Source organism: Variovorax sp. J22P240, from assembly GCF_030316855.1.
Classification (GTDB): Bacteria; Pseudomonadota; Gammaproteobacteria; order Burkholderiales; family Burkholderiaceae_C; genus Variovorax.
In genome coordinates this window covers 1-178,802 of the sequence record NZ_JASZYR010000011.1, presented here as the reverse complement: position 1 = coordinate 178,802, position 178,802 = coordinate 1, and the positions used below count along the sequence as shown (strand labels likewise).

At 66.6% G+C, this 178,802-nt stretch carries 169 protein-coding genes and 3 tRNA genes; 110 read left to right on the top strand and 62 right to left on the bottom strand.

Annotation, left to right across the window (positions count from 1 at the left end; all coding sequences use genetic code 11):
* The 8 genes from QTI24_RS23265 to QTI24_RS23230 all read left to right on the top strand — a co-directional run.
* Positions 1–541 (top strand): NAD(P)(+) transhydrogenase (Re/Si-specific) subunit beta (locus QTI24_RS23265; RefSeq protein WP_286603672.1); only part of this gene is annotated, 541 nt, incomplete at its 5' end.
* Between the two features lie 119 nt (positions 542–660).
* Positions 661–2,340, top strand: coding sequence for a long-chain-fatty-acid--CoA ligase (locus QTI24_RS23260; protein WP_286603671.1), 1,680 nt, complete (start codon positions 661–663; stop codon positions 2,338–2,340).
* Between the two features lie 50 nt (positions 2,341–2,390).
* Positions 2,391–3,401: an ABC transporter permease subunit gene (locus QTI24_RS23255; protein ID WP_286603670.1), complete on the top strand. Its 1,011-nt coding sequence runs from the start codon at positions 2,391–2,393 to the stop codon at positions 3,399–3,401.
* Entirely contained in the window at positions 3,398–4,297 is a 900-nt protein-coding gene (locus QTI24_RS23250; protein WP_286603669.1) for an ABC transporter permease subunit, read from the top strand. Before QTI24_RS23255 ends, QTI24_RS23250 begins: the two co-directional genes overlap by 4 nt.
* Positions 4,298–4,310: 13 nt before the next feature.
* On the top strand, positions 4,311–5,330 hold the full coding sequence (locus QTI24_RS23245; protein WP_286603668.1) for an ABC transporter ATP-binding protein: 1,020 nt from the start codon (positions 4,311–4,313) through the stop codon (positions 5,328–5,330).
* Positions 5,327–6,328 (top strand): peptide ABC transporter ATP-binding protein, encoded by a 1,002-nt coding sequence (locus QTI24_RS23240; protein WP_286603667.1) that lies wholly within the window; start codon positions 5,327–5,329, stop codon positions 6,326–6,328. The genes QTI24_RS23245 and QTI24_RS23240 overlap by 4 nt, the downstream gene beginning before the upstream one ends.
* A 32-nt stretch (positions 6,329–6,360) precedes the next feature.
* Positions 6,361–7,986: an ABC transporter substrate-binding protein gene (locus QTI24_RS23235; RefSeq protein ID WP_286603666.1), complete on the top strand. Its 1,626-nt coding sequence runs from the start codon at positions 6,361–6,363 to the stop codon at positions 7,984–7,986.
* Between the two features lie 21 nt (positions 7,987–8,007).
* The gene (locus tag QTI24_RS23230) at positions 8,008–8,799 is read left to right on the top strand and encodes a 5'-methylthioadenosine/adenosylhomocysteine nucleosidase (protein ID WP_286603665.1); all 792 of its coding nucleotides are present in this window, start codon (positions 8,008–8,010) and stop codon (positions 8,797–8,799) included.
* Here QTI24_RS23230 and corA read toward each other — a convergent pair.
* Positions 8,792–9,778, bottom strand: a complete 987-nt coding sequence (corA, locus tag QTI24_RS23225; protein WP_286603664.1) for a magnesium/cobalt transporter CorA — start codon at positions 9,776–9,778, stop codon at positions 8,792–8,794. The two genes, QTI24_RS23230 and corA, sit on opposite strands and share 8 nt — an antisense overlap.
* 213 nt (positions 9,779–9,991) lie before the next feature.
* Between corA and QTI24_RS23220 the strand changes: the two genes are divergently transcribed.
* The 4 genes from QTI24_RS23220 (at position 9,992) to hprK (ending at position 14,358) form a co-directional block, all read left to right on the top strand.
* Entirely contained in the window at positions 9,992–12,103 is a 2,112-nt protein-coding gene (locus tag QTI24_RS23220; protein WP_286603663.1) for an ATP-dependent helicase, read from the top strand.
* A gap of 376 nt (positions 12,104–12,479) precedes the next feature.
* Positions 12,480–12,809: a ribosome hibernation-promoting factor, HPF/YfiA family gene (gene hpf / locus QTI24_RS23215; protein WP_068640485.1), complete on the top strand. Its 330-nt coding sequence runs from the start codon at positions 12,480–12,482 to the stop codon at positions 12,807–12,809.
* Positions 12,810–12,902: 93 nt separating this feature from the next.
* Positions 12,903–13,370 carry a PTS sugar transporter subunit IIA gene (locus QTI24_RS23210; RefSeq protein ID WP_028251657.1) on the top strand — a complete coding sequence of 156 codons (468 nt, stop codon included), beginning with the start codon at positions 12,903–12,905 and terminating at the stop codon, positions 13,368–13,370.
* Positions 13,371–13,398: 28 nt separating this feature from the next.
* Positions 13,399–14,358: an HPr(Ser) kinase/phosphatase gene (hprK, locus tag QTI24_RS23205; protein ID WP_286603662.1), complete on the top strand. Its 960-nt coding sequence runs from the start codon at positions 13,399–13,401 to the stop codon at positions 14,356–14,358.
* A gap of 112 nt (positions 14,359–14,470) precedes the next feature.
* Here hprK and fur read toward each other — a convergent pair whose 3' ends face one another.
* A complete protein-coding gene (fur, locus tag QTI24_RS23200; protein WP_286603661.1) occupies positions 14,471–14,890 on the bottom strand; it encodes a ferric iron uptake transcriptional regulator in 420 nt (139 codons plus the stop codon).
* Positions 14,891–14,977: 87 nt separating this feature from the next.
* Here fur and QTI24_RS23195 point away from each other — a divergent pair, with 87 nt between their 5' ends.
* The 4 genes from QTI24_RS23195 (at position 14,978) to QTI24_RS23180 (ending at position 17,707) form a co-directional block, all read left to right on the top strand.
* On the top strand, positions 14,978–15,541 hold the full coding sequence (locus QTI24_RS23195) for an outer membrane protein assembly factor BamE (protein WP_286603660.1): 564 nt from the start codon (positions 14,978–14,980) through the stop codon (positions 15,539–15,541).
* 67 nt (positions 15,542–15,608) lie between these two features.
* Positions 15,609–16,439, top strand: coding sequence for a 4-hydroxy-tetrahydrodipicolinate reductase (dapB, locus tag QTI24_RS23190; RefSeq protein ID WP_286603659.1), 831 nt, complete (start codon positions 15,609–15,611; stop codon positions 16,437–16,439).
* 94 nt (positions 16,440–16,533) lie between these two features.
* On the top strand, positions 16,534–17,232 hold the full coding sequence (locus QTI24_RS23185) for a MotA/TolQ/ExbB proton channel family protein (RefSeq protein ID WP_286603658.1): 699 nt from the start codon (positions 16,534–16,536) through the stop codon (positions 17,230–17,232).
* A 16-nt stretch (positions 17,233–17,248) separates the two neighbouring features.
* The gene (locus QTI24_RS23180; protein ID WP_286603656.1) at positions 17,249–17,707 is read left to right on the top strand and encodes an ExbD/TolR family protein; all 459 of its coding nucleotides are present in this window, start codon (positions 17,249–17,251) and stop codon (positions 17,705–17,707) included.
* 122 nt (positions 17,708–17,829) lie between these two features.
* Here the strand turns inward: QTI24_RS23180 and QTI24_RS23175 are convergent, their stop codons facing one another.
* The 6 genes from QTI24_RS23175 to QTI24_RS23150 all read right to left on the bottom strand — a co-directional run bounded on the left by QTI24_RS23175 (position 17,830) and on the right by QTI24_RS23150 (position 28,994).
* On the bottom strand, positions 17,830–20,304 hold the full coding sequence (locus QTI24_RS23175) for a glycogen/starch/alpha-glucan phosphorylase (protein ID WP_286603655.1): 2,475 nt from the start codon (positions 20,302–20,304) through the stop codon (positions 17,830–17,832).
* Positions 20,305–20,339: 35 nt separating this feature from the next.
* A complete protein-coding gene (glgA, locus tag QTI24_RS23170; RefSeq protein ID WP_286603654.1) occupies positions 20,340–21,800 on the bottom strand; it encodes a glycogen synthase GlgA in 1,461 nt (486 codons plus the stop codon).
* A 7-nt stretch (positions 21,801–21,807) separates the two neighbouring features.
* Positions 21,808–23,100: a glucose-1-phosphate adenylyltransferase gene (glgC, locus tag QTI24_RS23165; protein WP_286603653.1), complete on the bottom strand. Its 1,293-nt coding sequence runs from the start codon at positions 23,098–23,100 to the stop codon at positions 21,808–21,810.
* 68 nt (positions 23,101–23,168) lie between these two features.
* Entirely contained in the window at positions 23,169–25,208 is a 2,040-nt protein-coding gene (gene glgX, locus QTI24_RS23160) for a glycogen debranching protein GlgX (RefSeq protein ID WP_286603681.1), read from the bottom strand.
* A 14-nt stretch (positions 25,209–25,222) separates the two neighbouring features.
* Positions 25,223–27,382: a 1,4-alpha-glucan branching protein GlgB gene (gene glgB, locus QTI24_RS23155; protein WP_286603652.1), complete on the bottom strand. Its 2,160-nt coding sequence runs from the start codon at positions 27,380–27,382 to the stop codon at positions 25,223–25,225.
* Positions 27,372–28,994 carry an alpha-amylase family glycosyl hydrolase gene (locus QTI24_RS23150; protein ID WP_286603680.1) on the bottom strand — a complete coding sequence of 541 codons (1,623 nt, stop codon included), beginning with the start codon at positions 28,992–28,994 and terminating at the stop codon, positions 27,372–27,374. The genes glgB and QTI24_RS23150 overlap by 11 nt, the downstream gene beginning before the upstream one ends.
* A 112-nt stretch (positions 28,995–29,106) precedes the next feature.
* On the opposite strand from QTI24_RS23150, the gene leuS reads away from it, so the two are divergent.
* The 8 genes from leuS to gshB all read left to right on the top strand — a co-directional run bounded on the left by leuS (position 29,107) and on the right by gshB (position 40,493).
* The gene (leuS, locus tag QTI24_RS23145) at positions 29,107–31,749 is read left to right on the top strand and encodes a leucine--tRNA ligase (protein WP_286603651.1); all 2,643 of its coding nucleotides are present in this window, start codon (positions 29,107–29,109) and stop codon (positions 31,747–31,749) included.
* A gap of 5 nt (positions 31,750–31,754) precedes the next feature.
* Complete coding sequence (locus tag QTI24_RS23140) at positions 31,755–32,264, top strand: LPS-assembly lipoprotein LptE (protein WP_286603649.1); 510 nt, start codon at positions 31,755–31,757, stop codon at positions 32,262–32,264.
* Positions 32,265–32,270: 6 nt separating this feature from the next.
* Positions 32,271–33,332: a DNA polymerase III subunit delta gene (gene holA, locus QTI24_RS23135; protein ID WP_286603647.1), complete on the top strand. Its 1,062-nt coding sequence runs from the start codon at positions 32,271–32,273 to the stop codon at positions 33,330–33,332.
* A gap of 81 nt (positions 33,333–33,413) precedes the next feature.
* A complete protein-coding gene (locus QTI24_RS23130; protein ID WP_286603646.1) occupies positions 33,414–34,703 on the top strand; it encodes a glutamate-5-semialdehyde dehydrogenase in 1,290 nt (429 codons plus the stop codon).
* 114 nt (positions 34,704–34,817) lie between these two features.
* Positions 34,818–36,110, top strand: coding sequence for a glutamate--cysteine ligase (gene gshA / locus QTI24_RS23125; protein WP_286603645.1), 1,293 nt, complete (start codon positions 34,818–34,820; stop codon positions 36,108–36,110).
* A gap of 151 nt (positions 36,111–36,261) precedes the next feature.
* Complete coding sequence (locus QTI24_RS23120) at positions 36,262–38,130, top strand: potassium transporter Kup (protein WP_286603644.1); 1,869 nt, start codon at positions 36,262–36,264, stop codon at positions 38,128–38,130.
* 124 nt (positions 38,131–38,254) lie between these two features.
* On the top strand, positions 38,255–39,541 hold the full coding sequence (locus tag QTI24_RS23115) for a benzoate/H(+) symporter BenE family transporter (protein WP_286603643.1): 1,287 nt from the start codon (positions 38,255–38,257) through the stop codon (positions 39,539–39,541).
* Between the two features lies 1 nt (position 39,542).
* Entirely contained in the window at positions 39,543–40,493 is a 951-nt protein-coding gene (gshB, locus tag QTI24_RS23110) for a glutathione synthase (RefSeq protein ID WP_286603642.1), read from the top strand.
* 30 nt (positions 40,494–40,523) lie between these two features.
* On the opposite strand, the gene QTI24_RS23105 is transcribed toward gshB, so the two are convergent.
* The 3 genes from QTI24_RS23105 to QTI24_RS23095 form a co-directional block, all read right to left on the bottom strand.
* Positions 40,524–42,746 (bottom strand): TonB-dependent receptor, encoded by a 2,223-nt coding sequence (locus QTI24_RS23105; RefSeq protein WP_286603641.1) that lies wholly within the window; start codon positions 42,744–42,746, stop codon positions 40,524–40,526.
* A 140-nt stretch (positions 42,747–42,886) separates the two neighbouring features.
* The gene (locus QTI24_RS23100; protein ID WP_286603640.1) at positions 42,887–43,651 is read right to left on the bottom strand and encodes a class II glutamine amidotransferase; all 765 of its coding nucleotides are present in this window, start codon (positions 43,649–43,651) and stop codon (positions 42,887–42,889) included.
* Between the two features lie 138 nt (positions 43,652–43,789).
* The gene (locus tag QTI24_RS23095) at positions 43,790–45,277 is read right to left on the bottom strand and encodes a DHA2 family efflux MFS transporter permease subunit (RefSeq protein WP_286603639.1); all 1,488 of its coding nucleotides are present in this window, start codon (positions 45,275–45,277) and stop codon (positions 43,790–43,792) included.
* A gap of 119 nt (positions 45,278–45,396) precedes the next feature.
* Between QTI24_RS23095 and QTI24_RS23090 the strand changes: the two genes are divergently transcribed.
* Positions 45,397–46,719, top strand: a complete 1,323-nt coding sequence (locus QTI24_RS23090; RefSeq protein WP_286603638.1) for a zinc-binding metallopeptidase family protein — start codon at positions 45,397–45,399, stop codon at positions 46,717–46,719.
* Here the strand turns inward: QTI24_RS23090 and QTI24_RS23085 are convergent.
* The 6 genes from QTI24_RS23085 to QTI24_RS23060 all read right to left on the bottom strand — a co-directional run bounded on the left by QTI24_RS23085 (position 46,710) and on the right by QTI24_RS23060 (position 51,784).
* Positions 46,710–46,931, bottom strand: a complete 222-nt coding sequence (locus QTI24_RS23085) for a cysteine-rich CWC family protein (protein ID WP_286603636.1) — start codon at positions 46,929–46,931, stop codon at positions 46,710–46,712. The two genes, QTI24_RS23090 and QTI24_RS23085, sit on opposite strands and share 10 nt — an antisense overlap.
* Positions 46,931–48,187 (bottom strand): 6-phosphofructokinase, encoded by a 1,257-nt coding sequence (locus tag QTI24_RS23080; protein ID WP_286603635.1) that lies wholly within the window; start codon positions 48,185–48,187, stop codon positions 46,931–46,933. Before QTI24_RS23080 ends, QTI24_RS23085 begins: the two co-directional genes overlap by 1 nt.
* 45 nt (positions 48,188–48,232) lie before the next feature.
* Complete coding sequence (locus QTI24_RS23075; RefSeq protein ID WP_286603679.1) at positions 48,233–49,396, bottom strand: acyl-CoA dehydrogenase family protein; 1,164 nt, start codon at positions 49,394–49,396, stop codon at positions 48,233–48,235.
* A gap of 2 nt (positions 49,397–49,398) precedes the next feature.
* Positions 49,399–50,196 carry an enoyl-CoA hydratase-related protein gene (locus tag QTI24_RS23070; RefSeq protein WP_286603634.1) on the bottom strand — a complete coding sequence of 266 codons (798 nt, stop codon included), beginning with the start codon at positions 50,194–50,196 and terminating at the stop codon, positions 49,399–49,401.
* Between the two features lies 1 nt (position 50,197).
* Positions 50,198–51,376 carry an acetyl-CoA C-acetyltransferase gene (locus tag QTI24_RS23065; RefSeq protein ID WP_286603632.1) on the bottom strand — a complete coding sequence of 393 codons (1,179 nt, stop codon included), beginning with the start codon at positions 51,374–51,376 and terminating at the stop codon, positions 50,198–50,200.
* 90 nt (positions 51,377–51,466) lie between these two features.
* Entirely contained in the window at positions 51,467–51,784 is a 318-nt protein-coding gene (locus QTI24_RS23060; RefSeq protein WP_286603631.1) for a DUF2917 domain-containing protein, read from the bottom strand.
* An 82-nt stretch (positions 51,785–51,866) separates the two neighbouring features.
* Between QTI24_RS23060 and QTI24_RS23055 the strand changes: the two genes are divergently transcribed.
* Positions 51,867–52,799 carry a LysR substrate-binding domain-containing protein gene (locus QTI24_RS23055; protein ID WP_286603630.1) on the top strand — a complete coding sequence of 311 codons (933 nt, stop codon included), beginning with the start codon at positions 51,867–51,869 and terminating at the stop codon, positions 52,797–52,799.
* Positions 52,800–52,880: 81 nt separating this feature from the next.
* On the top strand, positions 52,881–53,588 hold the full coding sequence (locus QTI24_RS23050; RefSeq protein WP_286603629.1) for a ProQ/FINO family protein: 708 nt from the start codon (positions 52,881–52,883) through the stop codon (positions 53,586–53,588).
* An 8-nt stretch (positions 53,589–53,596) separates the two neighbouring features.
* Here QTI24_RS23050 and QTI24_RS23045 read toward each other — a convergent pair whose 3' ends face one another.
* A complete protein-coding gene (locus tag QTI24_RS23045) occupies positions 53,597–55,771 on the bottom strand; it encodes a malate synthase G (RefSeq protein WP_286603628.1) in 2,175 nt (724 codons plus the stop codon).
* A 199-nt stretch (positions 55,772–55,970) separates the two neighbouring features.
* On the opposite strand from QTI24_RS23045, the gene hisC reads away from it, so the two are divergent.
* Entirely contained in the window at positions 55,971–56,966 is a 996-nt protein-coding gene (hisC, locus tag QTI24_RS23040) for a histidinol-phosphate transaminase (protein ID WP_286603627.1), read from the top strand.
* A 42-nt stretch (positions 56,967–57,008) separates the two neighbouring features.
* Positions 57,009–57,989 carry a Bug family tripartite tricarboxylate transporter substrate binding protein gene (locus QTI24_RS23035; RefSeq protein ID WP_286603626.1) on the top strand — a complete coding sequence of 327 codons (981 nt, stop codon included), beginning with the start codon at positions 57,009–57,011 and terminating at the stop codon, positions 57,987–57,989.
* A gap of 14 nt (positions 57,990–58,003) precedes the next feature.
* Here the strand turns inward: QTI24_RS23035 and QTI24_RS23030 are convergent, their stop codons facing one another.
* Positions 58,004–58,744 carry an IclR family transcriptional regulator gene (locus QTI24_RS23030; RefSeq protein WP_286603625.1) on the bottom strand — a complete coding sequence of 247 codons (741 nt, stop codon included), beginning with the start codon at positions 58,742–58,744 and terminating at the stop codon, positions 58,004–58,006.
* A gap of 107 nt (positions 58,745–58,851) precedes the next feature.
* Here QTI24_RS23030 and QTI24_RS23025 point away from each other — a divergent pair, with 107 nt between their 5' ends.
* Both QTI24_RS23025 and QTI24_RS23020 read left to right on the top strand, forming a co-directional pair.
* Positions 58,852–59,793: a hydroxymethylglutaryl-CoA lyase gene (locus QTI24_RS23025; RefSeq protein WP_286603624.1), complete on the top strand. Its 942-nt coding sequence runs from the start codon at positions 58,852–58,854 to the stop codon at positions 59,791–59,793.
* Positions 59,786–60,976 carry a CaiB/BaiF CoA transferase family protein gene (locus tag QTI24_RS23020; protein WP_286603623.1) on the top strand — a complete coding sequence of 397 codons (1,191 nt, stop codon included), beginning with the start codon at positions 59,786–59,788 and terminating at the stop codon, positions 60,974–60,976. The genes QTI24_RS23025 and QTI24_RS23020 overlap by 8 nt, the downstream gene beginning before the upstream one ends.
* Positions 60,977–61,051: 75 nt before the next feature.
* Here QTI24_RS23020 and QTI24_RS23015 read toward each other — a convergent pair whose 3' ends face one another.
* A complete protein-coding gene (locus tag QTI24_RS23015) occupies positions 61,052–61,402 on the bottom strand; it encodes a VOC family protein (protein ID WP_286603678.1) in 351 nt (116 codons plus the stop codon).
* Between the two features lie 174 nt (positions 61,403–61,576).
* On the opposite strand from QTI24_RS23015, the gene QTI24_RS23010 reads away from it, so the two are divergent.
* The 3 genes from QTI24_RS23010 to QTI24_RS23000 are packed head-to-tail and all read left to right on the top strand — an operon-like array spanning position 61,577 to position 65,034.
* A complete protein-coding gene (locus QTI24_RS23010) occupies positions 61,577–62,536 on the top strand; it encodes a LysR family transcriptional regulator (protein WP_286603622.1) in 960 nt (319 codons plus the stop codon).
* Positions 62,533–62,991, top strand: a complete 459-nt coding sequence (locus QTI24_RS23005; protein WP_286603620.1) for a DUF2214 family protein — start codon at positions 62,533–62,535, stop codon at positions 62,989–62,991. The genes QTI24_RS23010 and QTI24_RS23005 overlap by 4 nt, the downstream gene beginning before the upstream one ends.
* A 6-nt stretch (positions 62,992–62,997) precedes the next feature.
* Positions 62,998–65,034, top strand: coding sequence for a fused MFS/spermidine synthase (locus tag QTI24_RS23000; RefSeq protein WP_286603618.1), 2,037 nt, complete (start codon positions 62,998–63,000; stop codon positions 65,032–65,034).
* Positions 65,035–65,077: 43 nt separating this feature from the next.
* On the opposite strand, the gene QTI24_RS22995 is transcribed toward QTI24_RS23000, so the two are convergent.
* Entirely contained in the window at positions 65,078–65,344 is a 267-nt protein-coding gene (locus tag QTI24_RS22995; protein WP_286603616.1) for a hypothetical protein, read from the bottom strand.
* 143 nt (positions 65,345–65,487) lie between these two features.
* Here QTI24_RS22995 and argS point away from each other — a divergent pair, with 143 nt between their 5' ends.
* The 7 genes from argS to QTI24_RS22960 all read left to right on the top strand — a co-directional run bounded on the left by argS (position 65,488) and on the right by QTI24_RS22960 (position 73,450).
* A complete protein-coding gene (gene argS / locus QTI24_RS22990) occupies positions 65,488–67,161 on the top strand; it encodes an arginine--tRNA ligase (RefSeq protein WP_286603615.1) in 1,674 nt (557 codons plus the stop codon).
* A 14-nt stretch (positions 67,162–67,175) separates the two neighbouring features.
* Positions 67,176–67,889: an SPOR domain-containing protein gene (locus tag QTI24_RS22985; RefSeq protein ID WP_286603614.1), complete on the top strand. Its 714-nt coding sequence runs from the start codon at positions 67,176–67,178 to the stop codon at positions 67,887–67,889.
* 82 nt (positions 67,890–67,971) lie between these two features.
* On the top strand, positions 67,972–68,622 hold the full coding sequence (locus QTI24_RS22980; protein ID WP_286603613.1) for a thiol:disulfide interchange protein DsbA/DsbL: 651 nt from the start codon (positions 67,972–67,974) through the stop codon (positions 68,620–68,622).
* Positions 68,623–68,745: 123 nt separating this feature from the next.
* Positions 68,746–69,423: a lipopolysaccharide transport periplasmic protein LptA gene (lptA, locus tag QTI24_RS22975; RefSeq protein ID WP_286603612.1), complete on the top strand. Its 678-nt coding sequence runs from the start codon at positions 68,746–68,748 to the stop codon at positions 69,421–69,423.
* A gap of 14 nt (positions 69,424–69,437) precedes the next feature.
* A complete protein-coding gene (lptB, locus tag QTI24_RS22970) occupies positions 69,438–70,214 on the top strand; it encodes an LPS export ABC transporter ATP-binding protein (RefSeq protein WP_286603611.1) in 777 nt (258 codons plus the stop codon).
* 31 nt (positions 70,215–70,245) lie between these two features.
* Complete coding sequence (locus tag QTI24_RS22965; protein WP_286603610.1) at positions 70,246–71,832, top strand: RNA polymerase factor sigma-54; 1,587 nt, start codon at positions 70,246–70,248, stop codon at positions 71,830–71,832.
* Between the two features lie 13 nt (positions 71,833–71,845).
* Complete coding sequence (locus QTI24_RS22960) at positions 71,846–73,450, top strand: phospholipase D family protein (RefSeq protein WP_286603609.1); 1,605 nt, start codon at positions 71,846–71,848, stop codon at positions 73,448–73,450.
* Between the two features lies 1 nt (position 73,451).
* Here QTI24_RS22960 and QTI24_RS22955 read toward each other — a convergent pair whose 3' ends face one another.
* The 4 genes from QTI24_RS22955 to QTI24_RS22940 are packed head-to-tail and all read right to left on the bottom strand — an operon-like array spanning position 73,452 to position 77,091.
* Positions 73,452–74,069: a YceI family protein gene (locus QTI24_RS22955; RefSeq protein WP_286603608.1), complete on the bottom strand. Its 618-nt coding sequence runs from the start codon at positions 74,067–74,069 to the stop codon at positions 73,452–73,454.
* Positions 74,070–74,107: 38 nt separating this feature from the next.
* Entirely contained in the window at positions 74,108–74,695 is a 588-nt protein-coding gene (locus QTI24_RS22950; protein WP_286603607.1) for a YceI family protein, read from the bottom strand.
* Positions 74,692–75,294: a cytochrome b gene (locus tag QTI24_RS22945; protein ID WP_286603606.1), complete on the bottom strand. Its 603-nt coding sequence runs from the start codon at positions 75,292–75,294 to the stop codon at positions 74,692–74,694. Before QTI24_RS22945 ends, QTI24_RS22950 begins: the two co-directional genes overlap by 4 nt.
* A gap of 21 nt (positions 75,295–75,315) precedes the next feature.
* On the bottom strand, positions 75,316–77,091 hold the full coding sequence (locus tag QTI24_RS22940) for an ATP-binding response regulator (RefSeq protein WP_286603604.1): 1,776 nt from the start codon (positions 77,089–77,091) through the stop codon (positions 75,316–75,318).
* A gap of 71 nt (positions 77,092–77,162) precedes the next feature.
* Between QTI24_RS22940 and QTI24_RS22935 the strand changes: the two genes are divergently transcribed.
* Positions 77,163–78,419, top strand: a complete 1,257-nt coding sequence (locus tag QTI24_RS22935; protein WP_286603602.1) for a THUMP domain-containing class I SAM-dependent RNA methyltransferase — start codon at positions 77,163–77,165, stop codon at positions 78,417–78,419.
* Positions 78,420–78,435: 16 nt separating this feature from the next.
* Here the strand turns inward: QTI24_RS22935 and QTI24_RS22930 are convergent, their stop codons facing one another.
* A complete protein-coding gene (locus QTI24_RS22930) occupies positions 78,436–79,470 on the bottom strand; it encodes a methionine synthase (RefSeq protein ID WP_286603601.1) in 1,035 nt (344 codons plus the stop codon).
* A 118-nt stretch (positions 79,471–79,588) separates the two neighbouring features.
* On the opposite strand from QTI24_RS22930, the gene QTI24_RS22925 reads away from it, so the two are divergent.
* Complete coding sequence (locus tag QTI24_RS22925) at positions 79,589–80,293, top strand: glutathione S-transferase C-terminal domain-containing protein (protein WP_286603599.1); 705 nt, start codon at positions 79,589–79,591, stop codon at positions 80,291–80,293.
* 20 nt (positions 80,294–80,313) lie between these two features.
* Complete coding sequence (locus QTI24_RS22920; RefSeq protein WP_286603598.1) at positions 80,314–80,715, top strand: putative toxin-antitoxin system toxin component, PIN family; 402 nt, start codon at positions 80,314–80,316, stop codon at positions 80,713–80,715.
* A 40-nt stretch (positions 80,716–80,755) separates the two neighbouring features.
* On the opposite strand, the gene QTI24_RS22915 is transcribed toward QTI24_RS22920, so the two are convergent.
* Entirely contained in the window at positions 80,756–81,652 is an 897-nt protein-coding gene (locus tag QTI24_RS22915; protein WP_286603597.1) for a BUD32 family EKC/KEOPS complex subunit, read from the bottom strand.
* 129 nt (positions 81,653–81,781) lie between these two features.
* On the opposite strand from QTI24_RS22915, the gene QTI24_RS22910 reads away from it, so the two are divergent.
* Complete coding sequence (locus tag QTI24_RS22910; RefSeq protein ID WP_286603595.1) at positions 81,782–82,567, top strand: UPF0149 family protein; 786 nt, start codon at positions 81,782–81,784, stop codon at positions 82,565–82,567.
* Between the two features lie 52 nt (positions 82,568–82,619).
* Complete coding sequence (locus QTI24_RS22905) at positions 82,620–83,792, top strand: MFS transporter (protein ID WP_286603677.1); 1,173 nt, start codon at positions 82,620–82,622, stop codon at positions 83,790–83,792.
* Positions 83,793–83,795: 3 nt separating this feature from the next.
* Here QTI24_RS22905 and QTI24_RS22900 read toward each other — a convergent pair whose 3' ends face one another.
* A complete protein-coding gene (locus QTI24_RS22900) occupies positions 83,796–84,305 on the bottom strand; it encodes a hypothetical protein (RefSeq protein ID WP_286603594.1) in 510 nt (169 codons plus the stop codon).
* 120 nt (positions 84,306–84,425) lie between these two features.
* Between QTI24_RS22900 and QTI24_RS22895 the strand changes: the two genes are divergently transcribed.
* The 5 genes from QTI24_RS22895 to QTI24_RS22875 all read left to right on the top strand — a co-directional run bounded on the left by QTI24_RS22895 (position 84,426) and on the right by QTI24_RS22875 (position 87,063).
* Positions 84,426–84,650, top strand: a complete 225-nt coding sequence (locus QTI24_RS22895; RefSeq protein WP_286603593.1) for a hypothetical protein — start codon at positions 84,426–84,428, stop codon at positions 84,648–84,650.
* 116 nt (positions 84,651–84,766) lie between these two features.
* Positions 84,767–85,135 carry a hypothetical protein gene (locus tag QTI24_RS22890; protein ID WP_286603592.1) on the top strand — a complete coding sequence of 123 codons (369 nt, stop codon included), beginning with the start codon at positions 84,767–84,769 and terminating at the stop codon, positions 85,133–85,135.
* Between the two features lie 291 nt (positions 85,136–85,426).
* On the top strand, positions 85,427–85,891 hold the full coding sequence (locus tag QTI24_RS22885; RefSeq protein WP_286603591.1) for a hypothetical protein: 465 nt from the start codon (positions 85,427–85,429) through the stop codon (positions 85,889–85,891).
* Positions 85,892–86,059: 168 nt separating this feature from the next.
* A complete protein-coding gene (locus QTI24_RS22880; protein ID WP_286603590.1) occupies positions 86,060–86,533 on the top strand; it encodes an ASCH domain-containing protein in 474 nt (157 codons plus the stop codon).
* A 74-nt stretch (positions 86,534–86,607) separates the two neighbouring features.
* Positions 86,608–87,063, top strand: a complete 456-nt coding sequence (locus tag QTI24_RS22875) for a hypothetical protein (RefSeq protein WP_286603589.1) — start codon at positions 86,608–86,610, stop codon at positions 87,061–87,063.
* Positions 87,064–87,078: 15 nt separating this feature from the next.
* On the opposite strand, the gene QTI24_RS22870 is transcribed toward QTI24_RS22875, so the two are convergent.
* From QTI24_RS22870 to QTI24_RS22845, 6 genes are read right to left on the bottom strand one after another with little or no spacing between them, the layout of a single operon-like run.
* Positions 87,079–87,387 (bottom strand): GNAT family N-acetyltransferase, encoded by a 309-nt coding sequence (locus QTI24_RS22870; protein WP_286603588.1) that lies wholly within the window; start codon positions 87,385–87,387, stop codon positions 87,079–87,081.
* 20 nt (positions 87,388–87,407) lie between these two features.
* Positions 87,408–87,893, bottom strand: coding sequence for a nuclear transport factor 2 family protein (locus QTI24_RS22865; RefSeq protein ID WP_286603587.1), 486 nt, complete (start codon positions 87,891–87,893; stop codon positions 87,408–87,410).
* A gap of 55 nt (positions 87,894–87,948) precedes the next feature.
* Positions 87,949–88,449: a CinA family protein gene (locus tag QTI24_RS22860; protein WP_286603586.1), complete on the bottom strand. Its 501-nt coding sequence runs from the start codon at positions 88,447–88,449 to the stop codon at positions 87,949–87,951.
* 8 nt (positions 88,450–88,457) lie between these two features.
* The gene (locus QTI24_RS22855; protein ID WP_503011303.1) at positions 88,458–89,018 is read right to left on the bottom strand and encodes a phosphatidylglycerophosphatase A family protein; all 561 of its coding nucleotides are present in this window, start codon (positions 89,016–89,018) and stop codon (positions 88,458–88,460) included.
* 49 nt (positions 89,019–89,067) lie between these two features.
* Positions 89,068–90,765: an FAD-dependent oxidoreductase gene (locus QTI24_RS22850; protein WP_286603585.1), complete on the bottom strand. Its 1,698-nt coding sequence runs from the start codon at positions 90,763–90,765 to the stop codon at positions 89,068–89,070.
* An 8-nt stretch (positions 90,766–90,773) separates the two neighbouring features.
* Positions 90,774–91,760: a Bug family tripartite tricarboxylate transporter substrate binding protein gene (locus QTI24_RS22845; protein ID WP_286603584.1), complete on the bottom strand. Its 987-nt coding sequence runs from the start codon at positions 91,758–91,760 to the stop codon at positions 90,774–90,776.
* 93 nt (positions 91,761–91,853) lie between these two features.
* On the opposite strand from QTI24_RS22845, the gene QTI24_RS22840 reads away from it, so the two are divergent.
* On the top strand, positions 91,854–92,774 hold the full coding sequence (locus QTI24_RS22840; RefSeq protein WP_286603583.1) for a LysR family transcriptional regulator: 921 nt from the start codon (positions 91,854–91,856) through the stop codon (positions 92,772–92,774).
* Positions 92,775–92,790: 16 nt separating this feature from the next.
* On the opposite strand, the gene QTI24_RS22835 is transcribed toward QTI24_RS22840, so the two are convergent.
* Positions 92,791–93,060: a hypothetical protein gene (locus QTI24_RS22835; protein ID WP_286603582.1), complete on the bottom strand. Its 270-nt coding sequence runs from the start codon at positions 93,058–93,060 to the stop codon at positions 92,791–92,793.
* Between the two features lie 122 nt (positions 93,061–93,182).
* Here QTI24_RS22835 and QTI24_RS22830 point away from each other — a divergent pair, with 122 nt between their 5' ends.
* Both QTI24_RS22830 and QTI24_RS22825 read left to right on the top strand, forming a co-directional pair.
* Entirely contained in the window at positions 93,183–93,803 is a 621-nt protein-coding gene (locus QTI24_RS22830; RefSeq protein ID WP_286603581.1) for a response regulator, read from the top strand.
* Entirely contained in the window at positions 93,803–95,611 is a 1,809-nt protein-coding gene (locus QTI24_RS22825) for an ATP-binding response regulator (RefSeq protein WP_286603580.1), read from the top strand. The genes QTI24_RS22830 and QTI24_RS22825 overlap by 1 nt, the downstream gene beginning before the upstream one ends.
* Before the next feature lie 2 nt (positions 95,612–95,613).
* On the opposite strand, the gene thiL is transcribed toward QTI24_RS22825, so the two are convergent.
* From thiL to apaG, 4 genes are all read right to left on the bottom strand, one after another.
* A complete protein-coding gene (gene thiL / locus QTI24_RS22820; RefSeq protein WP_286603579.1) occupies positions 95,614–96,597 on the bottom strand; it encodes a thiamine-phosphate kinase in 984 nt (327 codons plus the stop codon).
* Between the two features lie 7 nt (positions 96,598–96,604).
* The gene (locus tag QTI24_RS22815; RefSeq protein WP_286603675.1) at positions 96,605–97,729 is read right to left on the bottom strand and encodes a YbdK family carboxylate-amine ligase; all 1,125 of its coding nucleotides are present in this window, start codon (positions 97,727–97,729) and stop codon (positions 96,605–96,607) included.
* Between the two features lie 59 nt (positions 97,730–97,788).
* Positions 97,789–99,057, bottom strand: coding sequence for a cation:proton antiporter (locus tag QTI24_RS22810; RefSeq protein WP_286603578.1), 1,269 nt, complete (start codon positions 99,055–99,057; stop codon positions 97,789–97,791).
* Between the two features lie 84 nt (positions 99,058–99,141).
* A complete protein-coding gene (gene apaG, locus QTI24_RS22805) occupies positions 99,142–99,537 on the bottom strand; it encodes a Co2+/Mg2+ efflux facilitator ApaG/CorD (protein ID WP_286603577.1) in 396 nt (131 codons plus the stop codon).
* A gap of 99 nt (positions 99,538–99,636) precedes the next feature.
* On the opposite strand from apaG, the gene rpe reads away from it, so the two are divergent.
* Entirely contained in the window at positions 99,637–100,332 is a 696-nt protein-coding gene (rpe, locus tag QTI24_RS22800; RefSeq protein WP_286603576.1) for a ribulose-phosphate 3-epimerase, read from the top strand.
* On the opposite strand, the gene QTI24_RS22795 is transcribed toward rpe, so the two are convergent.
* Entirely contained in the window at positions 100,322–100,585 is a 264-nt protein-coding gene (locus QTI24_RS22795; RefSeq protein ID WP_286603575.1) for a hypothetical protein, read from the bottom strand. The two genes, rpe and QTI24_RS22795, sit on opposite strands and share 11 nt — an antisense overlap.
* A gap of 93 nt (positions 100,586–100,678) precedes the next feature.
* Between QTI24_RS22795 and QTI24_RS22790 the strand changes: the two genes are divergently transcribed.
* Together QTI24_RS22790 and QTI24_RS22785 are read left to right on the top strand one after the other, a co-directional pair.
* The gene (locus tag QTI24_RS22790; RefSeq protein ID WP_286603574.1) at positions 100,679–101,674 is read left to right on the top strand and encodes a M14 family metallopeptidase; all 996 of its coding nucleotides are present in this window, start codon (positions 100,679–100,681) and stop codon (positions 101,672–101,674) included.
* Positions 101,675–101,746: 72 nt separating this feature from the next.
* The gene (locus QTI24_RS22785; RefSeq protein WP_286603573.1) at positions 101,747–102,085 is read left to right on the top strand and encodes a hypothetical protein; all 339 of its coding nucleotides are present in this window, start codon (positions 101,747–101,749) and stop codon (positions 102,083–102,085) included.
* Here QTI24_RS22785 and QTI24_RS22780 read toward each other — a convergent pair.
* On the bottom strand, positions 102,079–103,869 hold the full coding sequence (locus tag QTI24_RS22780) for a carboxylesterase/lipase family protein (protein WP_286603572.1): 1,791 nt from the start codon (positions 103,867–103,869) through the stop codon (positions 102,079–102,081). The two genes, QTI24_RS22785 and QTI24_RS22780, sit on opposite strands and share 7 nt — an antisense overlap.
* Positions 103,870–104,041: 172 nt before the next feature.
* Here QTI24_RS22780 and QTI24_RS22775 point away from each other — a divergent pair, with 172 nt between their 5' ends.
* Positions 104,042–105,253, top strand: coding sequence for a serine hydrolase domain-containing protein (locus tag QTI24_RS22775; RefSeq protein ID WP_286603571.1), 1,212 nt, complete (start codon positions 104,042–104,044; stop codon positions 105,251–105,253).
* On the opposite strand, the gene QTI24_RS22770 is transcribed toward QTI24_RS22775, so the two are convergent.
* Positions 105,242–105,679, bottom strand: a complete 438-nt coding sequence (locus tag QTI24_RS22770; protein ID WP_286603570.1) for a PaaI family thioesterase — start codon at positions 105,677–105,679, stop codon at positions 105,242–105,244. The genes QTI24_RS22775 and QTI24_RS22770 overlap by 12 nt on opposite strands.
* A 34-nt stretch (positions 105,680–105,713) precedes the next feature.
* On the bottom strand, positions 105,714–107,048 hold the full coding sequence (locus QTI24_RS22765; RefSeq protein WP_286603569.1) for a lytic murein transglycosylase: 1,335 nt from the start codon (positions 107,046–107,048) through the stop codon (positions 105,714–105,716).
* 158 nt (positions 107,049–107,206) lie between these two features.
* Between QTI24_RS22765 and QTI24_RS22760 the strand changes: the two genes are divergently transcribed.
* A complete protein-coding gene (locus QTI24_RS22760; protein ID WP_286603568.1) occupies positions 107,207–108,181 on the top strand; it encodes a Bug family tripartite tricarboxylate transporter substrate binding protein in 975 nt (324 codons plus the stop codon).
* Positions 108,182–108,199: 18 nt separating this feature from the next.
* Here the strand turns inward: QTI24_RS22760 and QTI24_RS22755 are convergent, their stop codons facing one another.
* Positions 108,200–109,114 (bottom strand): hypothetical protein, encoded by a 915-nt coding sequence (locus QTI24_RS22755; protein WP_286603567.1) that lies wholly within the window; start codon positions 109,112–109,114, stop codon positions 108,200–108,202.
* Between the two features lie 214 nt (positions 109,115–109,328).
* Here QTI24_RS22755 and QTI24_RS22750 point away from each other — a divergent pair, with 214 nt between their 5' ends.
* Complete coding sequence (locus tag QTI24_RS22750) at positions 109,329–110,015, top strand: redoxin domain-containing protein (RefSeq protein ID WP_286603566.1); 687 nt, start codon at positions 109,329–109,331, stop codon at positions 110,013–110,015.
* Positions 110,016–110,022: 7 nt separating this feature from the next.
* Here QTI24_RS22750 and QTI24_RS22745 read toward each other — a convergent pair whose 3' ends face one another.
* From QTI24_RS22745 to QTI24_RS22725, 5 genes are all read right to left on the bottom strand, one after another.
* Entirely contained in the window at positions 110,023–110,769 is a 747-nt protein-coding gene (locus QTI24_RS22745; protein WP_286603565.1) for a GNAT family N-acetyltransferase, read from the bottom strand.
* Between the two features lie 9 nt (positions 110,770–110,778).
* Positions 110,779–111,978 carry a DUF6929 family protein gene (locus QTI24_RS22740; protein ID WP_286603564.1) on the bottom strand — a complete coding sequence of 400 codons (1,200 nt, stop codon included), beginning with the start codon at positions 111,976–111,978 and terminating at the stop codon, positions 110,779–110,781.
* Positions 111,979–112,239: 261 nt separating this feature from the next.
* Entirely contained in the window at positions 112,240–112,686 is a 447-nt protein-coding gene (locus tag QTI24_RS22735; protein WP_286603563.1) for an SRPBCC family protein, read from the bottom strand.
* A gap of 102 nt (positions 112,687–112,788) precedes the next feature.
* Positions 112,789–113,211: a hypothetical protein gene (locus QTI24_RS22730; RefSeq protein ID WP_286603562.1), complete on the bottom strand. Its 423-nt coding sequence runs from the start codon at positions 113,209–113,211 to the stop codon at positions 112,789–112,791.
* A gap of 39 nt (positions 113,212–113,250) precedes the next feature.
* The gene (locus QTI24_RS22725; RefSeq protein ID WP_286603561.1) at positions 113,251–113,631 is read right to left on the bottom strand and encodes a hypothetical protein; all 381 of its coding nucleotides are present in this window, start codon (positions 113,629–113,631) and stop codon (positions 113,251–113,253) included.
* Positions 113,632–113,673: 42 nt separating this feature from the next.
* Here QTI24_RS22725 and QTI24_RS22720 point away from each other — a divergent pair, with 42 nt between their 5' ends.
* Entirely contained in the window at positions 113,674–114,666 is a 993-nt protein-coding gene (locus QTI24_RS22720) for a metallophosphoesterase family protein (protein WP_286603560.1), read from the top strand.
* Between the two features lie 6 nt (positions 114,667–114,672).
* Here QTI24_RS22720 and QTI24_RS22715 read toward each other — a convergent pair whose 3' ends face one another.
* Positions 114,673–115,275 carry a phenylacetic acid degradation protein PaaY gene (locus QTI24_RS22715; protein WP_286603559.1) on the bottom strand — a complete coding sequence of 201 codons (603 nt, stop codon included), beginning with the start codon at positions 115,273–115,275 and terminating at the stop codon, positions 114,673–114,675.
* 166 nt (positions 115,276–115,441) lie between these two features.
* Here QTI24_RS22715 and paaG point away from each other — a divergent pair, with 166 nt between their 5' ends.
* The 14 genes from paaG (at position 115,442) to paaZ (ending at position 129,744) form a co-directional block, all read left to right on the top strand.
* Positions 115,442–116,242, top strand: coding sequence for a 2-(1,2-epoxy-1,2-dihydrophenyl)acetyl-CoA isomerase PaaG (gene paaG, locus QTI24_RS22710; protein WP_286603558.1), 801 nt, complete (start codon positions 115,442–115,444; stop codon positions 116,240–116,242).
* Positions 116,243–116,248: 6 nt separating this feature from the next.
* Positions 116,249–116,698, top strand: a complete 450-nt coding sequence (paaI, locus tag QTI24_RS22705) for a hydroxyphenylacetyl-CoA thioesterase PaaI (protein WP_286603557.1) — start codon at positions 116,249–116,251, stop codon at positions 116,696–116,698.
* 21 nt (positions 116,699–116,719) lie between these two features.
* Complete coding sequence (gene paaK / locus QTI24_RS22700) at positions 116,720–118,039, top strand: phenylacetate--CoA ligase PaaK (protein WP_286603556.1); 1,320 nt, start codon at positions 116,720–116,722, stop codon at positions 118,037–118,039.
* A gap of 24 nt (positions 118,040–118,063) precedes the next feature.
* Positions 118,064–119,074, top strand: coding sequence for a 1,2-phenylacetyl-CoA epoxidase subunit PaaA (gene paaA, locus QTI24_RS22695; RefSeq protein ID WP_286603555.1), 1,011 nt, complete (start codon positions 118,064–118,066; stop codon positions 119,072–119,074).
* Positions 119,075–119,085: 11 nt separating this feature from the next.
* Positions 119,086–119,391 carry a 1,2-phenylacetyl-CoA epoxidase subunit PaaB gene (gene paaB / locus QTI24_RS22690; RefSeq protein WP_286603554.1) on the top strand — a complete coding sequence of 102 codons (306 nt, stop codon included), beginning with the start codon at positions 119,086–119,088 and terminating at the stop codon, positions 119,389–119,391.
* A gap of 10 nt (positions 119,392–119,401) precedes the next feature.
* Entirely contained in the window at positions 119,402–120,175 is a 774-nt protein-coding gene (gene paaC / locus QTI24_RS22685; RefSeq protein ID WP_286603553.1) for a 1,2-phenylacetyl-CoA epoxidase subunit PaaC, read from the top strand.
* Positions 120,176–120,189: 14 nt separating this feature from the next.
* A complete protein-coding gene (paaD, locus tag QTI24_RS22680; RefSeq protein WP_286603674.1) occupies positions 120,190–120,693 on the top strand; it encodes a 1,2-phenylacetyl-CoA epoxidase subunit PaaD in 504 nt (167 codons plus the stop codon).
* A gap of 11 nt (positions 120,694–120,704) precedes the next feature.
* The gene (gene paaE / locus QTI24_RS22675; protein WP_286603551.1) at positions 120,705–121,790 is read left to right on the top strand and encodes a 1,2-phenylacetyl-CoA epoxidase subunit PaaE; all 1,086 of its coding nucleotides are present in this window, start codon (positions 120,705–120,707) and stop codon (positions 121,788–121,790) included.
* Between the two features lie 24 nt (positions 121,791–121,814).
* Positions 121,815–122,438 (top strand): TetR/AcrR family transcriptional regulator, encoded by a 624-nt coding sequence (locus QTI24_RS22670; protein ID WP_286603550.1) that lies wholly within the window; start codon positions 121,815–121,817, stop codon positions 122,436–122,438.
* A gap of 49 nt (positions 122,439–122,487) precedes the next feature.
* Positions 122,488–123,642, top strand: coding sequence for an ABC transporter substrate-binding protein (locus tag QTI24_RS22665; RefSeq protein ID WP_286603549.1), 1,155 nt, complete (start codon positions 122,488–122,490; stop codon positions 123,640–123,642).
* A 147-nt stretch (positions 123,643–123,789) separates the two neighbouring features.
* Positions 123,790–124,818, top strand: coding sequence for a branched-chain amino acid ABC transporter permease (locus tag QTI24_RS22660; RefSeq protein WP_286603548.1), 1,029 nt, complete (start codon positions 123,790–123,792; stop codon positions 124,816–124,818).
* Between the two features lie 124 nt (positions 124,819–124,942).
* Complete coding sequence (locus QTI24_RS22655; protein WP_286603547.1) at positions 124,943–126,769, top strand: branched-chain amino acid ABC transporter ATP-binding protein/permease; 1,827 nt, start codon at positions 124,943–124,945, stop codon at positions 126,767–126,769.
* 165 nt (positions 126,770–126,934) lie between these two features.
* Positions 126,935–127,675: an ABC transporter ATP-binding protein gene (locus QTI24_RS22650; RefSeq protein WP_286603546.1), complete on the top strand. Its 741-nt coding sequence runs from the start codon at positions 126,935–126,937 to the stop codon at positions 127,673–127,675.
* Positions 127,676–127,698: 23 nt separating this feature from the next.
* Positions 127,699–129,744 (top strand): phenylacetic acid degradation bifunctional protein PaaZ, encoded by a 2,046-nt coding sequence (gene paaZ, locus QTI24_RS22645; RefSeq protein WP_286603545.1) that lies wholly within the window; start codon positions 127,699–127,701, stop codon positions 129,742–129,744.
* A 13-nt stretch (positions 129,745–129,757) separates the two neighbouring features.
* Here the strand turns inward: paaZ and QTI24_RS22640 are convergent, their stop codons facing one another.
* Positions 129,758–130,978 carry an MFS transporter gene (locus tag QTI24_RS22640; RefSeq protein WP_286603544.1) on the bottom strand — a complete coding sequence of 407 codons (1,221 nt, stop codon included), beginning with the start codon at positions 130,976–130,978 and terminating at the stop codon, positions 129,758–129,760.
* A 237-nt stretch (positions 130,979–131,215) separates the two neighbouring features.
* Here QTI24_RS22640 and QTI24_RS22635 point away from each other — a divergent pair, with 237 nt between their 5' ends.
* The 3 genes from QTI24_RS22635 to ligD all read left to right on the top strand — a co-directional run bounded on the left by QTI24_RS22635 (position 131,216) and on the right by ligD (position 136,329).
* The gene (locus tag QTI24_RS22635) at positions 131,216–132,694 is read left to right on the top strand and encodes a DUF1254 domain-containing protein (protein ID WP_286603543.1); all 1,479 of its coding nucleotides are present in this window, start codon (positions 131,216–131,218) and stop codon (positions 132,692–132,694) included.
* Positions 132,695–132,783: 89 nt separating this feature from the next.
* Complete coding sequence (gene ku, locus QTI24_RS22630; protein WP_286603542.1) at positions 132,784–133,767, top strand: non-homologous end joining protein Ku; 984 nt, start codon at positions 132,784–132,786, stop codon at positions 133,765–133,767.
* A 12-nt stretch (positions 133,768–133,779) separates the two neighbouring features.
* Positions 133,780–136,329 (top strand): DNA ligase D, encoded by a 2,550-nt coding sequence (gene ligD, locus QTI24_RS22625; protein WP_286603541.1) that lies wholly within the window; start codon positions 133,780–133,782, stop codon positions 136,327–136,329.
* A 7-nt stretch (positions 136,330–136,336) separates the two neighbouring features.
* Here the strand turns inward: ligD and QTI24_RS22620 are convergent, their stop codons facing one another.
* Complete coding sequence (locus QTI24_RS22620) at positions 136,337–137,164, bottom strand: transglutaminase-like domain-containing protein (protein ID WP_286603540.1); 828 nt, start codon at positions 137,162–137,164, stop codon at positions 136,337–136,339.
* A 325-nt stretch (positions 137,165–137,489) separates the two neighbouring features.
* On the opposite strand from QTI24_RS22620, the gene QTI24_RS22615 reads away from it, so the two are divergent.
* From QTI24_RS22615 to QTI24_RS22600, 4 genes are all read left to right on the top strand, one after another.
* Positions 137,490–137,636 carry a hypothetical protein gene (locus QTI24_RS22615; protein ID WP_286603539.1) on the top strand — a complete coding sequence of 49 codons (147 nt, stop codon included), beginning with the start codon at positions 137,490–137,492 and terminating at the stop codon, positions 137,634–137,636.
* A 15-nt stretch (positions 137,637–137,651) separates the two neighbouring features.
* Positions 137,652–139,835: a catalase HPII gene (katE, locus tag QTI24_RS22610; protein ID WP_286603538.1), complete on the top strand. Its 2,184-nt coding sequence runs from the start codon at positions 137,652–137,654 to the stop codon at positions 139,833–139,835.
* Between the two features lie 241 nt (positions 139,836–140,076).
* Positions 140,077–141,105 carry a M14 family zinc carboxypeptidase gene (locus tag QTI24_RS22605; RefSeq protein WP_286603537.1) on the top strand — a complete coding sequence of 343 codons (1,029 nt, stop codon included), beginning with the start codon at positions 140,077–140,079 and terminating at the stop codon, positions 141,103–141,105.
* Positions 141,102–141,911 (top strand): alpha/beta fold hydrolase, encoded by an 810-nt coding sequence (locus tag QTI24_RS22600; RefSeq protein WP_286603536.1) that lies wholly within the window; start codon positions 141,102–141,104, stop codon positions 141,909–141,911. The genes QTI24_RS22605 and QTI24_RS22600 overlap by 4 nt, the downstream gene beginning before the upstream one ends.
* Here the strand turns inward: QTI24_RS22600 and QTI24_RS22595 are convergent.
* Positions 141,865–142,587 (bottom strand): outer membrane lipoprotein, encoded by a 723-nt coding sequence (locus QTI24_RS22595; protein ID WP_286603535.1) that lies wholly within the window; start codon positions 142,585–142,587, stop codon positions 141,865–141,867. The genes QTI24_RS22600 and QTI24_RS22595 overlap by 47 nt on opposite strands.
* Before the next feature lie 139 nt (positions 142,588–142,726).
* Entirely contained in the window at positions 142,727–143,560 is an 834-nt protein-coding gene (locus QTI24_RS22590) for an amidohydrolase family protein (protein WP_286603534.1), read from the bottom strand.
* Positions 143,561–143,693: 133 nt separating this feature from the next.
* On the opposite strand from QTI24_RS22590, the gene QTI24_RS22585 reads away from it, so the two are divergent.
* The 7 genes from QTI24_RS22585 to QTI24_RS22555 all read left to right on the top strand — a co-directional run bounded on the left by QTI24_RS22585 (position 143,694) and on the right by QTI24_RS22555 (position 151,741).
* Complete coding sequence (locus QTI24_RS22585; protein WP_286603533.1) at positions 143,694–144,365, top strand: response regulator transcription factor; 672 nt, start codon at positions 143,694–143,696, stop codon at positions 144,363–144,365.
* Between the two features lie 109 nt (positions 144,366–144,474).
* Positions 144,475–147,954: a response regulator gene (locus QTI24_RS22580; RefSeq protein WP_286603531.1), complete on the top strand. Its 3,480-nt coding sequence runs from the start codon at positions 144,475–144,477 to the stop codon at positions 147,952–147,954.
* Positions 147,951–148,802, top strand: coding sequence for a CheR family methyltransferase (locus QTI24_RS22575; protein WP_286603530.1), 852 nt, complete (start codon positions 147,951–147,953; stop codon positions 148,800–148,802). Before QTI24_RS22580 ends, QTI24_RS22575 begins: the two co-directional genes overlap by 4 nt.
* On the top strand, positions 148,799–149,404 hold the full coding sequence (locus tag QTI24_RS22570; RefSeq protein WP_286603529.1) for a chemotaxis protein CheB: 606 nt from the start codon (positions 148,799–148,801) through the stop codon (positions 149,402–149,404). Before QTI24_RS22575 ends, QTI24_RS22570 begins: the two co-directional genes overlap by 4 nt.
* A complete protein-coding gene (locus QTI24_RS22565; protein ID WP_286603528.1) occupies positions 149,394–150,599 on the top strand; it encodes a hybrid sensor histidine kinase/response regulator in 1,206 nt (401 codons plus the stop codon). Before QTI24_RS22570 ends, QTI24_RS22565 begins: the two co-directional genes overlap by 11 nt.
* Positions 150,600–150,695: 96 nt before the next feature.
* Positions 150,696–151,052 carry a response regulator gene (locus QTI24_RS22560; protein ID WP_286603527.1) on the top strand — a complete coding sequence of 119 codons (357 nt, stop codon included), beginning with the start codon at positions 150,696–150,698 and terminating at the stop codon, positions 151,050–151,052.
* The gene (locus tag QTI24_RS22555) at positions 151,049–151,741 is read left to right on the top strand and encodes a hypothetical protein (protein WP_286603526.1); all 693 of its coding nucleotides are present in this window, start codon (positions 151,049–151,051) and stop codon (positions 151,739–151,741) included. Before QTI24_RS22560 ends, QTI24_RS22555 begins: the two co-directional genes overlap by 4 nt.
* A gap of 4 nt (positions 151,742–151,745) precedes the next feature.
* On the opposite strand, the gene QTI24_RS22550 is transcribed toward QTI24_RS22555, so the two are convergent.
* Positions 151,746–151,949 (bottom strand): hypothetical protein, encoded by a 204-nt coding sequence (locus QTI24_RS22550; protein WP_286603525.1) that lies wholly within the window; start codon positions 151,947–151,949, stop codon positions 151,746–151,748.
* A gap of 203 nt (positions 151,950–152,152) precedes the next feature.
* Here QTI24_RS22550 and QTI24_RS22545 point away from each other — a divergent pair, with 203 nt between their 5' ends.
* A complete protein-coding gene (locus tag QTI24_RS22545; protein WP_286603524.1) occupies positions 152,153–153,229 on the top strand; it encodes a hypothetical protein in 1,077 nt (358 codons plus the stop codon).
* 10 nt (positions 153,230–153,239) lie between these two features.
* Here QTI24_RS22545 and QTI24_RS22540 read toward each other — a convergent pair whose 3' ends face one another.
* The 3 genes from QTI24_RS22540 to QTI24_RS22530 form a co-directional block, all read right to left on the bottom strand.
* On the bottom strand, positions 153,240–155,237 hold the full coding sequence (locus tag QTI24_RS22540; protein ID WP_286603523.1) for an ATP-binding response regulator: 1,998 nt from the start codon (positions 155,235–155,237) through the stop codon (positions 153,240–153,242).
* 82 nt (positions 155,238–155,319) lie between these two features.
* Positions 155,320–156,321, bottom strand: a complete 1,002-nt coding sequence (locus QTI24_RS22535) for an ABC transporter substrate-binding protein (protein ID WP_286603521.1) — start codon at positions 156,319–156,321, stop codon at positions 155,320–155,322.
* A gap of 157 nt (positions 156,322–156,478) precedes the next feature.
* A complete protein-coding gene (locus tag QTI24_RS22530) occupies positions 156,479–158,371 on the bottom strand; it encodes an ATP-binding response regulator (protein ID WP_286603520.1) in 1,893 nt (630 codons plus the stop codon).
* A 244-nt stretch (positions 158,372–158,615) separates the two neighbouring features.
* Here QTI24_RS22530 and phnD point away from each other — a divergent pair, with 244 nt between their 5' ends.
* From phnD to QTI24_RS22505, 5 genes are all read left to right on the top strand, one after another.
* Positions 158,616–159,647 carry a phosphate/phosphite/phosphonate ABC transporter substrate-binding protein gene (gene phnD, locus QTI24_RS22525; protein WP_286603673.1) on the top strand — a complete coding sequence of 344 codons (1,032 nt, stop codon included), beginning with the start codon at positions 158,616–158,618 and terminating at the stop codon, positions 159,645–159,647.
* A gap of 4 nt (positions 159,648–159,651) precedes the next feature.
* Complete coding sequence (locus tag QTI24_RS22520) at positions 159,652–160,659, top strand: phosphate/phosphite/phosphonate ABC transporter substrate-binding protein (RefSeq protein WP_286603519.1); 1,008 nt, start codon at positions 159,652–159,654, stop codon at positions 160,657–160,659.
* Between the two features lie 149 nt (positions 160,660–160,808).
* The gene (tagF, locus tag QTI24_RS22515; RefSeq protein WP_286603518.1) at positions 160,809–161,465 is read left to right on the top strand and encodes a type VI secretion system-associated protein TagF; all 657 of its coding nucleotides are present in this window, start codon (positions 160,809–160,811) and stop codon (positions 161,463–161,465) included.
* Positions 161,462–162,583: a serine/threonine-protein kinase gene (locus QTI24_RS22510; RefSeq protein WP_286603517.1), complete on the top strand. Its 1,122-nt coding sequence runs from the start codon at positions 161,462–161,464 to the stop codon at positions 162,581–162,583. Before tagF ends, QTI24_RS22510 begins: the two co-directional genes overlap by 4 nt.
* A gap of 15 nt (positions 162,584–162,598) precedes the next feature.
* Entirely contained in the window at positions 162,599–163,333 is a 735-nt protein-coding gene (locus QTI24_RS22505; protein WP_286603515.1) for a PP2C family protein-serine/threonine phosphatase, read from the top strand.
* A 3-nt stretch (positions 163,334–163,336) separates the two neighbouring features.
* Here QTI24_RS22505 and QTI24_RS22500 read toward each other — a convergent pair whose 3' ends face one another.
* Entirely contained in the window at positions 163,337–163,720 is a 384-nt protein-coding gene (locus tag QTI24_RS22500) for a hypothetical protein (protein ID WP_286603514.1), read from the bottom strand.
* 87 nt (positions 163,721–163,807) lie between these two features.
* On the opposite strand from QTI24_RS22500, the gene fusA reads away from it, so the two are divergent.
* A complete protein-coding gene (gene fusA / locus QTI24_RS22495; RefSeq protein WP_286603513.1) occupies positions 163,808–165,868 on the top strand; it encodes an elongation factor G in 2,061 nt (686 codons plus the stop codon).
* A gap of 13 nt (positions 165,869–165,881) precedes the next feature.
* Here the strand turns inward: fusA and QTI24_RS22490 are convergent, their stop codons facing one another.
* Positions 165,882–167,012: a type VI secretion protein IcmF/TssM N-terminal domain-containing protein gene (locus QTI24_RS22490; protein WP_286603511.1), complete on the bottom strand. Its 1,131-nt coding sequence runs from the start codon at positions 167,010–167,012 to the stop codon at positions 165,882–165,884.
* Positions 167,013–167,023: 11 nt separating this feature from the next.
* On the bottom strand, positions 167,024–168,349 hold the full coding sequence (locus tag QTI24_RS22485; RefSeq protein WP_286603510.1) for a DotU family type IV/VI secretion system protein: 1,326 nt from the start codon (positions 168,347–168,349) through the stop codon (positions 167,024–167,026).
* 236 nt (positions 168,350–168,585) lie between these two features.
* Here QTI24_RS22485 and QTI24_RS22480 point away from each other — a divergent pair, with 236 nt between their 5' ends.
* Both QTI24_RS22480 and QTI24_RS22475 read left to right on the top strand, forming a co-directional pair.
* Positions 168,586–169,269 (top strand): LuxR C-terminal-related transcriptional regulator, encoded by a 684-nt coding sequence (locus QTI24_RS22480; protein ID WP_286603509.1) that lies wholly within the window; start codon positions 168,586–168,588, stop codon positions 169,267–169,269.
* 44 nt (positions 169,270–169,313) lie between these two features.
* Complete coding sequence (locus QTI24_RS22475) at positions 169,314–169,991, top strand: phosphoglycolate phosphatase (RefSeq protein WP_286603508.1); 678 nt, start codon at positions 169,314–169,316, stop codon at positions 169,989–169,991.
* A 3-nt stretch (positions 169,992–169,994) separates the two neighbouring features.
* Here the strand turns inward: QTI24_RS22475 and QTI24_RS22470 are convergent, their stop codons facing one another.
* Positions 169,995–170,585, bottom strand: a complete 591-nt coding sequence (locus QTI24_RS22470; protein ID WP_286603507.1) for a chalcone isomerase family protein — start codon at positions 170,583–170,585, stop codon at positions 169,995–169,997.
* A gap of 273 nt (positions 170,586–170,858) precedes the next feature.
* Here QTI24_RS22470 and trpE point away from each other — a divergent pair, with 273 nt between their 5' ends.
* From trpE to QTI24_RS22410, 12 genes are all read left to right on the top strand, one after another.
* Positions 170,859–172,361, top strand: a complete 1,503-nt coding sequence (gene trpE / locus QTI24_RS22465; protein ID WP_286603506.1) for an anthranilate synthase component I — start codon at positions 170,859–170,861, stop codon at positions 172,359–172,361.
* Positions 172,358–172,750 carry a GxxExxY protein gene (locus QTI24_RS22460; RefSeq protein ID WP_286603505.1) on the top strand — a complete coding sequence of 131 codons (393 nt, stop codon included), beginning with the start codon at positions 172,358–172,360 and terminating at the stop codon, positions 172,748–172,750. The genes trpE and QTI24_RS22460 overlap by 4 nt, the downstream gene beginning before the upstream one ends.
* Positions 172,747–173,331: an anthranilate synthase component II gene (locus tag QTI24_RS22455; protein WP_286603504.1), complete on the top strand. Its 585-nt coding sequence runs from the start codon at positions 172,747–172,749 to the stop codon at positions 173,329–173,331. The genes QTI24_RS22460 and QTI24_RS22455 overlap by 4 nt, the downstream gene beginning before the upstream one ends.
* A 5-nt stretch (positions 173,332–173,336) precedes the next feature.
* The gene (ltaE, locus tag QTI24_RS22450; RefSeq protein WP_286603503.1) at positions 173,337–174,395 is read left to right on the top strand and encodes a low-specificity L-threonine aldolase; all 1,059 of its coding nucleotides are present in this window, start codon (positions 173,337–173,339) and stop codon (positions 174,393–174,395) included.
* A complete protein-coding gene (locus QTI24_RS22445; RefSeq protein WP_286603501.1) occupies positions 174,388–175,059 on the top strand; it encodes a LysE family translocator in 672 nt (223 codons plus the stop codon). The genes ltaE and QTI24_RS22445 overlap by 8 nt, the downstream gene beginning before the upstream one ends.
* Before the next feature lie 17 nt (positions 175,060–175,076).
* The gene (trpD, locus tag QTI24_RS22440) at positions 175,077–176,102 is read left to right on the top strand and encodes an anthranilate phosphoribosyltransferase (protein WP_286603500.1); all 1,026 of its coding nucleotides are present in this window, start codon (positions 175,077–175,079) and stop codon (positions 176,100–176,102) included.
* 19 nt (positions 176,103–176,121) lie between these two features.
* Positions 176,122–176,922, top strand: coding sequence for an indole-3-glycerol phosphate synthase TrpC (gene trpC / locus QTI24_RS22435; RefSeq protein WP_286603499.1), 801 nt, complete (start codon positions 176,122–176,124; stop codon positions 176,920–176,922).
* Positions 176,919–177,620 (top strand): uracil-DNA glycosylase, encoded by a 702-nt coding sequence (locus tag QTI24_RS22430; protein ID WP_286603498.1) that lies wholly within the window; start codon positions 176,919–176,921, stop codon positions 177,618–177,620. The genes trpC and QTI24_RS22430 overlap by 4 nt, the downstream gene beginning before the upstream one ends.
* A gap of 173 nt (positions 177,621–177,793) precedes the next feature.
* Positions 177,794–177,879, top strand: a tRNA-Tyr gene (locus QTI24_RS22425).
* Positions 177,880–178,000: 121 nt separating this feature from the next.
* A tRNA-Gly gene (locus QTI24_RS22420) sits at positions 178,001–178,074 on the top strand.
* 42 nt (positions 178,075–178,116) lie between these two features.
* Positions 178,117–178,191 (top strand) — tRNA-Thr (locus QTI24_RS22415).
* Positions 178,192–178,265: 74 nt separating this feature from the next.
* Positions 178,266–178,802: GTP-binding protein (locus QTI24_RS22410; protein WP_286603497.1), on the top strand; the 537-nt coding region annotated here is incomplete at its 3' end.

Here is a 178,802-nt window from a genome sequence, read left to right as displayed (position 1 = left end):
GGGCACCCAGGAGCAGCGCCCGGTCAAGAGCGGCAGCGCCGACGATGCGGCCTACATGCTGTCCAATGCCGACACGGTGATCATCGTGCCGGGCTACGGCCTGGCGGTGGCTCGCGCCCAGCACGCGGTCAACGAGCTCGCCGAGAAGCTCACCCACAAGGGCGTGACGGTGAAGTACGCGATCCACCCGGTGGCGGGCCGCATGCCGGGTCACATGAACGTGCTGCTGGCCGAGGCCGAGGTGCCTTACGACCAGGTCTTCGAGATGGAGGACATCAACGGCGAGTTCGCGCAGGCCGACGTCGCGATCATCCTGGGCGCCAACGACGTGGTGAACCCGGCCGCGCTCACCAAGGGCACGCCGATCTACGGCATGCCGATCCTGGAGGCCTACAAGGCCAAGACGGTGATCGTGAACAAGCGCTCGATGGCCGCGGGCTACGCCGGCCTGGACAACGAGCTGTTCTACATGGACAAGACCATGATGGTCTTCGGCGACGCCAAGAAGGTCGTAGAGGACATGGCCAAGGCGATCGAGTAACTCTCGGCGCCGCGCGCAAAAAACCACGGGCCGCGCAGTGTCGCGGCCCGTGCCACATCCGAACGTCAAGTTACGATGGCGGCAAATTTCGACACAATATTTTGCATTGGAGACTAACTGTGACTGATCGACCCTGGCTTGGCAGCTATCCGCAAGGCGTGCCCGCCGACATCGACGCCTCGCGCTACCCCTCGCTGGTCGCGCTCATGGAAGAAAGCTTCACGAAGTACGCGGATCGCACGGCCTACAGCTTCATGGGCAAGGACGTGAGCTACGCCGATGTCGACCGTCAAAGCCGTGCTTTCGCCGGCTACTTGCAAGGCCTGGGCCTCGTCAAGGGCGACCGCGTCGCCGTGATGATGCCGAACTGCCCGCAGTACCCGATCGCTGTGGCGGGCCTGCTGCGCGCCGGCTTGATCCTCGTCAACGTGAACCCGCTCTACACGCCGCGGGAACTGGAGCACCAACTCAAGGATTCGGGCTCCAAGGCGATCGTCATCATGGAGAACTTCGGCACCACGCTGCAGCAATGCATGGCGGCCACGCCGGTCAAGCACGTCGTTTTGGCCGCGATGGGCGACCGCCTGGGCCTGCTGAAGGGTGCGCTGGTCAACTATGTCGTGCGCAACGTCAAGAAGATGGTGCCCCAATACAGCCTGCCCGGTGCGGTGCGGTTCAACGAAGCGCTCGAAAAGGGCGCGTCGCGCACCGTCCAGCCGGTCGCGATCGGTCCCGACGACGTCGCGGTGCTGCAATACACCGGCGGCACCACCGGCGTGTCGAAGGGCGCAGTGCTGCTGCAACGCAACGTGATCGCCAACGTGCTGCAGTCCGAAGCCTGGAACGATCCGGTCATGCAGAAGGTGCCCGCCGGCGAACAGCCGACCAGCGTTTGCGCGCTGCCGCTGTATCACATCTTCGCTTTCACCGTGAACATGATGCTGAGCATGCGCACGGGCGGAAAGCTGATCCTGATCCCGAATCCGCGCGACATCGCGGGCGTGCTCAAGGAGTTGTCGAAGCACACCTTCCACAGCTTCCCGGCCGTGAATACGCTATTCAACGGCCTCGCGAACCATCCCGACTTCGGCACCGTCAACTGGAAGAACCTGAAGGTCTCCGTCGGCGGCGGCATGGCGGTGCAGGGCGCGGTGGCCAAGCTGTGGCTCGACAAGACGGGCTGCCCGATCTGCGAGGGCTACGGTCTTTCGGAAACCTCGCCGTCGGTCACCTGCAATCCGACGACGAGCATCGCGTACACCGGCACCATCGGTGTGCCCTTGCCTAGCACCTATGTGAAGCTGATCGACGACGACGGCCACGACGTCGCCCTGGGCCAGGCCGGCGAGGTCGCGGTCAAGGGGCCGCAGGTGATGGCCGGCTACTGGCAGCGTCCCGACGAAACGGCCAAGGTCATGACGGCCGACGGCTACTTCAAGACCGGCGACGTCGGCGTGGTCGACGAGCGCGGCTACTTCAAGATCGTCGACCGCAAGAAGGACATGATCCTGGTCTCGGGCTTCAACGTGTACCCGAACGAGATCGAAGACGTGGTCGCACAGATCCCGGGCGTGCTCGAATGCGCCGCGGTGGGCATCGTCGACGAGAAGACCGGCGAGACCGTGAAGCTTGTGATCGTCAAGAAGGACGCCGACCTCACCGAGGCCGAGGTGCGCGAGTTCTGCCGTGCGAACCTCACGGGCTACAAGCAGCCACGTGTGATCGAGTTCCGCACCGATCTTCCCAAGACGCCGGTCGGCAAGATCCTGCGGCGCGAATTGCGCGACGTCAAAAAGTAAGGGTTCGGCCGGGGACGCGACCCGGCATCGCTCTTGCATATTGGGACTGAATGTTTCGATTCATCCTGACACGCGCAAGCCTCCTCGTGCCGACTTTCATCGGCATGACGCTGCTTGCGTTTTTCCTGATCCGGCTGGTGCCGGGCGACCCCATCGAGACGCTCGCGGGCGAGCGCGGCATCGATCCGGTCCGCCACGCGCAACTGCTGAAGGACTACGGACTCGACAAGCCGCTCTTCACGCAATACGGCATCTACATCGAGCGCGTGATGCACGGCGACCTGGGCAAGTCGGTCATCACCCAGGAACCGGTGATGAGCGAGTTTCTCGCGCTCTTCCCGGCCACGGTCGAACTGGCGGTGTGCGCCATCCTCTTCGCGCTGATCCTCGGCATTCCGGCGGGCATCATTGCGGCGGTCAAGCGCAACTCGCTGTTCGACCACGGCGTGATGGCGACTTCGCTCACCGGCTACTCGATGCCCATCTTCTGGTGGGGGCTGTTGCTGATCCTGTTCTTTTCGGTGCAGCTCGGCTGGACGCCGGTCTCGGGCCGCATCGCGGTGCAGTACTACATCGAGCCGGTGACCGGCTTCCTGCTCATCGATTCGTTGCTGTCGGATGACAAGGGCGCGTTTTTCTCGGCGCTGCAGCACCTGATCCTGCCGGCCATCGTGCTGGGCACCAACACGCTCGCGGTGATCGCGCGGATGACGCGATCGGCCATGCTCGAAGTGCTCGGCGAGGACTACATCCGCACCGCGCGCGCCAAGGGACTCGCGCCGCTGCGCGTGGTGGGCGTGCATGCACTGCGCAATGCGCTGATCCCGGTGGTCACGGTGATCGGGCTGCAGGTTGGCGTGCTCTTCACGGGAGCCATCCTGACCGAGACCATCTTTTCCTGGCCCGGTGTCGGCAAGTGGCTGATCGAGGCCATCGGCCGGCGCGACTATCCCGTGCTGCAGGGCGGCATGCTGCTGCTCGGCGTCATCGTGATGGTGGTCAACGTTGTGGTCGATCTGGCCTACGGCTTCATCAATCCCCGCATCCGGCAATCGCGATGAGCGCGACCACAGTTCCCGTCGAAATAGGTACTGCACCACCAGGGCCGTGGCGCGAGTTCTGGGGCTCGTTCTCGGCCAATCGCGGCGCGGTCATCGGTCTGGGAGTGGTCGTGTTCCTGCTGCTGGTGGCGCTGTTCGCGCCGTGGATCGCGCCGCATGCGCCCAACCAGACCGACAGCACAGCCTTCCTGCGGCCTCCGGCCTGGCAGGATGGCGGATCGATGGCGCATCTTCTGGGCACCGACGCCATCGGCCGGGACATCCTCTCGCGGCTCATGTATGGCGCGCGGCTCTCGCTGTCGATCGGCATGGCCGTCGTCGCGATCTCGGTCGCGGTCGGCATCTCGCTGGGGCTGATCGCCGGCTTCTTTCGTGGCGTGCTCGAGATCGCGATCATGCGGCTGATGGATGTGATCCTCACGCTGCCGAGCCTGCTGCTCGCGATCGTGATCGTGGCGATCCTCGGGCCGGGGCTGATCAATGCGATGCTCGCGGTCGCGATCGTGGTGCTGCCGCACTACGTGCGCATCACACGCGCCGCCGTGATCTCCGAGGTGTCGCGCGATTACGTGACGGCCGCGCGCGTGAGCGGTGCGGGCACGCTGCGCCTCATGTTCCGCGAGGTGCTGCCCAACTGCGCCGCGCCGCTCATCGTGCAGGCCTCTCTGGGGGTTTCGACCGCCATCCTCGATGCGGCGGCGCTGGGCTTCCTCGGCCTCGGTGCACAGCCGCCGTCACCGGAATGGGGAACCATGCTGGCCGACGCGCGCGAGTTCGTCTTGCGCGCGTGGTGGGTCGTGACATTTCCGGGCCTCGCGATCCTCGCCGCCGTACTCGCATTCAACCTGCTGGGCGACGGCTTGCGCGACGCCCTGGACCCCAAACTCAAACGCTGAAGTTCCCCACGCCATGCCGTTGTTAGACATTCGCGACCTGCATGTGGAGTTCCCCACACAAGGCGGCACGCTGCATGCGGTCGATGGCGTGAGCCTGCGCCTGGAGCAGGGCGAGGTGCTCGGCATCGTCGGCGAATCGGGTTCGGGCAAGAGCGTCACGATGATGGCGCTAATGGGCCTCATCGGCTGGCCCGGCCGTGTCCGTGCGCAGCACCTGCGTTTTGCCGGCCACGATTTGCTCGGCATCTCCGACAAGGAGCGGCGCAGCCTCGTCGGCAAGGACGTCGCGATGATTTTCCAGGAGCCGACGACCAGCCTCAATCCCTGCTTCACGATTGGGTGGCAGTTGATGGAGACCTTGCGCCTGCACCTGAACCTCGACAAGCGCGAGGCGAAGAAGCGCGCGACCGAGTTGCTCGAACAGGTGGGCATCCCCGCTGCGTCATCGCGCCTCGGCGCCTACCCGCACCAGTTGTCGGGCGGCATGAACCAGCGCGTGATGATCGCCATGGCGATCGCATGCAACCCGCGCCTGCTGATCGCCGACGAACCGACCACCGCGCTCGATGTGACCATCCAGGCGCAGATACTCGACCTGTTGCGCAGCCTGCAGAAAGAGCGCGGCATGGGGCTGGTGCTGATCACGCACAACATGGGCGTGGTCAGCGAGATGGCCCAGCGCGTGGCCGTGATGTATGCGGGCCAGGTGATGGAGGAGCGCGGCGTGGCCGAGCTGTTCGCCGCGCCACAGCACCCCTACACCGCGGCCCTGCTTGCGGCATTGCCCGAGCGCACCGCGGGCAAAGGGCGGCTTGCCACCATCGCTGGCGTGGTCCCGGGTGTGCACGATCGGCCGGCCGGCTGCCTCTTCTCGCCGCGCTGCAGTTACGCGACGGCGCATTCGCGCACTGAGCGGCCCGAACTGCGGGAGTGGATGGGCGGGCAGGTGCGCTGTCATTACGCCCTCGGCGATCCCCGGCGCGACGAGGCGCTTGCACGCGATGGCGCGCAGGTGGTGGAGTTCGTGCGATGAGCGAAGTGGTCGTCGAGGCCAAGGGGCTGCAGCGCGTGTATTCGGTCCGACGCGGACTCTTTCGCGCCCCTGCGCATCTGCAGGCCGTCGGCAACATCTCCTTCAAGCTGGAGAAAGGCCGAACGCTCGCGGTGGTCGGCGAATCGGGTTGCGGCAAGTCGACCTTGGCACGCATGGTTGCGTTGATCGAGAAGCCGACGGCGGGCTCCCTCACGCTGGTTGGCCACGATGCGGTCGACCCGCCCGCCGAGCGTCGGCGCGAATTGCGGCAGGCCGTGCAGCTGGTGTTCCAGAACCCGTACGGTTCGCTCAACCCCCGAAAGAAGATCTCGGCCGTTCTCGAAGACCCGCTCGCGATCAACACGTCGCTCGGCAAGTCGGAGCGCGCCGCGAAGGCCCGGGACATGCTGGCGCGCGTCGGGCTGCGGCCCGAGTACGCCAACCGCTATCCGCACATGTTCTCGGGTGGCCAGCGCCAGCGCATCGCGATCGCGCGCGCGCTGATGCTCGATCCGCGCCTGCTGGTGGCCGACGAGCCCGTGTCCGCGCTCGATGTGTCGATCCAGGCGCAGGTGCTGAACCTGCTGGCGGATCTTCAGGCCGAGCTGGGGCTGTCCTATCTCTTCATCTCGCACGACCTCGGCGTGGTGCGCCACATCGCACACGACGTGCTGGTGATGTACCTCGGCCATGCGGTGGAGCAGGGCCCCAAGGCGCGCATCTTCGCGCGGCCGCTGCACCCGTACACGCAGGCGCTGCTGGCCTCGACACCCGGCCTCGCGGCAGAACGCATCGTGCTGAAGGGCGAGTTGCCTTCACCGCTGGCGCCGCCGCCGGGATGCGTGTTCAACACGCGTTGCGCGCATGCCACCGAGCGCTGCCGCACGGAACGGCCGCTGCCGCGCCTGCTCGACGAACGCATGGTGGCCTGCCACCATGCCGAAAAATTTCTCGATGGTGCGGCGGAAGTCCGTGCCGATCATTCCCTGCCCGCTTGAGTGCGGATTCAACCCTGAAGGAGTCGACCGACATGTCCCCCACTTCCAAACTCTCGCGCCGCCTTCGCACTGCCGCGCTGCTGGCGCCGGCGGCGCTCGCGATCGCCTGCGGAGCCGCTTCGGCCAAGACGCTGGTTTATTGCTCGGAAGGCAGCCCCGAGAATTTCTATGCGGCCGTGAACACCACGGGCACCTCTTTCGACGCCACCACGCAGGTCTACAACAACCTCGTCGATTTCGAGCGCGGCACGACCAAGGTGGTGCCGGGCCTCGCTGAGAGCTGGACCATTTCGCCCGACGGCACGGAGTACACCTTCAAGCTGCGCAAGGGCGTCAAGTGGCACAACACGGCCAAGAGCTTCAAGCCGACGCGGGACTTCAATGCCGACGACGTCATCTTCATGATGGAGCGACAGTGGAAGGAGAACGACCCCTACTTCAAGGTCACGAGCCCGAACCACTCCTACTTCAACGACATGGGCATGCCCAAGCTGCTGAAGTCCATCGACCGCATCGATGACTACACGGTGAAGTTCACGCTGAACAAGCCGGAGGCGCCTTTCCTCGCCAACCTCGCGATGCCCTATGCCGGCATCCAGTCGAAGGAATACGCGATCGCGATGCTCAAGGCCGGCACGCCGGAGAAGATCGACCAGGATCCGATCGGCACCGGCCCCTTCTATCTCGTGCAGTACCAGAAGGACGCCATCGTCCGCTTCAAGGCCTTCCCGCAGTACTGGGGTGGCAAGGCCAAGATCGACGACCTGATCTTCGCGATCACGCCCGATGCGTCGGTGCGCTGGGCCAAGCTGCAGAAGGGCGAGTGCCATGTGATGCCGTACCCGAATCCTGCCGACCTGGACGCGATCCGCAAGGACCCCAACGTGCAGGTGCTGGAGCAGGCCGGTCTCAACGTCGGCTACCTCGCCTACAACACCCAGAAGAAGCCATTCGACGACGTGCGCGTGCGCAAGGCGCTCAACATGGCGATCAACAAGAAGGCCATCATCGACGGCGTCTACCTCAGCACCGGCGTCGCCGCAAAGAATCCGATCCCGCCGACCATGTGGTCATACAACGACGCGATCAAGGACGACCCGTACGATCCGGAAGCCGCGAAGAAGCTCTTGGCGCAGGCGGGCTATCCGGACGGGTTCACCACCGACCTGTGGGCGATGCCGGTTCAGCGTCCCTACAACCCGAACGCCAAGCGCATCGCCGAACTGATGCAGGCCGACCTCGCGAAGATCGGCGTCAAGGCCGAGATCAAGTCCTTCGAATGGGGCGAGTACCGCAAGCGCATGCAGGCCGGCGAGCACCAGATGGGCATGCTCGGCTGGACGGGCGACAACGGCGATCCGGACAACTTCCTCTACACCCTGCTGGGCTGCGCGTCGGCGCAATCGGCCAGCGGCAGCAATGTGGCGAAGTTCTGCTACAAGCCCTACGAGGACCTGGTCGTGCAGGCGAAGAACGTGCCCAAGCAGGCCGAGCGCGATGCGCTTTACAAGAAGGCGCAAGTGATCTTCAAGGAGCAAGCGCCGTGGTTCACCATCGCACATGCGGTGCAGTTGAAGCCGGTTCGCAAGGAAGTCGTCGACTTCAAATTGAGCCCGTTCGGCCGCCATACCTTCTACGGTGTTGACATCAAGCAGTGACGGCTTGAGACAGGACGCGCGATGAGCGATTCGCCCCGGCTGCCTATCGCCATCGTGGCTGCCATGCACGAGGAGTTGGCGGCGCTGCTCGCGCAGATGCCTGACGAGCAGCGCATCCACGTTGCCGGCCGGGACTACTGGGTCGGCCACCTGCAGGGGCAACTCGTGGTCGCGGTGCTGTCGCGCATCGGCAAGGTCGCGGCGGCCACCACGGCAACGGTGTTGATGGAACGATTCGGCGTGCGGGCCATCGTGTTCACCGGCGTTGCCGGTGGGCTGGCGCCGGGCGTCGACGTCGGCGACGTGGTCGTGGCGACCAAGCTTCTGCAGCACGACCTGGACGCTTCGCCGATCTTCCCGAAGTACGAAGTGCCGCTGACCGGCCACGCGCGCTTTGCGGCCGACACCGCAATCAGCGATGCGTTGGCGGTCGTGGCCGCCGACCTGCTGAGCGATCCGGTCACGCTCCTGGGCGAGAAGGTGGTCGAGGACTTCAAGCTGACCGCGCCGAAGGTCCATCGCGGCCTGCTGGTCAGCGGGGACCGCTTCGTGTCGACCTCGGCCGAAAGCGAAGCGCTGCGCCTGGCATTGCCCGACGCGCTCGCGGTCGAAATGGAGGGCGCCGCCGTGGCGCAGGTGTGCCACGACTACGGCGTGCCCTTCGCCGCGGTGCGCACGATTTCCGATCGGGCCGACGACGCGGCCCACGGCGACTTCACGCGATTTGTCTCGGCGGTCGCGAGCCGCTACAGCCTCGCGGTGATCGACGCGTGGCTGGCCACGCTCCCGACGGACGCGCCCGCGACTATTTGAGCCAGCCGCGCCGGCGGAAGTACCACATCGGCACCAGCGCGCTCGCGATCATCAGCACGATCGCGTAGGCATAGCCGTAGCTCAGATCGAGTTCGGGCATGAACTTGAAGTTCATGCCGTACACGCTCGCGATCAAGGTCGGCGGCAGCAGCGCCACGCTCGCGACCGAGAAGATCTTGATGGTCTTGTTCTGGTTGATGTTGATGAAACCGACGGTCGCATCCATCAGGAAGTTGATCTTGTCGAACAGGAAGGCCGTGTGGTTGTCGAGCGATTCGATGTCGCGAAGGATCTGTCGCGCCTCCTCGAACTGCTCGGCGTTGAGCATGCGACTGCGCATCATGAAGCTCACGGCGCGGCGGGTGTCCATCACGTTGCGGCGGATGCGGCCGTTCAAGTCTTCCTGCCGCGCGATCAGGCCGAGCACCTCGCCGGCCAGTTCGTCGCTCACGTTGCCCGAGAGCACCTTCTTGCCGGCGGATTCGAGTTCGTCGTAGATGTTCTCTAGCGTGTCGGCCGAGTATTCGGCGTCGGCGTCGAACAGCTTCAGGAGCACTTCCTTGGCGTCCTCGATCAGGCCGGGCGCGCGGCGTGCGCGCATGCGCAACAGGCGGAAGACGGGCACGTCCTCGTCGTGGATCGAGAACAGCACGCCGCGGCTGCGCAGTTCGGTGTTGTGCTGGTTGAGGATGAAGGCCACCCGCACCGAGCGCGGGTTCTCGTCGTCATCGATCAGAAAGTCGCTGCGGATGTGGAGTTCGCCGTTGTCTTCTTCGTAGAAGCGGGCGGATTCCTCGATGTCCTCGTCCATCGCGTCTTCGGGGATGGAGAGGCCGTAGTACTGCTTGATCCAGCGCTTTTCCTCGACGGTGGGTGATTCGAGGTCGACCCAGATGGGCTGGAACTGGGAAAGCTCTTCGAGCGCCTCGATCTCTTCCTGGACGAGGCGACCGTTGGCGAGCGTGAAGATGTTGAGCATGGCTCACTCCCGTGAATGGTCTGGCGGTTGGGCGAAGGGGGTGGGGCGCTTTCAACTCCCTCGCCAACGGACGTGTCAGAGGGGGAGCGAAAGCTGCCGAGACGGGTCGATTTCCATATGAAAGGCTCCGGTTTGCAGCGAGGCGCGATTATGTCATCCGCCCTCCGGGCATCGCCGGCCGTATCTGGATGGACATACAGTAAAGTTGCGTCGATGCAGAGCGTCGCGAAACCCACCTCCGCCAGCCAGACCGATCGCCTGGCGACCGCGCTCGCCCAGCTCAACGACGAGCAGCGCGCGGCGGTGGAGCACGGTGTGGACGTCGCCCTGGGCGACGTGCTGCGGGACGATCGCCCTTTGCTCGTGATCGCCGGCGCGGGTTCCGGCAAGACCAGCACGCTGGCCCACCGCGTGGCCCACCTGATCGCGCGCGGCGCCGATCCGCAGCGCATCCTGCTGCTGACCTTCTCCCGCCGTGCCGCGCAGGAGATGGAGCGCCGGGCCGGACAGGTGCTGGCGCGCGTGCTCGGCCTGAAAACCGACGCGCCGCCGGCGCTGCCTTGGGCGGGCACCTTCCACGGCATCGGCGCGCGGCTGCTGCGCGAGTACGCGGCGCAGGTCGGCCTGGACGAGAACTTCACCATCCATGATCGTGGCGACGCCGAAGACCTCATGGGGCTGGTGCGCAACGACCTCGGCCTGTCGTCCACGACGCGGCGCTTTCCGCAGAAGGGCACCTGCCTCTCGATCTACTCGCGCACCGTCAACACCTGCGCGCCGCTGGCGGAAGTGCTGAAACACGCGTTCCCCTGGTGCGCAGAATGGGAATCCGAACTCAAGCGGCTGTTCGGCGCCTATGTCGAGGCCAAGCAGCAGCAGCACGTCCTCGACTACGACGACCTGCTGCTGTACTGGGCCGAGATGGTGGCGGAGCCGACACTCGCCGAGCACGTCGGCGCGCGCTTCGATCATGTGCTGGTCGACGAATACCAGGACACGAATCTGCTGCAGGCCGCCATCCTGCGTTCGATGAAGCCGGATGGACGTGGCGTCACGGTGGTGGGCGACGACGCGCAGTCGATCTACGCGTTTCGTGGTGCAACGGTTCGCAACATCCTCGACTTTCCACAGCAGTTCAGCCGGCCCGCGCGAATCGTCACGCTGGAGCGCAACTACCGCTCGACGCAGCCCATCCTCGATGTCTCGAACGCCGTAATCGCCGCCGCCGCGGAGCGCCATGCGAAAACGCTCTGGACCGACAAGCCTTCGGCCGGCCGGCCCCAACTTGTGCTGGTGCCCGACGAGGCGCAGCAGGCACGCTGGGTGGCCGACCGCGTTCTGGCACATCGCGAAGGCGGCCTGGCGCTCAAATCACAGGCGGTGCTGTTTCGCACGTCGACGCACAGCGCCGCGCTCGAGCTTGAATTGGCGCGGCGCAACATTCCCTTCGTCAAATACGGCGGGCTCAAGTTTCTCGAAGCCGCGCATGTAAAGGACCTGCTCGCCGTGCTGCGCTTTGCGCAGAACCCGCGAGGGCGCATGGCGGGATTCCGCGTCACGCAACTGATTCCGGGCATCGGGCCGGTCACTTCCACCCGTCTGCTCGACGCAATGGCCGAAGCGGCCGATCCGGGTGCGGTCGTGCAGGCCTTCGTTCCGCCCTCCGCCGCGCAGACCGAGTGGGCGCGATTTGCCGCCATCTATGCAGCGCTGCGCGAGCCTGCGCTTGCCTGGCCCGCCGATATGGACCTGGCGCTGCGGTGGTACCTGCCGCATCTGGAGCGCCTCCACGAGGACGCCGAACTGCGTCGCGGCGACGTTGAGCAGCTGGCGCGGCTGGCGTCGGGCTACACGTCGCGCGAGCGCTTCCTGACCGAACTCACGCTCGACCCGCCCGAAGCCACCAGCGACCGGCCGGGGCCCGTGCTGCTCGACGAGGATTACCTGATTCTTTCGACCATTCACTCGGCCAAGGGGCAGGAGTGGACCTCGGTGCATGTGTTGAACGTGGTCGACGGCTGCATTCCGGCCGATGTTGCGCAGGGGGCGCAAGAACTCGAAGAGGAGCGGCGGTTGCTGTACGTCGCGATGACGCGTGCGCGCGACCATCTGCACTTGCTGGTGCCGCAGCGCTTCTACGTCACGCAACAAGCGGTTCGCGGCGACCGACACTTGTATGCGGGGCGTACGCGCTTCATCACGGCGTCCGACGCCGAGCGCTTCGAGCAGCAGACGTGGCCTCCGCCGCCAGAGAGAGCGCCGCACGTGCCGGCGCCAGCCGCCACGATCGACCTGTTGCGCCGCATGCGCGCCGCTTGGAAGTAGGCTCGCCCCCAGGCTGCGCGCACTGCGTGTCGCTTCGCCTACCCCCTACCGGGGGCAACTCCGGCGGACCGGCGGAGCCGGAACCGCGGCGTCTCGCGGACTTGCCGGGCTTCGCCCGCCTCGCGCCGGGGCCGTGGCGGGGGGACAGCTATCAGATTCATGGCGTTGGGAAATCCCTACGGGGAATGGCCCTTTGTACGTGTTCGGAAAGATTGCAATTCGATGACAGCATGGGCATAGTGAACCGACCTTCCCCGCTTTCTCTTCTCTTCCCCCTCTCCGTCTCTTCTCCCCACTCTGCTTTCGTTTCCCCGGCTGTATCTCCCTACCAAGGGGTGCGGCTATTTCCCCAACCGTCAATTCCAGGAGGTCATTCATGAATTTGACGATCAGCGGTCATCACCTCGACGTCACACCCGCCTTGCGCAACTACGTTACGAGCAAGCTGGACCGGATCACCCGCCATTTCGACCAGGTAGTCGATGTCAAGGTGATCCTCACGGTGGAAAAGCAAAAGGAAAAGGAGCGCCGGCAACGCGCCGAATGCAACATTCACGTCAAGGGCAATGACATGTTCGCCGAGTCGAGCCACGCTGATCTCTACGCTGCTGTCGACGAATTGGTCGACAAACTCGACAGGCAAGTCGTCCGCCACAAGGACCGCCTGCAGGACCATCATCACGAAGCGCCCAAGCGTGTGATGTAGTACCACTCCGGGCAAATACTCTTGCGGGCCACCTTCGGGTGGCTCTTTGCTTTTTGCGGGGTGGGTGCATAATCGCCCCCGCCCTGCCCCAACATGAACCGACTCGCGTCCATCCTGCCTCCCGCTCAAGTGCTCGTGAGCGTTGACGCCACCAGCAAGAAGCGTGCTTTTGAAGAAGCAGGCTTGCTGTTCGAGAACCTGCATGGTCTCGGCCGCGCCCTCATCACCGACAGCCTCTTTGCCCGCGAGCGCCTCGGCTCGACCGGGCTGGGCCATGGCGTGGCCATCCCGCACGGACGCATCAAGGGCCTCAAGTCGCCCATGGCGGCCGTGTTCCAGTTGGCGAACCCGATCGGATTCGACGCGCCGGACGAACAGCCTGTCGTCCTGCTGATCTTCCTGCTCGTGCCGGAAGCAGCCACGCAGAAGCATCTTGAAATACTTTCCGAGATCGCCGAACTCCTCAGCGACGCCAATCTGCGCGAGCAGATCAAGTCGAGTTCGGACGCCGCGGCACTGCACGCCCTGATCGCAGGATGGCAATCCGCCCAGGTCGCCTGATCCGCGCAGGCGTGGGACGGTCTGGCGCATGAAGCCGACCGTCATCAGCGCCGACGCGATGTTCGAGGAGTTTCGCGGCTCGCTCCGGTGGGAGTGGCTGGCGGGATTGGGCGCGTCGGAGCGTCAGTTCGATCCGGACGTCATCAGCCGTGCCCAGTCCGCGGCCGATCTGGTGGGCTATCTGAACTACATCCACCCGTACCGCGTACAGATCCTGGGCGCCCGCGAAGTCGCCTATCTCACGCGCGGCACGCCGGAAGACTGCGCACGGCGCATTGCCCGCATCGTGACCCTGGAGCCACCGATGCTGGTGCTGGCGGACGGCCAGCCGGCGCCCGACGAATTGCTGTCGATCTGCGAGCGCGCGCAATTGCCGCTGTTCGCCACACGTGAATCGTCGGCCTTCGTGATCGACCTGCTGCGGGCCTATCTCTCCAAGCATTTCGCCGAGCGCACGTCGATGCATGGCGTGTTCATGGACATCCTGGGGCTGGGCGTGATGATCACGGGCGAGTCCGGGCTCGGAAAGAGCGAACTCGGCCTGGAGTTGATTTCGCGCGGCAACGGCCTCGTGGCCGACGACGCGGTCGATCTCTACCGCATCAACCAGACCACTCTGGAAGGGCGCTGCCCCGAACTGCTGCAGAACCTGCTCGAGGTGCGAGGCATCGGCCTGCTCGACATTCGCGCGATCTTCGGCGAGACGGCCGTACGCCGGAAGATGCGGCTCAAGCTGATCGTCCACCTCGTGCGGCGCGACAGCTTCGAGCGCGACTACGAGCGCATGCCCTCGGCGCCGCTCACCCAGGACGTGCTGGGCATTCCGGTGCGCAAGGTGATCATCCAGGTGGTGGCCGGCCGCAACATCGCCGTGCTGGTCGAGGCCGCCGTGCGCAACTCGATCCTGCAACTGCGCGGCATCGACACCTACGCCGACTTCGTCGCCCGCCATCACAAGGCCATGGAAAGCGCCAGAGAAGACGACTAGCGCGAATCCCAGGAACACCGCGGGACCGGCTTTGCCGGGCCGCCGGTGTTGCCCCCGGTAGGGGGTGGGCGGCTACGCGAAGTGAGCAAGCCTGGGGGCGAGCCTATTGTGCTCAGTGCTTGTTGGTGCAGTCGGCGCAGAGGCCGTAGAGGGACATGGCGTGGTCCTGCAGAATCCAGCCCTTGTCCTTGGCGATCATTTGCTGGCGGCGTTCGATCTCTGCGTCGTAGAACTCCTCGACCTTGCCGCAGGACGTGCATACGAGGTGGTCGTGGTGCTTGCCTTCGTTGAGTTCGTAGACCGCCTTGCCGCTCTCGAAATGGCTGCGCTCGAGGATGCCGGCCTGCTCGAACTGCGTCAGAACGCGGTAGACCGTAGCCAGGCCGATATCGGAATGGTCGTTGAGGAGGACGCGAAACACGTCTTCCGCCGTCATGTGGCGTTGGCCGCCGTTCTGGAAGATTTCGAGAATCTTGAGGCGCGGCAGAGTGGCCTTGAGGCCCGTATTCTTGAGTTCGTCGATGTTAGCCATGGTGGTTCCCTGCGCCAGCCTTGCGGGAAGGGCCCGCCGGGGGCCAGCCGCTACAATGATTTGATCATATCGCCCAACCCTTTTTCCATGCCTGCCATTCCACAACGCCGCCTCTGGCTGCTCTTCGGCGCCCTCGCCACGAGCCTGTGCCTCGGCGCTTGCAGCAGTGTCGGCGACAGCGCGCGCGGCGCCCTGACCGCGGTCACCCCCTACAAGGTCGAAGTGGTCCAGGGCAATTTCGTGTCCAAGGAACAGGTCGAGGCGCTCAAGCCCGGCATGTCGCGCCAACAGGTGCGTGAAATCCTCGGTACGTCGCTCCTGACCGATGTCTTCCACTCCAATCGTTGGGACTATGTGTTCACGATCCGGCGCCAGGGCGTCGAGCCGCAACGCCGCCACCTGACGCTGTTCTTCAACGGCGAGGTGCTCGAGCGCTTCGAAGGCGATCCGATGCCGAGCGAGGAAGAATTCGTCGCCCAGCTCGACGTCCGCAAGCGCACCGGCAAAGTGCCGCCGCTGGAGGCGACCGAAGACCAGCTCAAGAAATTCGTCCCCTCCAAGGACAAGAAGGACGATGGCGATGCTGCGGCAGCGCCCGCCACGCCTCAGCCGGCACTGCCTGCGGCCTACCCTTCGCTCGAATCGCGCTGAACACGCGCCGGCCGCCTCCGGTCGTCGCGCTCTTTTTCGAATTCCGCATTTCCAGAGGCTGAAACGCGTGACCGACTCTTCTTCTCCATCTTCTTCACCGCGTCGCGTCGCGATCGCGGGCGCTTCCGGGCGCATGGGCCACATGCTGATCGAGGCCGTGCGCGAAGCGCCGGATTGCCGCCTCGCTGGCGCGCTCGACGTCGTGGGCAGCGCGGCGATCGGCAGCGATGCGGCTGCGTTCCTGGGCTTCACGAGCGGCGTTCCGGTCGCGTCCGACCTGCGCGCCGGGCTCAAGGATGCGCAGGTGTTGATCGACTTCACGCGGCCCGAAGGCACGCTGGCGCACCTTGCCGTGTGCCGCGAACTCGGTGTGCAGCTCGTGATCGGCACCACCGGCTTCAGCGATGCGCAGAAGGCGGAGATCGCCGAGGCCGCCAAGGACATCGCGATCGTGATGGCGCCGAACATGAGCGTCGGCGTCAACGTCACCCTCAAGCTGCTCGAAATGGCCGCCAAGGCGCTGTCGACCGGCTATGACATCGAGATCATCGAAGCGCACCACCGGCACAAGGTCGACGCGCCCTCGGGCACGGCGCTCAAGATGGGCGAGGTGATCGCCGACGCGCTCGGCCGCGATCTCAAGGAATGCGCCGTCTACGCGCGCGAGGGCGTCACCGGCGAACGCGATCCGTCGACCATCGGTTTCGCCACCATCCGCGGCGGCGACATCGTCGGCGACCACACGGTGCTGTTTGCGGGCACCGGCGAGCGCATCGAAATCACGCACAAGTCGGCCAGCCGCGCGACCTATGCGCAAGGCAGCCTGCGCGCCGTGCGCTTCCTCGCCAACCAGCGCGCAGGTCTGTTCGACATGTTCGACGTCCTGGGTCTGCGCTGACCCCGAGCATGAGCGCCGCGCTGGGCCGTCCCAAGCAAGCTCGCGCGCCCTCGGGGGGCAGCGAGGACACGCCAGTGCCGAGCGTGGGGGCTGCATGAGCATCCTCGCGCTGCTCGCCCACGGTGACGCCGTCAGCCGCTCGGTCGCGGTGCTCCTACTGGTGATGTCGGTGTCGAGCTGGGTCGTGATTCTCTGGAAAGCGTGGCTCCTGCGTGGCGGGACGCGCGACGTGGTGCGCAGCATCGCAGCGTTCTGGCAGTCGCCGTCCATAGGGGATGCGGAGCTGAGCCTCAAGGCCTTCGATCGCGCAGCGCTGGTCCTGCCGGCGGTGAGCGCAGTCAGGAACCTCGCGACGCATGCCGACAGCGCCACGCTCGGGGGTGCCGTTGACCGGACCCAGCGAGTCACACGCGTCCTGCGCGATGCCTTGCATGCGGCATTGCGGCGACTGCAGGCCGGCCAGATCCTGCTCGCGACTGTCGGCGCCACGGCGCCCTTCGTCGGCCTGCTCGGCACGGTCTGGGGCATTTACCGCGCTCTCGTCGGCATCGCCGGCGAAACGGGCGGCTTCACCATCGACAAGGTCGCTGGCCCGGTCGGCGAGGCGTTGATCATGACGGCCTTCGGCCTCGCCGTCGCGATTCCGGCCGTGCTGGCCTACAACGTGTTCGGACGTGTGGTCGGCCGTATCGAAGCCGAACTCGAAGGCTTCGCGCACGACCTGCTGGGCATGCTCGGCGAACCCGTTCGGCGGGAAATTCCACTGCCGCCCGCGCGGCCGATGCCTGCCTGAGGGCGGGAGCCGCAATATGGCCTTCGGTCGTACATCGCTAGGCAGCACAGCCACCGGCGGACGATCGACCGGCGCAGGGGGTCAGCGCCCGCTGTCGGACATCAACGTCACGCCCCTGGTCGACGTGATGCTCGTGCTGCTCGTGATCTTCATCATCACCGCACCGCTGATGGCCAGCTCCATCAAACTCAACCTGCCGCGAACCGACGCGGGTCAATCCGGCGACACGCCGAAGTTCGTCTCCCTCGTGGTCGATGCGGCGGGCAAGGTCTATCTGAACGACAAGCCGGTCACGCCCGAAGAACTGGCCGCCGGCCTGACCAAGGCGGCCGCCGAAAGCCGCGACACCGAAGTCCAACTGCGCGCGGACCAGACGGTGCCCTACGGCAAGGTCGTCGAACTGATGGGTATCGCCAACAAGGCCGGCCTGAGCCGCATCGGCTTCGTCACGGAGACCCCGCCCCAAAAGCCCTGAATCCAAGGCCGCGAAGCAGGCCCGTCGGTGAAACACCGCGGAACCGGCTTCGCCGGGCCGCAGGTGTTGCCCCCTGAAAGGGGGTGGAGAGCGACACGAAGTGCGCGAGCCTGGGGGTGAGCTCAGGAAGACAAGACCACAGGTCTTGTCTTCCATATCTCATGCGCATACTGCGCAATCGTCCGGTCCGACGAGAACGCGCCCATCCCCGCCACATTGAGGATTGCCATGCGCGTCCACGCATCCGGATCGCGATACAGCGCATCGACCTTCTCCTGCGCCTCGACATAGCTCGCATAGTCGGCCAGCAGCAGGTAGTGATCGCCCCAGCTCACCAGCGCGTCGAAGATCTGCTGGTAGCGCGCCGGTTCGGTGGGCGAGAAGGCGCCGTCGCGGACGCTGTCGAGCACCCGCTGGAGTTCCGGGTTGGCTTCGTAGATGTCGCGCGGTTGGTAGCCGCTCGCGCGAATGTCGGCCACCTGCGGCGTGGTGTTGCCGAAGATGAAGAAGTTCTCCGCGCCGACGCTGTCGCGCATCTCGACGTTGGCGCCGTCGAGCGTGCCGATGGTCAAGGCGCCGTTCAGCGCGAACTTCATGTTGCCGGTGCCCGAGGCTTCGGTGCCGGCCGTCGAAATCTGCTCGGACAGGTCGGCCGCTGGCATGATGACCTCGGCCAGGCTGACGCTGTAGTTCGGCAGGAACACCACTTTCAGCAGCTTGCCCACGCGCTCGTCGTTGTTGATGACGTGTGCGACGTCGTTGATGAGCCGGATCACGAGTTTGGCCATGTGGTACGCCGAAGCCGCCTTGCCGGCGAACACCACCACGCGCGGCACGTGACCGGCATCCGGCGCATCCAGGATGCGGTGGTAGCGCGTGATCACGTGCAGCACGTTGAGCAGTTGCCGCTTGTACTCGTGCATGCGCTTGACCTGCACGTCGAACAGCGCGTCGGTATTGACGTCGATCCGCAGATGCTCGTCGATCCAGTTGGCCAGCCGCAGCTTGTTCTCGCGCTTGGCATGGCGGAACGCGCGGACGAAGGCCGGCTGCTGCGCCATGGGCCGCAGCACTTCGAGCTGCGTCAGGTCGCGCCGCCAGCCGCGGCCGATGCGCGTGTCGAGGAGCGCCGCCAGCGGCGGATTGGCCTGCGCGAGCCAGCGCCGCGGCGTCACGCCGTTGGTCTTGTTGTTGAAGCGCTCGGGAAACAGCTTCGCGAAGTCCGCGAAGATCGATTGCTTCATGAGTTCAGAGTGCAGGCCCGACACGCCGTTGATGGAATGGCTGGCGAGCACGGCGACGTAGGCCATGCGCACGCGTCGCTCGCCGGACTCGTCGATCAGCGACAGGCGGCGCAGCAGCTCGACGTCGTGGCCATGCGCCTGCGTCACCGTCGCGAGAAAGCGCGAGTTCATGTCGAAAAGGATTTGCAGGTGGCGCGGCAGCACGCGTCCGAACATCTCCACCGGCCAAGTCTCCAGCGCCTCGTGCATCAGCGTGTGGTTGGTGTAGCTGAAAACTTTCTGGGTGTGGGCCCATGCCGCGTCCCAGGGCAGGTCATGCTCGTCGATCAGGAGGCGCATCAGCTCCGGCACGGCCAGCACCGGGTGCGTGTCGTTGAGGTGGATGCTGACCTGGTCAGGCAAGGCATCGAAGTCGGTGTGGTTGCGCAGGTAGCGCCGCACAAGGTCCTGAACGCTCGCGCTGACGAAGAAATATTCCTGGTGCAGCCGCAACTCGCGACCCGACGGCGTGGAGTCGTCGGGGTAGAGCACGCGCGAGACGTTCTCCGAGTGGTTCTTGCTTTCGACGGCCTCGAAGTAGTTGCCGCGGTTGAAGGCCGAGAGATCGATTTCTTCGGTCGCACGCGCGGACCACAACCGCAGTGTGTTGGTGGCCTGCGTGCCGTAGCCGGGGATGATGGTGTCGTAGGCCACGGCCAGCACGTCGTGGGTGTCCACCCAGTTCGCCGCGCCGTAGGGCGTGCCCTTGCCTTCGCGCCGCTGCACGTGGCCGCCGAAGCGCACGCGGTAGGTCACCTCGGGCCGCTGAAATTCCCAGGGATTGCCGCGCGTGAGCCAGTAGTCGGGCGTCTCCACCTGCTGGCCGTCGACGATGCGCTGGCGGAACATGCCGTACTCGTAGCGGATGCCGTAGCCCAGGCCCGGCACGCCGAGCGTGGCCATCGAATCGAGGAAGCAGGCGGCGAGCCGGCCTAGGCCGCCGTTGCCCAGGGCGGCGTCGGGCTCGCGCTCGGCCACCGCGCGGATGTCGACGCCGAAGTCGGCCAGCGCCTGCTTCACCGTGTCCTGCAACTCCAGGGCGAGCAGTGCGTTGGTGAAGGTGCGCCCGATCAGGAACTCCATCGACAGGTAGTAGACCCGCTTGAGCCGTTGCGCGTAGATCGCGCGGGTGGTGCCCATCCAGCGTTCGACGATCTGGTCGCGCACGGCGAGCGCGGTGGCGTGCAGCCAGTCGTCGGGGCTGGCGGCCACCGGGTCCTTGCCGACCGCGTAGATGAGCTTGTTGGCGACGGCGCGCTTGAAGGCGGCGACGTCGCGGTCGGGGTGGTCGTACTTGAATTCTGCGATGGTCATGGTGGGAGCGGCGTGGGTTCTCTGACGGACGGGCTTCAGGCCAGGGCCTCGGCGTAGACATCGAGGTAGCGGGCGGCGGCAGTGCCCCAGTCGGCGGGGCGGCGCATGGCATTCGCGCGAACGGCGCGCCAGTCGGCCGGACGCCGGTAGAGCGCGAAGGCGCGACGAAGCGCGCGTGCATAGCCCGCGGCATCGAAGTCATCGAAAGCAAGGCCCGTAGCTTCACCGCTGGCCATGTCTTCCAGCGTGGCATCGACGACGGTGTCGGCCAGGCCGCCGACGCGGTGCACCAGCGGCAGGCTGCCGTACTTGAGCCCGTACATCTGCGTGAGCCCGCAGGGCTCGTAGAGCGACGGGACCAGCGTGACGTCGCCCGCGCCGAACAGGCGGTGAGCCAGGTCCTCGCTATAGCCCAGCGTGACGCTGACCGATTCCGGCGCCGCGGCGGCGCGCTGCCGGAAGGCCGTTTCGAGCGGCGCGTCTCCGCTGCCGAGCAGGGCGAGCTGGCCGCCTTGCGCCAGCAGCGCGTCGAGCCCGCCGAGCACGAGGTGCAGGCCCTTCTGCTCGGTTAGCCGGCTCACCACCACGAACAGTGGCGCATCGGCTTGCGGCGCCAGGCCGAATTCTTCCTGCAGCGCGGCCTTGCACTGCGCCTTGCCGCCCAGCCGCCGCAGGTCGTAGCGGTAGGGAATCAGCGCATCGGTGGCCGGATTCCAGACCTGATCGTCGACGGCGTTGAGGATGCCCGTGAGCACGTGCGAGCGGCTGCGCAGCAGGCCGTCCAGCCCGCAACCCTGCTCGGGTGTCTGGATCTCGCGCGCATAGGTCGGGCTGACGGTGGTGATGCGGTCGGCAAAGCAGAGTCCGCCCTTCATGAACGACAACTGGCCGTAGTACTCCAGCCCGTCGACGCCGAAGGCCGCCGGCGGCAAGCCAAGCTCAGGAAAATGTCGAGGCGCGAACAGGCCCTGGTAGGCCAGGTTGTGCACCGTGAACACGCTGCCCACGCGGGGTCGCCCGTCAGGTGGCGCAAAGGCCATGTAAGCCGGTGCCAGCGCGGCATGCCAGTCATGGGCATGCACGATTTCGGGCTGCCAGTCGGCGTCCAGCCCCTGCGCCATCTGTGCCGCGGCCCAGCCGAGGAGTGCGAATCGCCGGTGGTTGTCGCCGTAGGGCTCGCGGGCGAGATCTTCGTAAGGATTGCCGGGCCGGTCGTAGAGCGCCGGCGCGTCGATCACATAGGCGGCGATGTCCCGCGCGCCGGGCGTCACGATGCGGCCGAAGCACAGGTTTGCGCGTTCGCCCCAGGGCGCCACGAACGCCTTCACCACCACCGCGTCGCGTACCCCGGCCACGATGGCCGGGAATCCCGGCAGCAGCACCCGCACGTCCTGCCCCGCCGCCATCAGCGCCAGCGGCAGCGCACCCGCGATGTCGGCCAGCCCTCCGGTCTTGAGCAGGGGAAACAGTTCGGCGCTGACCTGGAGGACCCGCATGCGCTTGCTACGGCTCGAGACGCTTGAGCATCTCGCGCGTGATCAGGACCACACCCCCTTCGGTGCGTTCGAAGCGCGCGGCATCGGCCGCCGGGTCTTCGCCGACCACCATCTCGTCGGGAATCACGCAGGCGCGGTCCACCACCACCTTGTTGAGCCGCGCGCCCCGGCCGACTTCCACGTCCGGCAGCAACACCGCCTCGTTGATCTCGCAGAAGGAATGCACGCGAACGCCCGAGAACAGCACCGAGCTGCTCACCTTGGAGCCCGAGACGATGCAGCCGCCCGAGACGATGGTGTTGACGGTCATGCCGTGCTTGCCTTCGCGATCGAGCACGAACTTCGCCGGGGGCAATTGCCGCTGGTAGGTCCAGATGGGCCAGTCGGTGTCATAGATGTCGAGCTCCGGGGTGATGGAGGCCAGGTCCAGGTTGGCTGCCCAGAATGCATCAATCGTGCCCACGTCGCGCCAGTAGGCCTTGGCATCGGCGCCGCGCCGGGCCCGCGTGACGCACGACATGCCGAAGGGATGGGCCACCGCCCGGCCTGCGGCGACCACGCGCGGAATGATGTCCTTGCCGAAATCGTGGTTCGATTCCGGGTTGGCGTTGTCTTCCTCGAGCAATTCGTAGAGATACTCGGAATCGAAGATGTAGATGCCCATGCTCGCCAGCGCCACGTCGGGGTTGCCGGGCATCGAGGGCGGGTCGGCCGGCTTTTCCAGGAACTCGGTAATCTTGCGGTCCTTTTCGACTGCCATGACGCCGAAGGCCACTGCTTCCATGCGCGGCACTTCGATGCAGCCGACCGTGCAGCCCAGGCCGTGCGCGACGTGGTCGGTCAGCATGATCGAGTAGTCCATCTTGTAGACGTGGTCGCCGGCCAGCACGACCACGTAGTCGTGCGGCGTCGATCGGGTCTGGATGATGTCCAGGTTCTGGTAAACCGCATCGGCCGTGCCGCGATACCAGTGCTCATCGCCGACGCGTTGCTGGGCCGGCAGCACGTCGACCATCTCGTTGAGTTCGGCGCGTAGGAAGCTCCAGCCGCGCTGCAGGTGACGCATCAGCGAATGCGACTTGTATTGCGTCACGACCGCCATGCGCCGGATGCCGGAGTTGAGGCAGTTCGACAGCGCGAAATCGATGATGCGGAACTTGCCGCCGAAGTAGACCGCCGGCTTGGCCCGTCGGTCGGTGAGTTGCTTGAGTCGGGAGCCTCGTCCACCGGCCAGCACCAGGGCGATGGTGCGGCGAACGAGTTGGTGAGCCTGGAGTGTCGGTTGCTCGATTTGGGCCATCAGATGTCTCCGTTGGTTTTTTCCGTTTCCCGGTGATCCAGCCTAGCACCCCGGCGGGCGCTTGGCTCCTAAGTTTTTGCGACCCGGAGGCTGCCGGGGCGCAAGACCTGGGTGCCGTCGAGTGGTGCGCCGGACAGCGCGTCGTCCGTGTCGCTCGCCAGCTGAAGCAGCCAACGACCCGGCGGCAGCTCGAAGCCGACGTCGCGTTCCTCTGCATTGACCAGCATGACCCAGGTAGCGGCGGGCGGGATGGCTTCGAAGACGATCGCCAGCGCATGCAGGTCACCGCGCTCCCAATCGCCCGGGGTCATGGCGTCGCCCGCGGGCGTCAGCCACCGCAACGTCGCGGCGCCCGAGGGCGGCACGGCCGGCCACCATCGGACGCTGCGCAGGGGCTCGGCCTCGCGGCGAAGCGCCAGCACACGGGCGACGAAAGCGGTCAGGCCGGCATCGGCGCGGTTCCAGGCCAGCCAGGTGATGTCGTTGTCCTGGCAGTAAGCGTTGTTGTTGCCGCGCTGTGTGTGGTTGAGCTCATCGCCGCCGAGCAGCATCGGCGTGCCTTGGGAGAGAAGCAGCGCAGCCAGCAGCGCGCGCTGAAGCCGTCGGCGCTCGGCCAGGACCAGCGCGTCATCGGTGTCGCCTTCGACCCCGCAGTTGCGGCTCAGGTTATGGCCATGGCCATCGCGGTTCTGTTCGCCATTCGCCAGGTTGTGGCGCTCGTTGTAGCTGAGCAGGTCGCGCAAGGTGAAGCCATCGTGCGCGGTGACGAAGTTGACGCTGGCGGTGGGCGCGCGGCCGTGATGGTTGAAGTCGTTGCCCGATGCCGTGAGACGCTGCGCGAACTCGCCGAGGCCCGCGCTGCGGTGCAACCAGAAGCCGCGTTGCGTATCGCGGAAGCGGTCGTTCCACTCCATCCAGCCGGGCGGGAATTCGCCGAGGCGATAGCCGCCAGGGCCGATGTCCCACGGCTCGGCGATCAGCAGGGCCTGCGCCAGCAACGGATCTTGCGCGATTGCCGCGAAGAAGGGCGCGCGCGGATCGAACTCGCCGCCTTCGCGACGCGCCAGCACGGGTGCGAGGTCGAAGCGAAAGCCATCGACGCCGAGTTCGGTGACCCAGTGGCGCAGGCTGTCCATGACGAGCTGCACCACGCGCGGCTCGGCCAGGTTCAGGCAATTGCCGCAGCCCGTCCAGTTCTGGTAGAGCGACCGGTCGTCCGGGCGCAAGTGGTAATAGAGCGAGTTGTCGATGCCGCGCAGGCTCAGCGTCGGGCCGAATTCGTCGGTCTCCCCGCTGTGGTTGAAGACCACGTCGATCACGAGTTCCATGCCCCGGGCGTGCACCGCGTCCGCCATCGCGCGGAACTCGCTCGAGGGCGTGGTTCCGGGCCGGCCGCTCCAGTAGCGCGTCTCGGGCGCGAACCAGCCGATGGGGCTGTAGCCCCAGTAGTTGCGCAGGCCCAGCGCGAGCAGCCTCGATTCGTCGGCGCGGTGCTGCACGGGCATCAGGTTCAGCGTGGTGACGCCGAGCCGCTGCAGGTGGTCGAGCACCGCCGGTTCCGCAAGGCCGGCATAGGTGCCGCGGAGGGCGGGGGGCACGTCGGGGTGCAACTGGGTCTGGCCGCGGACGTGGGCTTCATAGATCACGCGGGCTCCAGGCTCGACGCGAGGGCGCGCCGGGCCGCCCGGAGGCATCGGCGCGGTGACTCTTGCCTTGAGCGCGATGGAGGCGTTGTCGCGCGGGTCGCGGCGGCCCGGGTCGGCAGGGTCGTGGCCTAGGAACAGGTCTTCGCCGCCGTACTGGCCGACCACCTCGCGCGCGTACGGATCGAGGAGCACCTTGGAGGGATTGAAGCGCTGGCCCTCGTGAGGAGCCCAAGGGCCGTGAACGCGCCAGCCATAGACCAGCCCCGGCCGGGCGCTGGGCAGACGGGTGTGCCAGACGCCGTTGGCGCGCTTCGCCAGCTTGAGGCGCTGCTGTTCGTGTTGGCCCAGGGTGTCGAAGAGGCACAGCTCGACGGCCGTGGCGCTGGGGGCAGCGAGAGCGAAGTTGACGCCGTCGGACCCCGGAGTGGCGCCCAGCGGGTAGGGAGAGCCGTCGCCCGACATGGCACGGAGGCCACTCATTCCAGCACCCACATCACGGTGCCCAGGGGCGGCACGGAAATCACCAGCGACTGTGCCTGCCCTTGCCAGTCCGCCGCCTCGCTCTGGATCATCCCGTTGCCCACGCCGGTGCCACCGTATACCGCGTTGTCGGTGTTGATGATCTCCCGATACCGCCCTGCGGCCGGCACCCCCAGCCGGTAGCCATGCCGCACCACCGGTGTGAAGTTGCACACGGCCACCACGAATGCGCCATCTCGCGCGCGCCGCACGAACGCGAACACCGAGTGCTGCACATCGTCATGGCTGAGCCACGCGAAACCCTGCGCCTCGCAATCAAGCTCGTGCAACGCGGGGAAATGGCGGTAGACATTGTTCAGATCCCGCACCAGTCGCCGGATGCCTTGGTGCGCCGCCTGCTCCAGCAGATGCCAGTCCAGGCTGCGGTCGGCATCCCATTCGGCCCACTGTGCGAACTCGCCGCCCATGAACAGCAGCTTCTTGCCCGGATACGCCCACAGGTAGCCATAGAGATTGCGCAGTCCCGCGAACTTCCGCCAGACGTCGCCCGGCATGCGGCCGATCATCGAGCCCTTGCCGTGCACCACTTCGTCGTGCGACAGCGGCAGCACGAAGTTCTCGGTGTGCGCGTACATCAGCCCGAAGGTGATCTTCTGGTGGTGGTGCTTGCGATGGACCGGGTCGATGCCTGCATAGGCCAGCGTGTCGTTCATCCAGCCCATGTTCCACTTGTAGTGGAAGCCGAGGCCGCCGTTCTCGGGCGGCCGGGTCACACCCGGGAAACTGGTCGACTCCTCGGCGATGGTCACGGCGCCGGGCCGCTCGACGCCGACCACGCGGTTCATCCGCCGGAGGAAGTCGATGGCCTCCAGGTTCTCGCGGCCGCCTTGCGCGTTGGGCACCCACTGGCCCGGCTCGCGGCTGTAGTCGCGGTACAGCATCGAGGCGACCGCATCGACGCGCAGCCCGTCGACGCCGTAGCGCTCCAGCCAGTAGAGCGCATTGCCGACGAGGTAGTTGCGCACCTCTGTGCGCGCGTAATTGAAGATCAGCGTCTGCCAGTCGTTGTGGAAGCCTTCGCGCGGATCGGCGTACTCATACAGGGCCGTGCCGTCGAAGTTGCCGAGTCCGTGCGAGTCGGTCGGGAAATGCGCGGGCACCCAGTCGAGGATCACGCCCAGCCCGGCCGCGTGCGCGGCCTCGACGAAGGCGCGGAAGTCGCCCGGCGTGCCGAAGCGCGAGGTCGGCGCGTAAAGGCCGATCGGCTGGTAGCCCCAGGAGCCGTCGAAGGGGTGTTCGCTGATCGGCAGCAGCTCGATGTGGGTGAAGCCCATGTCGCGCGCATAGGGCACGAGCGTGTCCGCCAGCTCGCGGTAGTCGAGCCATTCATGGCCGTTCTTGCGCCGCCACGAGCCAAGATGGACCTCATAGATGCTGATCGGCGCGCCGCGTGCATTGGCTTCGGCACGGCCGGGAGGCACTTTCGCGGGCTGCGGCAGCGGCTGCACGACGCACGCCGTGTCGGGCCGCAGCCGCGCGGAAAAGCCGAAGGGGTCGGCCTTGCGCAGCACCTGTCCTTGCGCCGACAGGATCTCGAACTCGTAGCTGTCGCCCGGCGCCACGTGCGGCGCGAAGATCTCCCACACGCCGCACTCGCGGCGCAGCCGCATCATGTGGCGGCGGCCGTCCCATTGGTTGAAATCGCCGACCACCGAGACGCGCCGTGCATTCGGCGCCCACACCGCGAATGCGACGCCGCGCACGCCGTCGATTTCGCGCAGGTGCGCCCCCAACTGCTCGAAGGGCCGCAGGTGCGTGCCTTCGGCCAGCAACCAGACGTCGGTTTCCCCGAGCACGAAAGAAAAGCGGTACGGGTCGTCGAGCAGCGAGCTGTGCGTGCCCCAGTCGACCTTGAAGCGGTAGCCCAGCCGGGCCTCCGAAGCGGGCACGAGCCCGGCGAAGAGGTCGCTGCCGCCCTGGCGGTCGAGTTCGGCGAGCGGCCAGCCCGAGCCGGAATGCATCACCGCCACGGCCTTGGCGCCCGGCAGCAGCGCGCGAACCCACAAGCCGTCGTCGCTGTCGTGCGGCCCGAGCACGGCGAAAGGATCGCCGTGCTCGGCGCGCATCAAGGCGCGGACTTCGGCATCAGGGAGCATGAAGCGGTTCTCCGAAGAAGACGCCGAAGGGCGGCAACGCGAGGGTCCGGCCTTCGAGCTGCGTGCCGGCGAAAGGAGCACCCGCGATCGGTGCGAGTGCTTGTCGCAAAGCCAATGAAGCCGGCTCGGCGGAGAGATTGAACACTGCCTGCAGCCAGGCGTTGCCCTCCCGCCGCTCGAACCACAGCAAGGGTTCGGGTGCATCCAGGAACTTCATGCTGCCGGTGCGAAGCAGCGGCTGGCCGCGCCGCCAGTGCAGCAACGCCCGGCTGAAGCTCAGCATGGATTTCGGGTCGCCCGCCTGCTGGTCGATGGCCAGCGGGATGTGCGTGTCGGACACGGGCAACCACGGCGCGCCGCTGGTGAAACCGGCGTGCTCTTCGTCGGCGAGCCAGGGGATCGGGGTTCGGGCGCCGTCGCGGCCCTTGAACTCGGGCCAGAAGGCGCGTCCATACGGGTCTTGAAGCAATTCGAAAGGCACCTCCGCTTCGGGCAGCCCGAGTTCCTCGCCCTGGTAGATGCTGGCACTCCCGCGCAGCGACAGCAGCAGCGTGAGCCAGAGGCGGTCGCGGCGGGTGTCGTCCTGGCCGTCGGCATTCCACCGGCTGGCGACACGTGGCACGTCGTGGTTCGAGACGGCCCAGCAGCCCCAGCCTCCCGTCTTGGCGAGCGCGCTGTCCAGTGCCTCGACCTGAGTGCGCAGATGGCGCGCGCTGTGCTCGCTCGTGAGCAGGCTGAAGCTGTATGCCAGGTGCAGCCGCTTGCCATGCTCGGTGTACCGGGCCATCACGGGCGGCGCGTCCTCGTCGCCGACTTCGCCGAGCGCCACCGCGCCATATTCGTCCAGAAGCTTGCGCAGCCGTTCGAGGAAGAGCAGGTTCTCGGGCTGGCTCTTGTCGTGCAGGTGCTGCTGCATCGCGTAGGGGTTGTCGGTGCGCACCGTACTGACCGTGCCGCCGTCGGCGGGCGGGTTGTCGCGCAGTTGCGCATCGTGGAATTGGTGGTTGCAGGCGTCGAAGCGGAAGCCGTCCACACCGCGCTCGCACCAGAAACGCACTTCGCCGAGCAGCGTGTCCTGCACCGCGGGGCAATGGAAGTTGAGATCGGGCTGCTCGGTCAGGAAGCTGTGCAGGTAGTACTGCCGCCGGCGCGAGTCCCACTGCCAGGCCGGGCCGCCGAAGACCGACAGCCAGTTGTTGGGCGGCGTGCCGTCGGGCCGCGGATCGGCCCAGACGTACCAATCGGCCTGCGGGTTCTGGCGGTTCGCGCGGCTGGCCGCGAACCATGCGTGCTGGTCGGAGGTGTGGGACAGAACCTGGTCGATGATGACCTTGAGCCCAAGTGCATGGGCCCGGGCGAGCAGCGCGTCGAAGTCTGCGAGCGTGCCGAACATGGGGTCGACCGCGCGGTAGTCGGCCACGTCGTAGCCGAAATCCTTCATCGGCGATCGGAAGAAGGGCGAGACCCAGATGGCATCCGCGCCCAACTCGGCGACGTGATCGAGCCTGGCCGTGATCCCGGGCAGATCGCCGATGCCGTCGCCATTGCTGTCCATGAAGCTGCGCGGGTAGATCTGGTAGATCACCGCCCCGCGCCACCAGTCCTTGACCATGCGTGCCTCTGTCAATTCGAAATCATTGTGGCATGCGAGAAGTGGGCCATTGCCCAACCCGCGATAATCAGTCTTCCCCCGGCCGCCTGGTGCCGGGCTGTTGCGAAGCCCAATGAACCCCAGCTATAAACCCAGCGACGTCGAGTCCGCAGCCCAGGCCCACTGGACCGCCGCCGATGCCTACCGCGTGACCGAGGACACGCGCAGGAAAAAGTACTACGCCTGTTCGATGCTGCCGTACCCCAGCGGCAAGCTGCACATGGGCCACGTGCGCAACTACACGATCAACGACATGCTCACGCGCTACCTGCGCATGAGCGGCTACAACGTCCTGATGCCCATGGGCTGGGATGCCTTCGGCCTGCCGGCCGAGAACGCGGCGCTCAAGAACGGCGTGCCGCCGGCGCAGTGGACCTACGAGAACATTGGCTACATGAAGAGCCAGCTCCAGGCCATGGGGTTGGCGATCGACTGGAGCCGCGAGATCGCGACCTGCGATCCGGGCTATTACAAGTGGAACCAGTGGCTGTTCCTGAAGATGCTCCAAAAGGGCATTGCCTACCGCAAGACGCAGGTCGTCAACTGGGATCCAGTGGATCAGACCGTGCTGGCCAACGAGCAGGTGATCGACGGCAAGGGCTGGCGCACCGGTGCGACCGTCGAACGGCGCGAGATCCCCGGCTACTACCTCAAGATCAGCGATTACGCCGAGGAACTCCTCGACCACACCCAGCACAAGCTCCCCGGCTGGCCCGAACGCGTCAAGCTGATGCAGGAAAACTGGATCGGCAAGAGCGAAGGCGTGCGCTTCGCGTTCACGCACAAGATCAAGGACGACAAGGGCGAGCTGATCCAGGGCGGCCGCATGTACGTGTTCACGACGCGTGCCGACACCATCATGGGCGTCACCTTCTGCGCCGTGGCGCCGGAGCATCCGCTGGCGCTGCACGCCGCGAAGGCGAATTCCAAGGTTGCCGCGTTCATTGAAGAGTGCAAGAGCGGCGGCACGACCGAGGCCGAAATCGCCACGCAGGAAAAGAAGGGCGTGCCCACGGGGCTCACCGTCACGCACCCCATCACCGAGGAGCAGGTTCCGGTCTGGGTTGGCAACTATGTGCTCATCGGCTATGGCGACGGCGCCGTGATGGGCGTGCCCGCGCACGACGAGCGCGATTTCGCCTTTGCCAACAAGTACGGCATCGAGATCATCCAGGTCGTGCTGGTCGACGACGAGCCGCACTTCGACTACCACCGCTGGCAGGACTGGTACGCCGACAAGCAGCGCGGCGTGACCATCAATTCCGACAACTTCAGCGGCATGCACTACGGCGAGGCGGTCAAGGCGGTCGCCCATGCGCTCGACCTGAAGGGACTGGGCGAGATGCAGACCACTTGGCGCCTGCGCGACTGGGGCGTGAGCCGCCAGCGCTACTGGGGCACGCCGATCCCGATCATTCATTGCGAAGAACACGGCGCCGTGCCGGTGCCCGAGAAGGACCTGCCGGTCGTGCTGCCGACGGATTGCGTACCCGATGGCTCCGGCAATCCGCTCGCGAAGCACGAAGGCTTCCATGCGGGCGTCGTCTGCCCGGTCTGCGGCAAGGCCGCGCGCCGGGAGACCGACACGATGGACACCTTCGTCGACAGCTCGTGGTATTTCATGCGCTACTGCGATCCGAAGAGCGACGGGGCGATGGTGGGCGACGGCGCGAAGTACTGGATGCCGATGGACCAGTACATCGGCGGCATCGAGCATGCGATCTTGCATTTGCTCTACGCGCGCTTCTGGACCAAGGTCATGCGCGACCTCGGCCTCGTGACGGTCGACGAGCCCTTCAGCAAGCTGCTGACGCAGGGCATGGTGCTCAATCACATCTACTTCACGCGTGGCGAGAAGGGCGGCAAGGACTACCACCCGCCGTCCGAAGTCACTCCCGTGCTCGACGCGCAGGGCCGCATCACCGGCGGTACGCTGGCCGACGGCACCCGGGTGGTGTACGGGGGCGTCGGCAAGATGGGCAAGACCGAGCGCAACGGCGTCGATCCGCAGGACCTGATCGAGAAGTACGGCGCCGACACCGCACGGCTCTACACGATGTTCACCGCGCCGCCCGAGGCGACGCTCGAGTGGAACGACGCGGCGGTCGAAGGCAGCTACCGCTTCCTGCGCCGGGTCTGGAACTTCGGTCTGTCGCTGCACGGTGCGGCGGCCGATGACGGCCCAGCCGGCAAGGCGCTCAAATTCGGCAAGGATGCCAAGGCGCTGCGGCACGAAGTGCACACCGTCTTGCGCCAGATCGACTACGACTACCAGCGCATGCAATACAACACCGTGGTGTCGGGCGCGATGAAGCTGCTCAACGCGCTGGAAGGCTTCAAGCCTGCCACGGCCGATTCGGGCGACCGTGCGGCCGTGCGCGAGGGCTTCGGCATCCTGCTGCGCTGCCTCTACCCGGCCACGCCGCACATCGCGCACCAGCTGTGGCAGCAGCTTGGCTACGACAAGGACATGGGCGATCTGCTCGATGCGCCCTGGCCCGTGGTCGACGTTTCCGCGCTCGAACAGGACGAGATCGAACTGATGCTGCAGGTCAACGGAAAGCTGCGCGGTTCGCTTCGCGTGCCGGCCGCCGCCTCGAAGCAGGAGATCGAGAAGATCGTGCTCGCGAGCGAAGTCCTCGCCAGGCACACCGAAGGCGCGACGGCCAAGCGCGTGATCGTGGTTCCGGGCCGGCTGGTGAACGTGGTCCTGTGAAGCGCATGAATTCACGCACCGCACTGCCGCGCCGTGGCCTCCTGGCCATGGCCGCGGCTTCTCTGGCGCTTGCTGGTTGCGGCTTTCAATTGCGCAAGGCGCCGGACTTCGCGTTCAACAGCATTGCCGTGCCGGGCAATACGGCGTTCGCGAACTACCTGCGGCGCAACCTGAGGGCGGCCGGCACGGTCCAGGTCCTCCCGGCCGATCAGGCCGACGAGGCGGAGGCCGTGTTCGAAATCCTGGGCGAGAGCCGCGAAAACATCGTGATCTCGACCAACGCCTCGGGCCAGGTGCGCGAACTCAATCTGCGACTGACCATTCGATTCCGGGTGCGCGGGCAAAACGGCAAGGAACTGATGGGCCCGACCGCGATTCAGCAGACCCGCGACATCACCTACAACGAAACCGCGGCGCTGGCCAAGGAAGGTGAGGCAGAGCTTCTCTTCCGCGACATGCAGACCGACATCGCGCAGCAGATCCTGCGTCGGCTCGCCGCGATCAAAGCCGCCTGAGATCCCGTGCAACTGGCGCCGGCCCAACTTTCCGCGCACCTCGCCAAGCGGGTGGCGCCGCTGTACGCCATCCACGGCGACGAGCCGTTGCTCGCGCAGGAAGCTGCCGATGCGATCCGTGCGGCGGCACGCACGCAGGGCTACACCGAGCGCAGTTCGTACACCGTGGCCGGCGCGCATTTCGACTGGAGCGCCGTGCTCGCGGCGGGTGGTTCGCTGAGCCTCTTTGCAGACCGGCAGATCGTCGAGATCCGAATTCCCTCGGGCAAGCCGGGCAAGGACGGCAGTGTGGCGCTGCAGCAGATCGCCGAGGCCGCGCAGGGCAACGACAACACCCTCACGCTGGTGATGCTGCCGCGCCTCGACAAGGCCACGCGCACCGGCGCCTGGTTCTCTGCACTCGAGAACAACGGTGTCAGTCTGCAGATCGAGACCATCGAGCGCACCGCGCTGCCGCAATGGATCGCGCAGCGCCTCGCACAGCAAGGCCAGCGCGTGAAGGCCGGCGAGGAGGGCCAGCGCACGCTGCAGTTCTTCGCCGATCGCGTGGAGGGCAACCTTCTCGCGGCGCACCAGGAGATCCAGAAGCTCGCGCTGCTGCATCCCGAGGGCGAACTGAGCTGGGAGCAGGTCGAAGGCGCGGTCAACAACGTCGCACGCTACGACGTCTTCAAGCTGTCCGAGGCCGTGCTGGCCGGCAACCCGCAGCGTGTCTCGCGCATGCTCGAAGGGCTGCAGGCCGAAGGCGAGGCCGAGGTGCTGGTGCACTACACGCTGGCCGAGGACATCCGCGCGCTGAAGCGCGTGAAGGACGCGATGTCGGCTGGCCGCCCATTGCCCATGGCGCTGCGCGAAAACCGGATCTGGGGTCCGCGAGAGCGGGCTTTCGAGCGCGTTCTGCCTCGTTTGGACGACCGTGCGCTCGCCCGCATGCTGCGATCGGCGCACGTGGTCGACGGCATCGTCAAGGGCCTGAAGCAGCCCGACTGGCCAGCCAACGGCTGGCAGGCCTTGCAGCGCCTGGCGTTGATGCTGTGCCGTGCCTGCGCGGGCGGCAAGGGCGCCTAGAGGCACCTTCGATGCACCAGTGCGGTGCACGACTGCCCCTTCACGCCCGCTGACCTTCGGGGTCACGGCACAATCCGGGGGATGAATATGTTGAATGTCCCCGAGTACGTGCGGACCCTCGGTGAGCAGGCCAAGCAGGCCTCCGTCCAGATGGCGCGCGCCGATGCCGCCACCAAGAACAAGGCCCTCAGAGCTCTCGCGCGCAAGCTGCGCGCGGTCGGCGGCCCGCTGGCCGAGGCCAATGCCAAGGATCTGGCCCGCGCCGAAGGCGCCGGCCTGTCGGCGCCGATGGTTGATCGGCTCAAGCTCACGCCGAAGGTCATCGAGACCGTCGCCCTGGGCTGCGAGCAGTTGGCAGCCATGTCCGATGTGATCGGCGAAGTGATCGGCATGAAGCAGCAGCCCAGCGGCATCCGCGTCGGACAGATGCGCGTGCCGATCGGCGTCTTCGGCATGATCTACGAGAGCCGGCCCAACGTGACCATCGAAGCCGCGAGCCTGGCGATCAAGAGCGGCAACGCGGCGATCCTGCGCGGCGGTTCGGAGGCGATCGAATCGAACAAGGCGCTGGCGCAACTGGTGTCCGAATCGCTCGCCGAGGCGGGCCTGCCGGTCGATGCCGTGCAACTGGTGCAGACCACCGACCGCGAGGCCGTGGGCCAACTGATCGCCATGCCCGAGTTCGTCGACGTGATCATTCCGCGCGGCGGCAAGGGCCTGATCGAGCGCATCAGCCGCGATGCCAAAGTGCCGGTGATCAAGCACCTGGACGGCAATTGCCACGTCTACGTGGACGACACGGCCGAACTCGACATGGCGCTGAAGATCGTCGACAACGCCAAGACACAGAAGTACAGCCCGTGCAACGCGGCCGAGGGGCTGCTCGTGGCTGCATCGATCGCCGAAACTTTCCTGCCGGAAATCGGCGCGATCTTCGCTGCCAAGGGCGTGGAGATGCGCTGCGACCCGGCTGCGGCGCGGATCCTGCGCGAAGGCCTGCACGCGCCGGGGCGATCGGTCGTGGATGCCGTGGAGTCGGATTGGTCGGAGGAATACCTGGCCGCCGTGATCAGCGTCAAAGTGGTCGAGGGGGTGGACGAAGCCATCGCGCACATCAACCGCTATTCGAGCCACCACACCGATGCGATCGTCACGCGCGACCACATGAATGCGCAGCGCTTCCTGCGCGAAGTCGACTCCGCCAGCGTGATGGTCAACGCCAGCACCCGCTTTGCCGATGGCTTCGAATTCGGGCTCGGTGCCGAAATCGGCATCAGCACGGACAAGTTCCATGCGCGCGGGCCGGTGGGTATCGAGGGGCTGACGTCGCTCAAGTACGTCGTTCTCGGCCAAGGTGAGGTCAGAACCTGACCCCGGTGTTTCCAAATTGAATGCGCGGCGTTGCTGCGGGTTGTCATCGGGGCATGCGGCCCCAAATCTACAATTCCGCTCTTAGCTCAAGCTGCAATCCAAGAAGGCCGCCGCATGGTCCCCCATCTCGTTACCGCCCTGACCGGCCCCATCAACGAACTCGAGCAGCGCATCCTCGATTCCACGCCGGCCATCGAGCGCTGGTTCCGGCTCGAATGGATGGAACACACACCGCCCTTCTACAGTTCGGCGGACATCCGCAATGCCGGCTTCAAGCTGGCGCCGGTCGACACCAATCTCTACCCGGGCGGCTGGAACAACCTGACGCAGGAGATGCTGCCGCTGGCAGTGCAGGCTGCACAGGCGGCGATCGAGAAGATCTGTCCCGAGGCGCGCAATCTGCTGGTGATTCCGGAGAACCACGCGCGCAATACCTTCTACCTGGCCAACGTTGCGCAACTGGTGCGCATCTTCCACATGGCGGGGCTCAACGTGCGTGTGGGCTCCATCGACCCGGCGATCAAGTCGCCCAAGAAGATCGAGCTGCCGAATGGCGAGACGGTGTGCCTGGAGCCGGTGGTGCGGAGCAAGCGGCGCCTCGGCCTCAAGCACTTCGACCCCTGCACCATCCTGCTCAACAGCGACCTCTCGGCCGGAACGCCCGGCATCCTCGAAGACTTGCATGAGCAGTACCTGCTGCCGCCGCTGCATGCCGGCTGGTCGGTACGCCGCAAGAGCAACCACTTCCACAGCTACGAAGAGGTCTCCAAGCGCTTCGGCAAGCTGCTGGGCATCGATCCCTGGCTGATCAATCCGATGTACGCCAAGGCCGGCGACATCAGCTTCACGAGCGGCCAGGGCATAGACGTGCTCACGAGCCACGTGGATGCGCTGCTCACCAAGGTGCGCCGCAAGTACAAGGAATACGGCATCAACGAGAAGCCATTCGTCGTCGTCAAGGCCGACAACAGCGCCCACGGCATGGGCGTCCTGACGGTGCGCGACGCCAAGGAAATCGAAGCGCTCGCCCAGCGGTCGCGCAACAAGGGCGGGGCCAAGGACGGCCAGGACCTGAACGACCTGATCGTGCAGGAAGGTGTGTTGACCAACGAGCGGGTGCACAACGGCGTCGCCGAGCCCGTCGTCTACATGATGGATCGCTACGTGGTGGGCGGCTTCTACCGGGTGCATGCCGAGCGCAACCCGGACGAGAACCTCAATCTGCCGGGCGCGAGCTTCGTGCCGCTGGCGTTTTCGGAGAGTGCGCACTTACCGCAACCGGGTGCGAAGCCCGGGGCCAGCGCCCCGAACCGCTTCTATATGTACGGTGTGATCGGCCGGCTGGCGATGGTGGCGGCCAGCTACGAGCTCGAGGCGACCGATCCCGATGCCGAAGTCTATGAATGATTTCGTGCTACACCTTGCGAGCCTTCGCGACAGCGGCAAAATAGCGACCCCATAGCAACCGCAAAATTGAGGGTGGAGGTGATGCGACGGCCATTCAGGCCGGCGACGCGCCCGGGCGAACATGTCCGACAGAGCCCTTTGCATCGACCTCGTGTCCGCCCCCAAATCCTCCTCCCTCGCGTTGATCATCGCGGCCGTCGGCGTCGTCTATGGCGACATCGGCACCAGCGTGCTTTATTCCGTCAAGGAGGTGTTCGGCCACGGTCACGTTCCCTTCACCGTCGAGAACGTCTACGGCATCCTGTCGATGTTCTTCTGGACGCTGACGGTGATCGTCTCGCTCAAATATGTGGTGCTCGTGCTCCGGGCCGACAACGAGGGCGAAGGCGGCCTGGTCGCGATGCTGGCCCTGGCCTCGCAGGCCGTGGTCGACAAGCCTCGCCTGCGCCAGGGGCTGCTGGTCATCGGCATCTTCGGCACGTCGCTCTTCTACGGTGACGGCGTCATCACGCCTGCCATCTCGGTGCTGTCGGCAGTCGAGGGCCTGGAGGTGGTGTCGCCGCAGTTCAGGCACTACGTGATCCCCATCACGCTGGTCGTGCTGTTCTGCCTGTTCGCGGTGCAGAAGCGCGGCACCGCGGGCATCGGTCGCTTCTTCGGCCCGATCACGCTCGTGTGGTTCGCGGCGATTGCGCTGCTCGGCGTGTCGCAGATCCTGAATCACCCCGAGATCCTGAAGGCGGTCAGCCCGCACTACGCGCTGCGCTTCATGTGGGACAACCCAGGTACCAGCTTCATCATCCTGGGCGCGATCGTGCTGTGCGTGACCGGTGCCGAGGCGCTCTATGCCGACCTCGGGCACTTCGGCAAGCGCCCGATTCGCGTCGCCTGGTTTTCGGTGGTGATGCCGGCGCTGACGCTCAACTACTTCGGGCAGGGCGCCCTGCTGCTGGAGAACCCGCTGGCCGTGCAGAACCCCTTCTTCATGATGGCGCCGGAGTGGGCGCTGCTGCCTTTGGTGTTCCTCGCCACGGCCGCCACGGTGATCGCATCGCAGGCCCTCATCACGGGCGCGTTCAGCGTCACACGGCAGGTGATCCAGCTCGGCTACCTGCCGCGCCTGAACATCGAGCACACCAGCGTGCGCACGGCGGGCCAGATCTACATGCCTTTCGTCAACTGGGGCCTGTTCGTCGCCATCGTGCTCGCGGTCGTCATGTTCCGCTCGTCGAGCAACCTGGCTGCGGCCTACGGCATCGCCGTGACCACCGACATGCTGATCACGACCGTGCTGACTTTCTTCGTGATCCGCTACGCGTGGAAGTACCCGCTGGTCCTGTGCGTCGCCGCGACCGGCGCCTTCTTCGTGGTCGACTTCCTGTTCTTCGCGTCGAACCTGCTCAAGCTGTTCGAAGGCGGCTGGTTCCCGCTGGTGATCGGTGGTTCGATCTTCATGCTGATGCTGACCTGGAAGGAAGGCCGGCGCCTCATGGGCGAGATGCAGCTGGCCGAGGCCATCGACTTGAAGGACTTCCTGGGCTCGGTGTTCGTGAATCCGCCGGCGCGCGTCGACGGAACCGCCGTGTTCATGACCGCGGAGCCGGGCGTGGTGCCCAATGCGCTCCTGCACAACCTCAAGCACAACAAGGTGATGCACGACCAGAATCTGTTCGTCACCGTGCGCAACCACGAGGTGCCTTGGATTCCGATGGACAAGCGCATCGAGATGGAGCCACTCGGCCACCATTGCTGGCAGGTGATCGTTCACTACGGCTTCAAGAACGACGTCGACCTGCCGCGCGCGCTGGAGCATGCCCGCCTGCGCGGATGCCAGCTCGAGGTGATGACGACCAGTTACTTCCTGTCGCGTGACGTGGTGATCCCCACGCTCGGCAGCGGCATGGCGCCGTGGCGCGAAAAGCTCTTTGCGCAGATGCATCACAGCGCGAGCGGCGCTGCCGACTTCCTGAACCTGCCGAACAACGCCGTGGTGGAGCTGGGCTCAAAAATAGAAATTTAGGCTCGCCCCCAGGCTTGCCCACTTCGTGTGGCCGCCCACCCCCTGCCGGGGGCAACACCAACGGCCCGGCGTAGCCGGTTCCGCGGTGTTTTTGGCCGAGATACCCCGGGGCACAATGGCCGACATGCGTTTTTTCAAGGATCTGAGCCTCTCGGCTTTCACCGCGGGCTTCGTCGCGGTGCTCGTGGGCTTCACGAGTTCGGTGGCGATCGTGTTCCAGGCCGCGCAGGCCTTCGGCGCCACGCCGGAGATGATTTCCTCGTGGATGTGGGCCCTGGGTCTCGGCATGGGCCTGGCGTCAGCGCTGCCCTCGCTGTGGTGGCGCAAGCCCGTCATGATCGCCTGGAGCACGCCGGGCGCGGCGGTGCTCGCGGTGGCCGGCGCGGGCTACGGAATGAACGAGGCGGTCGGCGCGTTCATCGTCTGCGCGGTGCTGATGACCCTCGCGGGCGCGACCGGCTGGTTCGAACGTGTGATGAACAGGATTCCGATGGCCCTGGCCTCGGCGCTGCTGGCCGGCGTGCTGGCTCGCTTCGGGCTGCAGGCGTTCGTTGCCGCGCAGACGGCGCTACCGCTGGTGCTGCTGATGCTCGGCACCTATCTGCTCGGCAAGCGGCTGCTGCCACGCTACGCCGTCCCGCTCACGCTGCTGGTCGCCATCGTCTTCGTGGCGGCACGTGGCGAACTCGCCTGGGGTGCGGTGCACTTCAGCGTGGCGATGCCGGTGTTCACGATGCCCGTCTTCACCTGGCAGGCGACCGTCAGCCTCGCGTTGCCGCTGTTCGTGGTGACCATGGCGTCGCAGAACCTGCCGGGCGTGGCTGCCATCCGCGCCGCGGGCTACGACCTGCCGGTGTCCAAGCTCATCACGATCAGCGGGCTCCTCACGCTGGTCTTCGCGCCCTTCGGTGCCTTCGCGCTCAACCTCAGCGCCATCACCGCGGCCATCTGCATGGGCCGCGAGGCGCATGAAGACCCCGCGCGGCGCTACACCGCGGCGGTGAGCTGCGGCGCGATCTACGTGTTGATCGGCCTGTTCGGCGCCGCGGTCACCGGGCTGCTGACGGCGTTTCCGAAAGAGCTGGTCGCCGCCATCGCCGGTCTGGCGCTGCTAGGCACCATCGGGAGCGGACTCGCGACAGCGGTGCGCGATGAATCGCACCGCGAGGCCGCGCTCATCACTTTTCTCGTCACGCTCTCAGGCGTCACGCTCGTGGGCATCGGTTCTGCCTTCTGGGGCGTGGTGGCGGGCGCCGTCGCGCTGGGCATCCAGCAACTCGGCCGCAAACCCTTCGCCGGCAAGGACATCGCCGCTGCCTGCAAGATCAAGCTGGACAACCGGGCCGCTGACGAAGCGGCGCCTTCCCAGTCTTCCAACATTTCCGCCCCGACCGCGGGAAAGACCTCCTGAAATGCACATCCTCTTCGTTGCCGACCCGCTCGAGCACTTCAAGATCTACAAGGACACGACCTTCTCGATGATGCGGGAGGCGCAGCGCCGCGGCCACACCCTCTCTGCGTGCGAGCCTCGCGATCTGGGCTGGCAACGCGGCCGTCCGGTCACCGCCAGGTCGCGCGCCATCACGCTAACGGGTGATCCGGATGTCTGGTTCAGCGAAGCCGCGATCCTGGAGCGCCCTCTGCGTGAGTTCGACGTCGTCCTGATGCGCAAGGACCCGCCTTTCGACGCCGAGTACATCTACGCGACGCACCTGCTGGAGCAGGCCGAGCGCGAAGGCGCCCGCGTGGTGAACAAGCCGCGGGCCCTGCGCGACCATCCGGAGAAGCTCGCGATCATGGAGTTCGCGGAGTTCACCACACCCACGCTGGTGACGCGCGATGCGGCCGCCGTGCGCGCCTTCCACGCCGAGCACCAGGACATCATCCTGAAGCCGCTCGACGGCATGGGCGGCATGGGCATCTTCCGCGTGAAGGCCGATGCGTTGAACCTCGGCTCGATCGTCGAGACGCTCAACAAGAACGGCGCCGAGACGATCATGGTGCAGCGCTTCGTGCCGGAGATCTCGCAAGGCGACAAGCGCGTTCTGGTGATCGGCGGCCAGCCGGTGCCCTACAGCCTCGCGCGCATCCCGCAAGGCACGGAGGTCCGTGGCAATCTCGCGGCGGGCGGCAAGGGCGTGGCCCAGCCGCTGACCGAGCAGGACCGCAAGATCGCCGAGGCCATTGGCCCGGTGCTGAGTGCGCGCGGCCTGCTGCTGATCGGCCTGGACGTAATCGGCGGCTCGCTGACCGAAATCAACGTCACCAGCCCGACCTGCTTTCAGGAGATCACCGAACAGACCGGCTTCGACGTGCCGGCCATGTTCATCGATGCGCTGGAAGCGCTGTTGAAGACGGCTTGACGGGTACGGACGGACCCGCCGCCAGCATCATCAGAATTCGACGGAAGCCGTCAAAGTGAAGGTGAGCGGGTTGCCGAGCACGAGGTAGCCGGCGCCCGGATAGCCACCCACCGATGCCCAGTAGTTGCGATCCGCCACGTTGTTGATGCGGCCTCGCACCGTCAGCAGCTTGCCCGACACTTCCGTGACGTAGCGCGCGCCGATGTCCAGGCGCCCCCAGCCGGGAACGCGCAAGGTGTTCAGATCATCCGCGTAGCTGGCGCCGGTCGCGATGACGCGGCCGTCGAGCGTGAGGCCCGGCACGCCCGGCACGTCCCATTCCACCCCGATGGTGCCTTGCTGGTTCGGCACGCCGATGACCTTGTTGCCGTTGGTCGCGATGTTGCCGGTGTTTCGTTGCTCGGCATTGAGGAAGGTCACCCCGCCCAAGATGCGGAAGCCCTTGATCGGTTCGCCGAAGACATTGAGTTCGAGACCCTGGTGGCGGTCCTGGCCTTCCGCCACGAAGAATCCGGCCGCATTGCGCAAGGCGCGCGGCTTCTCGATCGAGAACAGGGCGGCCGTGGCGCCGAGCCCGGCGCTTTCGTACTTGACGCCGATCTCCTTCTGTTTCGCGACATAGGGCTGCAGCGTCTCGCCCACGTTGACCACCGGAAGTCCGCCGACCTGCGCGGGCGCGGTTTCGCCCGGGGCGAGGTTCTCGACGTAGTTCCCGTAGGCGGACACTTCCTTGGTGACCTTGAAGACGAGGCCCGCGGCGGGGCTGGTATGGCTCTCGTCGTTGCCGCCCGAGCGCACGCCGGTGTCGTAGGCGAAGTTGTCGATCCTGAGGGTCTGGCGACGTGCTCCCAGCGTGAACAGCAAGGTGTCGTCCATGAAGCCCATGGTGTCGCCGACGACGTAGCTCGTCAGCCGCTTCTCCTGCGTGAGCGCCGGGTTGGCCAGGTCGTTGCCGCCGAATGCGAAGGGGCCGAACGCGGGCAGCGGCGAATAGACGGGGTTGTAGAGATTCGTGGCCTGGGTATTGAGGAAGTCGAAGCGATAGGCGTTCTTGCGCTCCGAATTGAAGTAGTCGTAGCCGGCCACCAGCGTGTGCTTGACCGAGCCCGTCCTGACCGTGCCGCGCACGCCCACCTGCGCGGCCTTCACGTCCTCATCCGCCGTGTTGTCGAACCGGTACGTGGTGCCGGCGCCGGTGAGTGCGTTGTCCACCGTGATGTTGGCGAGCGAATTGGCTTCGCTGCCGCTGCGCGCGCCAGCGGCGAACCAGCCGGTGACGTTGTCGCTGAAGTCGTACTCGCCCCGCACGGTGCCGAAGGTGTCGCGTTCGTTCGAATAGGTCCAGGGCTGCGCCCAGTTGGTCTTGGCATCCGGCGCCGATGGCACCAGGACGAGGTTGCTCGCCAGCGCGACGTTGGTGCGCGTCTGGCTCAGGCGATGGTCCTGGTAGCCGATGTCGGCCGAGAGCCGGGCGTTCCGGCTGCGCCAGTCGAGTCCGACGGATGCCACGTCGAGTTCCACGTTTTCGTGGTCGACGCCCGTGCCGCCGTCCCGACGGGCCGCGTTGACGCGGATGCCTACGCTGTCGTCAGGTCCGAACCGGCGCGCGATGTCGGCCGCACCGTAGAACTGCGAGCCGGTGGAGCCTCCGAGCGTGAGTTGCGTGAGGGGTTCGTTGCCGGCGCGCTTGGGCAGCAGGTTGACCGAGCCGCCGATGCCGTCGCCTCCTGGGGCCGAGCCGTTCAGGAAAGCACTGGGGCCGCGAAGCACTTCCACTCGCTCGAACAGTTCAGACGAGATGTATTGGCGCGGCAGCAGGCTGTAGATGCCGTTGTACGCAATGCTGTCGGAACCCAGCAGGAAGCCGCGGATGAAGTACGTCTCCTGGAAGTTGCCGAAACCGCGCGCCACGCGCACGGAGGGGTCGTTGAGCAGCACGTCGCCCACGCTGCGGGCCTGCTGGTTCTGGATCAGTTCGTTGGTGTAGGTCGTCGCGCTGAAGGGCGAATCCATGTTGTCGAGCGTGCCCAGAATCCCGATGCGCCCGCCGCGCGCCACTTGTCCGCCCGCGAAGGGCTTCGTCAGGCCGGCTGCGGACGCGTCCGCGCTGGCTTCGACCGTCACGGTGGACAAGGTGCCGCCGCCCGCTTCGGCGGGTGCGGCCGGTGTCGTTTGCGCCGTCGCGATCAGGGCCTGCAGCGCGAGGGCGGTGGCGAGGGTGACGGGGCGAAGGGGAAAGCGGACTGAACGCATGGGAGGCTCTTTTTTTGAACGGGAATGAGAATGGTTATTATCTTCGTCCGCATGCAGGCGAAGGTTCTCAAGCGCTCGAAAAGAGTCCGCCGCGTTGTTTTCAAGTCAAACAGCGCCCCTGTGGCGAGGCTGGCGGGGGCTCAGCCGTTGCGCCGCCCGTCCACGAACACCGCCAGCTCCTGCGGCGCGAAGGCCGTCCAGGTCTCGTTCGTGGTCAGTGGCGCCGTCACCACCACGGCGACCCGATCGTTCGGCGTGGTGTGCTGAGCGAAGTCGATGCTGAGGTCCTCGTCGGACAGCTCGGCCGTCACGAAGGGATGCTTGCGCTCCACGTACCAGAGATGCGTCGATGCGTGCGCCCACAAGGCCTGCCCGTTCGACAGCATGAAATTGAAGGTGCCCTGCGCAGCCAGACGGGGTGCCAGCTCGCGCAGCGTGAGCGTGAGTTCATCGACGCTCGGCACGTCCGCGTGGGACTTGGCCAGCTCCTGCATGATCCAGCAGAAGGCGTGTTCGCTGTCGGTGCTGCCTACCGGATGGAAGTTGCCGTGGAGGCGCGGCCGGAAGTCCTTGAGGTCGCCGTTGTGCGCGAACACCCAGTAGCGGCCCCACAGCTCGCGCACGAAGGGATGGCAGTTCTGCAGGTTGATCGCGCCCTGCGTCGCCTTGCGGATGTGCGCGATGACGTTGCGGCTCTGGATCGGATAGCGCCGGATCAGTTCCGCCACCGGTGACTCGCACGCCGGCTGGTGGTCGACGAAATGCCGCAGGCCGCGGTCCTCGAAGAAGGCGATGCCCCAGCCGTCGGCATGGTGGTCTGTGCGACCGCCCCGCTGCGCGAACCCCGTGAAGCTGAAGGTCACGTCGGTCGGCGTGTTGCAATTCATTCCCAGAAGCTGGCACATAGGCTTACCCCCAGGCTCGCGCACTTCGTGTCGCTCTCAACCCCCTTGCAGGGGGTGCTCCCGGCGGCCCGGCGGAGCCGGTTCCGCGGGAGCCTGCGGGGGCGGTGCGCCTTGCGCGGCCGGTGAATGGGATGGTGGTCAATTTGGGTCGAGGTTAATCGACGGGGGGGCGTCACGGTTGTTCGGGGCCTTCTCCCGCAGCTGCCATGCCGCGCAGATCGCCAGAGCGCACAGAGCCGCCAGCATGGCGAACACTTCGTCGAACGCGGCGATCCGTGCAGGGCTGGTGGCCACGTTGGCCAGCGAGTCCCCGTGCGCCGCCAAGCGCCATTCGAGCACGATCGCGCAGAGGCTCACCCCGGCGGCGCCGCCAAGCATGCGCAGGAAATTGATGGCGCTCGCGCCTTGCGGAATCAGCGGCTTGGCCAGCGGCCGCATCGAGCCCAGATTGAGCGAGGGCAGGATGAAGCCCAGCCCCACCCGCCCCACGATTGCGAACACCACCAGCAGCCAGAGGGCACTGTCGATGCGCAGAACCATCATCAGCGCGAAGGAGGCCGCCAGCAGCCCTAGGCCAGTGCAGACCAGCAGGTAGGTCGGATGCTTGTCGGCCAGCCGCCCGACGCCCGCGATCGTCAACGCCAGTACGATGCCCGCCGGCAACAGGATCGTGCCGACGTGCGAGGCCGACAGATGCAGCCCGACCTGCATGTAGACCGGCAGCAGGTAGGTCGAGCCGAAAAGCGCCGTGCCGTAGATGAAGGCCACCACGCTGCCCATCGCGAACTGCCGGTACTTGAACAGCGCCAGGTTCATCAGCGGCAGGCCGCCCGTCGTCGCGAGACGCTTCTGCCACGCGATGAAGGCGGCGAACGCGATGGCCGCCGCAGCCAGCAGCGCGACAGCCTGCCATGGCGAATCGCCGCGCAGTTCCACCAGCCCGTTGAGAAGACACAACGTGCCGACCGTGCCGAGCGTCAGCCCGCGCCAGTCCAGCCCACCGCTGCGGGCGGCCACCACGCCGCCCGGCGCGGTGGTCGGCACGAACTTGAAGGCCAGCCAGATCGAGCTCAGGCAGAACGGCACCACCATGAAGAAGATCGAGCGCCAGCCGAACAGGTCGACCAGCACCCCGCCGATGCTCGGACCGATGGCCGGCGCCAGCACGACCCCCATGCCGAAGATCCCGCTGGCGCGGCCCTGCTCGTGCGGCTCGAAGGCGCGCAGGATGATGATGGCCGGGATCGGCTGCACGACGCCCGCCGCGAGCCCTTCGGCCACCCGCGCGATCAGCACCAGCGAGAAGTTGTTCGCCAGTCCGCCCATCAGACCGCCCACCAGCAGCAGCACCATGGTGCCGATGTAAGTGCGCCGGTAGCCGTAGCGCGACAGCAGCCAGGGCGTGGTGAGCATCGACACGGTCATCGCGACCATGAAGCCCGAGCTCACCCACTGCGCCCGCTCCTGCCCCAGCGCGAAGTGGTGACTCATGCCGGGTATCGCGACGTTGACGATGGTCGATGACATGATCGAGGCCATCACGCCCACCATCACGGAAAACAGCAGAAGCCAGCGGTAGCGCTCGCCATAGCGGCTGCTGAGGGATTGCACGGGAGGATTGTTCATGGGGCGGAACCGGCTCGGGCCGTCCTACAAGGATACGGGCGTTTGAGCACCGCATCGGCATGTCGCTCGCGTCCACAATGAGTTCGCGTCGTCCCGACTTTGACAAGAGATCTGCCGCCATGGAACCCGAGAACGACAACAACGAAGACCTCGCCTTCTCCGCCGAACCCGCGCCGTCCCTGGCTGCGGAGCTCCAAGCGCCCAGCGTCAGCCGCGCCTACCAGTGCCAGTGCGGCCGCCCCGTGTTCCTGCGCAACAGCCAGTGCCTCGCCTGCCAGACGCCACTGGGCTACGTCGTCGAAAGCCTGGGCGTGGTTCCGCTCGCGCCGGCCACGCACGAAGGCGCCGAGCCGGACGCGTTTACCGTGTTCGGGGATACCCACGGCAAGGCATACCGGCGCTGCGCCAACCTGATGACCGAGGCGGCCTGCAACTGGATGGTTCCCGCGCCGCGCGAAGGCGACGACCCCGGCTTCAACACCGACGGCCTGGTGCCCGGCCTCTGCATTTCATGCAGCGTGACGCGCACCATCCCGGACCTCTCCGTCGCAAGCAACGGCGACCTGTGGCGCAACCTCGAACTGGCGAAGCGGCGGCTGATCTCCCAGCTGTTCGCCCTCGGCCTGCCGGTGGTGACGCGCCTGAGCGATCCGGTCCACGGCCTGGCCTTCGACTTCCTGAGCCACATGCCCGGTGGCCCGCACGTGATGACCGGCCACGAAATGGGCGTGATCACGCTCAACGCTGAGGAGGCCGAAGACGCCGTGCGCGAGCGCATCCGCGCGGAGATGCGCGAGCCCTATCGCACGCTGCTCGGCCACTTTCGACACGAGATCGGCCACTACTACTGGGACCTGCTGGTCCTCCCGACGCCGTGGATCGACAGCTTCCGCGAGCTTTTCGGCGACGAGCGGGCCGACTACGCCACGGCGCTGCGCAACCACTACGACAACGGCCCTGCGCCGGACTGGGCCAACCGCTTCGTGACCAGCTACGCCAGTTCGCACCCCTGGGAAGACTGGGCCGAGACCTGGGCGCACTACCTGCACATGGCCGATACGGCCGATACGGCGATGAGCTTCGGGGTCGACGCGCAGAACGTCGAACTCACGAGCGATCTCTTCGAGCTGGCCGATCTCTGGCAGCCCGAAGACCCCAACGCGGGGAAATTCCTCGATTTCCTGAACGGCTGGGTGCGGCTCACCAACGTACTCAACGAGTTGTCGCGCAGCATGGGGCAGCCGGACTACTACCCCTTCGTCCTGCCGCGCGCCGCCGTCGGCAAGCTGCAGTTCATCCACGAGGTGATCACCGAGCAGCGGGCGCGCGGCGGGCTGCCGGCGATGGTGTCGCACAACGACCTGGCTGCGCCGCCAGAACCGGTTGCGGAGTCGGCTGCGGATGCGCCGGATACCGTCCAGGCGCCGGCTTCTCAGTCCTGAACCACCGCCAGCGCAGCGCATCGCGCGCAGATGCAGGCGAGGCGGCGCTTCTCGGCAGGCACCCGCGCGAGCAGATCGGCGCTGAAGTCGGCTTCCATGCACCAGCACGGCGGCTGCGCCTGGCCGGTCTCGCGCGCGAGTTCCATCGCGCAGCGATTCGTTTCGCCGCACAGGGGGCAGCGGGACGGATCAGGCCCTGCAACTTCGCGCATCACTTGACCTCGAAGGCCGGCAGCTTCTTGTCGACCGCGATGTTTTGCAGCGTGACGTAGACCGGCAGGCCGTCGCGGTAGGCCGGATAGTCCTCGCCCTGGATCAGCGGCAGCAGATAGCGCCGGCACTTGTCCGTGATGCCGTAGCCATCCTCCGAAATGAAATCGCGCGGCATGAACTTCTCGGCGTTGGCCACCGCATCGAGCGGCGCCGTGCCGATGCTGTACGCATAGGGCTCGTCGGAGGTCCGGTCGATTGTCGGCATCACCGAGTTGCGGCCTTCGAGCGCGAGCTCGACTGCGCGTTGCCCGAGTTCATAAGCCTGGCGCACATCGGTGGCCGATGCGATGTGCCGCGCCGAACGCTGGAGGTAATCGGCCACCGCCCAATGAAACTTGTAACCCAGCGCCTCCTTGACCATTTGCGCCACCACCGGTGCCGCACCGCCGAGCTGGGCGTGACCGAAGGCGTCCTTGGTGCCCTGCTCCGCGAGGAAGGTGCCGTCCGGGTGATGGCAGCCTTCGGACACCACCACGGTGCAATAGCCGTGGTACTTCACGAACGCGTCGACTCGCGCGAGAAAGGCCGGCTGGTCGAAGGGAATCTCCGGGAACAGGATCACGACCGGAATGCCGTGGTCCGCCACGAGCCCGCCGGCAGCAGCGATCCAGCCCGCATGGCGCCCCATCACCTCGATCACGAACACCTTGGTCGACGTAGCCGCCATGGAGCGCACGTCCAGCGAGGCTTCGAGCGTGGACACCGCCACGTACTTCGCGACCGAGCCGAAGCCGGGGCAGCAGTCGGTCAGCGGCAGGTCGTTGTCGATGGTCTTCGGCACGTGGATCGCCTGCAGCGGATAGCCCAGCGATTGCGACAACTGGCTTACCTTGAAGCAGGTGTCTGCCGAATCGCCGCCGCCGTTGTAGAAGAAATAGCCGATGCCGTGCGCCTTGAAGACCTCGATCAGGCGCTCGTACTCGCGCCGGTTCTTCTCGAGCGACTTGAGTTTGTAGCGGCACGACCCGAAGGCACCCGAGGGCGTGGAGCGCAGGGCCGCGATCGCCTCGGTCGACTCGCGGCCGGTGTCGATCAGCTCCTCGGTCAGCGCGCCGATGATGCCGTTGCGGCCGGCGTACACGTTGCCGATGCGATCGGGATGCTGGCGCGCCGTCTCGATCACGCCGCAGGCCGAGGCGTTGATCACGGAGGTGACGCCGCCGGACTGGGAGTAGAAGGCGTTGAGGATGGGCATGCGGCATTGTCCCGCAGCCCTCCGTCGGATGCCAGTGCCCAGGCTTCAACGTCCGGGCAGGCCCATCGAACGCGTGATCACCTCTTTCATGATCTCGTTCGTGCCGCCGTAGATGCGCTGCACCCGCGCGTCGGCATAGGCGCGCGTGATCGGGTACTCCCACATGAAGCCGTAGCCGCCATGCAGTTGCACGCATTCATCCATCACCTTGCACTGCAGATCGGTGGTCCAGTACTTGGCCATGCTGGCGGTCGCAGTGTCGAGCTTCTCCTGCATCAGCAGTTCGATGCACTTGTCGACGAAGACCTGCGCCACCTGAACCTCGGTCTGCAACTCGGCCAGCGTGTAGCGCGTGTTCTGGTAGGCGCCCACGGGCTGGCCGAAGACCTTGCGGTCCTTCACGTAGGCCACCGTCTGGTCGATAGCGGCCTGAGACGCCGCGACCGCGCTGATCGCGATCTGCAACCGTTCCCACGGCAACTGTTCCATCAGGCAGACGAAGCCGCGGTTTTCCTGCACCGCGCCGCCGAGCAGTGCATCGGCCGGCAGCCGGACATCGTTGAAGAACAACTCCGATGTGTCTTGCGCCTTCAGGCCAAGTTTCTTCAGGCGCTTGCCCTTCTCGAAGCCCGGCATGCCGCGCTCCACCAGGAACAGGCTGGTGCCCTTGGCGCCGCCGGCCGGATCGGTCTTGGCAACCACGATCACCAGATCGGCGTGCCAGCCGTTGGTGATGAAGGTCTTGCTGCCGTTCATCAGGTAGCTGCCGTCCGGCTGCTTCAGCGCGGTCGTGCGCACGCCTTGCAGGTCGCTGCCGGCGGCCGGCTCGCTCATCGCGATGGCGCCGATCATCTCGCCGCTAGCGAGCTTCGGCAGATAGTGCTTCTTCTGTTCCTCCGTGCCGTAGCGCAGGATGTACGGCGCCACGATCTCGCTGTGCAGCGCGTAGCCGATCCCCGTGAAGCCGCGGACCCAGAGTTCCTCGAACTGGATCACCGAATAAAGCAGGTCGGCGCCCGCGCCGCCGTATTCCTCGGGCAGAGCCATGCAGAGAAAGCCGTTCTCGCCGGCCTTGTCCCAAACCTTGCGGTCGACGTAGCCCTGCTCTTCCCACGCGTCGTGGAAGGGTGCGATCTCCTTGTCCATGAAGCGGCGGAAGCTGTCGCGGAAGGCCTCGTGGTCGGGCGTGAAAAGGGTGCGTTCAATCATGGTCATGAGCGTTTCGGAAACACGGGAGCGCGTTTTTGCAGGAAGGCCATCACGCCCTCCGCGAAGGTCGGTTGTTCGATCAGCTCTCGCTGGCGCTCGCTCTCGTAGTGGAGCTGGTCCGGCAGCGAGTGGCGCTCCGACTGCTCGATGGCCTTGCGCGCCTCGATCACCGCATGCACCGGCAACTGCGCCAGCCGTTGCGCGATCTTCGAGGCTTCGAGCAGCAACAACTTGTCGTCGATGCAGGCCCAGATCAGCCCCCACTGCGCCGCCGTTTCCGCGCCGAGCTTCTCGTCGAGCAAGGCCATGCCCATGGCGCGCGCAGGTCCGACGCGACGCGGGATGAACCAGGTGCAGCCGAGGTCCGGCACGATGCCCAGCTTGGGCAGGAAGGGCAGGTAGAAATACGCGCTGCGCGCAGCCACGACGATGTCGCACGCCAGCGCCAGGCCCACGCCCGCGCCGGCCGCGGGGCCGTTGACCGCGCAGACCACCGGCACTGGCAGCGCGCGCAGTTCCTCGATCAGGGGGTTGCTCATCGACTGCATCCAGTCGGCCGTCTGGTCGCCGAGCGTTTTCCCCTCCACGGGTTCTCGCATCGCGCTGAGGTCGGCGCCCACGCAGAAGGCCTTGCCGGCGCCGGTGAGCACGACGGCGCGCACGCTGCGGTCATGGCGCACGCGCGCGAATGCCTCGCGCAGTGCCGTCTGCAGTTCGAGCGCGATCGGATTGAGCTTGGCCGGCAGGTTCAGCGTGATCGTCGCGATGCCGTCGTTCAGTTCGTAGAGGACGGGGCTCATGTCAAAGCCTTTCCACGATGGTGACGTTGGCCATGCCACCGCCTTCGCACATGGTCTGCAGGCCGTAGCGCTTGCCACGCTGGCCGAGCGCATTCACCAGCGTGGTCATCAGCTTGGTGCCCGAGGCGCCCAGCGGATGCCCCAGCGCGATGGCGCCTCCGTTCACGTTCAGCCGCGCGGCGTCGGCGCCCAGTGTCTGCAGCCAGGCCAGCGGCACCGGCGCGAAGGCTTCGTTGACTTCGTACAGGTCGATGTCCTCGATCCTCATGCCCGCTTTCGCGAGGGCGCGTGCGGTCGCCGGAATCGGCGCCTCCAGCATGATTACGGGGTCGTGTCCCATCACGCTCATGTGGTGGATGCGCGCGAGCGGCTTCACGCCCAGCGCCTTCAGGCCGCGCTCGTTGACGACCAGAACGCCGCTGGCGCCGTCGCAGATCTGGCTCGCAGTGGCGGCGGTGCAGCGCCCGCCCTCGGCGATCAGCTTGACGCCGGCGATGCCTTCGAGCGTGGCGTCGAAGCGAATGCCTTCGTCGACGGTGTGCATCTCGCCGCTGGCCGAACCGTCGGCCAGTCGGATCTCTAGCGGCACGATCTCGTCCTTGAACGCGCCTTCGCGGCTGGCGGCGATGGCGCGCCTGTGGCTCTCGAAGGCATAGCGGTCGAGCGCGTCCTTCGAGAGGCCGTAGTTCTTCGCGATCATCTCGGCGCCGGTGAACTGGCTGAATTCCACGCCGGGATAGCGCCGCTGCATCGCGGGGCTCATGTAGATGCCGAGGCCGGCCTTGGCCGGCAGCGCGTTGGGCGTGAACATAGGCACGCGGGTCATGCTCTCGACGCCGGCCGCGATCACCGCGTCCATGGTGCCCGACATCACCGCCTGCGCCGCGAAATGCAGCGCCTGCTGGGAGGAACCGCACTGGCGGTCGACGGAAGTGCCCGGCACCGATTCGGGCAGCTTCGACGCCAGCACCGCATTGCGCGCAACGTTGGTCGCCTGTTCGCCGACCTGGCTGACGCAGCCGAGGATCACGTCCTCCACTGCGGCGGGATCGATGCCGCTTCGTTCAACCAGTGCGTCGATGACCTGCGCTGCCAGGTCGACCGGATGCCAGCCCGCGAGCTTGCCGCCGCGGCGGCCACCGGCGGTGCGCGCGGTGGCCACGATGTATGCCTCTGCCATGGAATGTCCTTCGTCCGAGAAATGGGGGCCCGGCGCGAAAGGTGCATCCATGGCCGCGAGCGTTGATGGTTCAACGCCCGGGCTCTGGGGTCAAGCCGGGGTCATCCCGTGGGGCCACAGTCGCCAGGGCGACGCAGAGCGTTCCGGCCGTGCGCGCTCCGCCGCCACCGTGAGGCGTTCGGCGGTGAAACGCACGCACGAGGGCTCCAGCGCTGCCACCAGCGCGCGCCGGTGCACGTCGCTGCGAAATCGCTCACCCTCTTCGAGGATGATGTCGCGCGGGTCGTGATCGAGCGTGATCCACAGGCTGCCGGCCTGGCATTCGATGTCCACGTCATGGGCATCGGGCAGGGTGAAGATGGATTTGTTCGGCAGGCTCAGACTGAGGCGTTGCGGGCGGGTGTTCATCGCAGGCTCCTTGGCATTCGTCATGAGAATGAATATAGTGAGCCGAGCCCCCTGTGTCATACGGTCATTCGGAACTCGTTGCATGCATTCAGAGAATGCGAAGACCCCTGCGCCCGCGGTCGAACTACCCCCGTTGGAGCTGCTGCGCAGCTTCGAGGCTGCCGCGCGGACGCTGAGCTTCACCCAGGCCGCCGCCGAGGTGTTTCTCACCCAATCGGCGGTGAGCCGGCAGATCCAGCAGCTCGAAGCCAGCCTCGGCGTGCTGCTGTTCGAGCGCCGCCATCGCGCACTGGCGCTCACCGAGGCCGGACGTGTACTGCAGCGCGCCGTGGTCGAGAGCCTGGAACGTCTGCGCGACGCCACCGCCCGGCTCCGGGCGGCGCCGGCCATGCGGCAGGTCGCGATCACCACCACGCCGGGCTTTGCCTCTCTGTGGCTCATTCCCCGCCTCGCGCATTTCACGGCCGACCACCCGCTGGTCGACGTGCGTGTGTCCGCGACGCTCGACGTGCTGGACTTGGAGCGCAGCCGTATCGACGTGGCAGTGCGCTTCGTGCCGATCACGCGCGGCACCGGGGCGACGCTGTTCGAAGAGTCCGTCATGCCGCTGTGCGCTCCGCGCATCGCTGTCGCCTTGCACGTGCCAGGCGATCTGGTGGAACAGACCCTGCTGACCGTCGACATGCCCAACCATGCCGAGGCGCCCACGGTCGACTGGGAGCCTTGGCTCGAAGTGATGGGGCTGTCCGACCTGCGGATGAAGAACACCATGCGCTTCACGCAGTACGCCGACGCTGTCGCCGCGGCAGTGGCCGGCCAGGGTGTGGTGATCGGTCGTCTCCCGCTGCTGCGTGAGCTGGTTCAGACCGGGCAGTTGGTGGCGCCGTTCAGCGAGGGCGCGGCGTCGCGGCGCGGCTATTTCATCGAGACCTCGCGCCGTGCGGCAGGCAATCCTGACGCCCAGGACTTTGTGCGCTGGCTGCGCGTCGAAGCTGAAGCGGCGCAGAGGGGCTGAGGAAGGGGCTTTGCCACGGCATTACAGTCGGGGCAACGCATTCGCCCGTTGGGCCCCCGATTCCGCAGACAAGAAATCTCGATGACTCCGACCCCCGAAACCGTCCCCGCACCCGCACCCGCCGCCGCCCAGAAGGGCGGCCGCGAGCGGCAGAACGCCAAGCCGAAGAACGCCAACCCGAAGGTGCCCCAGCGTGCGCGCAAGGTTCATCCCGCCCTCGAAAAGCTGTTCGAGCTGTATCCCAAGATGTTCGGCGCACGCTTCCTGCCGCTAAAGCTCGGCGTGTACCAGGAACTGCTGGCCCTGCATCCAGACGAGTTCAAGAAGGACGATCTCAAGATCGCACTCGGGCTTCATGCCCGCTCCACGCGCTACCTCGAGGCCGTCGCGGCCGGCGAGCAGCGCCACGACCTGAACGGGCAGCCCGTCGAACCCGTTGCGCCCGAGCACGTGCATCACGCCATCCTCGAAGTCTTCAAGCGGCGGCAGGCCCGCTCCAATGAAGATCTTCGGCCCAAGCTGCGCGCCCGTCTGATCGAGGCCATCGAGGCCTCCGGCCTCACGCGCGAGGAATATGTCCTGGCCGTTCGCACGGCTGACGAAGCATCGAGCGCCGTGCTCGACGAGGCCTTTGCGGAAGTCAGCGCACGGACCGCGAAGCGCGAGGCGCTGCAGCGCGCCTTCGAGGCCAGCGGCCGGACCGTGGCTGAATTCGCGGAGATGTACGGAATGGATCCGGCCGAAGTCGGCCGAATCCTGGAGCGCGCGCGGCCTCGCGCGCAATCCTAGTCAGCGGCTCAGGCGCCTGCCTTCACCTTCAACCGCCATGCGTGCAGCAGCGGCTCGGTGTAGCCGCTCGGCTGCTCGACGCCCTTGAACACCAGCTCCAGCGCGGCCTTGTACGCGGCCGAGGTGCCGAAGTTGCCCGCCATCTTCTTGTAGAGCGGATCGCCAGCGTTCTGCTGGTCCACGACCGCGGCCATGCGCTGGAAGGTCGCATCGACCTGCTCCTTCGTCACCACGCCGTGCAGCAGCCAGTTGGCGATGTGCTGGCTGGAGATGCGCAGGGTCGCGCGGTCTTCCATCAGGCCGACGTTGTGGATGTCCGGCACCTTGGAGCAGCCGACGCCCTGGTCGATCCAGCGCACGACGTAGCCCAGGATGCCCTGCACGTTGTTGTCGAGTTCCTGCTGGCGCTCGGCGTCGGTCCAGTTCACGTGCGGCGCGACCGGCACCTTGAGCAGGTCGCTCAGGATGTTGTCGCGCTCGGCGTTGGCGTCGATCTTCTCCAACTGCTTCTGCACATCGGCCACGCTCACCTGGTGGTAGTGCAACGCATGCAGCGTGGCAGCCGTGGGCGATGGCACCCAGGCGGTGTTCGCGCCGGCCTTGGGATGGCCGATCTTCTGTTCGAGCATCGCGGCCATCAGGTCGGGCATGGCCCACATGCCCTTGCCGATCTGCGCCTTGCCACGCAAGCCGCACGAGAGGCCGACCAGCACGTTGTTCTTCTCGTAGGCCTGGATCCAGGGCGTGGTCTTCATGTCGCCCTTGCGCAGCATCGCGCCGGCGTACATGGCGGTGTGCATCTCGTCGCCCGTGCGGTCGAGGAAGCCGGTGTTGATGAAGGCCACGCGCGCGGCGGCCTCGGCGATGCAGGCCTTGAGGTTCACGCTGGTGCGGCGCTCCTCGTCCATGATGCCGAGCTTCACGGTGTTGGCGGGCAGGCCGAGAATTTCCTCGATGCGGCCGAACAGCGCGCTCGCGAAGCCCACTTCGGCGGGGCCGTGCATCTTCGGCTTGACGATGTAGACGCTGCCCGTGCGCGAGTTGCCCTTGCGCTTCAGGTCGATGGTGGCGATGGTCGTCGTGATCACCGCGTCCATGATCCCTTCGGGGATCTCCTTGCCGCCGGCGTACAGGATGGCCGGGTTGGTCATCAGGTGGCCGACATTGCGCACGAACATCAGCGAGCGGCCATGCAGCTTGACCGGCTTGCCGTCGGCGCCCGTGTATTCGCGGTCCGGGTTGAGGCCGCGCGTGAAGGTCTTGCCGCCCTTGGCGACTTCCTCGGTCAAAGTGCCTTGCAGGATGCCGAGCCAGTTCGAATAGGCGAGCACCTTGTCCTCGGCGTCGACCACGGCCACGGAGTCTTCGAGGTCGAGGATGGTCGAGAGCGCCGATTCGAGCACGACGTCGCTGATGCCCGCCGCATCGCTCTTGCCGATGGCGGTACTGCGATCGATCTGGATGTCGACGTGGATGCCGTTGTGCTTGATCAGCACCGACTTCGGCGCGGCCGCATCACCCTGGTAGCCGATGAACTGCGTCGGGTCCTTGAGTTCCGTGCTGCTGCTCTGCAGCGAGATCACCAGCTTGCCGTGTTCGACCGTGTAGCCGGTCGCGTTCTTGTGCGAGCCGTTCTCCAGCGGCGCGGCCTGGTCGAGCACGTTGCGTGCGAACCCGATCACCTTGGCGCCGCGCACCGGGTTGTAGCCCTTGCCCTTCTCGGCGCCGCCGGTCTCGGGAATCGCGTCGGTGCCGTAGAGGGCGTCGTACAGCGAGCCCCAGCGTGCGTTCGCCGCGTTGAGTGCATAGCGTGCGTTCAGGATCGGCACCACCAGTTGCGGACCGGCCTGCAACGCCAGTTCGGCGTCGACGTTGGCCGTGGTGGTCTGCACGTCCTTCGGTTGCGGCAGCAGGTAGCCGATCGATTCCAGGAAGCCGCGGTAGGCCGGCATGTCGGTGATCGGGCCGGGGTGGGCCTTGTGCCACTTGTCCATCTCGGCCTGCAGGCGGTCGCGCTCGGCGAGCAGGGCGATGTTCTTGGGCGCGAATTCGCTGACGATGGCGTCGAAGCCCTTCCAGAAGGTGTCACTCGAGACGTCGGTGGCGGGCAGGACGATGTCTTCGATGAAGCGATGGAGTTCGTTGGCGACCTGGAGGCCGTGAACAGTGGTGCGGGCGGTCATGGTTCTTTTCTCCTTGAGAGGTGCAGCCGGGAACTTTATTCGATACCTGGCTGGCGAGTAAGAGCCGAAACTGTGAATGATCAGTGACTAAATTGAGGGTAATCGAAGGATCTGAAGCCTCAACGTCAAAGGGTACGCCCTGATAAGCGCCACGAACATCCTCGATATATTTAACTTGTTAAATATCACGTTGAAATCAATGATCCTCCTGGCCTCCAACGAAAACCCGCTCGGCATGCCCGAATCCGCGCGCCGCGCCGCGGCGGCAGCGCTCGAAGGCGCGGGCAACTACCCCGACAGCAACGGCACGGCGCTCAAGAACGCGCTGGCCGCGCGGCTCGACGTGCCGCTCGACTGGCTGACGCTGGGCTGCGGCTCCAGTGAAATCCTCGAGCTTGCGGCGCAGGTGAGCCTGAAGCCGGGCGAAGGCGTTGTCTATTCGCAGTACGGCTTCGTCGTCTATGCACAGGCGGCCGCGCACGCCCATGCGAAGAGCACGGTCGTGCCGGCGCGTGATTTCGGACATGACCTGCAAGCGATGCGGGCCGCGATCGGCGAAGACACGCGGCTGGTCTTCGTGGCCAACCCGAACAATCCGACGGGTACCTTTCTCGAAGCGGGCCCGCTGCTCGACTTCCTGCACGCGGTGCCGACGCACGTCACGGTGTTGCTCGACGAGGCCTACACCGAGTACCTCGCGCCCGCGCAGCGCTACGACAGCATCGAATGGGTGCGGCGCTTTCCCAACCTGATCGTGGCGCGCACCTTCTCCAAGGCCTACGGCCTGGCCGGGATGCGCATCGGCTACGGCGTCTCTCAACCGGCGCTGGCTTCGCGGATGAACGCGCAGCGGCCCCGTTTCAACGTGAGCAGTCCGGCCCAGGCTGCAGCGCTAGCCGCGCTCGCCGACGAAGCATTCCTGGCGCGCAGCTATCAGCTCAACATGGACGGTCGCGCGCAACTCGCGGCAGGCCTGGCCGAACTTGGCCTGCAGACCCTCCCGTCATCCGGCAACTTCCTGATGGTGCAGGTCGGCGACGGCCAGGCGATCTGCTCGCGGCTGATGGCGGCCGGCATCGCCGTTTCGACGCTCGACGGCTACGGCTTGCCGCAGTGGCTGCGCATCACCATTGGCTTGCCGGAACAGAACCGTGCAGTGCTCGCCGCGCTGCGCGACGCGATCGGCGCCCGTTGATCGACCCGCGCACAGAACAACAACCCCGAGGAGACCCACCGCATGAAACGTCGTGATTTCGCAGCGCGCGTCGCTGCCATACCCGTTGCGGCTGCCGTTGCAACCACGTTCGCCGCGCCTTTCGCGCTCGCCCAGGACCACACGACCCGAATCCTCGTCGGCTTTCCGCCGGGCGGTTCGGCCGACGTGGTGGCGCGCCTGCTGGCGGAGAAGATGCGCGTCTCCCTGGGGCAGAACGTCATCATCGACAACAAGCCGGGCGCGGCGGGCCGCCTGGCGCTGGCCGAAGTCAAGCGTGCCGCGCCGGATGGCAACACCTTGCTCTTCTCGCCAAGCGGCGCGCTGGTGATCCACCCGTGGCTCTACCAGAACCTCGGCTACGACACGACAAAGGACTTCACGCCGATCTCGCTGGCAAGCACCTTCGACTTCGCCGTGACCGCCGGACCGGGCGCTCCAGCGGGCGATCTCAAGACCGTGCTGGCCTGGATGAAGGCCAATCCGGGCAAGGCCAACTACGCCACATCGGGCGCGGGGACCGTGCCGCATTTCGCCGGCCAGCTTCTCGCCCAGGCTTCGGGCGTTCCGATGACCCATGTGGCCTATCGCGGCGGCGCGCCTGCCGCCCAGGACCTCATCGGCGGCCAGGTGCCGCTGATGGTCGACACGGCGTCGGAGACCATCGAGCACCATCGCGCCGGCAAGGTGCGCATCCTGGCCGTGACTGGCGAGCAGCGCAGCAGGGCGCTGCCGGATGTACCCACGCTCAAGGAAATCGGCATCGACGTGACGGCCGACGCCTTCTTCGGGCTCTACGGCCCGCCCGGCATGGCGCCGGACATGGTGCAGCGCATCGATCGCGCCGTTGCCAGCTCGCTTCGCGCCCCGGACGTTCAGGAAAAGATCTACGCACTGGGCCTGGTGCCCGCACATTCCGGACCGGCCGAACTGGCGGCCATCCAGGCGGCGCACCTCAAACGCTGGGAGATGCCGATCAAGGCGTCCGGGTTCAAGGCTGAATAGAGGCCGAGGGCCAACTAGACCTTGCCGCTCAGTTGGTGCGCGGCCGCTCGTACGGGCTCGATATAGCGCTCGTCGTAGCGGTGGGTCGGCATCGTCAGCGTGACCGCCGCGGCCAAGCGGCCGTCGGCATGGAACACCGGGGCCGAGATGCCGGCCAACTCGGCCGTGCGGTCGCCGACCAGGGCGCAATAGCCCTGCGCGCGGATCGATTCGTAGAACTCGCGCTCCTTCGCGCCGCGCGGCTGCTCGCCTTCCGGCCCGAAGGCGATCAGGATGCGCGCGCCGGCGCCGCGATCCGAGGGCAGCAGGTCGCCCGCGCGGACGTGGTCGCGCACCACGTGCGGCGAGTCGATGCGGTAGAGGCACAGCCGTGCCCAGCCTGCGCCTTGCTGCAGGCGCACGTGGTACGCGGCGCTTTCGCCGGTGGCCGCCACGAGCTCGCGCAGCACCGGCAGCACCACGTCGTCCAGCGAGAAGGACGCCGCATACAGCGCGTGCAGGCGCGCGATTTCCGTCCCGAGCGCGTAGCGGCCATCCACCTGCCGGCGGATCAGGCGCGCATGTTCCAGCGAGGCGAGCAGGCGCAGCACCGTGCTCTTGTAGAGCTGCGTGCGCTCGGCAAACTGCGCGAGCGTCAGCGCGTCGTCGCCCGGCCGGAACGCCGAGAGCAGACTGAGCGCACGATCGACCGCCGCGGCACCGCCGGGCGCTGCGTTCAGGTCGGATACCGATTCGGTTTGGGCTTTGCGTGGCATGGGATGGCCTTGACAGGACGTGCGATCACCGGTTTAATTCTGTTTAACGGAATATAGTTCTACAAGATAGAACTGTCAAACACCACCGCTCCAGGAGACGAATCCCGATGACTGTCCCCGATGTCCTCATCAGCGAGGTCGGCCCACGCGACGGCCTGCAGTCCGTCAAGGCCACCATGCCGACGGCCGACAAGCTGCGCTGGATCGACGCGCTCTACAAGGCCGGAATCCGCGAGATCGAGGTGGCCTCTTTCGTGCCTGCGCGGCTGCTGCCGCAGATGGCCGACGCCGCCGAGGTGGTGCGCCACGCCGTCACGCTGCCCGGCCTGAGCGTGATGGCGCTAGTGCCCAACCGCAAGGGCGCCGAAGCCGCGCTCGCGGCCGGCGTGCACAAGCTGACGATGCCGGTCTCGGCCAGCGCGGCCCATTCGCTCGCCAATGTGCGCAAGACGCGCGAGGAGATGGTCGAGGAGGTCCGCGCGATCTCCGAGCTGCGCCGCGACATCGCTCCGCAGGTCCGGCTTGAAGCGGGCATCTCCACCGCCTTCGGCTGCACGCTGCAGGGCGAGGTGCCGGAGGACGAGGTCATCTGGCTGGCGGCGCAATGCGTCGCGGCCGGCGCCGACGAATCGGGCCTGTCCGATACCGTGGGCTACGCCAACCCGGCGCAGGTGCGGCGCCTCTTCAAGCGCCTGCGCGCCGAACTCGGCGACAAGGCCGGCGCGGCCCACATGCACAACACACGCGGGCTCGGGCTGGCCAACTGCCTCGCGGCCTACGAGGAAGGCGTGCGCACCTTCGACTCGTCGCTCGGTGGCCTGGGCGGTTGCCCCTATGCGCCCGGCGCCTCGGGCAACGTCGTCACCGAGGACCTCGTCTTCATGTTCGAGGCCATGGGCGTGCGCACCGGCATCGACATCGACCAGCTCATTGCGGCCCGCGCGCCGCTCATCGCCGGCCTGCCGGGCGAACCGGTCTACGGCATGACGCCCGAGGCCGGCCTGCCCAAGGGCTTCGTCCAGGGTTTCCAGGGGGCCGCCCATGTCTGAGTCCACACCACTGCCTTACGCGGGCATCCGCGTCGTCGAATTCACCCACATGGTCATGGGGCCCACCTGCGGCATGCTGCTCGCTGACCTGGGTGCCGAGGTCATCAAGGTCGAGCCCATCGAGGGCGACAACACGCGGCGCCTGCTGGGCTCCGGCGCCGGCTTCTTCCCGACCTTCAACCGCAACAAGAAGAGCATCGCGCTCGACCTCAAGAAGCCCGAGGGCGTCGAAGCCGCGCTGCGCCTGATCGCCACCGCCGACATCGTGAGCGAGAACTTCAAGCCCGGCACGATGAAGAAGCTGGGGCTGGACTACGACAGCCTGCAGAAGCTCAACCCTCGCCTCATCTACGTGAGCCACAAGGGCTTCCTCCCCGGCCCCTACGACCACCGCACCGCGCTCGACGAAGTGGTGCAGATGATGGGCGGCCTCGCCTACATGACCGGCCGCGCCGGCGATCCGCTGCGTGCGGGAACCAGCGTCAACGACATCATGGGCGGCATGTTCGGCGCGATCGGTGCGATGGCGGCGCTGCGCCAGCGCGAACTCACCGGCAAGGGGTGCGAGGTGCAGTCGGCGCTGTTCGAGAACAACATCTTCCTCGTGGCCCAGCACATGATGCAGTTCGCCGCCACCGGCAAGGCCGCCGACCCGATGCCCAGCCGCATCTCGGCCTGGGGCGTGTACGACGTGTTCACCGTCAAGGACGGCGAGCAGATATTCCTGGCGGCGGTCAGCGACAAGCAGTGGAGCATCTTCTGCAAGGCCTTCGGCCTGGAAGAGATGCTGGCCGATCCGCGCCTGAAGACCAACAACGACCGCGTGCTCGCGCGCGAATGGATGATGCCGATCCTGCGCTCGCACCTGGCGGAGCACAGCGCGGCGGAGTTGAGCGCGGTGTTCGAGAAGAACGAACTTCCCTTCGCCCCCATCACCAAGCCGCAGGATCTGTTCGACGACCCGCACCTCAACGCGACCGGTGGGCTCGCGCCGATCCGCATGAACGACGGCAGCGAATCGAAGGTGCCGTTGATGCCCTTCACGCTCGGCGGCGACCGCCCGGGCATCCGCCTGCAGCCCCCGCTGCTGGGCGAGCACACCGACGCCCTGCTCAGGGAGGTCGGCTATACCGACGCGCAGATCGCGGCGCTGAAGTCGCACGACGTGACCCGCAGCACCTGATCCGGAAGGCCAGAAATCCCGCGGAACCGGCTGTGCCGGTCCGCCGGGATTGCCCCCCGAAAGGGGGTGGAGAGCTCAAATGTCCTCGTGCAAGCAGAGGATGTTGCCCTCGGGGTCCTCGAACCAGGCCGCCTTCTCGGAGCCGAGCACGCACACGTGCTCGACCGTCTTGAGCCCCGGCAGGTCGTAGTCGGCAAAGCGCACGCCGCGCTGCTCCAGCGCCTTCACCGCTTCATCGATGCGCTCCACGCGAAAACTCAGTGCCGTGTGTTCGGCCTTGGTGCCTTCGGGCTTGGGGAAGAGCGCGAGTTCGGTGCCGCCACAGTGGTAGATGAACTTGCCGTCCGGCTTGGCGCCGAGCGGCTCCAGGCCCAGCGAATCCTCATAGAAGCGGCGGGCGCGGGCGAGATCCTTCACGGGAAGCATGCAGGTGACGCGGCTGGAGGCAAGTGGGTTCACGATGGTGCTCCGGACAGTCCTGACAAACGCCTTGTAGGCCGATCGCAGTCCGCCCGCCATCCGTAGGAATGCTTAGGCGCGCCGCGTCAGCGTCGCCAGCCCGGCCGGGTTTTCAGCATGCGCTACGCATAATCGCCCGCCATGGACCGCCTGAAGCAACTCGAATCCTTCGTCGCGATCGCCACGCGCGGCAGCCTCACGGCGGCGGCCAAGGCGGAGGGCGTGGCGCCGGCGATCATCGGACGGAGGCTGGACGCGCTCGAAGAGCGGCTGGGCGTCAAGCTCCTGCTGCGCACCACGCGCCGCCTCACGCTCACGCACGAGGGCAGCGCCTTTCTGGAGGACTGCCAGCGCCTGCTGGTCGAGTTGGCGAATGCGGAAGCCAGCGTGAGCGCGGGCGGGGTGAAGGCCAGCGGTCACTTGCGCGTGACCGCGCCGGCCGGCTTCGGCCGGCGGCACGTGGCGCCGCTGGTGCCGCGCTTTCACGAACTGCATCCCGAAGTCACCATCTCATTGAACCTCAGCGACCGGCTGGTCGACATGGCCGGCGAGAGCTTCGATTGCGCGGTGCGCGTCGGCGACCTGCCCGATTCGTCGCTGGTGAGCCTGCGCCTTGCCGACAACCGGCGCCGCTGCGTTGCGACGCCTGGATTCATCCGCCGGCACGGCGCCCCACGTCATCCGGGCGAGCTGTCGCGCTTCGCCTGCCTCAGCTTGTCTAGCGATGCCTCGCAGACCCGCGGCTGGGCCTTTCGGGTGCCGACCGACGAAGGCGAGCACGAGGTGATCCACCTGAAGCCGACCGGACCGCTCGATTGTTCCGATGGCCAGGTGCTGCACGACTGGTGCCTGGCCGGCCACGGCATCGCGTGGCGCAGCACCTGGGAGGTCGAGGCGGAGATCGATGCCGGGCTGCTGGTGCCGCTGCTGGACGAATTCGCCGCGCCGCCGAACGGCATCTATGCGGTGTTTCCCCAGCGCAAGCACCTGCCGTTGCGCGTGCGACTGTGGCTCGATTTCCTGAAGGCGCAGTACGCACGCCCCGAGTTCTGGGGCGGCACAATCGCTGCGCTCCCGACAACGAAGGAACCTCCACGATGACGCTCGAAGCGATCCTTGCCTACCTGCACCTGCTGGCCATCCTCACCATGGTCGTCTTCATCGCCAGCGAGGCCGCGCTGTGCCGCGTGGAGTGGCTTAACGCCGCGGTGGTCGAGCGGCTGGGCAAGGTGGACATGGTCTACGGCATCGCCGCGATCGCCGTGCTCGCCACCGGCGTCGCGCGCACCTGGTGGGGTATCAAGGGCACGGCGTGGTACTGGACCAATCCGCTGTTGCACCTGAAGCTCACGCTCTTCATCATCGTGGGCGTGATCTCGATCTTTCCGACGCTCACCTACTCCCGCTGGCGCAAGGCGCTGCGGTCGAGCGGCTCGCTGCCGGCCGAGGCCGAGATCCGCAAGACGCGCAAGCTGGTGATGATCCAGGCGCACTTGATCGCGCTGATTCCGCTGGTGGCAGTCTTTCTCGCGCGCGGTTTCGGCGCCAGGAGCTAGCGTCCCGTGCGGCCGGCAAGCATCAAGGCGCTGTTCGCCGGCACGATCTTCACGAGCGCCTTCCTGCTCTTCCTGGTCCAGCCGCTGATCGCCAAGCAGATCCTGCCGTGGTTCGGCGGCTCGGCCGCGGTGTGGTCGATCTGCATGGTCTTCTTCCAGGTCGTGCTGCTGGCGGGCTATGCGTATTCCGACTGGATCACGCGCCGCCTCGCCGCGCGGGCGCAGGCCAGGTTGCACGTCGGGCTGCTGCTTGCGAGCCTGGCCTTCCTGCCGATCGTGACGAACGCGCGCTGGAAGCCGACCGGCGCGGAGGACCCGACGCTCTGGATCCTCGGGCTGCTGCTCGGGACCATCGGCCTGCCCTATTTCCTCCTATCGACCACCGGGCCGCTGGTGCAATCGTGGGTCGCGCGCACGCCCTGGGGTGCGCAGGTGTACCGCTACTTCTCGCTCTCCAACTTCGCATCGCTCGCGTCGCTTTTGAGCTATCCGGTGCTGATCGAGCCCCGCAGCACGCTGGTGCAGCAAGCCTGGGGATGGTCGATCGCGTACGGCGTGTTCGTGGTGCTCTGCGCCGGAACGACGCTGTACGTGGCGCGGCACTGGGCCGCCGGTGCGCACCCCGCCACGCGCAAGCCGGGGGTCGAGGAGATGCCTGCCGCGAAACCTCGAATCGCCGACTACCTGACGTGGCTCGCCCTGCCGGCCCTTGGCTCGTGGCTGCTACTCGCCATCACGAATCACATCACGCAGAACGTCGCGGCCATCCCTTTCCTGTGGGTGCTGCCGCTCTCGGTCTACCTGTTGAGCTTCGTGCTGACTTTCGAGAGCGATCGCTGGTATCGCCGTGCGGTCTTCGTGCCGCTGGCGGCTGTGATGCTGGCGTTGTGCGCATTCGGGCTGCAGGACAGCCTCGGCTCGAACCTTCGGACCGCACTGCCGATCTACGTCGTCGGCCTGTTCGCGCTGTGCATGTTCCTGCATGGCGAGATGTCGCGCCTGCGGCCGGGCAGCGCGTACCTCACTCGCTTTTATTTGATGCTGTCGCTGGGCGGCGCGCTCGGTGGCGTGAGCGTGGGGCTCGTCGCGCCGCATGTGCTGCCGGCGTACTACGAACTCGGCGTGGGCCTCACGCTGTGCGCGCTGATCGCGGCCGTCCTGTGGCGACAGCGACGCGTTGGCATGGCGGCCTCGCTCGCGCTGGCGGGCGCCTGCGCGTGGTTTCTCGCCTTGCAGGTGGAAGGCGACGCGACGGGTGCGCGCCGCATGCAGCGCAATTTCTACGGCACGCTGGTCACCCTCGACACTTTGCGCGGCGAAGCAAAAGACCACGTGCGCCAGATGTACCACGGCTCCGTCAAGCACGGAGAGCAGTACCTCGCACCCGCGCGACGGCGCGAACCCACCACGTACTACGGACCGAGCTCCGGTGTCGGGCTGGCCATCGCGGCCGCGCCTGCCCGATCGCGACGGATCGGGCTCATCGGACTGGGCGCTGGCACCCTCGCCACCTACGGCCGACCCGGCGATGTGTACCGCGTCTACGAAATCAATCCGGAAGTATTCGATCTGGCCGACAGCGAATTCAGCTTCCTTGCCGACAGTCCGGCTCGCATCGAGCGCGTGCTCGGCGACGCACGCCTGGCGCTGGAGCGCGAACCGCCTCAGGCCTTCGACGTGCTGGCGGTTGACGCGTTCTCAGGCGATTCGGTCCCGATCCACCTCATTACCTCCGAGGCGATGGATGTCTACCTGAGACACATGCGTCCGGAAGGCATCGTCGCCTTTCACGTCACCAACCGCTTCCTCGCGCTGGCGCCCGTGGTCGAGAAAATCGCGCTGGCAAAAGGCCTGCACGTCGCCCTGGTGCACGACGAGCCGAGCGCCGAGGGGCTGCGGAACACCGACTGGGTGCTGGTCGCTCGCGAGCCCGGCCGGCTCGCCAACGGCGCCATTCGGCTGGCCAGTTCGAAGATCGAGCAGATCGCGGGCCTGGAGCCCTGGACCGACGACTACAACAACCTCTTCGGCGTTCTGAAGTAGCGAGTCGCCGCCGTGGTCAGCGCAGCTCGACCCGATGGGCGAGTTAGCCTTTCGCGTCGCTTTCGCACTTCTTCATGAAGCTGTTCTTGGCGGCACCCGCCAGCGGCTTGCCGTTCTTGTCGATCGCCTTCGCGGCGCAAGCGGGCGCCGCTGAAGCCTTGGCGTCCTTTTCGCACTTCGTGACGAAACTGGTCTTGGCGGCGCCATTCAGCTTCTTCTCCGCGGCCTGCGCGTCACAAGTGGATTGCGCATGTGCAGCACCGAACGACAGGGAGGCACCCAGAGCCAACAGGGAAAGGAGCTTTTTCATGATGGAGTAATTCCTTGACGAAGGGTTGTGACAGGTCTTCCCCGCCCCGGGGCTTGTCCATCCTAACGGTCGTCGTTCACTGTTGGATGACGATCATTGATGATCGTTACTGGCGAAGGTTTTGCCCCCGGTAAAATTCGCGAATGCTATTGGTCAAACAGGAGCTGCTCGCGGCGCTCGCGAACACGCTCGAATCCCTCTCGCCCGGCGCCGGCAGCAAAGCCGCGTTCGAGTCACCCAAGGTGGCGGCCCACGGCGACTTCGCAAGCACGGCGGCCATGCAGCTCGCCAAGCCGCTCCAGCGCAAGCCGCGCGAGCTGGCCGAAGAACTCAGTGCCGCCCTGCAGGCCACGCCGGCCTTCACGCAATGGGTCGAAGCCGTCGAGATCGCCGGTCCCGGCTTCCTCAACATCCGCCTCAAGACCGCTGCCAAGCAGCAGGTCGTGCACGAGGTGCTGGAGGCGGGCGCGGATTTCGGCAAGCAGCCGGCCCGCGACGAGCGTGTGCTGGTCGAGTTCGTCTCCGCCAACCCCACCGGTCCGCTGCACGTCGGCCATGGCCGCCAGGCCGCGCTCGGCGACGCCATCTGCAACCTGCTCGCCACGCAAGGCGACAGCGTCTGGCGAGAGTTCTATTACAACGACGCCGGCGTGCAGATCCAGACGCTCGCCACCAGCACGCAGCTGCGCGCCAAGGGCTTCAAGCCCGGCGACGCCGAATGGCCCGAGCAGGCCTACAACGGCGAATACATCGCCGACATCGCCGAGGACTTCAAGGCGAAGAAGACCGTGCGCTCCGACGATCGCGAGTACACCGCCAGCGGCGACGTGGACGATATCGATTCGATCCGCCAGTTCGCCGTTGCCTACCTGCGCCACGAGCAGGACCTGGACCTGAAGGCGTTCCAGGTGAAGTTCGACAACTACTACCTCGAATCCAGCCTCTATACCAGCGGCCGGGTCGAGGCGACGGTGCAGAAGCTCGTCGACGCCGGCAAGACCTATGAGCAGGACGGCGCGCTGTGGCTCAAGTCGACCGAGTACGGCGACGACAAGGACCGCGTCATGCGTAAGGGCGACGGCACCTACACCTACTTCGTGCCCGACGTGGCATACCACATCGCCAAGTGGGAGCGTGGTTTCCACCAGGTTGTCAACATCCAGGGCACCGACCACCACGGCACGATCGCGCGCGTGCGCGCCGGCCTGCAAGCGGCCGGCGTCGGCATTCCCGCCGGCTACCCCGACTACGTGCTGCACACCATGGTGCGCGTGATGCGCGGCGGCGAAGAGGTCAAGATCAGCAAGCGCGCGGGCAGCTACGTCACGCTGCGCGACCTGATCGAGTGGACCAGCACCGACGCGGTTCGCTTCTTCCTGCTGAGCCGCAAGCCCGACACCGAATACACCTTCGACATCGACCTCGCGCTGGCGCAGAACAACGACAACCCCGTCTACTACGTGCAGTACGCCCATGCGCGGATCTGCTCGGTGCTGGCAGCATGGGGCGGCGATGCGGCTTCGCTCAAGGACGTCGACCTGTCGCCGCTGCAAAGCCCGGCCTCGCAGGGCCTGCTGCTGCTGCTCGCGAAATACCCCGCCATGCTGACCGCCGCGGCGGAGGATTTCGCGCCGCACGACGTCACCTTCTACCTGCGCGAACTGGCCGCCAGCTACCACAGCTATTACGACGCCGAGCGCATCCTGGTCGACGACGAGCCGGTGAAACTGGCTCGCCTCGCGCTGGTCGCGGCGACTGCGCAGGTGCTGCACAATGGCCTCGCGGTTCTCGGCGTGAGCGCGCCGCGAAAGATGTGATTTCGACCTCCACCATGAAACAAAGACAAAGCGGCAACATCGTCATCGGTTTGATCATCGGGCTGGTGCTCGGGCTCGGCGTGGCGCTCGGCATCGCGGTCTACGTGACCAAAGTTCCGATCCCGTTCATGACCAAGACGCAGCGCGGCGGCCCCGAGCAGGACGAAGCCGAGGCGCGCAAGAACCGCGACTGGGATCCGAACGCACCGCTCGCGGGCAAGTCGGCGCCGCCGCCCCGCGCCGCCGCGGCGACGCCAGCAACGCCCACGCAGCCGGCCAGCGTCGGCCCTCTCAACCCGCCGGCCGCGCCCGTGCCAGTGGTGGTTGCCCCGGGTTCCCGTGGCAGCGACCCGGCCACCCCGCCGCGCACGGCACGCCCCGCGCCCGTGCCGGCCGAGGCCAACGCCACGCCGTCGAGCGACCCCCTGGGCGATCTCGCCAAGGCGCGCGCGGGCACCAGCAGCAGCGCGAGCACTGCACCCAGCGCCGACCCCTTCATGTACTTCGTGCAGGCCGGCGCCTTCCGCACCCCCGAGGACGCCGAAGCGCAGCGCGCCAAGCTGTCGCTGATGGGGGTGGAAGCCCGCGTGACCGAACGCGAGCAGGCCGGCCGGACCGTCTACCGTGTGCGTGCAGGCCCGTTCAACAAGAAGGACGACGCCGATCACCTCAAGGAACGGCTCGACAGCGGAGGGCTCGAATCGGCCCTGGTCCGCGTCCAGCGCTGAACCTTCGCTTTTCTTTACTTCGCGCAACCGGGGAACTCCACTCCGGGTCGCGGGCTCTTTCAGCCGACAGGAGAACCTCTTAATGAATCGTCGTGACTTTTCGCTGGCCGCTGCCTCGCTGGGCCTTCTTCCCCTCGTGGCGCCTTCGCACGCGCAGCAGCAACGGCTGCCCAAGGCCGGCGCCGACTATGTCGTGCTCGGAAAGCCCGCGCCGGTCGACACGCCGGCCGGCAAGGTCGAAGTGGTCGAATTCTTTTCGTACAACTGCCCGCACTGCGCGGCCTTCGAGCCGCAACTCGAAGCCTGGGTCAAGAAACTGCCGCCGTACGTCAATTTCAAGCGCATTCCGGTGCCCTTCGTGGGCAACGATACGGAAGCCAAGCAGCGCCTGTACTACACGCTCGAAGCCATGGGCAAGGTGGACGAGTTCCAGCTGAAGCTGTTCGACGCCATTCACAAGCAGCGCCAGCCCCTGACCGGCGACGCGGGGATCCTGGCGTGGGCCGAAAAGCAGCCGGGCCTGGATGCCAAGAAGTTCGCCGAGCTGTACAAGTCCTTCTCGGTCTCCGGCAAGGCGAAGCGCGCAGCCCAACTCACGAGCGACTACCAGGTCGCCGGCGTGCCGGCCATCGGCGTGGCCGGTCGCTGGTATGTGGACGGCGACACGGCCGGCTCGCTGGACCGCGCGCTGCAAGTCACTGATTTCCTGATCGGCGAAGCCCGCAAGGGCTGAAAAACCGGGTGGTTTCGCCACCCGCCCGCTCAAGAAGGCCCGCTTCTGCGGGCTTTTTCGTCAGGCCTCGCGAAACCGCATCCGCCGGCCGCATACAATCGTCAGAGCAAGTTTCGTGCCTCTATGATCTCGCCACTCCCATCCTCTCTCCGCCATCTCAGCCGTGCGCTGCTTTTCGCCTTGGCCCTGGCCGGCCTTGCGTCGGTTGCCCAGGCCGAGAAAGCCGACCGCACCAAGCCGATGAACATCGAGGCGGATTCGATGCGCTACGACGACCTCAAGCAGACCAGCGTCTTCACGGGCAACGTGGTGGTGAACAAGGGCACGATCATCATCCGCGGCGACAGGATCGACGTCCGGCAAGACCCCGAGGGCTACCAGTTCGGTGTGGTCACGGCGGCGCCCGGCAAGCTGGCCTACTACAAGCAGAAGCGCGACGCGGGCTCCGACGAGTGGATCGAGGGCGAGGGTGAAGTCATCGAATACGACAGCCGAGCCGACAACGTCAAGTTCATTCGCCGCGCGGTGATGCGCCGCTTGATCGGCGCTACGCCGAACGACGAGAGCAGCGGCCCGCTGATCGTGTACGACCAGAGCAACGACACGTTCACCGTCAACGGTTCGTCGGTGCCGCCGAACGCCGGCGTGGCGAGCCAGGGCGGCCGGGTCAAGGCGATCCTCACGCCCAAGCCTGCGCCGACCGCTCCCGCCGCGTCGGCTGCCAGCAGCAAACCCGCTGCCCCGGCGTCAGGCACCGGCCTGCGCTCCACCACCACCCTCGGGGGAGAGCCCAAGAAGTGATCGAAACCGCTGGCATGAGTGAGGGCGCTGGCGCGCCAGGCAGCCGCCTCGAAGCGCGTGGGCTCCAGAAGAGCTACGGCAGCCGCAAGGTCGTCAAGGATGTGTCGCTGGGCGTGCAGAAGGGCGAAGTCGTCGGTCTCCTGGGCCCCAACGGTGCGGGCAAGACCACGTCCTTCTACATGATCGTCGGCCTGGTGCGGGCCGACGCCGGTGACATCACCATCGACGGCGAACCGATCGCGCACATGCCGATCCACCGCCGCGCGCGCATGGGCTTGAGCTACCTGCCGCAGGAGGCATCGATCTTCCGCAAGCTCACGGTCGAGGAGAACGTCCGCGCCGTGCTCGAACTGCAGCGCGAGCCCGATGCCGATGGACGGCCGGTGACGCTGTCGAAGCAGCGCATCGAGGAACGTCTCGCCGAACTGCTGGCCGACCTGCGCGTGGACCACCTGCGCGATTCGCCGGCGCTGTCGCTGTCCGGCGGAGAGCGACGGCGCGTCGAGATTGCCCGCGCCCTGGCCACGCAGCCGCGCTTCATCCTGCTGGACGAGCCCTTCGCGGGCATCGACCCCATCGCGGTGATCGAGATCCAGCGAATCATCAGCTTCCTGAAGGAACGCGGCATCGGTGTGCTGATCACGGACCACAACGTGCGTGAAACGCTGGGCATCTGCGATCACGCTTTCATCATCAGCGACGGGCACGTGCTGGCACAAGGCACGCCCGCGGAGATTGTCGACAACGCCGAGGTGCGCCGCGTGTACCTTGGCGAACATTTCCGCATGTGACCATGCCTAAGGCGAGGGTTTTCGGTTCTCCATGAAACAGGGTCTCTCGCTGCGCGTATCGCAGCATCTCGCGCTGACGCCTCAGCTCCAGCAGTCGATCCGGCTGCTGCAGCTTTCCACGCTCGAGCTGACCCAGGAGGTCGAGCAGATGCTCGACGACAACCCGTTCCTCGAACGCACGGCCGAAGAGGCCACGCGCGAGGAGTTCGGGCTGGAGACGGCCGATGCGCAGGTGCGCGACGACGATCGACTGGCCGAGGGCGACAGCGACTTCACGCCCGGCGCCTCGGCGTCCGTCTCCGAAGCCGCGGTCGCGACCACCAGCGACACCGAAGTCGCCACCGCCGATACGGCCGATGGCGAGCCCGACTGGGAAGGCGACGGTTCCGTCGACCTCGCCCCCGACGACAGCGAATGGGGCGGCGACGCCCCCGCGCGCGCCAACAACCTGGGCGACGACGAGCGCACTGACGCGACCGAACTTGCGCGCAGCCAGGAATCGCTGCAGTCCTTCCTGCACCGTCAGGCGCTGGCCTTGCGCCTGAGCGAAACCGATCGCGCCGCGCTCCGCTTCCTGATCGAATCGCTCAACGACGACGGCTACCTCGAAGACTCGCTGCCCGCCCTCGCGTCCGGCCTGGCGGGCGACGACAACGACCAGTTCGATGACCTCGTGCATCACTTCCAGGTCGCGCTCGGATTGCTGCAAAGCCTGGAGCCGGCCGGCGTGGGCGCGCGCAGCCTCGGCGAATGCCTGACCATCCAGTTGCGAACCCTGGCGCACGAGGATGAGACCGACGATGAAGCGCAGGTGCGCAAGACCGCCATCGCCATCTGCAAGCAGCCGATGGAACTGCTTGCCCGGCGCGACTTCAAGCGCCTGGCCACGCTCGCCCGCAGCAACGAGGAAGAAGTGCGCGCGGCGCTGCAGCTCATCGCGCGGCTCGAACCCAAGCCGGGTCGCCGCTTTGTCGATGTCGAGCGCAATGTGGTCGTGCCCGACGTGATCGTCACGCGTGTCGGCAACGGCACCCACACCAAGTTCCGCGTGATGCTCAACCCCGAAGTCATGCCGCGCCTGCGCGTGCACGACATCTACGCCGGTGCGCTCAAGCAGCACAAGGGCGAGGGCAGCCAGGCGCTCTCGCAGCGGCTGCAGGAGGCGCGCTGGTTCATCAAGAACATCCAGCAGCGCTTCGACACCATCCTGCGCGTGTCCAACGCCATCGTCGAACGGCAGAAGAGCTTCTTCGTGCACGGCGAACTCGCCATGCGCCCGCTGGTGCTGCGCGAGATCGCTGACGAACTCGGACTGCACGAGTCGACCATCAGCCGCGTGACCACCGCCAAGTACATGGCGACGCCCTACGGCACCGTCGAACTCAAGTACTTCTTCGGCTCGGCGCTGGGCACCGAAACCGGCGGCAATGCGTCGAGCACGGCGGTGCGCGCGCTCATCAAGCAGTTCGTGAGTTCGGAAGACCTCAAGAAGCCGCTGTCCGACAGCCAGATCTCCGAGATGCTGAAGGAGCAGGGCATCGAGTGCGCGCGACGCACCGTCGCGAAGTACCGCGAAGCCTTGCGCATCGCCCCCGCCAATCTGCGCAAGGCCCTCTGAAGGGCGATTGCCGATGACAAGTCGCCCAGCCCTGTTCACGAATGGGTTGCGGCTGGGTTGGGTGTGGATCATGGCGCTGCTGCTCGCGACCGGCTGCGCGACCTTGCCGGACGAATTCGAACGTACGCCTTCCACCGCGATCGCCGCCTCGGCCGACACCGCGCTCGGCAGCATGGCCAAGGCCTCCCAGCCCGACCCGGACCTGAGCGGCTTCCGTCTCATGCCCGGCGGCGATTTCGCGCTCCACACGCGTCTTGAACTCGCACGCCGCGCCGAGCGAACGCTCGACGTGCAGTACTACCAGATCGCCGACGACGAGACCGGCCGCTATTTCCTGCGCACGCTGCGCGACGCGGCGAATCGCGGCGTGCGCGTGCGATTGTTGATGGACGATCTCTACACCTCGGGCGAGGATGAACTCCTGCTCGGACTCGCCGCCGTGCCCAACGTCGAGCTCAGGCTGTTCAATCCGTTCCCGGCCGGGCGCGGCAGCATGCTCCAGCGCTTTTCGAGCTCGCTCTTCGACTTCGATCGCGTCAACCGTCGCATGCACAACAAGCTCTTCATCGCCGATGGCGCGATGGCGGTGGCAGGCGGTCGCAACATCGGCAACGAGTACTTCACGCAGACGGCCGGCGAGAACTTCCTGGACATCGACACCTTCGTCTCCGGCGCCCTGGTCGCCCGGCTGGAAAGCCTGTTCGACCTCTACTGGAACAGCCCCTACGTGCGGCCGATCGGAAGTGTCGTGACGAGCGGCCTGTCGCGCGAGGAACTGGCGCGTCGCTTCGACGAGGCGACCGGCCCGGCCACCACGCCCGCGCCGCGCCCGTCCGCGCCCAACGACGTGCTCGGCTACGGCCCGATCGCGGAAGAGATGAAGACCGGCAAGCTTGGCCTGATCTGGACCCGTGCCGAGGCTTATGCCGACTCGCCCGAGCGCGTCATCGGCAAGATCGCGTCCTATGGCGGCGTGCCGCTGCTCGACGTCGACAGCGTGCGCTACAACGTCATCGAGCAGATGCGGCGCGCGCGCTCCGAAGTCACGCTCGTCTCGCCCTACCTGATCCCCGGCAAGGCCGGCCTGGAAGTGATGCGCGAGATCCGAGGCCGCAACGTCCACGTCAGCGTCGTCACGAACTCGCTGGCGGCCACCGATGAGCCCGTGGTCCATACCGGCTACCGCCGCTACCGGCCCGACATGCTGCGGCTCGACGTGGAACTCTACGAACTGAGTTCGGCGCGCACGCGCCGCAGCGTGCGACTCGGCCTCTTCGGCTCGCAGGTCGGCCGCCTGCATGCGAAGTCGGCCATCTTCGACCGCCGCACGCTCTTTCTGGGCTCGATGAACTTCGACCCGCGCTCCGACACGCACAACACCGAGATCGGACTCATCATCTTCAGCCCCGAACTGGCGCAGCAGGTGCTGAAGCTGCTCGATGTGCTGAAGCAGCAGGGTGCCTACCGCGTGCGTTTCGCGCAGGGCAGCGAGAAGCTCGAATGGGTGAGTACCGAGGATGGCGTCGAGACCGTGCTCACCGTGGAGCCGGACTCGAACCTGTGGGACCGCGTGATGCTGGAACTGCTGGCGCCGCTCGCGCCGGAGAGCCTCTTGTAGGCTATCTGATATTCACGGCTTCCACCTGTACCAGCAGCCGCACCTTGTCCTCGAAGCCGAAAGGAATGCCCCAGGTGATGCCCCAGTTGCTTCGCTCCACCATGGTTTCGAAGTCGCCACCGCAGATCTGGCGATTGATCAGCGGGCTCAGGTAGCAGTTGAAGCGGTTCGCCTTCAAGGTCACCGGCCGGGATTGGCCCATGAGCGTGAGCGTGCCTGCGACCTCGGTGACCTTGTCGCCATTGAAGGCGATCTTGTCGGCCACGAAGCGGCCCGTCGGAAACTCGGCCACGTTGAAGAAGTCCTTGCTCTGCAAGTGCCGGTTGAGCAGGTCGACGCCGGTGTTGATGGAGCTGATGTCCATCGTGATGTCGACCTTGCCGCTGGTGCCTTCCGGGTCGATCTTCACGCTGCCGTCCTTGGTGCTGAAGCGGCCCCGGTTGGTGGTGGTGCCGTAGTGGCCCATCTCGTACATCACGAAGGTGTGCGTCGGATCGACCACGTAGGTGGCCCCCTTGACGGGCCCTCCGGCCGGCTTGGCCGCTGCTTCCGGCGCCTGCTGGGCGGCAGCCAGGGTGGTTGCCATCGTCAGCAAGGCGATGGTGATGATCTTCTTCATGTCGGGCTTTCGGATGGCGTTGAAACGGGAGGGCGCGGTCACAGGGGGGCCAGGCCGATCAGCACCAGCTTGAACCGGACCTGCACGTCGTCGCCCACCATCGACGTGTCGGTCCATTCGCCGTCGCCTATCTTGAATGCGAGGCGCTGGATCGTGAGGCTTCCGGTGGCGGTGGATTGGCCGTGCGACTGCACGATCTCCACCGGCACCACCACGTACTTGGCGCTGCCCTTGATCGTCAGCTTGCCGGCGATCTCGTAGTGTCCGCTGCCGACGGCCTTGATGCCGCTCGACTGGAAGATCGCCTTCGGAAAGCGCGCCGTGTCGAACCACGCCGGCTTCGGCAACTCGGCGTCGACCTGCGGAAGGCCCAGCGTGGCGCTGCCGACGTCGATCTGCAACGCGACGGAACCGCCTTCGGGCGCGCGGGGATCGAAGGCGACCTGCGCATCGAAGGTCTTGAACGTGCCTTCCACGGGCACGCCCATCTGCTTTGTGACAAAGCCGATCTGGCTCTGGCCGGGAACCAGCTTGGCCGTCGGGGCGGGCTCTGCGGCGGTCGATGCGACGAAAGCAATCAGTGCCGATGCGCACAGCGCGCGCCATGCGAGGAAAGGTCTCTTCATGATGAACGTCCGTGACGCGGAAGCGGCCACATGCGGTCGAGCAGGCCGTCGCGGTCGATGAACCGGTGCTTGAGGGCAGCGGCGACATGCAGCACTGCCACCGCCGCTAGCGTGAAGGCGCCGGCCTTGTGCATCGGCTTCAGCACCGTCTCGGCGAAATCCTTGTCCACCGGCAGCAGGTCCGGCAGCGGCAGCACGCCGAACCACACGATGGGGAAGCCGAGCGCGGAGCTGTAGGCCCAGCCCAGCAGTGGCACGGCGAAGAACAGCACGTACATCGCGAGATGCAGGGCACGGTGCGCGCCGAGCTGCCAGCCCGGCATGGCGGCCTCGATGCGCGCCGGCAAGGGCGGCGGACGATGCGAGAGGCGCCACAGCAGGCGCACGGCCGACAGGCTCAGGATGGTGATGCCCGCCCACTTGTGCCAGTTGTAGAGCTTCAGCCGCAGGGGCGAGAACGGGAGCGCCACCATCGACACGCCCACGCAGAACGAAGTGACGATCATCAGCGCCAGCAACCAGTGCAGCGCCATCGCGACCCGGCCATAACGCTGCGGATCGGAGGAGTCGGCCAGTGGATTCAGCGGCTCGGCGGGCATGCGCAAAGCATAAGCCTGCGTTCAGCCCTGCGCCCGCAGCAGGAGCGCACGCAGGGCGGCCGGCTGGACGGGTTTGCGCAGCGCCTCCCAGCCGCGCTCGCGGGCGACTCGCTGCATCGTGTCGTCGATGTCTGCCGACACGAGCGCGATGGCCAGGTCCGGCCGGAGACGCTGCAGTTCCTTCGCGAGCGCAATGCCGTCCATCTCGCCCGGCAGACGGATGTCGCACAGCGCGACGTCGATCGTCGACAGATCTGCGAGGCCCAGCGTCTCCGCCGCGCTGGCGTAGAGGCGCGGACTGGCGCCCCACAGACGCAGCAGCGCCGCGATGCTGTCGGCCACCACGGCGTTGTCCTCCACCACCAGCACGGCGAGGCCGGGGCGCAGCATCGTGGCGCCCTGCGTTCCCTTGGCGATCTCGGTGGCTGAGACGAGCGCAGGCGCCAACGGGGCGCCCTGCGGTGCGGCGGGCAGCACGAAGCCGAACACCGAACCTCGCCCCGGCACGGACCGCAGCGTGATCAGCAAACCCAGGCGCTCCGCCAGCCGCCGCACGATGGCAAGCCCCAACCCGTGCCCGCGCTGCAGGTTTCGCTCGACGTTGCCGACCTGCTCGAAGTCGCCGAACACGCGATCCTGTGCTTCCGGGGCGATGCCGATGCCGGCGTCCCGCACCTCGATGCGCCAGCCCTCGCTGCGCCGCCTGCAGGCCAGCAGCACGCGGCCGTGGGGCGTGAACTTGAGCGCGTTGTCCACCAGGTTGCCGAGGATGCGCCGCAGGGCGACCGGGTCCGTCCACGCCGCCGCGTCGGCCGGGCAGCGCACCCGCACGCGGCCGCTGCCGGCCTGGCGTGCGAACTCGTGCAGCAGCGGCGCGAGCGCGACCGCGGACGGCGTGATCGGATCGGCCGCGGCCTCGATGCGTCCAATCTCCAGCAGTTGATTGGTGAGCGCCTCGAGCGCCTGCTGCGCCCGCGACAGCGCCGCGACGGTGTTCTGCACCGTGAGCCGGTCCTCCCCGGCGTCCAGTTGGTGGCGCAGCACCTCGGCCTGGAGGCCCATCGCCATCACCGGCTGCCGCAAGTCGTGGTTGGCCGCCGAGAAGAAGCGCAGGCGCTCGGCCTGGGCCTGCTGCGATTCGCGCAGGCCGGCCAGCGCCTGTTCGCGCAAGGTGCTTTCGTTGTGGCGAAGGCCGATGTTCTCCTCGAGCTGGCGCGAGCGCTCGGCCACCAGCTTCCAGACCATGGCGAGCAGACCGATGCCGAGCACCGAAAGGACCATCATGGCGGGCGATCCGGTCGCGAGCCCCATCACGATCACCGGCGCCAGCAGCAGTGTGATGGCGAGCTGCATCGCCGGCGTGTAGTACGACACGGAGAACACGGACGACAGTGTCATCGCCATGATGACCAGGCCGAGCATCAGTTGCGCCGTGCTGTCGGCCCGGTTGAAGAGCAGGACGCCCGCCGCGCCGTGCGCGCCTTCGTGCACCGCGATGCGCAGCGTGTGCAGGCGCAGCGCCGGCGGCAGGTTCTCGGGTGTCAGCGTCTCGGGCAAATGTTGCGGAAAGAAGCCCCGGTAGGCCGTGGTGATCGCGATCAGCACGATCCAGATGCCGGCATGCAGCACCGAGTACTGCCACGCGAACAGGGCGGCCACGCCGCAGTCGAGCAAGAACTGCACGAGCAGCACGGGCCCGCTGGGCTGGGCACTGAGCCGAAGCACCTCGCAATGGATCGCGAACCGATCGGCCGGCGAAGCCTCGGGGTGTGCGGGGGCAGCGGGCGCGGAGCTCATCGGCGAACGCACTATAGAGCAGCTACAAGGGGAAGACACATGGAAAAGACGGTCCCGGCGACAATCGCACGGTGAACGACCTTTCTCTTTTTCTCCCTTGCGCCGCCGGCGTCGAGGAATTCCTGGCGCAGGAAGTGCATGCGCTGACCGGACGCGTGGGGCAGGACCTGCTCACCTTGCGCGGCGGCGTTCGCGTGCGGGCCGACTGGCGCGACGCGCTCAAGCTCAATCTTCATTCGCGGCTCGCCCAGCGCGTGCTGATCGAACTGGCCCATGCGCCCTACCGCAGCGAGAACGACCTCTACGGCATCGCGAGCGGCGTGGCCTGGGAAATCTGGTTCACCCCGAAGCACACTTTCAAGATCGAGACCACCGCGCAGCACAGCCCGCTGCAGAGCCTCAACTTCGCGACCCTGCGCATCAAGGACGCGATCGCCGACCGCTTTCGCGCCAAGGCCGGCGGCGTGCGGCCCAGCATCGAGACCCAGTGGCCCGACACGCGCGTGTTCGCGCATCTGACGACCGACCTCTGCACCTTCTACATCGACACCTCCGGCGAACCGCTCTTCAAGCGCGGCTGGCGCCAGGACAAGGGCGACGCCCCGCTGAAGGAAACGCTCGCAGCCGCCATGCTGGCCGCGAGCGGCTGGTGGAACCCGGAAACCGGTGAGGTGTCGGCCGAGCCGCTGTACGACCCCTGCTGCGGCAGCGGCACCATCGCGATCGAGGCGGCGCAGATCGCGGGCGGCATCGCGGCCGGGTCGCTGCGGCGCTTCGGCTTCGAGAAGCTGCTGCCGTTCCAGCCGCACGTCTGGGCGGCGCTGAAGGCCGAGGCCGCGCCGGAGCCGGACGCCGGCGCGAAGGTGCCGGCCATTTTCGGTTCGGACGTGTCGCACCGCATGGTCGACTTTGCCGAACGCAATGCCGAGCGTGCCGGTGTTGCGCAGGCCGTGCAGTTCCGCGGCGGCGATGCGTTGCAGCGCATGCCGCCGGTCGAGTCGGGCGTGATCGTGCTGAACCCGCCCTATGGCGAGCGCATCGAGGTTGGCGGCATCGCGCGCGGCAGAAGCGGTGATGGCGTGCCCACCGCAGCACGCGGGCGCGAAGAGGCGCAAACCGAAGACGGCGGCGAGTTCTTCGTCCAACTCGCAAGCCACTGGAAGAAGAACTACGCCGGCTGGACCGCCTGGGTGCTCACGCCGGACCTGCAATTGCCCAAGCGCATGCGCCTGAAGGAATCGCGCCGCGTGCCGATGTGGAACGGGCCGATCGAGTGCCGGTTGTTCAAGTTCGACATGGTGGCCGGATCAGCGCGCACCCGGCCCTGATCCCGGCGCTCGCCGTTCATCCGTAGCGCTTGCGCGCCAGCGCTGCGCCCTCGGCCAGCGCCTGCAGCTTCTGCAGCGCCACTTCTCGATCCATCGGCGCCAGTCCGCAGTTGGTGCAGGGCAGGAGCCTTTGCTTCGGTACGTACTGCAGCGCCTGCCCGATGGTGTCGGCAATCTGCTCGGGTGTCTCGATGGTGTCGCTCGCCACGTCGATCACGCCGACCATCACGTCCTTGCCTTCGAGCAGGCTCATGAGGTGCGGTGGCACATGGGAGTGGAAGCACTCCAGGCTCACCTGGTCGATGCTGCTCTTCGCCAGCGCCGGGAACACCGCCTCGTACTGGCGCCATTCCTCGCCGAGCGTCGCCTTCCAGTCGACATTCGCCTTGATGCCGTAGCCATAGCAGATGTGGACGGCCGTGGTGCAGGTCAGTCCCTGCGCGGCGCGTTCCAGCGCCTGCACGCCCCAGTCTGCGGCGTCCTTCATGTAGACATTGAAGGCGGGCTCGTCGAACTGGATGATGTCCACGCCGTCGGCCTGCAGCGCGAGCGCCTCCTGGTTCAGCAGTTCGGCGAAGGCCATCGCCATCTTCACGCGATCGCCATAGAACTGGTCGGCCACGGTGTCGACGATGGTCATCGGGCCGGGCAGCGTGAACTTGATTTTGCGTGGGGTGTGGGCGCGCAGCAGCCGGGCTTCGGCCGCATGCACCCGGCCCTTGAGCCGCAGCGCCGACACCACCTGCGGCACCATCGCGTCATAGCGGTTGTCGCGGATGCCCATCTTCACCTTGTGCTCGAAGTCGATGCCCTCGACCTGTTCGAGAAAGCCGTGCACGAAATGCTGGCGCGACTGCTCGCCGTCGCCGATCACGTCGAGGCCTGCATCTTCCTGCGCCTTGATCCACAGCAGCGTGGCGTCGGCCTTGGCTTGCGCGAGTTCGGCGCCTTCCGATTTCCATTGCGGCCAGAGCTTTTGAGTTTCGGCCAGCCACGCCGGCTTGGGCAGGCTGCCCGCGATCGTCGAACTGAAGAGGGGTCGGGTGGTCATGTCGTAGTCTCCGAAAAATCAGGGCCAGATGAAGCAGGGCCAGAGCGTAGCGAACAAGCAGCCGACGCGCACCTGGGACAGAATGCACGCCCATCCCGAACCGAACACGCATCACCTCATGACCGATCTGTCCGCTTTCACCATCACGAAGAAATGGCCCGCCCAGCATCCGGACCGGCTCCAGCTCTATTCGCTGCCCACGCCCAACGGCGTCAAGGTGTCGATCATGCTGGAAGAGACGGGCCTGCCTTACGAGCCGCATCTGGTGAGCTTCGAAACGCACGACCAGATGTCGCCGGAGTTCCTCTCGCTCAATCCCAACAACAAGATTCCGGCCATCCTCGACCCCCACGGGCCGGGCGGCAAGCCGCTGGCGCTGTTCGAATCGGGCGCCATCCTGATCTACCTGGCCGACAAGACCGGCAAGCTCATCTCCCGGGACGCCGCGGGCCGCTACGAGACCATCCAGTGGCTCATGTTCCAGATGGGCGGCATCGGGCCGATGTTCGGCCAGCTCGGCTTCTTCAACAAGTTCGCCGGCAGGGACTACGAGGACAAGCGACCACGTGACCGCTACGTCGCCGAATCGAAGCGCCTGCTCAACGTGCTGGAGCAGCGCCTGAAGGGCCGCGCCTGGATCATGGGCGATGACTTCACCATCGCCGACATCGCGACCTTCCCGTGGGTGCGCAACCTGATCGGCTTCTATGAAGCGGGCGATCTGGTGGGCATCCAGGACTTTCCGAACGTGAATCGCGTGCTGGCGGCCTTCGTCAGCCGGCCCGCGGTGGTCACGGGCCTGGGCATTCCGCGCCGCGGTTGACTGCAGAGCGCGCGTCCCGCATGACCGTTGTCCTCGACACCAACATCGTCCTGGATCTGCTGGTGTTCGACGATCCCGAGCGTGCCCCGCTGGCCGCGGCGCTGGCGGTCGGTGAACTGCACTGGCTCGCCACCCGTGCGATGCGCGATGAACTCGCGCGCGTGCTGGACTATCCCCTGATCGCCGAGCGCCTCGCAGCCAAGGGGCGGGGCGCCGACGAGGTGCTCGCGGCCTTCGATGCACAGGCGAAGTTGCTCGACGGCGTGCCCGGCCGCGCATCCTGCATCTGCCGCGACCCCGATGACCAGATCTTTATCGACCTCGCGGTCGCGCACCGTGCCCGGCTCCTGAGCAAGGACCGCGCGGTGCTTTCAATGCGCAAGCGCCTGGCGGCGCTGGGCGTCACCGTGTCACGGGACTAGCCTCGACCTGGCATTGGCATTGGCGGCAGAGCTGGCGCAACTAGCTGCCGTACCAGCGCGCCAGCAGGCTCGCCACGGCACGCACGCGCTGCGTGTCGCGCCCCCAGCGCCGGCCGGAAGGCAGGTGCCGCAGCCAGCGCATGCGTCGCGCCGCGACGGCGAGGCGCTGGCGCACCTCGTCGCTGGCATCGGCCAGCATGCCGTGCCAGTGCGTGGCGGCCGCGTGCGGGGATGCCGCATCGACCAGCATCGCGGTGGAGTGCAGGTAGCTGAGCCAGTCGCGCGCCTGGCATTCGGCCAGCGGCAGCGTCTCGCCCGGGTCGTCCTCGAAGTCGATGTAGCCGATGGTGCCGTCCGGGCACTGGACCATGTTGCGGTCGAAGGCCTGGCTCAGATAGGCATCGCGCGCGTGCACAGTGGCGATCGCGGCGAGCCCTTCGCGCCAGACGCCGAGCAGCGCGGCCGGCCCCGCGGCGGCGGCCTGGTCGAGCCGCTCCTGCAGCACCACGGACGGGCGGCCGCTCTCGCCCAGGTCGGAAATCAGCAGGCCGTCGGGCTGCTGCGCCAGCACCGCGGGCACGCGCAGACCCGCAGTGCCCAGCGCCTTGAGTCGGCGCGCCTCGATCTCGATCGCGGCCTCGCCGCCCGGATTGGGCACCGGCGATAGCACGTCGAGCCGCAATGTGCCGGCGATCGCCGCTAGCAGGTGGTAGCGCAGCTTGCCGTGCCGCGGACCGGCCTTCTTGAGCCATACGCGCTCGTTGCCGAAACGGTGGCTTGCCACCTGCTTCGCTTGCTGTGGCAGCGTGATGCGCAGGAATTCCGCGTAGTCCTCGGGTTGCGGCGGCGGCGTGCCGGGCTCGAGCGGCGCCGGGGCCGAGGCCGTGCCCTTGCGCATCTGGACGCGGGTCGACCCGCCCCGTCTCACTGAATTCATGGGGACAGGGGCAGGGTTGCGCCCGGCGCGGGCGTGGTGTAACGCGCCGGAAACGGCGGAATCATCAGGGTAGAAATAGAGGGTCTCCGGGAGCCTTGCTGCATCATAGAGGGCTGTCTCCGCAATCCCATGACAACCCAAGCCGACACCCCGACCCCCGCCCAGCCCGACAACGCACCGCTCGGCCCCGACGATTTCGACGCCCTCGACCACGCCCTCGACGCCATGCGGGAGCATGACGAAGAGATCCCGCAATGGGAATTCTGCGAGGGCTTCATGGCTGCCCTGGTCTGTTCGCGCCGGCCGATCGAGCCTTCCGAATACTGGCCCGTGCTGCTGGGCGACGGCTTCGTGCCGGCCCGGCACATGGAATTTATCTGGCGCTGGAAGCGGCGCTGGCGCGAGATCGAGGTCGGCCTCGACGCCGACGTGCAGTCCCTGGACGACGAGCGCACCTGGCAACCCGAGGTGCTGGACACGCGCGGTGCGATTGCCGCGCTGCCGGACGAAGAGCGCGCCGGGATGGAGGGCGAGGCCATCCCGTCCTTCGCGCAGGTCTGGGCGCTGGGCTTCATGTTCGCGGTCGAGAACTGGCCGGACGATTGGGCGCCGCCGCGCGACAAGGAAGCCGCGCAGATGCTCGACGAGGCGCTCGACGCGATCGTGACCCTCACCGAGGACGACAAGGGCAAGCCCGTGCTCTCGATGTACACCGAGGACGGCCCGCCGAGCGTGAGCCAGGAGCGCGTCGATGATTTCGGCGCCGCGATCTGGGCGGTGTACGACCTGCGGCAACTCTGGCGCAGCATGGGCCCGCGTGTCGAAACCATCCGCAAGGAAGCGACGCCCGGCCGTAATGACCCGTGTCCCTGCGGCAGCGGAAAAAAGTATAAAAAGTGCCACGGTGCCGGCTGAAGCTCCGCTGAGCCGCGTGCCGGCCACGCTTTCGGCGCGCACCGCCTGGACCATGGTGCTGGCGCTGTGCACCGCGTTCGCGTTGAGCCAGGCCTACCGCACGGTCGGCGCCATCATGGCAAGCCAGTTGCAGGCCGAGTTCAAGCTGTCGGCGCAGGCGCTCGGAGTCTTCTCGGGCGCCTTTCATTTCGCCTTTGGCGCGATGCAGCTCTTCATGGGCATCGGCATCGACCTGCACGGCGTGCGCCGCACGGTGCTCACGGCCTTTCCCCTCGCCATCGTCGGTGCGGTGATCTCGGCCGTCTCGACGAACTACCTGGTGCTGGTGGGCGGACAGGTGCTGATCGGCGTCGGCTGCGCGCCGGCCTTCCTGGTCTGCACGGTGTTCATCGCGCGGCACTTCCCGGCGGCGCGCTTCGCATCGGTGTCAGGGCTGGTGCTCGGCATCGGCGGTCTCGGCATGCTGCTCACCGGCACGCCGCTCGCATGGCTGGTGCAGGAGCGCTCATGGCGCATGGGCTTCGTTGTGCTGGCCATGGCTTCCGCGCTGGCGTGGCTGTCGATCCTCTGGTGGGTGCGCGAGCCGGCGCGGCAGGGGACGCAGCCTCGCGAGTCGGTTCTGGGCGCTTTGCGGCAGTTCGGTTCGCTCTTCGCCATGCCGCACACGCTCGGGATCATGGTGCTCGGTGCCGTGACCTACGCCGCCTTCATTTCCCTGCGCGGCCTTTGGCTCGGGCCCTTGCTGATGGAGCGGCAGGGCTATTCGCTGGTGCAGAGTGGCAATGTGGCACTGATCGTTTCGGTGATCTCTCTCTTCGGGTCACCACTCTTCGGTCGGCTGGACCGCGACGGGCCGGTGCGGCGCCGGCGCATCGTGGCCTGCAGCCTCGCGTATGCGGCCCTGTTCCTCGCCATCGCCTTTGGCACCTCGGCGTGGATCGACGTGGGCGGAACCATCCTGATCGGGTTGCTCTCGGGATTCATCGTCTGGCAGTACGCCGATGTGCGGGTCGCATACCCGGCGGCCATCACCGGGCGTGCGATGGCGGTCTTCACGATGGCGATGTTCCTCGGTGTCGCGTTGATGCAATGGATCACCGGTGTGGCGGCTTCGGTCGCCATCGCGCATGGCGTGGAGACGTACAGCGCAGTGCTCGCGACCATTGCCGTGCTGCTGGTCGTCGCGACGATCGCATTCGCCCGCCTTCCGACGCCGCGCCCGTAGACCTCACCACCAGCGCCGGCGGTCGAACTCCAGGTCGTCGCCGACGTTGTAGTGATCCACCCGGCCCGTCGGATCGACGTAGATGTACAGGAAGCGGCGGTTGTTGATCTGCAGATACCGCCATGACCAGACGGTGCCGTTGAACGAGGTCACACGTGTCTGCTGGTACGGCGGGCCATAAGTGAAAAGCACGTCCTCCACGCGCCATTCGCCGGGCTTGATGGTGCTGGCGAACAAGCCTTCGTTGAGTTCCTGCCGCACCGAATAGACACGGCCTGCACTGTCGAGATCCACGTTGCTCACCTGGAAGCCGGCCGGCCCGCGCGAGTACTGCATGCGTTCGCCGGTGGGTGTGCGATAGATCGCAGTCGGTGTGCCCAGCTGCTGCAGGACCTGGTCGCGACCCGTTCCCGGCTGCACGCGCGACGGATCGCTCGCGCAGGCCGTCAGCAGCGCGCACCCCAGCGCGAGGGTCCATAGCATCTTCGTCGGAGTGGCGGAGGGATGTTGCATGATGGTCTCACTGTGCGAGGTCGCGCGCGCGTCGACTGTCGGACGAGTGGCTTCCCTGCTGTCGGAAGTCGGTAGAGTCGCGAAGTTCCTGTTCTCAGCCTTGCTGCAATGCCCTTTCCGATGCACCGATTCGCCCCTCTTTCCATTTTGATCCTCGTGACGCTGGTCGCCGGATGTGCGTCGCGGTCCGCTCCCCGCGTGACCTGGCTCGGCGATGGCGTGTTCAAGTCGCCCACGGCGCAGGAGGCGGAAGCCTACTGCCGCAATTTCGGCGCTCCGATGCGCTTCCTGGGCCCGAAGGCACCGGGCGTCCCGACGGGAGAAGTCACCTATCGCTGCGACTGACGCCCTTCACGGTTGCTGACGTTTGGCAACCAACTTCACAGGACCAATGTCTGCCGCTTCGGAGGGACGCACGTTGTGTAGGGCATCGGGCGGCCTTCGCCGCCTCCGGAGTCTCAGTGAATTTCAATTCCTTCTCGAGGTGGGCTGCCGCCACCGCCGTTGCGACGGGCGCGCTTTTCGCCGCCGCGTCGGCGAATGCCGAGGTGAACTGGTCTGTCGGCATCAACGTCCCGGGTGTGGCCGTCGGTGTTGCCGAACCGGCCCCCGTGTATTACGAGCCCGCTCCCGTATATTCGCGTCCCGCTCCGATCTACTACCAGCCTGAGCCTCCGGTGTACTACCAGCGCCCGCCCCCGCCGGCCTACTATGCGCCCGCTCCCGTGTACTACGGCCCACCGGTGCCGTACTACGAGAGACGAGGCGAGCGTTGGCGCCATCGGCATCACCACGGTCGTGACGGGGAAGGTCGGGGCGATCGGGACTGAGCCTGGCTCGGCGATGAGCACCGCAGTGAAAGCCTTCTTCTTGGCTAAGTGGCGGTATGCGACGCTGATTTCGTGAAATTGTTGCGCCCCGACCTGCTGGGTCTGGTGCGCGAACGGGAATCGTCTGATTGGCCACGTTACGTGCGCTTTCTAGACTGGGCCTTGCGATTGCGGACAACTGCCTTAGTGCTTGTCGTCGGTTCGCTGCCGGACGGGAGACACCACGCGTTCGTCGACTCCTTGTCGGCTTATGCGTCGCCCTGAAGGGCGCCCTTCCTTTGAGATTCCCACATGACCGCATCCATCCCCATAATTTCTGCAACGCCGGCGTTCACCGACGCATATGAGCGTGAACTGGCCAACGACATCATCTACAACCTTGGCCGCGACGAGCCGTCGGTCCTGCTGTCGGCGTTCCGGTCGATTGCAAATTGCACCGCCCGACTCTTGCGCCTGCTCCCTGTCACCGGGCTGGCCGGAGGTGCTGTCAAGGCCACATCCAATTCGTCTATTCCCGACGCTTTCACGGAGACTCAGGCTCGCCTGATCCTCGCGCTGGTAAAGCTCAAGGCCACGCATAGCTCCACCATTGAGCAGTTGGTGGAGGTCTTTACGCCCACGCGATTTACCCGGGCCCAAGCCGCTCGCGTCCTTGAGATCCTGGCCCTCGACACGGACTATGGCAGGGCGACACTGGCGGATGCCATGCAACCGTGTGAACTGCGTCAGAGCCTGCGCGCGCAGGGAAATCTTTGAACCACTGCGGTCGGTCGTCAATGTTCGCGATCGGCTAATCCGCGCGCAGCGCGCTCGTGCCTCCTGGTTGGTCCTGAAGGCGCGAAGACGCTATAAGGTGATGGTCGGCGGGTAGCTCAAGATCGCCCGGGGCTAGGCGGCGAGGCTTTTGACGCGTCCAGGACCAGCATGAATATTCCCTCCAGCATTGCCACGTTCTGGGACGGCTTCTGCGCCGAGGCCGGCGAAGACCGTTCCGATCGGTTCTTCGAGGCCTTTCACTTCGATGACAACGAACGCGATGCCAACGCACTCGCGGACTTGGTGTTCGGAGGCGCCAAGCGGGCAACCGCCAGCCTTGTTTGGACTTTCGAGCAGGCAGGCGGCTCGCTGCCCCGGCCCGGCGCCCTCAGTGTCGTCACGTACTGGAATGGAAGACCGGCGTGTGTCATCGAGACGCTGGCAATCGAGATCCTGCCATTCGAGCAAGTCAGCGCCGAGTTCGCCGCCATCGAGGGCGAAGGCGATGGGTCCTTGGAATACTGGCGCCGCGTTCACTGGTCCTACTTTGGCCGCGAGTGCGCACGCGTCGGCCGAGAACCCAGTAAGGCCATGCCGATCGCGTGCGAGCGCTTCAGCGTCATTTACAGAGCCAAGGCCTGAAGCGCGTCTGTCTCTGGATTCGGCCCGAAGCCTGAGGGACAATTTCCATCACGCCACGACAAGGAGTCGCACCCATGGCCGCATCGCCGGACGTCAGCGTTCGACCACCGAAGCAACTTCTCGCGCAGCACGTCGAGTTTGGCAACGCAGGCGAGGTGGACACCCACGGCACCGGCTGGTTCGTCGGATTCAGCGACTGGACCCAGGGAGGGACAAGCGGTCTTCGCCATGTTCCGACCAATGAAACTTCCGCTGGCCTGTGCGTCAAGTGGTTCTCACACCCTGCTGGGAATCCGGACGGCGAGTCCAAGCCGCTGAGCGACGGCCGCACGATGTCCGTGCTGGTGAGTCCGGCCAGCGAGTTCAGGATCGAGTTCTCGTTCGCTGCGGACTTCGCGCCGGAAGCGACACTGGTCCATACCTTGCGCCGTCATGGTGACTTCGTCATCTGGGGCCCGGGCCTGTACCACCGTGCATTTGGCGTCCGGCCGGCATCGATCCTGACGGTGCGCTGGTCGCCTTCGAAATAGACGGGAACGCGTCTCTCAGATCTTGAAAGCCCTCTGCACGTCCGTCCGCACCAGGTCCGCATAGTCGCGGTGCTTGCGAATCCAGCCCGCAATGAACTGGCAGACAGGGATCACGTGCTTGCCGTCCGCACGCGCCTCGTCGAGCACGTGCCGGGCGATGGCCGACCCGACTCCCTTGCCTTCGTGCGCGGGCATGACTTCAGTGTGGGTGAACATGATGGCTTCGCTCAGCAGGTTGTATTCGCAGTAGCCCGCGAGTTCGCCGCCGATGGTGGCTTCGTAGCGATGAAGGTCGGGCTTGTTGGTGATCGTGATGTCGGTCATGCGATGGTCGTGTGGTTGGATCAGGATGTGCGTGCCAGAAAGGTCGCCAGGTTCGCCGCCGCGGTGGCGCGCACCTTATTCTTCATCATGGGCGACCAGCCGAGCAGCAGGCCCGGCGTGCCGAGCGCCTGCCGCGACCAGCGCCAGAAATCGAAGCGGTCGCGTTGCGTGGCGATGAGCCCCTCGGGCGTGAAAGTGAAATGCGAGTCGATCGAGTTGTCGACGATGCGCCCGGTCGCGCTGAAGAGGTAGTGCGCATCCCAGTGCGCCCGGCCGGTGCGGGCATCGGCCTGCACGTCGCGGTAGCTCAGCTTCCAGACCGCGGCGCCCTTGGCCTGGGTAGCGCTGCAGAGCATCTTCCACATGCCGCCGATCTCGCGTGCGCCGCGCAGCGAGAAGGCCTCGTCGTCGAAGGTCGCGTCCGGCGCGTAGCAGGCCGCCATGGTGTCGGCGTCAAGCTTCGCGAAGGCGTCGTAGAAACGGCGGAGGGTCTGTTCGTTGCTCATGGATTCCTTCGTGCCCTGCGGCGGGTGCGGGCATCGTAGCCGAGCATTTCCCGGCTCAAGCCTTGACGAGGTCGACCAGCGTCTGCAGTGCGTACCGGACTGTGGCTGTGCGCACGGCAGCACGGTCGCCATCGAAGCGACGGCGCTCGGTGCGCACATGCCCTCCCACCGACCAGCCGAACCACACCGTGCCGACCGGCTTGTCGCGCGAGCCGCCCGTGGGGCCGGCGACGCCGGTGACGGCCACAGCGACCTGCGCCCTGGAGCGTGCAACCGCGCCTTCCGCCATGGCGCGTGCCACCTCTTCGCTGACCGCGCCGTGGGCCGTGATTAGCGTCGCATCGACGCCGAGCAATTCTGTCTTGGCCTCGTTCGAGTAGGTGACGAAGCCACGCTCGAACCAGTTGCTGGAGCCTGAGAGATCGGTGCAGGCGCCCGCGATCAGCCCGCCGGTGCAGCTCTCGGCGGTCGCCATCATTCGCCCCTGCTGCTGCAGCGCGTCGGCGAGCAGGTTCACCAGCGCGGGGATGTCGTGTCCGGAAAATGATTCGTTCATCGTCTTCCTCACCATGCGCGCCATGCGGCGATCACCAGCAGCGTGCAGAACGCCGCGACCAGGTCGTCGAACAGGATGCCGAAGCCCGCCGCACGCCATCGCGTGGCCTCGCTCCCGGAATCGCGCTGTTTGAACAAGCGGTCGGCCCAGCCCACCGGCCCCGGCTTGGCGGCATCGAAGAACCGGAACAGCGCGAAGGCGAAGATCTGCGCCAGCAGCCCGCCCGGCATCACGAGCCACAGCACGATCCAGAACGCGACCACCTCGTCCCAGACGATGCTGCCCGGATCGGCGACGTTCATGTGGCGCGCCGTCACGGTGCACGCCCACCAGCCGACCGGCAGGGACACCAGGATCACCCAGCCGATCGTTGCCGTCGAAAGCCAACGCTGCATGAGCAGGAAGGCGACCCAGCTCCACAACGTGCCCACGGTGCCGGGCGCGTAGCGCGGGAGGCCCGAGCCGAAACCCAGCGCGATGAGGTGCGCCGGATGCGCGAAAAGGAAGCGCACCGTCGGGCGGCGCGGGGGCGGGCTCGGCATGGCGCCGGAAGGGGGAGCGGATTGCATGACGCGACAGTGTCGCGCATCCGCGGCCGCCCCTGCCGGTGGCCGGTGATCACGCGCTGGCGTGCTCCCTCGATTCTGCGAGGCCAGCCCGCTCGCGCGGCGTCTGGCCGCGCAACCGGGCCACGAGACCGGCCACGTCCGAAGGAAGACGATCGCCACGCCAGGCCACATGCTGGTCGGCACGGCACAGCACCATGCGGTGCCGGTACGCGGGAGGTACTTCCGGCGCGTCGACATCGAGTATGACGAGCGGCATGCCGGAGGATTCCGCAGCCTGTTCCAGCGCAGAGGTGTCCGTTCGGCGATCGAAGCGAAGCAGTGTGTAGCCGGGGCCGAAGGCGTCGTAGAGCGAGCGGCCGTCCGGCAGCCAGAAGTGCGGAGCGCGGCAGCCCGGGACCGTGGAGGGCGTGAAGTCGCCCATCGAATACGGTGGCGGCGCCTCGCCGTCGGCCGAAATGATCGGCGAGTCGGTGTAGAAGTAACCGAAGTTGAGTCCGGCGCAGCAGAACTGCTGCACGTTGAGCTCGTAGGCCTCTCGGCCGACCTCGGCACGCAGCGCGTCGCCCTCGTCGCCGGCGGCTTCGATATCGGCCGGCACGGCGCGCCGCGCGCGGATCATCTTCTGCGCATGGTCCATCGCGAACTGCGATACCTGTTCGGTGATCGGCTGCCGCTCGGCCTCGTAGGCGTCGAGGATGCCCTCTGCGGCCCAGCCCTGCAGGCAGGCCGCGAGCAGCCACGAGAGGTTGATGGCATCCGCGATCCCCGCGTTCATTCCGTACCCGGCATACGGAACCCAGAGGTGCGCGGCATCGCCGGCGAGGAACACCCGGCCATCGCGGAAGCGGTTTGCCACGAGCCGGCGACCGACCCAGTCTTCCTTGCTGATGACGTCGTAGCGGAAATCGTCCCCGACGCCCAGGATCTCGCGGATCGAGCGGTCACGGTCGACCGAGTCGAACTCGGGTTCTTCCGCGTTCAGGTGGTTGTGCACCAGCCAGGTCTCGTGGCCGTCGATGGCGAACATCGTGCCGCAGCGGCGCGGATTCACCGAGTAGTACGACCACGCCGGCTTTCCCGGGATCATCTCCCGCAACCCGGGTGCGCGGATATAGGTCGATTGCACGCGCTGGATGACGGCCGTGCCTTCCAGCTTCGCACCCATCTGCTTGCGCACGCCTGAACTCCCGCCGTCGCAGCCCACCATGAAGCGGCAGCGGATGGTGCGCGTGGTGCCTGCATCGAGATCGGCAGCGGTCGCGACCACGCCTTCATCGTCCTGGGTGAACGCCGTGACCTGCGTGCGATTGAGCAGCGTCACGCCCGGAAGTGCAGCGGCGTGCTGCAGCAGGATCGGCTCCAGGAAGATCTGGTTGATGCGGTGCGGCGGCTCCGGCGTGGGCCACCACGCGTCGGGCCCTTCGGTCTCGCTATAGCGGTCGCGGCGGCAGGGGATCGGGATGCGCGTGAGTTCGATACCCGTCACGCTCGTGCGGAAGACCACATCGTTGGGGTAGTCGGCCGGCAGCCCCGCATCGCGCAGCTTTTGCGCGACGCCCAGCCGGCGGAACTGCTCCATCGTGCGTGCGGACACATGGTTGCACTTCACGTTGGGCGGCTCCGCGTAGCGGCGGATCTCGGCGATAACCACTTTCACGCCGCGCGAGGCCAGGTCCATCGCGAGCGTCAGGCCCACGGGACCGGCGCCGACGACGAGCACGTCGGCTTGGAGTTCTTCGTTGTTCATGCTGCTTCTCAGTCGAGTTTGATGCCGGCCGTCTTGATGACCTGGGCCCACTTCCGGGTCTCTGCGCGGATGTAGTCATCGAAGGCCTTGGGCGTGCCCGGCGCGGGTTCCACGCCGAGGTTGCGCATGGCCGCCTTCACTTGTTCGTCGTTGAGTGCGGCGACGATCTCGGCATTCAGCCGCGCAATGATTGGCGCGGGAGTGTCGGCCGGCGCGACCACGCCGAACCAGCCGGTGGAGTCGTAGCCCGGCAGGCCGGATTCGGCCACGGTCGGCACGTCGGGCAGCATCGGCAGGCGTTGCGGGCTGGTCACGGCATAGGCGACCAGCTTTCCGGCCTTGATCTGCTGCAGTGCGGAAGGCAGGTCGACCACGGCCAGGGGAATCTGGCCGGCCATGGCGTCGAGTGCCGCGGGGCCCGAGCCGCGATACGGCACCTCGACCAGCTTCACGTCGGCCATCTGGCCGAACAGCGCGGCCGATAGATGCATGGCCGTCCCGTTGCCGCCGTGCCCGATCGACAGCTTGCCCGGCTGGGCGCGCGCCAGCGCGATCAGTTCGCGTTGCGTCTTCGCCGCGAGCGAGGGGTGGCCCACGATCACGAACGGAATGGCGGCCAGCATGGCAACCGGCCGGAAGTCCTTCAGCGGATCGAAGGGCATGTTGGGATAGAGGCTCACATTGGCCGACAGGGCGCCGGCCGCACCGACGCCGAGCGTGTAACCGTCTCCCGGCGCCTTTGCCACTGCCGACAGCCCGACGTTGCCGCCCGCGCCGGGCCGGTTGTCGACGACGACCGCCTGTCCGAGCTTGTCGTTGAGCCTGGGCACCAGCATGCGCACCACCGCGTCGGCGCTTCCGCCGGGCGGGAAGGTCACGATCATGCGGATCGGCTTGTTGGGAAAGTCCGCCCCGGGGGCCTGACTGTGCGCGGGGCCTGCGAGCAGCGAGCAGGTCGCGGCGAGCAGCGCCATGGCGCGGGCGAAGTTCTTCATCTCGGTTCCTTGTGCGTGTCTCGAGCGGACATTGGACGGCACGCATATTCATTCGTAAATCAATAAATTCAGAATGAAATATCATCTTTGCTGATGAATCAGAAGTTCTCCCCCACCATCAGGCAGTTGCGCGCCTTCCTTGCCGTGCACCAGCTGCGAAAGCTCAGCGCTGCCGCCGAGAAGCTGTTCGTCACGCAATCCGCCGTGAGCATGCTGATCCGCCAGCTCGAGGAGGGGCTCGGTGCACGGCTCTTCGATCGGACGACGCGCTCGCTGCAGCCCACGGCAGCGGCGGAAGAGATGCTCGCCACTGCGGAGCGCATCCTGCGCGACGTCGATTCGTTGAGTGCGGGGTTTCGCGAACTGTCCGAACTGCAGCGCGGCCGGATCTGCCTCGCCATCACGCCGACGCTGGCCTCGTTCCTGATGCCGGACGCGATCCGGAATTTCAGCCGCGCGCATCCGCAGGTGCGCGTCGTCGTGGACGACTGCGCGCCCGACCAGTTCGTCTCGCGCATCATCGGCGAGCATGTGGATTTCGGGATCGGCACGCCTGAGCGGCCCGGTGCCGAGGTCGAGACCCAGACCTTGCTGCGTGATCACCTGAGCCTGGTCTGCACGCGCGAACATCCGCTGGCGGCCGCGAAGAAAGCGGTGCGCTGGGCCGACCTGGGCGGCCATCCCTTGATCACCGTGCGCCCGGGCTATGGCATCCGGCCGCTGATCGACGGCACGGCCGCCGGCGCCGGCGTGGTGCTCAACGTGGTCAACGAAGTGTCGTTCCTGTCGACCGCCATCTGGATGACGGCCAGCGGCATGGGTGCTTCGATCATGCCCTCGGCCTTTGCGAAAGCAGTACGCGATCCTGCGCTGGTGATCCGTCCGATCACCGCACCGCGCGTATCGCGCGATATTTCGATCGTCACCAAGCGCGGGCGATCGTTGTCAGCCGCGAGCCGCAGCTTCATCGACGCGCTGCGCCGGGAGTTGAAGGCAGGGCTGAAGGAGGGGTGAGTGCGCGGATCTGCGCTCAGGCCGGCTGGAAGTGCTGCTCGATGCGTTGCGCCACGGCCTTGGGGTTGCTGCGCAGGGCGTCGGTGGCGCAGGCACCGAGGAACATGCCTTCGAAGTTGATCTCGACGCGCGGAAAGTAGTGGTCCAGCGAAGCTCCCGCGTCGAAGAGGCATTGCTCCAGCGAAGCAAACGTGCAGCCCGTGTCCTGCGCATCGGCGCCCTTGGCGTTGATGCGGTAGACGTAGGCATCCGTTGCGATGCGCTGGATTTCGATCAGGGGCTTCATTCGGCGCGTGGAGGAGAGGAATTCGTCGAGAAAGAGCTTCGGTGATTGAATGGTCGCGCCAAGCGCCCGGCGGGTAAATAGTCCATTTGGACCGAGCGGACTTCGCGCAGAATATTTGCCTGATGCTCCCCGCCCGAATTCTCCTCGTCGACGACCACGCCCTGTTCCGTTGCGGGCTCCGCATGGTGCTCAGTTCCGGCATTCCCGACCTGGAAGTGGCTGAGGCGGCATCGCTGGAAGAAGCCATGCGCTGCACCATGGCCGACCCGGCCCTGGTGTTGCTGGATGTCCAGCTCCATGGGCTCAACGGCCTCGAAGGCATCGCGCTGGTCAAGCGCAAGTGGCCGGCCGCCGTGGTGGTCATCCTGTCGTCCGACGCCGGTCCGCAGAACGTGCGGATGGCGCAGGAGCGCGGTGCCGCGGCCTTCGTCTCCAAGGCCGACTCGGCGGACAACATCCTCGCGGTCATCGAGCAGCTGCGTCACGGGCTGCCCATCCTGTCGCCGGCTCATGCGTCGGCGCCGGTCGGCGGCGGCGATGCGTCACGTCAGCTCCTCACACCGCGCCAGTTCGAGGTGCTCGACCTGCTGTGCCAGGGCCTTCCGAACAAGGTGATCGGCCGCCGGCTCAATCTGTCGGAGAACACGGTGCGCGGCCACGTGCAGGCCGTACTCGCCGCGCTGCAGGTGTCGAGCCGCTCGGAAGCCGGCTTCGCCGCACGCCGCAGGGGTCTCGTCAGCTGATGAAGAACCCATTGCGCCTGGCCGACGGGCGCACGCTTGTCGAGCAATTGCGGCTGCAACTCGGCAACGTCGGAAGCTCGGTGATTCCGACCATCCTGGTCGCGCTGATTCTGGTGTGGGTGCTGTCCAACGAACACAACGCCCTGGCGCTGCGCTCGTGGGCCGGCGCGGTGATCCTGATGAAGCTCTACCTGGCGCGGGAGGCGCGACGCATCCTGTCGTCGGAGATCTCCTTCGATCGCGCACCTGCTCTCGTGTGGCGCCAGATCGTGCTGAACTCCATCGACGCCGCCATCTGGGGCGCGCTCGCATGGGTCACGCTGGGCACGACCACCGTCGCCGGCAGCATCCTCGTCGTGGCCGTGCTGGCGGGCGTGGCCGGGAGTTCCATGTCCTCGCTGGCGCCGGTGTTGCCGGTGTTCATTGCGTTCGGCGCGGTCGAACTGGTCGTGGTGGCGACCAAGCTGTGGACCCTCGGCGACCCGGCCTACAACGCGCTGGGCGTCGCCGGCGCCCTGTACGTCGTCACCTTGCTCGGGCAGGCACGCAACAGCGCGCGGGCGGCGCGCGCGGCCATCGACCTGCGCTTCGAGAACATCGAGCTGATCGAGCGCCTGCGCGTGGAGACCGAGCATGCGCAAGCCGCGCACCAGAAGGCCGACGAAGCCAACCTCGCCAAGTCCAAGTTCCTCGCCGCCGCCAGCCATGACCTGCGCCAGCCGATCCATGCACAGGGGCTCTTTCTGGAGGTGCTGGCGCGCAGCAAGCTCACTGCCGCGCAGTACGACGCGCTGGCCAATGCGCGGGCCACCTGGCAGGCCTCCGCCGAGATGCTCGACACGCTGCTGGACTTCTCGCGCATCGAGGCGGGCGTGGTCGAGCCGCAGATGCAGGACTTTCATCTGCAGCCGCTGCTCAACAAGATCGAGAACGAGTTGGCGCCACAAGCCGACGCCAAGGGCATCGTCTACCGTTCGCGCGAAACGCACGTCGCGGTGCGCTCCGACCCGGCGCTGGTGGCGCTGGTCTTGCGCAACCTGGTCTCGAACGCCATCCGCTACACCGAGAACGGCGGCGTGCTGGTGGCCTGTCGCGCGCGCGGCGACGAGGTTCAGCTCGAAGTGTGGGACACGGGCATCGGCATCGAGCCCGCCCAGCACGAGCACATCTTTCGCGAGTTCCATCAACTCGGCAATGCGGAGCGCGATCGCCGCAAGGGCCTTGGCCTTGGCCTGGCGATTGCGCAGGGCCTGGCGCGTGCGCTGGGGCATGAACTGACGCTGGTCTCGCAACCGAGACGCGGCAGCGTCTTCAGGCTGAGCTTGCCCTTGGCGCAGATGGGCGTCGCGACCGGTGGCTTCGAAGCCGCGCCGGGGCGTGCCCGGGTCTTCGACGTGCGCGTGCTGGTCATCGACGACGACGAGGCCGTGCGCGCCGGCATGCGCCAGTTGCTCAGCGCCTGGGGCTGCGAGTGCGACGTGGCCGATTCCATCGAGGAGGCGCAGGCGCTGGCGCGCGCCCATCCGCCGGGGCTGGTGATCAGCGACTACCGGCTGCGTGAACTGCGCACGGGCGCGGAAGCGATCGCCGCATTGCGCGCGGAATTCGGCGAGAAGCTGCCTGCGCTGCTGATCACGGGGGATACGGCGCCGCAGCGATTGCGCGAAGCGCGGGCGACCGGCGTGCCGCTGCTGCACAAGCCGGTGTCGCCCAACCAGCTTTATCACGGGCTCATGTGCGTGCTGAACGAGGTCGAGATCGATTCGTCGTTCGCGCTGCTGGAAGCGGCAGCGGCTCCGGCGAACTAGCGTCAGGCGAAGTGATCGAAGGATGCGAAGCGCTGCACCACCGGTGCGCCTTGCGCGTCCACGATGCGCAGACCCGCTTCCATCTCGATCCGGCCAATACGTGTCACTGGGGTGTTTGCCGCATGGCCGGCCTGCTCCACGGCTTTGCGCGCTGACTCGGGCGCCGTGAAGGCCAACTCGTAGTCGTCCCCGCCTGCCAGTGCGCAGGCGCGTCGGGCTTCGCGGTCCAGACCCGCCGATGCGCCAGTCGCGTGGGCCACCAGCGCCAGCCGATCCGCGGCCGCATCGGCATCGAGCCGCCCACCGACACCGCTCGCGCGCAGCACATGCTCCAGGTCGCCCACCAGCCCATCGCTGATGTCGACCGCCGCCGATGCAATGCCGCGCAGAGCCAGCCCCAATGCGACGCGCGGCGTGGGCTGCTCCATCCGTGCCCGCGCCAATTCGAAGAGTTCGGCGGGCAGAGAGAGGGTGCCGCGAAAGACTTCGAGTGCCAGACGCGCATCGCCCAGCGTGCCGCTGACCCAGACATCGTCATCCGCCTTGGCGCCAGAGCGCAGCAAGGCACCTCCGGCCGGCACTTCCCCGAACACCGTGATGCAGATGTTGAGCGGGCCGCGCGTGGTATCGCCGCCGACCAGTTCGCAGCCATGCGCGTCGGCGAGCGCGAAGAGCCCGCGCGAGAAGCCTTCGAGCCAGGCCTCGTCCTTCGTGGGCAGGGACAGCGCCAGCGTGAACGCCAGCGGCTTCGCCCCGCAGGCGGCGAGGTCGCTGAGATTCACTGCCAGCGCCTTGTGCCCGAGCTTCGCGGGGTCGACGGTGGAGAGAAAGTGCCGCCCCTCGACCAGCATGTCCGACGACACCGCGAGTTGCATGCCCGGCGCCGGCGCAAGCAACGCGCAGTCATCGCCCACGCCCAGGGGCGCGCGCTTGGCGGGGCGCGTGAAGTAACGCGCGATCAGGTCGAATTCGCCGGCGACGCTCATGCTGTCCTCACACGTCCGGGCTGCGGAAGCGCAACGCCGCCTGCCGCACCACTTCGGCCAGCAGGCGCTCCTTGCCTTGCTTTTCGCGCAGCCAGCGCGCGTCGTTGCGATTGGCCTCGACGCTGGTGCGCAGCTCGCCGAGCGCCTGCGTGGCGTTGAGCGCCTCGCTGTGCCATTCGAGCTGCGTCATCGTCATGAGAATGTGGTCGCGCAGCGGCATGTGCTCGCCACTCGCCGGGTCGACGTACAGCGCGTCCAGCCCGAAGCGACAGGCCTGGAATCGGTTGTAGGTGTAGACGAGGTAGTCGTCCTCCGTCGGCGTGAAAGGCTGCTCCTGCAGGAACCAGGCCGCCAGCGACTGCACGTAGCCGGCCAGCGCGGCGGCGCGTTCGACGGTGAGGGGCGTGTCGAACACACGGATCTCGATGGTGCCGAACTCGGGCTTGGGCCGGATGTCCCAGTAGAAGTCCTTCATGCTGCGCACGACGCCCGTGCGGGTCATGCGCATGAAGTAATTCTCGAACTCCTTCCACGACAAGGTGAAAGGCGCGCGGCCCGACAGCGGAAACGCGAACACCGAATTGAGCCGCGCCGAATCGAACTGGGTGTCCTGCCCCTGCACGAAGGGCGAAGACGCCGACAGCGCGATGAAGTGCGGGATGTAGCGCGACATGCGATGCAGCATCAGCAACGCCGCGTCGGCGTCGGGGCAGCCGATGTGCACGTGCTGCCCGAAGATGGTGAACTGCTTCGACAGGTAGCCGTAGAGTTCCGACAATTCGCGAAAGCGCGGCTTGTCGTAGATGCGCCGCTCGTGCCATTGCTGGAAGGCATGCGTGCCGCCGCCGACCACCGCGATGTTGAGTTTGTCGGCGTTCTTCACCAGCGCATCGCGGATCGGCGTGAGCTGCTCGATCACGTCCTGCGCGGAGTGGCACACGTCGGTCGAGATCTCGATCATGCTCGAGGTCATCTCGGGCACCACGCTGCCGGGCAGGGGTGTTTGCGCCATCAGCCGCAGCATGTCCTCGGCATAGGGCGCGAGGTCGTAGTCGTGGGTGTTGACCAGTTGCAGCTCCAGCTCGACGCCGAGCGAAAGCGCGACGGACTTGTTGAAGCGTTCCAGCGGCACGATGCGGCTCGCCGGCGTCGAAGGCGAGCCGTCCGCTTGCAGGTCCAATGGGCGTGTGCTCATCGTTGCGTGTCCTCCACCGTGCGGAATGCCTCGGGCATCCAGGGTCTGGAACTCTCGCCGGCGCCGTGGATGGCGACGGTCGCGATCACCGCGCCGAGCACTTCCATCAGCAGGATGGCGGGCAGGGCGATCTGCGTGATCATCGCACCCAGCAGTGGCGATGCGGTGACGAAGGCGGACGTGATCAGCATCGCGATCGACGACAGCGGCGACATCGCGCAGCCGACCCAGAAGGCCTGCTTCCAGCTGGCGCCGCTGCCCGGATTGGCGATGGCGACACCGGCCACCTTGGCGAAGGCGCGCACGCCGATGACGGTCAGCACCACACTGGCGACCGGCAGGCTCCAGTCGGCCTGCGCGGCCACGACCGAGACCAGCACGAACATCAGCATCGTCAGCAGCGAAGCCGCGGTGCCGAGCTGACGCGGCCAGGCCCAGGGCTTGGGATTCAGCGCCTTGAGCAGCACACCGCCGATCAGCGCCGCGAGCGGTGCCGAGCCGCCGAAGTGCGCCGCCAGCGCGGCGCCGGCGGCAATGATGGCCAGCAGCAGGATGGAGGTGTTCTCGCTGGTCGGGCTCATCACGCGCAATGCCGAGCGCAGCGACAGCGCCATCAGCGCGCCCACCACGAAAGACATGCCGAGCACCACGGCCACGGGGTATAGCTTGTCGAGCACGCCCAGGGGCGCGCGCTCGATCAGCCCCGCCTGCGCGTAGCCCAGCGCGAGCGCATAGAAGGTGTTGAGCGTCGCCAGCGTCATCGCGCGCTCGGTCACCGGGCCAGAGGCGCGCGTGTCGATCACGACGCGACTCAGCACGGCGGGCGAGGCGACGATCGCCATCAGCGCGATCGGGTTGGCCACTGGATCCGGGATGCCGAGCCAGTGCAGCGCCCAGAACACGCTGAAGTAGGTGAGGGTGGCTTCGAGCAGGCTTTGCACCAGCACCATCGGGTTGTGGCGGAACCAGCGCAATGGCAGCCGGCCGCCCGACTCGAAGAGCACGATCGCCACGCCCAGTTCGACCAGGAAGAGGCTGATGCCTTGCAACGGCCAGATCGCGCCCTCGAAGCCGGCGAAGCCGACCACGGTGCCGACGATCGAATAGCCGACCACCTTGGGCAGTCCCATGTAGCGCCGCACCAGATGGCCGGAAGCAGCAGCGGCCGCCAGCAGCAGCGACCACAGCACGGTCGGCAATCCCGCCGAGGGTCTTACCCACTCGGACCAGAAGCCCAGCAGATCATTGGGAAAGAAGGATGTCATCAGGCAACAGATTCGAACAAGTTGGCGCCCGGCCAATCTTCCAGAGCGCGCAAGGCGTTCATGGGTCGAGAGAAGAAAGCGGGCTCAGTGCAGCACGCGCGAGGAGGGCGCGCCTCCCGCGTCGGCTTCCAGCACGAACATGGCAATCGGAACGTCGAAGCGTTCGCCATGTTCGGTCACGATGAAGAAACTCCCGTGCATGGTACCGCTGGGCGCCTGGAGGCGACAGCCGCTGGTATAGCGGAACGATTCGCCCGGCGCCAGCAGCGGCTGCTGTCCGATCACGCCGAGGCCCTTGACCTCCTGCGTGTGCCCGGAGGCATCGTTGATGATCCAGTGCCGGGCGATCAGTTGCGCCGCCACCTGGCCGATGTTGGTGACGGTCACCGCGTAGGCAAAGGTATAGACGTGGTCTTCGGCGGAAGACTGGTCAGGCAGGAATCGGGGCTCGACCTGCACGGTCATCGGAATGCTGGTCATCGGGACGATGGTAGTGCATTGCTTCCACCTGCCCCCACGCTCCGTTACTGCGTGTACTCGCTGGCCCCCGGCACGTGCCTCCTGCGACAATCGGGCCCCATGAGCAGCCCATTCCGCATTGCCCCCTCCATCCTTTCTGCCGATTTCGCGCGCCTTGGCGCCGAGGTGAGCGACGTGATCGCGGCCGGCGCCGACTGGATCCATTTCGACGTCATGGACAACCATTACGTGCCGAACCTGACCTTCGGCCCGATGGTCTGCCAGGCGCTCAAGCCGCATGCGAAGAAGCCCGACGGCACGCCTGTTCCCATCGATGTGCACCTCATGATCCAGCCGGTCGACGCACTGGCGGCGGCTTTCGCGCAAGCGGGCGCCGACTACATCAGCTTTCACCCTGATGCTTCGCCGCACATGCACCGCAGCATCCAGGCCATCAAGGCGGCCGGCTGCAAGGCGGGGCTGGTCTTCAACCCCGGCACCGGCCTCGAGGCGCTCGACTGGGCGATCGACGAAATCGACCTCATCCTGATCATGAGCGTCAACCCCGGTTTCGGCGGCCAGAGCTTCATCGATTCGGCGCTGCGCAAAATCGAACTCGCGCGCAAGCGTATCGAGGAAACCGGACGCGACATCCGCCTCGAAGTGGATGGCGGCATCAAGGTCGACAACATCGCGCGCGTTGCGAGCGCAGGTGCCGACACCTTCGTCGCCGGCAGCGCGATCTTCAATGCCAAGGATTACGCGGATGTGGTGACTGCGATGCGCGAGCAACTCGCCGCCTCGCTCAGCGCTTGACCTTGTCGTTGTACACGCGGTCCGCCTCCGGGCCGCGATCGGTGTCGACCACACCGCGCTCGACGTCATTGAAAGCCTGGCGGCCCACACGCGGCGCCGTGCCGTCCTGGTTCTGCTGACTGTCTGAAGACTGATCGTGCTCGTGCGGAAGACGGGGCGCGGACTCGCCGCCCTGCTCGACCTTGGTCTTGCCTCCGCCCGCGTCCTTGAGCGCATCGGTCTTCGCGGGGTCGGGGGTCTTCCTGGTGGCCATGGCTTGCTCCTGTGACATGCCCCAGGTTGTCGCACGGTATGGCGGCAAACACGGTAGGACCGCCCTACGACGCGTTGTAGGATGGCCGACGAGATGACAGCCCCCCGCACCGAGTCCGCCGCCAACGACACCCTTCGCATCCACGGCTTCTCGGCCTTGCAGCCCGGGCCGCGGTTGATCGTGCTGGGCGGCGTGCACGGCGACGAGACCTGCGGCACCATCGGCATCGAGCGCGTGGTCGCCGAGCTGGGTTCGGGGGCATTGCACTTGCGGTGCGGACAACTGACTCTGGTGCCCGTCGCGAACCCGCTCGCGCGGCGGCTGCTGAGGCGCGAGGGCGAACGCAACCTCAACCGGCTGTTCCGTCCGACCCGGCCGGGCGACGAGCCGGCAGACTACGAAGCCCGCATCACCAACCTGCTGTGCCCGCTGCTCGACCGGCACGAGGTGCTGCTGGATCTGCATTCGTTCCAGAGCGAGGGCGAAGCCTTCGCGATGATCGGCCCGCGCAACAACACCGGCACGCTCGAACCCTTTGCGCGCGCTTTCGAGGAAGGCCAGCTTGCGCTCCACCTCCGGACCTCGCGCGTCGTCGAAGGCTGGCTCGACATCTACGCCGCGGGGCTCGCTCAGCGAGCGGGCGGGCAACCGGCGGACGATGCCGCACTGGCCTTCGGCTGGGGCACCAACGAGTACATGCGCAGCCGCGGCGGCTACGGCGTCACGCTCGAATGCGGGCAGCACGAGGACCCCGCCGCGCCCGATGTGGCGCATGCGGCCATTCTTTCGGCGCTGCGCCTGCTGGGCATGATCGAGCTCGATCCGGCCGCGCAGCCGCCTTCGCCGCCCGCGCTGCTGCGGCTCGTCAGCGTGACCGACCGCCATCACGAGGACGACCAGTTCGTGCGCGAGTGGGCCACCTTCGATCCGGTCGCCAGCGGCGAGCCCATCGGCGTGCGCGAGGACGGCAGCGTTCTGCATGCCGACCGCGATGGCTTCATCGTGTTTCCGAATGCGGAGGCACTGCCGGGCACCGAGTGGTTCTATTTCGCCGTGACCAGCGATCGCGATCTGACGCGGCAGGGCTAGGTGAGGTGCAGGGCAGATTGCTCCTACATCGCGCATCCCTTCGCCCTGACATTCATATTGCGCCCGGACTCCATGCTTCATTCGAAGGCTGTCAATCCTGGCAGCAAAGGAGTCTCGATGAATTTATACAGTCTCGATGCGACGCCAACCGTCGCGGACGAAGTGAGTGCGGTCGTGGATGACGCACAGGTCATCGCCAAGACGCTGCCGGCGAAGCGGCTTGCCGAGCCCGCCCGTACCCTGAGGGGGCTTTGGGATCAGGCGCTCGATACGACGTGTGGTTTCGTCGACAGGCAGCCCATGCAAGCCGTGATGATCGCCGCGGCAGCGAGTTCCTTGCTGACCCTGTTCCTGACCAGGGGCCGCCCGCGGCGGGAACGCGTGACTGGGCGCTCCTACGATGCCTATTGAAGTGAAATGACCTTGCCCGTCGGAGTGGCGTCGAAGATGAGCGTCGAGGGCCAGGGGCGCCAGGTGACGCCCAGGGCGGCCGGCGCGTTTGGATCGCCCCGCCTGGCAAAGGCGCCCAGACTCTTCATCATCGCGTCGGACAGATCCAGCCGGCCCGGCTTGTTGGCCGTGGAATTCGCGACGTTCGAGAACAGCGAGGGTCCGAAATTGCCGAAGATGAAGGACAGATCGAACGCGTGCGCAGCGCCGTAAATGTCATTCCAGGGCGCTGGCTCCTCGTCCCAGTCGAAGCGGTAATACCAGACGTCGTTCTGCTGCGCCTTGAGCGCGTTGAGGACGTTGTCGCGGCTGGCGATGAAGAAGAGCTGGTTCAGCAGGTCGGTCCTCGCGTTGAAGCCCGTGACCGGCGTCGCCACCGAAAGGTATTGCGCCGGAATCCACTGCTCGATGCTCACCGTGGGCGGGCCGTCGGGCTGGTAGCTGAACTGCGTTGAAAACAGCGTTGCATCGTTCACCAATCGACCGCTGACGCCACCGAGCGCAGGCGAAAGCGCCAGGAAGCTGGGGAACAGCTTGGCTTCGTCACGTGTGTTTCCCGCAAGAACAGGCACGCGCAGATAGTTGCCGGCCTGGATCGCGGCGATCGGGTCGACCGGCACCACGATGCCGTCGGGGATCGGACCCGATCCCGCGAGTCCGAGCAGCGATAGCTTGGTAAGTAACGTGGTGAAGAGCGCCGCCGGACTCTTCGAGCGCAGATAGGCCGCGATCTGCTCGGGCGTCTGGCTGGCCGCGTAGGCGGCGGCCGACGCGGCATCGGTGGCGAGGCCGTCGGCGATCAGCTGGTTGCTGAGCAAGGCACTGCCCTGGGCCACGTATGTCGATTGCGGACTGAGCGTGGGGAAGCGGCCTGGGGGCAGGTTCGTCGCCAGCGATATGCCGCCGCTGAGCGGCACCACGCGATGGAAGAGGCGGTGACGCGCGTTCGTGACCAACGGGGACGTCTGCAGCGCGTAGACATTGATGGCTCCCGCCGATTGGCCCATCAGGGTGATGTTGCGCGGGTCGCCGCCGAACGCATCGATGTCGCGGCGAACGAACTCGAGCGCCTTGATGATGTCGAGCAAGGCGAAGTTGCCGGAGTCTCCCACGCCATTCGTGCCGGCCCTGAGTTGCGGCAGATCCAGGAAGCCGAAGATGCCGACGCGGTAGTTCACCGTCACGACGACCGCATGCGCCGCCTTGGCGAGCGCGGCCCCGTCGTAGACCGGGTCCGCCGTGTAGCCGGACACATCGCTGCCGCCGTGGACGAAGACGATCACGGGCAGATCGTCGTCCTTGTCATTGCCGCGGCCCCTGTCGTTGTCCCTGTCGCGACCCTTGCGGTCATCCTTCGCCGGACGCCAGATGTTCAGATACAGGCAATCCTCGCTGCCAACCGCCTGGTTCAGCGTGGTGCCGATCGTCGCGTCATGGCGGTTGTTGGCGCCGGGGCCATAGATGCGGCCGTACTGCGCACACGCATTGCCGAACTGCTGCGTTGCCCTCGTCCGATTCCAGCGGTCCGGGTCGACCGGGGCCTTCCAGCGCAGGTTGCCCACGGGCGGCTTCGCGAAGGGCACGCCTTTCCATGCGTAGGTCCCTGAGACGTCGGAATCGTCGACGCCGACGATCTTCCCGAAGTGCGTGTTCCGCTCGAGGTCCGCCGTGCGCCCGTGCGCCCAGCACGGTGTCTGAGAAAGAAGCGCGGCACACGCCGCTACCCACCAGGCAGTACGCATCATGGTCTTGTCTCCTCCAGAAGGCCGCAACGGTAAGGGCCGCAGATGGGGGCGCCTACCGGGGAAACCCGACTCGCGGCGTGCGCGAAGCCTGCACGCCCTCTGCTGCGCACGAAACGAAAAGGCGCATCGTGTCCAATCCGGTCTATCGTCACCGTCGTTCAGGAGGTAGGAGATGAAGATCAAGACGATCGCCCTCGGGGCGCTGGTCGCCCTCGCGGCAATTGGAAGCGTGGGCTGGTTCAGCCTCGACAAGGAGACGCGCGGACTGCTGGCGACGCTGCCCACCAACCGCGACCTGCTGTTCTGGAGCCAGCCCCAGCGCGATGCGGCATTTCGAGCACTGGATCGGCTGCCCATACTGGCGAAATCGCGCATCGTGAAGGCTGGAGACCATCCGATGCCGCTGCCTCCGGGCCCGCCGTTGAAGCTGCCGCTCGACCTCGACGCCTACATGGCCGGCCAACGCAGCGCGGCCCTCCTGATCTTGCATGACGGAAAGCTCCGACTGGAGCGCTACGGCCTGGGCTTCGACGGCAGCGGGCGGTGGACGAGCTTTTCGGTGGCCAAGTCCATCACCTCCACCTTGGTCGGCGCCGCCATCCGTGACGGCTTCATCCGGAGCATGGAAGACAAGGTCAGCGACTACATCCCCGAGATGAAAGGTTCGGCGTACGACGACGTCAGCATTCGTCAGCTTCTGACGATGACTTCGGGCGTCCGATGGAACGAGGACTATGCCGATCCGAACTCGGACGTGGCGCGGTTCAACAACCATCAACCCGAGGAAGGCGTCGATGCACTCGTGAGCTACCTTCGACGTCTTCCGCGCGAGGTGCCGCCCGGCACGCGCTGGAACTACAGCACCGGAGAAACCAATCTCGTCGGCATCCTGGTCGGCCGGGCGACGCAAAGGCCCTTGGCGTCGTACCTCTCGGAGAAGGTCTGGGCGCCAGCCGGCATGGAGCAGCAGGCCACCTGGCTCCTCAGCCGAACCGGCCAGGAGATCAGCGGCTGCTGCATTCAGGCTGCGACACGGGACTTCGCGCGCTTCGGGCTCTTCATTCTCAACGGTGCCCGTGTCGATGCCCAGAGCATCGTGCCGGAAGGCTGGCTGGAATCCGCCACGACCGAGCGCGCGAGCATCGGCCGGCCCGGCCGCGGCTACGGTTACCAGTGGTGGACATACGCCGACGGCACCTTTGCAGCGCGCGGCATCTTCGGCCAAGGCATCTTCATCGATCCGAAGCGCAAGCTCGTGATCGCGTCCAACGCCGACTGGGCTGGAGGCGCGACGGACCGCACCGCGAGCGAGGCGAGAGAGACCTTTTACAAGGCGGTGCAGAAAGCCGTCGATGACGAGGCTGCGGCCGGGTCAGGCAGCTGACGCTTCCCGCTGAACGTTGACAACGGTGGCCTGCATGAAGGCGACCACCTTGTGGGCATCCCCGGTGCCGGAGAAGGCCCGGACTTCGCCAGAGCAAACGGTGAGGAGCTTCCCCGCGTTCTGCACCCTGCCGATCGCCAGGAAGCGATGGCCGACGGCGGGCCGCACGAAGTTGATCTTGAACTCCGCCGTGACGACCTCGAACCCGGATGGCGCCTTCGTCAACGCTGCGTACCCGCATGCGCTGTCCACGATGCTCGTGACCGCGCCGGCATGCACATACCCATGCTGCTGAGAAAGGCCGATCGAGAACGGCATCTCGATGTGAACCTCGCCATCTGCGACCAGGGCAAGGCTTGCACCGATGGTCGACATCAGCCCTTGTGCATGGAAGCTGTCCGCGATTCGTTTGTGGATTTCGGTCATCGGGGTGTCGAGTGGATGAGAGGGAAGGCCAAGGCTAGCGCTGCTGCAGGCGCTGAAGCAACTCCGCGCTCGGATAGCCGTCTGCAGGCAAGCCGACACTGCGTTGATAGCCGCGCACGCCTTCACGGGTTGCGGGGCCCATCACGCCATCGGGCGCTCCGCTGGCAAAGCCGCGCTGGTTGAGCGCGGTCTGGAGCTCGATCATCTGGCTGCGCGAGAGAGCAGCCAGATCGCGCGGCCAGGGCGACTGCACGTCGGGGCCGCCGGCGAGGCGTTGCGCGAGGAGACTGACGGCCAGCGCGTAGCTGGTCGAGTTGTTGTAGCGCAGGATCGCCCGGAAGTTCGGCCCGACCAGGAAGGCCGGCCCTCGCGCGCCCGCAGGCAGCAGGATCGTTCCGTCGGCGAACTCCGGCAGTGGCTGACCGCTCACGGCCTGCACCCCCTCGGTCGCCCATTGAGCGGAGGGCTGGCGCACCGCGGGGTCGGCGCGGCCGTAGTCGAAGCCAGTCGGCAAGCGAACCTCTACGCCCCAAGGCTTGTCCGCCTGCCAGCCCGAGCGCGAGAGAAAGTTCGCGGTCGAAGCCATGACGTCGGCCATGCTGCCCCAGATGTCGCGCCGGCCGTCGCCGTCGGCATCCACTGCGTAGGCCAGAAAGTTCGATGGCAGGAATTGCGTCTGGCCCATGGCGCCCGCCCAGGAGCCGATCATGTGTTCGCGGTCGATGTCGCCCTTGTCGAGGATCTTCAATGCCGCAAGCAACTGCTGACGCGCCCAGTCCTCGCGGCGCCCCTCGAAGCCGAGCGTCGCCAGCGCGTCGATGGTGGGCGTGCTGCCGTAGTTGCCGCCGTAGTTGCTTTCCATGCCCCAGATGGCGACCAGGATGCTCGGCGGCACGCCATAGCGCCGGGCCGCCGCATCGGCTTCGGCGCGCACCTGCAGCAGCTTGTCCTGGCCCAGCGCGACGCGTTGGGCGGTCACGGTGTTGTCAAGGTAGTCCCAGACGGTGCGCGTGAACTCGGGCTGCGCGCGGTCGAGTTCAATGACGCGTGGCAGGAACTGGACGTTGTCGAATGCAGTGCGCAGCGTCGCTTCGCTGATGCCGCCTGCTCGCGCGCTGGTGCGGAAGGCTGCGACCCATTGTTCGAAGCCCTTGTTCAATTCGGTGTCGCTCGCGGCGGCTGGCGCCGGCTTTGGCGGCGGGAGCACCGGTGCCGCGCGCGCGCTCGCGGTCGATGGCGGTGATGGTGCTGTGGACGGGGCCGTGGAGGGCGCGGACGCGCATGCGCCCAGAAGGGCGATCGCAGCCGCCATCAGGGCGAAGCGCGCGGCACGGGAGAAACGCGGCGACGGAAAGAGGCTTAGGTGCATGACCGGGATTCTCACCTCCATGCAGAGACGGCGAAGTTCGCCATTCCCCAGCCCGAGAGTAGGAAATGGTGACGAATTCGCCAGAGCGCATCAGGATTTCCGCGAGGACCCATCGCACCACGGAACTGCGAAGCTCCGCCGGCTATCAGGAGACACCTATGCAACGTCGAATCATGCTGTGCGGGGCCTTCGTTGCCGCCGCTTCTGCCTTGATGCCCCTCCAGGCACAGGACAAGTGGCCCAGCAAGCCCATTACCTACATCGTGCCTTTCGGAGCGGGAGGAACCACCGACATCCTGGCGCGACTGGTCACGACCAAGGCGGCGACCTCTCTGGGCACGAGCTTCGTGATCGAGAACAAGCCGGGCGCGGGCGGAGGAATGGGAACGGACTTCACGGCGAAGGCCGCGCCGGACGGCTACACCATCCAGGGCGGCACCATCAGTTCGCACGCCATCAACGTGAGCCTGTTTTCGAAGCTGCCCTACGACCCCATCAAGAACTTCCAGCCGATCACGATGATCGGTTCCATGCCGAACGTGCTGGTGGTGCGCGCCGACAGCCCCTTCAAGACCGTTCAGGACGTGGTCGCGGCCATCCAGGGCAAGCCTGGCACCATCAGCTACGCGTCGTCTGGCAACGGCACTTCTCAGCATCTCTCCGGCGTGTTCTTCGAGCAGACCAGCGGCGGCAAGATGGTGCATGTGCCGTACAAGAGCAGCGCCGAGTCCTTGAATGGACTGCTCTCCGGCCAGGGCCCCGAACTTATCTTCGAGAACCTGGCGCCGGCGCTGCCGCAGATCAGGGCAGGCAAGCTGCGCGCCCTCGCAGTCACGTCCGAGAAACGCGCCGCACAGCTGCCGGAGATTCCAGCGATTGCCGAAACCATGCCCGGATTCAGCGTGGTCTCGTGGCAGGCGATCTTTGCGCCCGCGGGCGTGCCGAAGCCCATCGTCGACAAACTCTCGACCGAGTTGATCAAGGTGGTGAACGACCCCGAGGTGAAGTCCAAGCTGGTGGAGCAGGGCATTGAACCCGGAGGCATGACGCCTGCCGAGTTGGCGGCCTTTCAGAAGCTCGAAGTCGACAAGTGGGCGCGTGTCATCAAGGCGGCGAACATCAAGCTGGATTGAGCGTGAAGCCGCGGCAACTCAGCCCGCCTGCACGGCAACGAGCCAGAGCTGCGCCCCCTGCTGCGGGGTCGAGATCCAGGTCACGTTGTAGGTGCCGGCCACGCCCACCTGCCTGACGGCAACGGCGCACTGCACCAACGCACCGGCCCTCAGTACCGAATCGACCACCGTGAAGCCGTTGTTGGGGACAGCCGTCTTGTCCAGGTCGACACCCGCATCGCCCCACCACCATGCGACGAGCAGCGCGGGGCCGGTGGTGGTGACACTGGCACTGGTCAAGGGTTGACCAGACAGCACCTCGCGCCACTGCACATCGCGCACGGAGCCACCACTGGTGATCTCGATCACGCTCAGGGTCGTTTCGTCGGTGACTTTCGGCTTTGGCACGGTGACCGCGTGACCGGCCACGCCTTGGGCCTTCTCGCAGGCATACAAGGCCGTTCCCGAGCTTGGCCAGAGCGTGTAGATGTGCGGCACATCGAGTTGGACGAAGGCATTGCCCGCGTTGTCCGTCGGCGTGCCGGCAGCAAGCAAACCCCGCCCGACGCAGGTCAACAGTGTGCTTCCGGTCGTGCGCGTGGACATGCCCGGCGTTGACAGCGACGGGGACGTCACGCCGTCGAGATTGAAGTTGAGTGCATGGGCGCCGAGGGACGGCGCTTCGGGTGCGGGTGCAGGCCCAGGCGCGGGCGCGGGCGCAGCTCCAGGTGAAGGCGCAGGCGTCGCTGAAGGTGGAGATGGAGGAGGTGCGGCAGCGGCGGGAGCAGGCACAGGTAGGGCGAAAGATGACGACCCGCCGGAACCCCCGCCGCAGGCTGTGAGTGTTGCGCTTCCAGATGCCATGCTGACCGCGGTGAGCGCCCACATGCGGCACAACAGGGTGCGGCGCTCGGTCAGCAGGGCAAGTTCGGCACCGTCGAAGGATTCGTTCATGGAGCCACTCCGTTCTCTGCAGTCTGCGATTGTGACAACGTAGCCTTCGAACCAACTCACACCATGGGTCATTCACGATCGTTCCTGTAATCTTCGACCGCGAGCGCCGTGTCGCAGAGTCTGGCCCGCCTGGCCGGGCGTTGTGCCTTGCCGTCACAAGTGATACGGTCAAAATTCTGTCCCTTGCCTGGACGATGCGCAAAGGAGATGTTCAATGGGAGACCAGAGGCGTCCTCTGCAACCGGGAGACCCTGCACCCGCGTTCGCCCTTGCCGCGGCCAACCGCGAGGGCATCGTCTCCCTGGACAGCTTGCGCGGTCACGCAATCCTCATCGGCCTCTATCGCGGGCTGCATTGCCCGTTCTGCCGGCGCCAGGTGCTGCAGCTGGCCGGCGTGCAGGATGCCTTGCGCCCCATGGGCGTAGAGACCCTCGCCGTGATCAACACTCCGGTGGACCATGCCAGGCTGTACTTTCGCTACCGGCCGACGCCGGTAACGCTCCTGTGCGATGAGGATTGCCTCACGCACCACGCCTTTGGTGTGCCGTATCTGGAGTTCCTGCCTGGAGGCGGCGGCGAGCGTTCCGAATGGCCGTATCGCGCAAGCATGGCGCAGTTCGAGGCGGCACGCATCAATCCGACCGGCGAGTTGCCCGAAGCGGTGCAGCCGATGGAAGCCAACGCCGTCTTCAACGCCAAGGACGGGTTCGAGCTCGACGACATCGACAGCGCCATCTTCGAGAGCCACGGCACTCAGCTCGTCGGACACTTCCTGATCGATGCCGCTGGCATCGTCCGCTGGGTGCAGATCGAGGCGCGTGACGGCCCGAACAGCCTGTGCGTTTTTCCGGATGCGGAGCAGATGGTCGCCGCCGCCCGCAATCTCGAGGACCCAGCCTGAGAGGCCTTCAAGCGCCCGGCACCCGGTAGTGATAGCGGTAGAGGTCCTCAAACCCCAGGTCGGCGTACAAGCGCCGCGCGGGTGCGTTCTGTTCGCGCACCTGGAGGTAAGCAGAGCTCGCGCCCTCTTCGCGGCCCCAATTCATTAGCGCGAGCGTCAGCGCGCGACCGTGACCGCGCCGGCGCTGGGTCGGCTTTACCACGATGTCATACAGGCCAACCGCGCCACGTTCCAGCACGGCCAGCCCGAAGCCAATGGCTTCACCCTGTTCATGCAGGGTGGCGAAAGCGCTCGGCAGCGCGATGGAGCGCACCATGGCACGGTGCAATTCATCCTGCAGGGCTGTCACGCCATTGGCTGCGTTGATGCCTTCCAGCCAGGCAGGCGACGCCGCGCTCGAAATGCTCACGGAAGGATGCCGCGCCGCGGCGGCCAGCGACGCACTGGCTACCTGCGTCGGGTCGAAGAGCGCGTAGCCCGCATCCGCCAACTCCTTGTCCGCCCCGGGAGCCGCCAACGGAGAGAGGCGGAACACGACCGGAACGCCATGCCGCTTGTAGAAAGCTTCGGCTGCCCCGCGCACGCCTTCGAAGGATGCGCCTGGGTCTGCGGCATTGGCCGAGTTGGCTCGCTTGGTATAGCCGCCGGCCAGGCGAAACAGCCAGCCATTGAAGAAGACGGTCTGCAGCGCAGGCCACGCGTTGAAGCTGCGTTCTTCGAGAGCACGGATGGTGATGAGGTCGAGGTGGGTCATCGCAAAGGTTCAGTGGCCAGACATTTTCTGCGGCCGCGTTCCATCGGCGTAACGGGGCGGCGCTGGCTTGATGGTCAACACGACGTCGAAGAACTCGCTGCTGCCGTCGTCGTTGTCGCTGACCATGGCACCGGTGGCGCGACGCCGCCCCGTGTGCGTCAACGCAATGGACTCCACCTTGGTCTTGAGCGGCGCCCCGGCCTTAGAGACGCGCTGCGCGCTTCGGGTCAGGTCCAGTGGCGCGCCTTCCATCAGCATGGACAGCGGGATCAACCCCAGGTAGCTGCCCAGCACTGCACCATCGTCGTAGGCGTTGCCGGACCCCTCCACGGAAGCGGTGTAGACCAGGCTTTCCATCTCGGGCCAGTAGTCGGCACCCGAGAATCCCGCCTCGATTCCCATCAGTCGCGGCAGCATGGCTTCATGCAGACGGATGTCCGCGATCTTGTCGGCCTTGCCGGTCATGTAGGCCATGAGGTCGCTGAGCGCAACCTTGAAAACAATGTTGCGGACCGCGTTGCCCCGGTTGAAGAAATAGGCATCGTCGTGGGTCAGGGCCAGGGCCTCGATGTTGACCGCCTGGCCACCCTTGAAGCCCGCGAGGGCGGCGAAGTCCCGGTACAGCACGGCCATGTCGCGTCGATGCGGGGCCGATTTGCCATCCGTGGGGACCAGGAGTCCGGCTTCCCGCGTCCCCCTCTTGCCGCCCGAGCCCAGAATCAGGTTCCAGACGGCCCCGTTCCACACGACAGTGGCCATCGCCTCGTAGTCCGGCTTGATGTCCTTGGCGATGCGGCCGTTTTGTTGAACCGGAGAGTCCTGCAACATGGAGCGATCGGTGATCGCGAACTTCCGATTCAGCGTGAACAGATAGGGGGAATCGTCCCCGACCACGAAATACCTTCCCGCGTGCCAAGTCATGCCGGAGCCAGAAGGAAGCCCCTTCTTGACCACGGGCCCGGCGATGCGGATGTCGACGTCGATGTCGGCGGCATGCGAACTCCACGCGAACATGGCCAGCACCAACGAAGCGGCAACACTCTTGATCATGTCAGCCATCCCTCTTGAAAAGAGGCCGCGAGCATAGCCCGAGAAGTCCGGGGCACGATGATCTAGTGCCTGTTTAGTGAGCATCGCGTTCGGACGCACTGCTGGAGCCGATCCCCCGCCTTTTGCATGTCGTTGTCCACAGGTCTGTCCACGGTCCACGTGGAGAAAATCCGTCCGACGGCCAGAGCAGGACGCAAACCAAAAAAGCCCGCACGGGGCGGGCTTTTTGGGAAAGTGGTCGTGGGCACTTACGCGGCCCACGTTACGGCACATTCACATGCAGGAGTCACCTATAGTTTTTCTCGTCGTGGTGGCTCTTGTCCGACGTGCCGCCGTGAGAATCGGCGTTGCCTGCGCAGGCACCTCGAAAGGTCTGGCCGTTTCGAGGGAGGGCGGATTGTATCAGAACGGGCGAGCGCCTCAGCCCGGAATGTTCGGCTCGACCAACTGGGCCAGCGCGACAAGCGACTCCTGCCATCCCAGGTAGCACATCTCAGTCGGGATCACATCGGGGATGCCTTCCTGCACGACGGACATTTCGGTGCCACAGGACACTGGGGTCAGCGTCACGGTGGTCTTCATCGTGCCCGGCAGGTTGGCATCGTCGAAGGCCGCGTCGTATGCAATGCGCTGGCCGGGGACAAGTTCCAGGTACTTTCCGCCGAACGAGTGGCTGTGGCCGGTACCGAAGTTGGTAAAGGACATGCGCCAGGCGCCCCCGACCACGGGCTCCATGGTGTGGACCTGGCCGGTGAATCCGAAGGGTGGCAGCCAGCGCTCGAAAGCGCCGGGTTCCACGAAGGCACGGTAGAGCCGGTCCGGCGAGGTGCGCAGCACGCGGTGCAGACGGACGGTGTTGGTAGCCATGATTGCTTTCTCCTGAAGTGCGGAGGATGACCCTCCACTGACACGTCGAATGAGCCGGCGGGAAATCGACATGCCGCAAGCTCGCAGCCTACCTCGCCGGGGCTACCGGCTCAACGCGATGAGACTCCATACGATCGCCACGAGCTGGGCGACGTTGATCAGGATCGCGGTGATGTGTGTTCTGCGGAATCCTGGAATGGCATCCATGTAGTTGGACTGGATCTGCGCTCCGAGCGCGTCCATCTTGGGAATGACCTTCCTGCGCAGGACGATGGCAATCAACGCCAGCGCCGCGGCACCCGCCGCGAGCCCTGGGCGACCCGCAACCGCATAGCTGATCGCCGTTGCAGTCGCAGTAATGAATGCGGCGACGTAGTAGATGTTGAAGAAGCCACGCACAAAGCGGGCGTCCAGCGGCGAGTCATGCTTCAGGATCAGAAGTGGAATGGAGCCCATGATGAAGTAGGCCGTCGTGACGAGGAGTGCGACCGTAAAGCCCAGGGCGGCAAACATGGCAGCAGGCATCTTGATTCTTCCTTGAGGCGGTTCACGGCCGATTTCACCTCAGCGCCGCGATGGGGCGGATGCCTTGGCGGCCCGCCGATAGGTCCAGATCATGGCGGCCAGGCCCGCGAATGCGCCGATCGCCGCGGCGACGGCTGCCGCAAACAGCAATCCCGACACATGCTCGTCCGCCGCGAGAACTGCCAACACCATCGTCGCGGCCCAGAGACCGCCCCAGCGAAGGATGTACATGTCCATGTACGTCTTGAGCCAGACGTTGTTCCGGCGCCGGATCTCCTCGGCCTCCGTTGGTGAAGCGTCCGCCGGCACCTGCTCCAGCAAGCTGGTGGGCGACCAGAAGCGTTTCCAGATCGAGGGAGGGCGGGCCGGTGGTGGGGTCATCGGGACCGAGATTACCCCGCCGCGGACATCACTCGGCAAGGCGGAACATCTCCACCTCTTGATGGATGCACACCCGTTGTCTTGAGCCTAGCGTTCGTCTTCAACATCGAGAAGGCCACGATGCGCATCGCATTCACTTCATGCATGACGTCCTTTCACTTTCCGGTCCAACCGGTCTGGGACGAGATTGCTGCCGTAGATCCCGATGTCCTCGTGCTCCTGGGCGACTCGGCCTACTACGACGCCGACGGCTCCAGCATGTCGGCTGTGAAGTCGATGAGCGCGTTTGGATTCGCGACGCACGCCCACGGCCGCATCGAGAAGCAATTGCGTGTCGCCAACTTCCAATCGCTGGTTGCCCGCCCCGGCCTGACCACCTACGCCATCTGGGATGACCATGACTTCATGTTCAATGGAGCGTGCGGGGCCCAGATTGCGCGTCAGCCGGACTTGAGTCCCTTGATCGCGCCGAGTCGCGCAATCTTCAACGCGTACCGAGCGGCCTTGGCTTCGCGCCTGGCTCCGGGCAGCTTTCCCCGCGGGCCACCCGGCTTCGACAAGACCACGCCGGCGCCGGGCTACGGCAATCATCTGCTCGGCGAAGGCGTGTTGCTGCACTTGACCGATGGGCGCAGCTTCAAGAAGAAGGGCGGCAAGAAAGCATTGCTGGGCACGGAGCAAGTGGCTGCCATCGAGGCCGCATGCGAAGCGGCTGATGGGTCCACTGTCCACCTGATCGCCTCAGGCATCGCGTTTGACGCTCGAAACGGCGAAACCTGGCTCGACTGCGAGGACGAGTACGAGTGGATGCTGAAGCTGGCCAGGAAGCACCGGGTGCTGATCTTGAGCGGGGACATTCACGACAACAACCTTGCGACTTATCAACTCGGTGGCGGCAAGAACCTGTTCGAAGCGACCTCTTCGGGCGCGGCGATTGCCACGGCTGTAACGATCGGAGCGGTGCAGCGCAACTGGGGGCTGCTCGATATCGATGCTGACAGCGTTGGAATCCAGATCTTCAAGTCCGGAACACTGCAGTACCGCGGGACCATTGAACGCGGCCAGTGGCAGTAGCCCGCATCACCCCCGCTTCGTCGCAATCAACGGCTTCACATCCGGCGCCTGCACTCGCGGCCGATCGGCCTCGATCTCAGCCAGCGGTTCCACCTTCTTCATGCTCGCGAGACTGCGCCGCGTGAGGTCGTGGTACGTGCGCGTGCCTTCCAGCTTCCACGCCACTTCCTGATCGCTCAGTTCGCGTATCACCTTGGCCGGCATGCCGGCCGCGAGTGATCGCGCGGGAATCTTCTTGCCCGCAGGCACAAAAGCGCAGGCGGCCAGGATGGCCGCTTCGCCGATTTCAGCGTCGTCCATCACGACTGCGTTCATGCCGACCAGCGCGTTGCGCCGCACGATGCAGCTGTGCAGCACCGCACCGTGGCCGATGTGGCCGTTTTCCTCGACCACCGTGTCGTGCGCGGGAAAGCCGTGCACGACGCAGGTGTCCTGAAGGTTGGAGCCGCGCTCCAGCACGATGCGCCCGAAGTCGCCGCGCAGCACGGCGCACGGCCCGACGTAGCAATCCGGGCCGACGATGACATCGCCGATCAGCACGGCTTCCGGATGCACATAGGCGCTCGGGTCGATGACCGGCACCACCCCTTCGATGGAATAACAAGGCACGGCTGTCTCCGTTATCAGGTGAGTGAGTGGGCGCCAAGGGTTTACCCCAGCGAGATGGGACTTGCGTCCCGTCGAAGTCGATCCTAAGATAAACCGACCGGTCGGTCAATAATACAAAGAACCCGCATCGACACGGCAGCTCCCATCCCCACACTGGAGACACAGCTTGTCCGATTCACTCGTCCTTGCCTCACGAGAAGGCCCGGTTCTGACCCTCACGCTGAACCGCCCTGCCGCGCTGAACAGCTTCACAAGTGCCATGCACGAAGAGCTTCGTGCCGCGCTCGATGCCGCCGCGGCCAACGCCGAAGTCCGCTGCATCGTCCTCACGGGCGCCGGCCGCGGCTTTTGCGCCGGACAGGATCTGGCCGATCCCATGGTCGCACCCTCTCCCGCCGGCGAACCGGCCAAGGATCTCGGACGCACGATCGAACTGCTCTACAAGCCTCTCGTGCAGCGCCTGCGCGCGATGCCCGTCCCGGTGGTCGCGGCCGTCAACGGCGTCGCGGCCGGTGCGGGCGCGAACCTCGCCCTGAACTGCGATCTCGTGCTGGCCGGCCAGTCCGCGAGCTTCATCCAGGCCTTCGCCAAGATCGGCCTCATTCCCGACACCGGAGGCACGTGGCTCCTGCCGCGCATCGTGGGGCGCGCGCGTGCCATGGGCCTCGCGATGCTGGGCGACAAGCTGACCGCCGCCGAGGCCGAACGTGTCGGGCTCATCTGGAAATGCGTGGACGACGCGGCGCTGGCGGACGAAGTCAGCAAGCTCGCGCAGCGCCTTGCCGCGATGCCCGTGAAGGCGTTGACCGAAACACGCCGCGCCATCGATGGCGCCCAACGACTCACGCTCGAAGAAGCCCTCGACGAAGAAGCCACCGTGCAGGCGGCCCTCGGCCGCGCGCACGACTACCTCGAAGGCGTCGCAGCTTTCTCCGCCAAGCGCGCACCGACCTTCACCGATCGCTGAACCGATATGTCCGCACTTCCTTCCGAACGCACGGCCCAGCAAACCGCAGAGATGGTCCGCGAGCGCATGTACGCCAACGACCGCGCCGTCCAGGGCCTCGGCATGGATGTCGTCGAAGTCTCGCCGGGCCACGCCACCGTCACCATGACCGTGCGTGACAGCATGCTCAACGGCCACGAGATCTGCCACGGCGGATTTCTCGCAACGCTGGCAGACACCGCGTTCGCGTATGCCTGCAACTCGTACAACGAACTCACTGTGGCCTCGGGTTTCTCGATCGACCTGATCGCTCCCGCGCGCCATGGCGACGTCCTCACCGGGCGCAGCTTCGAGGTGTCGAAGGCCGGCCGCACCGGCGTCTACGACACCGAGATCACCAACCAGCGGGGCGAGCGCGTGGCCATGTTCCGCGGTCGCTCCTACACCATCAAAGGCAAGCCGGCCGTGGCCGAGTGAAGCGCCCGAGGAGACACACACATGCCCAAGAAACAACCCGCCCCCGGTGAACTCGACGCCATCGAGACTGCCAGCCGCGATGAGGTCCAGGCGCTGCAACTGCAACGCCTGCGCTGGTCGCTCAAGCACGCTTACGACAACGTGCCTCACTACCGCAAGGCATTCGACGACAAGGGCGTGCATCCGGACGATCTCAAGCAGTTGAGCGACCTCGCGAAGTTCCCCTTCACGACGAAGAAGGACCTGCGCGACAACTATCCCTTCGGCCTCTTCGCGGTGCCGCGCGAGCAGGTGTCGCGAGTCCATGCGTCCTCCGGCACCACAGGCAAGCCCACCGTCGTCGGCTACACGAAGAACGACATCGACACCTGGGCCTCGCTGGTCGCGCGCTCGATCCGCGCTGCGGGTGGCCGTGCCGGTGACATCGTGCACATCGCGTACGGCTACGGCCTCTTCACCGGTGGCCTCGGCGCGCACTATGGTGCCGAACGCCTGGGATGCACCGTCATCCCGATGTCGGGCGGCCAGACCGAGAAGCAGGTACAGCTCATCCGCGACTTCAAGCCGGACCTCATCATGGTCACGCCCAGCTACATGCAGGTGATCATCGAGGAGTTCGTGCGGCAGGGGCTCGATCCGCGCGAAAGCTCGCTCAAGGTCGGCATCTTCGGCGCCGAACCGTGGACCGAGGCGATGCGCCACGAGATCGAAGGCAAGGCCGGCATCGACGCGGTCGACATCTACGGTCTCTCCGAGGTGATGGGCCCCGGCGTCGCGAGCGAATGCATCGAGACCAAGGACGGCCCGGTGGTGTGGGAAGACCACTTCTATCCCGAGATCATCGACCCCGAGACCGGCGAAGTTCTACCCGACGGCTCGGAGGGCGAACTCGTCTTCACATCGCTCACCAAGGAAGCGCTGCCGATCATCCGCTACCGCACGCGCGACCTCACGCGCCTGCTGCCGCCCACCGCGCGCTCGTTCCGGCGCATGGGCAAGATCGTCGGCCGCTCGGACGACATGCTCATCATCCGCGGCGTGAACGTGTTTCCGACCCAGATCGAGGAGATCGTCCTGCAGCACGCCAAGCTCTCGGGCCAATACCAGATCAACGTGAGCCGCGACGGGTTGCTGGACTCCGTCGAAGTGCGCTGCGAGCTGCAGCCGCTCGCGGCACCGAGTACCAGCGCCGACGAAGTGCGCGAGATCACGCAGTGGCTCCAGCAGCGGATCAAGACCCTGGTCGGCATCACGACGAGCGTGACCGTCCTCACACCCGATTCCATCGAACGCACGCTGACGGGCAAGGCCCGCCGGGTGATCGACCAGCGACCGAAATAAGGCCCCGCGCCTGAAAGGAACCTCATGTACACGCAAGCCATGGACACGATGGGCAAGGACGACGGCAGCAAGAAGGCCGTTCGCTCCGCCGAGGAAATGCAGCTGGAGCAACGCTTCGACGCACGCATTGATGAGGGCGACTTCATCGAGGCCAAGGACTGGATGCCCGAGCACTACCGGAAGACGCTGGTGCGGCAGATCAGCCAGCACGCGCACTCCGAGATCGTCGGCATGCTGCCCGAAGGCAATTGGATCACGCGCGCGCCCACGCTCAAGCGCAAGGCCATCCTGCTCGCCAAGGTGCAGGACGAGGCAGGGCACGGGCTCTATCTCTATTCGGCCGCCGAGACGCTGGGCACCTCGCGCGACCAGATGGTCGACGCGCTGCACACGGGCCGCGCCAAGTACAGCTCGATCTTCAACTACCCCACGCTGACCTGGGCCGACATGGGAACCATCGGCTGGCTGGTCGACGGCGCGGCGATCATGAACCAGGTGCCGATCTGCCGCTGCTCGTACGCACCCTATGCACGCGCCATGATCCGCATCTGCCGCGAGGAAAGCTTCCACCAGCGCCAGGGCTTCGAAGCACTGCTGACGATGATGCAACAGGGCACCGAGGCGCAGAAGCAGATGGTGCAGGACGCGGTCAACCGCTGGTGGTGGCCGTCGATCATGATGTTCGGCCCGCCCGACGACCAGTCGCCCAACTCGGCGCAGTCGATGCGCTGGGGCATCAAGCGCTTTTCCAACGACGACCTGCGCGCCAAGTTCATCGACGCCGCCGTCGACCAGGCCAAGGTGCTCGGCGTGACCCTGCCCGACCCCGAGCTCAAGTGGAACGAAGAGCGCGAGCACCACGACCACGGCCCCATCGACTGGAGCGAATTCTGGCGCGTCGTTGGTGGCGACGGCCCCTGCAACCGTGAACGCCTCGGTGCCCGCGTCAAAGCGTGGGACGACGGCGCCTGGGTGCGCGAAGCCGCGCTCGCCCACGCCGCCAAGCGCGCGACTCCTCAACCTCTTGCTGCCTAGGAACAACTTTCATGAGCACCCCCGATACCTCCACCGCCGCCGAATGGCCCCTCTGGGAAGTTTTCGTGCGCAGCAAGTCCGGCCTCGACCACAAGCATTGCGGCAGCCTGCATGCGGCCGATCCGAAGATGGCCATCCAGATGGCCCGCGATGTCTACACGCGCCGCCAGGAAGGCACCAGCGTGTGGGTCGTGCGCTCGGACCAGATCGTCGCGAGCGACCCGGCCGACAAGGACATGTACTTCGACCCGATGGAAGACAAGGTCTACCGCCATCCCACCTTCTACCGGCTGCCCGGCTCGGTAGATCACATGTGAGGATGCCGTGATGCAAGGTTCCATTGCCATCGACCAGAGCCCGAGCGTGCAGTACCTGCTGCGCATCGGCGATACCTGCCTGATCCTCGGCCAGCGCATCGCGGAGTGGTCCGGACATGCGCCCATCCTCGAAGAAGACATCGCCATGTCGAACATGGCGCTCGACCTCATCGGCCAAGCCCGCGCGGTGCTCACGCATGCGGGCAAACTCGAAGGCCGCGGGCACGACGAGGATCAGTTGGCGTTCCTGCGCGATGAGAAGGACTACCGCAATCTCACGCTCGTGGAGCTGCCGCGCGGCGACTTCGCCTTCACCGTGCTTCGCAACGCGATGGTCTCCACCTGGATGAAGCTGCTGTGGGAGCGCCTGCGCGATTCCAGCGACGCCGAGCTGGCCGGCATCGCCGGCAAGGCGATCAAGGAGGCGCGCTACCACCAGCAGCATGCGGCCGACTGGGTCGTGCGCCTGGGCGACGGCACGGACGAATCCCGCCAGCGCATCGAGAAGGCCTTGCGCGAGCTGTGGCTCTATGTGCCTGAAATTTTCGAATCCGACGCGGTGGACGATGCCGCACAGGCGCAGGGTCTGGGTCCGCGCTGGTCCGATTTGCGGGAGCCCTGGCTGGCGGAAATGGACACCATCCTCGATGAGGCCACGCTGACCCGCCCCGACGAGGCGGCCTTCCGCAGCACCGGCAAGCGTGGTGTGCACAGCGAGCACATGGGTTACATCCTTTCCGAGATGCAGCACCTGCAACGCGCATTTCCCGGAGGTGTGTGGTGAGCGCGCTTGCCGCCATGACTACCACGCGCTGCGAACAGGCGTGGGAGGTGCTCGGCACCGTGCTCGACCCCGAGGTGCCGGCGTTGTCGGTGCGCGATCTCGGCATCGTGCGCGATGTGATCGACCAGGGCGACGCGCTGGAGATCGTGCTGACGCCCACCTATTCAGGCTGCCCGGCCACGGAGGTGATCGAGCACGACGTGCTTGCCGCCATCGCGAAGGCCGGCCTCGGCCCTGCCCACGTCACCCTCCGTCGCGCGCCCGCATGGACCACCGACTGGATCAGCGCCGACGGCCGTCGCAAGCTTTCCGAGTACGGCATCGCGCCACCGGGACCGGCCGCGCCTGATGCCTCGGTGCCGATCCGCTTCTTCGGCCGCAAGGCCGATGCAATTGCCTGCCCGCGCTGCGGCAGCCTGCATACCGAGCGCCTCTCGGCATTCGGCTCCACTGCGTGCAAGGCGATGTACCGCTGCATCTCGTGCCGCGAACCTTTCGAGCACTTCAAGCCGATCTGAAGAGACACCCCATGAGCGTCATGTTTCATCCCCTGCGCGTGCGTGCGATCGAGCCCGACACGGACGAGGCTGTCATTGTCTCCTTCGACGTACCCACCGACCTGCGCGACGTCTTCGGCTTCACCCAAGGCCAGTACCTCACGCTGCGCAAGGACATCGACGGCCAGGACCTGCGCCGCTCGTATTCGATCTGCGCCGGTATCGACGACGGCGAATTGCGCGTCGGAGTGCGCAAGGTCAAGGGAGGCACCTTCTCGAACTGGATCAACGAGCAGCTTCAGCCCGGCGACACCATCAACGTGATGGCGCCGCAGGGCCGCTTCTTCGTGCCTATCGAGCCGCAGTCGCGCCGCCAGCATGTAGGCATCGTCGGCGGCAGCGGCATCACGCCGATCCTGTCGATCATGAAGACGGTCCTTGCGCGCGAGCCGAATTCGCGCTTCACGCTGATCTACGCCAACCGCAAGCTGCAGTCCACGATGTTCAAGGAAGAACTCGAGGATCTGAAGAACCGCTACATGACACGGCTCGTGCTGCATCACGTGTTCTCCGGCGAGCCGACGGATGCGCCGCTGAACATGGGCCGTATGAACCGCGAGAAGCTGGGCGAGTTCCTGTCGAGCGTGGTGCCCGCCGGCACCATCGACCATGTCTACATCTGCGGCCCCTTCCAGATGAACGACGAAGCCGAAGCCGCTTTGCTGGCCGCCGGGGTACCCGAGGAACGCATCCACATCGAACGCTTCGGCGTGGCCGCGCCGGAAGGCGCACCGGTGGGCGCCGTCATCCACGAGGCGCGCCCCGGCGATGCCGAGTTGGCGAAGATCGTCATCATCCGTGACGGCCTGCAACGAGAGATCGAGTTCCGCAAGGACCAGCCAAGCATCCTCGACTGCGCCTCGGCGGCCGGCATGGAAGTGCCGTTCTCGTGCACCTCCGGTGTGTGCGGAACATGCCGCGCCAAGCTCGTCGAAGGCAAGGTCCGAATGGAGCGAAACTTTGCACTGGACAAGAACGAAGTCGCGGCCGGCTTCGTTCTCACCTGCCAGGCCCATCCGCTCACCGAGCGCGTGGTGCTTTCATTCGACGAACGCTAGAAGCGGCAAGCAAGAAGGAACCCCATGGCCCGAGGACGCTCACCCGGATACGACGATCAGCGCGAAATGATCCTGGATCATGCCGCGCAGCTGTTCGCCAACCGGGGCTATTCAGCGACCTCGATGAACCAGGTGGCCGAGGCCTGCGGCTTCTCGAAGGCGTTGCTGTACCACTACTACCGCGACAAATACAGCCTGCTGGTGAGCATTGCCGAGAACCATGTGTCCCGCCTCGAAGACCTGGTGGCCGACGTCGAGGGCCAGAAGCTGCCGCCCGAGGCGAAGCTGCGTGAACTCATCCGGCGCTTCGTCGAGGAGTACGCCGGCGCCAAGCATGCGCACCGCGTGCTGACCGAGGACGTCAAGTTCATGGAAGACGCCGACCGCCAGCGCGTTCTCGGCACGCAGCGCACCGTCGTCAACGGTTTCGCACGCGCCGTGATCGAACTGCGGCCCGACCTGAAGAGGGCCTCGCTCGCCAAGCCGCTGACCATGCTGCTGTTCGGGATGATCAACTGGATGTTCATCTGGATGCGGCCCGACGGCGACCTCGACTACGACGCCATGGCGCCCGTGGTCGCCGACCTGTTCCTCGGTGGACTTCCGGCCGTCAAGGTGCCGCAGCGCATCGTGTCTGTCGACATCTGATTGCTACCCCCCTTTTCATTTTTCAATCAACCACAACGGAGACAACCGCATGAAATGCCTCAAACCCCTCGCATTGGCCGCGATGCTGCTCGCCTCGGCGCTCGCGCAGGCCGACATCAATGTCGGCGTGACGGTCTCGGCCACCGGCCCAGCCGCCTCGCTGGGCATTCCCGAGAAGAACACCATCGCGCTGATGCCCAAGACCATCGGCGGACAGAAGATCAACTACATCGTGCTCGATGATGCGAGCGACACGACGGCGGCCGTAAACAACACGCGCAAGCTGATCTCCGAGAACAAGGTCGACGTGATCCTCGGCTCGACCACGACGCCGAACTCGCTCGCGATGATCGACGTGATCTCCGAAAGCCAGACGCCGATGATCTCGATGGCTGCCTCCGCGCGCATCGTCGAGCCGGTCGATGCCAAGAAGCGCTGGGTCTTCAAGACGCCGCAGAACGACATCATGATGTCGCTCGCCATCGCTGAGCACATGGCCGCCAATGGCGTGAAGACGGTCGGCTTCGTCGGCTTTGCCGACGCCTATGGCGAAGGGTGGTTCCAGGAATTCAGCAAGGCGGCCGAGCTGAAGAAGCTGCAGATCGTCGCCAATGAGCGCTATGCGCGCACGGACACCTCCGTCACGGGCCAGACCCTCAAGCTCATGTCGGCCAAGCCCGACGCGGTGCTGGTCGCCGGTTCCGGCACGCCGGCCGCGCTGCCGCAGAAGAGCCTCAAGGAGCGCGGCTACACCGGCAAGGTCTACCAGACGCACGGCGTGGCCAATGCCGACTTCCTGCGCGTGGGTGGCAAGGATGTCGAAGGCACCTTCCTGCCGGCAGGCCCGGTGCTCGTGGCGGATCAATTGCCCGCCGCCAATCCGGTGAAGAAGTCCGCGCTGGCCTACGTGTCGGCCTACGAGGCAGCCAATGGCAAGGGCACGGTCTCGACCTTCGGCGCGCATGCGTGGGATACCGGCCTGCTGATGGCTGCCGCGGTGCCTGTCGCGCTGAAGAAGGCGCAACCCGGCACGCCGGAGTTCCGCGCCGCGCTGCGTGATGCGCTGGAGCAAGTCAAGGAACTGCCCGGCGCGCACGGCGTGTTCAACATGACGGCCAACGACCACCTGGGTCTGGATCAGCGCGCACGCGTGATGGTCAAGATCGAGAACGGCGCGTGGAAGTATCTGCCGCCGAGCCCCTGAACACCTAAGCACACCCCCAGGCTTCGCGCACTTCGTGTCGCTGCGCCAACCCCCTTGCAGGGGGCAACACCAGCGGCCCGGCAAAGCCGGTTCCGCGGTGTTCCTGGCATAGGGCATGGCGACGCGGGTTGATGGATTGGAACCGACATGGATCTTCAGATTGCCCTGCTGCTCGGGCAGGACGGCATCGTCAATGGCGCGGTCTACGGACTGATGGCATTGGCCTTGGTGCTGGTGTTTTCCGTCACGCGGGTGATCTTCATCCCGCAGGGCGAACTGGTGGCCTTCGGCGCGTTGTCGATGGCGGCGCTCACTGCCGGGCGTGTGCCGGCCACGCTGTGGCTGCTGCTCGCACTGGCGGCCGCCACGCTCGCGGTAGAGGGCTGGCGCTGGAAGCGCGGCGCCACGGTGGAGTGGAAGGCGACGCTGGTGTGGACGGTTGCTTTCCCTGCCCTGGCCTCTGCGCTGGTGTTGGGCTTGCGGCCATCGTCGCTGGCGCTCCAGGCCGTCACCACCCTGCTGCTGATCACGCCGCTCGGGCCGCTGCTGTACCGGCTGACTTACCGGCCGCTGGCGGATGCGACGGTGCTGATCCTGTTGATCGTCTCGGTTGCGCTGCATGGCGTACTGGTTGGCCTGGGGCTGCTCTTCTTCGGTGCCGAAGGCTCGCGCACGCCGGCATTTTCGGAGGCTCGTCTCGATATCGGGGGCGTGCCGATCACCGGCCAGTCCATGGTCGTGGTGGGCGTCGCGTTCGCACTGGTGGTGCTGATGTTCCTTTTCTTCGAGCGTTCGATCATCGGAAAGGCGCTCCGCGCCACGGCGATGAACCGCGTCGGCGCGCGTCTCATGGGCATTCCGACGGATCTGTCGGGAGACTTGAGCTTTGCGCTGGCGGCGCTGATCGGCGCCGTCTCCGGCCTGCTCATCGCGCCGCTGACGACGGTCTACTACGACACCGGCTTTCTCATCGGCCTCAAAGGCTTCGTCGCGGCGATCGTCGGTGGGCTGGCGAGCTATCCCATTGCGCTGCTCGGCGCGCTGTTGGTGGGCCAGCTTGAAGCCTTCTCCTCGTTCTGGGCCAGCGCGTTCAAGGAAGTGCTGGTGTTCACGCTGATCATCCCCGTGCTGTGGTGGCGTTCGCTCCGCAGTCGCCATGTGGAGGACGAGGAGTGATCACCCCCATGCTTACCCACTTCGTGTGGCCGCACTCCCCCTCTCCGGGGGCAACACCAGCGGCCCGGCAGAGCCGGTTCCGCGGTGTTTCTGTCTTCATGCGCTGCACCCAGGAGCCATTGGCATGACAAGGCGTCACCTCACACTGCTCTTCGTCGCGGCGCTGGCGCTCAGCTGGGCCTGGCTGCCCGAGTTCACCGTCACGATGTTCAGCTACATCGGCCTCTATTCGATGGTCGCTGCGGGGCTGGTCATGCTCACCGGCGTCGGCGGCATGACGTCCTTCGGCCAGGCTGCATTCGTCGCCATCGGTGCCTATGCGACGGCATGGGTCTGCACATCGCCGGCCGCGGCGGCAGCTCTGGGCGGCCTCGTCGCTCCGGGCCTGTTGCCTTGGGTCGGACTGGTGCTGGGACTCGTGCTCACCTTCCTCGTCGCGTGGGGGCTCGGTGCCATCACGCTGAAGCTCTCCGGCCACTACCTGCCGTTGTGCACGATCGCGTGGGGGTTGAGCCTCTACTTCCTGTTCGGCAACCTCGAGTTCCTCGGCGGCCAGACCGGCATCACCGGTCTGCCGGCGCTGACGATCGCAGGCTTCTCGCTCGCATCACCGCGCGCGTTGGGCCCGCTGATCTGGGCCGCGCTCCTGCTGGCGCTGTGGGCGCTGCACAACCTGCTCGATTCGCGTGAAGGCCGCGCCATCCGTGCGCTGAAGTCCGGTCGGGTGATGGCCGAGTCGATGGGCGTCGACACCGCGCGCTACCGCGTCAAGGTGTTCGTGCTCGCGGCGCTGCTGGCGGCGCTGTCGGGATGGCTCTACGCGCACATGCAGCGCTTCGTGAACCCGACGCCCTTCAACCTGAACATCGGCATCGAGTACCTCTTCATGGCGGTGGTCGGCGGCGCGGGGCATCTGTGGGGTGCAGTGCTCGGCGCGACGCTCATCACGCTGGTCAAGGAGCAACTGCAGGACATTCTGCCGAAGCTGCTCGGCGCGAGCGGCAACTTCGAGGTGATCGTCTTCGGCCTGCTGATGCTCTTCGTGCTGCAGCGCTTTGCCGAAGGGCTGTGGCCGACGCTGGCACGCGTGTCCTCCCGCTTCCTGAAACCGGAGCCTGTGCGCGAGGCCAAGGCCATCGCTTCCCTTGCCAGCCGCAAGCTGCCGGCATCTGGCGAAATGCTGCTCGAAGCCGACAAGGTCACGAAGCGCTTCGGCGGCCTCGTCGCCAACAATGCGGTCGCGATGACGCTGAAAGCGGGCGAGGTGCACGCGCTCATCGGGCCGAACGGGGCCGGCAAGAGCACCTTCTTCAACATGATCTCCGGCGTCGATGATCCGACCGAAGGCGAAGTGCGCCTGATGGGCGAGTCGATGAATGGCAAGCCCTCGCGCGACTACGCCGCGCGCGGACTCGGCCGTACCTTCCAGCACGTTCGCCTGCTCGGCACGCGCAGCGTGCTGGAGAACGTCGCGCTCGGCGCGCACCGGCGCGGGCACCGCGGCTGGCTCTCCGCGATGCTGCGGCTGGACCGCGCCGAGGAGGCCGCGTTGCTGGCCGAGGCACGCCGTCAGATCGAGCGATGTGGCCTGGCCGAACATGCCGATGCGCCGGCCGCGTCGCTCGCGCTCGGCCAGCAACGCGTGGTGGAGATCGCGCGCGCGCTGGCCGGTCAACCCGCGGCGCTGCTGCTCGACGAGCCCGCCGCAGGTCTGCGCCACCTCGAAAAACAGGCGCTCGCGACCCTGCTCTCGCAACTGCGCGCCGAAGGCCTGGGCATCCTCGTCGTCGAGCACGACATGGAGTTCGTCATGAACCTCGCCGACCGCATCACCGTGCTGGAGTTCGGCGCCGTCATCGCCGAAGGAACACCTGAACAGGTGCAGTGCAACCCCCGTGTGCTGGACGCCTATCTGGGCGGCAGCGACGAACCGATTCCGATGGCCGCATGACACTGACACTCACCCCCAGTCTCCGCGCACTTCGTGTCGCTTCGCCAACCCCCTTCCGGGGGCAGTACCTGCGGCCCGGCAAAGCCGGTTCCGCGGTATTCCCGGGCTTGGGCCATGCCGGTTTCATACGTCGCGGATCTCGTGACGACGAGATGGAGCACTGACATGAACCCGCTCTTCGAACTCCAGGATTTCAGCGTCGCGTACGGTGCCGTCGAGGCCGTGCATGGCATCGCGCTTCGCGTGGACGAAGGCGAGATCGTCACCGTCATCGGCCCCAACGGCGCTGGCAAGACGACCTTGCTGTGCGCAGCAATGGGGCTGCTGCCCTCCACCGGAAGCCTAACGCTCGCGGGCGAGCGCATCGCGCGGCCCAGCGTCGAGGCAATGGTTGCACGCGGCGTGGCGCTGGTGCCAGAGCGCCGCGAACTCTTCGGCGAAATGCCGGTCGAGGACAACCTGCTGCTCGGCGGCTTCTACCGCTGGCGCACCGGCAAGCGCGACCAGCGCGAGCGCATGGAGGAGGTCTTCGCGATCTTCCCGCGCCTCAAGGAGCGCCGTGCGCAACTCGCCAGCACGCTCTCCGGCGGCGAGCGGCAGATGCTCGCCATCGGTCGCGCGCTGATGGCCCGGCCGCGCCTGCTGATGCTGGACGAGCCTTCGCTGGGCCTCGCGCCGCTGATCGTGCGCGAGGTGCTGCACGTGGTGTCGTCCCTGCGCTCGCACGGCGTCTCGGTGCTGCTGGTGGAACAGAACGCGCGGGCCGCCTTGCAGGTAGCCGACCGTGGCTATGTGCTGGAGACCGGCGCTGTAGCGCTCACTGGCGAGGCCGACGCGCTGCTGCACGACCGCCGGATCATCGACACCTACCTCGGGCTGGGCAACAAGAACGCCGTTGCCGCCTGAACCACCCACCTTCGGAGAATTCCATGACTCAGATCCTTCAAAGCTTCATCGGCGGACGCTGGCTCGGCGAACAGGGCGCGCAAGTGCTCCGGAGCGCCGTCAACGGCCGTCCGGTGGCGAGCACGCATGCCGAGTCGATCGACTTCGGCGAGTCGCTTCACCATGCGCGCAGTGTCGGCTTGCCTGCGCTGCTGGCCATGGACTTCCAGCAACGTGCCCAGCGCCTGCGCGCCATCTCGAAGTACCTGGCAGAGCACAAGGAAGAGCTGTATGCCATCTCGGCCCACACCGGCGCAACGCGCGCCGACAGCTGGATCGACATCGAAGGCGGCGCGGGCACGCTCGCGGCCTATGCGGGCATCGGCGGCGGTGAGCTGCCCTCGGGCAACCTCGTGCATGAAGGCCCGGCGATGCCGCTCGGCAAGAAGGGTGGCTTCGCAGGCACGCACATCCTGGTGCCGCGGCGCGGTGTCGCGGTGCACATCAATGCCTTCAACTTCCCGGTGTGGGGTCTGCTGGAAAAGTGGGCGCCCAGCTTCCTCGCGGGCATGCCCTGCATCGGCAAGCCGGCGACCTCCACCAGCTACCTGACCGAAGCGCTGGTGCGCCTGATGCACCGCTCGGGCCTGCTGCCGGAGGGCAGCCTGCAGCTCGTGATCGGCAGCACCGGCGATCTGCTCGACCGTCTCGACGGCTCCGATGTCGTCACCTTCACCGGCTCGGCCGACACCGCGGCCAAGCTGCGCGTGCACCCGAACATCGTTCGCCATTCGATCCCCTTCAATGCCGAGGCCGATTCGCTCAACTGCGCGATCCTCGCGCCCGACGTGTCGCCAGACGACGAGGAGTTCGATCTCTTCGTCAAGGAAGTGGCGCGCGAGATGACGGTCAAGTCCGGCCAGAAATGCACCGCCATAAGACGCGCCATCGTGCCGCGTCAGCATCTCGATGCGGTGGCCGAGAAACTGCGTGCGCGCCTCGCGAAGATGGTCGTCGGCGACCCGGCCCGCGAGGACGTGCGCATGGGCGCGCTCGCATCGCATGCGCAGCAGGCCGACGTGGCCGAGCGAGTCCGCACTTTGATGGAAGGTGCGGAACTGGTCTACGGCCAGCGCGACGGTTTCTCGCCGCAGGGCGAGGGCGTGTCCGAAGGCGCGTTTTTCTCGCCGACGTTGCTGCTGTCACGCGACCCGTTGCGTCATGACGCCGTGCATGACGTGGAAGCCTTCGGCCCCGTGAGCACGCTGATGGCGTATGACGGCCTGGACGAAGCGCTGGCCCTGGCCGCACGCGGTCGCGGCAGCCTTGTCGGCACGCTGGTCACCAAGGATCCCGCAACGGCCGCCAAGGCCATCCCCGTGGCGGCATCGCACCATGGACGTCTGCTCGTGCTGGACCGCGAGGCCGCGGCAGAATCGACGGGCCATGGCTCGCCGCTGCCTTTCCTCAAGCACGGCGGCCCCGGCCGAGCGGGCGGCGGCGAGGAGCTGGGCGGCCTGCGCGCGGTCAAGCACTACCTGCAGCGCGCTGCCTTGCAGGGCTCGCCCACCATGCTGGCGGCGGTCACTGGCGAGTACATGCGCGGCGCGAAGCTCAATGAGTCCGAAGTGCATCCCTTCCGCAAGCACTTCGAAGACCTGGAGATCGGCGATTCGCTGCTGACGCATCGGCGCACCGTGGGCGAGGCCGACATCGTCGCCTTCGGTGGCATCTCGGGCGACTACTTCTACATGCACTTCGACGAGGTCGCCGCGAAGGAGAGTCCCTTCGGCAAGCGCATCGCGCACGGCTACTTCGTGCTGTCCGCAGCGGCGGGTCTCTTCGTTTCCCCGGCGCCCGGACCAGTGCTCGCCAACTACGGGCTCGACACGCTGCGCTTCGTCAAGCCCGTGGGCATCGGCGACACGATCCGCGCCCGCCTCACCTGCAAGCGCAAGATCGATCGCCAGAAGAAGGATGCCAACGGCGTCGGCCAGGGTGTGGTGGCCTGGGACGTGGAAGTGACGAACCAGGACGGCGAACTCGTGGCGAGCTACGACATCCTGACGCTGGTGGCCAAGCGCGGCTGAGCCGGCTTGCCGTTCATGCCGCCGGGACAGGGAGACTGCGCAAGGATGTGACGCGCGACCCGAGAATCACGAAGGCTTGAATCGCGAACCCTGCAAGTGCCACGAGAAGGCAGGCGGATTCACCGTACGTCGATCCCACCAAGCCTCCCAGGGCAGCACCTAGGGGTCGCGCACCGGCGTTGGCGGTCAGGAAAACTGCCGAGACGCGGCCGAGCATGGGGCCCGCGGTCACGCTCTGGCGCAGCGTGGTGGAGGTGATCGTCCAGACCATCGGCCCGGCTCCGAACAGGACGAAAGACAGGGCTGCGAGCGCCGCGTGGGGGATCAGCAGCGTAGAGGCCATCGCCAACGCGGCAAGCACCGACACGACAGGTCCGACCTGAATCGCCCTGCCGAACGGCATTGCCGCGACAACGCGCGAGGTCACCATGGCGCCTGCCACCATGCCTGCACCGAGCATCGCGAGAGTTAGGCCGATCGTCTCTGCACTCATGTCGAGGACGCGAGCCGCGTAAGGCACATAGGCCGCCTGAAGCACGAACCACGAGAGGTTGAAGATCACCCCGGTGACCAGCATCGGACGCAACATCGGCTCGCGCCACACGAAGCTTGCACCTTCCCGAACCTCCACGAGCGGATGCCGCGCTGGCGATGCTGGACGCGATGGTTCAAGCAACCGCAGCAGCAGGAGGATCGCGAAGGTCGATAGCACTGCGGCCAGGGTGAAGGCGGTAGCCGCGCCCGCCCAGGAAACCAGCGATCCCGCGAGTGCGGGCCCGGCGGTGAATGCTGCGCTCCGGGCGAGTTCGAGCCTGGAATTGGCCAGCGCAAGCGACCCGCGCGGCACGAGTGCGGGTACCAGCGCAGGGGCGGCGACGCTGAAGCCGACAGTGCCGATCGCTCCGAGGAATCCCAGCAATGCGAGCCACGCGATGGTCAAGGCAGACGAGAGGAGCGCTGCCAGCATGGCCAACAGTGAGAAGGCTCTCAACCCTTCCGCCCACAACATCAGCTGGCGCCGTGGCATGCGGTCCGCCAACATCCCCAGGGGCATGGATGCCAGCAGGAATGGCAAGGTCTGCGCGGCCGCCAGCATTCCGACTTCGCCGGGTCCGGCGCCCAGCGCGAGGACGGCCACCAGGGGCGCCGCGGCAAGGCTCAGTTGCTCGGCAGACTGCGCAGCGAGGTTCGACCATGCCAGGTTCAAGAAGGGTCGTGGAAGGTGGGGGCGCATGACTGACCGAGGTTGGAGAGTGCCGCCGAAGTCTAGGCAGTCGCCATCCGACGCGAACTCCGCTTCTTGCGATTGAATTCGCGGGGCGCTCGTGGGCATAAGGCCTAGCCCTTTCGGCCATCGGCCGATGCCTTGCAATGGGCACATGGCTGCGCTCAAATCCGCGTGCTCCCAGGCACACGATTCAACAATGGACCGACCTGCCCAACGACCCGTTGAAGCCGGATAGGAACTGACATGAATACCGAACTCAAGCTGTTCATGAGAAGGGCCGCAGCCGGTGTCGTCACCGTGGCCGCGGTGGCGCTCCTCGCAGGCTGCGCCGGCACGAACGATGCGGTGAGCCAGGCCGCACGGGCGGACAAGGCGCCCCCCGGCCTCGTGGAGACCAAGGCCATCGCCGAGGAGGCTTTCATCTACGGTCTGCCGCTCGTCATGAACTATGCGGTCATGAACGAATACGCGGTCGACAAGGGTGGCCCGCAGTACAAGGCGCCCTTCAACGAGATCAACAACGAGGCGCGCGTCTACACCTACCAGGACACCGCTGTCGTCACGCCCAACAGCGACACGCCCTATTCCATGCTGTGGATGGACCTGCGGGCCGAGCCGATGGTGATCTCGGTGCCGGCGGTGGACAAGCGGCGCTACTACTCGGTGCAGCTTGTCGACGGCAATACGTACAACTTCGGCTACGTCGGCAGCCGTGCCATGGGCAACGACCCGGGGAGCTACATGGTGGCCGGCCCCGGCTGGAAGGGGCCGACGCCGCGCGGCATCCGGAAGGTCTTTGCCTCGACCACCCCGTTTGCCGTCGCCATCTTCCGCACTCAGCTCTTCAACGCGAAGGACATGCCGAACGTCGTGAAGGTGCAGGCCGGCTACAAGGCGCAGACGCTGTCCGCCTTCCTGAAGCAGCCGCCGCCGGCGGCCCCGGCGACGCTCAAGTTCCTTCCGGCCACGACCGCCGGGATCAAGGACAACTTCTTCGAGTATCTCGACGCCGCGCTCCTCTACGTTCCGCAGACGCGGGAAGACGCTGCCGTGCGGGCCCGCATCGCGCGCATCGGCGTCGGCCCGGGCAAGCCCTTCGAGTTCAGGGACCTCTCGCCCGGGCACAAGGCCGCCGTCGGCCTCGGGATGAAGGAAGGCGACGAGAAGATCGACAAGCGCCTCAACAGCGGGACGAAGGACATCAACGGCTGGAAAGTCGGGTCGGCCTTCGGCGACCGCGACTTCTACAAGGGCGACTGGCTGCTGCGCGCCGCGGCCGCCAAGGGCGGCATCTACGGCAACGATGCGGTGGAGGCCACTTACCCCGTAACGCGCACCACCGCGACCGGCGAGCTGCTGGATGGGAGCAAGCACAACTACACGCTCACCTTCCCGGCCGGACAGTTGCCGCCGGTGAACGCGTTCTGGTCCGTCACGATGTACGACGGCAAGAGCCAGCTGCTCATCAAGAATCCGATCAATCGCTATCTGATCAACGCGCCCATGCGGCAGGGCATGAAGAAGAATCCTGACGGTTCGCTCACGCTGTACATCCGGAAGAAGTCCCCCGGCAAGGCGCTGGAGCGCAACTGGCTGCCGGCGCCCGACGGGCCCATGTACCTGGTGATGCGCCTGTACTGGCCGAAGACATCACAGCCATCCATACTGCCGGCCGGCGAAGGCACGTGGAAGCCGCCGGCCGTGGTGGTGGTGTCGAAGTAGCAGCGCCCGGCCCTGACGCCCGCCGCCGCCGTGTTCCTACATCGGTTCGCGGCGTTGCAAGCTAGGGTGCCAGCTTGGAGAACTACGCCATGCCTGCATCCAAGCATTCCCCGAAGACCCCCGCCCCCCGCGTGCTGTGGAAAGGCGCGATCAGCTTCGGCCTCGTGCACATCCCCGTCGCGCTGTATTCGGCCACGGTCGACCACGCCATTGACTTCAACTGGCTGGACAAGCGCACCATGGATCCGGTGGGCTACAAGCGCGTCAACAAGAAGACCGGCAAGGAGATCGCGCGCGAGCAGATCGTGAAAGGCATCGAGTACGAGGATGACCAGTACGTGGTGCTCAGCGATGAGGAGATCGCGGCCGCCTATCCCAAGACCACGCAGACGGTCGAGATCGAGGCCTTCGTGCCGGCGGACAGCATTCCCTTCGTCTACCTGGAGCGGCCCTATTACGTGGCACCTATCAATCGCGGCGCCAAGGTCTACGCCCTGCTGCGCGAAACCTTGCAGCGCAGCGGCCGCGTCGGCATCGCGCGCGTCGTGATCCAGACCAAGCAGCATCTGGCCGTGCTGGTGCCCACCGGGCCGGGGCTGGTGCTGAACCTGCTGCGATGGGGTGCCGACATCCGGCCCTGGAAGGACCTGCCCTTGCCCTCGGAAAGCGCCAAGAAAGCCGGCCTGACAGAGCGCGAGCTCAAGATGGCGAAGGAGCTGGTCGACGACATGAGCGCCGACTGGGATCCGGACGACTACAAGGATTCCTTCAAGGACGAGATCATGCGGCTGGTCGACGAGAAGGTGGAGGCCGGCCAGACCGAGGAAGTGACGCAGCCCGAGCCCGAGGAGGAAACCGGCAAGAGCAGCGCCAAGATCCTCGATCTCACGGAGCTGCTGCAACGCAGCCTGCGCAAGGGTGGCGGCAAGGCCGGCGCCGACGACAAGGACAAGGACAAGGGCAAGGGCAAGGAGGAGCCCGAGGAAAAGCCCAAAGCCCGCAAGCCCGCCGCCAAGAGCGCCGCCCGCAAGCGCACACCTGCCAAGACGGCCGCACGCCGCAAGGCCGCCTGAGGCAGCGCGACCGTGGCCAGGTCGAGTGAACGCGAAGCGCTGGCGCCGTACCACGGCAAGCGCGATTTCGAGAAGACGCCGGAGCCTCGCACGGGCGGCAAGGTGGGCGCCAACGGAGCGTTGACCTTCGTCGTGCAGAAGCACCATGCGAGTCGCCTGCACTACGACTTCCGGCTGGAGCTCGACGGCACGCTCAAGAGCTGGGCGGTGCCGAAGGGGCCCTGCCTCGATCCCGCGGTCAAGCGCATGGCCGTGCATGTGGAAGACCATCCGATCTCCTATGCGAGCTTCGAGGGCACAATTCCGCCCAAGCAGTACGGTGCCGGCACCGTCATCGTGTGGGACCGTGGCGAATGGGCTGCCGAAGGCGACGCGCGCAAGGCCCTGGCGGAAGGCAAGCTGAAGTTCGAGTTGCGCGGCGACAAGCTGCGCGGCCACTGGACGCTCGTGCGCATGCGCGGCAAGGGCGAAAAGCAGGAGCCCTGGCTGCTCATCAAGGAAAGGGACGGCGAAGCGCGCCCGCTCGCGGACTACGACATCGTCGAGGTCCTGCCCGACAGCGTGCTGAGCGGCAGGGACGTGGACGACCCGCCGCACATCACCTATGGCAAGCCAGCACCACCCGAGAAGAAGGCACCCACCGGGCGCAAGAAGGCCGCCGCGAAAAGTTCTGAAGCTCCTGGACGCAAGGCCACATTGCCCGCCACGCTCGCGCCGCAACTGGCGACACTGGCATCGACGCCGCCCTCCGATCCGGACGACTGGCTCTATGAGTTGAAGTTCGACGGCTACCGTCTCCTGGCGCGTATCGACGGTGACAAGGTCCAGTGCATCACCCGCAACGGCCACGACTGGACCTCGAAGCTGCCGAAGCTGGCGCAGGCGCTGGCGAAGCTTCCCACGCGCTCGGCGTGGCTCGATGGCGAGATCGTCGTCGACAACGAGAAGGGTGCACCGGACTTCCAGGCGCTGCAGAACGCCTTCGATAGCGGTGCCACGGCATCCATCGTCTACTGGCTCTTCGACGTGCCCTTTCTCGATGGGCGCGACCTTCGCGACCTGCCGGTGGAGGAGCGTCGCGCGCAGCTCGTCCGCCTCCTAGGCAAGAAGCCGCCTGCCGCGCTGCGCCTCAGCGAGGCCTTCGAAGTGTCGCCGCGCGACTTGCTGGCGTCCTCCGCGCACCTGGGCTTCGAAGGCATCATCGGCAAGCTCAAGGGATCGAGCTATGTCTCGCGCCGCTCGCCGAACTGGATCAAGCTCAAGAACCAGCGGCGGCAGGAATTCGTCATCGGCGGCTACACCGCACCCAAGGGATCGCGCTCGGGCTTCGGTTCGCTGCTGCTCGGCGTCTACGACGAAGAGGGCGCGCTGCAGTACTGCGGCAACGTCGGCACCGGCTTCGACGGCAGCCGGCTGGCGGACATCAAGGCGAAGCTCGACAAGCACCAGGCCGACGAGAGCGCTTTCGAAACCCGCCCGGCCGGCGTCAAGGCGCAATGGGTCAAGCCCGTGCTGGTGTGCGAGGTGTCCTTCGGCGAATGGACGCGCGACGGGCGCATCCGGCATTCGGTCTTCCAGGGCCTGCGCGCCGACAAGCCGGCCCGCCAGATCCGCCGCGAGTCGGCGCAGGCGCCCGAACTCACGCCGGCGAGCAAGGCAGGCAAAGGAGCCACCAAGCCCATGACGCAACGCATCACCAACGCCGACCGCGTGATCGACGAGCAAAGCGGCACCACCAAGGGCGAACTCGCCGCCTTCTACCACCAGGTGGCAGAACTCATGCTGCCCCACCTCAAAGGCCGGCCCGTGTCGCTGGTGCGCGCGCCCGAAGGGGTCGGCGGGGAGTTGTTCTTCCAGAAGCATCTGAAGCAGGACGAGTTGCCGGGTGTCAAGCTGCTCGACCCGGCGCTCGATCCGGGCCACGAGCCGCTGCTGCAGATCGACACCGAGCGCGGCCTGTTGTCGGCCGCGCAGATGAACGTGATCGAACTTCACACCTGGAACGCGACCTCGAACGCCATCGGCAAGCCCGACCGCATGACCTTCGACCTCGATCCCGGCGAAGGCGTCGCCTGGGCCCGCATGCAGGAGGCGGCCATGCTGGTGCAGACCTTGCTCACCGAACTGGGTCTGCCGGCCTTTCTCAAGACCAGCGGTGGCAAGGGCCTGCACGTGGTCGTGCCGATCCGGCGCCACTACGACTGGGACACGGTCAAGGGATTTTCGCAAGCCGTGGTGCAGCACCTGGCGGACACCATCCCCGAGCGCTTCGTCGCGAAGAGCGGGCCGCGCAACCGCGTCGGCAAGATATTCGTGGACTACCTGCGCAACGGCTTTGGCGCGACCACGGTGAGCGCGTGGTCCGCGCGCTCGCGTCCGGGGCTGGGCGTGTCGGTACCGCTCACATGGGACGAGCTGCCGACGCTCACGAGTGCGTCGCAATGGACCGTGAGGAACATCGCTCGCCGCGTGCCCACGGGCAACAAGCCATGGGAGGGGATGGAGAAGAGCCGCAAGTCCATCGGCGCGGCGATGAAGTTGCTGGGGTACGCGCCGGAGTGAAGTCGCCTCAGGCCGCCACAGGCAGCACTTCGTTCGTGGTCACCTCGAAGCGCTCCAGCGTATTGACACCGAACACCATCGTGATGGGCACGTCGGCCGCATCGCGGCCGCGCGCGATCACCACACGGCCGATGCGCGGGATGTTGTGGCGCGCATCGAAAGTGTGCCAGCGGTCGCCCAGGTAGACCTCGAACCAGGCGCTGAAATCCATCGGATAGGGCACGGGTGCGATGCCGATGTCGCCGAGATAGCCCGTCACGTAGCGCGCCGGGATGTTCATGCACCGGCACAGCGTGATCGCCAGATGCGTGAAGTCGCGGCAGACGCCCGTCCGCTCGCGATAGCCCTCCAGTGCCGTGCGCGTGGCCCTCGCGCGCTGATAGTCGAAGCGCAGGTGCCCGTGCACGAAGTCGCAGATGGCCTGCACGCGCTGCCAGCCCGGCGGCACGCCGCCGAACTTCGCCCATGCGAGTTGGAGGAGTTCACTGTCGACCTCGCAGTAGCGGCTCGGCAGCAGGAACTGCAGTGTCTCGACTGGCAGATTGGCAGGCGCGTGCTCCACGGCGGTGGGGGAGACCGGGTCGGGCCAGCCGGTGTCGAACACCACGGCCTCGTTGCGCAAGCGCACCTTGCTGACGCCGCTGGGAACTTCCACCCGCGCGCAATGGTTACTGAATGCGTCGGTGTAGTGGTCGGTGCGCAGGGGAGGGCTGATGGTGAAGCTCTCCCCCGACTGGATGTCCGCCGCACGCGAAGGATGCACCCGCAGCATGTAGATCAGCGCTGTGGGCGCTGTGACGCCGAGTTCGATGTCGAAACCGATTTTGATGAGCATGGTTCGCTGACCTTGGGAGATGGTTCGAGGGGCGAAAGGGGGATCAAGCATTTTCGGTGCCCGATCCGATTCGTCCCATCCTAGTCCTGGGCGCTTTCGCCCGACGTCGACGATCCCGCGAAGCCGCGTAGTCCATCTTCAACGGGGGTTCTCGTCAGCGCGGTCCTACCGCCGACAACTGGGCGTTCCGACACGCCGGAGCGCGGCGCCACTACGGCCAGGACGGGCGGCCCTGCATAAGCTTGTAAGTCGGCCCAGAGCCGAAGCGCCCGACAAGCTGTGCAGCGCCGACCCCCTCCCTCTACCTACAAGCCTGGAGCGAAACATGGATCTTTCCACCCTGTTTGGCCTGTTCGGTGAATCCTGGATCGACGAATTCCTTATCTGGGTGGTGGCGTCGGCGGCCGCCATCGTCGGTGTGGTGGCAGTGGTCAGTGTGCTGAACATGCTTTTCGAAACGGAAACCGGCTGATTTGAAGGATCCCCGATGACGCAACAGAACAAGGCGGCCGCCGGTCGTCGCCCGACCAAGGGCGGTGATGGCAGCAATGCCAAACAAGAGCAACTGGCCGCCTTTACCGCCGACAACACGCCCCAACTCACCACCAACCAGGGCCTTCAGATACCGGACAACCACAACTCGCTGCGGGCGGGCGTGCGGGGCCCGACGCTGCTCGAGGATTTCATCCTTCGCGAGAAGATCACCCATTTCGATCATGAGCGCATTCCCGAGCGGGCGGTTCACGCAAGGGGATCGGCGGCGCACGGCTACTTCGAGGTCTACAAGTCGATGTCGCAGTTCACCTGCGCCGAGTTCCTGCAAGACCCGGCTGTGAAGACGCCCGTTTTCGTGCGCTTCTCGACCGTGGCCGGATCGCGAGGCTCGGCCGATACGGTGCGCGACGTGCGAGGGTTCGCCGTCAAGTTCTACACACAGCAGGGCAACTACGACCTGGTGGGCAACAACATCCCGGTGTTCTTCATCCAGGACGCGATCAAATTCCCTGACCTCATCCACGCCGTCAAGCCCGAACCGCACAACGAGATGCCGCAGGCCGCGAGCGCGCACGACACCTTCTGGGACTTCGCTTCGCTGATGCCCGAGAGTACCCACATGCTGATGTGGGCAATGTCGGACCGGGCCATTCCGCGCAGCCTGCGGATGATGGAAGGCTTCGGCGTCCACACCTTCCGCTTCGTCAACGCGCGCGGCGAGAGCCACTTCGTCAAATTCCACTGGAAGCCCAAGCTCGGCATCCACGGCCTGGCCTGGGACGAGGCGCAGAAGATCGCGGGCAAGGATGCCGACTTCCACCGGCGCGACCTCTGGGAAGCCATCGAGGGCGGAAACTTCCCCGAATGGGAACTCGGCGTGCAGATGGTCCCGCAGGACAAGGAGCACGCCTTCGGCTTCGACCTGCTCGACCCTACCAAGATCATTCCGGAAGAGATGGTGCCGGTGCAGCGCATCGGGCGCATGGTGCTCAACCGCAACCCGGACAACTTCTTCGCCGAGACCGAGCAGGTCGCTTTCCATCCGGGCCACGTGGTGCCGGGCATCGATTTCACGAATGACCCTCTGCTCCAGGGACGCCTGTTCTCGTACACCGACACGCAGATCTCGCGGCTCGGCGGCGCGAACTTCCATGAGCTGCCCATCAACAAGGGCGTGTGCCCGTTCCACAACTTCCAACGCGACGGGATGCATCGCCAGACCATTGCGCGGGGCCAGGTGGCATACGAACCACACTCGCTGATCGACGGCAAGGAATACCGGATCGATGGTGGCAGCGGCGGCTTCCAGCCATTCCCCGAGGCGCTGGAGCCGCCCAAGGTTCGGCGGCGCAGTCCGTCCTTCGACGATCACTTCACGCAGGCGAGGCTCTTCTTCAACAGCCAGAGCGCGGCGGAGAAGGAGCACATCATTGCTGCGTTCCGCTTCGAGCTGTCGAAGGTCGAGGTGCCGGCCGTCCGTCAGCGCATGGTGGACAACCTCGCGCACGTCGACGAGAAGCTCGCGCGCCGCGTGGCGGAGCCGCTGGGCATCAATGCGCCCGATGCGAAGGCCGCGGCCGGACGCGCGGGTTTCCGCGACCACCGCTTCACGATGCCGATCGACGAGTCGAGAGCGCTCAGCATGCTCGACACTGGCGACGGCTCGATCAAGACGCGCAAAGTCGCGATCCTCGTCGCGGACGGCGTCGATTCGGCCTCGCTCAAGCCCATTCGCGAAGCCATCGAACAGGCTGGCGCGCTGTGCAAGGTGGTCGGCCCCCGGCTGGGTACGATCGCGAGCGCATCCAGGCGGCAGCTCGACGTCGACGCGACCTTCGTCAACATGCCCTCGGTCATGTTCGATGCGGTGCTGGTGCCTGCGGGCGCGCAAGGTGTCGAGGCGATGGCGCGCAACGGCGATGCGGTGCACTTCGTGCTGGAAGCCTACAAGCACTGCAAGGCGATCTGCACGGTGGGCGAGGGCGTGCAGATGCTGGCGACGCTCGGCATCGGGCATGACGGGAAATCTGCGCCCGCCGGTGTGATCGTGGCCGCCACGCCCGTGACCAATCTGGGCGACGACGCCGCCGCGCTGAAGATCGCCAACGACTTCATCGCGGCGATCGCGAAACACCGGCACTGGGACCGCGCCAATGTGGAGGGCGTGCCGGCGTAGTCGCCGACCGCGCGGTCAGCGCCTGGAATGCTGCGCAGCCCAGCGCGAGCGCGCGAGCGCCACCAACTCGATCGCGCCCCATAGCAAGGCAAACCCGACACCCCTGAAGGGATGGCTTGGACTCGGCAAGGAAGGATGGACGATTCGGGGCATGGTCACGTCACCGTAGCGGGCCTGTGTGACGGCTTGATGGCAGGCGCTGCGGCTATCCTGCGCGCACTTCCACCATCCACTCGCCCGTGTGACTCCCAGAGATCTGCCCGAACTGATCGAGCTGCAGCGACTCTCCGAATTGGCCGGCGTGCACATGTCGCGGCGCGTGCTGTGCGAAGTGTCGGCGGGCGAAGCGCGCTTTCCGGTAGAGGCCTTCATCCTGGGCAGCGCGAGCCCCCTGGCGCCAGCCGTCGGGTTCTTCGGCGGTGTTCATGGCCTGGAGCGCATCGGCGCAGAGGTGACGATCGCCTACCTGCGCAGCCTCGTGATGCGCCTGCCATGGGACGAGACGCTGCACCGGCAGTTGGAGACCGTGCGGCTGGTGTTCATGCCGCTCGTCAATCCGGGCGGCTTGTGGCGCGGCACGCGCGCGAATCCGAACGGCGTCGATCTCATGCGCAATGCGCCCGTGGAGTCCGCTGAACGCGTGCCTTACCTCATCGGAGGCCAGCGCGTCAGCGCCGCGCTGCCGTGGTACCGCGGGGCGCAGGGTGCACCCATGGAAAGGGAGAGCGCTGCGCTGTGCGAGCTGGTCGAGGCGGAGCTGACGGTGCGTCCCTTCAGCATCGCGGTGGATTGCCATTCCGGGTTCGGCCTCAGCGACCGGATCTGGTTTCCGTTCGCGCACAGCTCGCGTCCCATCGCCCACCTGCCCGAGATGCACGCGCTGTGCGAGATCGTGGATGGCGCGCTGCTCCACCATCGCTATGTGCTGGAACCGCAAAGCCGCCAGTACATGGCGCATGGCGACCTGTGGGACCACCTGTACCTGCGCGCATGCGATGCCAAGCCCGGATCGGTGTTCCTGCCGCTGACGCTGGAGATGGGCTCCTGGCTGTGGGTCAAGAAGAATCCGCGACAGATCTTCTCGCGTCATGGCATGTTCAATCCGGTGATCGCACATCGTCAGCAACGCGTACTGCGGCGGCACGTGGGGTGGCTGGACTTCATCACGCGCGCCGCATGCAGCCATGAGCGCTGGGTGCCGACAGGCAACGACAGGGAGCGCCATCGCGATCAGGCGATGGCGAGATGGTACGAAGGGCCGGTGCGATGAGCACATGGGTTCTGCTGCGCGGGCTCACGCGCGAGAGCGGCCACTGGGGAGCGTTCCCGGACATGCTGCGCGCGCGGCTGCCCGGTGCGCGTGTGGTGGCGATCGACCTCCCCGGCAACGGCCGCTTGAACCAAGCGCAGAGCCCCACGAGCATCGAAGCGACGATGCACGACTGCCGGCACCAGATGGCGGCATCGGGCCATGCACCTCCCTTTCATCTGCTCGCCATGTCGCTGGGTGCGATGGTGGCGGTCGAGTGGGCATTCCGTCACCCCGAAGAACTCGCGGGCTGCGTACTGGTCAACACCAGCCTGCGCCCGTTCAGCCGCTGGTACCAGCGGCTGCGGCCCGCCAACTACGCCGCGGTGCTCGGCGTGGTGGCCGGGGCGAAGACGAGTCGACAGCGTGAGCAGACGGTCCTGCGCCTCACAAGCCGGCACCTGGCGCCGGACGCTCGCGTGATCGACGAATGGACGGCCTTGCGCGAGGCGCGCCCGGTGTCGGGCATCAACGCCCTGCGCCAACTGCTGGCGGCTGCCCGCTACCAGGCACCGGTCGATGCGCCGTCCGTGCCCCTGCTCGTGCTCGCGAGCCGCCGCGATGCGCTCGTGAGCGCAGAGTGCTCACGGCAACTCGCGCGGCAATGGAATGCGGCGATCCTCGAACATCCGACCGCCGGCCACGACCTGCCGCTGGACGATGGCCCGTGGGTGGTCGAGCAGGTCGCCCGATGGGCGGGGCTCGGCGCGCGCAGCCCGCTCACTTCCGCCCATCCGCCGGACGCAACACCTTCCCCTGGAGCGTGACCGCCTTGCCGATCGGCGGTGCGGTGCTGGTTTCGACGGTGCGCAGCGATCCGTCCTCCATGCGCACGCTCACCTGGTAGCTGGTCACCGTGCGGGTGCGCTTCTCGATCTCGTTGCCCGCGAAGCCACCACCGACCGCGCCCAGCACCGTGGCCGCCGTGCGTCCGTTGCCGTGGCCGATCTGGTTGCCGATCAGGCCGCCGACGACACCGCCACCGACGGCGCCGACACCGGTCGCCGGCGCGGGGTGCTCCACGGTGCGAACCGATTCGACGTGACCGCAGACGGAGCAGACGGGGGCTCTCGCCGGCGCAGGTGCCGGGCCCGGAGCGGGGCTTGCCTGCGCGACCTTCGGCGGCTGGACCTCGGGTGCCCTCACGGGCGGCGGCAGTGTCGTCGCACGCGGAAAGGCAGCGCTGTTCACCGCCGGAGGAACAGGCGCGGCAGGCTGCGGCTCATCGGGCTTGAAGTCGTCCGGTGCCGGCGCCCGTGTAGCGGGTGCCGCGGCGATGGTGGCGGCATCTGGCGCGCCGTTGCGGCCCTGCTGGTGCAGCAACACGCCGCCGAGCGCGGCCACGGCGACGGCCAGCGTGCCGATGGCCGCCCAGAGTACCTTCGGTGATGAATGAGTCGGAGTGCGTTCGACGGTAGTCGGGTCGATGGACGTCGTGTTCATGGATATTCCCCTTTCGTGTGCGCTGCTGGTAGCAGCGGAACTCAGGAAAAAGCATCGCCATGGCGAAAGACCTGTCAATGCGACGCGGTCCTACACATCAGGCCGGACGCGAGGCATTCAGCGGATGCGAGTCAGCGCCTCATTCATCCCATGCCACAAGGCGTCGAGGCGATTCCCACAACAGCTTGCGGCGGTCGGCGTCGTCCGGAAAAAGTTGTTTGATCAGGGCCAGCTGCAGCCCATAGTCGATGCGTTCCGTCGCGCGAAGGTAGGGCCAGTCGGACCCCCACATGCAGCGATCGAGCGTGAACGCGTCGGCCAGCGCGTGCACGAACGGCCACGTGTCCTCATGCGGATGCGCCTTCTGCGAGAACTTCGCGAAGCCCGACAACTTGACGAACGCGCGCCCGGAGCGACCGAGTTCCAGCAGCGTCTGGAAGCCCGGCTGATGCAGGCCCGCATCGGGATGCGGCTTGCCGCAATGGTCGATCACCAGGCGCACATCGGAGCCATCGAGCAGGGGCATCAGAGCGGGGAGCTGGTCCTTCTCGACTTGCACCTGCAGCAGGAGATCGAGTTCGCTCAGCTTGTGAAGCAGTTCGCCGGCAGACAGGTAGAAGTCCACACCCAGAAAGGACGGATTGAACGCGACGCCGACGATGCCCCGCGCCTTCAGTCCCGCCAGCGCATCGAGCGAGACGTCGTTGTCCACCACGGCGATGCCCTTGAAGCGGCCCGCGCTGCGCGCAATCGCATCGAGCAGGCACCGGTTGTCGGTGCCGTAGCCGGAGTTGGGACCCACCACCAGCGCGTGGCGCACGCCGTAGGCATCCATCACCGCCATGAACAGATCGGCCGACCCCGATTCCTGGCCGTTCGGGCGATAGTGCGTGGCCGCCGCGTAAGGAAACCGGCTGGGGTCGAAGATGTGATTGTGGCAATCGATCTTGGGCTCTTCGAAGATGGTCGTCATGGGAGTTCGAGTGAGTGGCGTCGTGCCGTGCCTACCATGCCTGCCGACGGCGCGCAATCGGCCATGGGTCCGGGATACGTGTTCGTATGATGCACTCGGCGGCAACGAGGCCGCAGGATCAGCGAAATCGAACATGACACTTTCCAAGGATGGCGCTTCCGGTCACCAGGATGCAGAGACGCTCGTGATCCGCGTGGTCGATGACGACAGCGCATTCCGGCGCGCGGTATGTGGCCAGTTGATGACGGCCGGCCACACGGTCCGGGACTACGGTTCCATCAGCGAGCTGCTCCGTCAAGGCATCGGCGACGAGCCCGGCTGCCTGATCCTCGACCTCCACATGCCGGGCCCCGACTGGCTCGACCTGCAGGACGTGGTCACGCGCAGCGCCGAGCCCCTGCCGGTCATCGTGCTCACGGCCAAGGCCAGCGCGCACGACACCCTGCGCGCCATGAAGGCCGGGGCGGCGGACTTCTTCCTCAAGCCGGTGGATCAGGAAACGCTCTTCGGCGCCGTGACGAACGCGCTGACCAACCATCTCTCCCGACGCCGCGTGCTTCAGCAGATCGCGGCGCTGAAGGCGCGCTACGCCACGCTCACGCCGCGCGAACGCCAGGTCGCGGCCATGGTCGTGGCAGGCGCCTTCAACAAGGAGATCGGCACGGCGCTCGGCACCGCGGAACGCACGGTGAAACTGCATCGCGCGAACGCGATGGAAAAAATGGGTGCGCGCTCACTGCCGGATCTGGTGCGTGCATTCAGCGAACTGGACTCGGGCTCTTCGGGGCGTGCCGCCTGCGGTTGAACGCGCCGACCGCGCGGCGGCTTCACGTTCGCGGCCTTATCCGACAGGGGGACGGTCCAGGCTCTGGCAGTCTCGGAGGCTTTTGCCTCCTTCGACGACTGACCGCTTCATGAACACTCCCTCCGCGATCGACCCCGAGGACTTCCAACGCCTGCTCAGCCGCAACCTGAAGCTGCCGCTCGCCGGCGGGATCGTCGGCGCCGTGGTCTTCGTCGCGCTCATCGCGTACCTGCTGTCGGTGATCGGCTGGGTGGAGCACACCGATCGCGTGACTCGCGCCGCGAGCGAAGTCCAGCGCCGCAGCATCGATCTCGAAACCGGGATGCGGGGCTTCCTGATCACTGGCGACGAGAGCTTCCTGGAGCCGTACGAAAGCAACCTGCCGCGTATCAAGAACGACCTCGGTGCGCTCAAGACGCTGGTGGCGGACAACCGGGCGCAGGTCGAGCGGGTCGATCGCATCGCCGCGCTGCAGGACGCGTGGAATCAGTTTGCGCGCGAGATGATCGAGCTGCGCCGCAGCGGCGGCGACTACCAGCAGCCGGTCCGACTCGGCCGCGGCAAGCGGATCACCGACGAGATCCGGGCCGAGTACAACGCCTTCAACGACACAGAGCAGAACCTGCGCTTCGAGCGCAACGGCGAAGCCAACCGCACCAGCCTGGCGATCGTCGCGCTGTTCGTGCTCTTCACGCTGATCACTACCGGCCTGCTGGCCTACTTCGGCCGGCGCCAGCTGATGCGCCTGTCCGAAGGGTATGACAGCGTGCTGCGGGAGCAGGCGGCCCATGCCGGCACGCTGCAACGCCAGGCCTGGCTGCGCGGCGCGCAGACCGAGCTAGCGGGCGAACTGGTCGGCGAGCTCAGTGCGCAGGAGATGGGACGCAAGGTACTCGCCTTCTTCTCTCGCCGTGTCGACAGTCCGGTGGGCGCGCTCTATGTGCGCGAGCGGCACGGCGCGTTGCGCCGCGTCGCGAGCTACGGTTTCTCGAGCGAGGCCGAAGCTTCGCCGCAAGTCTTCGCGCCGACCGAAGGCCTCGTGGGACAGGCGGCCGCCGAGAAGCGCCGCATGCTCATCGAGCCGGTGAACGCCGACTACCTCAAGGTCAACTCGGGCCTCGGCGAGATGCCGCCGGCCGCCGCCCTTGTGCTGCCCGTGGCGAACGACGGCATCGTCAACGGCGTGGTCGAACTCGGCCTTCTGAAGCCGCCGGGCGAGGAAGCGAACCAGTTGCTCGATCTGGTCGCCGGCAACATCGGCAGCTCGATCGCGGCGGTGCGCTACCGCGAACAGTTGCAGGACGCGCTGGCCGAGACCCAGCAACTCAACGAAGAGCTGCAGGTGCAGCAGGAGGAACTGCGCACCGCCAACGAGGAACTGGAGGAGCAGTCGCGCGCACTGCGCGCCTCGCAGGCCACGCTGGAGAACCAGCAGGCCGAGCTGGAGCAGACCAACAGCCAGCTCTCGGAGCGCACCGAGGCGCTGGACCTGCGCAACGCCGCATTGCGCCGCGCGCAACGCGACCTCGAGGAGCGGGCCGACGAGCTGCAGCGCGCAAGCCGGTACAAGTCGGAATTTCTCGCGAACATGTCGCATGAGCTGCGCACGCCGCTCAACAGCGCGCTGATCCTCGCCAAGCTGCTGGGTGACAACCCGCAGGGCAACCTCAGCGCCGAGCAGGTGAAGTTCGCGGAGTCCATCTACGCATCGGGCAACGACCTGCTGGTGCTGATCAACGACATCCTCGACATCGCGAAGGTCGAGGCGGGCAAGATGGAAGTCGTGGCGGAGGAGGTCGCGACCGAGAAGCTGGCTCACAGCCTGGAGATGATGTTCACGCCGCTGGTCGAACAGAAGCGTCTCAAGTTCCGGCTCGACCTGCGGTCCGATGCGCCGGCCACGCTGGTCACCGACCGGCAGCGGGTCGAGCAGATCCTGAAGAACCTGCTGTCGAACGCGCTCAAGTTCACCGACCACGGTGAGGTGGTGTTGACCGTGTCCGGCGTGCCCGGCGGCGGCGCGGCCTTTGCGGTGAGCGATACCGGCATCGGCATCGCCGACGACCAGCAGGACGTGATCTTCGAAGCCTTTCGCCAGGCCGATGGCACGACCAGCCGACGCTATGGTGGCACCGGCCTGGGCCTGTCGATCTCGCGCGACCTGACCGAGTTGCTCGGCGGAACGCTGGCCGTGCGCAGCGATCCCGGCGCCGGCAGCACCTTCACGCTGGAACTGCCTGCGCGCGCCCCTCAAGCGAAGGAAAATCCGGCCGATGCGAACGCCAGTCCCGCCCCGTCGGCCGCGCGTGCGCAAGCCGGCTTGCCGTCGGCGCCGCCCGCGCCCGTCACGGCGGTCGTCCCGGCGCCGCAGTTCGCGGACGACCGCTCCTTGCCGCGCGACCAGACTCGCCGCGTGCTCGTGATCGAGGACGAGCCGCAGTTCGCTCACATCCTCTACGACCTCGCGCATGAGCTCGGCTACCGTTGCCTGGTCGCACACGGCGCGGCCGATGGCTTCAGCCTCGCGACGCAGTTCGTCCCCGATGCGATCCTGCTCGACATGCGCCTGCCCGACAGCCCCGGCCTGGGCGTGCTGCAGCGACTGAAGGACGATCCGCAGACGCGCCACATTCCCGTCCACGTCGTCTCCGCGGCGGACAGCTCGGAAGCCGCGATGCACATGGGCGCGATCGGCTATGCGCTCAAGCCCACGTCGCGCGATCAGCTGATGGAGGTGTTCCGCAAGTTCGAGGACAAGCTCACGCAGAAACTCAAGGCCGTGCTGCTGGTCGAGGACGATGCCCTGCAGCGCGAAAGCGTGGTCAAGCTCATCGGCGACGACGACGTGGTCATCACCGCCGTCGAATCGGGCGAGGAGGCACTGGAGCTGCTGCGCACGCGCGTCTTCGATTGCATGATCACCGACCTGCGGCTGCCCGACATGCAGGGCTCCGAACTGCTCAAGCGCATGGCGACGGAAGAGATCGTCTCTTTCCCGCCGGTCATCGTCTACACCGGCCGCAACCTCACGCGCGACGAGGAGGCCGAACTGCTGCGCTATTCGCGCTCGATCATCATCAAGGGCGCGCGCTCGCCCGAGCGGCTGCTGGACGAAGTCACGCTGTTCCTGCACAAGGTCGAGGCGGACCTGTCGAGCGAGCGCCGGACCATGCTCAAGACCGCGCGCGGACGCGACCGCGTCTTCGAGGGCCGGCGCATCCTGCTGGTCGACGACGACGTGCGCAACATCTTCGCGCTCACCAGTGCGCTGGAGCAGCGCGGCGCCATGGTCGAGATCGGCCGCAACGGCCGCGAGGCGCTGGAGAAGCTCGACCAGGTGCGCGACATCGACCTCGTGCTGATGGACGTGATGATGCCGGAGATGGATGGCCTCGAAGCCACCCGCCGCCTGCGTCAGGACCCGCGCTTCGCGAAGCTGCCGGTGATCGCGGTCACCGCCAAGGCCATGAAGGACGACCAGGAGCAATGCCTCGCGGCGGGCGCCAACGACTACCTCGCCAAGCCGGTCGACCTCGATCGCCTGTTCTCGCTGCTGCGGGTGTGGATGCCCAAGATGGAGCGACTGTGATTCCCGGCGCACCGCCCCCACCGCTGCATCCGCCGAGCGACACGGACATCGAGCTGCGTCTGCTGATGGAGGCCATCTATCTCAAGTACAGCTACGACTTCCGCAACTACACCGGCGCCTCGCAGAAGCGGCGCGTGCTGTACGCGCTGGCGCAACTGGGGCTGCCGAGCATCTCGGCCTTGCAGGACAAGGTGCTGCGCGATCCGGCAATGTTCGCGCGGCTGCTGCAGTACCTCACGATTCCGGTGAGCGAGATGTTCCGCGATCCGGGCTACTTCCTGGAGTTGCGCCGGCAGGTGGTGCCAATGCTGCACACCTATCCCTCGCTCAAGGTGTGGGTGGCGGGCTGCAGTACCGGCGAGGAAGTGTTCTCGCTCGCGATCCTGCTGCGCGAGGAAGGCCTGTTGGAGCGCACGCAGATCTACGCGACCGACATCAATCCCTCGTCGCTGGACAAGGCGCGGCAGGGCATCTTTCCGCTGGAGGCGATCAGGCTCTACACGGCCAACTATCAGCGCGCGGGCGGCTTGCGGGCCTTCTCGGACTACTACACCGCGGCCTACGACGCCGCGCGCTTCGATCCATCGCTGTGCGTGGACGTGGTCTTTGCCGACCACAGCCTTGCGACCGATGCGGTCTTCGCCGAGACGCAACTCGTGTCCTGCCGCAATGTGCTTATCTACTTCAACCGGCAACTGCAGGACCGGGCGCTGGGCTTGTTCCACGAGTCGCTCTGCCATCGCGGCTTCCTGGGGCTCGGCGCGAAGGAGAGCATCGATTTTTCAAGCTACGCCGATCGATTCGATGTGCTGTCGCGCGGTGAACGCATCTTCAGAAAATTGACATGAAGCAGGAGCAATCTTCCGTCATGGCTCGCAAGACGCTGGCCGTCGTGATCGGCGCCTCCGCCGGCGGGGTCGACGCGCTGATCGCGTTGCTTGCCGACCTGCCTGCGCAGTGGCGCCTTCCGGTGGCGGTGGTCATCCATCTGCCCGAGGGGTACGAAAGCCGGCTGGCGGAGGTCTTCAGGCACCGGCTGCCGATCCCCGTGTTCGAAGCCGCGGACAAGGCGCCAGTCCAGGGGGGCACGCTGTACTTCGCGCCGCCGGGCTACCACCTGTCGATCGAGCGCGATCTGAGCTTCTCGCTGAGCTGCGAGCCGCCGGTGCTGCATTCGCGGCCGGCGATAGACGTGCTGATGAGTTCGGCCGCCGACGCCTTCGGGCCTTCGCTGGTGGGCGTGCTGTTGACGGGAGCCAACGACGACGGCGCCGAAGGGCTGCTGCGCATCCACCAGGCGGGCGGCCTGACCATCGTGCAGGACCCGGCCGAGGCCGAGATCCCGACCATGCCCAACGCGGCCCTCGGCGCCCATTCCCCCGATCACGTGCTGCCACTGCGCGACATTCGCGCGCTCCTACTGCAACTGGATTCCGCCCATGCCCATTGATGTCGAAAGCAAGTTGCTGATCGTCGACGACCTGCCGGAGAACCTGCTGGCGTTGGAGGCGCTGATCCGCGGACCGGCGCGGCGGGTGTTCCAGGCGACGTCGGCGGAGCAGGCGCTCGCGCTGCTGCTGGAGCATGAGTTCGCGCTCGCGATCCTCGATGTGCAGATGCCGGAGATGAATGGGTTCGAGCTCGCGGAGATGATGCGCGGCACCGAGCGCACACGGCACATTCCGATCATCTTCGTCAGCGCGGCCGGCCGCGAGATGAACTACGCCTTCAAGGGCTATGAGAGCGGTGCGGTCGACTTCCTGCAGAAGCCGCTGGATGCGCATGCGGTGAACAGCAAGGTGTCGGTCTTCGTGGACCTGTACCGCCACCGCAAGGCACTGCGGCACGAGATGGACGCGCTGGCCGAGGCCAACCGCCAGCAGGAAGCGCTGGTGCAGCAGCTTCAATGCGCCCAGCGCGAACTGGAGCGCGCCGTGCGCATGCGCGACGACTTCATGTCGATGGTGTCGCACGAACTGCGCACGCCGCTCAATACGCTGTTCCTCGAAACGCAGGTGCGCAAGCTGCATCTCTCCAAAGGCAACATGGCGCCATTCGGGCCGGAGCGGCTGCCTGCGATGATCGAACGCGACCAGCGCCAGATCCAGAACATGGTGCGCCTGATCGACGACATGCTCGACGTCACGCGGATGCGCAGGGGCGCGCTCTCGATCCGCCCCAAGCCAACGGATCTCGCGGCGCTGGCGCGCGGCGTGGTCACGGACCTGGCGCAGCAGGCGGAGGCTGCCGGCTCGGTCGTCGAGTTGAAGGCGCCCCCACGCATCGAGGGCGTCTGGGACGATTTCCGCATCGAGCAGGTACTCACCAACCTGCTGACGAATGCGCTGCGTTATGGCGGCGGCAAGCCGATCGAGGTCATCGTGGCCGAGGCCGGCGACACGGCGCTGATGACTGTGCGCGACAACGGTATCGGCATTGCCGCGGAGGACCAGGAGCGCATCTTCGAGCAGTTCGAGCGCACGGACGACAGCCGCAAGCACGCACCCGGCCTCGGGCTCGGTCTCTACATCACGCGGGAAATCGTGCGTTCGCACGGCGGGGAGATCCGTCTGGAAAGCGCCCAGGGCCTGGGCGCGGAGTTCCGCGTGACGCTGCCTATGCGTGTGGCGACGACGCCATGCTGACGACGGGCCGGCGTGCGCAGGGTGCGACCGTGTCCTACATCGCACAGGCCGGGTGCAGTCCGATACTCTGAAACTTTGGCTCAGGGAGATTTGGAAGTGAACGTTCTGATCGTTGACGACAACGAGGCCGCGGCGGACCTGCTGCAGGAACTCCTTGTTCTGCAGGACCACAAGGCGCGTTGCACCTACTCCGGTCAGCAGGCCCTGGACGTTGCCGCCAGCGAAGTCTTCGATGCCGCACTCGTGGACCTCACGCTGCCGGACTTTCCGGGCACCGAAGTGGCGCGGCGACTGCGCGCCAGTGCACGGGGCGAGCCGCCGCTGCTGGTGGCCATCTCCGGCTATTCGGCCGACGAGGCCAGTGCCAGTGCCGGGCTGTTCGACCACCATTTGCAGAAGCCGATCGACTTCGAAGTCCTCGATCGCATCCTGACGCGAGCCGCCGCCGGATGAAGGCTTCACCCGGCGCGCGCAGCTGGATGGCCGCCGGCGTGCGGCACGAGTTGCTGACGCGCGCGCTCCCGGCCCTGCGGCACGACATGGCCGCGCCGGTGTCGGTCATCCGCATGGGCATCCTGCTGCTGAAGCGCCAGGTGACTGCGGCGGAGAATCCTGATGCGGCCGCGTGGGGGGAGCGGGTCGCGCTGATCGAAAACCAGGTCAGCGCACTCGCCAGCGGCGTGCGCTCACTGCGCGACTGGGAACTCGCCACGCACGACGAAGGCATCAAGCGCAGCGAACTCGTCGCGCAGTGCACGGCGCTGATGCGCGTGGCTTTCGACCTCCATGGCGTCGCACTTCATATCGGCGAAGACCTGTCGCCCGAAGAGGACGAGCCGAGCTTTCCGTCAGGAGCGGCCCTGCGCTACATGTTTCTCGGTGCGCTGGGCTATCTGCACGACAGCGTGCCGCATGTGGGCGCGATCGACGTCGAGGCGCACGGCGCCGATGGGTTGCGCTTCTCGGCCACGCCCGGCGAACCGGCAGCGGCCGATCCGGTGGCCGGTGCCCACAGGGCGCCGCGTGCGTTGGCGATCGATGCCATCGCGCTGCAATCGCTGGCCGACGGGCTGGGCTACGAAGTCGCGGTCGAGCCCGATGCCGTGCGCTTCGCGCTGGTGACAGGCCAGGCGTCCGCCTGAGTTTTCATTTCCCCTGCAGCGTCGCCGCCATGGTGGACGCCGCTGTCCGGCCTTCGCATTCCGCGACCATGCGAATGCTCTGCTTCACGCTGCCCGTCATCTTTTCGTTGAGCTGATTCCAGCCCCGGTACATCGGCACGACCACCAGCCAGCCGATGCCGATCACGCCGCCAAGCGCGCCCATGTACTGCCAGTGCATCGGTTCCATCTGTCGTCTCGTCCTTCCTCGTGCGCTGCGTCCACCGTTCAAGAGATGTGGAATCCTAGCAACGGGTAGCGGCCCGGCCATCCTCCATTTTGAGGGGTAAAGGTACATCTTGATACATAAATGATTCGTCTAGGCTACATTTCGGCCTCGGAGAGTCCGGCGCCTGCCGGTCGATGTGTGACACAACGAATTGCGAGGGCTTGATGAAGGATCTGACGAAGGCCTGGGTGGCCGCTGCGTTGATGGCTGGCTTGGCGGGTTGTGGAGGCGGAGGGAGCGGTGGCACCTTCGCGCCGACGGATGGCGGAGGTGCCAAGGCGACCCCCGACGCCCGGAACGGCGACTTCAAGTTCTTCGCGACGAACGGCTCTCGCCAAGTTCTCAAGATCGACTTCGACCAGCTCACCTACACCGTGACGGACAGCGCCGGCGGATCGAACTCGGGCACCCTGGTCAAACCGTCGGCGCCGGCGGGGCGCTATGGCATTTCGAATGCCCGCATCACCACGCAGGCCAACACGTCCGGGCTGTTTGCCTTCAATGACACGGTCGTCGGCGCGGTTCCGCTGGCGGTGCCGAACTCGAACCCGGTCAGTTACGCCGCGTACCCCTTTATCGCGTCGCGCGCGCTCGTGACGACGCAGGCGAACCTGGACGGCGTCTACAACCGCTTCCGGGTCGATTCGACGCCCACGGGACGTGACTCCTTCATCGGGCAGGTCCGCATTTCCGGCGGTGGCACGACGATGACGCAATGCGTGGACAGCGGGATCTATCGCGTGGAGAAGTGCCCGGCTGCATCGGTCAACGTCAGCACGATCACCGCAGACGCCGAGACCGGCATGTGGGGGCTGACCGGCTCGGACGGCACGTTCCTCGGCCGCTTCGCGATCGCCCGCGTCGAGGGCGAGAACGTATACCTGTCGGCAGGCGGGTCGCCGACCGCCGGTGCGGGCAATACCGTCTTCGCCATCGGCTTCCCCGAAGCGTCGAGCTGGAGCGCGTTCAACGGGGTCGGCGGATCGACCGGCGGCACCATGGACACCGTCGTCGCTTCTGCGACGAGCTTCTCGATCACGTCGACGGCCCCGGAGACCGGCACCCAGACCTCGGCGAACTTCACGCTGCATGCCATGGGCGCGGATGGCCCGCTCGGCATGCGCAGTTCGGACGGCCCCGGCGGCTACTTCTTCATGCGCATGGGCAAACTCGAAGCCATGGTCGGCGCCCGAAGCAACGTGAACACCGCCGGCTTCCTGCACCTCGGCGTGGTGAACTGAAGACGCCCCTTCAGGCCGGAACCGCAACCCGCCGCGTCGACAACAGTGCGCGCAGCTTGGCCGGTGCGACCGGCTTGGTGAGCAGCATCACACCGCCCTGGCGCAGGCGCTGCAGGATCTCGGGTCCGGTGGCGCCCGACACCAGCACGGCGAGCGCGTCGGGCTGAAGCCGGCGCGTGGCGTCGATGACCTCCATGCCGTCATCGTCACCGGACAGTTGCAGGTCGCACAGCACCACGTCGAAGTGCGAGCCGGCTTCACCGAGCCGGACGAGCGCTTCCGCGCGGCTGGGTGCGCATTCGACCTGGCAGCCCCATTGTTCGAGCAGGGTACGGCTGCCGTGGAGGATCGCCGGATCGTCATCGACGACGAGGCAGCGCACGCCGGCCAGCGGCGCCGCCGCCACCGGCTCCGGCGCGGGCGGCGTCACCTCGCGCGGGTTGGCGGCCGGCAGTTCGATCGCGAAGGTGCTGCCCGCCTGCAGCGCCGAGCGAAGGGTGATGCGCGTGCCGAGCAGGGTGGCGATGCGCGCGCAGATCGCGAGGCCGAGTCCGAAGCCCTGGCGACGATCGCGCTCGGTGTTCGCGACCTGGTAGAACTCCTCGAAGATGCGCGCCTGGTGGATGGGCGCGATGCCGACACCGTTGTCGCGCACTTCGATGCGAACGGAGCCGCTGCTTCGGCGCGCCGCCACCAGCACCGTGCCGTCGGCTGGCGTATGGCGGATGGCGTTGCTGACCAGGTTGCCGATGATGCGCAGGAGCAGCGCGGCATCCGTGCGAACCGCCAGGCCGCGGTCCTCCCACATCAGGCGCACGCGCGCGGCGGCCGCCGGCGCGGCGTGTTGCGCGTCGAGCTGGTCGAACACCGTTGCCAGCGACACGCTCGCGATGGTGGGCGTCAGCACCTGCGCATCGAGCCGCGAGATTTCCAGCAGGTCGTCGAGCAGCAGCGTCATGAACTCGGTGGCCTCCTGCAGCCGCAGCACGGCGGGGCGCTGCGCCGGCGTGGCAGTCGGCAGCAGGCCGTCGATGAAGAGGCCCATGGCATGCAGCGGCTGGCGCAGGTCGTGGCTCGCGGCGGCCAGGAAGCGGGCGCGGGACAACGCGGCCTGCTCGGCCTCGGCCATGCGCTGCAACGCGACGGCTGTGGCTTCGCACACCCGCTCCTCGCTGATCTGGCGGTTGCGCTGCAGGCGCTCGGCCAGGCGGTTGATGTCGTGCGCGAGGTTCGCCAGCTCGTGCTGGGCGCGCCGTGCGCCGCGGTCGGGGTCTCCGTCGTCTCCGGCCAGCGTGACGACGTTGCAGCGCGCGTCGAACTGGCCCGCCTGCAGGGCGGCCACGGCGCGCGAGATGCGTCGCAGCGGCTGGGCGACGGCGCGTGCAGTGTGGCGAACCCAGGCCCAGGCGACCAGCAGGGCGATCATCGCGATGCCGATCCCGGCCATCAGCGAGCGCGTACGTTCGCGATCGTAGGCTGTGGTGTCGCGGAAGGTCTGCACCAGGCCGATCGGCGTCTCGCCGGCCGCGGTCGCGCCTACCGGCGCGAAGGCCGAGGCGCGCGAGGCTTCGCGCAGCGTGACCGGTGCGGTGAACATGCGCAGCTTCGCGAGCGGTGCGGTCTTCGGGCCGGCCGTCACGTAGACGCCGGCACTGTTGCTGATCTCGACGCGCGTGACCTGCCCGCCCCTCAGCGCTGCGTTGGCGACGTTCTGCAGCGCGGGCAGGTCGCCGGCATAGAGGCTCAGGTCGGACATCGCGGCCACCTGGCGTGCGACGGCCTGGCCTTCGGCGTCGAAGGCGGATTCGAGCGTGTCGAGCCGGCTGTTCGTGAACCAGCCCGTGAGCGCCAGCGCCACCGCCGCGCAGGGCACCACGCCGAGCCGGAACAGATCGCGCTGCAGGCTCCCGTCGACCACGAGGGCGCGGTCGTCGGCGGCAACCGGCGGCGTGGATGGTCGCACGGCCGAAACGGCAGGTGCGATCAGGCGATGTGTCGGAGCTGTCATTGGTGCCCCCACGCTCGGCACTTCGTGTCCTCGCAGCCCCCCGAGGGGGTGCGACCTTGCTTGGAGCGGTCCTGCGCGGCGGTCATCGGATGGCGGTGACCCGCTCCGTGAGTTCGCGTTCCTCGGGCAGCCGCATGCCCAGGCCGCGCGCCACCGTGGGGTTGACCCGCACCGTCGAAGGGGTCGCGCACTCGACCAGCACGCCGCCCGCGGCGGAGTTCGAGGCCAGTTTCAGGCCGAGCACCCGAGCCTGCTGGGCCAGTTGCGTCGGCGTGGAAACCGCCGCGGCAAGCCCGCCGGAGCGAACCAGCCCGTCGCTGGTGCCGAACACCGGCAGCCCGGCGCTGGCGCCGGCGCGCAGCACGGCCAGGGTCGCGGGTTGGCTGTCGCCGATCAGGTCGGGCAGCACCATCAATGCATCGCTGCGCGGCACCAGCCGCCGCAGCACGGAGGCCAGCGCCTTCGCGTCCGGCGCGTATTCCACCTGCAGGTCCCAGCCAGTGGCGGCGCGCTGCAGTTCGCGCACCATGGGTTCCGATTCGGTGGTGGCCACCACGCCCAGCCGGCGCCGTTGCGGCATCACGGCGTCGATCAACGCGATCTGGTCGGCCATGGCGGGCTCGCGCAGCAGCACGCCGGTCCAGCGGTCCGGGCGCCGCAGGGCGGGGTTGCCCTTGAGGCTTTCGTAGTCGAGGCGACTCAGCATCGCGAGCACCAGCGGGTCCTGGCCGGGGCGCTCGATGGCGGTCCGTGCCGCATCCACGCCGACCGCCATCGTGATGGGCATGTCCGCCGGCGCGACCCGGGCGCCGCGCGTGCGCATGGCGGCCGCCGCGTGGTCTTCCTCTACGCTCTCGCTGACCGGCCGGCCCGCCACCAGGTGGATCAATTCCACGCGGCTACCCGCTTCCTGCGTTTCGCGCAGCTGGCGAACGAATTCCGTGTGGGCTGCGCTTTCGTCGGCCATGAGCACCGTGATCACTGCCGCCGCTGCGCCGGTGCCGGGCAGCACTGCGCAGGCGAGGCCCATGGCCACAGTGGCGCAATGCCTTCGAAGCAGTAGAGAGAAACGATTGGCAAACATGGACTGCATCCGCAGTGGGTGACAGAACCCAATGTACGGATGCGGCTCCCGGGGCGCGATAAGGCAGAGGGCTTATGTCGGCAAGCGGGCGGTCGCATCGCCGTTGGGGGAGGGCCCGAAGCCGCAGCCTGTCGGCCTATGTCAGACGTCGTATCCCCTACAGGGCCGGCTCCCGGACCGTGGCGAGTTGCGTCTGGATCGCCTGCCGCAGCACCTTGGGCGACACCGGTTTGTAGAGTACCGATACGCCGGCGCTCGCCACTTCGCGCAGGCGGTCGGGCTTGGTCTCGCCGGTCACGAGCAACCGCGCGGTGCCGGGGCCAATGCCGTTCGGATGGCGCTCCAGCGCCGCGAGCACGTCCAGGCCGTTGTCGCCGCCTTGCAGCAGCAAGTCGCTGACCACCACGTCGGGCGGCCGGCTCCAGCCGTCGGCAAGGGCCAGCGCCTCGCTGCGGGTCTGCGCGGCCATCACCTCGGCGCCCCAGTTCGTGAGCACGACCTGCAGCCCTTCGAGGATGGTGCGCTCGTCGTCGATCACCAGCACGCGAACGTTACGCAGGCTGCCGTGGTCTTCGACGAGGGCGCCGGGCAGGGTCATGGGCGGCGGCGGCAGGCCGATCACGGGCTCGGTGCCGCGCACCGTCACGCGGACGCAGGTGCCCTTGTGGAGCCGCGAGCTGAGGTCGACGCGGGTGTTCAGCAGCGCGGCCAGCCGCTGCACCGTGGCAAGGCCGAGGCCCATGCCGCGTGCGTCGCGGCCGCCCGTGCGGCCGTGCGGCTCGATCTGGTAGAACTCTTCGAAGACCCGGGCCTGGTGATGCGCCGCGATGCCGACGCCGGTGTCCCACACGTCGATCCGGATGCCCTTGCCGCGCCGCCGCGCGCCGACCAGTACGCCACCTTCGGTGGTGTGGCGCAGCGAGTTCGACACCAGGTTGTTCAGGATGCGCGACAGCATCACGTAGTCGCAGCGCACCCAGGCGTCGGTCTTTCGCACCACCAGCCGCAGGTTCTGCTGCTCGGCCACCGCGCGGAAGTTGCGGCTGATCTCGTCGAAGAGGGTGTCGAGCGCGAAGTCCGCCCACTGCGGCTGCAGCACGCCCGCATCGAGCTGCGACAGGTTGAGCAGTTCGGTGAACAGCCGGTCGAGCGATTCGACGCACTCGCGTATGTGGCCGATGCGCTGCAGGCGCGCCGGATCGGTTTCGCCATTGGCGAGGCCGTCCGAAAACAGCGTCAGCGCATGCAGCGGCTGCCGCAGGTCGTGGCTGGCGGCGGCCAGCAGCCGCGTCTTGGCCTGGCTCGCGACTTCGAGCTGCTGGTTCTTGCTGGCGAGTTCGGCGGTGGCATGGACGATGCGGCTTTCCAGCAGGTTGCGGCTGTCCGTCAGCGCACGCGCCGCCTGGTTGAAGCCGTCCTGCAGGCGCCGCACTTCGGCCGTGCCCTGGACCTTCACCTGCGCGTCTTCGCCGGCGCCGAGGCGGTCGACCGCTTCGCCCAATGCACGGATCGGCGCGCTGATGCGCCGTGCCGCCCACCAGCCGGCCAGCCCGACGCCCACGAGGCTCGCGAAGAGAACCAGCACGACGTTGAACCAGACCGCTTTCTTGGCGTTGCTCACGGCGTCGAGGCTCATCTCCACCATCACCTTGCCCGTGTGCTTGCCGTCGTCGCCGATGATCGGCGCAACCACCTGCAGGCCCTCGCCGCGCTGCCGGTCGATGGTCTCCGAGTTGGCGACGATCTCGCCGTCGTCCGACCAGATCTGCACCTGCTGCACGTGCGGCTGGTAGCTGCCCGACTGCGCGGTGCGCTGCAGCGCCCGGCGGTCCATGTGCTGGATCTGGGATTGCGCCACCGTCGCCACCTGCAGCGCCACGGTCTGCGCGTTGGCGCGCATGAGTTCCGTCACGTTCGCCAGGTGCTGCCGCGTGAGCACGGCGATCGTGCCCAGCGTCGCCACCATCGCCGGCAGGAGGGCCAGCAGGACGAGCTGCTGCGCCAGTGTGAGACGCACCAGGTGGCGAAGGGCGCGGAAGGGCCGGTTCATGAGCGCAGGACGATCCGGCAACGAGCCCGCCTGTGCGTTACCGACCGAGGTCCATGAATCGAGAAAAATGACACGACGATTGTTGAAGTTGGTTTCTAATTGTGTTCTCGACAGTACTCGTTTGACCAGCCTGGGCCAATAAGCCTCCTGGCAGACGCGCTTCAAAAGGATGCTGGCTCCTGTCCACCGCGCTTCCGGCGCTTCCCTTGCCCCCCTCGCGATCCGGCCCGGCCGCTGGCGGGCGATGGCGCGTGGCGCGCGGGCCCTGCTGTTGCGCGGCGCGTTGGCGCTGTTGCTGGGATGCCCGGTGCTCGCAGCGGCGCAGGCGGGCGGGGCCTCCAGCGCGGTTGGCGCCGGGACCCTGCGCTTCGGCATTCTTCCGCTGGGCGGCGCTTTCGAATCCCGCAACGACTGGGAACCTTTGCTCGCGGACATGAGCCGCGCCGTCGGCCGTCCGGTGACCATGCTTTCGGTCACATCGTACGAAGCGCTCGAGCAGGCGATCCAGCGCGACCAGGTCGACATGGCCTTCCTGTCCGGCAAGATGGCGCTCGACGCCGTCACGCTGCGGCGCATGAAAGTGGTGGCGCAAGTCACTCGCCACGACGGCCTGCCCGGCTACCGCGCCCTGCTGCTGGCGCGCAAGACGGGGCCGTACAGCTCATTGAAGAGCCTGCTCGCCGAGCCGGAGAAATGGCGCCTCGCGCGCGGCGAGAGCCGCTCGGTGTCGGGCTTCATCGTGCCGCAGTTGCAGCTCTTTCTGCCCAATCACATCGTCATGGAGACGCGATTTCGCAGCGAACTCGTCGGCACGCACCAGGTGACAGCGCTGGCGGTCGCCAATGGCGAGGCCGACGTGGCGACCAACAACACCGCCGATTTCGAACGCTTCAGGCTCCAGTTCCCTGCGGAGGCCGACCGGCTCCAGGTGATTTGGGAATCCGAGGTGATTCCGCATGCCCAGATCGTGATGCGGCGCGACTACGGCCCCGCCTTCCAGAAGGAGGTGCAGGCCTTCCTCGTGGACTACGCCCGTGGCAAGGGCCCGCGCGGCGATACCGAGCGGGCCGTGCTGAAGTCGCTGCACGACCTGGCCGGCTTCGTCCCGGCCGACAACAGCTCGCTGATGCCGGCGGCCAAGCTGGCCTACCAGCTGGCGCGGCAAAGCGCGATGACCTCGCAATGGGTGAACGAAGCGGCGCGGCAGGCCCGCCTCCAGCGCATCGAGACCATCTACGCCGACCAGCAGGCGGCGCTGCGCGAGGGCGCGCCTTGAGCCCATGGTGAGAAGGCGGCTGGTCGTGCTCGCGGGGGCGCTAGGGTGGCGGGCCGTCGCGGCCGAGAGCAGCAGCCACGCCACCCCGCAGGCCCCGTTGCGCTTCGGTGTGTTGCCCATCGGCGGTGCCGTCGAATCGCGCGACAAGTGGGCGCCGCTGCTCAACGACATGAGCCGCGCACTGCGGCGTCCGGTCGCGGCGCTGTCGGTGACAAGCTACGAATCCCTCGAACAGGCCATCCAGCGCAACGAGGTCGACCTGGCGCTCCTGTCCGCCAAGATGGCGCTTGATGCCGTGTCCCGGCAGCGGATGAACGTGCTGGCCCAAGTGAAGCGGCACTCGGGCGAGGCTGACCATCGCGCTGTCCTCCTCGTTCGCAAGACCGGTCCGCTCGACAACCTCGAAGCCTTGCTGGCCCGCCCGGAGCAATGGCGGCTGGCGCGCGGCGACAGCCGATCGGTGTCGGGCTTCATCCTGCCGCAGGTCCAGCTTTTCCTGCCCCATCGCATCGAGATGGAGACGCGATTTCGCGGCGAGGTCATCGGCACCCATCAGGTGACGGCGCTGGCGGTGGCGAATGGCGATGCGGACGTAGCGACCAACAACACCACCGACTTCGAGCGCTTTCGGCAGCAGTTCCCGGTCGAGGCTGATCGGCTGCAGGTCATCTGGCGGTCCGCGCCTACCCCTCCCGCGCAGATCGTGGTGCGGCAGGGTGTTCCGGTCGCTGTTCAGAAGAAGGCCCAGGTCTTCCTGGTGCGTTACGGGCAGGGCACGGGGCCGCGCGCCGACAGCGAGCGCGAGGCGCTGAAGTCCTTGCGGGCGGCCTTCGGCTACGTCGCCGCGAGCAACGAGGCCCTGTTGCCGGCCGCCCATCTGGAATATCAGCTGGCCCGGCAGAGTGCGCTGAATGCGCGGTGGGTGAACGAGGCTGCGCGCGAGGCCCGGCTGCAACGCGTCGAGAGTCAGTACGCCGAGCAGGTTGCAGCGTTGCGCAACAGCGCCCGCTGATCTTCGAGATTCGCCTTCGCGCTGACTTGCTGCTTTGCAGCATGCGGGCCTACGCCCTTTGCGTCCTGCGTCCTAGGCCATTCGCCAGATTTGCGCGCGCATCCGAGCGCCGGAAACTGGATGTTTCCATTGGCTTGTCCGGAGGTCTCGTGAGCGCCGAGTCGTCTCCTGTCGTTTCGGACGCGGCGCCGGGCTGGTTCGGCAAGCTGCCCGGCATGGGCGACTTTGCGCATCGCCGCCTGCCCGAGGACTTTCGCGAGGTCTGGGAGCGCTGGCTGCGCAACGGCCTGGCGCGCCTGCGTGTCATTCACCAGGGCTGGACCGAGCGCTATCTGGAAGCGCCGGTCTGGTGCTTCGTGCTGGGCAATGGCGTCATCGGCGGGCAGTCCTGGGTCGGCGTGCTGATGCCCTCGGTCGACGGGGAGGGGCGCTACTTTCCCTTCACCCTGGCGCAGGAACTCGTCTCACCGCGCTCCGAGCTCAAGGGCGAGGCGCTGGCCCACGTGCGGCAATGGTGGGGCGTGGCGATCCAGGCCGCGCGCGCGGGGCTGGACAGGAACCTGGACGCCATCGGCTTCGAAGTGCTGCTGCATCAGTTGTTCGCGAGCCAGAACGACCAGGTCCTGGACGAGGACGGCGAGGCCGCGCTGGCATTGCCGGTCGTTGGTCAGTCGCTGTGGTTCACCGATCCGAGGGCCGAAGGCGGGCTCGGCATGGCCAGCCAGGCCCTGCCGCAGGATGACCAGTTCGAGGCGCTTTTCGGCTACGCGCCCGGCGCTTCCGCACAGGGTCTGGAGCCGCCGTGAATGCCAAAGCCAGCGACGCTCCCACCGTCGCGCCGACCTTGCGCAAGGCGGTCGACAATGTCGACGCCGGCCGCCTGCCGCTGGGCAGCCGGCTCGCCGAATTCGAGGTAACGCGCATCGTCGGGCAGGGGGGCTTCGGCGTGGTCTACGAGGCCTGGGACCCGACGCTCGAAAGAGTGGTGGCGATCAAGGAATACCTCCCCTCGCTGCTGTCGGCCCGCCAGCTGGACGGGGGGGTCGTGCCGCTGTCTGAACGCCATCGCGAAACCTTCGACCTGGGCATGCGCAGCTTCATCAACGAAGCGCGACTGCTGGCCCAGTTCGACCATCCCTCGCTGCTCAAGGTCTACCGGTCGTGGCAGGAGCGCGGCACCACCTACATGGTGATGCCCTTCTACCGCGGCGACACGCTTCGGCAGGTGCTGGCCGCCACGCCGGGCGGCGTCGAGGAGGCCTGGCTGCTGCGCATGATGGACGGCGTGACGCAGGCGCTCGCCGTGATGCACGCCGCGCACTGCTACCACCGCGACATCGCGCCCGACAACATCATCCTGCTCGAAGGCTCCGGCCGACCGGTGGTGCTGGACTTCGGCGCGGCGCGGCGCGTGATCAGCGACAAGACGCAGACCATCACGGTCATCCTGAAGCCCGGATATGCCCCCATCGAGCAATATGCCGACATGCCGGGCATGGCGCAGGGCGCCTGGACGGACGTGTACGCGCTGGCGGCGCTGATGCACGTGGCGGTGTGCGGCCGTGCGCCGCCGCCGTCCGTGGCGCGCCTGCTGAGTGACGCCTACGTGCCGCTCGCGAACAGCGAGGCCCTGTTGCAGCACTACAGCCCGCGGCTCCTTGCGGCCATCGATGCGGGGCTCGCCGTGCGGCCCGAGGCGCGGCCGCAGTCGATGGCGGCGCTGCGGGAGGCACTCGGACTGACCGCAGTGCCGGCTGCGAAGCGGCCGACTGCGGCCAGGACGGCCAGGGGCGCCAAGCCGGCAACCGCGGCACCGCCCGTCCCTACAGGAAAAGGTCGCCTCGTCGCGGCGGCGGCGGTCGCGGCGCTCGTCGCCATCGCGGCGGCGTGGTGGCTGCTCCAGAGCGGCGTCACATTCATATGAAGTGAGGGGGCTTCAGTGGACATCGAGATCGTCACCTTGTCGAAGAATGGCGGCCGGCCCTACAACGAAGACGTGTTCGGGCAATGGAGCGATGGCCGTTTCGTCGCCTGCCTGGTGGCCGATGGCGCCGGCGGCCACGGCGGCGGCGATGTGGCTGCGGCGACCGCACGCGCCAGCGTGCTCGACGGCTTCGCCGCGGCGCCGGGGCTCGACAACGCCGGCCTGCGCCGTCTGCTGGAGCAGGCCAACCGCGACGTGGTCACGCGCCAGGCCGAGGGCGGCATGCTCGCGAACATGCGCTCCACGGTGGTGATGGCGGCGCTCGATCTGCGCGACCAGGAGCTGGCCTGGGCCCACAGCGGCGACAGCCGTGCCTATCTATTCAGGGGCGGCGCACTGGAGGCACGCACGATCGACCACAGCCTGGTGCAGCAGATGGTGGCGGGCGGCATCCTCGACGAGGAAGGCGCACGCCTGCATCCGCAGCGCAACCTGCTGCTGTCGGCCCTGGGCGCCGCGGACGGGGTGCTGGACATCGCGGTGTCCGAGCGCATGCCGTTGGCAGCCGGGGATGCATTGCTGCTGTGCAGCGACGGTATCTGGGAGGTGCTGGGCGATGCGTATCTGCGCGCAGCGCTGCAGACATCGCACGACCCGGACCAATGGATCGAGAAGATCGACGCCGAGGTCAAGGCGCGTGCCAAGCCCGGCTACGACAACTACACGGCCGTTGCGCTGTGGCTCAGGTAGGGCCTACCGGATGCGGCCCCTGGGTCGTTGCGGCTGTCGTACCACCGGCTGCTCGAGTCGCCAGTCGGGTGGGGCGTAGATGTCCGCGAGACTGATGCCTTCGACGCCGTAATGGATCTCGGTGCCGGCGGGCACGCCGATCGCGACGAGGGCTGCCTGCAGTTCCGTGCGCGCGGCCCCGATGTCCACGACGTCGAGATCGACGCGGGTGTAGGCCACCCGGCGCTGGCCGCTGGGAGATGCGTCGCCGAGAGAGTCGCCCCAGCCGAGCACCGATCCGAGGCTCTTGCTTCGCAGCGCCTGGTCGATCTTGTCTTCCCGCAGGTGAAGGCGGTTGTCGTCGTCCTGGGCGACCGGAATCTTGACAGCCATGAATTGCGTGCGCATAGAGGCCGGCATTGTCCTGCAAAGGCATCGGCTTGCGCCGGACCGGTCAATCCCGTACCCTGATTCGCCCGTCAAGGAGACCCACCCATGGCAAGCCGATCGAACGGCCTCGCGGCCGAAATGGAAGCGGTAAGAACGCTGGCGCTCGTCGGGGCGTCAGCCTCGGGCAAGACCACCCTTGCTGAAGCGCTGTTGCTCAAGTCGGGCGCCATCGGTGCGCCGGGCAGCATCGAACGCGGCAGCACAGTGAGCGACCATGACCCGCTGGAGCGACGCATGCAGCATTCGCTCAATGCCTCGGTGATGCACCTGACGCACGCCGGCACTCGGATTCATTTCATCGACACCCCCGGCGGCCCCGATTTCCTCGGACAGAGCCTGCCCGCCCTGGAGGCGGTGGAAACGGCGGCGATCGTCATCAACGCCAGCACCGGCATCGAGCCCATGGCCGTGCGGATGATGGAGTACGCCGCCTCGCGGCACCTCACCCGCATGATCATCGTCAACAAGATCGACGCGCAGGGCGTCGACCTCGCGGGGGTTCTGGAGCAGATCCAGGCCACCTTCGGCCGCGAATGCCTTCCCCTGAACCTGCCCGGCGACGGCGGCTCGCGCGTCGTCGACTGCTTCTTCAACCGCGAGGGGCAGTGCGACATTGGCGGCGTCGATGCGGCGCACCGCGCGCTGGTCGAGCAGGTGGTCGAGGTCGATGCAGCATTCGTCGATCGCTATCTCAACGATGGCGACGTCGATGCGAGCGAACTGCATGCCCCGCTCGAACAGGCCTTGCGCGAAGGTCACCTGATTCCCGTCTGCTTCGTCTCGGCGCGCAGCGGGGCCGGCGTGGCGGAACTGCTCGATGTCATCGTCAAGCTGCTGCCCGACCCCACCGAAGCCAATCCGCCGGACTTCCTGGTCGGCGAAGGCGCGGCCGCGAAGCCCATGCAAGCCAAGCCCGATCCGTCGAAGCACGTGCTGGCACACGTGTTCAAGGTCACGGTGGACCCTTATGTCGGCAAGCTGGGCATCTTCAGGGTGCACCAGGGCACGGTCACGCGCGACAGCCAGCTCTACGTCGGCGATGGCAGAAAGCCCTTCAAGGTCGGCCACCTGTTTATGCTGCAGGGCAAGGACCACGTGGAGGTTCCGCGTGCGCTGCCGGGCGACATCGTCGCCGTGGCGAAGGTCGATGACATCCGTTTCGACTCCGTGCTGCACGACGCCGCGGAGGACGACCACGTCCATCTCGCGCCGCTGGACTTTCCGATTCCCGTGCACGGGCTGGCCATCGAGCCGAAGCGGCATGGCGATGAGCAGCGCATGTGGGAGATCCTCGGCAAGCTGGTCGGTGAGGATCCTTGCCTGAGAGTCGAGCATGTGGCCGCGACCAACGAGTCGGTGGTCTACGGGCTCGGCGAGTTGCACCTTCGCGTGCTGCTCGAAAGGCTGCGCGAGGTCTACCGCTTCGAGGTCAACACGAGACCGCCACGCATCGCGTACCGCGAGACCGTCACCATGCAGGCCGAGGGCCACCACCGGCACAAGAAGCAGACGGGCGGGGCCGGCCAGTTCGGCGAGGTGTTCCTGCGCGTCGAACCGATGGCGCGCGGCGCGGGCTTCGAGTTCGTCGATTCGGTCAAGGGCGGGACGATCCCGGGCCAGTTCATACCGGCGGTCGAGAAAGGCGTGCGCGAGGTGCTGACGACCGGGGCCATTGCCGGCTACCCGGTCGTCGACGTGCGCGTGGTGGTGCATGACGGCAAGCACCACAGCGTGGACAGCAAGGACATCGCCTTCGCCACGGCCGGCCGCAAGGCCTTCATGGCCGCGATACGCGAGGCGCGCGCAATCGTGCTGGAGCCCATCGTGCAGATCGAGATCGCGGCGCCCGATGGCTCGATCGGCGACGTCACCGGCGACCTGTCGTCGCGGCGCGGTCTGGTCACCGGGACGTCGAACATGGCGGCCGGCACCGTGGTCATTCGCGGCCAGGTGCCGATGTCGGAGTTGTCGAGCTACCAGTCGCGCCTCAACGCCATGACGAGCGGCCAGGGGCGCTACACGATCGCGCTGTCCCACTACGAGGCGGTGCCGCCCGCCGTCCAGCAGACTCTGATGGGCCAGTTCCGCGTGCGCGACGACGAGTGACGGCCAGCCGGCTTCACATCTGCGTGGAGCCGAAGTAGCTGTCGCTCACGCCACCCGGATTTCGCGAACGTGCGAGGGGCTGGTCCGCCGGCAGGAAGCGCTCGAACAAATCGTGCACGAAGGCGCCGTCGTGGCCATCGTGCGGCGCTGCCGTGAGATAGAGGCCGCGCCAGCGGGGCGAGTGGGGTCCATGGCCATTGCCGAAGAGGCGCTGCGCCATTTCACGAAGACCCTGCTGCAGCAAACGGACCTCCTCCACGAAGGCATGGATGGCCTGCCGGCGAACCGGGTCCTGCTCATTGCGGAACAGCGTCATGCGCAGCGCATGCAGGCGTTGGGTGATCTCGCCGAACATCACGTCGAGTTCTGCATCGGCCTCGATGCGCGGTGCCGCTTCGTGGGTGAGGCGGTGGCCCAACGCTTGCGCGAGCACCTCGTCGGGCAGGGCGCCGCGCACGACGTCGTAACCGCTCAGCCGCTCCAGGCCGGTCACGAAGAAATACACCGGCAGAAGGAGCCCCAGATGCTCCGCTGCTTCGTGGACCAGCGTTCGCACCCGAGTTGCGACCGCCTCTCTCGCGGCCGCGTTGCCGAGCAGGGTGGATACGTCCACGCACACCACGATGCCGTTGAGCGGCAGGCGCTTGCGTCGCTCCGCGAGTTCCAGCAGCGCGCGATACCAGAGGCTGCGTTCGTGCCGGTCCGCAGGATCGCCCAGTACCGCGGGGCTGGTCTCGATGGCGATCATCGATGAAAGGCCGCGCCAGTGCCAGAAGGCGTCGTCGCGCTCGGCGTGCGGTGCCGACGACGATGGCGACGACGTGTCGACAGCGGCATCGAGCAGACCCGTGACGTTGGCCGATGCGTCGCCGATGAAGACGAACCACGGAATCGCATAGAGGGGATTGCGCACCACCGGTGGTTCGGGCTCGTGCAGGAGCGTCCGGCGCGCATGGGCGAGGGATTGCTGCAGTTCGCCGGGTTTCGATGGCGCCTCCGTCTCCTGGCCCAGCGCCGCGATCCGTAGGCGCAGCATCCGGCGCCGCGCTGAGCGGCTCGACCCCAGCACGAACCACCACAGGCTCACAAAGGCCAGCAGGCAAAGCACCAGCAAGGGCCAGAAGTGAGCGGGCAGCTGCGTCATGGCGTTCATCGTCAACGCGGGACGGTCTCGAGAAAAGCGAAGTCGGCAATCACTCGCGCGCCGAATTCGCCGACGGCCAGCGACTCCCGCAGCCGCTGGAGGTAAGCCGACGCGAGTTCGAAGGGGGGGCTGTCCACGGGTTCACTGAAGGGAATCGGCGACGACAGCGCGGTGAGCATCACGGTGCCGAAAGGGGGCGCCACCAGCCAGCTCGCAGGAATGTCGCGGCCCAGCTCGATCGTCTCGCCGGCGCGCAAGCGGAGCTGCACTTTCCCGGCATTGAGGTGCATCACCGCGCCGTCGGCCGTGTAGTAGTCGACCCAGAGGTAGCCGTCGGCGTTGGCGTTCGTGATCTGGAAGCGCACCGGGTCGCCTTCGCGCAGCCGGCCGTCGCGTGCGGAGGATGCGGCGACTTTCAGGCCGAGCTTCTTGTCCCGGTTGCGCGCCTGGTAGGGCTTGAGGATCGCAACGACCTCGCAATGCGGCCACACGCGAAGCTGGAGCTCGAAGCGCACGGCGCCGACGCCCGGCACGGCGCTCACGGCGCGCTCGACGCTGGCGACCTCCTCGGCGCGCGAGACGAAGCCGCTCACGCGCACTTCGCCATCCCTGCCCGCGGTCACGGACAGGTCGGAGCAGGCATAGGTCTGGAATTGCTGCTCGATGCGCTGCGCCAGCGTGGGCGGCGCTTCGTACTGCCGCGTCAGAAGAAACCACAGCAGGTAGGCCAGCGGAATCAGCAGCGCCAGCGCGCCACCCGTGCGCAGCAGGGCGCGCTGCCGCCATTGCGGATCGCGCGGTCCAGGCGGGTCGGGCACGCCGTAGGGTTGCGGCGTGATGCGGTCCTGCGCGAGCGTCTCGATCGCGACGGGGCGCACGGCGAGCTGCTGTCCGTGCAGATCCTTGAGCTTGCCGAGTTCGCCGCCCTCACCGTTCTCGAAGTAGTACTGGCCCTTGAAGCCCAGCACCAGCGCGTGCCAGTACACCTCGCGGACTTCCTCGTCGCCCGCCTGCAAGGCCGCGAGGTGGTGGAAGAACTCGGTTTGGGCGTTGTGCGAGTTGAAGAGCGCGACCTGCAAGGGCGCCACCGCATCGGTGCAACCGGGGTGACGCGCCAGGATCTCGTCCATCCACGCGACCATCGCGAACAGCGCCGACTCCACCTTCTCGGCCGGCCGGTCCAGCCTGCGGGCGGCGGCGCGTGCCTCGTCGAGCAGCGCGCGGGCCTTGTGCTGTGCCGCCTCGCAGGAGTCGCTGACCCGCCCGGCAGCGATCGACGCGTCCAGCGCGAGGCCGAACGAAAGCAGCGCGGAGAAACAGTCGAGCAGGCGAGCCATGCATCGCTCGCGGCTATGCTTGGGTGGCGACGGGAGTCCCGTGTGTGCGCCTTCTTCGATGGCACATGCTTGTCCCCCTGTCGTTTCTTGGATATGGAATCGATTCTTTCCACGCGCGTGCGCGCGCGCCATACCGCTTGGGAGCTATGTCGTTCGGGGAGCGAATCCGCCTTGCTGTGCGGTGCGTTCGCCGGTATCTTCAATGTGCTGAGTCACTTCTGACGCTGGGGTAAGCCATGAAAATCCTGATCGCCGACGACCACCGGCTCGTCATCGAGGCGGTCAAGGCCAAACTGTCGGAGCTTGAAGCCGACATTCAGTTCGTCCTGGCCATGAGCGTCGACGAACTGCTCGTCGGTGCTTCCGACGACATCGACCTGGCCGTGATCGACCTGAACATGCCCGGCGCTGAAGGCCAGGCCCACATCGACGAGATCCGTCGCCGGCATCCGGCGGTGCCGGTCATCGTGCTGTCGGGCTACGAAGACCCTTCCGTCATGCGCAGCGCGCTCGAACGCGGCGTGCTGGGCTTCATCCCGAAGGCGTACTCGCCCGAGGTCATGCTGTCCGCAGTGCGGCTGGTGCTGGCGGGCGGCGTCTACGTGCCGCCGATGATGCTGGCGGCGCTGCCACCCGGCGTGATTGCCGGCATTCCGAACGCCAGTGCCGCCGATGCCGCGCAGCGCGGAGCGGCCGCCGCCTCCGCGCAGACGCTGGAGCACCTGCGCAACGTGCTGACCGAGCGCCAGGTCGAGGTGCTGCAGCTGCTGTCGCAGGGCAAGCCCAACAAGCTCATCGGGCGCGCTCTGGGCATCAGCGAGGGCACGGTCAAGATCCACCTGGCTGCGATCTTCCGGGCGCTCAATGTGCGCAACCGCACCGAGGCCGTCGTCGCGGCGCAATCGCTCACCGAAGCCTGAGGTCCGCACCGCCGGCGTCGTCGGCGCCGGCTTATCCTCGGGGGATGCCCCTGGATCTTTCAAACTTCGACGCCGCGATCGTCGATCTCGATGGAACGATGGTCGATACCATCGGTGACTTCGTCGTCGCCTTGAACCACATGCTCGACGACCTCGCCCTGCCGCACATCGATGCGCCCACGGTCGAGGCCATGGTGGGCAAGGGCTCCGAGCACCTGATCCATTCGGTGCTCCAGCAAGTGCGAGCCACTTCGGAGGACGACGAGACCTGGTTCGAACGCGCCTGGCCCCGCTACCAGCACCACTACCTGGCGATCAACGGCGAGCATGCCGAGGTCTACGCCGGCGTTGTGCAGGGCCTGTCCGCCTTGCGCGCCCGTGGCTTGCGCCTCGCCTGCCTCACCAACAAGCCGACCGCTTTCGCCCGCCCGCTGCTGGCGTCCAAGGGCCTCACCGAATTCTTCGACGTGATGTTCGGCGGCGACGCTTTCGACAAGAAAAAGCCCGATCCCCTCCCGCTCCTCAAGGCCTGCGAAGCCCTCGGCACTCGCCCAGCCCGAACGCTGATGCTCGGCGACTCCAGCAACGACGCCAAGGCCGCCCGCGCCGCCGGCTGCCCCGTCATCCTCGTCAGTTACGGCTACAACCACGGCGAACCCATCCGCGAGGTGGATGCGGACGGCTTCATCGACTCCCTGGCCGATCTCGGTCAGAAGGGCTGAGCCTCAGCCCTTTCCCAACAACGCGTCCTTGAGCTTCCAGTCGGCCGGACTCGGGCCGAGCCAAATGCGCACCAGGGCATTGAAGAAGGCTTGCTCCTTGATGGGATCGCCTTGCGAAACGCCTCGCACGGAAATCACCGTGCCGGTGGAGGGCAGCCAGTCGATGGTGAACGAGTCACCTGCCTTCAGTTGCTTCTGCTCGGAGAACACCTGGCTCATGCGCAGCAGTCCCGGAATCAACTGCGACATCTCCCCTTTGGGCGAGTTGTCTTCCACGCCGCGCGTGAAGAGCTTGCCCAGTTCGTTGGCGTCGATGTCGCGCAGCATGGTGATGGTCATTCGCTTGGCCCCCGGCGCGGCCAGTACCTCTTCGGGCGTGCCCACCTTCTTGCCCAGGTAGAGGGCGGCGGTGTACACCTTGAAGACGGCCTTGTAGCGAACGCCTGCGCCGTTGAGCTGCAGCTTGCTGCCCCGCAGGTCGATGGCGTCGTCGAGCTTCACGCCGGCGACGTCGATCTGGGCAGCCGATGCGGCGAACGACGCGAGGGCAAGGGTGGACAGCGCAATCACGCGTCGCAAGGCAAACTGGGGCATCAAAAAGTCTCCGTGGGCTCCAAAAGTTCCGAATGTATCTTTTAGTACCAGCGTTGTCCCTCGGCTAAACTCCCCATTCCATGTTCATTCATCACGTCATTCAGACAGGTCAAGGCAGCCGGGGAGCCTGGCCTTGGCGCACGCCATCGACGTTGCCTGTTTGATTGCACGGCGCACGCCGTGCGCCCACGGCCCTCGGTCATCCTGACCAGCCACCCTGAATGACCCCGCCAGCGACCAAGGAGCGTCTGCTGGCCGACGGAGACCCCACCCGTGATCACTGAACTCGAATTCAAAAGCCTCAGCGCGCAGGGCTACAACCGCATTCCGCTGATGGTCGAGGCCTTTGCCGACCTCGAAACGCCTCTTTCCCTCTATCTCAAGCTCGCCCATACCAAGGACAGCGGCAGGAACAGCTTCCTGCTCGAATCGGTGGTGGGCGGCGAGCGCTTCGGCCGCTACAGCTTCATCGGACTCCCCGCGCGGACGCTCTTGCGTGCGAGCGGCTTCGGTTCCGACGCCGTCACGGAGGTCGTAACAGACGGCAAAGTCGTGGAAAAAGTCCAGGGCAACCCCCTCGATTTCGTCGCGGCTTACCAACAGCGCTTCAAGGTCGCCCTGCGTCCGGGCCTGCCGCGCTTCTGCGGCGGCCTGGCGGGCTACTTCGGCTACGACACCGTGCGCCACATCGAGAAGAAGCTGGAGAAGAGCTGCCCGCCCGACACGCTGGGCTGTCCCGACATCCTGCTGCTGCAGTGCGAGGAGTTGGCGGTCATCGACAACCTCTCGGGCAAGCTCTACCTGATCGTCTACGCGGACCCGGGCCAACCCGAGGCCTATGCCAACGCCAAGCGCCGCCTGCGCGGGCTCCGCGACCAACTCAAGTATTCGGTGAGCGCGCCGCGCGTGTCGCCGACGCAGGCGCATCCGGCGCAGCGCAGCTTCGCCAAGGCCGACTACCTCGCGGCGGTCGAGCGCGCCAAGGAGCTGATCGCGGCCGGCGACTTCATGCAAGTGCAGGTGGGCCAGCGCATCAGCAAGCGCTATACCGAGTCGCCGCTGTCGCTGTACCGCGCGCTCCGCTCGCTGAATCCGTCGCCGTACATGTATTACTACGACCTGGGCGATTTTCACGTGGTCGGCGCTTCGCCCGAGATCCTCGTGCGCCAGGAGCGCACCGGGGAGGACGAGCAGAAGATCACCATCCGCCCGCTGGCCGGCACGCGCCCCCGCGGCGCCTCCCCCGAGCTCGACAAGGCGGCGGAGGTCGAGCTGATCAACGACCCGAAGGAGCGCGCCGAGCACGTGATGCTGATCGACCTCGCGCGAAACGACATCGGCCGCATCGCGAAGATCGGCAGCGTGAAGGTGACGGAAGCCTTCGCCATCGAGCGCTACAGCCACGTGATGCACATCGTGAGCAATGTCGAAGGCACGCTGAAGGACGGCATGACCGCGATCGACGTGCTCAAGGCCACCTTCCCGGCCGGCACACTGACTGGTGCGCCGAAGGTCCACGCTATGGAACTGATCGACCAACTCGAACCGACCAAGCGCGGACTCTATGGCGGCGCCTGCGGCTACATCAGCTACGCCGGCGACATGGACGTGGCGATCGCCATCCGCACCGGCATCGTGAAGGACCAGATGCTGCACGTGCAGGCCGCGGCCGGCGTGGTCGCCGACTCGGTGCCCGAACTCGAATGGAAAGAAACGGAAGCCAAGGCGCGGGCGCTACTGCGCGCCGCGGAGCTGGTCGAGGAGGGCCTGGAATGATGAGCGACGACATTCAGAACAACGACTTCTCGCACGAGATCATCGGCGCGGCCGTCGAGGTGCAGCGGGTGCTCGGCATCGGCCTGGCCGAGGAGGTCTACGCCGCCGCGCTGGAAATCGAACTGGCCGAGCGCGAGATCGGCTTCGTGCGCAACGTGCCGGTATCGGCGAGCTACAAGGGCCGATCGCTCGGCGAAGTCTGCCATGCGGACTTCGTGGTCGAGCAGTCGGTCGTCGTCGACGTGAAGGCGGTCGATGCGCTCACCGACCTGCATCGTGCGCGGGCTCAGGCGGCCGTGCGGCTCTCGGGGCTCAAGCTGGGGCTGCTCATCAACTTCAACGTGTTCCCAGTGGTCAAAGGCGTGCACAGGATCGGAGTCAAGCCATGAAGCTCCTGATGATCGACAACTACGACAGCTTCACCTACAACCTGGTGCAGTATTTCGGCGAGCTTGGCGCGGACGTCGAGGTGCATCGCAATGACGAGATCACGCTCGAAGGGCTCCGGGAGCGCATCGGCGGCGGCGTCGGCCGGCTTGTGATTTCGCCCGGGCCTTGCTCGCCGGCCGAGGCGGGCGTCTCGGTCGCGGCCATCCAGGAGTTCGCCGGGCGCCTGCCCATCCTCGGCGTATGCCTCGGTCACCAGGCGATTGGCGCGGCTTTCGGCGGAAAGATTATTCGCGCGCAGCAGCTGATGCACGGGAAGACCAGCGAGATCACGACCACGCGCGAAGGCGTGTTCGCGGGCTTGCCGGAGAAGTTCTGTGTCAACCGCTATCACTCGCTCGCGATCGAACGCGAGTCCTGTCCGAGCGAACTCGCCATCACCGCATGGACCTACGACGGCGAGATCATGGGCGTGCGCCACACCGGCTTCGAGCAGGCCGTGCGCATCGAGGGCGTGCAGTTCCATCCCGAATCCATCCTCACCGAGCACGGGCACGCCATGCTCCGGAACTTCCTGGAGTGATCCGAATGACGACCTCTTCATCGACCCTGGTCGACTTGCGCAGCGATACGGTCACCCAGCCCACGGCCGCGATGCGCGATGCCATGCTGTCCGCCCCTCTGGGCGATGACGTGTTCGGCGACGATCCCAGCGTCAACGCGCTGCAGGAGCAGATCGCCGGGATGCTGGGCTTCGAGGCGGCGCTGTTCGTGCCCACGGGCACCCAGAGCAATCTCTGCGCGATCCTGTCGCATTGCCAGCGGGGCGACGAGTACATCGTCGGCCAGCAGGCGCATTGCTACCGCTGGGAAGGCGGCGGCGCCGCGGTGTTCGGCAGCGTGCAGCCGCAGCCGCTGAATCACCAGCCGGACGGCACGCTCGCGCTGGACGAGATCGAAGCATCGATCAAGCCCGACGACGCGCATTTCGCTCGCACACGGCTGCTCGCGCTGGAGAACACACTGGGGGGCAAGGTGCTGCCCTTCGCCTACGTCGAACAGGCGACGCAACTGGCGCAGCGCAAGGGACTGAGCCGCCATCTCGATGGTGCGCGGCTGTTCAACGCGGCCGTGGCACAGGCGGCGGAACGCGGTACTGACCCGCGCACCGAAGCGCGCCGCATCGCCGGCTGTTTCGACACCGTGTCGGTCTGCTTCAGCAAGGGCCTCGGTGCGCCGGTGGGCTCGGCGCTGTGCGGGTCGCGGGAGTTCATTGCGCGCGCGCACCGCATTCGCAAGATGGCGGGCGGCGGCATGCGGCAGGCCGGCATTCTGGCCGCGGCGGCGTCGCATGCGCTCGATCACCATGTCGAGCGTCTTGCGCAGGACCATGCACTGGCGCGCCGGCTGGCCGAGGGGCTAGCGGGCATCGCCGAACTGCAGGTCGAGGCGCCGCAGACGAATCTGCTGTTCGTCGACCTCACGGGCGCGGCCCGATCGCGTTCCGCCGAACTGCTGGCTCATCTGAAGCAGAACGCCGTGCTGGCCACGGGGCTATACCGGCTGCGATTCGCAACGCATCTCGACGTGGATGCGAGCGGCATCGACCGCGCGGTCGGAGCCATCCGGAGCTTCTTCCATGCCTGACGCCCATTCGCTGCTGCTCTTCATCGCCGCCGGGCTGCTGCTGAATCTCACGCCGGGGCCCGACGTGCTCTACATCGTGACCCGGTCGCTGCGCTCGGGTACCCGCGCCGGGGTCGTTGCCGGCTTCGGCATCACCGCCGGCTGCTTTGTGCACATTTCCGCCGCGGCGCTCGGCGTGAGTGCGCTGATGGCGGCATCGACGACCGCGTTCACCGTCCTGAAGTGGGTCGGTGCTGCCTATCTGCTGTGGGTCGGCGTGCGGATGCTGCTGTCGCGGCCTTCGAAGGATGAGCAGGCGCTGGCCGTCGACGGTGCCGATGCGGCAGGGCCGACCAGCATGAAGAGCGTCTTCCTCGGAGGCTTCTGGACCAATGCGCTCAATCCCAAGGTAGCGCTGTTCTTCCTGGCCTTCGTCCCGCAGTTCATCGCACCCGGCACGGACAACAAGCCCCTTGCCTTCTTCCTCCTGGGCGTGCTGTTCAACTTCAACGCGATCTTCGTCAACGTGGCGTGGGCGCTGCTCGCCGGTTGGACGGCGCGTCGCGTCGGCCTCGTCCAGCGCGGCATGCATTGGCTGCAGCGTGGCGCCGGCGCGCTGTTCGTGGGCTTTGGCTTCAGACTCGCGCTTTCCGACAATCCTCTCGCCCCGACCTCCGTCCATTGATCCAAGGGAGACAAACCATGCCCATCACCCCCCAGGAAGCGCTGCAGCGCACCATCGAACACCGCGAAGTCTTCCACGACGAGATGCTGCACATCGTGCGCCTCATCATGAGCGGCGAATGCTCGCCGGTGATGATGGCCGCGCTCATTACCGGCTTGCGCGTCAAGAAGGAAACCATCGGCGAGATCACCGCAGCCGCGCAGGTGATGCGCGAAGTTTCGACCAAGGTGCCGGTGGCCGACACCACGAACCTGGTCGACATCGTGGGCACCGGCGGCGACGGCTCGCACACCTTCAATATCTCGACCTGCTCGATGTTCGTCGTCGCGGCCGCGGGCGCCAAGGTCAGCAAGCATGGCGGGCGCAGCGTGAGCAGCAAGTCGGGCAGCGCGGACGTGCTCGAATCGCTCGGCATCAACATCAACCTGAAGCCGGACCAGATCGCGAAGTGCATTGCCGATGTGGGCATCGGCTTCATGTTCGCGCCGAACCACCATCCGGCGATGAAGAACGTCGCGCCGATTCGCAAGGAACTCGGCATCAAGACCATCTTCAACATCCTCGGCCCGCTGACCAATCCGGCCGGGGCGCCCAACATCCTGATGGGCGTGTTCCACGCGGACCTCGTGGGGATCCAGGTGCGGGCGCTGCAGCGCCTGGGCGCGGAACATGCACTGGTGGTCTACGGCCGCGACGGCATGGACGAGATCTCGCTCGGCGCGGCCACCATGGTCGGCGAACTCAAGGATGGCGAAGTGCGCGAGTACGAACTCCATCCGGAGGACTTCGGCTTCGCGATGTCGAGCAATCGCACGCTGCGCGTGGAGACGCCGGAGCAATCGAAGGCGATGCTGATGGACGTGCTCGCCAACCAGCCCGGGCCGGCGCGCGACATCGTGCTGCTCAATGCCGGCGCTGCGCTGTACGCGGCCAATGTGTCCGATTCGATCGGAGCGGGCGTCGAGCGCGCGCGCGCCGCGCTTGAATCGGGCGCGGCCAAGGCCAAGCTGGCCGAACTGATTGCAGCCACGGCGGCTGCCTGAGCGAGCAGGGAGAAAAGGAATGTCGGACATCCTCGAGAAGATCGTTGCCGTCAAACGCGAGGAAATCGCGGCGGCCACAAAGAAAACACCCCTGGAAGCCGTTCGCTTCGATGCCGAAAGCCGTGTGCTCACGCGCGACTTCACCGGTGCCCTGCGCGCGAAGATCGCCGCGGGCGCCGCCGCGGTCATTGCCGAGGTCAAGAAGGCCAGCCCGAGCAAGGGTGTCCTGCGCGCGGAGTTCATCCCGGCGGACATCGCCCAGAGCTACGCCGAAGGTGACGGCACGGTGAGCGCGGCCTGCCTTTCGGTGTTGACCGACAGGCAGTTCTTCCAGGGCGGCGTGGACTATCTCAAGCAGGCGCGGGCCTCGTGCGATCTGCCGGTGCTGCGCAAGGATTTCATCGTCGACGCCTACCAGGTCTACGAATCGCGCGCGATGGGCGCCGACGCCATCCTGCTCATCGCGGCCTGCCTGGACGACGGTCAGATGCGCGAATTCGAAGCGATCGCAGCGGGGCTCGGCATGTCGGTGCTGGTCGAGGTGCACGACGGTGCCGAACTCGAGCGCGCGCTGAAGCTCAAGACGCCGCTCGTCGGCGTCAACAATCGCAATCTGCGGACCTTCGAGGTGTCGATACAGACCACGATCGATTTGCTGGCGCAGGTGCCTCCCGATCGCTTGCTCGTGACCGAATCGGGCATCACGACCCGCGACGACGTCGCGAAACTGCGAGCTGCGGGCGTCCATGCCTTCCTGGTTGGCGAGGCCTTCATGCGTGCCGACGATCCGGGCGAAGCGCTCGCCGCATTGTTCCAATGAGCGCGGGGAATCAGTTGGCGAGCAGCGACCCTGCCGATTGGCTGGTCGCGCCCGGATGGCAGGCCCTGGTGGGCGAATTCTTCGGCAGCGCGGTCGGCCAGAGGCTGCAGGGCTTTCTGCGTGAGAGGCTGGACGCCGGTGCCGTGATCTTTCCTCCCCAGCCACTGCGAGCGCTCGAACTGACGCCGCCGGAAGAGGTCCGCGTCGTGATCCTCGGCCAGGATCCGTATCACGGGCGCGGGCAAGCCGAGGGGCTCGCTTTTTCAGTGGCGCCGGGTGTGGCGCTACCGCCGTCGCTGCGCAACATCTTCAAGGAACTGCAGCGCGACCTGGGCACGCCGCCTCCGACCTTTCCGAATCCTGGCGGGAGCCTGGTCAAGTGGGCGACCCATGGCGTGCTGCTGCTCAACACGTGCCTGACCGTGGAGGAAGGGCAGGCCGCCAGCCACGCCGGCCGTGGCTGGGAGGTGCTGACCGACGCCGTGATCCGCCATGTGGCCGATGGCGAACGGGCCGTCGTCTTCATGCTGTGGGGCTCGCACGCGCAGAGCAAGCGGGCGCTGATCGACACACTTCGTCACAAGGTGCTGATGTCGAATCACCCCTCGCCCCTGTCCGCACTGCGGCCGCCCGTGCCATTCATCGGCTGCGGGCACTTCGGGCAAGCCCGGGCGTGGCGCGAAGGCGGAGGTTCCTGAGCCCAGGGAGTAAGTGCTTGATTTCATGCGAGAATCTTGGGCTCGGAGCAAATCGCGACTCCTGACCGGCCAACCCCCTTGCGGACGCCGAGAAGTTGCTGCGGTGCGGCACAAATTTGCCGGGGGTGTCATCGACGTACCCGGGTATATCGTGCTATATTCCGAGGTTCGCTGGAGAGGTGGCCGAGTGGTTAATGGCAGCAGACTGTAAATCTGCCCTCTTACGAGTACGCTGGTTCGAATCCAGCCCTCTCCACCAGCGATGAATGGATTTTGCAGAGCGCTTGAATGTTGTGGGCCCGAGGCGAAAGCGAAAGGCTCTGACCGTGCTGCGGTACGGCCCGATCTGGAGGTTTGATCCGGTTTGGTTGTGTCGCGATGCGGGAGTAGTTCAATGGTAGAACCCTAGCCTTCCAAGCTAATGACGCGGGTTCGATTCCCGTCTCCCGCTCCAGAGGTCCACGTCAGCGCTAGGCGCAGTTGGTTTTAGGTATACGCCCATTTGGCTCAGTGGTAGAGCACTCCCTTGGTAAGGGAGAGGTCGCGGGTCCGATTCCCGCAATGGGCACCAGTTTTGGGGTTGCAGCCGAAAGGTTGCAGCCCCATGTCAGTGTGTTGATCTAGTTATTTTTCGGAGTCGAGAAAATGGCAAAAGGAAAATTCACCCGTACGAAGCCGCACGTGAACGTGGGCACGATTGGTCACGTGGACCATGGCAAGACGACGCTGACGGCGGCGATTGCGACGGTGCTGTCGGCCAAGTTCGGCGGCGAAGCGAAGGCCTATGACCAGATCGATGCGGCGCCCGAAGAAAAGGCCCGCGGCATCACCATCAACACCGCGCACGTCGAATACGAAACGGCCAACCGCCACTATGCGCACGTGGACTGCCCGGGTCACGCCGACTACGTGAAGAACATGATCACCGGTGCCGCCCAGATGGACGGCGCCATCCTGGTGTGCTCGGCCGCTGACGGCCCGATGCCCCAGACGCGCGAGCACATCCTGCTGGCGCGCCAGGTGGGTGTGGGCTACATCATCGTGTTCCTGAACAAGTGCGACATGGTCGATGACGCCGAACTGCTCGAGTTGGTCGAAATGGAAGTCCGCGAACTGCTGGACAAGTACGAATTCCCGGGCGACGACACCCCGATCATCCACGGCTCGGCCAAGCTGGCGCTG

What these genes read in the sequence shown, in the direction of transcription:
- phnD (WP_286603673.1), top strand. Translation starts at nt 158,616, where the DNA reads ATGGCGCGTGGCGCGCGGGCCCTGCTGTTGCGCGGCGCGTTGGCGCTG.
- hprK (WP_286603662.1), top strand. Translation starts at nt 13,399, where the DNA reads ATGAAGCCGACCGTCATCAGCGCCGACGCGATGTTCGAGGAGTTTCGC.
- rpe (WP_286603576.1), top strand. Translation starts at nt 99,637, where the DNA reads ATGAGCAGCCCATTCCGCATTGCCCCCTCCATCCTTTCTGCCGATTTC.
- paaD (WP_286603674.1), top strand. Translation starts at nt 120,190, where the DNA reads ATGACTACCACGCGCTGCGAACAGGCGTGGGAGGTGCTCGGCACCGTG.
- QTI24_RS22870 (WP_286603588.1), bottom strand. Translation starts at nt 87,387, where the DNA reads ATGACCGACATCACGATCACCAACAAGCCCGACCTTCATCGCTACGAA.
- QTI24_RS22755 (WP_286603567.1), bottom strand. Translation starts at nt 109,114, where the DNA reads ATGAACGAATCCTTCGACGGTGCCGAACTTGCCCTGCTGACCGAGCGC.
- QTI24_RS22960 (WP_286603609.1), top strand. Translation starts at nt 71,846, where the DNA reads ATGACAAGTCGCCCAGCCCTGTTCACGAATGGGTTGCGGCTGGGTTGG.
- QTI24_RS22580 (WP_286603531.1), top strand. Translation starts at nt 144,475, where the DNA reads ATGAACACTCCCTCCGCGATCGACCCCGAGGACTTCCAACGCCTGCTC.
- QTI24_RS22880 (WP_286603590.1), top strand. Translation starts at nt 86,060, where the DNA reads ATGAATATTCCCTCCAGCATTGCCACGTTCTGGGACGGCTTCTGCGCC.
- QTI24_RS22810 (WP_286603578.1), bottom strand. Translation starts at nt 99,057, where the DNA reads ATGACATCCTTCTTTCCCAATGATCTGCTGGGCTTCTGGTCCGAGTGG.
- QTI24_RS23150 (WP_286603680.1), bottom strand. Translation starts at nt 28,994, where the DNA reads ATGGTCAAGGACTGGTGGCGCGGGGCGGTGATCTACCAGATCTACCCG.
- QTI24_RS22945 (WP_286603606.1), bottom strand. Translation starts at nt 75,294, where the DNA reads ATGCCCGCCGAGCCGCTGAATCCACTGGCCGACTCCTCCGATCCGCAG.
- apaG (WP_286603577.1), bottom strand. Translation starts at nt 99,537, where the DNA reads ATGACCAGCATTCCGATGACCGTGCAGGTCGAGCCCCGATTCCTGCCT.
- QTI24_RS22850 (WP_286603585.1), bottom strand. Translation starts at nt 90,765, where the DNA reads ATGAACAACGAAGAACTCCAAGCCGACGTGCTCGTCGTCGGCGCCGGT.
- QTI24_RS22900 (WP_286603594.1), bottom strand. Translation starts at nt 84,305, where the DNA reads ATGCAACATCCCTCCGCCACTCCGACGAAGATGCTATGGACCCTCGCG.
- QTI24_RS22950 (WP_286603607.1), bottom strand. Translation starts at nt 74,695, where the DNA reads ATGAAGAGACCTTTCCTCGCATGGCGCGCGCTGTGCGCATCGGCACTG.
- QTI24_RS23220 (WP_286603663.1), top strand. Translation starts at nt 9,992, where the DNA reads ATGCAGAGCGTCGCGAAACCCACCTCCGCCAGCCAGACCGATCGCCTG.
- glgC (WP_286603653.1), bottom strand. Translation starts at nt 23,100, where the DNA reads ATGGCCCAAATCGAGCAACCGACACTCCAGGCTCACCAACTCGTTCGC.
- QTI24_RS22910 (WP_286603595.1), top strand. Translation starts at nt 81,782, where the DNA reads ATGACAACCCAAGCCGACACCCCGACCCCCGCCCAGCCCGACAACGCA.
- QTI24_RS22550 (WP_286603525.1), bottom strand. Translation starts at nt 151,949, where the DNA reads ATGGAACCGATGCACTGGCAGTACATGGGCGCGCTTGGCGGCGTGATC.
- QTI24_RS22490 (WP_286603511.1), bottom strand. Translation starts at nt 167,012, where the DNA reads ATGACGCAGCTGCCCGCTCACTTCTGGCCCTTGCTGGTGCTTTGCCTG.
- QTI24_RS22530 (WP_286603520.1), bottom strand. Translation starts at nt 158,371, where the DNA reads ATGAACCGGCCCTTCCGCGCCCTTCGCCACCTGGTGCGTCTCACACTG.
- QTI24_RS22520 (WP_286603519.1), top strand. Translation starts at nt 159,652, where the DNA reads ATGGTGAGAAGGCGGCTGGTCGTGCTCGCGGGGGCGCTAGGGTGGCGG.
- QTI24_RS22985 (WP_286603614.1), top strand. Translation starts at nt 67,176, where the DNA reads ATGAAACAAAGACAAAGCGGCAACATCGTCATCGGTTTGATCATCGGG.
- QTI24_RS23180 (WP_286603656.1), top strand. Translation starts at nt 17,249, where the DNA reads ATGGCCTTCGGTCGTACATCGCTAGGCAGCACAGCCACCGGCGGACGA.
- QTI24_RS23020 (WP_286603623.1), top strand. Translation starts at nt 59,786, where the DNA reads ATGTCTGAGTCCACACCACTGCCTTACGCGGGCATCCGCGTCGTCGAA.
- QTI24_RS22765 (WP_286603569.1), bottom strand. Translation starts at nt 107,048, where the DNA reads ATGCACCTAAGCCTCTTTCCGTCGCCGCGTTTCTCCCGTGCCGCGCGC.
- QTI24_RS22860 (WP_286603586.1), bottom strand. Translation starts at nt 88,449, where the DNA reads ATGAACGAATCATTTTCCGGACACGACATCCCCGCGCTGGTGAACCTG.
- QTI24_RS23105 (WP_286603641.1), bottom strand. Translation starts at nt 42,746, where the DNA reads ATGCGTTCAGTCCGCTTTCCCCTTCGCCCCGTCACCCTCGCCACCGCC.
- QTI24_RS22640 (WP_286603544.1), bottom strand. Translation starts at nt 130,978, where the DNA reads ATGCGCCCCCACCTTCCACGACCCTTCTTGAACCTGGCATGGTCGAAC.
- QTI24_RS22980 (WP_286603613.1), top strand. Translation starts at nt 67,972, where the DNA reads ATGAATCGTCGTGACTTTTCGCTGGCCGCTGCCTCGCTGGGCCTTCTT.
- QTI24_RS23055 (WP_286603630.1), top strand. Translation starts at nt 51,867, where the DNA reads ATGCATTCAGAGAATGCGAAGACCCCTGCGCCCGCGGTCGAACTACCC.
- gshA (WP_286603645.1), top strand. Translation starts at nt 34,818, where the DNA reads ATGGTCCCCCATCTCGTTACCGCCCTGACCGGCCCCATCAACGAACTC.
- QTI24_RS22620 (WP_286603540.1), bottom strand. Translation starts at nt 137,164, where the DNA reads ATGCTCATCAAAATCGGTTTCGACATCGAACTCGGCGTCACAGCGCCC.
- hisC (WP_286603627.1), top strand. Translation starts at nt 55,971, where the DNA reads ATGATCCTCCTGGCCTCCAACGAAAACCCGCTCGGCATGCCCGAATCC.
- QTI24_RS23025 (WP_286603624.1), top strand. Translation starts at nt 58,852, where the DNA reads ATGACTGTCCCCGATGTCCTCATCAGCGAGGTCGGCCCACGCGACGGC.
- thiL (WP_286603579.1), bottom strand. Translation starts at nt 96,597, where the DNA reads ATGAGCGTCGCCGGCGAATTCGACCTGATCGCGCGTTACTTCACGCGC.
- QTI24_RS22735 (WP_286603563.1), bottom strand. Translation starts at nt 112,686, where the DNA reads ATGGCTACCAACACCGTCCGTCTGCACCGCGTGCTGCGCACCTCGCCG.
- QTI24_RS22485 (WP_286603510.1), bottom strand. Translation starts at nt 168,349, where the DNA reads ATGGCTCGCCTGCTCGACTGTTTCTCCGCGCTGCTTTCGTTCGGCCTC.
- QTI24_RS22445 (WP_286603501.1), top strand. Translation starts at nt 174,388, where the DNA reads ATGCCTGACGCCCATTCGCTGCTGCTCTTCATCGCCGCCGGGCTGCTG.
- hpf (WP_068640485.1), top strand. Translation starts at nt 12,480, where the DNA reads ATGAATTTGACGATCAGCGGTCATCACCTCGACGTCACACCCGCCTTG.
- QTI24_RS22455 (WP_286603504.1), top strand. Translation starts at nt 172,747, where the DNA reads ATGAAGCTCCTGATGATCGACAACTACGACAGCTTCACCTACAACCTG.
- QTI24_RS22650 (WP_286603546.1), top strand. Translation starts at nt 126,935, where the DNA reads ATGAACCCGCTCTTCGAACTCCAGGATTTCAGCGTCGCGTACGGTGCC.
- QTI24_RS22595 (WP_286603535.1), bottom strand. Translation starts at nt 142,587, where the DNA reads ATGAACACGACGTCCATCGACCCGACTACCGTCGAACGCACTCCGACT.
- QTI24_RS22930 (WP_286603601.1), bottom strand. Translation starts at nt 79,470, where the DNA reads ATGACCACCCGACCCCTCTTCAGTTCGACGATCGCGGGCAGCCTGCCC.
- leuS (WP_286603651.1), top strand. Translation starts at nt 29,107, where the DNA reads ATGAACCCCAGCTATAAACCCAGCGACGTCGAGTCCGCAGCCCAGGCC.
- glgA (WP_286603654.1), bottom strand. Translation starts at nt 21,800, where the DNA reads ATGCGGGTCCTCCAGGTCAGCGCCGAACTGTTTCCCCTGCTCAAGACC.
- argS (WP_286603615.1), top strand. Translation starts at nt 65,488, where the DNA reads ATGCTATTGGTCAAACAGGAGCTGCTCGCGGCGCTCGCGAACACGCTC.
- ku (WP_286603542.1), top strand. Translation starts at nt 132,784, where the DNA reads ATGCCTGCATCCAAGCATTCCCCGAAGACCCCCGCCCCCCGCGTGCTG.
- QTI24_RS22905 (WP_286603677.1), top strand. Translation starts at nt 82,620, where the DNA reads ATGGTGCTGGCGCTGTGCACCGCGTTCGCGTTGAGCCAGGCCTACCGC.
- QTI24_RS22730 (WP_286603562.1), bottom strand. Translation starts at nt 113,211, where the DNA reads ATGCCTGCTGCCATGTTTGCCGCCCTGGGCTTTACGGTCGCACTCCTC.
- QTI24_RS22540 (WP_286603523.1), bottom strand. Translation starts at nt 155,237, where the DNA reads ATGACAGCTCCGACACATCGCCTGATCGCACCTGCCGTTTCGGCCGTG.
- lptB (WP_286603611.1), top strand. Translation starts at nt 69,438, where the DNA reads ATGAGTGAGGGCGCTGGCGCGCCAGGCAGCCGCCTCGAAGCGCGTGGG.
- QTI24_RS23095 (WP_286603639.1), bottom strand. Translation starts at nt 45,277, where the DNA reads ATGAACAATCCTCCCGTGCAATCCCTCAGCAGCCGCTATGGCGAGCGC.
- QTI24_RS23240 (WP_286603667.1), top strand. Translation starts at nt 5,327, where the DNA reads ATGAGCGAAGTGGTCGTCGAGGCCAAGGGGCTGCAGCGCGTGTATTCG.
- paaA (WP_286603555.1), top strand. Translation starts at nt 118,064, where the DNA reads ATGTACACGCAAGCCATGGACACGATGGGCAAGGACGACGGCAGCAAG.
- QTI24_RS23085 (WP_286603636.1), bottom strand. Translation starts at nt 46,931, where the DNA reads ATGCGCGAAGTTGCAGGGCCTGATCCGTCCCGCTGCCCCCTGTGCGGC.
- paaI (WP_286603557.1), top strand. Translation starts at nt 116,249, where the DNA reads ATGTCCGCACTTCCTTCCGAACGCACGGCCCAGCAAACCGCAGAGATG.
- QTI24_RS22470 (WP_286603507.1), bottom strand. Translation starts at nt 170,585, where the DNA reads ATGCCCCAGTTTGCCTTGCGACGCGTGATTGCGCTGTCCACCCTTGCC.
- QTI24_RS22670 (WP_286603550.1), top strand. Translation starts at nt 121,815, where the DNA reads ATGGCCCGAGGACGCTCACCCGGATACGACGATCAGCGCGAAATGATC.
- QTI24_RS23255 (WP_286603670.1), top strand. Translation starts at nt 2,391, where the DNA reads ATGTTTCGATTCATCCTGACACGCGCAAGCCTCCTCGTGCCGACTTTC.
- QTI24_RS22780 (WP_286603572.1), bottom strand. Translation starts at nt 103,869, where the DNA reads ATGATGCGTACTGCCTGGTGGGTAGCGGCGTGTGCCGCGCTTCTTTCT.
- paaE (WP_286603551.1), top strand. Translation starts at nt 120,705, where the DNA reads ATGAGCGTCATGTTTCATCCCCTGCGCGTGCGTGCGATCGAGCCCGAC.
- katE (WP_286603538.1), top strand. Translation starts at nt 137,652, where the DNA reads ATGACGCAACAGAACAAGGCGGCCGCCGGTCGTCGCCCGACCAAGGGC.
- QTI24_RS22745 (WP_286603565.1), bottom strand. Translation starts at nt 110,769, where the DNA reads ATGACCCACCTCGACCTCATCACCATCCGTGCTCTCGAAGAACGCAGC.
- QTI24_RS22475 (WP_286603508.1), top strand. Translation starts at nt 169,314, where the DNA reads ATGCCCCTGGATCTTTCAAACTTCGACGCCGCGATCGTCGATCTCGAT.
- QTI24_RS23080 (WP_286603635.1), bottom strand. Translation starts at nt 48,187, where the DNA reads ATGCCCATCCTCAACGCCTTCTACTCCCAGTCCGGCGGCGTCACCTCC.
- QTI24_RS23210 (WP_028251657.1), top strand. Translation starts at nt 12,903, where the DNA reads ATGAACCGACTCGCGTCCATCCTGCCTCCCGCTCAAGTGCTCGTGAGC.
- QTI24_RS23100 (WP_286603640.1), bottom strand. Translation starts at nt 43,651, where the DNA reads ATGTGCCAGCTTCTGGGAATGAATTGCAACACGCCGACCGACGTGACC.
- QTI24_RS22590 (WP_286603534.1), bottom strand. Translation starts at nt 143,560, where the DNA reads ATGACGACCATCTTCGAAGAGCCCAAGATCGATTGCCACAATCACATC.
- glgB (WP_286603652.1), bottom strand. Translation starts at nt 27,382, where the DNA reads ATGCTCCCTGATGCCGAAGTCCGCGCCTTGATGCGCGCCGAGCACGGC.
- QTI24_RS22940 (WP_286603604.1), bottom strand. Translation starts at nt 77,091, where the DNA reads ATGAGCTCCGCGCCCGCTGCCCCCGCACACCCCGAGGCTTCGCCGGCC.
- paaZ (WP_286603545.1), top strand. Translation starts at nt 127,699, where the DNA reads ATGACTCAGATCCTTCAAAGCTTCATCGGCGGACGCTGGCTCGGCGAA.
- QTI24_RS22835 (WP_286603582.1), bottom strand. Translation starts at nt 93,060, where the DNA reads ATGAAGCCCCTGATCGAAATCCAGCGCATCGCAACGGATGCCTACGTC.
- QTI24_RS22570 (WP_286603529.1), top strand. Translation starts at nt 148,799, where the DNA reads ATGAAGCAGGAGCAATCTTCCGTCATGGCTCGCAAGACGCTGGCCGTC.
- QTI24_RS23090 (WP_286603638.1), top strand. Translation starts at nt 45,397, where the DNA reads ATGGAACCCGAGAACGACAACAACGAAGACCTCGCCTTCTCCGCCGAA.
- QTI24_RS22545 (WP_286603524.1), top strand. Translation starts at nt 152,153, where the DNA reads ATGAAGGATCTGACGAAGGCCTGGGTGGCCGCTGCGTTGATGGCTGGC.
- paaB (WP_286603554.1), top strand. Translation starts at nt 119,086, where the DNA reads ATGAGCACCCCCGATACCTCCACCGCCGCCGAATGGCCCCTCTGGGAA.
- QTI24_RS22770 (WP_286603570.1), bottom strand. Translation starts at nt 105,679, where the DNA reads ATGACCGAAATCCACAAACGAATCGCGGACAGCTTCCATGCACAAGGG.
- QTI24_RS22665 (WP_286603549.1), top strand. Translation starts at nt 122,488, where the DNA reads ATGAAATGCCTCAAACCCCTCGCATTGGCCGCGATGCTGCTCGCCTCG.
- QTI24_RS23035 (WP_286603626.1), top strand. Translation starts at nt 57,009, where the DNA reads ATGAAACGTCGTGATTTCGCAGCGCGCGTCGCTGCCATACCCGTTGCG.
- QTI24_RS22750 (WP_286603566.1), top strand. Translation starts at nt 109,329, where the DNA reads ATGGGAGACCAGAGGCGTCCTCTGCAACCGGGAGACCCTGCACCCGCG.
- trpC (WP_286603499.1), top strand. Translation starts at nt 176,122, where the DNA reads ATGTCGGACATCCTCGAGAAGATCGTTGCCGTCAAACGCGAGGAAATC.
- fur (WP_286603661.1), bottom strand. Translation starts at nt 14,890, where the DNA reads ATGGCTAACATCGACGAACTCAAGAATACGGGCCTCAAGGCCACTCTG.
- QTI24_RS23195 (WP_286603660.1), top strand. Translation starts at nt 14,978, where the DNA reads ATGCCTGCCATTCCACAACGCCGCCTCTGGCTGCTCTTCGGCGCCCTC.
- QTI24_RS23140 (WP_286603649.1), top strand. Translation starts at nt 31,755, where the DNA reads ATGAATTCACGCACCGCACTGCCGCGCCGTGGCCTCCTGGCCATGGCC.
- QTI24_RS23060 (WP_286603631.1), bottom strand. Translation starts at nt 51,784, where the DNA reads ATGAACACCCGCCCGCAACGCCTCAGTCTGAGCCTGCCGAACAAATCC.
- QTI24_RS22655 (WP_286603547.1), top strand. Translation starts at nt 124,943, where the DNA reads ATGACAAGGCGTCACCTCACACTGCTCTTCGTCGCGGCGCTGGCGCTC.
- QTI24_RS23175 (WP_286603655.1), bottom strand. Translation starts at nt 20,304, where the DNA reads ATGACCATCGCAGAATTCAAGTACGACCACCCCGACCGCGACGTCGCC.
- QTI24_RS23250 (WP_286603669.1), top strand. Translation starts at nt 3,398, where the DNA reads ATGAGCGCGACCACAGTTCCCGTCGAAATAGGTACTGCACCACCAGGG.
- paaK (WP_286603556.1), top strand. Translation starts at nt 116,720, where the DNA reads ATGCCCAAGAAACAACCCGCCCCCGGTGAACTCGACGCCATCGAGACT.
- QTI24_RS22660 (WP_286603548.1), top strand. Translation starts at nt 123,790, where the DNA reads ATGGATCTTCAGATTGCCCTGCTGCTCGGGCAGGACGGCATCGTCAAT.
- QTI24_RS22915 (WP_286603597.1), bottom strand. Translation starts at nt 81,652, where the DNA reads ATGAATTCAGTGAGACGGGGCGGGTCGACCCGCGTCCAGATGCGCAAG.
- paaC (WP_286603553.1), top strand. Translation starts at nt 119,402, where the DNA reads ATGCAAGGTTCCATTGCCATCGACCAGAGCCCGAGCGTGCAGTACCTG.
- fusA (WP_286603513.1), top strand. Translation starts at nt 163,808, where the DNA reads ATGGCAAGCCGATCGAACGGCCTCGCGGCCGAAATGGAAGCGGTAAGA.
- QTI24_RS22855 (WP_503011303.1), bottom strand. Translation starts at nt 89,018, where the DNA reads ATGCAATCCGCTCCCCCTTCCGGCGCCATGCCGAGCCCGCCCCCGCGC.
- QTI24_RS22585 (WP_286603533.1), top strand. Translation starts at nt 143,694, where the DNA reads ATGACACTTTCCAAGGATGGCGCTTCCGGTCACCAGGATGCAGAGACG.
- QTI24_RS22500 (WP_286603514.1), bottom strand. Translation starts at nt 163,720, where the DNA reads ATGCGCACGCAATTCATGGCTGTCAAGATTCCGGTCGCCCAGGACGAC.
- QTI24_RS23005 (WP_286603620.1), top strand. Translation starts at nt 62,533, where the DNA reads ATGACGCTCGAAGCGATCCTTGCCTACCTGCACCTGCTGGCCATCCTC.
- QTI24_RS23030 (WP_286603625.1), bottom strand. Translation starts at nt 58,744, where the DNA reads ATGCCACGCAAAGCCCAAACCGAATCGGTATCCGACCTGAACGCAGCG.
- QTI24_RS22775 (WP_286603571.1), top strand. Translation starts at nt 104,042, where the DNA reads ATGAAGATCAAGACGATCGCCCTCGGGGCGCTGGTCGCCCTCGCGGCA.
- QTI24_RS23115 (WP_286603643.1), top strand. Translation starts at nt 38,255, where the DNA reads ATGCGTTTTTTCAAGGATCTGAGCCTCTCGGCTTTCACCGCGGGCTTC.
- QTI24_RS22615 (WP_286603539.1), top strand. Translation starts at nt 137,490, where the DNA reads ATGGATCTTTCCACCCTGTTTGGCCTGTTCGGTGAATCCTGGATCGAC.
- QTI24_RS22965 (WP_286603610.1), top strand. Translation starts at nt 70,246, where the DNA reads ATGAAACAGGGTCTCTCGCTGCGCGTATCGCAGCATCTCGCGCTGACG.
- QTI24_RS22840 (WP_286603583.1), top strand. Translation starts at nt 91,854, where the DNA reads ATGAATCAGAAGTTCTCCCCCACCATCAGGCAGTTGCGCGCCTTCCTT.
- QTI24_RS23245 (WP_286603668.1), top strand. Translation starts at nt 4,311, where the DNA reads ATGCCGTTGTTAGACATTCGCGACCTGCATGTGGAGTTCCCCACACAA.
- QTI24_RS22995 (WP_286603616.1), bottom strand. Translation starts at nt 65,344, where the DNA reads ATGAAAAAGCTCCTTTCCCTGTTGGCTCTGGGTGCCTCCCTGTCGTTC.
- QTI24_RS22790 (WP_286603574.1), top strand. Translation starts at nt 100,679, where the DNA reads ATGACAGCCCCCCGCACCGAGTCCGCCGCCAACGACACCCTTCGCATC.
- QTI24_RS22955 (WP_286603608.1), bottom strand. Translation starts at nt 74,069, where the DNA reads ATGAAGAAGATCATCACCATCGCCTTGCTGACGATGGCAACCACCCTG.
- QTI24_RS22430 (WP_286603498.1), top strand. Translation starts at nt 176,919, where the DNA reads ATGAGCGCGGGGAATCAGTTGGCGAGCAGCGACCCTGCCGATTGGCTG.
- QTI24_RS23130 (WP_286603646.1), top strand. Translation starts at nt 33,414, where the DNA reads ATGAATATGTTGAATGTCCCCGAGTACGTGCGGACCCTCGGTGAGCAG.
- QTI24_RS22825 (WP_286603580.1), top strand. Translation starts at nt 93,803, where the DNA reads ATGAAGAACCCATTGCGCCTGGCCGACGGGCGCACGCTTGTCGAGCAA.
- QTI24_RS22460 (WP_286603505.1), top strand. Translation starts at nt 172,358, where the DNA reads ATGATGAGCGACGACATTCAGAACAACGACTTCTCGCACGAGATCATC.
- QTI24_RS23010 (WP_286603622.1), top strand. Translation starts at nt 61,577, where the DNA reads ATGGACCGCCTGAAGCAACTCGAATCCTTCGTCGCGATCGCCACGCGC.
- QTI24_RS22920 (WP_286603598.1), top strand. Translation starts at nt 80,314, where the DNA reads ATGACCGTTGTCCTCGACACCAACATCGTCCTGGATCTGCTGGTGTTC.
- QTI24_RS23185 (WP_286603658.1), top strand. Translation starts at nt 16,534, where the DNA reads ATGAGCATCCTCGCGCTGCTCGCCCACGGTGACGCCGTCAGCCGCTCG.
- QTI24_RS22635 (WP_286603543.1), top strand. Translation starts at nt 131,216, where the DNA reads ATGAATACCGAACTCAAGCTGTTCATGAGAAGGGCCGCAGCCGGTGTC.
- QTI24_RS23065 (WP_286603632.1), bottom strand. Translation starts at nt 51,376, where the DNA reads ATGGCAGAGGCATACATCGTGGCCACCGCGCGCACCGCCGGTGGCCGC.
- QTI24_RS22535 (WP_286603521.1), bottom strand. Translation starts at nt 156,321, where the DNA reads ATGTTTGCCAATCGTTTCTCTCTACTGCTTCGAAGGCATTGCGCCACT.
- QTI24_RS22555 (WP_286603526.1), top strand. Translation starts at nt 151,049, where the DNA reads ATGAAGGCTTCACCCGGCGCGCGCAGCTGGATGGCCGCCGGCGTGCGG.
- QTI24_RS22845 (WP_286603584.1), bottom strand. Translation starts at nt 91,760, where the DNA reads ATGAAGAACTTCGCCCGCGCCATGGCGCTGCTCGCCGCGACCTGCTCG.
- QTI24_RS22600 (WP_286603536.1), top strand. Translation starts at nt 141,102, where the DNA reads ATGAGCACATGGGTTCTGCTGCGCGGGCTCACGCGCGAGAGCGGCCAC.
- glgX (WP_286603681.1), bottom strand. Translation starts at nt 25,208, where the DNA reads ATGTCGGGCGACGGCTCTCCCTACCCGCTGGGCGCCACTCCGGGGTCC.
- QTI24_RS22885 (WP_286603591.1), top strand. Translation starts at nt 85,427, where the DNA reads ATGACCGCATCCATCCCCATAATTTCTGCAACGCCGGCGTTCACCGAC.
- QTI24_RS22925 (WP_286603599.1), top strand. Translation starts at nt 79,589, where the DNA reads ATGACCGATCTGTCCGCTTTCACCATCACGAAGAAATGGCCCGCCCAG.
- QTI24_RS22785 (WP_286603573.1), top strand. Translation starts at nt 101,747, where the DNA reads ATGCTTCATTCGAAGGCTGTCAATCCTGGCAGCAAAGGAGTCTCGATG.
- QTI24_RS23235 (WP_286603666.1), top strand. Translation starts at nt 6,361, where the DNA reads ATGTCCCCCACTTCCAAACTCTCGCGCCGCCTTCGCACTGCCGCGCTG.
- QTI24_RS22865 (WP_286603587.1), bottom strand. Translation starts at nt 87,893, where the DNA reads ATGAGCAACGAACAGACCCTCCGCCGTTTCTACGACGCCTTCGCGAAG.
- QTI24_RS22795 (WP_286603575.1), bottom strand. Translation starts at nt 100,585, where the DNA reads ATGGCCACCAGGAAGACCCCCGACCCCGCGAAGACCGATGCGCTCAAG.
- corA (WP_286603664.1), bottom strand. Translation starts at nt 9,778, where the DNA reads ATGCTCAACATCTTCACGCTCGCCAACGGTCGCCTCGTCCAGGAAGAG.
- QTI24_RS23075 (WP_286603679.1), bottom strand. Translation starts at nt 49,396, where the DNA reads ATGATTGAACGCACCCTTTTCACGCCCGACCACGAGGCCTTCCGCGAC.
- QTI24_RS23230 (WP_286603665.1), top strand. Translation starts at nt 8,008, where the DNA reads ATGAGCGATTCGCCCCGGCTGCCTATCGCCATCGTGGCTGCCATGCAC.
- QTI24_RS22480 (WP_286603509.1), top strand. Translation starts at nt 168,586, where the DNA reads ATGAAAATCCTGATCGCCGACGACCACCGGCTCGTCATCGAGGCGGTC.
- QTI24_RS23015 (WP_286603678.1), bottom strand. Translation starts at nt 61,402, where the DNA reads ATGCTTCCCGTGAAGGATCTCGCCCGCGCCCGCCGCTTCTATGAGGAT.
- QTI24_RS23045 (WP_286603628.1), bottom strand. Translation starts at nt 55,771, where the DNA reads ATGACCGCCCGCACCACTGTTCACGGCCTCCAGGTCGCCAACGAACTC.
- QTI24_RS22875 (WP_286603589.1), top strand. Translation starts at nt 86,608, where the DNA reads ATGGCCGCATCGCCGGACGTCAGCGTTCGACCACCGAAGCAACTTCTC.
- lptA (WP_286603612.1), top strand. Translation starts at nt 68,746, where the DNA reads ATGATCTCGCCACTCCCATCCTCTCTCCGCCATCTCAGCCGTGCGCTG.
- ltaE (WP_286603503.1), top strand. Translation starts at nt 173,337, where the DNA reads ATGACGACCTCTTCATCGACCCTGGTCGACTTGCGCAGCGATACGGTC.
- trpD (WP_286603500.1), top strand. Translation starts at nt 175,077, where the DNA reads ATGCCCATCACCCCCCAGGAAGCGCTGCAGCGCACCATCGAACACCGC.
- QTI24_RS23070 (WP_286603634.1), bottom strand. Translation starts at nt 50,196, where the DNA reads ATGAGCCCCGTCCTCTACGAACTGAACGACGGCATCGCGACGATCACG.
- QTI24_RS23050 (WP_286603629.1), top strand. Translation starts at nt 52,881, where the DNA reads ATGACTCCGACCCCCGAAACCGTCCCCGCACCCGCACCCGCCGCCGCC.
- gshB (WP_286603642.1), top strand. Translation starts at nt 39,543, where the DNA reads ATGCACATCCTCTTCGTTGCCGACCCGCTCGAGCACTTCAAGATCTAC.
- QTI24_RS22760 (WP_286603568.1), top strand. Translation starts at nt 107,207, where the DNA reads ATGCAACGTCGAATCATGCTGTGCGGGGCCTTCGTTGCCGCCGCTTCT.
- QTI24_RS22895 (WP_286603593.1), top strand. Translation starts at nt 84,426, where the DNA reads ATGCACCGATTCGCCCCTCTTTCCATTTTGATCCTCGTGACGCTGGTC.
- QTI24_RS22830 (WP_286603581.1), top strand. Translation starts at nt 93,183, where the DNA reads ATGCTCCCCGCCCGAATTCTCCTCGTCGACGACCACGCCCTGTTCCGT.
- QTI24_RS22565 (WP_286603528.1), top strand. Translation starts at nt 149,394, where the DNA reads ATGCCCATTGATGTCGAAAGCAAGTTGCTGATCGTCGACGACCTGCCG.